Here is a 223,692-nt window from a genome sequence, read left to right as displayed (position 1 = left end):
CTGCGCCATCACCGCCCTCGCCGGGCTCACGCAGCTGGCGCTCTCCGCCCTGCGCACCGCCCGTTCCGCACTCGCCGTCAGCCCCGCGATCGTCCACGGCATGCTGGCGGGCATCGGCGTCACGATCGCCCTCGCGCAGCTGCACATCGTCCTCGGCGGCAATCCCGAAAGCTCCGCCGTCGCCAACGTGCAGGCGCTCCCCGCCCAGCTGACCGCCCCCGGCGGCGCCGACCTCGCCGTCGGCGCCGCGACCGTGGCCGCGCTCCTGCTGTGGCCGCGCCTGCCGGGACGGCTCGGCGGGACACTGCGCAAGGCCGTGCCCGCCGCACTGGCCGCCGTCGTCGTCGGCACCGTCCTCGCACGGGCGGGCGGGCTGCGGCTCGAACAGGCCGACCTGCCCTCGTGGAGCAGCCACACCCTGCCCGAACTGCCGGACGGCCCGGTGCTCGGGCTGCTCGCCGCCGTCCTCACCGTCACGCTCGTCGCCAGCGTCGAGTCGCTGCTGTCCGCCGTGGCGATGGACAAGCTGACGGCCATCAGGCAGCGCGCCGGCGGCCCCCGGGTCGCGCGGGCCGACCTCGACCGCGAGCTGCGCGGCCAGGGCATGGCCAACGTGGTGTCCGGCCTGCTCGGCGGCCTGCCCGTCGCGGGCGGCGCGGTCCGCAGCACGGCGAACGTGACGGCGGGCGCCGTCGGCCGCGCGTCCACCGTGCTGCACGGCTGCTGGATGGTCCTCGCCGCCGGGCTGCTCGTCGGGATGATCGAGCTGATCCCGCTGGCCGCCCTCGCCGCGCTGGTGATGGTGGTGGGCGTGCGGATGGTCAGCGTCGCGCACATCAGGAGCGTCGCCCGGCACCGCGAGGTCATCGTGTACGCGACGACCGCCGTGGGCGTCACCGTCTTCGGCGTCCTGCAGGGCGTAGGGCTCGGCGTCGCGGTGGCCGTGGGCGTCGCGCTGCACCGCCTCACGCACACCCGCATCCACCTCGAACGGTCGGCGGACGGCTCGCACCAGATCCGCGTACGCGGCCAGCTCACGTTCCTCGCGGTCCCGCGCCTCAGCCGGGTGCTCGGGCAGATCCCGGAGCGGGCGCAGGCGGTCGTCGAGCTGGACGGCACGTTCATGGACCACGCCGCCTACGAGGCGCTGCACGACTGGCGCACGGCGCACGTGGCGCAGGGCGGCGACGTCGAGATCAACGGCAGGTCGGGGCAGCGCATCGGCGAGCAGGGCCGCGAGCACAACTGCTGGCCGTGGCAGCCGTGGCGCAACCACCAGTGCACGTCCGTGCCGCCGGTCGCCGCGTCGGCGACCGGCGCGGCGCACCCGCCGGGCCACGACCAGCTGCTCAGCGGCCTGCGGAACTTCCAGCGCAGCACGGCCCCGCTGATGCGCCGCGAGCTGGCCAGGCTGGCGGACGAGGGGCAGCGGCCCGGCCAGCTCTTCCTGACCTGCGCCGACTCCCGCCTCGTCACGAGCATGATCACGTCGAGCGGCCCCGGCGACCTCTTCACCGTGCGCAACGTCGGCAACCTCGTCCCGCTGCCGGGCACCGAGTCGGCCGACCACTCGGTGGCCGCCGCCATCGAGTACGCGGTGGACGTCCTGCGCGTCGGCACCATCACCGTCTGCGGGCACTCCGGCTGCGGCGCGATGAACGCGCTGCACACCATGCGGGACAACGCCCCGGCCGACCAGGACAGCTCCCTCCAGCGGTGGCTGCGGCACGGCCGCCCCAGCCTCGACCGGGCGGCGGCGGAGGAGGACGGCCTCGCCCCCCGGCTGGACCAGCGGCCCACCGCCGACGCGCTGGAGGCCCTCGCGCTGGCCAACGTGATGCAGCAGTTGGAGCACCTGACACGCCACGAGTGCGTCGCGCGGCGTGTCGCGGAGGGGACGCTCGAACTGCGCGGCATGTACTTCCACGTGGGCGAGGCGCAGGCGTACGTCCTGGAGCCGGAGCACGTGAGCCGGCCGACGGGGACGGCGGACGAAGCCGCAAGCGGGGCACCGGTGTTCGCCGCCGTACGGCCCGACGCCGAGGCCGCGCCGCAGATAATCCCGGGCTGACGGGCCCCCGCCGCGCCGCCCCGGCGCGGCGGGGACACCACCCGGAAGAGGTCTGGACCACTCGGCCGTCCACCCTTGTCAAAGCGGACCTCTCCTGATGAGGTGTGGCGTGGGGACACAGCTGACGCCGCAAGGGAGATGTCGTGAGCAACGAGAGCCTGGCCAATCTCATGACCGAGGAGCGGAGGTTCCCGCCCCCCGCCGAGGTGACCGCCGACGCGAACGTGACAGCCGCCGCGTACGAGGCCGCCGACGCGGACCGGCTGGGGTTCTGGGCCGAGCAGGCACGCCGCCTCAGCTGGGCGACCGAGCCCACGGAGACCCTCGACTGGTCGAACCCGCCGTTCGCGAAGTGGTTCGCCGACGGCCGGCTGAACGTCGCGTACAACTGCGTGGACCGCCACGTCGAGGCCGGGAACGGCGACCGCGTCGCCATCCACTTCGAGGGCGAGCCGGGCGACTCCCGCGCCATCACGTACGCCGAGCTGCAGCAGGAGGTCTCCCGGGCCGCCAACGCGCTGCTCGAACTGGGCGTCGCCACCGGCGACCGGGTCGCCATCTACATGCCGATGATCCCCGAGACGGTCATCGCCATGCTGGCCTGCGCGCGCATCGGGGCGCCCCACTCGGTCGTCTTCGGCGCCTTCTCCGCCGACGCGCTGGCCACCCGCATCGAGGACGGCGACGCCCGCGTCGTCATCACCTCGGACGGCGGCTGGCGCCGCGGCGCGCCGTCGCCGCTCAAGCCGACCGTGGACGAGGCGCTGACCCGCCCCGGCGCGGCGAACGTGCGCAGCGTCCTCGTCGTCCGCAGGACCGGCCAGGACACCCCGTGGACCGAGGGCCGCGACCACTGGTGGCACGACCTGGTGGCCCGCCAGTCCCCGGAGCACACGCCCGAGGCGTTCGACGCGGAGCACCCGCTGTTCATCCTCTACACGTCCGGCACCACCGGGAAGCCCAAGGGCATCCTGCACACCTCGGGCGGCTACCTCACCCAGGTCGCCTACACGCACCACGCCGTCTTCGACCTCAAGCCGGAGACGGACGTCTACTGGTGCACGGCCGACGTCGGCTGGGTCACCGGCCACTCGTACATCGTCTACGGCCCGCTGGCCAACGGCGCGACGGAGGTGCTGTACGAGGGCACGCCCAACACGCCGCACAACGGCCGCTGGTGGGAGATCGTCCAGAAGTACGGCGTCACCCTCCTCTACACTGCGCCCACCGCGATCCGCACCTGCATGAAGTGGGGCGACGACATCCCGGCCGGCTTCGACCTGTCCAGCCTGCGCGTCCTCGGCTCGGTCGGCGAGCCGATCAACCCCGAGGCGTGGATCTGGTACCGCAAGCACATCGGCGGCGACCGCACGCCCGTCGTGGACACCTGGTGGCAGACGGAGACCGGCGCGGTGATGATCAGCCCGCTGCCCGGCGTGACCGTCGCCAAGCCCGGCTCCGCGCAGGTGCCGCTGCCCGGCATCAGCGCGACCGTGGTGGACGACGACGGCAACCCCGTCGCGAACGGGTCGGGCGGCTACCTCGCGCTCACCGAGCCGTGGCCGTCGATGCTGCGCACCATCTGGGGCGACGACCAGCGGTTCATCGACACGTACTGGTCGCGCTTCCCCGGGAAGTACTTCGCGGGCGACGGCGCCAAGAAGGACGCGGACGGCGACATCTGGCTGCTCGGCCGGGTCGACGACGTGATGCTCGTGTCCGGGCACAACATCTCGACGACCGAGGTGGAGTCCGCCCTCGTCTCGCACCCGCGGATCGCCGAGGCGGCCGTGGTGGGCGCGACCGACCCGCAGACGACGCAGGCGATCTGCGCGTTCGTCATCCTGCGGGGCGGCGCGCGGCCGGACGAGGACGACGCGGCGCTCGTGGACGAGCTGCGGGCGCACGTCGCGAAGGAGCTGGGGCCGATCGCCAAGCCCAAGCGCATCCTGCCGGTGGAGGAGCTGCCGAAGACGCGGTCCGGCAAGATCATGCGGCGGCTGCTGCGCGACGTGGCCGAGAACCGGGAGCTGGGCGACGTCACGACGCTCACCGACTCGTCGGTGATGGACCTGATCCAGGCGAAGCTGCCGACGGCGAAGAGCGAGGACTAGCCGCACGGCGGTTGCAGATCTGCGCAAGGGGCGTCCGGTATGTCATCGGGCGCCCCTATAACATTCGGATCACTCCCCAGGGCGACGGCGATGTGTCACCAACTGACGCACCCCGGGCGCACCGTTACTGTCGGACTGCACCGGCAACGCGACCACGACCGCCTCCGGGAGAGGAAAGAGGGAGATTGCGATGAGCGCAGCCGACGAGGGGCGCAGCCTCGGTGAGCTGGTCAAGACGGCCGTCGACGAACTGTCGGGGCTGGTGCACGACGAGATCGCCCTGGCCAAGGCGGAGCTGCGGCGTGACGTGCGGAAGGCGCTGCTGGGGAGCGCGGCGCTGGTGATCGGGGCGGCGCTGCTGCTGCTGGCGATGCCGCTGTTCAGCTTCGGCCTGGCCTTCTGGCTGCGGAACTGGTGGGACCTGCCGCTCGCGGTGGCCTGCGCGATCGTGGGCGGTCTGTACGTGGTGCTCGGCGGGCTGCTGTTCGGCTTCGCCAAGGCCAAGTTCGGCCGTGTCTCGCCGCCCGAACGGTCGATCAGGTCCGCCAAGGAGTCAGCCGCCGTACTGTCGGCCGTCAAGCCCCATCCGCGTGGTGTCCCCGCGGACAAGGCAGGCTCCGCCACATGACCTCTGCCGACCAGGCCGGGACGCGTTCCGCCGTCGTCCTGCGCGACGGGCCGTGGACGCACCGCGACGTCGCCGCGAACGGAGCGCGTTTCCACATCGCCGAGATGGGTGACGGGCCGCTCGTCCTCCTGCTGCACGGCTTCCCGCAGTTCTGGTGGGCGTGGCGGCACCAGCTGCCGGTGCTCGCGGAGGCGGGCTACCGCGCGGTGGCGATGGACCTGCGCGGGGTGGGCGGCAGCGACCGCACGCCGCGTGGTTACGATCCGGCCAATCTGGCGCTGGACGTGACGGGCGTCATCCGGTCGCTGGGCGAGCCGGACGCCGCGCTGGTCGGGCACGACCTGGGGGGTTACCTGGCCTGGGTGGCGGCGGTGATGCGGCCGAAACTCGTCCGCCGCCTCGCCGTCTCCTCGATGCCGCACCCGCGCAGCTGGCGCGCGTCGCTGCTGCGCGACCCGAAGCAGACGGCGGCCAGCGCGTACATCTGGGGCTTCCAGCGCCCCTGGCTGCCGGAGCGGCGGCTGGTGGCGGACGACGCGGCGGCCGTGGGGCGGCTGATCGAGGACTGGTCGGGGCCGCGGCACCCGGAACCGGCCGACGTGGAGGTCTACCGGCGGGCGATGTCCATCCCGTCGACGGCGCACTGCGCGATCGAGCCGTACCGCTGGATGGTCAGGTCGATGGCGCGGCCGGACGGCATCCAGTTCAACCGGCGGATGAAGCGGCCCGTGCTGGTGCCGACGCTGCACCTGCACGGCTCGCTCGACCCGGTGCTGCGGACGCGCAGTTCGGCGGGGTCGGGCGAGTACGTCGAGGCGCCGTACCGGTGGCGGCTGTTCGACGGGCTCGGGCACTTCCCGCACGAGGAGGACCCGGCGGCGTTCAGCACCGAGCTGATCGACTGGCTGCGCGACCCCGAGCCCGACCGCTGAACCCAGCCCGCTCCCGGGGCTGCGGAGCCCCGGCGTGACCGGTGTGCAAGGGGTGGCCGACCAGCGCGTACGCCCTCCCGCGCGCCCCCGCGCATGTGCCAGGCGCATAGGACGCGTGACTTCGCTTCCGGGAGGTTACTGACCTTGGAGGCCGGGCAGGGAGGTGAGTATGGGCTGGACGCACGACTACCGTGACGTGGCACGTGAACGCGGCGGCGCTGGAGCCGCCGCCCCCGCGCAGAACGGCGCGCGGCGTCTTGAGGGCGCCGTCCTGCACGACCCGCACATCGGCTTTCCGGATATTCTGCGCCGCCGCGCACGCTGGGTGGGCGTGCGCCTGCGGCATCCCCGCGGCTGACCCGGGGAGACGCCGAGACCACCCCGTCGCGCCCCGAAGAGGACACCGCGATGACCGACCGAAGACCCCGTACACCGATCACATGGCGCAGGCCCCGCTGTCCACCGGCTCCTCGGCGGCGCGGCCCCGCGTCACCATCTCCCGCACCTCGTCGTTGGTGAGCGCGTAGCCGGTGTGCTTGTCGTCGAGCGACTTGGCGAAGACGACGCCGAACACCTGGCCGTCCGGCGTGAGGAGCGGGCCGCCCGAGTTGCCGGGCCGGACCGTCGTGTACAGCGAGTACACGTCACGGCTGACCGTGCCGCGCCGGTAGATGTCCGGGCCCGTGGCCGGGAAGCGCTCCCGTACGCGGGCCGCGCGCGCGTCGAACGGACCGCTCTCGGGGAAGCCGGCGATCACCGCGCCGTCGCCCGAGACGGCGTCGCCCTCGCTGAGCTCCAGCACGGGCGCGTCGAGTCCCGGCACGTCGAGGACGGCGACGTCGCGCTCCCAGTCGTACAGGACGACGCGCGCCGTCCAGAGCCGGCCCTCCCCGCCGATCTGCACGGTGGGCTCGTCCACCCCGCCGACGACATGGGCGTTGGTCATCACCCGTTCGTGGGAGAAGACGAAGCCGCTGCCCTCCAGGACCTTGCCGCACCGCACCGCCGTGCCGACGACCTTCACGATCGACGCGCGCGCCTCCTCGACCATCGGGTCGCGGGCCAGCTCGGGGTCGGGGGGCGGGACATGGGTGATCGTCTCGCCGCCGAACGGGGCGAAGACCTGGGGGAAGCCGTGCTGCGCCAGGATGGAACCGAAGTCGGTGAACCACCCGTTGGCCCGCTCGGGCACCACCCGCGACACGCCGAGCAGCACGCGGGAGGACCGTACCTCGCGGCCCACGGTCGGCAGGGTCGTCAGGGCGAGCGCCGAGCCGATCAGCCAGGCGACGAGCAGCATGGCCAGCACGTTGACCAGCGCGCCGCCGGTCGCGTCGAGGGCGCGGGCGGGCGTCCACGTGATGTACCGGCGCAGCCGGTTGCCCCAGTGGGTGGTCAGCGCCTGGCCGACGGAGGCGCAGACGATGACGACGAGCACCGCCGCGACGACGCCCGCGCCCCCCGGATCGGCGCCGCCCCCCACCTCGCGCCAGACCACCGGCAGCGTGGACACGGCGAGCAGCCCGCCGCCGACGAAGCCGCTGACCGAGAGCACGCCGACGACGAACCCCTGCCGGTAACCGATCGCGGCGAACCACACGGCGGCGAGCAGGAGCAGGACGTCGAGCACGTTCATGCCCGCAACGGTCTCACGCCCCGTGGTCGAGTGACAGCTCACGGTCGCGGTCCCACGGCCGCTCCCACCCCGCGTGGTGCAGGATGCGGTCGATCACCCCCGCCGTGAAGCCCCACACGAGGGTGCCGACGACCTCGAAGCAGGGCCCCCGGTAGCCGCTGGGGTGGACGGCGGTGCCGCGGTGGCGCCGGTCGGCCAGCAGGCTGACGGGGACGGTGAAGACGCGCGCCGTCTCCCGCGGGTCCACCGCCGCCACCGGCGAGGGGTCGCGCCACCAGGCGAGGACGGGCGTGACGACGAAGTCGCTGACCGGGATGTAGAGCCGCGGCAGCGTGGCGAAGACGCGGACGCCCGACGGGTCGAGGCCGGTCTCCTCCTCCGCCTCGCGCAGCGCGGCGCGCAGCGGCCCTTCGCCCTGCGGATCGCCGTCCTCCGGATCGAGGCTGCCGCCGGGGAACGAGGGCTGGCCGGCGTGGGCGCGCAGGCTCGTCGCCCGTTCCAGCAGCAGCAGTTCGGGGCCGTCCGCGCCCTCGCCGAAGAGCACGAGGACGGCGGACGGGCGGCCGCCGTCCGGCGGGGGCAGCCAGCGGCTGAGCTGGCGCGGCTCGATGGTGAGCGCCGCGTCCGCGAGGGGGCGCAGCCAGGGCGGCAGCGCGTCGCGGTCCGCTCGCCGGATGTCGGCCTTCTGCACGCTGCTCATGGGCTCCTCGGCGCCGGGGCGGGTCTCAGGGGAGGGGTTCGGCGGGCTTGCCCGGGTAGTCGGGCGGCGGCTTGAGGCGCTGGCCCGGCTTGCCGCCCTTCTCGTACTTGAGGAGCGCCTTCGCCTTCTCGGGGTCGGTCTCGCCCTCGCCGTACGCGGGGCACAGCGGGGCGACGGGGCAGGCGCCGCACGCGGGCCTGCGGCTGTGGCAGATGCGGCGGCCGTGGAAGATCACCCGGTGCGAGAGCATCGTCCAGTCCTTCTTGGGGAAGATCTCCGCGACGGCGTGCTCGATCTTGACCGGGTCGGTCTCCTCGGTCCACCGCCAGCGGCGTACGAGCCGCTGGAAGTGGGTGTCCACGGTGATCCCCGGGTGGCCGAACGCGTTGCCGAGCACGACGTGCGCCGTCTTGCGGCCGACGCCGGGGAGGGCCACCAGGGCGTCCAGGTCGTCCGGCACCTCGCCGCCGTGGTCGTCGCGCAACGCGGTGGCGATGCCGAGGAGCGCCTTGGCCTTGCTGCGGAAGAAGCCGGTCGGGCGGATCAGCTCCTCCAGCGCGGCCGGGTCGGCGACCGCGAGGTCCTCGGGGGTGGGGTAGGCGGCGAAGAGGCGGGGCGTCGTCTGGTTGACCCGCAGGTCGGTGGTCTGGGCCGACAGCACTGTGGCGACCAGGAGCTGGAACGGGTTCTCGAAGTCCAGCTCCGGGTGGGCGTACGGGTAGGTCTCCGCGAGGACCCGGTTGATCCTGCGGGCGCGGCGGACCATGGCGAGGCGGCTCTCCGGCCGCGCTCCGGCGCCGCGAGCACCCTGTTCGCTGTCAGCGGAATCCTTGCGTGGGTTCACCCGGTCGGTCGCTCCCGTCCTGTCGTCCTGCCACAGCCACACCCCACCACCCGGGGCGCCGCGCCCCGTTGGCCACCCGGCCAGCGTAAACGGGCGGACCGACATTCGCCCGGCTCCCGGCCGAATCACCGCCGGAACGGGGCCCTGGCGTACGGCGGGCCGCCGCGGTGCGTCAAACTTGTGACTGATAGCACTGCCGAGGCGTCCGGCATGATGAGGATGTCACCCGGCCGACAAGGAGAGGAACTCGTGGACGACGTTCTGCGGCGCGCCCCGCTGTTCGCGGCGCTCGACGACGAGCAGGCCGCTGAGCTGCGCGCTTCCATGACCGAGGTCACCCTGGCCCGCGGCGACACCCTCTTTCACGAGGGCGACCCCGGCGACCGGCTGTATGTCGTCACCGACGGGAAGGTCAAGCTCCACCGGACCTCGCCCGACGGCCGGGAGAACATGCTGGCCGTCCTCGGTCCCGGCGAGCTGATCGGCGAACTGTCCCTCTTCGACCCGGGCCCGCGCACCGCGACCGCCACCGCGGTCACCGAGGTGCGCCTGCTCGGCCTGGGGCACAGCGACCTCCAGCCGTGGCTCAGCCAGCGCCCGGAGGTGGCCGCCGCGCTGCTGCGCGCCGTCGCGCGCCGCCTGCGCCGGACGAACGACCAGATGTCCGACCTCGTCTTCTCGGACGTGCCGGGCCGCGTCGCCCGCGCGCTGCTCGACCTGTCGCGCCGCTTCGGCGTCCAGTCCGACGAGGGCATCCACGTCGTGCACGACCTCACCCAGGAGGAGCTGGCCCAACTGGTCGGCGCCTCCCGCGAGACCGTGAACAAGGCGCTCGCCGACTTCGCCGCCCGCGGCTGGCTGCGCCTGGAGGCCCGCGCCGTGATCCTCCTCGACATCGAGCGGCTGGCACGCCGCTCGCGCTGACGCGCCTCAGATCAGGCCGCGTTCCCGCAGGTAGTCGAGCTGCGCCCGTACGGACAGCTCGGCTGCCGGGAGAACGGCCGGGTCGACGTCCGCGTACACGTGCGCGACGACCTCGGCGGCCGTGCGGTGGCCGTCCTCGACCGCCGTCTCCACCTGCGCGAGCCGCGTCGCGCGGTGGACGAGGTAGTAGTCGACGGCCTCCTGCGCGTCCCGCAGCACCGGCCCGTGGCCCGGCAGGACGGTCCGCACGCCGTCGTCCACCGTGAGGGCGCGCAGGCGGCGCAGGGAGTCCAGGTAGTCGCCGAGCCGCCCGTCCGGGTGGGCGACGACGGTCGTGCCGCGCCCGAGCACCGTGTCGCCGGTGAGGACGGCGGCCTCCGCCGGGAGCAGGAACGACAGCGAGTCCGCCGTGTGCCCCGGCGTGGGGACGACGACCAGGTCGAGGCCGTCCACCGCCAGCGTCTGCCCCGCCGTCAGCCCCTCGTCGCCCAGCCGCAGCGCCGGATCGAGGGCGAGGACGGGGCTGCCCGTCAGCGCGGCGAAACGTGCGGCGCCCGCGGCGTGGTCGGCGTGGCCGTGGGTGAGCAGCGTGTACGCGACGCGCCGCCCGGCCCGTTCCACCACGTCGGCCACCCGGCGCAGGTGCTCCTCGTCCAGCGGTCCCGGGTCCACGACGACGGCGCGGCGCGCGCCGGGCTCGGCGAGCACCCACGTGTTGGTGCCGTCCAGGGTCATCGCCGACGGGTTGGGGGCCAGGACGAGGTGCGCGCGCTCGCCCACCGGTCCGCTGGCGACCCGCTCCGCCGGTCGGCCGGGCGGCAGGACGGCCTCGGTCATCGGTTCACTCCCCACTCGCGGACGGTCCCGGCAGCCGGATGTCGAACTCCGCGTACCCCGGCCAGGTGACGACCAGCGCGTCCCCGTCCGTGCCGACGCGCGCCAGGACCGGCTCGGGCTCCGGCGCGGCCGCCGCGGCGTCCCGTACGTCCGCCGCCCGCGCGCCGTCCTCGGCGTACGGGAGGAGGCGGCGCAGTGTCGCGACGGTCGGCGGCAGCATGGCGTACGCGCCGCGGCCGTATCCGGCGAGGGCGTCGGCGGGGCGGAGCCAGGCGGTGCGGTCGGCCTCGGTCGACGCGTTCGCGCAGCGCTGGCCGTCGGGGAGCGCGGCGACCCAGAACCACGTGTCGTAGCGCCGTGGCTCGAACTCGGGGGTGATCCAGCGCGCCCAGGGCGCGAGCAGCTCCGTGCGCGCCACGAGCGCGCGCCGCGCCAGCACATCGGCGAACGCGCGCCCGTCGTCCGGCTCCTGCGCCGCCAGGCTGCCGGGCGGCCCGTCCGCCGGGCCCGCGAACAGCACGCCGGTCTCCTCGTACGTCTCGCGCACCGCCGTGTACGCGGGCGACGCGTCGTCCGCCTCCGCGGCGCCGCCCGGGTACGCGTACATCCCCGCCGCGAACGCCATCGACGTCCGCCGCCGCAGCAGGAACACCTCGATCCCGGCCGCCCCGTCCCGCAGCAGCAGCACCGTCGCCGACGGCCGGGGAACCACGGGCGTCATCTCCCCGCGCGCCAGCGCCCCGACGCGGCGCGGCCAGTCCGCCGGGACGACCCACCTGCCGGAAGCCGTTCCTCCCATGCCGCGGATGCTACGCGCCGCACCCCCGCCGCCGACAGATGGATAGAAACGGCGCCGGCCACCCGTCTGAGTCACGTCATCGTCCGGCCGACACCCGAGGAGTCCCCCCGTGACCGGCAACCGTAAGCTCCACCGGACCCTGCTGATGGGCGCCACCGCCGCCGCCCTCCTGGCCATGGCCCCGGGAACCGCGCTCGGCGGCGGCCTCGAACCCCTGGAGGTCCAGCCCTATGCCGCCGTCCCCATCGACGACGAGACGGTGATGGGCCTGCTCCCCGAGGGCGCGCAGAACTACGTCATAGCCGACCCGGCGTCCTTCGCCGACGCCGTGGACCACGCCCGCGGTCTGCCGGGCGAGGGCCTCGGGCGCGACAGCATCAGCGTCGGCACCTCCGTCGAACAGGGCGAGACGCGGCTCGTGTACGGCGCCTGGCGGCTGGACGGGGTGCCCGCGGCGGTCGTCATCGTCCCCGAGGGCGCCGACTGGGGCTTCGCCGCGCAGATCGTGCACCTCCCGGGCGAGCCGGGCTGGGGCACGTACTACTTCGACGCCGACACCGAGGGCGGCGACTCGGGGCTGCCGGGCTCGTACACCGTCGTCGCCCACGACGCGGCGGGCGACGTCTTCGACGAGGTCGAGGTCACGCCCTTCCCGGGAACGCCCGCCGGCCGGTGACGGCGGCTTGAGGAAGGAGGCGGAGGAGGCGTTCCGCGCGTACGCGGCCGGCCGCTGGCACCGGCTGCTGCGCACGGCGTTCCTGCTCACGGGCCATCACCACGACGCGGAGGACCTCGTCCAGGCGGCGCTGGCGAGGGCGTACGTGAAGTGGGAGCGCGTGCGCCGCGCGGACGACCAGGACGCGTACGTCTGGCGGATCATGATCAACCTGCACCGCGACCGCGTCCGCGGGCCGCGCGCCCCCGAGTGGCTGACCACCCGCTTCCCCGAGCGGACCGGCGGTGACGGGGCGGACCAGATCGCCGTCCGCGACGCCCTGGTACGCGCGCTGCTGCGGCTCCCCGCCCGGCAGCGCGCGGCCGTGGTGCTGCGGTACGCCGAGGACCGCAGCGAGACGGAGGTCGCGGCCCTGCTCGGCGCGCGGCTCGGCACCGTGCGCAGCCAGACGGCGCGCGGCATCGCGCGACTGCGGGCCCTGCTCGCGGACGCGCCGGAGCTGGAGAGGAAGGTGACGGTCCCACGTGGACGACGAGAACACGGACACACACCGGATCGCGCATGAACTCCGCCGGGCGGCAGCGGACGGCACACGGTCCACCGGCCCCGCCCCGGTGGACGCGGTGATACACCGAGGCCGCCGCGCACGCCTACGACGGCGGCTCACCACGGTGACAGCGGCGATGGCGGCACTGCTCGTACCGCTGGGCCTGTCCCTCGTACACACGGACACCCCGACACCACCCACAACAAACCCAACACCCGCGAACAGCCCACGCATCGTCCAGCCCTACGCGCCAACACCTATAGGCGAAAACCTGGTCATGGCACTACGCCCCGACAACGGCGCACGCTACGTCATCGCGTCACCAGCAACATTCCCCTCCCGCATGACAGCAGCCGAATACCTCCCCCGCACACCCCTGCCCCCAACATCACTGACACTGCAGCTCTACCGCACAGACGCAGGTATCACAGCAGTAGCCGGAACATGGAGCGCCCCAACCCCTCCATCCCACATCACAGTGACAGCAGCCGGCCACACCTACACGGCAACACTGCTGCGCCTCCCGAACACCGAGACATGGGGCACGTTCTACGCGACAGCCATCTCATTCCCGACAACAACCCCCATCACAGCAACGGCATACACGAGCGACAACACTCAACTCACCACCGCGACAACCGCCGCAGAATGACCCCACTCATCACTGTCCCGCACGCTCCCAGCAGGCCCGGAGCACCGGCTCGACGCAGTAGAGGCCGGAAGAGGCAGCGGAGAGTACCTGCAAGGCGCGCAAAGCCCTGACCGTCTCGACAGCGCCGCCGAAGGGCTCGCGCGCGACTTCCTCTACGGCCGCCTGGAGATCCTCCGTGCTGAGTCCTTCATCGCCCATGTACCCGACGACAGCGGCAAACGGCGCCCGCAGCGGCATCCCCGGCGCGAGTCCAGCGGAGGCGACGAAGTCGGCGGCGCCTTCCTGCGTCCCCAGTTCGTCCGAGATGCTCCTGAGTGCCGCGGAGGCGGCGGTGCCCCCGGCGAGCAGGACGGCGAGCCGGTCCACCAGCAGCGGCCATCCACCCGTGACGCGTTGGAGCTGTTCGAGAGCCGCGTCGCCGGAGAACACACCGTCTTGGTCAAGCGCCCAGGCACGCAGGCCGCTGGGGGTGAACCGGCGCAGGGGCACCGCGTGTACGTCCGCCTCGTCGCCGTCGGCGAGTACGGTGGCCCACAGCTCGGCCTGCCCGGGTCCCGCGACGACGACGGCGGTCCGGGTCACCCCGGCACCGGTCGGGACACGGGTCAGCGCGCTGTCGAGCGTCTGCAGGCACGACTCCGCCACCGGAGTCTTGACGGTGAGGTCGGAGACGACGACCCGGCTGGTGCCCGGCTCGCCGCCCACCAGTTCGGCCAGGAAGTCCGAACGCTTCGCGACTCGGGGCATGATCCAGCCGGTCATGCCCGCGATCTCCTGAAGTCCGGCGACGACACGGTCGATCCCGGTGGCCCGCGTACCGATGACGACGCGTGCGGCATTGCCCCGCCCCGGCAGGACATCGGCGATCTGCGCGGCGGTGAGGGGACAGTGGGAGTGGGTGACGGCGGACCGGTGGCGGATCTCCATCGCTGTGAGCCGTTCGGTCACCTCCCGGCTGGCCACGTTCTGCAGTTGTGCCTCTACGTCCTCCAGCGCGCCGATCATGCTCAGCGCGTTGGCGCTGCGCAGGTGCCAGCCGCGGCGCATGTCGGGGGCCAGTACGCCGAGGCCCTCCATCTCGGTGAGGTAGGCGCGGAACTGGTCGGGGTCGAGATCCTGGAAGCCCTCGGCCCACCAGTAGATGCACTCGTCGCGCAGCTGGGCCTGGCTGAGGTGCGCGTCGATGCCGTGGTGGTGGGCGTGGTGGGCGACGACGTTGCCGATCACGTTGTACCGGGAGTCGAGGCGCAGGGTGTCGTGGAACGCGGAGGTGATGCTCCGCCTGAGTTCGTTGTCGGACTGCACCAGCTCCACGTCCGCCCGTCCGATATCCCACGGCGGGCCCGACAGTCCCTCCCGCCGCCTCGCGTGCATGGCGCGCACCAGCCGGTGGGCGAACATCTGGAGGAGGAACGGCTGGTACGAGCAGTGCCCCAGGATGCGGTGCACCAGCGCGGGCTCGGTGAAACGGTAACCGAGCAGGGACAGGGGCTTGATCAGCAGGTCGGCGGCATCCTGCGGCCTGAGCGGCCCGATCGGCCTGGGGTGCTGCGACAGGTGGCTGAACGGGTTGTTGACGGCGATGGTCGCGTACCGCTGGACGGAGTGCAGGCCCGCGAAGACCACCTTCACGCCGTCGTCGGTCGCGGAGGTGAGGTCACGCAGCAGGCGGGTCTGCGTGAACCGCGGCGAGTCGGCCTCGAAGAAGCCGTCGGCCTCGTCGAGCATGATCAGCAGCCGGCGCCCGTGGTCGTCCTTCAGCCACGCGTTGATACCGCTCAGCACGCGGTCGTACGAGATGGCGGCGTCCGCGCCCAGCCGGCGGGGGACCGTCAGGACGCCGAGTTCGGCGAGACGGCGTCCGATCGTGGTCCACACGGTCTCGGAGGGCGCGTTCGTCCCGGTGAAGGCGGAGTCGAGGCTGAGGACCAGGCTCACATGACCTGTCCTCGCCTCGGCGGTGAACTTGCGCCCCGCCTCCTTCAGCAGCGCCGACTTGCCCAGGCCGCGGCCGCCGAAGACCACCTGGTTGCCGGTCGGGTTGACGACCGAGGCCAGCTCGTCCGAGCGGCCGAAGAACATCTCCTCGGGGACGCGTCCGCGCTTCTCGCTCACATACGGGTTGACGGCGGAGAAGGGCAGCAGCACCCGCATCGCCGGATCGAGCAACTGGTTGCCGTGTGCGGCGAGATAGGCGAGCGCCGCATCGTCGAGGACAACGAGGGGCCGTCCCCCGACGCACTGGACCGCGAGTGCCGCACGGTGCGCGGACGGCATGGTCCCGAAGTAGGCGACCAGCAGGGCGTTGTGCCCCGGGTCCTGGCGGACGCGGGCGATCAGCGCCTCGGCCGTCGGCTGGCCCCACACCAGCATGACGTCGAGACCGCCGCGCAGATCGGAACCGAACAGCGGGACGAGCGCGTCACCGGTGTGGCGCACCTCGGAGATGTGCACGAAACGGTGATTGGCGCTCCGGCTCTTGTGCTGCTCACGGTGCGGCTTGAGGCGGCTGTGGTAGCCGATGAGCCGCAGCGCGGTGCCGCGCAGCAGGTCACGCGTGTGTTCGTGGGAACGCAAGGCCGGACCAATCGCGGTGTAGGCGGCGGCTGCGCGACCGGTTCGTCCCTGGTCGGGCGGGGGAAGGCCGAGCGTGCGATGGAGAGGGCTACGTGCTCCCAAGTCGTCCCCTCCCAGCGGGCCGCGGTGCATCAACCGCGCCGCCATGGACGATCGGGAGAACGTGCAGTCTCCCCAGACCCTCGCCCCGGGCAGCGCCTCCAGTGCCTCACGCACTGTCTCCATCAGAACGGTCAGTGCTAACCGCAAAGAGGAAAGCCCGCTCCCCGTGGCAGCAGGAACGGCAACGGTGCAGGCACGAGAGGACTCATCAGGACGTCTCGTCCCGGTCCGAGGAGGAGCTCGACGTAGAAGGCTCTGTCGTCCATCTCAGCCTGCCCGATGTACCGGGACTCGACCAGCACGTGCCCAGACGCCTCGATTGCGCCACGCCTGCTCAGGCGGCTCAACCGCTCCGAGGACGCGGACAGCGCACGTCCGAAAGCGTCATTGTCGAACACCAGCCGCTCACCCAGACAGGGCTCCGGATCAGGCGCGAGGAGTCCCGGACCACGCGCGGCGGCGGGAGCGCCGGAGAGTCAGCCGGGCATGTCTCCGTCCGTGCCGAGAAGCGGGTGGGCGCCCTCCTCGTAGACGACCTCCGCAGGCACGAGGTCCCTGCTCGTCCGCACCATGATCACAGCGCAGGTCAGCAGCGCGTCCCACCCGGTTGCCGTTGGCGACGAGCGCGAAGTCGAGCGGGCCTTCAACATACCCTCCCGTGGCGGTGTCGAAGTCGAAGTAGACGGCCTTGATCGCGACGGCCGTGTGCGCCGGAGCGGTCCTGGTGGTGACCAGGGCGCCGAGGAAGCGGCGGAGTCGCACGGCCTCCCGCGGCGGGCAGGCGCCCGGTCCGCCGGTCATGGCTGGGGTAAGCACGGGCTCGTCCTGATACGGGCGCCACACGCCTCCGTCCCGCCCCACTACCGGCGAACCTGCCATACCCACCCCACTCTTTCTCTTTACCGCATGACACGGACGACCATGCGTACCACACGGCCGCGATCGTCCCTGCTTCCACAGGAGCCACCCATTTTGGCCATCACCAGCCCAGAAAGAGAAAAGATCAAGATGTCCGAAGTTATTCGATCACCACAGAAACTTCAACGCCTCCTACCGCTCACCAGCGCCACCCGTGCCTCACTCAGCACGATATCGTCCGAGCGCCTGCCGACCGCTTATGAGCGCTCGATGAGGCTGCGGGCCTCTCACGGACCAACCTAGCCAGCCGACCTCAGGCGAGGCCGGATGATACGCAGGACCGTTCTGTCAAATGTCGTGGTGATGGCAATGTCGAACAAGCTCCAGATGCCCTACATCGGGCCTCTTCGCGTGACGCTAAGCGCCCAGCGGTAGAGATCGGGAACGCGGAACGACCGAGCGTCGTCGTCGGTCTCGTTCGGTGTGATGAGGCCAGCTTCCCTGGCCAGGGCAATCAAGTCTTCAGGGGTCTCGTCGAGTGCGTCGCGTAGCACCTCTTCGCCGATGGGTGTGCGGCCGTAATCCTTGAGAGCATCAGCCACGGACCGGAGTTCCTGGAACTCCTCGTCCAGTAGGGCTGATAGGGCTGGCTCGCTTACGCGCTCCAGGCTGAGGGCAAGGCTGCGAGGACGCAAGACCGAGCGGTCGTAGGCACTACGCTTCTCCTCCTCCCGCTCCCACTCCAGTGCAGCAGCGAACAGCTGCAGCAACGACCGGGGGGAATGGTCGCCATTACCGTCGGCGAGGCGGTTCCAGACCCAGTTAGATGTAAAGGCGGTGCGTTCGCCACGCATGCGCTCGCCGACAAGCGAACTCCATGCCATATCGACCTGCGCAGGCGTCCAAGAAGCGACGTCAGTCCCTACCAAAGACTTGTCGGCAGTGCCGAGGATATCTCGAAAGGCAGCTGCATGGACAGCACGCTTGAGCACGACTTTGAAGTATTCACGTTGATCCTCCCATTGGAGCCTGCGGGAGAGACCGTAAAAGTGACTTTTATTTTCGAATCGCAAACCACTCCAAATGTCTTGACGCACAAAGATTTTGAGGCTAAAATTTTTGAGCTTGGAGGCGAGCTCAGCCTGTTTTGCGAGGAGACCGGCGATGGCATGCGAGCGGCGCCTGCGTTGCATAGGCGTATTACCGAATGCGGTGTCGAGCCCGTCGAAGAGCAACAGGAGCTGAGAACTTTCTTCAGCATCAACCTTACGCAGCCAGTCGACGCATCGCAGGGCACCCATCGGGTCCCGCAAGACTTCGAGGATCGCTTGAGTAGCAGCAAAATCTCCAGGTTCGAGATTCCGCATCGCGGGATGCGGCGCTCCAGCGTCGTCGGTCACGCCTTCGGTCCGATGCACTGCCAGAGCAATCAGAATTTGCCAAAAAGTTCCCCAGTCTTGGCCACTTGTGACGATATATTGATCGATTGCATCATAGTTATCTGGACCAAAAGACCAGTCCGGGCGCTCTCGAAAACTAGGAGTCGTTACGGCGACGGGAGTCCATCCCGGCAAGCCGCCTGCGGCTAGCCATCGGAAAAGTGCCGTTTTACCCGTGCCCTTGCGCCCCAAGATTAGAGGGGTATTGGGGTCCGCCGTTTCGCTCACCTGGCGAGTAACTACGTAGTCCTGGAGGAACTGCTCGCTGTCCAACTCCTCGGCCGTACCGGTAGAGAAGGACAGTTGAGCCAGAGCAGTGGCCTTACTCTCCGAAGTCTGGCTCTGCAAGCTACGCTGCAGGGCGGGCTCTGGGACGATTTGCAGGATCCAGTCGGCGATGCGGGCATAGGGGGCGAGGCGAATACTGTCTGACGTGACCGTATCCGAGAAGGAGACTTCGGCACTATAGGGAACAACGTGAGTGATCTCTTCTGCAGACAGCACAGGAGCGCCACGGCGGGCTTCATTAAAGGGCTGCAGCCACTTGTCGATCCACGACTTAGCCCGATCCGCAAGCCGGGGGGCGCTTTGGCCAGGGGGCATCGGAGACACCACGAATCGGGGCTCGGGTGTCAAAGGGACCAGCGCCTGGCGACGAGTGATTGAGCTCAGCAGTGCGCCGCTCAACAGTTCGGTGCCATTCCTGGCCTGGCTATGGGGATGAAAGCAGACCACGGCCATGTCGGAGACGTCGAACAGAAGAGGGGCCGCTACGGGGCTAACACCGGTGCGCGAATCGATGAGTACCACGTCCGGGCGGAGCGTGGAGTCCCGAGCGTCGTCGATGAGCCGGTGCAACGCGTTGACGCGTTCGCGGTACCAGATCTCTGGCTCTAGGGATCGGAGCCGGGCGGCATAAGTGCTGTCGATCCGGCCAGCAGGCATACAGAACAAGCGGCCGTTATCGTCGATCGGGACAACGTGGTCCAAGATTGAAGGCGTCTCGCCGAACTCATAGGCGAGGAGAACGGTAACCACGCCAATATCGGACAAACTTTCCTCAGAGATACCGAAAAGGGTATCGAGACCAGGGGCTTCCAGGTCCATATCGACACAAAGGACCCGCAGGCCGTGTTCGGAGGCCAGGCGGCGAGCTACGGCCGCCAGAGCGGTGCTGCGCCCTACCCCGCCCTTGAGGCTATAAAAGGTAACAACCGGGGCGGAGTTGAGGTCCTGGTCGAGGTCGCTGGCAAACGTGATCTGTGCCGAGGGGACTTCCTTATCCTCGACGCGGTCAAGCGCGGTGGACCAGACGGGCGGAGAAGCAGCTGTCATTGTAAGATCGCCATACCAGGGTGCCTCGGACTCCGTAAGCAACTCCCAGGTGTGGACTTGGCTGGCGATCCGAGGGGGCAGGTGCTCCTGGAATCGGGCGTGGCGTTCCGCTTCGGGAAGCGAGTCGAAGTGTTCCGAGATGACACGCACGACAAAGCCTCCGGCATCTGGAATGACCCTGACGTCGGAGCCGGGAAGTGCGGCGTGAATGGTTTCTACGACGGCCCGGGGAACACTGTCTTTAAACGGGGTGTTCAACCTTTCGTTCACCGATGCCTCCTTCTACGGCTCTCGACTCGGGAACGTGTCTGTCTTACGCGCGTCGCGACCCAGCCTGCCAGGTGCTGACCTCCCTGTAGCAGGTCTTCGGCGTCGACACCAACAGGAAGAGCGACTTTGTACCGCAGTTCCGTGTCCCAGTGATCAATGAACAGCGAGGCGTGGCCGTAGGGCTTGGTGAGCCCCGCACTCTGCCATAGGCCGCGAAGGTTATGGCCCTCTCGGCCACTGCGGGGGAAGGGGATGCCGTTCAGGTGCAGCAAGTGCTTGAGCCGGCACTCCACGACATAGCCAGCCAGATAGACCGCACCGAGAGTCTTCTTCGACTCTGCCAGTGTCTGAACCTCGGCGGCCCGGAGGTTCGCTACTTCGTTGAAGCTACTCATCCGACTCCTCTCCGCTGAGTGATGCTACCCGTACCCTGGAAGGATCGTGATGTGAACGAGGCTGACTTTCCCGCTCGCAGGGTGCGTGAGTGTGAGGGAGACTTCACTCTGCAGTGCATCCTGGAGGTCGCCCAAGTCTCTAGGTGCGTACGAGGCCGAGCGTTGGTGGGATCCCGAGCTTCCATTGGTTGCAGTGTCCTGAAATTACGTCAGGGGCCTCATCCACTGAGTGGATCAGGCCCCTGACCAGTTGTTCCAGCTGTCGGGGTGGCGGGATTTGAACCCACGACCTCTTCGTCCCGAACGAAGCGCGCTGCCAAGCTGCGCCACACCCCGTCTTGCGGGGACCACTCTAGCCGAACCGGCCGTGTGGGGGAAATCAGGTATCGCGGGGGGTCAGCGTCAGGAGGGTTGCCTCGGGGGGGCAGGCGAAGCGGACGGGGGTGTAGCGGTTTGTGCCGCAGCCCGCGGAGACGTGGAGGTAGGCGCGGTGGCCCTCGGATTCGTGTGTCGAGAGGCCCTTCACGCGGGCCGGGTCGAGGTCGCAGTTGGTGACGAGGGCTCCGTAGAAGGGTATGCAGAGCTGGCCGCCGTGGGTGTGGCCGGCGAGGATCAGGGGGTAGCCGTCGGCGGCGAAGGCGTCGAGGACGCGCAGGTACGGGGCGTGGACGACGGCGAGGGAGACGTCGGCCTCCGGGTCGGGGCCGCCGGCGACCTCGTCGTAGCGGTCGCGCTTGATGTGGGGGTCGTCCAGGCCGGTGAGGGCGATGTCGAGGCCGGCGGCGGTGAGGCGGCCGCGGGTGTTGGTCAGGTTGAGCCAGCCGGCGGCGTCGAAGGCGTCGCGCAGTTCCCACCAGGGGTTGCGGGGGACGTTGCGCGCGGGGCTGTTGCCGTTGAGGCCGTGGCGGCCGGAGGCGCGCTCGGCGAGGTAGCGGGCGGGGTTGCGCAGGGCCGGGGCGTAGTAGTCGTTGGAGCCGAAGACGTACGCGCCGGGGAACTCCATCAGCGGGCCGAGGGCGTCGAGCGCCTCGGGGACGCCGGCGGGGTCGGAGAGGTTGTCGCCGGTGTTGATCACGAGGTCGGGGCGCAGCCCCGCGAGCGCGCGCAGCCAGCGCTGCTTCTTGCGCTGGCCCGAGACCATGTGGATGTCCGAGACCTGCAGGAGACGCAGCGGCCTGGCGCCGGGCGGCAGGACGGGGACGCTGATCCGGCGGAGACGGAAGGAGCGGACCTCGAAGCCCGCCGCGTAGCCGACCGCGGCGGCGCCGAGACCGGCGACGGTGAGGCCTGCGGTGAGGGGGATGCGGTATCGCGCGCGCATGGGGACATCGTGTCACGGCTGTCACAATGGTGGGCATGACCTCCCTCAAGTCCCGTCTCCAGAACGACCTGACCGCCGCGATCAAGCAGCGGGACGAGCTGCGTTCCGCCACCCTCAGGATGACGCTGACCGCGATCACGAACGAGGAGGTCGCCGGGAAGCAGGCGCGGCAGCTCTCGGACGACGAGGTGCAGAAGGTCATCGCGCGCGAGGCGAAGAAGCGGCGCGAGGCGGCGGAGGCGTTCGCGCTGGGGGACCGGCAGGCGCAGGCGGAACGGGAGCGGGCCGAGGGCGAGGTGCTGGCCGGTTACCTGCCGGCGCAGCTCGGCGACGAGGAGCTGGACGGGCTCGTCGCGGACGCCGTGGCGGAGGCGCGTGCCGGTGGCGCCGAGGGGCCGCGGGCGATGGGCGCGGTGATGAAGATCGTGAACCCGAAGGTCGCCGGGCGGGCCGAGGGCGGCCGGGTCGCCGCGGCCGTCAAGCGGGCCCTGGCCGGCTGAGGGCGGGCGGGAGAACGGCGGAAGGCCCTCCCGGCGCGTCGTGCGCCGGGAGGGCCTTCCTCATGCCGGGCCGCGGTCAGTCGCGGTTGGGCGGGAACTCGATGTCGGGCAGGTCGCCGAAGTCGAAGCCGCCGCCGTTGTCGTCACGGCCACCGCCGCCGCCACCGGGGCGGTTGTCGTTGTTGCCGCCGTTGCCGCCGCCGGGGCGGTTGTCGCGGTCGCGGTCCCGGTCGTCGTCATCGTCGCCGTCGGTGTCGCCGCGCGGGACGTTGACGTCGGTGAACGTGCCAGGCGTCGTCCCTTCGAGCGTGCCTTGCATGGCCTGCCGCCAGATCGGGCCGGCGACCCCGGCGCCGCTGGCGCGCTCGAAGAACGTGCCGCCGATGGTGACGTTCTCCATCGGGAACAGCCCGGCGTCGCCGCCGACGCGGACGGCGGTGGACAGTTCGGGGGTGTAGCCGACGAACCACACGTTCTTGCGCTCTTCGGACGTACCGGTCTTGCCCGCGTTGTCGCGGTCCTGGAGGCCGACCCTGGCACCGGTGCCGTCCTCCACCACACCCGCCAGCATCTGGGTCACGGTGTCGGCGGTGTGCGCGGACATGACCTGGTTGCACTCGCTCTGGGGGACGGGCATCTCCTCGCCGTCCGCGTCGACCACCGAGGTGATGACGACCGGGGTGCAGTACGTGCCGTGGTTGGCGAAGGTCGCGTAGGCGTTGGCCATGGCGAGGGGGGGAGTTTCCTGAGTGCCGAGGGTGAAGGAGGGGACGACCTCCAGCGGCTCGCCGTCGCCCCGCTCGATGCCCATCTCACGGGCGAGCGTGACCGTCTCGCACAGGCCGGCGTCACGTTCGAGCTGGACGAAGTACGTGTTGATGGACTCGCCGAGGGCACTCATCATGTCCCAGGTGCCGAACTCGTCCTCCCGCTCGTTGCCGACCTCCCAGGGGTCCGTCCTAGAGTTGCCGAGGCGGTTGTTGTCGCAGTCGGTGAAGTCCGCCATGTCCACCTCGATCTCCGCCTCGGTCTCGTAGGTCAGCGACGGGCTGATGCCGGATTCCAGAGCGGCGGCGGCTGTGATCGGCTTGAGGGTCGAGCCGGGCTGGAAGCCGAAGTCCCCGCCGCCCATGGCATGGGAGACGTTGAGGTTGATCTGGGTCTCGTTCTGCTCGGCGTCGATGCCGTACGGGCGGCTCTGCGCCATCGAGACGACGCGACCGGTGCCCGGCTCGACCTGGACGACGGAGGCGACGGCCTCGTCGTCGGGGTCAGCGCCGTCGGCGGCGGCCTGGGCGGCGGAGGCCTGGGCCTGCGGGTCGAGGGTCGTCGTGATCGTCATGCCGCCGAGCAGCCAGCGGGCCTCGCGGTCCTGCTGGGTCTCGCCGAAGACCGGGTCGCTGAGGAAGACCTGGCGGACGTAGTCGCAGAAGAACCCGGCGTCGTTCACGGCCGTGATGCAGCCGACGCGGGGTTCGCTGACGTTGAGTCCCAGGTCGGACGCCTGCGCCTCCTCGGCCTCGGCCTGGGTGATGTCGCCGGACTCCACCATCTTGTCGAGGACGGTGTTGCGCCGCGCGATGGCCGCGTCGGGGTTGCCGATCGGGTCGTACGCGGTCGGGGACTGGACGAGGCCGGCGAGCATCGCGGACTCGCGCAGGTCGAGGTCGGCCGCGTGCTTGGAGAAGTAGAGCTGGGAGGCGGCCTCGATGCCGTACGCCTGGCGGCCGAAGTACGTGATGTTGAGGTAGTTCTCCAGGATCTGGTCCTTGGACAGTTCCTGTTCCAGCTGTATCGCGTACTTCATCTCGCGGATCTTGCGGCCGAGGCCCTCGGGTCCGCTCTGCGACATCGCCTCGGCGACGGCCTCCTCGTTCTCGCCCGCGGCCTCGACGAACACGTTCTTCACGTACTGCTGGGTGAGCGTGGAGGCGCCCTGCTCGACGCTGCCCGACTCGACGTTGCGGGTGAGGGCGCGGACGATGCCCTGCAGGTCGACGGCGCCGTGCTCGTAGAACCGCGCGTCCTCGATGGCGACGATGGCCTGCCGCACCGTCTCGGCCATCTCGTCCGTCTCGACGACCGTGCGGTTGCGGCTGAAGACGTCGGCGATCTTGTTGCCGTCGGCGTCCAGAATCGTCGTCTTCTGGCTGAGCGGTGGCCGCTCCATCATCTCCGGGATGTCGTCGAAGCCCTCCATGGTGCCGGCGGCGGCGAGTCCGATGACTCCCGCGGCCGGCAGCGCGAGACCTGCGAGTACCGCGCCGGACACGACGCTGACCCCGAGAAACTTGGCGATGTGCTGCGTCGCGCTCAGCCCGCCACCCGGACGCTTCCTACCCATGACGGCAAGCCTACGTTCTCAAACCCCGGACAGGGGTCCATCTGTTCGCCTAGGCTGCTCACGGTTCAGACAAAATGACGGCCGTCAAGTTGAAGATCACCCGTTGGGGTGAGTTTGTGACGACGCCGCACGCCCCGGCTGCCACCCCGCTGACCGGCCCCTCTCTCGTTCACCCTTACGAGTGATTCCGTATGCCGCATAGTCCGAATGGGCCATGGGAGATTAGGCCCCTTGGGGGTGTTGTGCTCTGGCTCCCGCCCGTAACGTCCTCAACCGGCGAGGCGAATATGCCAATCGCCGCCGTGGGGGAGCCTGGTTTCGGGGAAGGACGGCACCGGCACATGAGCTGGCTTACGGACTGGACCGCGCAGGCGGCCTGTCGCACGACCGATCCGGACGATCTGTTCGTACAGGGAGCGGCGCAGAATCACGCGAAGGCGGTCTGCACCGGTTGTCCGGTGAGGACCGAGTGCCTGGCCGACGCGCTCGACAACCGCGTGGAGTTCGGCGTCTGGGGTGGGATGACGGAGCGGGAGCGGCGCGCGCTGCTGCGCAGGCGCCCGACCGTCACGTCGTGGCGGAGGCTGCTGGAGACGGCGCGGTCGGAGTACGAGCGGGGCGTGCGGCCGGTCGGCGGCGGGGCGGAGCCCGGCTTCGACGGCCCCGGCCTGGAGGCGTACGCGAACGCCGGATAGCCGTCGGCCGCACGGGCCTCAGCCGGCGAGCAGCTCACCGATCGCGCGCAGGCCGGTCAGATCGTGCACGTCGCCCGGCAGGGCGGCCACCTCCGCCACGGGCACCTCGGGGTGCACGGCGGTGAAGCGGGCCCGTACGCGCTGCTCGCGCGCCAACTGCCCGCTGCGCTCGGCGTGGACGCGCAGCAGGCCGGCGGCGAGCGCGTCCGCCGGGTCGGCGGGGTCCGGGGTGGGGGTCGGGCGGTCGTCCTCGGAGTGAGCATCCCCGGTGCGATGATCGTCCATGCCGGATGGCGCCACGTTCTCCGCAAGATTTTTTGCACCGAGCGCCTCGGCCGCCGCCAGCGCACGCTCGGCGCTCAGTCCGGGGACGGCCGCGCCGTGCACGCGGTTGAGGACGAGACCGGCCAGCGGCATGCGGTCGGCGGCCAGCCGCTCCACGAAGTACGCCGCCTCCCGCAGCGCGTCGCGCTCGGGCGCGGCCACGACGAGGAACGCCGTGCCGGGCGCCTGCAGCAGCCGGTACGTCGCGTCCGCGCGCGCCCGGAAGCCGCCGAACATGGTGTCCATCGCCGCGACGAACGTCTGCACGTCCCGCAGCAGCCCGGCCCCCAGCACCTTGCCGAGCGTCCCGGTGACCATGCCGAGCCCGGCCGCGCCCAGGCTCATCACCTTCCGCCCCGCCCGGCCCCCCGCCTTGGCCGGCGCCATCAGCACGCGGATGAAGCGGCCGTCGAGGAACGAGCCCATCCGCTGCGGCGCGTCGAGGAAGTCGAGGGCGGAACGGCTCGGCGGCGTGTCCACGACGATGAGGTCCCAGCTGCCGCGCGCGGCGAGCTGCCCCAGCTTCTCCATCGCCATGTACTCCTGCGTCCCGGCGAACCCGGCGGACAGCGACTGGTAGAAGGGGTTCGCGAGGATCGCGGCGGCGCGGTCCCGGTCGGTGTGCGCCTCGACGATCTCGTCGAACGTCCGCTTCATGTCCAGCATCATGGCGAACAGCTCGCCGCCCGCCTCCGACGCCGTACCCGGAACGGGACGCGGCACGTTGTCCAGCTCCGTGAGGCCCATCGCCTGCGCGAGGCGGCGCGCCGGGTCGATGGTGAGGACGACGACGCGGCGCCCACGTTCCGCCGCGCGCAGGGCGAGCGCGGCGGCGGTCGTCGTCTTCCCGACGCCGCCCGAGCCGCAGCAGACGACGATCCGGGTCGCGGGGTCGTCGAGCAGCGGGTCGACGGCGAGGGCGGGTACGGGGGCGTCGTCCACGGTCACCACTCCTGGTCGCGCAGCAGGCGGGCGAGCCGGTAGAGGCCCGCGATGTCGATGCCGTCCGCGAGCAGCGGCAGTTCGTGGACGGGGAGGCCGAGGGCGGCCAGTTCGGCGCGGCGGTCGGCCTCCAGGGCGAGCCGGTGGGCGTACGCGCGGCCCTGGTCGAGCAGGGGGGCGGCCGTACGCGCGGGGTCGGGCAGTCCCGCGCGTGCGAGGGCGGCGGTGAGGGCGGCGAGGCGGGCGGGCTCGTCGCCGTCCGCCGGGCCGGGCACCCCCGCCACCACGGGCGGCCGGACCATGTTGACGACCGTCGCGCCCACCGGCAGCCCCGCCGACCGCAGCTCGGCGATGCCGTCCGCGGTCTCCTGGACCGGCATCTCCTCCAGCAGCGTGACGAGGTGCACGGCGGTCTCGGGCGAGCGCAGCACGCGCATGACGGCCTGCGCCTGGTGGTGGATCGGCCCGACCCGGGCCAGCCCCGCGACCTCGCTGTTGACCCCGAGGAAGCGGGTGATGCGGCCGGTGGGCGGCGCGTCCATGACGACGGCGTCGTACGTGAACCGGCCGTCGGGCCCGCGGCGCCTGACCGCCTCGCACGCCTTGCCCGTCAGCAGGACGTCGCGCAGCCCCGGCGCGATGGTGGTGGCGAAGTCGACGGCGCCGAGCCGCCGCAGCGCCCGGCCCGCGCCGCCGAGCCGGTAGAATATCTGGAGGTAGTCGAGCAGGGCCCGTTCCGCGTCGATGGCCAGGGCGTGGACCTCGCCGCCGCCGGGGCCGATGGCGATGCGGCGTTCCTCGTACGGGAGGGCCTGGGTCTCGAAGAGCTGGGCGATGCCCTGCCGCCCCTCGACCTCGACGAGCAGCGTGCGGCGGCCCTTGTCGGCGAGGGCGAGCGCCAGGGCGGCGGCGACGGTGGTCTTGCCGGTGCCGCCCTTGCCGCTGATCACATGGAGCCTGCGCACCACGCCGTCCCTCCGACACGTCGCGTCCGGTCCCGCGGACGCCGTGGCCCGGGGCTCACAGCGGCGAGCCTACGGGGCGCCGCCGGAGCGCGGGCGGGGGGACCCGGCTCGGCGGAGGCGAGGGCCGGTCAGGGCCTAGAGTGAGGCCCATGACCAAGTGGGAATACGTGACCGTTCCGCTGCTGGTGCACACGACCAAGCAGATCCTGGACAACTGGGGCGAGGACGGCTGGGAGTTGGTGCAGGTCATCCCGGGCCCGAACCCGGAGCAGCTGGTGGCGTACTTCAAGCGCCCCAAGGGCGGGCAGGCATGAGCGTCGTCGAGGACCGGCTCGCGGCCATCGGGCTCGCGGTCCCGCCCGTCGCGCCGCCCGCGGGGGTGTACGTGCCGGCCGTGCTGAGCGGCTCGTACGTGTACACGTCCGGGCAGGTGCCGCTGGTGGACGGGGCGCTGCCGTACGCCGGGAAGGTCGGCGCCGGCGTCACGGCCGAGCAGGCGTACGAGATGGCGCGGCTGTGCGCGCTGAACGCGCTGGCGGCCGTCAAGTCGGTCGTGGGCGATCTCGACCGGGTCGTGCGGGTGGTGAAGGTGCTGGGCTTCGTCGCGTCGGCGCCGGACTTCACGGCGCAGCCGCAGGTGGTGAACGGCGCGAGCGAGCTGCTCGGCGAGGTCTTCGGCGAGGCGGGGCGGCACGCGCGCAGCGCGGTCGGCGTGGCGGCGCTGCCGCTGGACGCGCCGGTGGAGGTCGAGATCCTGGTGGAGGTCAGGACGGACACCGCCGCCGAGGGGCCCGCGGCCTCCTGACGCCGCGGTCCTGACACCGCCCGAACGCGCGCCCCGAAGTCGCGCCGGACCCCGGTGCCGGGCCCAAGCTCCGTGCCACAATGGCGCGTTGGCCCGGTGGGGCCGGTGCGGCCCCGGGTGTGCGGAGGGTGGCGTGAGCAGAGGCGATCCGCGGTGAGCGCGCCGTTCGCGTACGAGCGGCACCTCACCGACCGGCCCGAGCGGGCGGACGCGCTGGTGGACCTGTCCGACGTGGTGCGCGACGCCCGCCTCGGGCCCCCGGGGGCGCGGTCCCTCGACCGGCTGCGGCTCGTCGTCCAGGCGCTCGGCGACCGGCTGCGGGACCGGTGGGTGACGGTGCACGCCATCGCCGGGCAGGGGTTGCGGGCGGCCCGCACCGAGTACCCCGACCGGCTGGACATCGACCGGCTCGAACGGCTCGCCAAGTCCGGGCTCGTCACCGAACTCCCGGACGCGGACGGCCCGCTGCTCGACATCGCCGGGATGACGGGCCTGCCCGTCATCGGCCGCGGCACCTACGCCGCCCACCGCGCCGGCCACCCCTGGCTCCAGGGCAACACCACGCAGTTCCTCGCCCCCCGCCCCGCCCCCGGCCGCACCGCGCACCTGGTGGAACGCGACATGGGCGTCGTCCCGGGCCACGCGCGCCCGGCCGGACCGCCGCGTACGCCGCTCCCGGACATCGTGGCCCGGCACTGGCGCTGTCCCGAGCGGACGTGCTCCCTCTACGACCGCAGGCGCGGCGAGGCCGTCCTGCTGCCGCGTCTCCACGACGGGGCGCCGGTGTGCGAGTGGCACCACGTCCCGCTGGCCGACGACGGGCCGCGCGTCCCGGTCGCCCAGCTCAAGCTGCTCCACGGCCACGGGACGGTCCACCGCTTCCACCTCGATGCGGGCACACGCGCCGTTCTCGGCCGGGCGGCGGACGACGCCGGGGGAACGGGCCGCGTGCTCGCCGTCGACGGGCTGCTGCCCCCGGCGGAGACGGCGCGGATCGCCGACCGCCACCTGGAGATCCGGGTGGCGCCTGACGCGGTGCGGCTGCTCGATCTGAGCGGCGGACGTACGCGGTTGTGGCGCCCGGGTCCTGGCGGTGGCGGCTGGACGCGGCTGAGCGGGGAGCGTTCCACCGTCCTGCGGGTGACCGATGTCGTCGAGCCGGTGCCCGGCGTCACGCTCGCGCGCGGCGGGCGACGGCTGCCCGCCGAGATCGCCGAGGAGTGGCGGCGGGCCGCCGCGCGGGCCGACCACCATGACGGTGAGTGAGGGAAAAGCCACGCATTGTTTCACGTGAAACGCTGCGTAGCGTCCACCCGCGACCCGACGCCGCCCCCGCCCATCGGGTAGAACAGACGGATGACTGACGCCACGTCCGACGACTCCCGGCAGCAGCCCGATTGGGAGAAGCGGTTCCGCGCGCCGCGCGTGAGCCTCCCGCGCTGGGCCGAGGACGCCCCCGACCGTTCCCTCTTCGTCTCGAACGCCACCGGCACGTTCGAGCTGTACGCCTGGGACCGCGCCACCGGCGAGCGGCGCCAGGCCACCGACCGCCCCAACGGCACGGTGCACGGCGCGCTCAGCCCGGACGGCGCCTGGATCTGGTGGTTCAAGGACAGCGACGGCGACGAGTTCGGCAGCTGGGTGCGCCAGCCGTTCCACGGCGGCCCGGACGAGCCGGCCACGCCCGGCCTGGAGCCCGCCTACTCCGCCGGGCTCGCGCTCGGCAGGGACGGCACGGTCGTCGTGGGCCGGATGACCGAGGAGGAGGGCACCACCGTGCACCTCCTGCCCGCCGACGGCGGCGCCCCCGTGGAGATCTACCGGCACCGCCAGTCCGGCGGCGTGGGCGACCTCAGCCACGACGGGACACTCCTCGCCATCGAGCACACCGAGCACGGCGACGCGATGCACTCGGCGATCCGCGTCGTGCGCCCGGACGGCACCCCGGTCGCCGAGCTGGACGACACGGCGGGCGGCACGAAGGAACTCGGCCTGTCCGTCCTCGGCTTCGCGCCGCTGGACGGCGACCCCCGGCTGCTCGTCGGACACCAGCGGCGCGGCCGGTGGGAGCCGATGATCTGGAACCCGCTGACCGGCGAGGAGACCGAGCTGCACCTCGGCCTGCCGGGCGACGTCGACGCCGAGTGGTACCCGGACGGCAGCGGCCTGCTCGTCTCGCACAGCCACCACGCGCGCGACGAGCTGTGGCGCCACGACGGTGCCACCGGCCGCCCCGAGCGGATCGAGACCCCGCCCGGCACGATCCTGGGCGCCTCGCCGCGCCCCGACGGCGCCGTCGAGTACCTGTGGTCGTCGGCCGCCGAGCCGCCCGTCGTACGGTCCACGACCGGCCGCACGGTGCTGGAGCCCCCGGGGCCGCGCGCGCCGCGTTCGGTGCCGGTGACGGACGCCTGGGTGGAGGGGCCAGGCGGGACGGTGCACGCGCTCGTGCAGCGCCCGGCGGAGGGCGAGGGCCCGTTCCCCACCGTCTTCGACATCCACGGCGGCCCGACCGCGCACGACAGCGACGAGTTCGCCGCCGGGCCCGCCGCCTGGGTGGACCACGGCTTCGCCGTCGTCCGCGTCAACTACCGCGGCTCGACCGGCTACGGCCGCGCCTGGACCGACGCGCTCAAGCACCGCGTCGGCCTGATCGAGCTGGAGGACGTCGCGGCGGTCCGCGACTGGGCGGTGGCCGAGGGGCTGGCGGACCCGGAGCGGCTCGTCCTCACCGGCGGCTCGTGGGGCGGCTACCTGACGCTCCTCGGCGTCGGCGCGCAGCCGGACGCCTGGGCGGTGGGCGTGGCGGCCGTGCCGGTGGCGGACTACGTCGCCGCGTACGACGACGAGATGGAGGCGCTGAAGGCGCTGGACCGCACGCTCTTCGGCGGCACCCCCGAGGAGGTGCCGGACCGGTGGACCGCGTCGTCACCGCTGACGTACGTGGACGACGTCCGCGCGCCCGTCTACATCTCGGCCGGGCTGAACGACCCGCGCTGCCCGATCCGGCAGATCGAGAACTACGTGGGCCGCCTCAAGGCCAGGGGCGCGGCGCACGAGGTGTACCGCTACGACGCCGGGCACGGCTCGCTCGTCGTGGAGGAGCGGATCAAGCAGGTGGCGCAGGAGATCCGCTTCGCGCTGGCACATCTTCCCGGGGCCGGGGCATAGGAGGGGCCGGCTGCGGCGGCGCGATGCCCAGCTCGGCGTCCCGCCGCTGCTCCACCTCGCGCCGCACCAGGCGGAACCACATGAAGACCGTGAAGGCCGCGAAGACGAACCACTCGGCGGTGTAGCCCAGGTTCTGGAACGCGTCCATGTCGAGGCCGGTGCCGGACGGCGCCGTCACGGGCACCGCCCGCATCGGCTCCTCGGCGTCCCGCACGGTCAGCCAGCCGTCGGTGACGGGGTACGGCAGCACGTTGATCAGCGACGCCGCGCCGATCACCCCGAGCTGCCCCGACGGCAGTCCGTCGGTGGGCCCCTCGACCTCGCTGGGCGACTCGGGGGCCTGCACGGCGCCGGTGACGGTCACCTCGCCCGCGGGCGGCTCCGGTACGCGCCCGGCGTCGGCGGTGCCGGGCAGCCAGCCGCGTACGACGGGCAGCGCGGGCGAGCCGTCCGACGGACGCAGCATCGCCAGCGCGTAGAAGCCGGTCTCCCCCTCCAGGCGGCGGCCGGGGACGAGGAGCTGCCGCCCGGCGTCGAACGTGCCGGTGACCTCCGCCTGTTCGCCGACCGTCTCGGTGGTCAGCGGCAGCAGCTGGTCCAGCGGGCGCGGCGCGCCGGTCGCCTCGGCCTGCTCCTGCGCCTGCCGGTGGTTGTCCACCTGGTGCTCGAACCGTCCCAGCTGCCACATGCCCGCGATCAGGCAGACCGGGATCGCCAGGACGGCGAAGACGTTGATCGCCCACCAGCGCGGCGTGAGGAGGAACCGGTACACAGCCCCCACCGTACTGGGGCGGGCCGGGCTCAGACCGCCGGGGCCTCCAGAACGCCCGTGCGGTAGATCGTCCCGGAACAGGTGCCCTCCAGGCGGATCTGCGCCGCCTCGGGCCCGCCGGCCGCCGGGGTGTAGCGCAGGAGCACCCCTTCGGACGACTCGCCGCCCGTGCCGCCCGGTGTGGGGTCGGTGCCGCCGGAGCCGCCGTCGACCGGGGGCTGGGTGCCGCCGGTCTCGCCCGTGCCGCCGCCGGTGACCGGGGGTTCGCCGGTGCCGCCGGTGGTCGGCGGGGTCGGCTCGGTGGTGCCGGTCTCGCCGGTGCCGCCGCCGGTGGCCGGTTCGCCCGTGCCGCCGCCGGTGGTCGGGGGTTCGCCGGTGCCGCCGTCGGTGCCGTCCGGGTCGGTCCCGGCCGGTTCGCCGCTGGGCGTGGAGCCGGGTTCGGAGCCGCCCCCGAGGTCGGTGCTGAGCCCGCCGCCGTCGGCCGGTTCGGCCGCGACCTCGCAGGAACGGGCCGCGCCGGTCCTCGGCACCCACGCGAACCGCACCTCGTACGCCTCGCCGGGCGGCAGCACCAGCTCCTCCAGCGTCTCGTCCGGCGCGGGCAGGCCGGGCGCGCGGTCGCCCTCGGTGCGGTCGAGGACCTGGACCTGCGCGGTGGTGAAGCTGCCGCCGAGCGGCAGGGCGGACAGTTCGCCGTTGCCGGTGACGCGGCAGGCGTCCGCCGAGACGTTGACCATGCGGATGGAGCCGTAGACGCGGCCCTGGCCGTCGGGGGTGCCCGTGACGGTCGTGACCTGGCCGAGCTGGCCGCGGTCGCACGTCGGCGAGGCGATGCCGAGGTCCCAGTCGTCGTCGCCGTCCGCCTCCTGGCCGCCGCCGTCGTCCTCGGGGGAGTCGCCGTCGGAGCCGTCCGGGCGGGGTTCGGCGGAGGGCCAGGAGCGGCCGTCGGGCGGGTAGGGGCCAGGGCCGCCGGGGTCGCCGCCCCGCTCGTGCGTGCCCTCGACGACCGCGCCCCGGTCGGTGCCGAGCGCGGCGCCCTGGCGGCCCGGCCCCCCGGAGCCGCCGGTGGCGGACAGGACGAGCGGCGTGCCGATGCCGAGGAGCGCGACGGACGCCGCGGCGCCGAACAGCAGTTGCCTGCGGCGGCGCCGTCGCGTCGTCACGGCCTGCCGGAGGTGGTCGAGCGTGGCGGCGGCCGGTTCGCGCGCGATGCCGTCGACGGCGTGCCGCAGCAGGCGGCGCAGGCTCTCCTCACCGGCCTCCGCACCGGCGTCGTCCGGCGGCGGCTCGGGGCCGTCGGGGAACCCCGCCACCGGGTCCGTCCGCCGCGGCTCGCGCGGCGGACGACCGGAGTCGCGGTCGGTCATCTGGCGTCCTCCATGGCGACGCGCAGCGCCGCGATGCCCCGGGAGCCGTACGCCTTGACCGAACCGGCGGAGATGCCCAGGGTCTTGGCGACCTCGGCCTCGGTCATGTCGGCGAAGTAGCGCAGCACGAGGACCTCGCGCTGGCGGCGCTGGAGGCCGCGCATGGCCTTGATGAGGTCGGCGCGTTCCAGCTTCTCGTAGGCACCCTCCTCGGCGCTCGCCATGTCCGGCAGCGGCTTCGAGAGGAGTTTGAGGCCGAGTATGCGGCGGCGCAGGGTGGAACGGGACAGGTTCACGACGGTCTGGCGCAGGTAGGCGAGCGTCTTCTCCGGGTCGCGGACGCGGCTGCGCGCGGAGTGGACGCGGATGAACGCCTCCTGCACGACGTCCTCGCACGACGCCGTGTCGTCCAGCAGCAGCGCGGCGAGACCGAGCAGCGAGCGGTAGTGCGCCCGGTAGGTCTCGGTGAGGAAGTCGATGGTGGTGCCTTCAGCCATCGTGCCGTCCGCGGCCTCGCCCACGGCGTGGCGGCCCGCCGCGGGCCGCGCGGCGGGGGCTGCGGCCGGGGCCGGTGGACCGGTCGGCGACGGCACGGAGGCGGGCAGCGGGGCGATCACCGGCATGCCCCGAAGGCGCGGCGCTGCTGTACGCGGTAGGCGTCGCGGGGGCGTTGTCGTGATGTCGAGTACCTCTGCCACGCCTGTTGGACACGCTCTCCCCCGCAAAGGTTGTACGGCGCGGGCGGGATGACGGTCGGGGGGTCCAGCGTCCTCACTTCCACCACCTGCCCGTATGTCCTGTCCGATGGGCGTCCTGATGGCCCGGGAGGGCTCCTGAAGACGCTCCCCGCACCGCGGTTGGTTCCAGGCGGTGCGGGGAGAGGAAATCGTCCCCCGGGCCGTCGGCCCTGAGCAAGGCATCCGGCCCTACGACTTGGTCACGGGAACTTCACATCCGGTAGGGGGCACTCGGCTCCCGGGGCGGCGCGGCGCGGTGTCAGCGGCCGGTGCCGCCGTAGACGACGGCCTCGTCCGAGTCGCTGTCGAGGCCGAACGCGGTGTGGACGGCGCGGACGGCGGAGCTGACGTCGTCGGAGCGCGTGACGACCGAGATGCGGATCTCGGAGGTCGAGATCAGCTCGATGTTCACGCCCGCGTTGGACAGCGCCTCGAAGAACGTCGCGGTGACGCCGGGGTTGGTCTTCATCCCCGCGCCGACCAGCGAGATCTTGGCGATCTGGTCGTCGTAGCGCAGCGCGTCGAAGCCGATCAGCGGGCGGCGCTTCTCCAGCGCGTCGATCGCCTTGCGGCCCTCGTCCTTGGGCAGGGTGAACGAGATGTCCGTCAGGCCGGTCGCGGCGGCGGAGACGTTCTGGACGACCATGTCGATGTTGACCTCGGCGTCCGCGATGGTGCGGAAGATGGTCGCCGCGACACCCGGCTTGTCGGAGACCCCGACGACGGTGATCTTCGCCTCGGAGGTGTCGTGGGCGACGCCCGAGATGATTGCCTGCTCCACCGGCTGACCTCCGAGCGGTTGGTTGCTGACCCAGGTCCCCTGCAGGCCGGAGAACGACGACCTGACGTGGATCGGGATGGTGTAACGACGCGCGTACTCGACGCACCGGTGCAGCAGCACCTTGGAGCCTGAGCTGGCCAGCTCCAGCATGTCCTCGAACGAGATCCACTCGATCTTCCGCGCCTTCGGGACGACGCGCGGGTCGGCCGTGAACACGCCGTCCACGTCCGTGTAGATCTCGCAGACCTCCGCGCCCAGCGCCGCGGCGAGCGCGACGGCCGTGGTGTCCGAGCCGCCGCGGCCGAGGGTCGTGATGTCCTTGCCGTTCTGCGACACGCCCTGGAAGCCCGCGACGATGGCGATGTTGCCCTTGTCGACGGAGCTGCGGATGCGGCCCGGCGTCACGTCGATGATGCGGGCCTTGTTGTGGACGGAGTCGGTGATGACGCCCGCCTGGCTCCCGGTGAACGACTGCGCCTCGTGCCCCAGCGCGCCGATCGCCATCGCCAGCAGCGCCATGGAGATCCGCTCACCCGCGGTGAGCAGCATGTCCAGCTCGCGCCCCGACGCGACCGGGGACACCTGCCCCGCCAGGTCGATCAGCTCGTCCGTCGTGTCGCCCATCGCCGAGACGACGACGACGACCTGGTTGCCGTTCTTCTTGGCCTCGACGACCCGCTTGGCGACCCGCTTGATGCCCTCGGCGTCGGCTACGGAGGAGCCGCCGTACTTCTGCACGACAAGGCCCACGTGTGTCGCTCCTCGCTCTCTCGGTGCCCTCACTCCCCGTGACCACGGGGCGGGCACGGACGGATGCGGATGCAGTGTAACGAGCGGGCGCCGCCGCCCGGCCGCCCGTCCAGCAGCGACCCCTGCCCGCCCGGACGCGCGGCCACACGGGACCGCGCGGGAAACGTAACGGACCTCACACGGCGGCGGGCGCCCCGCCGCGTCCGCGGGACCGGATGTGCGTCGCCCATGGCCGTCGTAATGTGCCGGTATGGGGCATTCATCCGGCGTCGAGGCGCTGGACCGCTTTCTGGTCGACGCGGTCCGCTCGACGGGTGGGCACAGCGGCGTGATCTACCTGCTCGCGCCCGGCGAGCCGGTGCTGCTGCTCGCGTCCGTCCTCGGGCTGCCCACCGCCCAGGCCGTCACCTGGTCCCGCATCAGCCTCGACACCCCCATGCTGCTGACCCAGGCCGTCCGCGACCGGCGCCTGCGCTGGCAGCACAGCCAGGAGAACCAGCAGGCGGGGCTCAGCCCTTCGATGCCCTACCCGTTCGCCATAGCGCAGACGCCGCTGATCAGCGAGGACGGCACCTGCTGGGGCGCGCTCGGCGTCATCTGGTCCCCCTCCCACCCGGCCGCCCTGTCCCCGGCGGAACGGGCGTCCCTTGAGGACGCGGCAGGCGGCGCCGCCCTCCTCCTGCGCCGCGCCGCCGACGCCGGGCACCCCATGACGGCGGGCAGGCACGCCCGCCAGGTGACGCCGCCCCGTACCCGCACGCCCAGCCACGAGGAGGCGCTCGCCGCGGCCGACTTCACCGAACGCCTCCCCGAGGGCTGCTGCGGCCTGCGGCTCGACGGCACCGTCGTCCACGCCAACAGCGCCGCCGCCCGCCTCCTCGGCACCGACCGGCCGGAGGAACTGCTCGGCGCGCCCCTGTGGGAACGCCTCGCCTGGCTCAACGACCCCGTCCACACCGACCGCTACCGCGCGTCCCTGATGAGCCGCGAGCCGAAGACGTTCCTCGTGCTGCGCCCGCCCGACCAGTCGCTGCACTTCCGGCTCTTCCCCGGCGCGTCCGGCATCAGCGTCCGCATCACCCCGAGCGACGAACGGCCCGCCGCGCCCGCGCGCGGCGAGACGGCGACCCAGGACAGCGTCCTCCAGCGCGTCACCCAGCTCGCGTCCGCGCTGACGCAGGCCATCGGCGTGCAGGACGTCGTGCGGCTGGTCGCCGACCAGGTGCTGCCCGCGTTCGACGCGCAGGGGCTCGTCGTGTACGTGACGGAGGGCGGCCGGCTGCGCGTCGCCGGCTACCGGGGGTACACCGCCGAGGCCATCGACCACTTCGACGGCACGCCGCTGGAGTCGCCGCCCAACCCGGCGGCCCAGGTGGTGCACGACCGCCGCCCGCAGTTCATGGAGTCCACCGGCGACATGCTCGCCCGCTACCCGGAGATCCCCGACGTCACCGGCAAGGCCGCCTGGGCCTTCCTGCCCCTGGTCACGACGGGCCACGCGGTCGGCTGCTTCGTCCTGTCCTACGAACGGCCGCACGCGTTCACGCGGGACGAGCGGACCGTCCTCACCTCGCTCGCCAGCCTGATCTCCCAGGCCCTCGACCGCGCCCGCCTCTTCGACGCGAAGCAGCAGCTCGCCCGCCAGCTCCAGGCCGGGCTCCTGCCCCACGAACTGCCCGCGCTGCCGGGACTCGACGTCGCCGCCCGTTACCTCCCGGCGACGCGCGGCATGGACATCGGCGGCGACTTCTACGACGTCATCCCCCTGGACAACGGGGACGTCGCCGTCGTCATCGGCGACGTGCAGGGCCACAACGTCACCGCCGCCGCCCTGATGGGCCAGGTCCGCACCGCCGTGCACGCCAGCGCGGGCGAGCCGCCCGAGGAGGTGCTCGGGCGGACCAACCGGCTGCTGACCGACCTGGACCCCGGCCTGTTCACCAGCTGCCTCTACATCCAGCTCGACGTGACGCGCTGCCGCGCCGTCGTCGCCACCGCGGGCCACCCGCCGCCGCTGCTGCGCCACCCGGACGGGCGGATCACCGTCCCCGACGTGCCGCCGGGGCCGCTGCTCGGCATCGAGGCGGGCGCGCGCTACCCGGAGGTCGAGCTGCCGATGCCGCCCGGCTCGGTGCTGCTGCTGTACACGGACGGCCTCGTGGAACGCCCCGGCCTCGACCCCGACGACGCCACCGACGCCCTCGCCCGCGACCTCGCGGCGGCCGCCGAACGGTCCGCCGGGCTCGGCGGCACGATGGACGACCTCGCCGACCGGCTGCTGCGCACCCGCCACACCGAGAACCGCGACGACGACATCGCCCTCCTCCTGCTCAGCCCGTCCGACCCCGCCGCCGCTCAGGAACCGGCGGCGGCCCGCCCGTCGTAGGCGTCGCGCGCGGCGAGGACCTCGTCCATGTGCGCCTCCGCCCAGCCCTTGACCGCGCGCACCACCGGCAGCAGCCCCTCCCCCAGCGGCGTCAGCGCGTACGCGACGCGCACCGGCACGGCGGGCGTGACCGTACGGGTGACCAGGCCGTCGCGCTCCAGGTGCCGCAGCGTCTGCGTCAGCATCTTCTGGCTGACGCTCGCGAGCCGCCGCGCCAGCTCGCTGTACCGGCAGGGGCCGTCGGCCAGCGCGACGAGCAGCAGGCTGACCCACTTGTCGGCGATGCGGTCGAGCAGCTGCCGGGTCGGGCAGGCGGCGACGAACGCGTCGTACGCGGCGGCCTCCTCGGCGCGCCGCTCGGCGGCGGTACGCGTGGGCATGGCTCTCCTTCCGGTGGCGTAGGCACTTCGAAGTGCCTGCTTCCCTCCGGAGAGTAGCTCTCCTTACGTTGTCCTCCTCCCCCGGCGACGGGCCCGTACGGGCGGCCCGCGCGGGACGGACGAGAACGGACGAGAGAGGAGCCGGTCAGCCATGCGCGCTGTCGTGTCACGGGGTTACGGCGGCCCCGGCGGGGTCGAGGTCGTGGAGGTCCCGGTGCCCGAGCCGGGTCCTGGGCAGGTCCTGATCCGCGTCGAGGCCGCGGCCGTCAACCCGGTGGACCTCGCCACCCGCGCCGGGGCGCTCGCGGAGGGCGGCCTGATGAGCCCCCGCGCGGTGACCGGCCTCGGCTGGGACGTCGCGGGGGTCGTGGCCGCGGCCGGTCCAGGGGCCGGGTTCGCGCCGGGCGACCCCGTGCTCGGCCTGCGGGACCTGCTCGACGTGCCGCTCGGCACGCACGCCGAGTACGCCGTGCTGGACGCCGCCGCCGTCGCCCGCCGCCCGGACGGCCTGCCGCCCGTCACCGCGGCGGCGCTGCCGCTCGGCGGCCTCACGGCGCTCCAGGCGCTCGGCCTCCTCGGCCTGCCCGCGGGCGGCACGCTGCTGGTGACAGGCGCGGCGGGGTCGGTCGGCGGCTTCGCGGTGGAACTGGCGGCGGCGCGCGGCCTGCGCGTCGTGGCGCTCGCGGGCGCGGGGGACGAGGTGGGGGCGCGCGCGTCCGGCGCGGAGTGGTTCGTCGCGCGCGAGGCCGCCGGTGACGACCTCGGCGCGGCCGTACGAGCGCTGGTCCCCGGCGGGGTGGACGGCGCCCTGGACGCGGCGGCGCTCGGCGTCGCGGCGCTGGCGGCCGTACGGACGCGGGGCGCGTTCACCGCCGTGCTGGGCGGCCAGCCGCTGCCGCTGCGGGGCATCCGGGTGCGGAACCAGTGGATCGCGGCGGACGGCGAGGCGCTCGCCGCGCTGGCCGGGCGCGCGGCCGCCGGGGAGCTGACGCCCCGGGTGGCCGGGACGGTGCCGCTCGCGGACGCGGCGCGCGCCTACGAGCGGCTCGCCGCCGGACGGCTGCGCGGGCGGCTCGTCCTCACACCCTGACCGTGGCCGTCAGGAGGCGCCGCCGGTGCCGCCGGCGGCCTTCAGCCCCAGCGGCGTGGCGATCTCCGCCTCCATCACGCGCCCGGCCTGCCGCTCCAGGTCGCCGTCCTCCGCGTCGCTGTCGGTGTCGAGACCGTCCAGCTCGGCCAGCGGCGTGTCGAGCCGTACGTGCGCCACCAGCGACTGGAGCGCGCGCAGGGCGCCGCTCGCGGTCGGCCCCCAGTTCGACAGGTACGAGAACTGCCACCACCACAGGCCCTCGCTGACCCGTCCCGCGTGGTAGTGGGCCATGCCGTGCCGCAGGTCGGAGATGATGTCGGCCAGGTCGTCCGAGATGCGGGACGCGACCGGCGTGCTGCGCGGCACGTACGGGTCGAAGACCTCCGAGTAGACGTCCACCGGCGCCAGCAGCGTGGCCAGCCGCTCGCGCAGCTCGTCCATGTCCGGCTCGGGACCCGTGTCCGCCTCGTACCGCTCGTCCGGGACGATGTCCTCGTGCGCGCCCAGGCGCCCGCCCGCCAGCAGCAGCTGGGAGACCTGGAGGAGCAGGTACGGCACCGCGCTGTCCGGGTCGTCGCCCTTCGCGACCTCCCCGACCGCGACGATGAAGCTCTCCACCTGGTCGGCGATCTGGACGGCGAAGCTGTCGGGCCCGGCGGCCCCTTCCGTCCCCTGCTGTCCCGGCTCGTCGTGCGTACTCGGCATCACGCGGTGGCCTCCCCTGCGGTCCCTGCGTCCGCTCCGGCTGTCCTACACATCAAGCAGCCGCCTTCCCTCGAACGCGCGGCCCAAGGTCACCTCGTCGGCATACTCCAAGTCTCCCCCGACCGGCAGCCCGCTGGCCAGCCGGGTGACGCGCAGACCCAGCGAACCGACCATCCGCGCCAGGTAGGTGGCGGTGGCCTCGCCCTCCAGGTTCGGGTCGGTGGCGAGGATCAGCTCGGTGACCGCGCCGTCGGCGAGGCGGGCCAGGAGTTCCCTGATCCGCAGGTCGCCGGGGCCGACGCCGTCGATCGGGCTGATCGCCCCGCCCAGCACGTGGTACTTGCCGCGGAACTCCCGGGTGCGCTCGATCGCCACCACGTCCTTGGGCTCCTCGACCACGCAGATCACCGCCTGGTCGCGGCGCGGGTCGAGGCAGACGCGGCAGCGTTCCTCCTGCGCGACGTTGCCGCACTCGGCGCAGAACCTGACCTTCGCCTTCACCTCGGTCAGCGCGCGGGCGAGGCGCGTCACGTCGGCCGGCTCCGACTGGAGGATGTGGAAGGCGATCCGCTGGGCGCTCTTCGGGCCGACGCCGGGCAGGCGGCCGAGCTCGTCGATGAGGTCCTGGACCACGCCTTCGTACACGGCTTGCCTCGTCTCTGTCCCGGGCTGCCCGGGGAATCCGGAAGGGGTAGGGGTGGGGTCAGAAGGGGAGGCCGGGCAGGCCGCCACCGCCGCCGAGGCCCTGCGCGAGCGGGCCGAGCTTCTCCCTGGCGAGGTCCTGCGCCGCGCTGTTCGCGTCGCGCACGGCGGCCACGACGAGGTCGGCGAGCGTCTCGGTGTCCTCGGGGTCCACGGCGCGCGGGTCGATCACCAGGGCGGTCAGCTCACCGGAGCCGGTCACCGTGGCCTTGACCAGGCCGCCGCCCGCGCTGCCCTCGACGGGCGTCTCGGCCAGCTCCTGCTGGGCCGCCGCGAGATCCTGCTGCATCTTCTGGGCCTGCTGCAGCAGCTGCTGCATATCGACCCCGCCACCACCACTGGGGAACACGGGCTCACTCCTGGCTCGTCGACGTCTCGTGCACCCCCGAGCCTACGGGCTGGGGGCGCCGCCGTGTCACTCGTGGTGGAACTCCTCGATGACCGTCGCCCCCAGCTCCCGTACGAACAGCTCCTGGCCGCTGAGCGCGGTGTCGGACAGGTCCGGGTCGTCGTCGGCCGCGATGTCGTCCTCGGCGGCGACGGGCGGCGGCGCGGCCGGCCGCGGCGGTTCCGGCGCGGGCTGGGCGGGGCGGGGCGCGGGCTCCGGCGCCGACGGGGCCCGTACGGGCTGCGGCGACGGCTGCGCGGGCGCCGGGGCGCGCGGTGGCACGGGCCCGCCGCCGCCACCGAAGCCCCCGCCCCCGCCACCGCCGCCACCGGTCACGACCGCCTCGACGCGGCACTGCGCGCCGAGGAGATCGCCCATGACCTGCCGCAGGACGTCCTCGCTGCCGCTGTTCGCGAAGCTGTCCCGCGCGCCCGCGGTCGTGAAGCCGAGCTGGAGCGTCGCCCCGTCGAAGCCGGTGACCCGCGCGTTCTGGCTGAGCAGGATCCAGCTGAACCGGCGCCGCTTCTTGACGGCCTCCAGGATCTCCGGCCACATCTGCTGCACGCGCGAGGGATCACCGCCGCCCCCGGCGGGCGGGGCGGCGGGCGGCGGCGCGGCGGGTGCGGGCGCGGGCTCGGCGGGCGCCGGGGGCGGCGCGGCGGCGCTCCGGGTGGGCCACGCGCCGGGCCGGGTGGCGGGCGCCTCCTGCACGGGCGGCGGAGGCGCGGGGTCCTGCACGACGGGCGGAGCGACCGGCGGCTGAGGCGCTACGGGCTGCGGGGGCGGCGCCACCGGCTGCTGCTGCTGGACGGGCGCGACCACCGCACCCGCCCCCGTTCCCCCGCTGCCGACACCCCGCTCCAGCCGGTCGAGCCGCGCCTGGAGCGACCGTTCGTCCCCGTACGCGGCGGGCAGGAGCACGCGCGCGCAGATCAGTTCAAGGTGGAGGCGCGGGGACGTGGCGCCGCGCATCTCGGTGAGCCCGGTGTTGACCAGGTCGGCGGCCCGGCTCAGCTCGGCGGGGCCGAGCGCCGCGGCCTGCGCCTGCATCCGCTCCCGCACGTCCGCCGGGACGTCGACGAGCCCCTTGTCCGCCGCGTCCGGCACCGCGGCGAGGATCAGCAGGTCGCGCAGCCGCTCCAGCAGGTCGGCGGCGAACCGGCGCGGGTCGTGCCCGCCCTCGATCACCCGGTCCACGACGTCGAAGACCGCCGCGCCGTCCCCCGTCCCGAAGGCCTCCACGACGGAGTCGAGCAGCGCCGCGTCGGTGTAGCCGAGCAGGGCGGTCGCCATCTCGTAGGTGACGCCCCCCTCGGCGGCGCCGGCGAGCAGCTGGTCCATCACGGACATCGAGTCACGCACCGACCCGGCGCCGGCCCGCACCACCAGCGGCAGCACGGCGTCGGCGACGGGGATCGCCTCGTGCGCGCACACCTCCGCCAGGTAGTCCTTCAGCGTGCCCGGCGGCACGAGCCGGAACGGGTAGTGGTGCGTCCGCGACCTGATCGTCCCGATGACCTTCTCGGGCTCGGTGGTGGCGAAGATGAACTTCAGGTGCTCCGGCGGCTCCTCGACCACCTTCAGCAGGGCGTTGAACCCCGCCGGGGTGACCATGTGCGCCTCGTCGATGATGTAGATCTTGTACCGGCTCGACGCGGGCCCGAAGAACGCCTTCTCCCGCAGGTCGCGCGCGTCGTCCACACCGCCGTGCGAGGCGGCGTCGATCTCGATCACGTCGATGGACCCGGGCCCGTTCCTCGCCAGGTCGCGGCACGACTGGCACTCGCCGCACGGCGTCGGCGTGGGACCCTGCTCACAGTTGAGGCAGCGCGCCAGGATGCGCGCGCTGGTCGTCTTGCCGCACCCGCGCGGACCGCTGAAGAGATACGCGTGATTGACCCTGTTGTTCCGCAGGGCCTGCTGCAGCGGGACGGTCACGTGCTCCTGCCCGATGACCTCGGCGAAGGTCTCGGGTCGGTAGCGGCGGTACAGCGCGAGGGAGGACACGTCTCCGACGATATAGGCCCCCACTGACACACAAGGGCCCCTCACGCACCCGCCAGAGCCCACCTACCCTTGCTGCCTTCCGGCCCTGGGGGAGTTCAGCGAGATAGCGCCACGTGAGGGGCTGCCCCCCACCCTACCGGATCACCACCCCCCACACCCCCTCCCCCAAGCGGTTCGCGACCACACGCCATCGTCTTGTATCGTTTGCGACGGAGGATTCGCCTAGTGGCCTAGGGCGCACGCTTGGAAAGCGTGTTGGGTTCACACCCTCACGAGTTCGAATCTCGTATCCTCCGCCAGCTCTCACCGGGCTGTACCGAAGGCCCCCGCCGCCATCCACGGCCGGGGGCCTTCGTCATGCCCGTCTCACTTCCCGTCCCGGTCCGCTCCGGATGCCCCCGGAGCGCGCCCCCTGCCGCAGGCCAAGGGCCATGGCTACGACCCGGCGCGCGCTTGCTGCGGAGCCTGGGACGCCCGCGGGAGCAGCCGTTGCACCTCCTCGACGGTGAACGGCTCGATGTCCCCTCCACCACGTGCGGGGGTCATGATGCTGATCCGCGAGCCAAGAACGCAGGCTCAGCGCGTTGTTCAGTCGAGCCACACGAGCATGGCGTCATTCGTCACTGCGGCAGCCCCGAAGAAGCGCGTCAGGCCCTCGTACCATTGACGCCCCCACTCAAGCGCCCCAGGTTCGTCCCACCGGTCGGGATACACCTCGGCCTCGGCCAGCTCAGCGGGGTCCACACCATCGAGCAGCCGGTCGTACGGGATGGCCCGGAGCGAACGGGCCGCGAGTCGGACCCGCTCCGGACGCAGGTGCCTCGGCGGCCCGTAACCCCAGTCCTCATCCTCGGCGAACGGTTCCTCACCGTGGATCACGTCCACCGGGAAGTCAGCACGCGCCAAGAGGAAGCGGAGCAGGTCCCACGTCTTGTACGTGCTGAAGCCGCGCGCGTCCTGGGCCTCTGCCACGAAGGTCCGTGCCCAGACCGGATCTCCGATCGCTCGGTCAAGCTCGGCAGCCGTGACACGCATGTACTCACCGATCATGCTCACGAGGGGAGGCTAGGCGGAGCCACTGACACGGCCGCCGCACGGGCCGTCCCGTTCCAACGCCCGTGAACGCGCCGGGACGGGGCTCACGGGACCACCAACAGACTCGGAAAGCGTGTCGGGTTCGCGCCGCCACGAATTCAAATCTCATGTCCTTCACCGGCCTCTCACCGGGCTGTGCGGAAGGCCCCGCCGCCCTCCACGGCCGGGGGTCTTCGTCGTGCCGGGCCTGTCCTCGTTCGCATGTCGTGTCGTCGGGGCGGGAGTTGTCCGATCGCCTTCGGGCGGGGGCTTGTGCGCACTACACTCGTGGCCCGCTCCGGGGGAGGCAGTATGGCCGGTACGGTGGGGCGTCCAGCGGTACCCGATGGTTCGTACGTCTGGGCCGATCCCGCCGAGGAGGCGGTCTACGGGCGGACTGTCGGGGCGTGTCTGGCCGATCCCCGGGTCGTGCGCAAGCTGGGCACGCGGCCGGGGGTGACCGCCGGTGCCGTGCGCGCCGCGATGGCGCAGGAGGCGAACACCGTCAGGGCCCTCGCCCCGTGCGCGGTGACCCACGCCGCCTACCGCGCGGCGGCGGACAAGCTGGAGAGGACGCGGGCCACCCTCGCGCGGACGAGGGCGGCGGTGGTCCTCGACGCGCGCGTGGTCGCGCTGTGGCTGATGGCGGTGCTGCTGGTGACCGGCGTCGTGTTCGTCGGTGTCAACGTCATCCAGCGTGACTGGGGAGTGGCCGCGGGGGGCGCCGCATCCGCCGGTCTCATGGTGGCGGCGATCGGCTCCGCCATCGGCAACGGCCTGTCGAGCCAGGACATCGACGACCAGCTGACCCTCCTCGAGTCGGCGCTGACCGTGAAGCCGTACGCGGTGACCGCGCGGGTCGAGCTGCGGCGCTGGGAGAACGACCTCCGGCAGAACGGCACCGCCCCCGCCGTCCTCGCCGTGATCGAGGCGCTCCTCGGGGACGACCCGCATTCGGTGCTGCTGCCCGACAGTTACGAGGGGCTGCGCGCCGCGCGCGGCGGCGACTACCTGGTGGCCGGAAGCGCGGCGCGGGATCTCGAACGCAAGATGGCGATCCTCGAAGGCGGCACGATCGCCGTCTGCGGCCCGCGCGGTTCGGGCAAGACCACACTGCTGGAGAACGCGGCCGGCGAAGGCGACTTCAGCGTGTCCGCGCACGTGCCCGCCAGTTACACCCCGCACGACTTCCTGCTGTCGCTCTTCACCGACGTCTGCGAGCGGTTCATCAGGCGGGAGGGCCACACGCCCCCCGAGTTCACCCGGCTCTCCGGGGCGGTCCGCGGGATGCGCGCGTTACGGAAGGGGCTGCGCGTCCTCCGGCGCCGCCTGTTCTTCGCGGCGGTGGCGGCGTCGCTCGTCGTCCTCGGCTCGTACGCCGCCGCCCGGTCGCTCTGGACGGGCTACGACGAGGCCGTACGCGCGCGCACCGATTCGGCGGGCGAGTGGTCCACCGGTCTGGTCGCGGACGTCTGGCAGGGCCGCGACCTGGGTGCCGGGCTGCTCATCACGCTCGCCGGGCTGTTCGTCTGGCAGGTGCGGCGGTCCGCCAGCTGGCGGCGCAGGCTGCGGATGCTGCCGGGCCTCCTGCTCAGGGCGGCGGCCCTGGGCATCGCGGTCGCGGCCGTCGTCTCGGCGTTCCTGGACACCGAACTGCAGCGGCTGACGCGGGAGCTGGGCGGCGAGGGGCCGTTCGTCGCCGTCGAGGCCGGGCTGCTGTGCGGCTTTCTGGGGCTCCTCCTCGCCGGTTACGTGCAGGGCACCCTGCGGCTCGGTGGCCGCAGCTTCCCCGCGCGGTGGGTGTTCTCCCCCGCGGCGCTGCTGTGCCTGGCCGCGTTCGTGGAGCTGTTCCGGCGAAACGACGTCGCCGTGGCGATGTTCCTCGACCGCGACAACCCGACGCGCCTGCTCTGCCTCGTCGTCGCCGCCCTGCTGCAGCGCATCGCGTCCCGGCGTCCGAGGCTGCCGGAGCCGCCGCTGGTCACACGCTGCCGCGACCAGCTGTACCACCTGAAGACTGTCCAGCTCACCTCCGCCACCGTCAGCCCGACCGCCGCGCAACTGGCCACGCTGGCGGGCACGTACACCTCGTCGCTGACCACCATCCCGCCCAACTTTCCGGCACTCGTGCGGGACTTCCGCGACATCCTCACCCGCATCGCCAAACAGGTGCGCCAGGGGGGCCACCGCACCGTGCTCGCCCTGGACGAACTGGACCGGCTCGGCTCGGACACGCAGGCGCGGGCGTTCCTCGGCGAGATCAAGGCGATCCTCGGCGTCCCGCACGTGTACTACCTGATCTCGGTCTCGGACGACGTCGGCGCCGCGTTCGTCCGGCGGGGGCTGCCGCACCGCGACACGACGGACAGCTCGCTCGACGACATCGTGCACGTCCAGCCGTGCGGCCTGGAGGAGTCCCAGGCGATCATGGAACGCCGCGCCCCCGGCCTGACCGGCCCGTACGTGACGCTCACGCACGCGCTCTCCGGCGGCATCCCGCGCGACCTGATCCGCTACGGGCGCCGCATCATGGAGATGCACGAGCGGACGGGTTCCCTGGAACTGACCGACATCTCCCGCCGGCTCGTCCTGGAGGAGCTGACCGACACCCTCGCCGGGTACCGCACGCTGCTGTCCAAGCAGCAGTGGTCGTCCGAGAACGCGAGCGTGCTGACCAGCTACCGGGAACTCATGGCCCAGCTGCGGTCCGCCTGCGTCTGCCGCACCGACTCCGTGACCCTCGCGCTGGGCAGGTTCTCCGCGCAGTCGGCGCCCGGCGCCGCCCCCGCCGCGTCGGCGCTGCCGGAGGACGCGGTGCAGCTCACGCACGAGGCGTCCGTCTACGCGTACTTCGCCCTGACGCTGCTCCAGGTCTTCAGCAGCCCCGGCTACGACCAGCGCAGCGCGCGGGCGGCGGCGTACGGGCCGGCGGGTGATGCGCGTTGCCTGGCGGAGGCGCGGCTCGAACTGGTCGTGTCCACGTACAGCGCCCGTTCGCTGATCGACGACGTGCGCCAGGCGTGGGACCTGCCCGCCGTCACGTCGCGGGGTTTGGCCGCGGTCGTTCCCGCGGCGCGGGGCGGGGTGTGTCCGTTGCATCCCGCAGGGTGATGGGGTGCGGCCTAGACTGCGGCGGTCGTGGTGTGGGTGATGTGGGAGTGGCCGGCGTGGGTGAGCTTGAGCGGGAGTTGCGGCGGCTTGATGGTGCTGCTTATGGGCGGTATCGCGGGCTGGTCGGGGAGTGGGAGTTGCCTGGTGGGTTCGCGCTGCGTGTCGTGCGGGCGCAGGCGGATCCGTATGCGCCGCCCGCGCGGGTCGCCGTTCGGGTGAGGGGGGAACGGGCGGGTTTTCCGGGCGAGTTGTGGGATTCCCCTGTGCGGCGGCGCGCGTTGGCCGGGTGGCTTGTGCGGCGTGCCGCGCGGGAGGCGGCGCGGGAGTCGGCGTTCCATGTGGACGCGGGTGGGCAGGAGGTGCTGGCGCGCAGTTCGTGCACGGTCGGCGACGACGGGTCCGTCACGTTGCGGCTCGGCGTCGCGCTGCCCGGGCCCCGGCGGCGGATCGACGGCCGCGCGGCGTGGGAGCTGCTGGGTGAGGGGCTGCCGTGGATCGCGGAGCACGCGCTGTGCCATGACGGGGAACGGGCGGCGGAGGCGGCCGGGTTCGTCGCGGCGGTGGAGGACTCGGCGGTGCTGCGCGAGCGGTTGCCGGAGCTGGGGCTTGTGGCGTTCGTCGCCGACGGGGCGCTGCTGCCGCGCCGTTCGGGGGCGGACGACCGGCCCGCGCGGCGCGGGGGGCTGGTGCCGTTCCGGGCGCCGGAGGAGCTGCGCGTGACCGTGGACCTGCCGAACGCGGGCGCCGTCACCGGCATGGGCGTCCCGGCCGGGGTGACCCTGGTCGTCGGCGGCGGGTTCCACGGCAAGTCGACGCTGCTGCGCGCGCTGGAGACCGGCGTGTGGGACCACGTGCCGGGGGACGGGCGCGAGCGCGTCGTCGCCCACCGCGACACGGTCAAGATCCGCGCCGAGGACGGCCGGAGCGTGTGCCGCGTGGACGTGCACGCCTTCGTCGACCACCTGCCGGGCGGCGCCGGCACCGCCGACTTCTCCACCCCCGACGCGTCCGGCTCCACCTCGCAGGCCGCGTCCCTGTGCGAGGCCGTGGAGACGGGCGCGCGGGTGCTGCTGATCGACGAGGACACGGCCGCGAGCAACCTCATGATCCGCGACGCGCGGATGCAGGCGCTGGTGGCGAAGGAGCGGGAGCCGCTGACGCCGCTGGTGGACTCGGTGCGGTCGCTGCACCGCGACCACGGGGTCTCGACGGTGCTGGTTATGGGCGGTTCCGGGGACTACCTCGACGTGGCCGACCGTGTGGTGATGATGGACGACTACCGGCCGTACGACGTGACCGCGCGGGCGCGGGAGGTGGCGGCCGTGCCCACCGGGCGGCGGGCGGAGGCGCTGTCGTTCCCCGGGGTGACGGCGCGCCGCCCCGAGCCGGCGTCGCTCGACGCGTCCGCGCGCGGGCGTACGCGCGTGCGCGCCCGGGGTACGGACCACCTGGTCCTCGGCGAGAACGAGGTGGACCTGCGCGCCGTCGAGCAGCTGGTGGACGGGCCGCACGTCGTCGGCGTCGGGCTGGCGGTCGAACTGCTGGTGCGGCGCGGCCACTTGGACGGGCAGCGCACCCTGGCCGAGGCCCTCGACCTCCTCGACCGCGACCTGGCGGGCCCCGGCGGCGTCGCGGCGCTGCTCGGCGTGCACGACGACGACTTCGCCGTCCCGCGCCGCCACGAGGTCGCGGCGGCGCTCAACCGCGTACGCGCGCTGCGGGTGCGCCGCTGACGGGGACGGCCGGAACGGGTCGCGGGAACGGGCGGGTTCGGCCATGGTGCGGCGGGCACTCGCGGCGGCGGGGGCGTACCGGCGAGCATGGAGCGGCATGCGTGGGAGTCGGCGCGGGAGGACGCGTGGCCAAGCAGCTCAAGTGCGGTTCGACCAGGACGAAGACCGGGAAGCCCTGCGGCAATCCTGCGATGATCGGCTATTCGCGCTGCCAGAAGCACCGGGGCGAGTGGCGGCTGCCCCAGAAGAGGAAGACCAAGAAGCGCTGATCGCCCGGACCGACGGTGATCGCGCACGCGCCGGCGCCCCGCTCAGCGGCGTGACCCGCGCGCCGGGCCCGCCTCCGCGCGCGGGAGCGGGACGGGCGGTGTGGCCGAACGCCGTGCCGCGCGTGCGCGGTACAGCAGCGCGGCGCCCGCCACGGCCAGTGGCCAGAGGAGGTAGACGCCGGACATCGCCACCATCACCACCATCAGGAGCACCGCCCCCGACGCCGCGACCGCCGCGCGGTGGCCCGCCGTACGGCGTGGCAGCAGGCGCAGCGCCGCGGCGACGCCGACCGCGTACACCGTCACGAACGAGCCCGTCGTCAGCAGGACGAGCCGGTCCGTGCCGACCCCCGTCGCCAGCACCGTCGTCAGCGCGACGGTGCCGAGCCCGGCCACCAGGCCGAGGCCGCGGCGCGGGATCTCCCCGGCCGCGCTGCCGCGCGCCAGCCAGGGCGGCAGGGCGCCGTCGCGGCCGAGGGCGGCGGCGAGGTTGGCGGCACCGGCGTAGTACGCGTTCATCGTGCCGGTGGTGAGGAGGACGGCCGCGGCGGCGGCCGGGAAGCGGGCGTCGGTGCCCATCGCGCGGGCCATCAGCTCGCCGAGCGGCGCCTCCGTCTCCCCGGCGGCCGGGCCCAGGACCGCGACCACGGCGAACGCCACCAGCAGGTACAGCGCCCCGACGACCACCACCGCCGCCCCCGCCGCCCGCGGCAGGTCGCGTTCCGGCCGCCGGAACTCCCCCGCCAGGTGCGTGATCGCCTCCCAGCCCGCGAAGCTCCACACCAGCAGCGCCGCCGCCGGACCGACGGCCGTCCAGCCGTGCGGGGCGAACGGTTCGAGGTGCGCGGCCCGCGCGTCCGGCAGCGACAGGGCGACGGCGCTCAGCAGCAGGACGGCGAGGACGGCGGCCAGGACGGTCTGGAGGCGGCCGGTCACCTTGAGGCCCGCCGCGTTGGCGGCCGTCACGCCTGCCATGAGGACGAGCGCGGTGACGGCCGTCGTCGCCGTCCCGCCGCCGAGCGCCGCCGCGACGTACGCGCCCCCGAACAGCGCCGCCGCCGCGGCGCCCGGCGGCACCGCGAGCAGGAAGCACCAGCCGACGACGGCGAACGCCCGTTCCCCGAACGCGTGCCGCGCGTACGTCGCGACGCCGCCCGCGTCCGGGTGCCGCGCCCCGAGCGCGGCGAACGTCGCGGCCAGCGGCGCCGACAGCACGACGAGCCCGAGCCACGCGAGCAGCGACGCCGGGCCCGCGGCCTCGGCGGCCAGCGAGGGGAGGGCGATGACGCCGGTGCCGAGGACGGCGCCGATGTAGAGGGCGGTGCCCTGGAGGGCGGAGAGGTGGCCGTGGGCGGGTGTGGTCATGGGCGCCAGCGTCGCGGGGGCGGCGGGCGGGCGACAGAGGCGGTTTCGCCGTACTCCGCTAAATTACCGCCATGGACCGTCATGTCGTCGCGCTGGCCGTGACCGAGGGTGCCCCGATCTTCGAACTGGCCGTGCCCTGCGAGGTGTTCGGCCTCCAGCGCCCGGACCTCGCGGACCCGTGGTACGAGCTGCGGATGTGCGGCGACGGCGCGGCGTCCGTACCCGTCGCGGCGGGGCTGCGCGCCGACACGCCCCTGCCGTGGGCGGCGCTCGCCGACGCGGACACGGTCCTCGTCCCGGCGTGCTCGCGCCCCGTGCAGCTCGACTCGCCCCCGGCGCTGCTGGCGGCGCTGCGCGCGGCGCACGAACGCGGCCGCCGCATCGTCTCGCTGTGCGCGGGCGCCTACCTGCTGGCCGCCGCCGGCATCCTCGACGGCCACGACGCGACCACCCACTGGGTGAACGCCCCCGACTTCGCCGTCCGCTTCCCCGCCGTGAACGTACGCGCCGCCGCCCTGTGGACGCGCGCGGGCCGCCTCTACACCTCGGCGGGCACGGGCGCCGCCATCGACCTGTGCCTGCACCTCGTCCGCGAGGACCACGGCGCGGCGGTGGCGAACGAGGTGGCGCGGCGCATGGTCGTCCCGCCGCACCGCGAGGGCGGGCAGGCACAGTACGCGCGCCCCGCCGCCGCGCCCGCGCCGGAGGACGACCTGGCACCCGTCCTCCACTGGACCCTGGAACACCTCCACGAGCCCCTGACCGTCCGCGCCATGGCCCGCGTCGCCCACCTCAGCGAACGGACCTTCGCCCGCCGCTTCCGCGACCGCCTCGGCACGACACCGCTCCAATGGCTGCTCCAGCAGCGCGTGCGCCACGCACAGGAACTGCTGGAGACGACGGACGCCCCGATCGAGGCCATCGCCCACTACAGCGGCTTCGGCACCTCGGCGAACCTGCGCCACCACTTCACCCGCACGACAACCATCTCCCCCCAGACCTACCGCCAGGTCTTCCGCGACAGGACCCGCGCGGGGGCGTAGCGGCGGTGCGCTCGGCCCGGACGGCACGAGAGTGGGTAGCTTGGGCTGATTCGTGGCGATTCTTGGAGGTCTGGGCGACGTGCGATGGGTGTTCGGGGATCAGTTGGGGGAGTGGTTTCTTGAAGGGGTGGGGGGTGATGAGCCGGTTTTGATGGTGGAGGCGCGGGGGGTTTTGGGGAGGCGGCGGTTTCATCGTGCGAAGGCGCATCTTGTGCTGTCGGCGATGCGGCACCGTGCGGCCGAGTTGGGGGAGCGCGTGCGGTATGTGCGGGCCGACACGTATCGGCAGGGGGTGCGGAAAGGGGCGGGGAAGGATGCTGTGACGGTGTGCCAGCCGACGTCGCGTAAGGCGCTGGCGTTCGTCGAGGGGCTTGAGCAGGTGGAGGTGCTGCCTGCGCGGGGGTGGCTCGTGTCGCGTGAGCGGTTCGGGGAGTGGGCCGGTGAGCACAGTGTCGGGGGTGCGCGGCTTGAGGACTTCTATCGGTGGGTGCGGCGCGAGCACGGGCTGCTGATGGATGGTGACGACCCAGCGGGCGGCACGTGGAATCTCGACCAGGAGAACCGGCAGCCACCGCCGCGTGACCAGGAGACGCTGGAGGAGGGGAAGGTCTGGGCGCCGGAGGAGGACGAGATCGATGCCGAGGTGCGGCACGATCTCGACCGGTGGGAGAGCAAGGGGCTTGTCGCGTTCACCGGGCTGGACGGGCCGCGGCGCTTCCCCGCCACGCGGGAAGAGGCGCGGGCGGCGCTGCGGCACTTCGTGCGGCACCGGCTGGCGGACTTCGGGCCGTACGAGGACGCGATGATGGCGGCGGACGGCGTGCTGAGCCACAGCCGTCTGTCGGCCGCGCTGAACCTCGGGCTGCTGCACCCGGCCGAGTGCGTCGCCGAGGTCGAACGGGCCTGGCGCGACGGGCACGTGCCGCTGAGCAGCGCGGAGGGTTACGTGCGGCAGGTCGCCGGGTGGCGTGAGTACACGTGGCAGCTGTACTGGCACTTCGGCGAGGACTACCGGCGCGGCAACGCGCTGGGCCACACGGAGCCGCTGCCCCGGTGGTTCGAGGAGCTGGACGCCGACGCGGTGACGGCGCGCTGCCTGTCCACGGTGCTGGCGCAGGTGCGGGACACGGGGTGGACGCACCACATTCCGCGCCTGATGGTGCTGGGCAGCAGGGCGTTGCAGGACGGGTGGGACCCGGCGGCGCTGATGGAGTGGTTCCACCGGTCGTTCGTGGACGGCTACGACTGGGTGATGCTGCCGAACGTCCTGGGCATGTCGCAGTACGCGGACGACGGGCAGATGGCGACGAAGCCGTACACGTCGGCCGGCGCGTACATCAACCGTATGAGCGACTTCTGCGGCGGCTGCGCGTACCGGCCGGGTGATCACGCGGGTGACCGGGCGTGTCCTTACACCGTCGGATATTGGGCGTTCCTCGACCGGCACCGTGACCATTTCGCCCACCACTACCGCATGGCGCGGACCGTGAAGAACCTCGACCGTCTCTCCGACCTCGACGCGCTGCGTGAGCAGGCCGCCGGGCGCGGCGCGTCGCCGCCCTGAGCCGGTGCGGGGAGGATACTGGCGCCCATGAACGTTCGCCTGCTGCGCGCCGTCGGCGCCGCGACCGCCGTGTACGGGGTGGCGGTCGCGGCCCGCCCCGGTCTGCTGGGTGTCCCCTCAGGGCTGGGCAACGGGGAACCGGTACGCGTCGCCCTGCGCCCGGTGGGTCTGCGCGACGCCGCCAGCGGTGCGGCGCTGCTACTGGCCCCCCGCGGCCCGGCGCTCGTGACTGCCGCCGCCGTACGCATCGCCTCGGACATGGGGGACGCCGCACTGCTCGGCCGCACCCTCCCCAGCCGCTCCAAGCGCCGGAAGGCGGTCGCCGTATCGGTGGGCTGGGGCGCGCTCTCTGTGGCCGGTCTGCTGTGGCCCGGACGCAGGGACCCCGGCGCGTGACCGACACCCCCTCCATACCCGGCGGCGAACCCCCCTGCATGACACCCGAGCTGCTGCACGCCCCCACTCCCCCGCAGATCCTGCTCGCCGCCGGTACCCCGCTGGACGACGAGGCGTTCGCCGCCGCCGTCCTGGGCCTCCCCGCCGCGCCCGCCGCCCTCCGCGACGGCGAGGACCTCGGCCGCTGGGTCACCCGCCACCGCGCCGCCCTCGACGCCTGGCGGACGATGTGGCGCGACATCCTGCGCGCCCACCCCCAGCGGCACCGCACCGTCCTCGCCCTCACCGACGGCACGCCCGCCCGCCCCGTCGTCCGCGACCTGCTCCTCGGCGACCTCCCCTGGGACGTCGCGCCGGAGCTGCTCGCCGAGCTGGCCGCCGAGGACCTCGCCCGCTTCGACGGCGCCCTGCTCGCCGCCCGCGTCTGCCGCCTGCTCTGCGTCGGGCGGACGCCGGGGGACGTACGGGCCGAGGTCGCCGGAGAGCTGAACGCGCTGCCGCCGGACGCCCGTTCCGCCGCCGAGGCCTGGCTCGGCACGCTCGGCGCGGCCCCCGAGCGCGGCGTCAACGCGGCGGCGGACTGGGCCGTGCGCGCCGCCACCGGCCGGTGGCGGGCCCTGCTCGACCCGGCCGCGACGGCGGGCGACCGCCCCTGGCGGGCGGCACCGGCGGACGTACGGGCGCTGGCGGAACGGTTCGCCGCCGTCGCGGCCCGCGCCCTGGACACGTGGCAGCCCCCGCCGGGACGCGGCGGGAAACCGCGGCCCGACTGGCTGCGCGCCCACCCGCCGCTCCCGCCCGGCACCTGACACACGGCGTATGGACCGGTCGGCCCGGCGCGCTTTGGCCCTGTCCGCCGGGCCATGGCCGCGCCACGCTGGGAGGACCTTGATCCTCGGAGGTTCCCCCTTGAGTACCGCGTTCCTGCTGACCACCCTCGCCATGGTGGTCACCCCCGGCACCGGAGTGGTGTACACCCTGGCCGCCGGACTGTCCCACGGCCGCTGGGCGAGCGTCGCTGCCGCGCTCGGCTGCACCCTCGGCATCGTGCCGCATCTGCTGGCGACGGTCACCGGCCTCGCCGCGCTGCTGCACACCAGCGCCGTCGCCTACGACGCGGTGAAGTACCTCGGTGTCGGCTACCTGCTGTACATGGCGTGGGCGACGCTGCGCGACAAGGAGTCGCTGTCGGCCGAGGGGGCGGCGGCCGCGCCGCGGTCGGCGGCCCGCGTGATCGTCTCGGCGGTGCTGATCAACCTCCTCAACCCGAAGCTCACGCTCTTCTTCGTCGCGTTCCTCCCCCAGTTCGTGCCCGCCGGGGAGTCCGGCTCCGTCGGCGCGCTGCTGCGGCTCGGCGCCGTCTTCATGGCGCTGACGTTCGTCGTCTTCGCCGCGTACGGGATGGGCGCCGCCGCCGTACGGCACCGCGTGCTGGCCAGGCCGCGGGTGATGACCGGGATCCGCCGCGGGTTCGCCGCGTCCTTCGTGGGCCTGAGCGCGTGGCTGGCGGTGGCGTGATGCGCTTCCGGCACGCGGACGCGATCCGCTCCGACCACCCCGAACTGACCGCCGGCGCGCTGTGGGCCACCGGCGTGGACGCCGCCGCCGACGTCGGCCCGCGCGTCGCCGCGTACACGGCACGCGCCACGGCCCGGCTGGCCGGTGCGACCGAGGGCGAGTTCCCCGAAGTGCTGGCCTGGCGGCGGGCGTTCTCCCGGATGGGGCTCAAGCCGACGCAGTACCGCTGCGCCTCCGAGTCGCTGCTGCGGCGGCTGCGGAAGACGGGGGAGCTGCCGCGCATCCATCCGGTGGTCGACCTGTGCAACGCGGTCTCCGTCGCCTACGCGGTGCCGGTGGCCGTCCTCGACGTGGACCGCATCACCTGGCCGCTGCTGGAGGTGCGCCACGCGCGGGGCGACGAGCGGTACACGACCTTCGGCGGCGACACCGAGCACCCGCAGCCGGGCGAGGTCACGTTCGCCGACTCCGGCGGACGCGCGCACGCCCGCCGCTGGACCAACCGGCAGAGCGGCCACTCGGCGGTCGGCGCCCGCACCGGACGCATTCTGGTGGTGACGGAGGCCATGCACGACGGCGGGGCGGACGTCGTGCCCGAGCTGCTGAAGACGCTGGCCGGGGAGCTGTCCGCGCACTGGCCGACCACCCCCGCGGCGGCCGTGCTCACCGCGGCCGACCCGGAGTTCGCCTTCGACGCGTGAGTGCCGGGCACCGGGCGCGGGGGCGAAAGGAGTTGGAGCCCGCCCCCTCGCCCGGTTAGCCTGTCCCGCATGTGCCCTTGTCAGATCTACGGCTGAACGGACCGGCGCGGCCCCGCCGCCGCCCCACCCCCGCGCCCGAACACCCCCGTCCCACGGGGAGCCGGTGCGCGCGGTCCGTCCTGCACGCACACGATCCGACAAGCGAGTCACCATGCCACGCACCACCACGACCACACGCCGCCGCGCCCACATCGCGATGGGCGGCGTCCCGGCCGTCAGCCACACCCTCCCCAGCCTCGAAGTCATCCGTGAACTGGTCGCGCGCGGCCACCGGGTGACGTACGCGAACGACCCCCGCGTCGCCGACCTGATCACCCCCACCGGCGCCGAGCCGGTCACCTACACCTCCACCCTCCCCGTCGACGACCACGACTGGCCGGACGACCCGATCGCCGCCATGGACGTCTTCCTGGACGACGGCATCCAGGCACTCCCGCAGCTCCGCGCGTTCTACGACCGCGATCCGGCCGACCTCTACCTCTACGACATCGGCCTCCTGGCCACCCGCGCCCTCGCCGAGTCCCAGGGCCGCCCCAACCTCCAGCTGTCGCCGACGTACGTCGCGTGGGACGGCTACGAGGAGGAGGTCGGCGCGCACCTGTGGAGTCTGCCGGGGGCGGACGCGTTCCACGCCAAGTACGCGCGCTGGCTCGCCGGGAGCGGCGCGGTCACGACGGACGTGGACGCGTTCATGGGCCGCCCCGCGCGGGGCCTCGCGCTGATCCCGCGCGCCATGCAGCCGAACGCGGAGCGCGTGGACGAGGCGCGGACCACGTTCGTCGGCCCCTGCTTCGGGCCGCGCGCCGACCAGGGCGGCTGGACGCGCCCGGCCGGGGACGCGAAGGTGCTGCTCGTCTCGCTCGGGACGGCGTTCACGCGACGGCCGGAGTTCTACCGGCAGTGCGTGGCGGCGTTCGGCGGGCTGCCCGGCTGGCACGTCGTGCTCCAGATCGGCAGGCACACCGACCCGGCCGAACTCGGCGACCTGCCGTCGAACGTCGAGGTGCACCCCTGGGTGCCGCAGCTCGCGATCCTGCGGCAGGCCGACGCGTTCGTCACGCACGCCGGGATGGGCGGCAGCAGCGAGGGACTGTACGCGGGGGTGCCGATGATCGCGGTGCCGCAGGCCGTCGACCAGTTCACCAACGCCGACCGGCTCGTCGAACTCGGCGTGGCCCGCCGCCTCGACACCGCCGACGCCACGGCCGACGCGCTGCGCGGGGCGCTCCTCGCGCTGACCGGCGACCCCGAAGTGGCGCGCCGCTCCGCCGAGTTGCGCGCGGCGGCGCGGGCCGAGGGCGGCACGGCGCGGGCGGCCGACCTCATCGAGGCGATGCTCCCAGACGGCCAGGGCGGCCAGGGCCCGGCGCGCGGCTGAAACCGGACGCCGCGGGCCGGTGCGGCCTTGTCGCCGCGCGGACCGCTCAGGACCATGAGCGGCATGCGTGGTGGACTGACCGACCGGCTCGTGGCGCGCCCCCTGCGGAACGAGGGCGGCGCGGCCTCGCGCCGCGCCACCGCCCGGCTGTGCCGCGGCGTCCGCCGCCCCCGGCCGCCCGCCGCCCGGCTCGCGGCGGGCGTACGGCTGCTGGTACGGGCGCGCGACGAGCGGCTCACGCGGCCGCTGCGCGCCGCCCTGGAGGCGGCGTGCGCCGATCCGGCGGTGCTGACGTTCGTGCTCGGGCGGCTGGCGCAGGCGGTCGAGGGGCCGTGGCACGACGACAGGGACGGCGCGCTGACGCCGGAACTGCTCGCGTTCCTCGGAGGACCGGCGCCCGGCGGGGGCTTGCGGCTCACCGCGTACGCCGGGGCGCGCGGGCGGGGGCTGCTGGCGTGGTTCGTGGCGGCGGTGTGCGGCGCGGACGACGAGGAGGTGCGCGAGGCGGGCGTACGGCTGCTGGGCGGCTGCGGGCATCCGGCGCTGCTGCGGCTGCTTGAGGGCGAGTTCGTCCGCCACGCGGACGCGGAGCTGCGGGGCGCGTCGCCGTACGGCTCGACCGGGCCGCTGTGGGACGCGGAGGGCCGCCCTTCGCCACTGACCCGCGCGTGCCTGGCCAACCCCGGGCTCCCGCTCGAACCGGTGGACGGCGGCGGGTTCAGCGTGCACTCGACGCGTTCGGGCGTGCTGCTGGCCGTGCTGAAGGGGCGGCTCGACCTGGTGCCCGACTACATGCGGGCGCGGGGCGCGTCCGGCACGGTGGGCGCGCTGCTCGGCGGGACGCGGCTGGCGGCGCCGGTCGCGTTCACGGGCGGCTGCCGCGTGGCGCTGCGGGCGCTGCCCGCCGGGGCGGGGCGGGAGGAGCTGTGCCGCGTCGCGGCGACCGGGCGGGATCCGGCGGCGCTGGCGGCGGTGCGGGAGGCGGGGGTGTGCTGGGGCGGGAGCCGGGCGGCGTTCCTCTATCTCACGGAGCAGTGGGCGGGTTACGACGCGGCCGATCCGGACGGCGGCCTGATGCGCGCGTTCTGCGCCGGGGAGGCGCGGGGCGGGAGCGGGGCGTACCGGGCGCGCGTACGGGAGCTGGCGCGGCTGACCGGGCGCGCGGACCCATGGCCCACGCCGGTACCACCGGTGCCACCCCAACGCCGCCGCCACCCCGCACCACAGGCGGCGGAGCCGCCGAGGGCGGGGGCAACCTGAGCCCGGTACGTGCTGCGGCGGAGCCCGGCCCGGGACCGGGACGACGACGATCGGGCCGACCGCCCGGACGACTGTCCGATCCGACAATCAAGCCGGACTCGAAGAGCGCGATGCGCTCCGCAGCGACGCCGCCGCTCTCCAGAGTCTCGCCATGGCTGCTCCTGATCTGCCCCTGAACGAGGGGGACCTGATGCGGGTGGTGCGTCCGCCCGAGACGCGTCTTTCACAGTCGAGCACGCCGGGAGGGAGCAGCGCACTCCTGCGGGACGCGGGCATCAGGCGAGGAGTCGTCGTGGGCATCGTGGTGACGCTCGCCGCAGGTGCCGTTGCGCAGGTCGTATCCCGCGTCACGACCGAGTACGGCGATCACGGGTCGAAGCCGGAGCACACGGTGGAGGCCACCGCTGAACAAGACGGTCCAGGGCACAGCCGGTTGACCGCTTCCGACGGGGCGCTCGCGACCAGCCGCCGCTGAGCACGGAAGTCTGATGCGCGTGCCAGATACCGGCTGACGCGCGAGGTGGTGCGGCTGTGGAACGGCGCCTTGTCCCGGCTCGCCCGCAGGTGCGGTTCCGGCAAGCGTCTTGGCCCGAGCGGAGAGGCAGAGGCGCGGTGGCAGCGGCGAGAACACAGCAGGCTGTTCCCGCTGACTTCCCCGGAGCCGTTGCGGGACCGGCGGGCTTTCGGACACTTCACCCCGCGCGCGGACCGCGAGCCGGGCGACGGCGACGGCGACCCGTGCCGCCGACGCGTCGTCGGCACGACAGCGTTCGGCTCAGCGGCGGACGCATTCCCCTGTCGTCCGGTGGCCGTCGGCCGACTCACGGACACAGCGCTCGAAGGGTCCGCCGCCCAGTGGTTCCGGGGCACGGGAACGCATCGCCGCAGTCGGCCGGCGTACCGACGGCCGGCGCCGGGCCGTCAGGCCGTGGCCGGGTGTGCCGGGGTGAGGGTGCGGATGTGCAGCAGTGCGTCGAACCACTCGCGCAGCGATGCCCCGTCCGCGATCAGCGGCGCCGCCGGGTCCGGGCCGACGATCCGTACGCGCGCGGGCCCCGCGAGCCACGCCCGTACCGCCTCCGGCAGGCCGTCCGCCCCCCGCAGGCCGAGCAGGTACGCGTCCGCCCCCGCCGCGCCGAGCACCGCCTCCGCCAGCCCGTCCCCCGGCGGGCCGAGCACCTCCGGCACCCGCCCGTGGTGGTACGTCAGGCCCACCGACACGTACGCCTCCCCCAGCCGCTCCCGCAGCAGGCTTCCGGCGGTGCGGCGCCCCTCCATCGGCGCGGCGGCGGTGTGCGCGTAGCCGCCCCAGTGCACGATCCGGTCGCCCGTCTCCCCGTGCCACCGCGACACGTCGTCGGCCAGCCCCCGTTCGACGCCCTCCGTCCACTCCCCCACGCGCACGAACCGCACCGGGTCGTCCGGATGCCGCGCGTTGTACCCGCGCAGCCACCGCAGCACGCCGACGATCTCCGCCGTCCGCCAGAACGGCCGCGCCCCCGCGACCAGTTCCCCCGGCTCGCCCCCGCCGCCCGCGACGTACGCCGCCAGCCCCGTACGCACCGGGTCGTCGCCCTCCAGCAGCAGCGCGCGGAAACCCTCCTCCTCCACCAGCAGCCGCAGCGCCCGGTGGGCGGCCACGGACGGCTCGCGCGCCACGCGCACCGCCGTGCCGAGCGCCACCACCGACGCGCCCCGCGCGAGACGCCCCAGCGGACGGAGGTCGTCCGCCGGGGCGTCGGGGTGCGTCACGTCCACAGGGCGCGCTGCGCTGTCCAGCCATTGCTGCACGGTCGTCGTCATGACGGGAGGCTCCTCACCACTCGCGGTACGCCGAGCGTTCCCCTTCAACCGCCCTTGAGGTCAAGACACGACGATGCCCGGCCGTCCCCCGTACGGCCGGGCATCGCTCGGTCCGGCGCGCGTGCGCCGGTGTCACGCGGCGACGGCGCGCGCCGGGCGGGCCATCCGCGATCCGGCGCGCAGCACCGGCCGCCCCAGGGCGAAGCCCGCGGCGATCAGCACCGCGCCGAGGGCCGCCGCCATGTTCGCCGTGTCCTGCGAGTCGACGGGGATGAACGCGTACCACTGCGTGCCGTCCGCGTCGTGGATCGGCTCCCACACCCCGGCGGCCAGCACGAAGCCGAAGACGCCGTGGACGATCATGGCGAGGGGCAGGAGCAGCGTGGCGGCGACGGCGGTCATGTCGACGGCCAGCCACCGCAGATGCCGCACGGGGAGCCAGGAACGGCCCGACACCGGCGGGACGACGGCGGCCTGCCCCGACCGCTCGGCGAGCCCGGCGCGCCAGGCGGCGTACCGGTCGAGGAGCCGTACGAGGCGCGGCGTCGTCCACAGGCCGATGCCGACGGGGGTCAGCGCGACCGACGTCACGGTCAGGCTGAACAGCACCGGCGAGGCCACCGCCGCCACCACGCCGGTGCCGAAGCCGCGCAGCGGGGCGAGCAGCGTGTCCCGTGCGGGTGTCATGTCGGGCGTCATGTCAGGTCGTCCTCTCGGTCCGCCGTGCCGGGCGACCACCGCCCGTCCGGCATGTGTCCCACTCTCGCCGGGGCCGGGCCTGGGCGCAGCGGCCCTGGGCGGCGTCCCGGGGGTGTACCCAACACCACCCCGGGGGTCGCCCTCCGTCCCGGCGGGCGGGTGCCCAGACGGCTGGGGGCGGGCGGCACGGATTCCTAGCGTTGTCGGCATGACATCAACGCACCGCACACGGCCGGGTCTCGCCGTACGCCTCGGTGGCTGGAGCACCCGCCACCGGAAGACAGCCATCATCGGGTGGCTCCTGTTCGTCGTGGTCGCCGTCGTCGCCGGGTCCGCCGCCGGGACGCGGAACCTGACGGGCGCCGAGTTCGGCACGGGTGACTCCGGCCGCGCGGCGCGCATCCTGGAGGACGCGGGGATCGAGGAGCCCGCGGGCGAGATGGTCATGCTGCGGGCCGACGGCGCCGACGGCTGGCGCGCGGCGGCCGGTGAGCTGGCGGACGCGCTGGAGGCGACGGGCGAGACCGCCGCGGTACAGGAGCCGGTCGCGTCGGAGGACGGGCGCGAGGGGCTGCTGACGTACCAGATCGGGGGCGACCCGGAGACGGTCACGGACCGCGCGGGCCCGCTGCTGGACGCGGTGGAGGAGGCGCGCGACGCGCACCCGGAGCTGGAGTTCCACTCCTTCGGCGAGGCGACGGCGGGGACGCATCTGGAGGAGATGCTGTCGAACGACCTGCGCACCGCCGAGTTCACGGCCGTGCCGCTCGCGCTGGGCATCCTGCTGGTCGTCTTCGGCGCGCTGGTCGCGGCGCTGCTGCCGGTCTTCCTGGCGCTGACGGCGTGCGTCGGCACGTTCGGGCTGCTCGCGCTGGCGAGCCAGCAGGTGCCGATCGACGACAGCACCAGCTCGGTGATGTTCCTCGTCGGCCTCGCGGTGGGCGTCGACTACTGCCTCTTCTACCTGCGCCGGGAGCGCGACGAGCGCGCGGCGGGGCGTGACGCGGGGACGGCGCTGCGGATCGCGGCGGCCACGAGCGGGCGGGCCGTGCTGGTGTCGGGCGTCACGGTGCTGCTGGCGATGTCCGGGATGTTCCTGTCGGGGCTGAGCCTGTTCCACGGATTCGCGGTCGCGACGATCCTGGTCGTGGTGATGGCGATGCTCGGGTCGGTCACGGTGCTGCCCGCGACGATGTCGTGGCTCGGGGACCGGGTGAACCGCGGGCGGCTGCCGTTCCTCGGCCGCAGGCGGCGCGGGGGCGGGCTGTCCGGGCGGGTGATGCGGCCGGTGCTGGCGCGGCCCGGCCTGTTCGCGGTGGCCGCGGGCGCGGTGCTGCTGGCGCTGTGCGCGCCCGCCCTCGGGATGCGGACCGAACAGCTGGGTCTGGAGAAGCAGTTCGGCTCCGACTCCGAGCTGACCATCGCCTACCGCGAGATCACCGACGTCTTCCCCGGCGGCCCCGAGCCGGCCGAGGTCGTGGTGCGCGCCGACGACGTGACGTCGCCCGCCTTCGAGGACGCGGTGGCCGCGTTCGAGCGGGAGGTCGCGGACGCCGGGGAGTTCGGCGAGCGCGTGACGGTGGACACGTACGAGGACGAGGGCGTCGTACGGATCGCGGTGCCGCTGGCGGGGAACGGGACGGACGACGCCTCGCACGCCGCGCTCGACACGCTGCGGGACATCGTGCCCGGCACGCTCGGCACGCAGGGCGAGGCGCTGGTCTCCGGCGACCTGGCCGAATCGCTCGACTTCACCGACCAGTTGGGGCAGGACATGCTGCCCGTCCTGCTGTTCATCACGACAGTGACGTTCCTGCTGATGCTGGTGTGCTTCCGCTCGCTGCCCGTCGCGCTGGTCTCGGTGGTGCTCAACCTGCTGTCGGTCGGCGCCGCGTACGGCACGATGACGGCCGTCTTCCAGCACGGCTGGGGCGCCGAGGCGCTCGGCACCGAGAAGGTCGGCGCGATCGAGGGCTGGATGCCGCTGTTCGTCCTGGTCATCCTCTTCGGACTGTCCATGGACTACCACGTGTTCGTCGTGTCCCGCATCCGCGAGGCGCACGGGCGCGGGCTGTCGGCGCGCGAGGCGGTGCGGGACGGCATACGGGCGACGGCCGGGCCGGTCACGGGTGCGGCGGCCATCATGGTGGCGGTGTTCTCGGTGTTCGCGCTGCTGCGGATGCAGGACATGCAGCAGATGGGCGTCGGGCTCGCGGTGGCCGTGCTGGTGGACGCGACGCTCGTGCGGATGGTGCTGCTGCCCGCGCTGCTGGCGCTGCTGGGCGAGCGCGCCTGGTACCTGCCGCGGTGGCTGCGGTGGCTGCCCCGGGTCGACCACGGGGAGGGCGCGGCGGAGGCGGACGTCCCGGAGGTCCAGCGCGTTCCGGAGCCGTCGCACCGCTGAACGGCGGCTCAGGGGACGGGCTCGGGCGCGCGGTAACGGGCGCTGTCCCGGTGCCAGTCCCACGCCCCCCGCACCGCGCCCGTGACGCGCGTCCCGAGCAGCCGCCCCTGGCGGCCCGCGCGGGACAGCGCGTCACGGGCGCGCAGGAGGTCCACGACCCGGGCGGTCGTCATGCGTTCCACCTCGGCGAGCGCCTCGGGCCAGCTCCCGCCGTCCCTGGCGCGGACGAGGACGGCGAGGTTGCCCGTCTCCCCGGCGGCGATGTCGCGCGGCAGGGAGTGCACGTCGTTCGTCCACGCCATGACGTCGCTGGCCGCCGCGACCGCCGTACGGGCCGCGCCGCAGCCGACGAGCGCGGCGGGGAACGTCTGCCGCTCCACGTACTCCACCAGGTCGAAGACGGGGTACGCGCCGAACGACCTGCGGCGCCACCCCACGTACTCCGCGACGCCGGGCACGGGGACCGCCCCGAGCCGCACGCCCGCCTGCCACCGGTAGCCCGCGACGCACTCCCGCAGGTGGCGCGCGAAACGATTCCGCCACTCCGGGGGCGCGTCCCCGGCCGTGACGGGCCACAGCTCGCGCACCAGGGCCTCGTGGAACGGGCGCGGCACCCCGCGCGGGAGCCGCGCGGCGGTGTCGAACCAGTCGTCGAGCGTCAGCAGCCACACGTACCAGCGCGCCAGTACGGCCATCTCGGCGTAGCCGGCCGTGCGGTAGTAGCTGGTGGCCAGCGTGACGACCCGGGAGGCCGCCAGCCTGTCCGCCCCGCCGTCCGGCACCAGGCCGCGCGCGGCCGCCCACGCGTACGCCTGGTCCTCCAGTTCGTCCGAGCGCGGGTGGAGGGGCTGCGGGCGGATGGGCATCAACAAAATCGATTCGCCTTTCGTGATGTGATGACTTGTCAGAAGCTGACGGGCAAGGATTCGAGCCGCCGTGTCCGGTGCGACGGGCGCCACTTCAGCTCGGCGGGCGGCACGGCCGTCTCCAGCTTGGGCGCGCGCCGCAGCAGCGTGGACAGGGCGATCCCGGCCTGCACGCGGGCCAGCGGGATGCCCAGGCACAGGTGGATGCCCCGGCCGAACGACAGGTGGCCCTGGCCGCCCTGGTCGAGGTCGAGCCGGTCGCCCTGGGGGAAGCGGCGCTCGTCGCGGTTGGCGGAGGCGAGGGAGAGGATCACCGAGTCCCCGGCCGCGACGGGGACGCCCCCCAGCTCCATGTCCTCGGTGGCGAAGCGCCGGATGGCCAGGGGCAGGGGGCCGTCGAAGCGCAGCAGCTCCTCGATGGCGGTCGGCAGCAACTGGGGCTCGGCGAGCAGCCGTTCCCAGTGCATGCGGGGGTTGAGGAGGGCGAGGACGCCGTTGCCGATGAAGCTGGCCGTCGTCTCGTGCCCGGCGGCCAGGACGATGAACGTCACGCTGATCAGCTCGTCCTCGGTCAGTCTGCCCTCCTCGTCCCGCGCCTCGATCAGCGCTGTCAGCAGGTCGTCGCCCGGCCGTCGCCGCTTCGCGGCGATGACGCGCCGCAGCTGCTCGACGGCCTGTGCTATCGCCGCGCGTGCCGCGCCCGGACAGCCGGGGATCAGCAGGGAGTTGGTCCACTCGGCGACCTCGGCGGACTCCTCGCGGGGGAGGCCGAGCATGTCGCTGATCACGCGCAGGGGGAGCGGCAGGGCGAGGTCCGCCATGAGATCGGCGCGGCCGGTGGGGGCGACGGCGTCGAACAGCTCCTCCGCGTGGGCCTGCACGGTGGGGCGCAGGGACTCGGCGGAGCGGCGGGTGAAGGCGTGGGAGACCAGGCGGCGCAGCCGGGTGTGGTCGGACCCGTCGAGATGCAGCAGATCGTTGCGCAGCGCGGGCGGGAGGGGGAGTCCGCGGTAGCCGCAGCCGTTGCTGCGGTCCGCGTTGGTCGAGAGCCGGGGGTCCTGCAACGCGGCGCGTACGTCCGCGTAATGCGTCACCAGCCAGGCCGGCGCACCGTCCGGTCCTGTGACGTGGTGCACGGAGCCGCCGGCCCGCAGCCGGGCGTACGGCCCGTACGGATCTGCGAAAAAGGTCTCATCCATGTGCACGCTACGTAGCGTACAGGCGTACTTACAGTCCGCGACAGAGTGACTGAGGAAACCTTTCCCTAGCCCTTCCGCATGTGTTATAAGGCCCGGCGCCCCGCTCGCCCGGAGTGCGGGGCGTGCGGTGGTGCGCCGGTGCGCGCCGCCCGGGGGACGGGCGGCGCGCGGCCGGGCGGCGGACCGGTCCGGCGTCAGCCGGTCTGCCGCGCCCAGGGCCTGACGGCCGAGGTGCCGAGCCCCGAGGGCGTGCCGAGGGGGCCGTGCCGCAGGTCCTCCTCGCGGTAGCGGCGGCAGCCGCGGTGCCAGGTGAGGATGCCCGCGAGCCAGTTCTCCAGGTCGGTGACGTACGCGTCGAGCGCCGCCCGTGCCTGATCGTCCAGGCCCAGATCCGCACAGACCACCGGCAGTTCGTGCGCGACGATGTGCTGGAACTGACGCATCCGTGACTTCATCAGATCGTCGATGATCGCGAGCCCGGTCGGGTAGTCGCAGTCGAAGAAGTTCTGCACGACCAGGATCCCGTTGTGCGTCTCGCCCTCGAACTCGATCTCCTTCTGGTAGGAGAACACATCGTTCATCAGGCCCGCGTAGTCCGACGCCGCCCGCTCCAGGGAGATCAGCGGCCCGCTCGCGTACACCTCGGGCGGCAGCGTCCGGCCGCGCCGCAGCCTGCACAGACTCATCGTGAAGTCCGCGCCGAACGTCCGCCGCCGCATCTCCAGGTAGTCCACGGGCTCCGGGACGCGGTGCAGCGCCATGTTGTCGAGTTCCCACAGCCAGCTGGCCGTCATTTCCTCGATGGTGGTGCGGAAGACGCGGCGGTGCTCCAGCGTCATCGGCCCCGCCGTGCGCCGCCACAGATCGGCGAGCCCGCGCTCCAGCGCGTTGACGGGCGGGGGCGTGGTCCCCGGGTCGTCCAGGGGGGTGTACGCGCTGAGGCGCTCGGTGCACAGCCGCGCGCCCGCGAGGTCACGCGTGCGCCCGAACACGACCGGGTAATAATCGTCGCCGTACGTCCCCCATGTCAGCCACTGCGAGGACACGTCGAGGTCCTCGGCGGCGGCGTCCGGGTGGATGCCCGCCGCGCAGAGCGGGAAGTCGTAGCCGTCCAGCTTGCGTTCGTCCCACACGCCCGGCGGCTCGTCCAGCATCCCCATCGCCCGGCCCCACGCGACCGTGTGGCGGCGGGCGGCCGGCAGGTGCGGGTTCAGGCGCGTCGTGAACGGCATCTCGAAGTCCGGCAGCCGCGACGGGCCGACGCGGCGGAACGGCACGTGCTGGAAGCGGCGTGCGCGCGCCGTCTCCGCCCGCCGTGTCGTGAAGCGGATGTCGGCCGTACCGGCGCCGAGGCCGCTGAGGCCCAGCAGCGCCCCGACCCGGCCGCCACCGCCGCGCCCCTCGGCCGCCGCGCCGCCGTCGTTCATGTACCGGCTGGAGCGCAGGTGCCACTCGTGGCCGCCCGACTGCCAGTCCTGGAGCCCCTTCACGTACGCCAGCACATCCGCGATCCCGTCAGGGCCGATGCCGCGCTCCGCGAAGAGCGTGGGCAGCTCGGTCAGCGCGGTGTGCTCGAACTGCTGGAGCCGGGCCGTCAGCAGGTCGTTCACCGCCTCGGCGGCGTCCTGCGTGGTGCAGCCGAAGAACGTCTCCAGGACCAGCACGCCGTTGCTGAACTCGCCCTCCTCCTCCACCTCGCGCTGGTACGAGAACAGGTCGTTCCGCAGGTGCACGCCGTCCGAGAACGTGTCGCGCAGCACGCGCAGCGGCCGTTCGGCGGCGATCACGGCCGGCACCTCGGCGTGCGCGGCGAACTCGACCAGTCCGGCCGACCAGGGCGCGCCGCCGACCTTGCGGCGCATCTCGATGTACTCGACGGGGTTGGGGATGCGGCCCGCGTTGATGTTGGACAGCTCCCACAGCGACTCGTTCAGCAGGTGCTCGGTGCTCTCGGCGAAACGGCCGCGCCAGGCGGGGGACATGGCGGGCACCGTGCGCGTCCACAGGTCGGCGAGCCCGGCCTCGACGGGGTTGGTGGGCTCGGGCATCCCGGCGGCCAGGTCCATGGGCATGAACGCGGGGAGCCGGTCGAGGTAGCGCTTGCCGCCGGGGCGGTCCTGGGTGCGCTTGAAGAGTTCGAGGAAGTGGTCGTCGAAGAAGAAGACCCACACGTACCAGTCGGTGACCAGGCACAGGTCCTCGGCGGACGCGTCCGGGTGCGTGTACGAGCACAGCAGCGCGTAGTCGTGGGCTTCGAGGTCGTCGGAGGTCCAGATCCCGGAGCCTTCGAGCATCCCCATGTCGCGCGCCCAGCGCCGGGTGTGGGCGCGGGCCGCTTCGAGATGCGGGTTCAGGCGGGCGGGATAAGGGGTGTAGAACGCCGGGAGGCGGAAGGGCTGAGTCACCCCGCCAGCATTCCGGCTGCCCATTGGCGTTACAGAGCGCTCCGGCCAAACCACCCGCTCGGGTGAATCTCCGGTCGGTGCGCCGTGCTGACGCGGGCCCGGGAGCCCCCGTACCGGCTCACGCTCGGTGAGCGCGGGACGGCCGCGCGGCGGCCGAACGGGACTGGCCCGTACGCGACTTCGCCGCCCGCGGGAACCCGGCGCGCCCCCGCCACGTCTCCATACCACCGGGACACGGTTTCGTTCACGCCTCGTTGCAGGGGTGAACCCTTTGGAGGGGGTCCTGATGTCCGAAGTGCTGTACACCGAGAAGTCGTGGGTACCGTTCGGCGCCGCCGTACGGCTCAGCGACAGTGAACTGTCCGTCGGGATGCGCCGCACACCCGTCGCGGAACTGAACCTCCCCGCCATCGCCGACGCGTACCTGCGCGGGCAGTGGCTCGGCGGCGGGGGCACCGAGGTGCCGTTCGGAGCGCTCCGCGAGGGCCGGTCGGTCGTACCCGTGACGCGCGTGACGGGCGCGTCGCGGCCCCTGCAGGCGCGGCGCGGCCAGGAGTTCGCGCGGGCGCTCGGGGAACTGGCCGTCCGGGCCTGCGGCGGACGGGAGGCGGTGCGCGGGTACGCGGACCAGGCGGCGCGCGAGGGCGTACCGCTGTGGATGGCCCGCAGGGTCGCGCCTGGCCCGGCGGGTCCGGTCATCGTCACCGTGGACCGGGCGCTCATGCGGGCCGATGTGTGGAGCCCCGGCGTCCCGGCGCTGCGGCTGCGCGGGCCGCGCGGACTGCCCCTGGGGCGCAGCGACCCGGCCGCCGGGCTGACCGTCACGATCGGGGAGCAGCCGGCCGAGCTGCTCGCGGCGGTGCCCTGGCGCAAGTCGCGCCGCATGATCGTCGTGCAGTCGCTGCACGGGCGCTGGGAGCTGCGGTGGCGCGACCACCGCTCGTCGCGGCTGCTGCGGGACTACCGGCAGGTCGCCGTGCTGTCGTGGCCGGACCCGGTGCGGGGCCGCCCGGTGCTGCGCCCGCTGACGAACGTGGTGCACCAGTCGGCCGATCCGCTGGACGCGGTGGTGGCGCACTTCTTCGGCGTCGTGTGCGGGCTCGGCGACCGGATCGGGCACATACGGTTCGGCGTCCGGCGCGAGACCAGGTCCGAGCCGGACGACTGGGAGACGTGGACCGAGCCGTGGTACAGCGACGTGGGCGGCGGCCGGGACGACCGCCCGTCGGGCGGCGGTGACGGGGGCAGCGGGGGCTGGGACGGCGGTGGCGGCGGGGGCGACGGGGGCGACGGCGGTGGAGGAGACGGCGGCGGCGGAGGCGGGGACGGGGGTGGTGGCGGGGGAGGCGACGGCGGAGGCGGTGGCGGCGGGGAATGACCGCGCGCACCCGCGCGGCGCGGCGGGCCCTGGGGAGGGAGCCGCATGACACGTCCCGTGTACGGCGAACCGGGACGCTTCCCGCCACGCCACCGCGTACGACCGGACGGGCGCCACCCGCGCGACGGCCGATACGCCTGGCGGCGCGTACCGCTCGACGACCTGCACCTGGCGACGATGGCCGACGCGTACCCGCACGGCCGGTGGCTCGGCGGCGGCGGCAGCACCCGGCCGCTGCGGGTGCGGCGGGCCGAGGAGTTCATGCGGCGGCTCGGCGAACTGGGCGTGCGCAGCAGTGGCGGACCGGAAGGTGTCGCGCGGCACACGCCGCCGCGCGCCGCCCGCGAAGGCGTACCGCTGTGGATGGCCCGCAGGTCGCGCCTGGCCCGGCCGGTCCGGTCGTCGTCACCCTCGACCGCGCGCCGGCGAACGCGCCCGCCTCGCCCCGGCCTCACGCTGACGCTCGGCACCGCACAGGCCTCCCTCGTCCCGCTGCCCGACCGGTACGGCCCGCCGCAAATCGCCGTCACCGCCCCGGGCGGTACTGGACCCTGCGGCGCACGGACCCTCGTTCCTCCGCGCCCAGCGGGGGACATGGGCTGCTCCGACCCCTGACGCCGGTGCGCTTCGGGACCGGCGCGACGGGGGACGCCACCGGCAGCGTCCGCCTCGGCTCGTACGAGGAGCTGCCGGGCGGCCCGGGAGCGTGGGCGCCCTCCTGGTTCACCGACGTCGGCACCGGCCCCGGGGGCGACGGGCTCGGTCCGTTCGGAGGGCTCCCGGGCCGCCGCAGGGGGCGCGACGCCGTGGAACGGGCGGCGGGCGAGGCAACGGGCAGCCCGGTGGCTCGGAGTGTGAGCGCGCCGCCCCCGCGTCAGCCCTTGCGGTGCCCCATGAACCGCCCCGTGGCCGCGTCCAGGTCCACGATGGGCGGCGGGTAGTCGAGCGCCGCGCGGTCCGGTTCCGGCAGCCGCCACGGCCGGTGGACCGCGCCGCCGTCCAGCCCCTCGGCGCCCGCGAGTTCGGGCACCCACCGCCGTACGTACTCGCCCTTCGGGTCGAAACGGCGGGCCTGCGTCAGGGGGTTGAGCATCCGGTTGAAGCGCGAGTCGTTCCCTGTCCCGGCGACCCACTGCCAGTTCATCTGGTTGTTCGCCACGTCCCCGTCCACCAGCAGGTCGAGGAAGTGCCGCGCGCCGACGCGCCAGTCGACGTACAGGTACTTGGTGAGGAAGCTGCCCGCCACCAACCGCGCCCTGTTGTGCATCCAGCCCTCGTGCAGCAGCTGCCGCATGGCCGCGTCCACCAGCGGGTAGCCCGTGCGGCCCGCGCGCCACGCCTCGGCGGCCTCCGGGTCGTCGCGCCACGCGTCGTTCCGGGTGCGGTAGTCGCGGCGGGCGGCGTCCGGCCGGGCGGCGAGGACCTGGTGGTGGAAGTCGCGCCACGCCAGCTGCCGTACGAACGCCTCCGCGCCCGCGCCGCCGCGCCGCTCCGCGCGTTCGCGGATCTCGGTCGGCGACAGCGTGCCGAAGTGCAGGTCGGCGGAGAGGCGGGAGGTGGCGTCGGCGGCGAGGTCGTCGTGCCGGTCCTCGTAGTCGGCGAGCGGCCCGCGCTCCCAGGCGGCGAGGCGGCGGCGCGCCTCCGTCTCGCCGCCGCGCGGCAGGCCGGGCGACGGGGTGCGGCAGGACGGGCCGCACAGCGCGCGGATCAGCGCGTCGGCGGACGGGACGTCGTCGGACCGCACCGCGTCCGGCACGCGCACGGTGCGCGGCGCGCCCTGGACCGTACGGCGCGGGGCGGTGGCCCAACGGCGGAAGTAGGGCGTGAAGACGGCGAAGTGGTCCCTGCTGTTGGGGGTCAGCGCGCCCGGGGGCACGACGGTGCGGGACGCCTCGTGGACGCGCAGCTCGCGCCCGTCCTCCTCCAGCGCGGCGCGCAGCGCGCCCTCGCGGCGGTCGGCGTAACCGGTCACGGCGGCGGCGACGTGCACCGTACGGGCGTCCGCCTCGGCGGCCACGCGGCACACCTCCGCCACCACGTCGCCGCGCCGCAGCACCAGCCGCCCGCCGCGCGAGCGCAGCGACGCGTCGAGGTCGGCGAGGCAGTCGGCGAGGAACGCGGCGCGGTTCGGGACGGCGAAGCCCGCGTCCCGTACGCCGTCGTCCAGCACGAACAGCGGCACCACCTCGTCCGCCTCGCGCTGCGCGGCCCGGAGCACGGGGTTGTCGTGCAGCCGCAGGTCGGAGGTGAAGAGGGCGACGGCGGCGGTCATGCCGCGTCCGCCGTGGGCTCGGCGCCGCCGGGGCGCCCGGCGGCGGCGCGGGCGGCGCGTTCCTGGGTCTCCGCCGTGGCGGCGATGTTGCGGACCATGCCGCGGAACACTACGGCGTGGAACGGGCTGACGGCCCACCAGTAGAGGTGCCCCGACAGGCCCCTGGGGCGGAAGACGGCGCGCTGCCGGTACAGCGAGCGGTCCCCCGGCGCGGGGTCGACGGCGAGTTCGAGCCAGGCCCGGCCGGGCAGCCGCATCTCGGCGCGCAGCCGCAGGAGGCGGGGCGGGGCGATCTCCTCGACGCGCCAGAAGTCGAGCCGGTCGCCCACGTTCAGCGGTCCGGGGCCGCGCCGCCCGCCGCGTACGCCGGGGCCGCCGAGGAGCAGGTCGATCCAGCCGCGGGCGGCCCAGGCGAGCGGCGCGGAGTACATGCCGTGCTCGCCGCCGATCGCGGCGACGGCCTTCCAGACGGCCTCCTGGGAGGCGGCGACGGGCCGTTCGCGCCGGTCGGCGTAGTAGCTGCCGCCCGCCCAGTCGGGGTCGGCGGACAGCGGGTCGCTCGGCGAGGCGCCGTCCTCCGGCACGCTCTCCTCGGCCTCGCGGGAGGCGCGCAGGGCGAGGTGCAGGGCGGTCTCGAAGCCGAGGGGTCCGCCGGGCGGGTCGGGCGCGTACCGCTCGATGTCGTGCTCGCGGACGACGACCTCGTAGCGCAGCGACTCGGCGAGCGGGCGCGCCAGTTTGCCGGGGATGGGGGTGACCAGGCCGACCCACAGGCCGGACAGGCGGGGGGTGAGCACGGGGACCGGGACGATGCGCCGCCGCCGCAGCCCGGCCTGCTGCGCGTAGCACCGCATCATGTGCTCGTACGTCACCACATCGGGTCCGCCGATGTCGAACGTGCGGTTGACGTCGGGCGGGAGCGAGGCGCAGGCGACGAGCAGCCGCAGCACGTCCCGTACGGCGATGGGCTGCACGCGGGTGCGGACCCAGCGGGGGGTGACCATGGCGGGCAGGCGCTCGGTGAGCTGCCGCAGCATCTCGAACGACGCGGAGCCCGAGCCGATGACGACGGCGGCGCGCAGGACGGCGGTCGGGACGCCGGACTCCAGCAGCAGGCGGCCGACCTCGGCGCGGGAGCGGAGGTGGGGGGAGAGCTCGTCCTCGGGGATGTCGCGCGGGGTGAGGCCGCCGAGGTAGACGATCCGGCGGACTCCGGCGGCGCGTGCCTGCTCGGCGAACATCCTGGCGGCGTGGCGGTCGGTCGCGACGAAGTCCTTGCCGCCGATGGAGTGGACGAGGTAGTAGGCGACCTCCACTCCGCGCATGGCCTCGGCGAGCAGCCCGGGGTCGTTGACGTCGGCGCGCGCGGTCTCCACCTGGTCGATCCAGGGCCGCCCGGCCAGCTTCTCGGGCGTGCGGGCGAGGCAGCGTACGGAGTGGCCGGCGGCCAGCAGTTCGGGCACCAGCCGGCCGCCGATGTAGCCGCTCGCGCCCGTGACCAGGCACAGGGGGTGGTCGAGGCTCATTCCCTCATCTTGGCGGCCTCCCGGGCCACCGCAACCGGAGTGATGCAAATCAAATTGCACACGAGTCCACTCATGCAACAGGATGTGTGGCATGACGACAGCGCTCAGTCCGACCCTGGCCATCGACACCGCTCTCCGTGCCCGTCGCGCCCGAGGTGAGGAGGTGCTGCACCTCGGCTTCGGGGAGGCGGGCCTGCCCGTGCCCGGCCCTGTGGCGGACGTCCTCGCCCGCGCCGCCGGCCGGAACGGGTACGGGCCGGTCGCCGGGTCGGCCGAGGCGCGGGACGCGGCGGCCGGCTGGTTCACCCGGCGCGGCCTGCCCACCGCGCCCGCCCAGGTGACGTTCGCCCCCGGCAGCAAGCCGCTGCTCTACGCGCTGCTGGCGGCCATACCCGGGGATGTCGTCCTGCCCCGCCCGGCGTGGGTGAGCTACGCGGCGCAGAGCGCGCTGGCGGGCAAGCGCGTGATCGGCGTCCCCGTGCCGCCGGAGGCAGGCGGCGTCCCCGACCCCGACCTGCTGGCGTACGCGCTGCGCACGGCCCAGGACGGCGGCGCGCACCCCGGCGTGCTCGTCCTCACCGTCCCCGACAACCCCACGGGAACGGTCGCCAGGCCCCATCACCTGCGCGCCGTCTGCGACCTGGCGGCCCGTCACGGGCTCGCCGTCGTGGCCGACGAGATCTACGCCGAGCTGCTGCACGACGGCGGGACCGCGCCGAGCGCCGCCGCCCACCTCCCGGACCGCACCGTCGTCACCACCGGCCTGAGCAAGTCCATGGCGCTGGGCGGCTGGCGCGTCGGTTTCGCCCGCTTCCCCGAGGGCGCGTGGGGCGAGCGGACGCGCGCCGAGGTCGCGGGCATCGCCAGCGAGATCTGGTCGAGCCTCGCCGCGCCCATGCAGGCGGTGGCCGCGCACGTCCTGGCCGACCCGCCCGAGGTCCTGGCGCACATCGACGCCGCGCGCCGCCTGCACGGGGCCGTAGCGGCGGCGGCGCACGCGGAGTTCACCGCGGCCGGGGCCGAGTGCCGCGCGCCCGAGGCGGGCTTCTACCTGTACCCGGACCTCGGCCCCCACCGCGCCGCGCTCGCGGCCCGCGGCATCGGCACCGCCGACGCCCTCGCCGCGTACCTCCTGGAGCGGCACGGCGTCGGCGTCCTGTCCGGCACCGCCTTCGGCGACACCCCCGACGGCCTGCGCTTCCGCGCCGCGACGAGCCTGCTCTACGGCGAGACGGACGAGCAGCGGCTCCGCGCGCTGCGCTCCGGCGACCCCGTGCGCCTGCCGTGGATCGCCGACGCGCTCACCCGGCTGCGCACGGCCCTCGCGAACCTCACCGCCGCCGCTCCGGATCGTCGTACACGCTGAACTCCTCCAGCAGCTCCTCCTCGCGCAGCAGCGCCGACCGCACCTCCTGCCCGAGCAGCGCCGCCACACCACCGGCGAGTGCCTGCACCAGCGCCGTGAAACCGGTCAGCGACCGCAGGACGGACGGCCCCGACGCGTCCACATAGAACACGTGTTCAGCGGATGCCGCCAGCGGCGAGGAGGGGTTGTCGGTCAGCGCGATGCACCGCGCGCCACGCTTCCGCGCCCAAGCGGCGGCGCGCACGGTGTCGGTCGAGTAGCGGTGGATGGCCAGCGACACGAAGCAGTCGCCCGAACGCACGCGCCGCAGCTGGTCGGTCAACGTGCCCGCCCCCGCCGTCACCGTCGCGACCTCCTCGCGCAGCATCCCCAGCAGGTAGCCGAGGAGATAGGCGGGAGCGTGGCACTTGCGCAGTCCCATCACGTGGACGCGCGGCGCCTCGGCGAGCGCGCGCACCGCCGGGTCCCACAGGGCGGGTTCGATACGGGCGAAGGTCCGGCTGATGTTGGCCCGGTCGAGGGCCACCGCGCGTTCCAGCAGGTCGCCGCCGTCGCTGCCGAGCTGTTCGAGCGTCTGGAAGCGCCGCAGCAGCTGCGCCTGCTCCCGCAGCCGCATCCGGCACAGCCGCGTCAGCCCCGGATAGCCCTCCAGGCCCAGGCTGGTGGCGAAGCGCACCACCGTCGCCTCGTTGACCCCCACGGCGGCGGCCAGCTCGGAGACCGTCATGAACGCGACCCCCTCGGGGTCCGCGAGCACCCGGTCGGCCAGCAGCCGCTGCGAGCGCGTGAGGACGGGCCGCCGCTCGTGGAGCAGCGCCATGAGGTCGTCGAAGGTCTGCGGTGCCGCCGATGCCGAAGCCATGACCGGATTCTCCTCCCCGGGCCAGGACCGCCCGCAGCCGCCCGTGACCTGACCGCCTCCCGCGCCGTTCCCCTACAGGGGACTCACCGCGCAGGGAGCGCGGGCCCCGGGGGAGGGACACCGCATGCTGACACCGGCGCCGTGCGCCACGTTCCCCCTGGGCGAACGCCGTGACCCCCGCGCCGACCGCCACCGTTTCGCCTCTCCCCTGACCCGGATGCTGCTCGCCGGTGACGGTCTGACGACCACCCTCCTCGAAGCCCTCTCCGGTGAACGGCTGCACCTGCACCGCATCGCCCAGGCGCAGGCCTCCGCCGGTGCGGCAGGGCACGCCGTACCCGGACTGCTGCGCGCCGAACACCACTCCACCGTCCTGGTCCGGCACTCCGCGCTGCTGCGCCAGGAGGGCGGAGCGGTGTCCGCCAACCACGTCGTGGCGCGCATCGGCCAGGACCTCCCCCCGGCCGTCGCCGCCTGCCTGACCGGCGACACCCTCCCGCTCGGCCCGGCGCTCAGCGCTGTCGGCGCGGGCCACCGGCGGACCGTGCTCGACGTGGGGCGCCGCACCTGGGGGCCGCGGCCCGCCTGCTACAAGACGTATCTCATCTGGCTCGGCGACGAACCCCTGGCCCTGGTCCACGAACTGTTCCACCCTGACCTCGTTCCCCCGGACTGAGAGGGGCCGCATGGACGCGCGCACACTCCGCACCCAGGTCGGCATCATCGGCGCAGGACCTGCCGGGCTCGTCCTGGCCAACCTGCTGACGGCCGCGGGCATCGACTGCGTCGTGCTGGAACGGCACAGCCGCGCCCGCGTCGAACGCCGGGCCCGCGCCGGGCTCGTCGAGCAGCGCACCGTGCGCCTCCTGCGCGACCACGGCCTCGCCGGCCGCCTCCTGTCGGACGGCATCCCGCACGGCTGGTGCGACTTCCTGTGCCTCGGCCGCGTCATACGCCTCGACTACGCCGCGCTCTCCGGCGCGAGACACTGGGTCTATCCGCAGCAGTTACTCGTGCGCGACCTGCTCGCCTCGCTCGACGCCGCGGGCAGGCCGCCGCTGTTCGAGTGCTCGGCCGTCGCCGTCGAGGACATCCACGGCCCCCGCGCCACCATCCGCTGCGAGGACGGCCCCACGGTCGTCTGCGACCACGTCGTCGGCGCCGACGGCCCCCGGGGCTTATCCCGCTCCGCGCTCTCCCCGGCCGCCACGCCCTACCGGCGGCGCTACCCGTACGACTGGCTCGCCATCCTCGCCGAGGTGGACCGCCCGGTCCCCGGCGTGGTCTACGGACTGCACGCCGACGGCTTCGCGGGCATGATGCCCCGCTCCCCCCGCCTCGCGCGCTTCTACCTCCAGTGCCCGCCGGGCGACACCCCGGCCGCCTGGCCCGCCCCCCGCATCCTGGCCGCCCTGCGGCGCAGACTGAACGGGGCGCACCTCCCCCGCATCGGCGCCCTCACCGAGACCCGCATGCTGCGGATGCGCGCCGACGTCACGGAACCCATGGCCAGGGGACGCCTGCTGCTGGCGGGCGACGCCGCGCACGTCCTCACCCCCTCGGGCGCCAAGGGCATGAACCTCGCCATCGCCGACGCCGCCGACCTCGCCGACGCCCTGACGCGCGGCCCGGCCGCCCTTGAGGGCTACAGCGCGCGCCGCCTGCCCGACGTGTGGCGCACGCAGGAGTTCTCCGACCGGCTGCTCGGCCTGCTGCACCTGCCCGCCGGGTCGGAGAACGCCGCCGACCCGCGCTTCGGGCTGCGGCTGCGCCTCGCCACGCTGGAACGGCTCGCCGTGCCGGGACCGTTCTCCGTCGCGTTCGCGCACGCCTACGCGGGCTCGGGCGAGGAGCCCGTCAGCCCAGCAGGGCCGCGATGACGGTGAGGACGGGCACGGACAGGACGGTGGACAGCAGCACCGCCTCGCGGGCGAGCCGGACGCCGGTGCCGTACCGCGAGGCGTAGGTGAAGAGGTTCTGCGCGGCCGGGAGCGCGGCGAGCACGACGACGTGCAGCTGGTCGTCGGCGTCCAGGCCGAAGACGAACGCCGCCAGCAGCCACGCCACCAGCGGCTGCCCGACCGACTTGAGGGCCACGGACACGAGCACCTGCGTCCGCTCGGGCCCGCGTCCCGGCATGGCGGCGCCGCGCAGGGATATGCCGAACGCGAGCAGCACGGCGGGCACCGCCATGTTGCCGATGAGCACGGCGGGGTCGAACACCGCCTGGGGCACGGTCCATCCGGTGGCGGCGACGGTCACCCCGGCGAGTGAGCCGACGACGACGGGGTTGCGGAAGGGGGTGAGGATCCGTGACAGCACCGATGGCCTGGCGTCCTCGCCGCTGTCACGGGTGGCTATGTCGAGCACGGTCAGTGCGACGGGTGACAGGGTGAGCTGCTGGAGCAGCAGCACGGGCGCGACGAGCGACGCATCGCCGAGCACGTAGACGGCGATGGGGATGCCGAGGTTGCCCGCGTTGACATAGGAGGCGCACAGGGCACCGATGGTCGTGGGGCCCACGCCCCAGCGCGCGAGGGCGCCGACGACCAGGTAGACGCCGCACGCGGCCAGGGTCGCGAGCGCGGTGACCAGCAGCGGCGGCGAGAGGATGACGCCGAGGTCGGCCTCGGCGAGCGTCGTGAAGAGCAGGGCGGGCGTCGCCACGTGGAACGCGAGCCTGGTCAGCACCTCGCGGCCGTTCTCACCCAGCGATCCGAGCAGACCCAGTACGTATCCGGTCGCGATGACGACGGCGATGATCGCGAATCCCGTGATCACACCGCCCATATGCGCACTCTCGAACAAGACCGGTCACAGGTCAACGTGACCTCCACTACCCCAGTCGACCCGCGCGCGCCACCGGCGCGCGGAAAATCATGCGATACCGTCCCCTTCCGTGACAGCACGCCGCCTCGCGGCCCTCCTGGCCGCAGCCACCGCCACGCTCCTCACCGTCCCCCTCCTCCTCGGCGCCGCCCCCACCCCCCGCGACGCGCCCTCGCTCGCGGACACCCTCGCCGCCCGCACCACCGCCCACGGCGCCATGCGCCACCTCGCCGTCCTCCAGCGCATCGCCGACGCCTCCGACGGCAACCGCGCCGCGGGCACCCCCGGCCACGAGCGCTCCGCTCGCTACGCGGGCGGCCTCCTCGAAGCGGCCGGCTACGACGTCACGTACCAGCGCTTCCCCTTCTCCTACCGCGAGCCCCTCACCGAACGCCTCACCCAGCTCACCCCCGAGCAGCGCGACATCCCCGTCCGCACCCTCACCTACACGCCCGCCACCCCCGACGGCGGCACCGAGGCCCCCCTCGCCGACGCGGGCACCGCCTGCACCCCGGCGCCCGCCGACGCCTACACCGGCCGCATCGCCCTCATCACCCGCGGCGGCTGCACCTTCGCCGAGAAGCAGGCGAACGCGGCCGCTGGCGGCGCCGTCGCCGCCCTGGTCGCCAACAACGTCGAAGGACCCCTGCGCGGCACCCTGGGCGGCCCGAAGCCTGACTCGATCCCCATCGGCGGCATCACCCGCGCGGACGGCGCCGCCCTCGCCGCCGCACTCGCCGAGGGCGGCGCGACGGCGCGCCTCGAACTCGCCGAACTGGCCGAGGAGCGCGAGACGGTCAACGTCATCGCGGACTCCCCCGGCGGCGACCCCGACCGCGTCGTGATGGCCGGCGCGCACCTCGACTCCGTCCCGGACGGCCCCGGCGTCAACGACAACGGGTCAGGCTCGGCGGGCGTCCTGGAGACCGCCCTGCGCCTCGCCGAGGCCGACCCGTCGGGCCGCGCGCCGCACCGCGTCCGCTTCGCCCTCTGGTCCGCCGAGGAGTCCGGCCTGCTGGGCTCGGAGCACTACGTCGCGGAGCTGGCGCCCGACGCGCTGTCCGACATCGCGCTCTACCTCAACTTCGACATGATCGCCTCGCCCAACCACGGCCTGTTCGTCCAGGCGGGAGACCCCGCGGTGGCGGCGGACCTCACCGCGTTCCTCCGGGCGGCGGGCGAGTCGCCCGGCTCGGCGCCGTTCGACGGCCGCAGCGACTACGCGCCGTTCGACGCCGCCGGGGTCCCGGCGGGCGCGGTGTTCACCGGCGCGGAGGGCGTCAAGACGGACGCGGAGGCCGCGCTGTGGGGCGGCCTGCCGGGCGCCGCGTACGACCCCTGCTACCACCAGGCGTGCGACGACCTCGGCAACGTCGGCGAGGACGCGCTCGCCGTCGCCGTCCGCCTGATCGCCCACAGCGTCGGCCACTACGCGCACCACCTGCCGGACGCCCCCTCGCCCGCCCCCTGAGCCCCTCTCCCACCCGCGCGCACGCCCGCGCGCGACCCGCCCCCGCGCCCCCGGAACGAGCGCCCCCGGTTTCCCCCGGACGGCCGCCCGCCGACCGGAGGCTGCGGCGGCGGTCCCCTGCCCGGTAGGCTTCCCGTGTGATCTTCAAGCGCATCGGAAACGGACGACCGTACCCTGACCACGGCCGGGACAACACCCGGCAGTGGGCAGACGTCGCGCCGCGCCCGGTCCGGCTCGACCAGCTGATCACCACCAAGCAGCAGCTCGACCTCGAAACCCTGCTCGCCGAGGACTCGACGTTCTACGGCGACCTGTTCGCGCACGTCGTCAAGTGGCAGGGCGACCTCTACCTGGAGGACGGCCTGCACCGCGCCGTCCGCGCGGCCCTCCAGCAGCGGCAGGTCCTGCACGCGCGGGTGCTCGAACTGGGCTGACGCGCCGCCCGGCGACTGCGCTGTTCGGGGTCGCCGACGCCGTTTAGCTGATCATGTCTTGGGCCCCCGGCGCCCGCGTGGCTACGCTGCGGCCATGAGCATGCTGACGCCACCGGGCATGGGCGGCAAGAAGTTCCGCGTCACGGGTGACCGCTACCCGAGGATGCGCCGACCGCGCCGCCGCCGCCGGACCGTTCTGGCCCTGTTCGCCGTGGCCACGGTGCTCGGCCTGCTCGGCTACGGGACGCTCCAGATCGTCGACGTCTTCTCGGGCGACGACGGCGACCGCCCGGCCGGGGCCGGCGCCCGCAACGCGTCCGAACGCCAGGACTGCGCGGGCCCCGACGACGAACCCGTGCGCGTCCCCAAGCCGGACGCCATCACCGTCAACGTCTACAACGCCACCAGCCGCACGGGCCTCGCCCAGGAGACCGCCGACGCGCTCGCCGACCGCGGCTTCGTCATCGGCGAGGTGGAGAACGCGCCCGAGGGCCTCGACGGGCAGGTGGACGCGCCGGGGCTGCTGCTCGCCACCGCCGCGGCCGAGGAGTCGGGCGCCCTGCGCGTCCTGGCCACCCAGCTCGACGGCGCCGAGACCGGCACCCCGGAGCCCGGCGCCCGCGCCGACAGCCCCGAGGTCGTCGACTTCGTCATCGGCGAGGACTTCAGCGAACTCACCGCCGCCGACGAGGCCGAACGCCGCCTCGCCGACCTGGCCAGCCCCTCACCGACCCCGTCCGCCGACGACACGCCCGCCGCCGCCTGCTGACAGGCCGTCGCACACGCCGCGGGAACGGCCGGCTAGCCGGCCGTCCCGTACATCCGGTCCCCCGCGTCCCCGAGGCCCGGCACGATGTACCCCTGCTCGTTCAGCCGCTCGTCCAACGCGCCCGTCACCACGGTCACCGGCGCGCCGGCCAGCTCCTCCTCCAGCCGCTCCACGCCCTCGGGCGCGGCCAGCAGGCAGATGACCGTCACATCGTCGGCCCCGCGCCCGATCAGCTCGCGCACGGCCGCCACGAGCGTGCCGCCGGTCGCCAGCATCGGGTCCAGCACGTACACCTGACGCCCGGACAGGTCGTCCGGCATGCGGTTCGCGTAGGTGCGCGCCTCCAGCGTCTCCTCGTCCCTGATCATGCCGAGGAAGCCCACCTCGGCGGGCGGCAGCAGCCGCACCATGCCGTCGAGCATGCCGAGACCTGCACGTATGATCGGCACGACCAGCGGGCGGGGATGGGACAGCCGCACGCCGGTGGTCTCGGCCACCGGGGTGGTGATGTCCACCACCTCCGTGCGGACGTCACGCGTCGCCTCGTACGCGAGCAGGGTGACCAGCTCGTCGGCGAGTCGCCGGAACGTCGGTGAGTCGGTACGCGCGTCACGCAGCGTGGTCAGTTTGTGGGCCACCAGGGGGTGGTCGACGACATGGGTCCGCATGCGCCCGACAGTACCGAACCCCACTGACGACCGGCGTCTGACCGGCTGCTTTCCTGTTGTCCACCCCGGTGGACAAAGGGCGGCGGCGACGTGGAGAGTGGTGCGTGGAGGGAGGAGAGGGCATATGCCCTGACATCCGCCCACCCCGGGACCGCCGGTGAACCCGGTGACGACACATACGGACATTCCATCGGTGCACTGCCGGGTTACCCGACAGGACACCCCTTTTCTGCCACGATGCTGGTGGCACTGCCTAACCGAGTGGGGAGAGTCACGGTGTACTTCACCGCACTGCTCGCGCGGACCGATGATGGTTGGGAAGCGAGTGACACAGAGCTCGACGACGTGGAGAGTCTGGACGAGCTGGCCGAACTGGCCCGCGAAGCCGCTCCCGATGACGAGACCGTTCTCGTCTGCATCGAGCAGGAGGGCGCCTGGTTCGGCCTCGTCCGCGTGGACGGCGAGGACGATCCGCGCGTCTACGTCTCCGACGCCGCACGGGCCATGCGCAGCGCGTACGGCGAGATCCTGCTGACCGACGAGCTTCTCGGCCGCCGGCCGGAGGACGACGCCATGCTGGACGGCCTCGCGGACCTGGAGGACGACGCCGGGGACGACGAGGACGGGGACGGCGAGCCCGTCGCCGCCGCGCGCGAGGACGACGCGGACGAGGGGACGGGCGGCCAGGACGTGCCGCGCGGCCCGCTCGGCGACGCCGGACTGCTGGCCGACCTGGGCATCGACGCCGGAACGGTGCGCACGCTCACGCCCGACGACGCGCTCAGCGAGATCGCCGACGCCCTGGGCTGCGCCGAGGTCCTGGAGGCGGTCAGGTGACGGACCCCGGCGCCCCGTGACGGGCGACCCGCTGCGGGACCCGTGGCAGCCGGCGATGCGCCGGGCGCTGGCACGGGCCACCGCGGCCGGGACCGCGGGCGACGTGCCGGTGGGCGCCGTCCTGCTCGGTCCCGGCGGCCCGGCGGGCGACGTCCTCGCCGCCGCCCACAACGCGCGCGAGGCCACCGGCGACCCGACCGCCCACGCCGAGGTCCTGGCCCTGCGGGCCGCGGCGGCCGGGCTCGGCACGTGGCGGCTGGGCGGCTGCACCCTGGTCGTCACCCTCGAACCCTGCACGATGTGCGCGGGCGCCGCCGTCCTCGCCCGCGTGGACCGCGTCGTCTACGGGGCGCGCGAGCCGAGGACGGGAGCGGCGGGCTCCCTGTGGGACGTGCTGCGCGACCGGCGGCTCAACCACCGCCCCGAGGTGATCGGCTCGGTGCTCGCCGACGAGTGCGGGGAAGTGCTGACGGGCTTCTTCCGGTCCCGGAAGGAGACGGCCTGAGAAGCGATTTCTGCGCGGGCCGCCAGGTGGGTTAGGCTACCCCCGGTAGCGTGTCCGAGCGGCCGAAGGAGCTCGCCTCGAAAGCGAGTGTGGGGGCAACTCCACCGAGGGTTCAAATCCCTCCGCTACCGCTCCAGCTTGATGTGAGAGGGCCCCGACCGGTGACGGTCGGGGCCCTCCGCCGTTCACCGGGGCCGTTCACCGGCCGAGGGCGTCCCTGACGGCGTCGAGCAGGTGCCCGTCGTCCGCGCCGAGCGCGCGGGCGGCCTCCACGTACTCCCTGGCGAGCCGTTCCAGCGGGCCGTCCGCCCCCGCGCCCGGCTCGGGGGCGCAGACCCGGGTGCCCGCGCCGCGCCTGGTCCGTACGAGCCCCGCGGCCTCCAGTTCGCGGTAGGCGCGGGCCACCGTGCCGACCGCCAGGCCGAGATCGGCGGCGAGTTGACGGACCGGCGGGAGCCGCTGGCCCGCGGCGAGGCGGCCGGTGCCGACGAGCCACGCGAGCTGGGCGCGGATCTGCTCGAACGGCGGGACGGGACTGGCGGTGTCCACCCGGATGTCCACGGCGTTCACGGCGTTCACGGGCGGCGTCCGCCGACGGCACACAGCACGGCCAGACAGTACACGGCGGTGACGGCCGCACCGGCCACCGTCGGCAGCAGCGCCCACCAGGCGGCCTGGGTGGCGGTGCTCGCGCACGGGATGCCGCGGAGCGCCCCGGCGGTGAAGACGCCGACACCGGCCAGGGAACCGGTGACGAGCAGCCCCCACGCGGCGGTGACGGCGGTCGTGCCCTCGCGGCGGCGCGCCTCGTCGGCGGCGTGCGCGCCCGGTCCGCCGGGGGCGGGGCGGCGTGCCATGCGGTGAACGGCGAGGCCGCACAGCGCCGTTGCGATGCCAAGCGCGGCGAGCAGCGGGACGCTGTAGAAGGAGCCGGGCCACGGCCCGCGGGTCATGGACACGTCGCCGCAGACCCGTGCGAACGAACGCCCGGCCCTGCCGAGGTCGTCCGCGCCGCCCGTCGCGGTCGTCGCCACGAGCAGCGCGGCCAGGACGGCGGCGAACGCGGCGGACACGGCGGCGAGGCGCGTCGGCAGGTAGTCGCGGACCCGGCGGTGGGTGAGTCCGGCGGTGCGGACCGTTCCCCGCTGTCTCGGTGTCAGGGCGTCGGCGCCGAGCGCGCCGAGGACGGCGCAGGCGCCGAACGCGGTGGGCGCGAGCATCAGGCCGCTGCCGAGCGATCCGCTCAGTGCCGTCCAGCAGGCGAGGACGGCGCCCAGCGCGAGGCCGGCCCGGCGGACCCGCGTCCCGGGCCGGGCGCGGAGGCCGGTGCCGTACGCCGTGGTCCGGCTGTGCGCGGGGGCGAGGGCGAGGAGTCCTCCGCCGGTGAGCAGGAGGAGGGCGGGGAGGGCGATCAACAGGGTGGACACGGGGCCGCCTTCGCACGAGTTGTATCAAGAGGCGAGTACAAGATAGCCCGGACGGGCGCCTTTTGTATCTCCTGATTGACACAAGTTCCCGGCAGCCCGTCTCGCGCCCCGGCGCACGGACCCGGCGCGGGGGCGCGTGGTTCAATGTGCCCCCGCGCCGCGCGGGCCGTGACGGCGCGCGCCCGAACGCCTCGGAGGTGCCCCCATGAGCAAGCTCCCGCAGTCCGCGGCCGCCCGCAGGGCCGGGCTGTTCCTGGCCGCCGTCCTCGTGCTGTACGCGGCCGTCTCCTGGCCCGCGCGGTCGGCCGAGTTCGCCGAACTGCTGTTCACCGCCGCGGCGGACGCGGCCCACGGCGTGGGCGGACTCGTCACCGATCCGCTGCCCTAACACGGCGACACACGGTGCTTGCGCACGGTGGATATGTCTTGTGATGCTATGACTGCTTTTGCGGCGAGTGCACCGTAAGGGGTGGTGGTCAGCAGTGGCGGTGACGCAGACCCGGGGCGCCGAGGCGCGCGCGCTGACCCGGGCGCTCTTCGAGCAACTCGACCGCCACGACACGGGGACCGCCGCGCACGCGCGCGTCAGGGGGGCGCTCATCGAGGCGAACCTCCCGCTGGTGCACTACGCGGCGCTCCGCTTCCGCAGCAGGAACGAGCCGATGGAGGACATCGTCCAGGTCGGCACCATCGGCCTGATCCACGCGATCGACCGCTTCGACGCCGGGCGCGGCGTCCAGTTCGCCACCTTTGCGCTGCCCACCATCGTGGGCGAGATCCGGCGCTACTTCCGGGACAGCGTGCGCAGCGTCCACGTACCGCGCAGGCTGCACGAGCTGTGGGCCCAGGTGCGCACCGCCGCCGAGGACCTGACCGTCGCGCTGGAACGGGCGCCCACCGCCGCCGAGATCGCCGACCGGCTGCGCGTGCCCGAGGAGGAGGTGCTGGCCAGCGTGGACGCGGGCCGCGCCTACCGCGTCTCGTCGCTGGAGGCGGACCGGGAGCACGACGAGGGCGCCGCGGGCCCGATCGACCGGCTCGGCTACGAGGACCCGGGCCTCGCCGGGGTCGAACACCGCGCGCTCGTACGGCACCTGCTGGTGCAGCTCCCCGAACGGGAGCGCCGTGTCCTGCTGTTGCGCTACTACCGGAACCTGACGCAGTCGCAGATCAGTGCCGAGCTGGGCGTGTCCCAGATGCACGTTTCCCGCATGCTGGCCCGTAGCGTCACCCGGCTCAGGTCCGCAAATCCGGTCGAGAAGTAACCCGGAAGAGCGACTCAACTCCGGGAACTTCCCCACCAGGTGTGCCGTTTTATCGACATGAAGCTACGTCGCGTTGATGACATGTGACATTCTGTGGGAACCGCGTTTGCCGTGGCGGCCGATCCGGTATCCACGAGAGGGCGCACTTCTCTCATGGGAGTCACACCGGAAGCGCGCCGTCGCGACCCGTCCACGACCTCAAGGGGGTGGCATGTCCGTAGAACTGGGCAGCTCCAAGGTGCTCGCCACGACCGGCACGCCGCACGTACCCGCGCCGCACGTACCCTCGTTGCCGCCAGACCCGCCCGCGGAGACCGACAACCTCGACACCCGCACCCTGTCCCGTTCGCTGTTCCTGCGCCTGGCGGCGCTCGACCCGGACAGCCCCGAGCGCGGCTACGTCCGCGACACCCTGATCGAACTGAACCTCCCGCTGGTCCGCTACGCGGCGGCGCGTTTCCGCAGCAGGAACGAGCCGATGGAGGACATCGTCCAGGTCGGCACCATCGGCCTGATCAAGGCGATCGACCGCTTCGACTGCGAACGCGGCGTGGAGTTCCCGACGTTCGCGATGCCCACCGTCGTCGGCGAGATCAAGCGGTTCTTCCGCGACACCTCCTGGTCGGTGCGCGTCCCGCGCCGCCTCCAGGAGCTGCGGCTCGCCCTCACCAAGGCCAGCGACGAGCTGTCCCAGCGGCTCGACCGCTCCCCGACCGTCGCCGAACTCGCCACCTGCCTCGGGGTGTCGGAGGAGGAGGTCGTGGACGGCCTCGCGGTGGGGAACGCCTACACCGCCAGCTCACTCGACTCGCCCGCCCCCGAGGAGGACGGCGGCGAGGGCTCCCTGGCCGACCGCCTCGGCTACGAGGACACCGCCCTCGAAGGCGTCGAGTACCGCGAGTCCCTCAAGCCCCTGCTCGCCCGTCTGCCCGCACGCGAGCGCCGGATCATCATGCTCCGCTTCTTCGGCAACATGACGCAGTCCCAGATCGGTGACGAGGTCGGCATCTCGCAGATGCACGTCTCGCGCCTTCTCACGCGTACGCTCGCGCAGTTGCGCGAGGGCCTGACCGCCGAGGAGTGACGAGGCCCGGACCGGCGGCACGATGCTCGCCGGTCCGGGGCGGGTTCAGCCGAGCGCCAGGAAGACGACCGCGGCGACCACCACGACAGCCACGACGACGCCCACGATCAGCCCGACACGCGGGCCGGACGACTGGGTCGCGGGCGCGGGGCCGTTGAGGGGCGTGCCTCCGTCGTTGACGAAAGCCTGGAACATCTGCGTGTTGCCTGCCGCGTCCGGTTCCTGGGAACCGTACGGCTGCTGCTGATTGTGGGCCATGCCTGCCGACCCTAGCGAACACCCGGCGGGCACGGACACTCCGGTCCGCGGCTGTCGTCTCCTGGGACGGAGGTGAACGGTGTGGCGCGCCGCGCGAGTTCCGGAACTCCCGGTTCGTGTCCAGCGCCTTGTATTGGTCTACGCCAGCCGCTTATGTCATGCCCATGAAGATATTGTCGCGCCGCCGTTTCCGGCGCCTCTTCGCCGCCGCGGCCACCGTGGTCCTGAGCGCCACCCTGCTGCAGACCGCGGCGGACGCCGCCCCCACCCCCACCCCCACCACCCCCACCACCCCCGCCTCCCAGGCCGCCGCCCCCGCGGCCCCGGACGCCGTCCCCATGGCCGTCGTCTTCGAGGACACCTTCGACGGCCCCGCGGGCTCCGCCGTCAACGGCAGCCGCTGGCAGCTGGAGACCGGCGACAACGTCAACAACCACGAACGCCAGTGGTACACCGGCGGCAACTCCAACGCCGCCCTCGACGGCCAGGGCAACCTCGTCATCACCGCCCGCCGCGAGAACCCCGGCAACTACCAGTGCTGGTACGGCCGGTGCGAGTACACCTCCGCCCGCATGAACACCGCGGGCCGCTTCACCGCCCAGTACGGCCACATCGAGACCCGCCTGCGCGTCCCGCGCGGCCAGGGCATGTGGCCCGCCTTCTGGGCGCTGGGCAACGACCTCGGCAGCGTCGGCTGGCCGGCCAGCGGCGAGATCGACATCATGGAGAACGTCGGCTTCGAGCCCGGCACCGTCCACGGCACGCTCCACGGCCCGGGCTACTCGGGCGGCGAGGGCATCGGCGCCGGCTACACCCTGCCCGGCGGCCAGGCGTTCGCCGACGGCTTCCACACGTTCGCCATCGACTGGTCGCCCAACCGCATCTCCTGGTCCGTCGACGGCAACACCTACCAGACCCGTACGCCCGCCGACCTCGGCGGCGACCAGTGGGTGTTCAACAAGCCCTTCTTCCTGATCCTCAACCTGGCGGTCGGCGGCTACTGGCCGGGCGACCCCAACAGCTCCACCCCGTTCCCCGGCCAGCTCACCGTGGACTACGTGCGCGTCACCACGGGCGACACCCCCGGCGGCGGCCGTACGGGCCCGATCCGCGGGCTCGGGGGCAAGTGCGTGGACGTCGCGGGCGCCAACCCCGCCAACGGCACCCCGGTCCAGCTCTACGACTGCAACGGCACCGCCGCCCAGCAGTGGACCGTCGGCACGGACGGCACCATCCGCGCCCTGGGCAAGTGCCTCGACGTCTCCAACAACTCGACGGCCAACGGCGCGCAGATCCACCTGTGGGACTGCGTCGGCGGCGCCAACCAGCGCTGGGCCATCAGCGGGGCCAACGACATCGTGAACCCCCAGGCCAACAAGTGCCTCGACGCGACGGGCAACTCGTCGGCCAACGGCACACGGCTCCAGATCTGGACGTGCACCGGCGGCGCGAACCAGAAGTGGACCGCCCCCTGACGCACACCCCTCCCGCCCGGCGCGCGCCCTGTGACGCGCGCCGGGCCGGGCACCTCCGCGGGCCCCGGTTCGTTCCCCTTCACATGGACGCCTTCCCCACCGGCACCAGCCGCCGGACCCTCGTCGCCGCCACGGCCGCCTCCGCCGGGGCCCTGGCCCTCACCGCCTGCGGCCGCGACAACGGGAGCGGGGGCGGAAGCGGGGACGGGGACGGGGACACGTCGGGCACCGGCGTACGCCCCGGCGAGGAGCTGGCCGCGCTGGCCGACGTACCGGTGGGCGAGCCGACGTTCGCCCGTACGGAGAGCGGCGGCGAGGCGTTCCTCTACCGCTCCGACGAGACGACGGTCACCGCGTACGGCGCCGCCTGCACGCACCAGGGCTGCGCGGTCCAGCCCGCGGGCGACGAACTGCGCTGCCCCTGCCACGGCTCGGTGTTCGAGGCGGCCACCGGCGAGGTCGTCTCGGGACCGGCGACCAGGCCACTCCCCGCCGTCCGGGTGAAGATCGAGGACGACCGCGTCGTCGCGGAATAAGCGCGCCGCGTCATCCCGTTGTCCGGCCCATGGGTACCCAACTGACCGAAGACCTCGGCCGCGTCGGCGTCTGGAGCGGCCTGCTCGCCAGTGACGAGCCGGCGCGCCGGGACGAGATCACCGAGGCCGTCGCCGAGCTGGAGGAGCTGGGCTACGGGACGCTGTGGCTCGGCGGCAGCGCCACACCGCGGCAGGCCGTGCACGCCCTGGCCGCGACGTCCCGCCTCACCGTCGCCACCGGCATCACGAGCATCTGGAACGACGGCCCGGCCGACGTCGCCCGCGCGTCCGCCGAGGTGAACCGCGCGTACGGCGGCCGCTTCGTCCTCGGCCTCGGCGTCAGCCACGGCCCGCTGCACCGCGAGTACCACCGCCCCTACTCCGCCATGCGCGACTTCCTCGACGGCCTCGACGCCGCCGAGGAGCCCGTGCCCGCCGAGCGGCGCGTCCTGGCCGCGCTCGGCCCGAAGATGCTGGCGCTCGCCGCCGAGCGTACCGGCGGGGCGCACCCGTACCTCGTCACGGCCGACCACGTCGCCCAGGCCCGCGAACGGCTCGGCGACGGCGCGACGCTCGCCCCCGAACTGAAGGTCGTCCTCGACCCCGACCTCGCGTCGGCCCGCGCCACCGCCCGCGCGTACCTCGGCATGTACCTGAAGCTGCCGAACTACACGAACAACCTGCTGCGGCTCGGCTTCACGGAGGACGACTTCGCCTCGGGCGGCAGCGACCGGCTGCTGGACGCGGTCTACGGCCTCGGGAACGCGGAGGCGGTCCGCGACAAGGTCGAGCAGTTCTTCGCGGCGGGCGCCGACCACGTGGCCGTGCAGGTCGTCAACGACAACCCGCGCACCGACATCCCGCGCGCCGCGTACCGCACGCTCGCCGAGGCGCTGTCGCTCGGCTCCGCAGGGTGATCGACTTGTCCCACACCGGTGGCATATGCGGCGGTGCAGGAATGCCACTGTCCGGATAAAGAGGACACCACAACCTCAAATTTCCCTCTGGAAGCGGGGTCCCGTGCGTCCGGGACCCCGCCGCTCGGGCATGGTGGAGAACGTGAAGCCGATCACACGGCACCGCACCAGCGACCGCCTCAGCGTTCGGAGTCCGGCCATGACCCACGAGCCCGCCCAGCCGGAGATAGGCACGATGGCCTACGACGCGTCGCACGACCGCATCGGCCGCGTCATGGCCCACCTGTCCGGCCACATCTGGCTCCGCCCCCCGGGCGGCGGCCGCGAATGGACGGCACTGCCCGAGGACGTGCAGCCCGTCAGCGCCAGCGAATCCCTGCGGCAGCGCGTGGCGGAGGCCAACCGCCGCGCACGCCAGCAGCGCCACGCGCTCTCCTGACCCCCCGTCCCCCCGTCACCGCGCCCGCCGCCGCACCTGGTCCCAGACAGCGCCGTCCACCGCACCGGCCCGACGCCTGAAGGCGCCGACCGACAGCACCCGCACGTTCGCCGGCTCGACCCAACTGACCCTCCCCCGCCGGTCGTCGACGGTGCCGGCCGGCAGCCGGACAGGGCGCGCCGGCGGGTACTCCCGCGTGGTGATCTTGGCGACGACGACCCGCTCGGCGTTCGCCGCCAGCACGAGGCACGGCCGGTCCTTCACCCCGCTGCCGTCCTCGAACGGCACGGCGGCCCAGTGCACTTCGCGCGGCCTCGGCACACCCGGCGGCAGCCGGTCGGGCGCCACCGCGCGGAAGCCCCGTACGCGTACGGCCCGCCGCCGCCCGACCCGGCGCAGCGCGTACACGACCACGGCGACCGCGACGGCCAGGAGAACCCACACGAGCACATCCATCCCGCCATGGAACCACCGCGCGCTCCCCGGGGTACACCCATCGGGTGAGACACACGCCGCCCGCGCGCCACACGCCCCCCGACCGCCGCCGGTTCACCGAGGCTGAGCCCCATGCCCGACGAACTCCTCGCCCACTTCCTCCGCCAGCTCAGCCCTCTCAACCGCGAGTGGCTGGAGAGCCAGCCGGAGGAGAAGCAGCGGATCATCGCCGCGGAATGGGAACCCTCCGAGGGCGCGGGCGCACGCCTGCTGGAGGCGACCCCCCTGACCCCCGACCTGGTGGACGAGGGCGCCTCGGCGAACGCCTACATCGACGACATCCGCGACCGCGAGGACTACTGACGGCTCACTTGTGGAACGTCACGTACCCGTTGCCGTCGCGGTCGTTCTTCGCCTTGGTGTAGGCGTGGACGTCGGCCCGGTCGCCGGACGGCTTGTAGAGGTAGATGGAGTCGCCGGCGTTGTTCCACAGGAAGTTGCAGTTGTTGCGGTAGACGACGTTCCCACCGTCCGAATCGGTACCGCGCCCGCCCCGCAGCCGGATGAAGTCACCGGGCTGAAGGGTGTGGTTCTTCGTGAAGGTGAAACGGTTCCCCGCCGCGTCCTTCACGACATACCCCCGCAGGTTGACGGTCGTCGACCGCGAGAAATTCGTGATCACCAGGAACTCCTCATCGGTGTTCCCCGACGAGCAGCTGTTGTTGTCACGCCCGGGAGCGTCGTACTGCACCCCCCTGATCTTCAGCGCCGAACTGTACTCGGCGGCCTGCGCCTGCCCCGGCACGAGAACGGCGACACACACCGACGCGAGCGCCACGACAGCAAGCCGAACAGCCTTCACCACAAGGGCCTCCCCACAAGACCAGATCCCCGCCCGCACCCCCTGTGCGCAACGGAGGCCCCACCGTACAGACAATCCCTCCATCACACGAACATCTCGCAGAGATTCCCCTTCACTCGATCACTTCACCCCCATATCCGATCTAACTCGATCCCCAACCACCCGATCCAAACATTCCCACCACAACTCCAACACTCAGGTGCCACTCACCCTTACGAAGAGCCCACCTAATCCCCCGGTACCCGCTACCGTGTGCGGCTCCAAGCACCAGTTCGCCTGAGCGGAGAATCCGGTCCATGAACTTCCCGCCGCCCCCTGCCCCCTTACCGTCACGCTCCCGCTGGCGGCGCCCCGGGGTGATCATCGGCCTGCTGGTGGTCTTCCCGCCCGTCGGCATCGTGCTCGCCTGGCGCAGCGGCTGGGCACGGCAGCGGAAGATCGTTGCCACCGTCCTGTCCGCCCTCTGGCTCATCTTCGCCGTGGCGATCGACTCACCCGAGGACGACGCCCAACTCGACACAGCGGCTTCCGACGTCGAGGAGACGCAGGAGCCGGAAGAGTCCCCGCAGCCGACGACGCCGGAGGAGAACGCGGATCCCGCCCGTCCGGTTCCCGACTACGCAGGGGACAACCTCGCCGACGCCGAGTCCGCCGCGTCAGAAGCCGGCTACCGGACCACCTCGCACGACGCCTCGGACGACGACGCCGATCAGTGGGACGACACCAACTGGACCGTCTGCTTCCAGAGCCCCGGCGCGGGCGAGCAGGCCGCGCCCGACGCCACCATCGACTTCGCCGTGGTGCGCAACGGAACGCCCTGCCCGGAGGAGGACGGCCTCGCCATCACGTACCCGACCGTCCCGGACACCGTCGGGATGACCTTCACCACCGCCGGCGAGGCCCTGGCGGCGGTCGGCCTGACGGACGTGACCGCCGACAGCGCCTACATCGACGTCGAGCTGCCGGAAACCCACGGAGACTGGCTCGTCTGCTTCCAGCGCCCAGAGGCAGGCGGCGAGCTCAGGGACGCGGACGCCACATCCGCCACTTTGTCCTTGACATCCCCCTCCACCGACTGCCCACCCGACCAGTCCACCGAGCTGAACCCCGCCCCGCCCCCGGCCCCTGACCTCCCCGACCCGGACAGCTCCGCGTACTACGAGAACTGCGACGCCGTACGAGCCGCAGGCAAGGCCCCTCTCTACCGGAACGACCCCGGCTACCGCCGCGCCCTGGACCGCGACAACGACGGCACCGCCTGCGACACCTGACCAAGCGGCCTTCCGAAAGGCAGTGGTCCGACCCCCTGCCCGCTTCCATCAACGGGATGGTCGAGACGGATTCACCGGACGTCGTTGCACCCATAGGTCGTGTCCGGAAAGTCGGTGGAAGGTCCGGTAGACAAGCTTTACACCTCGTGGACCCGAACGACCGGTGAGGTGGCGGCGACGAGGGCATCCCTGACGCGGACCGCGTACGCCTCGTCGGCTAGCAGTTCGGCCTCCTCCGCGGTGACCCAGCGCAGTTAGACCGTCTTGTCCCCGGTCGTCGGCTCGCCACCGATGGCCTCGCAGTGGAAGACCAGCGCGACGACCAGCCCGGTCATGTTCTTATAGACATCCGTAAGGGTTGCGGTACGGCGATCCCCCTGTCTTTTCGAGGACTTCGCGCTTCAGGAATCGAAGATGATCCCCCGACCTTCAGAACGCCATCGAGCGGACCACTTGCCCTTGTCGCGCTGCCTGATCAGTAGCGCACGCCTCTGCTCGTCCACGACCACCCCGACCATGCGCTTACGTTCGTGAGCTCGGTGGTGTACTAGCGGAAGACCTTCGAACTTCGCTCAGCCGCCCCCAACCAGTGAGCCAAAAGGTGAAGATGCCCCACGCTGAGCCTCACTGCCGCTTGCTGCGCCCCACTCCTTCCGGCCCAGCGTAGCTGTCTATGACCATGATCGCCGACATGACAGGGTCGGGTCCGAAGACGGAGCGATACAAGCTACGAACGCTGTAAGAGACCTTTAACCGAGCATGTGGCCTCAGTGGCGATGGAACAACATGCTCGGACGCCGCACCAATCGCACCTCCCTGCGGGCTCTCTGGTCTCTTCGCCCCAAAGCGTCTCAGCTGGGTGCGTGGCCGCGCGTAGCTGTACCTCTTACCTGCGGTGATGTCCCGTAGGCGTGCGCAGTTGTCCGCTGCCGTTCGTCGGTGCTGTCACGCAGTTACACAGGCAGTGCGTCGGCAGGTGGCCAGTGGTGCGGGGCCCCCGATGCCATGAAGCTAACTCAGGCCGACAGCGGTCTTGCCGACAGGCATCAGTGCACCGATCATGAAGCAGCGGAGGCAACAACGATAGGGGGGTATGTGGTTCTCGACTGGGGGGACAACGGATTTCTCGCGCCAGGTCGATACCGACTAGAACCGGAGCAGGCGGAGCAACAGCTAGTTCATCATCCGCGCTTTGCTGGCTCTGATACTAGACAGCCTTTATGGCAGGGCCTGGAGACCTACCTCAGCCGCTTTTTTGATCTTGAGGACCGCCATCGAGCAGTCATCGGAGACAGGCCCCTCATCCATGCACTCTGGTTGGGCGGCAGTTACGTGAGCACCAAGCTGAACCCCCATAACATAGATCTCACAGTTTTGATTGATGAGGGTACCGTGGCTGCGATGCGTGGCCAGCAGGGGACACGGTGGCTCGCGTCGGCCTTTAACCGGAAGGCACGCCTGGCTGAGCTCGGGGTTTCGCCGCTCAGGGTCGGGTACCGCCCGATAGTCTCTGTCTTCCGCTCGGAGCAACTTGATCCGGCCGAGCAGGCGTACCTTCGCGAGCGCGGCGCATGGGACGACTGGTGGCAGCGTTGTCGGCCCGACGGGGTAAACAAGAGTGAGCCGACGGTACACAGTGCGGCTCCCCGCCGCGGCTATGTGGAGGTGACGTTGTGAGCACCAGCTGGCGGCAACGCGCCCTAGAACTGAACCGTGAGGCCAATGCACGTTTCTTCGCTGATCAAGATGCAGAGCATTTGAGCGAAGACGCCTATGAAGAGGAGCTGCGCCAGCACTGGCTTGAGGCGGTACGCCAATACGATCCTGCAGCCCAGCTTCAGGAAGAACTACTTGTACGCCTGCGAGGCGAGGCAGCTGACCGTGGCGCTCTTGACTTTCGTATGGGTGATGCGTTGCTGAAGCCGCTGAGGGAGGGCGTCTGTGCCGCCGCTCGCAAAGACGTGGAACTAGAACTGACAGGTATTTCAAGGGGAAGCACCGTCCTGCACGTGCGTCCCAGCATCCCTGAGATCGTTAATGACGCTGAGGAGGAGGAGAATCTTACGGTTGTGGATTCCTCAATCGCCGACCCTGCGGTACGCGACTTCCTCAAGCTGATTGACGCCGCAGAGAAAGAGCTGGATGTGCGGCGGTGGGAGCGCATCGTACCTGGCTTGGACGGAGTGGTCGAAGCACTAGATAAGTTCAACCTATCCATGGATATGCGCTGGTTCAGCCTGGACGGAACGGTTAGATCGTCGCACCTATCCAGGCGGGGAAAGGACTACGTTCGCAGTCTCCGGAACACGCAGGTACAGATATCCCGGATGGGCATAACAGGCCGGATCACTGAGCTTCGAGAATCCGGAGTCGTCAAGATCAAGACCGGAGCATCCAGGACATCCTCCGCATATGAAGTGCGGGTGGACGTCGAAGCGCTTATGGGGATGCACTTGGAGCTCGGCATGACGGTCTCATTCGCTGTTGAGGTCGCCCGAAAGATGGATAAACTGGGTCGCGTTCGGTCGACTGAATACCGCTTCCTGCACATTAGCGACGGCCAGGAGAGCTTGTTTGAAAAATAGGATCGAGGTTACACCTTTCTCGGGCCGTGATCATTTAAGAGAGTTGGCAGGCCGTGTGCGTCGTGGGCGATGGCCTTGCAGCGGAAGCGCCCGCTAGTCCTGCGCCTCCTGCCAGGCGGAGGTCGCCGGTGAACCCGTGCGTCGTCCGCCTAGGCCACAGGGGTGTTCGACGTGAAGTGGCGTTGATGTTCGTCTTCGCCAGGCATTACGGTCGGAAGCGTCGCTCGCAGCTGGCTCGGTCGTGAGAGAGCGGCGTCGTCGCCGTCCGCTCAGGGACTAGCTGCCGCAGCTGCTCGCGGGTGGCTTCGGCGGCGGGTAGGGGCGTTGCGGTACTCCGCTGCTATACAGCACGAAGAAGCCCCGTTCCGGTCTCGGAACGGGGCTTTGACCTGTGCGCTCGGCAGGATTCGAACCTGCAACCTTCTGATCCGTAGTCAGATGCTCTATCCGTTAAGCTACGAGCGCCTCCGCCCCCTGCGGGGCGTTGCGTGGACAACACTACATGACGGTGGGCGTCGGGGTGAAATTGGTTGGCTGCACCCTGGCTGACCTGCGGAAATGCGAAAGCCCCGGCCGACAGGACGGGGCTCGCGGGGGTGATGCGGAGGCTCCGGGATTTGAACCCGGGATGGGGGGTCACCCCAAACCGCATTAGCAGTGCGGCGCCATAGACCAGACTAGGCGAAGCCTCCTTGCACGACAGCGCGGACGATGCGTGCGTGCAAATGATGCCACAGCCCGAACGGCCGCAGCCAATCGGATTCCACCCTACGGGGGTACCGGCCCTCGCGTCGAGTTGCGTGACGGTCGGGGCGCGGCAGCGTTGGCAGAGGGAAGACACCCGCTCACGCCGCGTACACACAGGAGCTTCCGCATGCCGCTTCGCACCAGTCTCATCGCCCTCATCGCCCTCGCCGGAGCGTTCGCCGCAGCACCGGCCGGGCACGCCCTGGAGTCCGGGGACCGGCTCACCGTCACGGTCGAAGGCGCCGGCGACGGGCGGGACGGCACGTACGAGCTGGAGTGCGCGCCGCCCGGCGGGACGCACCCCGATCCGGAGGGCGCGTGCGAGGTGCTGCGCGCCGCCCGGGCGCCGTTCGCCACCGCCGGTGGGACGGACGGCGCGGAGCCGCTGTGCACCTACGTGTACGGCGGCCCGGCCACCGCGACGATCCAGGGGGTCTGGAACGGCGAGCCCGTCCACGCCCGCTACAGCCGCACGAACGGCTGCGAGATCGCCCGCTGGGACGCCCTCGTGCCGGTGCTCCCCGGCCCCGTGAGCTGACCCTCACGGGCGGCGACTTCGACACACACCGCCGCTCCCGCCGCCGCTGGCCGTAGACTCCCCTGGAGACACGCACGGGGTCCGTGCACCTGAATCACGTGGGTCAAGGGAGGAACCGACGTCGTGAGCAGCAGGCCAGCGAGAGGCGCTGCTCGCCTCGCCGCCATACTCGACGCATTGCCCGACGCGCTGTTGCTGGTCAACGGCAACGGAACCGTCGTCAATGCCAACTCCATCGCCGTGGAGACCCTGGAGGCTCCGGGCGCCCCCCTCATCGGCCGCGGACTGCTCGACATCGTCCCGGACTTCGATCCGCGCCGCATCCCCGGCTCCATGCGCCGTCCCGAGGAGGACCCCAGTGTCAGGACCAAGCCCACGCGGATGGTGGCACGGCGGACGGACGGGAGAGCGTTGCAGGTCGAGGTGACCAGCGCGGGGCTGAACTCGGGCCGCGCGCCGTACGCGTCGGCCATCGAGGCCGCCTTCGCCGACGACCACGCGGGTGAGGAACTGCTGGTCCTCATCATCCGCGACCTGTCGGGCACCCTCGACACCGAGGCCGAACTGGTGCGCCAGCAGCGGCAGACGGAGATGATCCTGCGGGCGGCGTCCGAGGGCGTCGTCGGCGTGGACACGGCGGGCCGGATCGTGCTCGTCAATCCGGCCGCCGCGCAGATCCTGGGGCACCGGGCCAGCCAGCTCGGCGGGCAGGAACTCCACCCGCTCGCCCAGCACTCGCGGGCGGACGGGACGCCGCTGGCGTTCGAGGAGACGCCGCTGCACGACACGCTGCACTCGGGCCGCAAGCACCGCGTGCGCGGGCAGGTGCTGTGGACGAAGGACGGCAAGGCCGTCCCCGTCGACCTCACGACGGCACCGGTGCGGGACGGGGACCAACTGGTCGGGGCCGTCCTCGCGTTCACCGACCGGCGTGCGTACGACGCGCTCGCCGCGCGGCACACGCAGCTGCTGTCGGTGCTGCGGGACGGGCTGCGCGGGCCGCTGGAACAGCTGCGCGGGGAGCTGACGGCCCTGGCGGCCGACCCCGCGGGCCAGTTGTGGCCCGAGGCGAACCAGGTGCTGCACCATCTCGCCGCCGGATACACGCGGATGACCACGCTCGTGGACAACGTCCTCAGCTACCAGCGGCTGGACGAGGGGCACGAGAAGCTGTCGGTGAAGCGCGTGTCGCTCGACGCCGTCGTGGCGGCGGGGGTCGAGGGCGCGGTGGAGCTGATCGGGCCGGGGCGGGCGCAGTTCGCCGTGCACGCGCCGCCCATCGAGGCGGAGGTGGACCCGGACCGGCTGGCGCAGGCGCTGGCGCACCTGGTGGCCGATGTCGCCGGGGTGGACGCGACCGGGCGTGCGGCGTCGGGTGCGGCGGCCGGGGATTCGACGATCGTGGTGGCCGCGGCGCAGCGCGGGGATGTGGTGCGCATCGAGGTGCGCGGACCGTATCCCGGCGGGGACTCGGTGCACGAGCCGATCGTGCGGGGAATCGTCCGGCAGCACGGCGGTGTACTGCAGACGCACGAGGTGGGTGGCGCGTCGGCGTACGTGCTGGAGGTACCGGTGCTCGCCGGGGGCGGGGCCGTCTCCGCCGTACCGGCGACGCGGGACGCGAGCGGTGACACGACGGTGATGCCCGTACCGGCGGAGCCCGCGCGGGGGACGGCGGCGCAGGCGCGGAAACCGGCCGTGGCGATCGAGCCCGTGCAGGACACGCCGACCGGGCGGCGGCGCAGGGCGGGTGCGCCCGCGCCGGAGGAGACGGAGCAGAGCGCCGGGGACACCGGTTCGGTGGACATGTCGGGGCGCGGGCGGCGCAGGCGCGCGCTGGGCCCGGCGGCGGAGGAGCAGGGCGACGTCCCGGCGCCGCAGGTCCCGGAGTTGGCGCCCCCGGCGGCGCAGCCCACGGGCCGGCGGCGCAGGCAGGCCGCAGGGGCGGAGGCGGCGCAGCAGCCCGCCGCTGAGGCGGTCGTGCCCGAGCCGCAGCCGCAGCAGGAGCAGCAAGTACCGCTGCAGGAGGCGCCGCAGCAGGAGGAACCCCCGCCCGTCGAGCACTCGGTGGTGGCGGCGAGTCCCATCCTGGACGGCAGCGCGCCACCGCCGGTGAGCGCGCCGCGCGCCCCGCGCGCGCTGCCCATGCCGGGCAGTGACCGGGTGGAACGCGCGCTCCCCGGCGTCAGCGTGCAGACGCTCGGCCAGGGCGTGCCCGTACCACCACCGGCGCTGCCGGAACGACGGCCCGCGCCGGGCGTTCCCGCACCACCGCCGCCGATGCAGGCGGCCGTACCGCAGCAGATGCCCACGCGGCGCCGGAAACTGGCGACGCCGCCCGCGGAGGAGCCGGAGCAGGGGAACGCGGCGGGCGCGGCGGCGCCCGTACCGCAGCAGCAGGGACCCGGCACGCACGGCAGGGGCCGCCGCTTCGCCATCGGCGCCCCCGCGGCGGGCGCCGCGGAGGGCCCCGAGCCGCTCGACGGGCCGAACGGCGCCGTCGAGGTGACCGACAGCCCCGCCACCGCGGGCCCGCCCGCCCCGGCGGACGACGAACTGCCGCCCGAGCCGCTGGACAACCCGCGGCGCCTCCTCGTGTGGCCGGAACCCGACCCGTCCACGCAGCAGGCCCTCACCGACCGCGGCTACCGGCCCGTCATCGTGCACTCGCGCGAGGAGGTGGACGCGCAGATCGCGGCCTACCCGGCGGCGCTGTTCGTCGACCCGCTGACCGGGCCGATCACGCGGACGGCCCTCCAGTCGCTGCGCGCCGCGGCGGTGGCCGCCGAGGTGCCGGTGCTGGTGACGGCCGGTCTGGGCCAGGCGAGCCGGGAGGCGGCGTACGGCGCCGACCCGGCGGTGCTGCTGAAGGCGCTCGCGCCGCGCGACAGCGAGCAGCACCCTCCGCGCGTCCTTCTGGTCGAGGAGCAGCCGGAGATCGCGAGCGCGCTCGCCGCGTCGCTGGAGCGCCGGGGCATGCAGGCCGCGCACGCCGCGTCGGACGCGGAGGCGATGGAGGTCGCCGCCCGCATCCGGCCCAACCTGGTGGTCATGGACCTCGGCCAGGTCAGGCGGCGGCGCGCCGGGATCATCGACTGGCTGCGGGTGAACGGCCTGCTGCACCGTACGCCGTTCGTCGTCTACACGGCGGCGGACAGCGATCCGGCGCAGCTGGCGTCGCTCGCGTCGGGCGAGACCGTGCTGTTCCTGGCGGAGCGCTCGACCAACGCCGACGTGCAGGAGCGGATCGTGGACCTGCTGACGAAGATCGGCGCGCACTGACCCGCCGGCGGCCCCTCAGCCGTCGCCCCCGGACCGGGGGCGCGGCAGGGTCGTGACGTCCAGCGCGCCGTCGGCGTGCCGGGCGCGGATCAGCTTCTTGTCGAACTTGCCGACGCTCGTCTTCGGCACCGCGTCGATCGCCGCCCAGTGGTCCGGCAGCTGCCAGCGCGGCACGCGGTCGGCGAGGAAGGCGCACAGGGCGGGGAACGCGGTCTCGGGCGCCGTCCCCGGGGTGAGCACGACGGTGGCGAGGGGCCGTTCGCCCCAGCGGTCGTCGGGCACGGCGACGACGGCGGCCTCGGTGACGTCCGGGTGCGCCATGAGGTGGTTCTCCAGGGCGACGGACGAGATCCACTCGCCGCCCGACTTGATGACGTCCTTCGCGCGGTCGGTGAGCGTCAGGAAGCCGTCCGGGGAGATGACGCCGACGTCGCCGGTGCGCAGCCAGCCGTCCGGGCTGAAGCGGTCGGCGGGGCGGTCGGGCTCGCCGTCCGCGCCGCCGTAGTAGGCGGCGGCGATCCAGGGGCCGCGTACCTCCAGCTCGCCCGCCGACGCGCCGTCCCAGGGGAGGAACGTTCCGTCGGGCCCGGCGAGGCGCGCCTCGACCGCCGCCGGGAAACGGCCCTGGCTGACGCGGTACGGCCACTGTTCCTCCGGGCTGAGCCGGGCAGGGGGGAGGGCGACGGAGCCGAGGGGCGACGTCTCGGTCATGCCCCAGGCGTGCTCGACGCGGACGCCGTGCCGTTCCTCGAACGCGCGCATCAGCGCGGGCGGGCAGGCGGAGCCGCCGATGGTGACGCGGGCGAGGGAGCCGATGTCGCGGGGGCGCTCGGCCAGTTCGGCGAGGAGTCCCTGCCAGATGGTGGGGACGGCGGCGGAGTGCGTGGGCCGTTCCGCGGCGATCATGTCGGCGAGCGGGCCGGGCTGGAGGAAACGGTCCGGCAGGAGGAGGCCGAAACCGGACATGAACGCGGCGTGCGGCAGCCCCCACCCGAGCACGTGGAACATGGGGACGACCGGAAGCGTCGTGTCGTCGGCGGACAGGCCCATCGACTCGGTCATGCCGATCTGCATCGAGTGCAGGTAGATGGACCGGTGGCTGTAGAGCGTGCCCTTGGGGTGGCCGGTGGTGCCGGAGGTGTAGCAGAGGGCGGCGGCGGTGCGTTCGTCCGGCTCGGGCCAGGCGTACGTGGTGGGGCGGCCGGAGATCAGCTCGTCGTAGTCGTGGACGGTGGCGCGGGCGCCGTCGAGGGGGGCGCGGTCGCCGGGGCCGTTCACGATGACGTGCTCGACCGTCGGCAGGGACGGGAGCAGCGGGGCGAGCAGGGGTATCAGCGTGCCGTCCACGAGGATGACGCGGTCGGCGGCGTGGGTGATGGTCCACGCGAGCTGGTCGGCGGGCAGCCGGAGGTTCAGGGTGTGGAGGACGGCGCCCATGGAGGGGACGGCGAAGTACGCCTCCAGATGCTCCGTGTCGTTCCACATGAGGGTCGCCACGCGCTGGGACGGCTCGACGCGCAGTTCGTCGCGCAGGGCGTGGGCGAGCTGGGCCGCGCGTTCACCGACGGCGGCGAACGTGCGGCGGCGCGGTCCTTCGGGCGTACCGGTCCAGGTGGTGACGGACGCCGCCGCGTGGACCGTCGTGCCGTGCCGCAGGATACGGCTGACGAGTAGGGGTGTGTCCTGCATCGTGCCGTACACCAAGGGCCTCCCGCTGAGCGACTGCGACGCGTGTGTGCCGGTGATTCTGCGGGGTCGGCGGCGTCTTGGCCAGGGGGTGGGGGCGCCGTGCCCGGGGGTGCGCGCCCGGGGAACGACCGGGTACGGGGCACGGGGCACGGCTGCGTGCCGGGCGGCCGGGGGTCAGGCCGCCATGGCGTGCCGCTGGGCGGGGACGCGCTCGCGGGCGGCGGGGGCCGCGCCGCGCAGGATGTCGATCAGCTGCTCGTCGTCGCGCAGCTTGGCGAGGGCACGGGAGACGGCGCTCTTCACGGTGCCGACCGAGACGCCGAGCAGCTCGGCGGTGGCCGCCTCGCTGAGGTCCTCGTAGTACCGGAGGACGACCATGGCGCGCTGGCGGTCGGGCAGCTTGACGATGGCGCGCCACATGGCGTCGCGCACGGCCTGCTGTTCGGCGGGGTCGGTGTCGGGCCGCCTGTCGGGCTCGGGCAGCTCGTCCATGGCGTACTCGTCGACGCGGCGCTTGCGCCACTGGGACGTGCGGGTGTTGATCAGGGCCCGGCGGACGTAGCCGTCGAGCGCGCGGTGGTCCTCTATGCGCTCCCAGGCCAGGTAGGTCTTGGTCAGCGCGGTCTGGAGGAGGTCTTCGGCGTCGGAGGGGTTCGAGGTCAGGGAACGGGCGGTCCGCAGCAGCATGGGGCCGCGGGCCCGCACGTACGAGCTGAAGGTCGGCGGTGGCGCCTTCTGGGCCGCGGTGGGCGTGGTCATGCTCTACAAATTAGGCTGCGGGACCCCCCGGGCGGATCGCCCAGAGGTCGCGATGGGGCATCCGCCCCAGGGAGTAGAGGTGGTGCGGGCTACACCTCCCACAGGTGTAGGGGCTCGGCCCGTCACCCCCCAGGGGTATCAGGGATTCACCGGAGGACGGCCACCGGGGCGTGCACCAGGTTGCGGTCGATGGCGAGACGGCGGCCACCGTGCGTCTCCGTGACGTCACCCGCGTACTGGTGGATGCGGCGGTGCGGCTGCCAGGCGGCGGGGTCGAGCGAGGGCTCGCCGTCGAGGGTCGGCGAGGTCTCCCAGCGGGCGAACCACAGCACGTCGGGCAGGTCCACGGCCCCCGCCTCGCGGGCGCTCTCCATGTGCGCGATGCCGGACGCAGCGCTGGAGTAGAGGCCGGGGATCCAGCCCTCCTCGCGCAGCTCGCGGCTGAAGCCCTGGATGAACGCGAGGGTGGTGCGGGCGCAGGACGCGTCGAGGTGGTCGTAGTTCTCGATGTCCAGGTACAGCGGGCTGCCGGGCGCGAGGCCCAGGGCCTCGGCGGACGCGATGGCGTCGGCGGCCTCGGTGACGCCCTGCTGCCAGGGGCGGTCGGCGTCGATCGGGACGGCGCTCTTGGCCTCGTCCAGGACGCAGGGCGACTGCGAGCCGACGTAGAGGGGCAGGAGGCGCCAGCCCAGCTCGGACACGCCGGTGACCCAGTCCGGGGTCAGGTTCGGCTGGGCGGGGCAGGCGCGTCCGGCGCCGCCGACGTAGATGCCGACCGCCCGGTAGGGGGAGGCCAGCCAGCCGCGCATCGTGTCGAGCGGGGGCGCCTCGCAGGTGTCGAACGCGGCGCCCTCGTAGATCTCCGCGCCCCGGGCGGACAGGTCGCTGTCCATCAGCGTGGGGGCGGGGAGGGGGCGCGGGTCCTCGGCGGCGGTCGCGGGGGTGGCGAGGAGGGCCGTCAGGAAGAAGGCGAGCAGGACGTGCCACAGGCGGGGGGCGCGGCGCGGGGTGGGGCGGGCGTGCCGGGCACGGCGGGTGCGAGGCGACCAGGGGGTGTGATGGGCATATCGCATGAGGATGAGTCAAAGTCGCGCGTACGGGGTGGGGCGGGGCGACACTCCCCGGGGCGGCGGAGGGTTCAGCCGTACGGCGGACGACGCACCGCGCGGCCCGCACCCGGAAGTGCGGACCGCGCGGCTGACCCTGCCATCAGAACGGCGACGTACCCCGGGACGTCACCCGGGCCCCGTCGTCACGGGAGGAAGTTGGCGACGATGAGCGTGAACGCCTTGTCGGACTGGTCGATGACCCCGAAGCCGTTGACGCTGGCGGCGTTGCTCTCGTTGGAGTTGCCGAAGCCCACGGACGACTGCTGGGTGACGGTGGAGTTGCCCGCCAGGTCGTCGCCGACACCGCCTCCGATGATGGAGTTGCCGCTGAGCCCGTCCACGCTGTCGGCCTGGGCGACGCCGGCGAGCACGCCGAGGGCGAGCGGCGCGGCGGCGAGGACGGCGAGGGTGCGGGCGGTGCGGATGCTTGCCATAGGTCAGTTCCTCCGTGGAGTCGGACGATCGGTGTGGCACAGCAGCCGGCCGGACTGCCTGGACGGTTCACGACGTCGTGACACCAGGCTTGCCCAGAGGATCACCCGCTCACCACCCGCACCGGCCCGATTCCCCCGCACGTATGACAGCGGCGGAACAAACGCCCTTTCCACACCCGCGCGGGGCACGGGGGGCGCACGGCGGGCTCAGGCCGTCAGTTCCTCGATGCGGCGCGCGAAGTCGGGCCCGGGGAGGGGAAGCTCTATCTCGTCCACGAACTGGACCGCCTGCGGGATGTAGTGCACGACGGCCGCCGTGGTGTCCGTCAGGTAGCCGTGGTCGCCGTGCAGCAGCGCCAGGACGCGCAGCACCAGCGCGGGGTCGCTGCCGTCGCCCGCCTCGCCGTCGTGGAGGGGGTGCGGGGGGCGGTCCGGGTCGGCCTGCCTGCGCCACAGCTCGGCCTCCCACTCCTCGCCGAGCGCCAGGTGGTGGAGGTAGAGGCAGTAGGCGGCGGCGGCGTCCCCCGCCCCGGCCGCGAACTGCCACCAGAAACGCGCGCTGTCCTCGCGCCCCGCCAGCTGCAGCACACAGCCGAGGACGCGCGCCCCCTCGGGCTGCGGGACCCGGCCGCCCAGGAAGGCCGCCATGTGCTGGAGGGCGCCGTCCCGCTCGGCGACGGTGCGGCAGAGCGTCGCCAGGTGGCCGTCGACGCACGGCCCCTCGGCCCCGGGGCCGCCGGGACCGTCACCGGAGGGCAGCTGCTGCTCCGCGCGTTCGCGGGGACGGACGCACCCGGTGGTCAGCCGGGCCGCGATCCGCCGCTCGGCCGCCTCGATCTCCGCCGGGCTGTAGACGGGGAGCGGATGGGCGAGGAGGGCCCTCGTCAGCAGTTCCTCAATGGTCGGAGCCATCGTCGGCGTCCTCCTTCCCCGGGGCGGACAGTCCGAGCGACTCCTTCAGCCGGTGCTTCGCGTACCGGGCGGTGGAGCGGACCCCCGGCACGGTGACACCGAGGATGTCCGCCGTCTCCGAGGGGCTGTAGCCGATGCAGTAGCGCAGGACGATCACGTCGTGCTGACGCTCCGGCAGCTCGCGCATGGCCTGGTAGAGGGAGATGCTGCCGGCCAGTTCGCCGACGGGGTCGACGGCGGTGCGCAGCGCCTCGGTCTCGAACGCCGCCGTGTCCGCGACGACGGGGCGCCGCCCGCGGTCCCTGGCGGCCTCGCGCGTGCGCTGCTTGAGGACGGTCCAGGCGTACCCGGCGGGGCTGTCGAGGCGGAGGACGTCGCCCCACTCGGCGGCGAGCTGCTCGAAGACGCGGTCGGCCGTCTCCTCGGCGGCCTGCCGGTCGCCGAGGTGCAGTTCGGCCCAGCGGACGTAGGCGGGGCGGTAGAGCTGATGGAAGGCGCGGAGATCCGCGGGCAGGGGGATCAGCGGGCTGACCCCGTGGCGGTGCGGCGAGGGGCTTCCGGTCACGGCCGGGCCTCCCGTATGCGCCGTTGCACGCCCTGGGCACCTCGGCGCCCGGCGATCTGCTCGTTCACGGACCTCCTGGTCCTCTCGTCGTCCCCCGCGCCCGACCCACGCGGGTCCGGCCGAACTTCTATACGGTAGAAGCTTCCCAGCCCTCGGGGCGAACGCAAAAACCCCCGGCGCGAGACCTTCGCCACGCCCACCGCACAGACACACGAGCCCCCGACCATCTGCGCTGGTCGGGGGCCGTGCGTGTGGCAGAGGCGGCGGAGGCGGTGGGATTTGAACCCACGGTGACGTTGCCGCCACGACGGTTTTCAAGACCGGGCAGCCGAACGCGCCCCTCACCTGCCTGACCTCGGCCTATCCACCGCTCAGCCCCTCCGACCCCATCCCCTTGGCCACAGGATGGCCACAAGGGCCGATGCGAGGCGGGGTGCGCTTACGGAACTGAACAGCGGCGTGCCTCAGCGAACTGGACGAAGATCGCGGCTTCGACCGTCACCAGGGCGGTCACAGAGCAGCGGACCACGTCATGTGGACCGCCCGCCGGGGTATTGCAGGGAGATGCAGCTCACACCGGAAGATGCACGGCACCGCCTGACCGAGGCCCGCGTCGCGCGGCTCGCGACCGTCGATGCGGCCGGGCACCCTCATCTTGTGCCCGTCACGTTCGCGGCGGTCGGGGACACAGTCGTCATCGCCATCGACCACAAGCCAAAGCAGCACCGGGGCCTGAAGCGGCTGAGGAACATCGCCGCCAATCCGCTCGTGTGCCTCCTCGCGGACCAGTACGACGACGACTGGTCGCAGCTGTGGTGGGCACGGGCCGACGGATCGGCCGACGTTCTCGGTGTTGCGGCGTGCCCTGACGAGATCGAGTGGCTGGAAAGCAAGTACTCCCAGTACCGTGATCATCCGCCAGAGGGGCCGGTGATTCGGATCGAGGTCACCCGGTGGACCGGCTGGGCGTACGCGCACCCGTCATCGTCGGAGGAATAATCGGGAGCCGCAGTACGCTGGCTTGTATATCCAAGTCTGGGAGCGTGCCATGCCCGATCACACCCCGAAGTTCCGGGAGATCGCCAGCGAGCTGCGGCGCGAAATCACCGAGGGCCGCCTCACGCCCGGCGCGAAGCTGAAGTCCGAGAACCAGCTCGCGTCGCGGTTCGACACAACGCGTGCCACGGTGCGCAAGGCCATCACCCTCCTGCGGGCCGAAGGTCTCGTGGACTCCCGCCAAGGCGCGGGAGTAACTGTTCGGGAGCGCCCGCAGGTCCGGCTCCTCGGCGCGGGTGCGAACTATCGCGCCCGCAGGAGCACCGGAGTCTCGAACTTCAACGCCGAAGCCGCCGCACAGGGACTCACCGCTGTACAGCACATCCGCGAGGTGACCGAGGTGCCGGCCGCCGCGCCGGTTGCAGAACTGCTCGACGTGCCTGTCGGCACTCCACTCATCGCGCGCCGTCGTCTCTTCACCCTCAACGACTCGCCATCGCAGCTGGTGGACGGGTACTACGTCAAGGAACTCGTGGACGGCACCGCGATCACCCGCCCGCGCCGCATCAAGGGTGGCGTGAACGCGGTGCTGGAGGACCCATCCGGGCCGATCGGCCGCCGGATCGCGCGGTTCGTAGAAGACCTCGACATTCGGATGCCAAGCCCCGAGGAGTCCGAGGCGCTGGCCATCCCACCCGGCGTTCCCGTCGCCCGCATCCTTCGCACGGCCTATGACACGGACGGTGCCCCCATCGAGGTTCTCGACTCGCTGGCACCGTGCGACCGGCACGTCTTCCGGTACGTGATCGAAGTGCCGAAACCTGACGCTGATTCATGAGCTGACCAGCCAGAACGCCAAGAGGGCCATCCCCCACCCGGGGGATGGCCCTCTTGGCGTTCCGAAGGAAACTCAACGGGCAACTTGCATACCCAAGTTCATGTCGCTACCTTACTTGCATACCCAAGTTGGCCGGGAAGCCGAGCAGCTCAGGGGCTAAACGGCATGTGTGACAACACTTCTGACGCGTATTCAGACGTGCCGGTGCGATAGGGCGGGGACGCTGCAATCCCGCTAAAGGCCAGGGGACAGGGCGCTTCGGTGCCCGACTGGCGAGGTGGCCCGGCGACCGCGAGCAACGGCCGGAGAGTGGGACTTCGAGAGCCCCTTGCAGTGCGACACGCGTATCCGAGCCGACAGAGGAGGTCTTATGCCGCGAAGTACGTAGGCGGCTGCCAGTGCTCGACCGGCACGGCGGCTGAGCCCTTCCGCGTCATCTCAGGTCACACGAACCGCAGACACCTGAGCTGCCCGTGACCACCGCCCCGCGCCTATCGGCGTTCGGCGGCGGTGGTGTTCGGGGGGATGCAGGACTGCCCCGACAACCAATACGGCGGCCCCGGGATTGCCCTCCCGGAGCCGCCAGACCACAGGCCATCTGGAAGGACCACCTGTGAACTTCATCATCGCACCGATCGGTGTGGACGACGACGACCCGATCGACGGCAAGGACTACTCCCAACGCGAGCTGGACGACATCCTCGACCAGCGGCCGAGCGGGAAGTGATCCCGTGAACCCCCCGATCACCGCCCTTGCCACGACGGCCGCCGACCCCAGCCCGGATCAGCAGGAACAGCTCCGCCGCCTGTGGCAGGCCGAGCAGAGCCGCCGCGACGACCGGGCCAGGCTGGACCGCCAGGCCGACCCGGCCCCTCGGGGAGGCGCCCGGTGACCTCCCTCCTCGCCGTTCTCACCCGGTTCGCCGCCTGGTCCGGCGGCGTCAACTGCCCGTCCTGCGAAACGCCCGGGATGCCCGGGAGCGCGTGCAACAACTGCGGCGTGACTCTTCCCGGCTGACCGGCCTGACGGCTGCCTGATCCACCCCGTCCCCTGGTACGGGGGCGGGGTGGTGAGGGGGAGCCGGACAGACCGGCCCAGACAGGAGAGCCCTCCATGACCGGGCAGTACGAGCACCAGTCCGTGCGCGAGTACACCGCCGCCAAACGCGCCGACGACACCGAGACCATCCGCTACACCGCCGACGCGGTGCTGTTCAGTGGTGGGCGTGTGCTGCTGATCGAGCGGGGCTGGCCGCCGTTCGAGGGCCGGTGGGCGCTTCCGGGCGGCCATGTGGACCCGGGCGAAACCGGGCGCCACGCTGCCGCCCGAGAGCTGGCCGAGGAGACCGGCGTGCGCGTTCCGGCGGCCGAGTTGACCCTTGTGGGGGTCTTCGACGCCCCCGGCCGGGACCCGCGCGGCCGGTACGTCTCCGTCGCGTACCGTGCCGAGGTCCCGGCTGGGACCGAGGCCACGGCGGGCGATGACGCCGCCGACGCCCGCTGGTGGCCGCTCACCGCGCTCCCGCTGGTGGCGTTCGACCACGCGCAGATCATCAGCGCCGCCGTCGCGGCGCGCTCGTTCCAGCGCTGACCGCGCGCCCCGGGGCCGCCCGTGCTGTTGGCGCGGCGGCCCCCAGGGGCGCGATCGGACCTTCCTCTTCTCCGGCTCCCGCCGCGCGCGGTTGAGCCCCCCCTTGCCCGGCCGCGCGTGACGCCGCGGGCCCTCTCACATCTTGGAGTACACGCCATGCGTGCATGGATCGGCGCCCACGAGGTGCTGAACGATGACGACCTGGTCGAGCTGTCGCTCGGTCTCGGTACGCCCCCCGAGCTGTGGCTCGGCGTCGAGGGCGAGACGGCTGAGGAGCAGGCCGCCCGGCTGGACGCCGGCGCGGACATCCTCGCGTCCGACCCGGACCTCGCCGTTCCGCTCACCGCCCTTGCGATCGCGGCCATCGAAACCTACGCCGCCACCGCCCGCCGTATCCCCGCCCCCCGCCGGGCCCCGCGTGTGGGGGTGGCCCGGTGACGGCGGCCTCCCACGCGCGTGCCGCGTCCGAGGCGATCCGCGCCCTCAACCACACCACCCTGTGGCCGGACGAGGCGGCCGAGTGGTTCTACCCCGGCGACGCCTACACCGTGATCGGCGCCCTCGCCGAGCTGGCGGCCCGCCTTCCCCAGGCGATCGGGCAGGCCCACCGCCTGATCCACACCCTCACCAAGACCGGCGGTCTGCGGCACGACACCGGCGACCCCGCCCGCCTGTCGGCCGACCTGAACGCCCTGCACGGGGCGGTCGAGTGGGCCCGCGACAACGCCGGCCTGCTCTACACCTCCCTCAACGACGCCCAGGCGGCCCTTGGGCACCTCGCCTACGACGACCAGGCGGACGACGACGCCGACTCGGGGGTGACCGCATGAGCGGGACGCCGTTCTCCGAGCCGTGGCCGCCGGGCGTCGTCGCCCGCTACCTGTCCCTCGCCGGTGCGTTGGTGGACATCCACGAGGACCCGGAAACGAGGCACAGCCGGTACGCCGTGACGTGCCCCGGATGCGTCTACTGGCGCCGTACCAGCTACGAACCCTCCGCGCACGAATGGGCCCAGGAACACGCGGCGACCTGCCGCGCGCTCCCCCGCCCGGCGGGTGTTCACGGCCGTCCGGCCGGTGTTCACGGGGGTGGGCACGGTGGATGAGCGGACGCTGCGCCAGGCGGATCGGGTGCTGTCCACGGGCACGTGGATGATCGTCGCCGGGGCCGTCGTCTACTCGGTCCTGACCGTCACTCCTCTCGTCCGTGGGGTGACGCCGGACGGCTGGGGATGGACGGCGCCGATCCTCCCGGTCGTCGTGGACGCCGCCGTCGTGATCGTCGTGCGGCTCGATGCCGCGCTGGCCCGCGTCGGCGGCCGGGCGGGCGGCTGGCCAGTACTTCTCCGCTGGATGACTGGCGCGATGACCCTCGGCCTCAACACCGCCGGCAGCGCGCTGCACGGGGACATGGTGGGGGTCGCCGTCCACGCGGTCGCCCCGCTGCTGCTGATCGTCTCCTCCGAAGCGAGCCTCGCCTACCGCCGCGCTCTGGCCGCCGCCGCGGCTGCTCGGGAAGCCCGGGAGACGGCGGAGCGGGTGGCCCGTGAGCAGGCCGCGCGGGAGCGTGAACAGCAAGCACGGGCCGATCGCGAGGAGCGTTTCGACCGCGAGGAGCGGCGGGAGCGGGAGGCCCGGGAGCACGCCGCGAGGCTGGCCCGGGAGGAACGCGAGCACGCTGCCACGCTGGCCCGTGAACAGGCCGAGGCCGAGCGTGAACGCGAGCGGCTCCGCCTTGAACACCAGGCGCGCGAGCGTGAACACGAACACCAGCGCCGTGAACAGGCCGCCCGGCAACAGGCCGAGGCCGAACGCGACCGGCAAGCCGCCCAGGCCGCCGAACGCTCCCGGAAGGAAGCCGAAGCACAGCGCGCGCGGGAGACCGCAGACGCCCGCCGGGCGGCTCTGCTCGCCGCCGGACCCGCCAACGGGAAGCAGGACGAGGACGAGGCGCGGGAGACCGTGGCCGCCGCCTGGCAGGCCGGCCTGTCCATCCGACAGGCCGCAGAACTCTGCGGCTGGTCCACCGGCTGGGTCACCAACCGCTACGCCGAACACCGCAACCACGCCGACCGGCAGGGGGTGACGGCGTGAGAACGCGCAGCAGGCGGAAGCTGGAACAGACCGCGCGCGTCTCGGGACGCGCGTCGAAGGTGTGGGCCGAGCTGGCGCCGTTCATCGAGGACGGCACGCCGGAAGGCGACCAGCTCCACGCGAGGGTCCGGGGCCTGGCCGAACGGGAGATGGACCGCGCCGTCGAAGCCACCCGGCAGGCGGACCTGCCCTGGTGGAAACGCCGGGGCATGCGATGAACGTCCTGCCCGTCTACCGCTGGCGCCTTGCCCCGGACGGGTTGGCCACGCGCCGCCAGCTGCGGGCGCGCGGGCTGCGGCCCGGCGGACACGACCCCGTCGCCATGCTCGAACGCCCCCGCCGCCGGGGCCGCCCGGCGCTGGTCGCGCACCTGTACCGGCTCGACCTCGCGGTGCCGGTGCGGCCGATGACGCCCGGCCGCTGGCGCGCCGTCCACGCGGCGCTGGCCGCGCGCCGCACCTGCCCGTCCTGCCGGGCGGTGCGGGAGTACTGCATCCCGGTCTCGGTCGGGGTGTGCAACGTCTGTGCCGGGTTCGCTCCGGCCGCCTGACCTTCGGTTTTTTCGTCTCTGGCGGCCGTACCGGCTGCCAGAGCTGTCACCCTTGGGAGTTCCTGTGGCTACCCCGCCCCGCACCACCCCCGCGGCCCGGCCGGTCATCGTCCCGCCCCGGCCCGAGACCCCGCCCCGGCAGGCCCCGGCCGCGCCGGGGCCCGAGTCGGCCGCCGACCGGCGCAAGCGCCAGCAGGCCGAGCGCCAGGAACAGCGCGCGGCCGACCGGTCCGAGCGTGACCGGCTGCGCCGCGAACGCGCGACGCACGTCCAGCGCTCCCGTTCGACGCACCGGGAGCGGACGAAGAACCGCTCGCTGACCATCAACATCAACAAGAACTCGGCCAAGTCCGGTACGGCGATCGGCCAGAAGTCCGCCGGTCAGGCCGCTAGCCAGGCGGGGACGCCGGGTGCGGAGTTCATGACGAACGAGGACATCCGCGCCTTCTCCGAGCACGTCCGCAAGGTCGCCCGGAACAAGGCCGTCGAGCGGTCGATGGACGCGGAGCACCTGGCGCAGGTCCTCCGCCACATCCCCACGGCGGACGGGTCCCTCGCCGGGGCGCGGATGCGGGCCCGCAAGGTCGCCCGGCACCTGAAGGCCATCGCCAGCGCGGAGAAGCTGATCGCGAAGCAGGCCGCCGCCCTCTACGCCTCCTTCGAGCGGGAGTTCGAGTCGGACCTGCGGAAGGTCGGCAAGGCCCGGCCCACCAAGCAGCCGCGCGCCCCCTTCACCTTCAACTGACCAGGAGAAACGTCGTGTCTGAGAGTTTCAAGGGCGCACTGGTCAAGGGCGTCAAGCACCCTAGAACGCGGCCGTGGCTGATGGTCGCGGCCGAGGTTCCGGCGACGTTCGCCGCGCACGCGGCGTGGGCGGACTCGCCGCCCGCCGCGATGGGCCTCACCCTCGCGGCGGGCGGCGTGACGGTGGCGACGTGGCTGGCGGGCAAGGGCTCGCACGCCCTGCGCCGGGTCGGCGCGACCATCTCGGCCGGGGCCGCGTCCGGCTACCTCCTCCTCGGCACGGCGGTGACCGAGCCGTGGAACCCGGCGCTGCTGTCCGCGCTGGGGATCGGCGGCCCGGCCCTGGCCGTGACGTGGAACATCATCCAAGCCCTGCGCACGAACCCGGACGCGGCCAAGGGCGGGGAGAAGGGCCACTCGGAGACGGGCGTGCTGACCAAGGCCATCGGGTCGGCGAAGGTCGCCCTGCGCGGGAAGCCGAAGGTCGAGCCCAACAAGGTGACGGCCGACCTCCAGCTCTCCGGCGGGGAGGTGTCCGTGGACGAGCTGGGCAACCGCATCAAGCACATCGCGGGCGAACTCGGCGTCTCGCCGAACAGCGTGAAGATCCTGGCCGACCCGGACCACGCCGACCGGGCGACCCTCGTGGTGATCCCCGAGGACATGCTGAAGCAGGCCACGCCGTGGCCCGGCCCCTCCGCTCTGGGCGGGTCGATCACGGACCCGGTGGTGATCGGGATCTACGAGGACGGCGAGAGCGCGCAGTTGTGGTTCCCGTGGGCTCAGGGCCGCAACGCGACGCACTTCCTGACGGCCGGGATGAACGGCAGCGGGAAGTCGGCCGGGGTGTCCGTGGCGATGACGGAGGTGCTGACCAGGCGCGATGTCATCGTGTGGGCGATCGATCCCTCGAAGGGGTTGCAGACGTTCGGGCCGTTCCTGCCGCATCTGGACTGGGTGGAGATGACCGCCTCGGGTGGTGAGGCGATGATCGACTCGCTGACCCAGGTCATCACCGCCCGCGCCAACGAGATGGGCAAGGCGGGCTTCAAGAACTGGACCCCCGAGGTGCACGACCGCCTGGGCATGCCCTACATGGTGGTGTGGATTGAGGAGGCGGCCCGATTCTTCAGGGACGGGACCGAGATGGAGGGCCTGGTGATGGAGGCCCGCTCCGCTGGGATCTCCGTCATCATCAGCCTCCAGCGGCCCTCCAGCACGAGCATGCCCACGGACGTGCGTGAACAGCTCGGCGGCGCCCTGGTGTTCGGCGTAAAGGGTGGCACGACGGCGGACATGGCGCTGCCCGAGGACGTGCGGGACGCCGGCGCCCGGCCCGAGGTGTGGCAGAACCGCCGCCCCGGCTACGCCTACCTCGTCGCCCCGGGCGTGGACGAGGAGCGCTACCCGTTCCCGATGCGCACGTTCCTGATCGCGGACGAGGACATCGAGGGCGTCCTCGCCATCGCCCCCCGGCCCACGGCCGACCCGGTCACCGCCGCGGCGGCCGGAGACGCCTACGCCGACCGCGCCCGGTACGACGCGGCCGTGGCGGTCGGGGAGGCCCTGGAGGACGCCGGGGTGGACCCGGACACGGTGCCCGAGAGCCTGGAGGCCAGCATGCGCGCACGCCAGCAGCAGGAAGAGGCGGACCGCGAAGCCGTCCTCGACCGGCAGGTCGAACGCGCCGTCATGGAAGCCGCCGGGATCGACACGGACGCGGCCCCGGACCCCGACGTGGACCCCGACCGCGAGATCCCCCCGGTCCCCGCGAACGAGGTGTGGTCGCTCGGCCAGCCGACCGCCCGCCAGGAGCCGCGCCGCCGCCTCACCCCCGGCGAAGCCGAGGCCGAGCTGCTGCGCGTGCTGGAGGAGTTCCGGGCTGAGGACCGGGAGCTGATCGGCCCCCGCGACTTCGCCCCGCACTGGGGAAAGGACGGCCGCCTCAACCGCTCCCGGGCCTGGCTCAGTGAGCGGCTGGGCGAGCTGGCCGACGCCGGAATCCACCTCGCCGAAACGCAGGACGAGGGCACCTACCGGCTCCTCCACCCCGAGCACGCCGACGCCTGACACCCCACCTGACCTGCACTGACACCTCCTGACACCCCCCAGCGGTGCCAGGAGGTGTCAGAACGGGGTGTCAGCACTGTCAGAACCGGTGTCAGAACTTCTGACACCCCGCCCCACCTAAGACAACGCGTGCGCGCCCGCGAGACCGGCGCGTTCTGACACCCCGTTCTGATACCCGGATCGCCGGAAGGAACGGCAACCCCATGAAGCCCCCTACGGGCCGCGCGGCGCGCGTCCTCGCCGCCGCCTTACGCGCCTGGACCACCACCCCACCCGACCAGGCCGCGGCCCGGCTCGACATCCGGGCACCGTCGCGGTGGGAGCACGCCGCGACGGTCAGCCTCGACCCCGACCGGACCGACCGGCTCATCGGACTCATCCGGCAGGACGTCGCCGACCGCCTCCCCCGGATCTGCACACCACAGCAGACCGCCGAAGCGATCGAGCAGTACCTCGCGCACCGGCTCGCCGCCGGACACCGCACTGTCTCACGCGCCGAGCTGCTCGACATCGCCTTGCGCACCGGCCAGACGACGCACTGGCTCGCCCACCATCTCGTCGCCCTGCTCGACGGCGGGCGGCTGCGCGAGACCTGGTGGCGCCCCCGCAGCTACCGCATCACCACCCCACCCGCCTGGGCCATCCGGCCCGGCCTCACCGCCAGGAGCCCACGATGACCCACCGCCCACAGCCGTACGAGTCGCCGTACGACCCGTTCGCCGCCGACCTCTACGACCCGTACGACGGCATCGCCCAGGAACACCCCCTGCTGCCGGTCGTCCCGGCCACAGTCGAGACGGCGGCCGAGCGGCGCGTCGCGTGGGTGCCTGATGCTTACGGCCGCATGGTCCCCATGCCGAGGAACCTGGTCCCCGCGATGCCGACCTCCACCCCGGCCCGCGACCTGACGCCCGCCCCGCTCATCGACCCCCGCGCGCAAATCCTCATCGGCGGCGGCCTGGGCGCCGGCGCCGCCGGATGGGGCATCGGTCAGATGCTCTCCGCCCTCGCGGGCGTGAGCGGCGGTCTGCTCCTCGGCGTCGCACTGCTCCTGATCGCCGCCAAGCTCCCGCGCCGCACCGGCCAGGGAGACACCCACATCACCCACGTCACCTCGCACGGCCTGTTCAGCCGCGCCAACAGCACCACCACCCACCGCTGAGAGGCCCCCTGTGGACGACGACTTCGAGTGCCACGCCGAGTTCATCGACGGCTCCTGGACGTACTGCGGCTGCCCCGACTGCGACCAGCGCGAGTACGACGACCAGCAGGCCGCGATCGAGACCGGCGACTACTACTACGAAGGCTGGTAGGGAACCGATGCTGACCGCCGTCATCGGCGCGCTCGCCGTGCTGGCCGGTGGCATTACCACCGGCGCGTTCCAGCACCTCACCACCAACCGCTCCACACGAGACACCCGCCGCGCCGAACACCTGGCGGCCCTGGTCGCTGCCGTCGTCGAGTACCTCCAGGGCCTTCTCCTCTACCGGCAGGAGCAGTGGCTCAAGCACGCCACCGCCCGAGATGGCCTACCCGACACCCACGACGCACGGCGGGCCCGCTACGAAGCACGCACCCGCATGACCGGCGGCCTCGACCGCCTCTACATGCTCACCACCAACCCCGTGCTGCTCGCCGCAGCACGGGCGGCGCGAGACGCCGCCATCGCGGTCGGCGACCTGCCCACCACCGCCAACGCGACCGAGCGCGAAGCGGCCCGCGACGAATCCCGCCGGACCCACACCGCACTGCGCAACGCCGCAGCCCACGCCATCCACACCCACACCTGACAGCCCCGGGGCGACCGCCCTCACACCAATGAACCGCGGTCGCCCCGGCCCCAGCGAACTGGAGACACCAGCATGACACCTGCCCCCCGCCGTGCGCTGCTGCGCGCGGCGCTCGATCTCGCGGCGCGCGGCATCCCCGTGCTCCCCCTGAGCGGTGGGAAGCGCCCGGTCGGCAACTGCTCCGCCTGCCGTAACAGCGCATGCGGCGACCGGCCGAACATGAAGGCCGCCGGTCCCTGCGCGTGCGCGGCGCCCTGCCACGCCTGGGCCGCCGCGACCACCGACCCGGGCGTCCTCACCTCCCCCGCGTGGGCCCGCGCCTGGCCTGAGGCGGGCGCGGTCGCCTACCACCCGGGCGGCGCCAACCTCACCGTCCTCGATCTGGACGATGCGGCGGCCGTCGCCTGGGCCCGTGAGACCCTGCCGCCCACCCGCACGGTCGCCACGACGCGGGGAGAGCACTGGATCTACCGGGGCGCCATGACCTCCCACAACGCGGCGCGGCCCGGCGTGGACATCAAGTCACTGATGGCCTATGCCCGTTGGCTCGGACACGGCGTCGGCACCATGACCGCTCTGCCGGACGCCGTCCGGGCTCTGACCGTGAAGGTGGAAGAGACCACCCCCGCGCCGCGTGAGGGCGCCGGGGTGGTCTCTTCCACCACCGGTACGCCGTGGAACCGGCAGGTGGCCACCGGCTGCCGCCACACCGAGACCTACGTCCGCACCGGTCTCGAACGCGGACTGGCCATGGTCCGCGCCCGCCACGCACAGGGCGCCGGCAGCCAGGCATACGGCGTCGCCCAGTTCATCGCCAAGCAGCACGCCGCGTGCCCCGGACCGTGCGGCCTCGACACCCTCGCAGGGGCCGTCATCGCCGCCGCCGTCTCGGTGGGCGTTCCCGAGCCGTACGCCACGCGCGCGGTCACCCGCGGCCTCGGGCAGGCGGTGAGCGCCGTATGAGCAGCCCGGCCGATCTCGCTGACCTGTGGGCCGCGTTCCCGCCCGAACCCGCTATGGAGCCCGGCGAGCCGGTGTGGGATGAGCCGGTGCCGCTGTCGGCCCGGCGTGAGTTGCCGCTGTTCCCCGCCCACACGTTGCCCGGGTGGCTGGGCGACATGGTTGCTGCGGTCGCAGAGGAGACGCAGACCCCCGTCGATCTCGCTGGGTGCCTGGCACTGGCCGCCCTGTCCACGGCCGCCGGGGGACGGGCGGTCGTGAGCGTACGGGGTCGCTGGCGCGAGCCGGTCAACCTCTACACCGCCGTCGCACTCCCTCCCGGCAACCGCAAGAGCGCCGTGTTCGGTCTCATGACCGACCCGCTGCTCGCCGCCGAGCGTGCCCTGGTCGAGACGTCCGGCCCCGCGCGGGCCGAGGCCGAGACGACCGCGAAGCTCGCCAAGGCCGCCGCCGACAAAGCCGCCGCGAAAGCCGCGAACGCCGAACCCGGCCTGCGCGACACGCTGACGGCCGAGGCCATCTCCCTGGCCCAGGCCGCCGAGGGCATCAAGGTCCCGTGCAAGCCGCAGCTTGTCGCCGACGACGTGACCCCCGAAAGCCTGTCCACCCTGCTGGCCGAGCAGGACGGCCGCATCTCGGTCCTTTCTCCCGAGGGCGGGATCTTCGACATAATCGCGGGCCGCTACTCCGGCGCCCCGAACATGGAGGTCTTCCTCAAGGGCCACGCAGGGGACATGCTGCGCGTCAACCGGCAGGTCCGGGACGCCCAGTACGTCGAACGCCCCGCCATCACCATGGGCCTGGCCGTCCAGCCCGAAGTCCTCGAAGCCATCGGCCAGATCAAGGGCGCGGAAGGCCGCGGACTGCTCGCCCGCTTCCTCTACGCCCTCCCCGAGTCCCTCGTCGGGCGCCGCAACCTCACCCCGGACCTCATCCCCGAGGAAGTCGCCGACACTTACACCCGCCGCCTCGGCAGCCTGGCCATGCACCTGGCCGACTGGACCGACCCCGCCGTCCTCACCTTGTCCCCCGAGGCGGACGAGGTACTGCTCGCCTACCAGCACGTCACCGAGTCCCGCCTCGACAAGGGCGGCTCCCTCGCCGGGATCGTGAAGTGGGCCAGCAAGCGCGACGGCGCTGTCGCCCGCATCGCCGGCCTTCTCCACCTCGCCACCCACGACGGGGCGATCACACGGCCCATCGACGCCGCGACCATGGCCGCCGCCACCGAGCTGGGCGACTACTTCACCGCCCATGCCCTTCAGGTCTTCGACGCCATCGCCGCCGACCCCGCCCAGGAAGCCGCGCACCAGGTGCACGCCCACCTCGCCGACGCCCGCCTGAACGGCGGCTTCACCAAGCGCGACCTGTTCAGGCAACTCGCCCGCGGCGACTTCCCCACCATGGCCGACCTCGACCCCGCCCTGGCTCTCCTCGAAGACCACGGCTGGATCAGACGCCAACCGCTGCCACCACGCGCGGGCCGCGGCCGACCGCCTTCTCCCCGCTACGACGCCCACCCCCGCCTCACCTACCGCTGACAGAAACCCCTGACCGCTGACAGAAATGACAGAAATCCGCGATACCGACCCTGACCTGCGCGTTCACCACCGCACAGAGGCGTGACAGAAACCCGGGAAAGTCCGACAGAAACCACCCCCCGGCCCCGCCCTCCAAGGCCGCCGGGCTCGACTCGTTTTCTGTCGGACTTACCGCGACTTCTGTCACGGCTCCCGATCCTGGCAAACCCGCAGGTCAGCAGCCCCCGACGCGATTTCTGTCATTTCTGTCAGCACCTCCAGCTTTTTCACACGCCAAGGAGACGCGACGTGCCCCGCATCGAGATGCTGACGCTGGCTGAAGTCCTCGACGAAGTCCGTATGAGCCGTGCCGCCTTCTACCGCATGCGTGCGCGTGGGCAGGCGCCGAGACTCGTCAAGTTGCCGAACGGGCAGCTTCGCTGCCGCCGGACGGACTTGGACGCTTGGTGGGGCGAGCAGGACAGCGCCGCCGCCTGATCAGACCCTCTCTTCACCACCGTGGGGTGCGCCGTCTCGGCGCACCCCACCCGCGTTTCCCGAGGACGGAATTGCTTACCTACGACGTGCGTATCTGGGGCATCCGGTCCCGCCCGAGCAAGACGGCTCCCTTCCAGCTCCGTTGGCGAGTCGGGGCGGAGAAACACCAGCAGCCGTTCCAGACGAAGACCCAGGCGGACGGCCGCCGTTCGGAACTCATGTCCGCCCTGCGCGAAGGGCAGCAGTTCGACACGGAAACCGGCCTTCCGGCCGCCGAGCTGCGGGAGCTGACCTCGCCGACGTGGTACACCCACGCGTGCGACTACGCGGTGATGAAGTGGCCGAAGGCGGCGGCCAAGCACCGCTCCTCCATTGCCGAGTCGTTGTCCGTCGTGACGGCCGCGCTGACCAAGAAGAAGCGCGGGGCACCCGCCGCTTCCGTCTTGCGGCTCGCCTTGCAGCAGTGGGCGTTCCAGTGCCGCAGGGACGACGGCAACCAGTGGAGGAACCGGGCCGCTGTGGAGACGCCGCCGGTCGAGGTGGCGGCGGCGCTCGACTGGATCGCGGAGAACTCCATGAAGGTCACCGAGGTCGCGGAGTCCACGAAAGTCCGGCTCGCCCTCACCGCATTGTCGCTGCGGCTCGATGGTCTTCCCGCCGCCGAGAACACCTTCCGGCGAAAGCGAGCCGTGTTCAGCAACGCGCTGCGGTACGCAGTGGAACGGGAACTGCTGCCCGGCAACCCGCTCGGGCGGATCGACTGGGACCCTCCTCAGACAGATGACGAAGTGGACTTCCAGTATGTGCCGAACCCCCGGCAGGTCCAAGCCCTGCTGCGCGGGATCGCTGAGGACGGCGCGCGGGGAGAGCACCTGGAAGCCTTTTTCGGGTGCCTGTACTACGCCGCTATGCGGCCGTCCGAAGCGGCGGCGCTGACCAAGGCGAACTGCCGTCTCCCGGAAGCCGGGTGGGGCGAACTGCTGCTGCGGGGGAGCCGCCCCGAGGTGGGATCGGGGTGGACGGACGACGGCCGGTCGTACGAAGCGCGGGCGCTGAAGCGGCGGGCCCGGAACACCACCCGTGCGGTGCCGATTCCGCCGGTCCTCGTGCAGCTTCTCAAAGGGCATCTGGCGGCGTACGGGACCGCACCGGACGGTCGGCTGTTCCGGGCGGTCAACGGCGGCCGGGTGCGTTCGACGGAGTACACCGAGGTCTGGAAACGGGCGCGGGTCCGGGCGCTCAGCCCAGAAGAGGTGAGGTCTCCGCTGGCCGAGGTGCCGTACTCGCTGCGGCACGCGGGCGTCTCGCTGTGGATCAAGTCGCGCGTTGACCCAGTGGAGGTCGCCCGTCGTGCTGGCCATAGCCCGGCTGTCCTGTGGCGCTTCTACGCGAAGATCCTTTTGGGCCAGCAGGAGCAAGCGAACCTGCTCATTGAAGCAAAGCTTCAGGAGTAGGTCCCAGCGTGAAGGAGTTAAGCGCCTCAACTGTCGACAGTCAACACGCTTAATAGTAGAGTTCCCCCGTCGAGCCGTGAACCTTAAGGTTTGCACCTTGACCTGGACAAACGGATTGCGGTAACGCATCGAGCGAGGGAGCAGGGTCGCGTCTCTGCCAGGATGAACGACCCCACCCCCTCATAGGGCCCGGTCAGGAGTCGGACCCCCACATGGTCAAGATCCAAATGATTTTGACCATGAGGGAAATCCAACTCCGAGCCGGGTCTTTCTTTCTCTGCTTATCCTCTTGATTCATCATCCTCCTACAGAATCAGGGTGGGGCCCATCCCCCCGAAGATGAGCCACAGCTGACTGATTCTGCGGACAAGCATTGAGGCAGACACTACCTCCAGCAGAGGAAATGCGGAATTAAGCACGGACTCTGCGGATTAATGAAACCGTGGATGACTGTCGAACCTTCCGTTTGCCGTGCAGCAAGCCGATCACCTGGCCGCAGGTTGGCCACACAGGCTGGTCAAGGGTGAGACAAGGCGGGACACGGGTCTACCGTCCGTGAACGGCGGAGCGGCCCCCGGATGCCGGGGGCCGCTCTGACCTGCTGTTTCCTGCCGCTGCGGAGGCGGTGGGATTTGAACCCACGGTGACGTTGCCGCCACGACGGTTTTCAAGACCGTTCCCTTCGGCCGCTCGGGCACGCCTCCTGGAGGTACCCGCACAGCCTAGCGGTTGGGTCGTCAGTCACCCACGCGCTGTCCGAGGGTGATGGTCGTCGTGTGCTCGTCGCCGTCGCGGACGTAGGTGATGTCCACCGAGTCGCCCGGTTCGTAGGTCCAGATCTGGCTGATGAGGGTCGGTCCCGAGTCGATGGGGCGGTCGCCGAAGCGGGTGATCACGTCGCCGGGGCGCAGGCCCGCCTCGTCCGCCGGACCGCCGCTGGTGATGGGGTCGGTGCCGCCGCTGGTCCCCTCGACGATGGGGGCGCCGGCCGTCTGCATCCCGGAGGCGCCGTTGTCGACCGAGGCGCCGATGATCGGGTAGATCGGCTCCCCGCCGTCGATCAGGTCCTGGGCGACGCGCTCCGCCTGGTTGATCGGGATCGCGAAGCCGAGGCCGATGCTGCCCGCCTCGCCCATGCCGTTCGACGTGGAGCGGATCGCGGAGTTGACGCCGATGACCTCGCCCTCCGCGTTCAGCAGGGGGCCGCCGGAGTTGCCCGGGTTGATGGACGCGTCGGTCTGGAGGGCGTTCATGTACGACGCGCTCGCCCCCTGGCCGTCGCTGGAGGCGACCGGGCGGTCCTTCGCGCTGATGATGCCGGTCGTCACCGTGCCCGACAGGCCGAACGGGGCGCCGATGGCGATGGTCGCGTCGCCGACCGCCATGCTGTCGGAGTCGCCGACGGGCAGCGGGTCGAGCTGCCTGCCGTCGAGGTCGGTGAGGCGGATGACGGCCACGTCGTACCCCTCGGCGCGGCCCACGACCTCCGCGTCGTAGCTCTCGCCGTCGGAGAACGTGACGCTGAGGGTGCCGCCGTCCGCGGCGGGGGCGACCACGTGGTTGTTCGTCATGATGTGGCCCTCCTCGTCGTAGACGAAGCCGGTGCCGGTGCCCGCCTCGGCGCCGTTGCCCGCCTCGATGGTGACGACGCTGGGCAGGGCCGATTCCGCTATCCCGGCGACCGAGTCCGGCGGCCGGGCGGCGACCTCGTCGCCGTCGCCGCGGCCGGGGGCGGACGCGGCGGGCGAGGACGCGTCGTCGTCCGCGACGAGGTATCCCACACCGCCGCCGACGCCGCCCGCGACGACCGCCGCCACGAGGACGCCGATCAGCAGGCCGTTGCGCTTCTTCTTCGGGGCCGGGGGCGGGAGCACCGTCCAGGGCTCGGCGGGCGGCAGCTGTCCCGTGCCGTCCTGCCCCTGCCCCTGCCCCGGCACGGGACCGGCCGGGGGCGTCGGGGGCAGGGCGCGCAGCACCGTGGTGGCGGGACTGCCCGGCTGCGGCTGCTCGGCGGACGGCGCCGCCGGGGGCAGCGGCGGCTGGTGCGGCGGCTGCGCGTGGGGCGGAGGCGGCGCCGACTGGTAGGGCGACGGGGCCTGAGGGTGCTGCGGGTGCTGGGGCGTGCCGTAGGACGGGGCCGGCTGCTGGGGCGGCGGGCCGTAGGGCGACGGCGCACCGGCCGGTGGGGGGGCGGGGGGCTGCGCTGCGGGGGCCGCCGGACCGCTGCCGGTCTCCGGCGCACCGGCCGTCGGCCCGTCCGGCTGACCGGCGCGCTCGTTCTCGGTGCTCACAGCTATCTCCTCGGATGCACGACGAAGTATGTGTCCAGTGTTGCCCATGACCTGTCAGGCGGGCATAAACCCCGGGCCCGTCCGCGCGTGGCACCATGACGCGATGACTGCCGACCGCCGCCGCATCCCGGTCATCGCGCACCGGGGTTCGTCCGAGGACGCGCCGGAACACAGCCTGGCGGCGTACCGCAAGGCCATCGACGACGGCGCGGACGCCCTGGAGTGCGACGTCCGGCTGACGGCCGACGGGCACCTGGTGTGCGTGCACGACCGGCGCGTCAACCGTACGTCCAACGGGCGCGGAGCGGTGTCGGCGCTCGAACTGGCGCAGCTGGCCGAGCTGGACTTCGGCTCGTGGAAGGCCTCCGCGGGACCGGAGGCCCCCGACAGCGCCGACCGCGAACGGACGACCGTCCTCACCCTCGAACGGCTCCTGCGCCTCGTCGCCGACGCGGGCCGCCCCGTCGGCCTCGCCATCGAGACGAAGCACCCCACGCGCTGGGCGGGCCGGGTGGAGGAACGGCTGCTCGACCTGCTGGCGCGCCACCCCCTGCCCGGCCCGGTACGGGTGATGAGCTTCTCCGCGCGCTCGCTCCACCGCGTACGCGCGGCGGCGCCCGGCCTGTCCACTGTCTACCTGATGCAGTTCCTGCTCCCCCGGCACCGCACGGGCCGGCTGCCGGAGGGGGTGCGGATCGCGGGGCCCGGCATCCGCATCCTGCGGCGCGATCCCGGCTACGTGGAACGCGCGCACCGCGCCGGGAACCAGGTGTACGTCTGGACGGTGGACGACCCCGCCGACGTCGCCCTCTGCGCCGACCTCGGCGTGGACGCCATCATCACCAACCGGCCACGCGCGGTGCGCGAGCAGCTCGGGGACGCCCCCGCCTGAGCCGGTCCCTCCCCGCCGGGCGCGCCCCGGCGCATCCGCTGCGCACACTTCCGTCACGACTGCGTCAACCGGAGAGCGGCGAACGGTTTCCCGGCCATGGCGCAAGGGCACGAATCAGGTGGCGTGGGGCTAAGGAGGTCTCGGGGGTGGCGTTGGTGGTGACACAACAGGTACCGACGTCTTCGTCCATGTCGGTCTTCCACGGCCCGTCGGGCGTGGCGACGGCACGCCGCCGGCTGCGCGCCGAACTGGCCGACAGCGGCGCCGCGGAAGCCGTCATCGACGACGCGGCACTGATCCTTTCCGAACTGCTCAGCAACTCATGGCGGCACGCGCGCCCGCTCCCGGCGAGCCAGGAGGTGCGGGCGGCCTGGTCGCAGGACGTCGACGGCGCCGTCACGGTCGCCGTCACGGACGGCGGCGGTCCGACGCGGCCGCGGCCCGGCAGTCCGTCGCTCACCGCGCGCGGCGGGCGGGGGCTGACGATCATCGGTTCCCTCGCGCGCGCCTGGGGCGTCCGGGAGGCGGAGGCACCGGGCACCGTGACGGTGTGGGCGGTGCTCGACGGCCGGGACGGCTAGGGCGCGCCTTCCGAAAAGGGTCCCCAGCCTGGCGGCTGGGCGGTCCCCCTGGCGCGCACGCTCGCCGCGTTGCCGAATCGCCTCAGTGCGGCCCAGCACAAGGACGATCCGGCGCCCTGCGGTCGCACGCACCTGGGGACAGCCAGGGCCGGGGGAGCCGCGAGCGGTCGGACGCCCCCTTCAAAGACGGACCCTGGGGCGCGCCTTCGCGGTGCGGTACCTCGCGGTGCGGAGCGTCGCGGCTCGTACGCGCGGCCTGGCAGCGCGGTCCCGGGCGGGGCCCCCGACGGCGGGACGCCCGCGAGAGGGTCCCGGAGGTGATGCGCTGCGGCGCGCGGGGCGGGGGCGGTTGAAACGCTCCGCCACTCCCCGGCCTTCAAAGGCCGCGCCTGCCCGGCACCGTCTTCCCCGACGGCGGGACGGGGTACCGGCAGCGCCACCGCCCGCCCAGCCGGCTCCCCCGACGACTGGGGCAACAGCCGGAGCCCGTGCGGAGCACCGGTGGCACCACCGTCCGCCGGACCGGCTCCCGCCGACACCGCGGCAACGACCAGCCGGTGCGGCCACGGCCACATCGGCCGAAGGCCGCACGGCGGGTGGTGGCGTCTTCCGCGAAGGCCGTGCGGAGCAGCGGGTCGCACCACCGTCCGCCGGACCGGCTCCGCCGGCAGGCCGGGGCGGCGACCGGTCGGGGTCCGGTGGTGTGGTGTCGGATCGCCGTCGTGGCGGGCGCGTCCTGAAGATGCCGTGCGCGGCGTCCCGGCGGGACCGGCCGCGGGCGCCTTGGCATTAGGCTCCCGGACGGTACCCGTACGCCGTCCGCACGCAGGAGACCCGTCCGCCATGGCCAAGAAGCGCCGTCCCCAGAATCAGCCGAAGCCCGTCACGGGCGAGGTGCCCGTCGTCGGCGCGCGCGAGCCGTGTCCGTGCGGCTCGGGCCGCCGCTACAAGGCGTGCCACGGGCGCGCCGCCGCCCAGGCCGCGACCGAGCTGGTGCGGCGTCCCTTCGAGGGCCTGCCGGGCGAGTGCGACTGGGTCGCGCTGCGCGAGCTGGTGCCCGCGGCGACCGTGCCGCTGACGCTGCGGGACGGGCTGCCCGAGGGCGTGCCCTCGGTGACGCTCGCGACGGTCCTGCCGATGGCGTGGCCCGCGCTGCGCCGCGACAACGGGGCGGTGCTCCTGGGCGTGCAGAACGACACGGCGACCGGCGACCTGAGCCGCGACCTCGCCGACGTCCTCACCCGCGCGCTGGCCACCGAGCCGGGCAACCCCGTTCCCTCCGCGCGCACCGCGCCCGACGGCCCGCGCCTCCAGGATCTGCTGGACCTCTCCGCGCCCTTCGAGCCCGAGGTGCACGAGGGCTTCGAGTTCTGGCTGGACGACGCGGCGCAGGCGACGCCCGAGGTGACCGCCTCCCTCGAACGCGCCAACGAGGCCGCGATGCCCACCGCGCGGCTGTCCGGCGTGACGGCCGCCTACTGGTGCCGCACGCCGGAGAAGAACCACCTCAGGTGGGTCATGCCGCAGGCCGAGGACGACCTGCTCGACGGCCTCGCGCGGCTGCACGCGGCGGGTGCCTCGTCGCTCGGCGAGGGGACGCGCCTGGTGGGCTCGTTCCGCGCGCACGGGCTGACCGTGCCGGTGTGGGACCTGCCGGGCGCGATGGGCGCGGAGGAGTGCGAGAAGCCCGCCACCGCGTTCGGCGAGCGCCTGGCCGAGGCGCTCGCGTCGTCGGCGCCGCTCACGGCGGACGAGCGCCGGGCGCGCAGCGGGCTCACGAACCGTCAGATCACCCTGAGCTGAGGGCGGGCCGACGCCGCCGGGCGGGGAGTGATTCCAGTCACAACGCCCCGCCACAGCGGCGACTTCGGCCATTGTGCGGCCACGCGGGATTTGCGAATCCCCGATCAGTTGTTACCTTCTGAGGTGGGCCCGGTCGCTGGTGCATCCCCCGTCGCCAGCGATCGGGTCCGTCCATGTCACGCCGTCCTCCCCGGGCGGCGTTTTTCCGTTTCTCCCCCCGGGGCGCGCGCGGGTCAGTACGCGAGCCGGCTGCCCTGGTCGGGCGCGGTCAGCCCCGCCGCCACCAGGACGTCCAGCAGCCCGGCGGCGCGGGGCAGCGTGACGCCGCCGCCGTCGTCGGACCGGGGTTCGCGCACCCACCAGACGTTGCCCGCGCCCGTACGGGACGGGGGCAGGGGCACGTAACCGCCCTCGCCGTGGAAGCGCAGGCTGCTGGGCACGTGCTCCTGCTCGACGAGCAGTTCGCCCAGCTCGGGCAGGTCGTAGGGCTCGACCAGGAACATCCAGCGCGTGGGCGTCGCCAGTACCGGGCCCGTGGTCACACCGAGGCGGTCGCAGGCGTCGAGCGCGCGCGCCCCGGCGAGCGCCGGGAGGCTCATGGCGCAGGGTGCGCGCCCCCCGGTGGCCAGCACGATCGGCGCGGCCGGGCGTTCGGTCCACCACCAGGCGACCATGGCGGGGTCCGCCGTGGCCGCGAGCAGCGGGGGGTCGGCGGGGTGGGCACCGGGGACCACGCAGTCGGGCCGCTCGCACGCGCAGCCGCTGTCCTCAAGGACCGCGGCCCCGGGGAGGACGGGCCAGTGCCGGTGTCGCGCGTACCGCAGGGCGGCGCGGCGCAGGGCGGGGTCGCCGTCCCGGCCGTCCTTTCCGTTTCCGTTTCCGTTCGTGCGTCGCTCTCCGAGGATCTCGCGCATCAGCGCTCGTTCCCTTCCTTCGCGGGTTCGGATACACCACGTGGAACTCAGATCACCGTGTGCAGCGGGTCGCGCAGTGAGGAGCAGCGGAGGGAGGGGGGACCTGACCGCCTCACCCTGTAGGACGCCGGAACTCGCGCATCCGTTCCGATATGTACACGGTCCGTCCGATCCGCTCCTCGGCCGTGGCCGCCCAGTGGATCGTGCCCTCCGGGGACAGCAGGCCGTTTTCCGCCAAAGTCCGCGCGGCCCGGCCTGTCGGCCCCGGAACGGAGCCGTTCCCTGGGCATCATCCATCACGGCAGGACAATACCGACATCCGTGGGCCTGCGTGCCTTGACGAAAGCCCTCCCACATGAGCGCATCCCCCTCGCCCCCTTCGCTCCCCTCGTCAAAAGTGGCCGGAATCAAACCTTCCCTTTCCTCCGTGCCGCAGAATCCCGTCTCGCAGACCCCGGTGCCGCCGTCCGCGCGGCCCGCCGACGGCGCCGCCCGCCCCGGCGGCGTCCAGGACCGGCTCGCGTCCTGGATCTCCGACCTCACGACCCTGCACAGCCTCACGGAACGGCTCGCCCGTACGCGTACCCTCGCCGACGCGTTGCATGAGACCCTGCGCGCCGGGGCCGGGCTCGTGGGGGCGCGCCGCGGCCTGGTGAGCCTGCGGCCGGTGGACGGCCTCGGCCCCGAACGGCTCGCGGGACTCGGCCTCGGCCGCGCCGACCTCGGGCACATCGAGACCGTGCCGCGCGGCTTCCACACCGTCCTGGGCGGCGACGGCGAGACCGCCGAGGTCGTGCACCGCGACATCGCCCGCGAGGACCGGCTGCACCCGCGGCACCGCGAGGTCGCCGCGCGCCTCGGCTTCGCGGCGAGCTACGCCGTGCCGCTCACCGCGGAGACCCCGGGACCGCTCGGCGCGGCGGTATGGCTGTACGACAAGCCGGGGCAGCCGGACCGGCGGCAGCGGCACCTGCTCGCCCTCTACCTGCGCCAGGCCGGGCAGCACATCGCGAACCGGCTCGAACTCGCCCGCGCCCGCTCCGCGTTCACCGCCGTCCACGAGGGCCTGCTGCCGCCGCGCCTGCCCCGCGTCCCCGGCGTGACGCTGGCCGTGCGGCACAGCACCGGGCCGCGCGGCGGCGGGGACTTCTACGACGCGCTCGCCCTGCCCGACCACGCGCTCGGCCTCGCCGTCGGCGGCACGACCGGCACAGGACCCGCCGCGCTCGCCGCGATGGGACGGCTGCGCGCCGGGCTGCGCGCGTATGCCGTGATGGAGGGCGAGGACCCGGTCGCCGTGCTGTCCGACCTGGAGCTGCTGCTGCGCCTGACCGAGCCCGGCCGTCCCGCGACCGCGCTCTTCGGGTACGCCGAGCCGGCCGCGCGCCGCCTCGTCGTCGCCTCGGCCGGGCATCCGCCGCCGCTGGTGGTCGGGCCCTCGCGTGCCGAGTTCGCGGAGACGGCGCTGTCCGCGCCGCTCAACATGCTGGCCTGCTGGGAGGCGCCGAGCGTCAAGCTGGACATCGCGGAGGGAGAAACGGTCCTGCTCTACAGCGACGGGCTGCTGCACCGCACGGGCGAGCCGCTCGACCGCGCGTTCGGACGCCTGCGCGACGCCGCGCTCGCCGCCGGGCCAGGCGTCCGCGCCGACCCCGAACTGCTCGTGGACCACCTGCTGCGCACCGTGCGCCCCGACCGCCCCGGCCCCGACGCGCCGCACGCCGGAGCCGCCGACGACACCGTCCTCCTCGCCGCGCGCTTCGGCGGCTGACCCCCCACCGCGCCGCCCACCGGCCTGTCGCGCGCCGCGCCCCGCCGCATACGATGGACGGGCCGGTCAGCGACCGGTCCACCGGCAGGCGAGGAGGCGTGGCATGGCCGAGGAGCAGACCACCCCGGATGTGAACGGCGGCGAGCAGCCGGCCGGGGAGCCCGACGAGCGCGAGGACCGGAAGAACAAGGTCACCCCGGGGATCTCCGACGAGCTGGCCGAGAACATGAAGCGCGGCTGGGCCGACACCGAACGCCGCGACCTCGCCCCCGTCCCCCAGGCCGCGCACACGGCGCGCCGCCGCGCCGCGCTGTCCGCGCGGTTCCCCGGCGAGCGCCTGGTGGTCCCCGCCGGGCGGCTCAAGACGCGTTCCAACGACACGGACTACCCCTTCCGCGCCGCCGTCGAGTACGCCTATCTGACGGGCGACCAGACCGAGGACGGCGTGCTGATCCTGGAGCCGCGCGACTCCGGCGGCCACGAGGCGACGCTCTACCTGCTGCCGCGTTCCGACCGGGAGAACGGCGAGTTCTGGCTCAGCGGGCAGGGCGAGCTGTGGGTCGGCCGCCGCACCAGCCTGACCGAGGCGGGGCTGCTCTACGGCCTGCCGGTCGCGGACGTGCGCACCGTGCCCGACCTGCTGCGGGCGGCGAAGGGCCCGGTCCGCGTGGTGCGTTCGTACGACACCGAGGTCGAGGCGGCGCTCGCGGACAAGGTGACGGGCGAGCGTGACGAGGAGCTGCGCGTCTTCCTGTCGGAGATGCGGCTCGTCAAGGACGACTTCGAGATCGCGCAGCTGGCGCACGCCTGCGAGGCCACCGCGCGCGGCTTCGAGGACGTGGTGCGCGTGCTCGACAAGGCGCGCGAGACGTCCGAGCGGTACATCGAGGGAACGTTCTTCCTGCGCGCCCGCGTGGAGGGCAACGACGTGGGCTACGGCTCGATCTGCGCCTCGGGCCCGCACGCCACCACGCTGCACTGGGTGCGCAACGACGGGCCCGTCAGGCCGGGCGACCTGCTGCTGCTCGACATGGGTGTGGAGACGACCGAGCTGTACACGGCGGACGTCACGCGCACCCTCCCGGTCGACGGGCGCTTCACGCCGCTCCAGCGGAAGGTCTACGACGCGGTGTTCGAGGCGCAGGAGGCGGGCATCGCGGCCGTGAAGCCGGGCGCCAAGTACCGCGACTTCCACGCGGCGGCGCAGCGGGTGCTGGCGGAGAAGCTGGTCGAGTGGGGGCTGCTCGAAGGGCCGGTGGAGCGCGTGCTCGACCTCGGGCTCCAGCGCCGCTGGACGCTGCACGGCACGGGCCACATGCTCGGCATGGACGTGCACGACTGCGCGGCGGCCCGCCGGGAGACGTACGTCGAGGGCACGCTGGAGCCCGGCATGTGCCTGACGGTGGAGCCGGGTCTCTACTTCCAGCCGGACGACCTGACGGTGCCCGAGGAGTACCGGGGCATCGGCATCCGCATCGAGGACGACCTGCTGGTCACCGAGGACGGGAACCGCAACCTCTCCGCCGCCCTGCCGCGCGGCGCGGACGACGTGGAGGCGTGGATGGCCCGCCTCCTGCCCTGACGCTCAGGGGCCGACGGCGCGCGGCACGCGCGCCGTCGTGACGCGTACGGGGGCGAGCGCCGCCTCGACGGAGGCGACCATGCGGGCGCCGCTGCCGCGCCCGTACGCGAGCACGTCCACGTGGGCGAGGCGGTGTTCCGGCCAGGTGTGGACGCTGATGTGGGACGCGGACAGCAGGAGGATCGCCGTCACCGCGCCGTTGGGGAAGACGTGCGTCGCCTCGCCGAGGACGGTGGCGCCGCCCGCGGCGGCCGCGGTGCGCAGGATGTGCAGGAGCAGCGGCTCGTCGGTGAGGACGGCGGGGTCGGCGACCCAGAGGTCGACGGCGTAGGTGGACATCTCGCCGCCGCCGGGACCCGTGCCGGTGAAGGTGCCGGACGGCGCGTCAACGGGTGGCGGGGCTGCGGCTGTTGTCCCGGCCGCCGGCACGTGCGGGGTCACGGCGGCGAGCCTACCATCCGGACATATCAGTCGATCGGCGTATGTACGGATGGTAGGGCGGCGGCGGACCGTCAGCCGGTGACCTCGACGGACTCGATGACGATGTCCTCGACCGGCCGTTCGCCGTCGACCTCCGTGCTGACGATGGCGTCCACCACCTCGCGGCTCGCCTCGTCGGTGACCTCGCCGAAGATGCTGTAGCCGCCGTTCAGCCACTCGGTCGCCGCGACGGTGATGAAGAACTGCGAACCGTTCGTGTCAGGACCGGCGTTGGCCATCGCCAGGACGTACGGCTCGTCGAAGGTCAGGTCGGGGCTGGTCTCGTTCGCGAACTCGTACCCGGGACCGCCCATGCCGGTGCCCTCCGGGTCGCCGCCCTGGATCATGAAGTCGGCGATGACGCGGTGGAAGATCGTGCCGTCGTAGAGCGGCTCGCCGTTCTCCTGCCCCTCGTAGGGCAGCGAGCCGTCCGCGAGGCCGGCGAAGTTGGTGACCGCGAGCGGCGCCTGCTCGGGGAAGAGCGTCACCTCGATGTCGCCCTCGCTGGTGTGGATCGTGGCGGCGGTCGCGTCCGAGGGGTCCACGCTCGCGGGGCCGCCGAACTCCGACTCCGCCGGGGGCTCCTCGGTGGGCGCCTGGTCGCTCGGCGCCTGGTCGGTGGGCTGCTCCTCGGGGGCGCTCGTCGCGCTGTTCGCGCCGTCTCCCCCCTCGCCGTCGGAGCCGTCGTCGGAACCGCAGGCGGTCACCAGGCCGAGGCAGAGCAGCGCGGTCGGCAGTGCGGTCGCAAGCCGCCGGGGGGAGCGGATCATGAGGACGCCTTCCGAAAAGTATGAGAAAAGAGAAGCTCCGACCCCACATCATGCACCACAGTGTTCCCGTGCGCCTCCCCCCGGTGACCACCGGAACCGCGTCAGCGGCGGATCCGGGACTCCGGCAGGCGCGCGAGGACGGCGTCCACCGTCTCCTCCGGCGTCCGCGCCGACGTGTCGAGCCACAGGCCGAGGCGCGGCGTCCCCTCACGCAGGGCGCTGTCCATGGCGGCCACCGTCCACGCCCCGTACCCCGTCTTCGCCCGCCCCGCCTCGCGCGCCGCCACGGCCCCCGGGCCGGGGGCGAGCACGACGACGTGGAGCGGCCGGTCGCGCACGAGGCCGGTCCAGTACGCCAGGTCGTCCCCGAGCACGATGTCCTGGACCACCGCCGTGAACCCGGCCGCCGCGTACTCCTCCGCCACCCGGGCGGCGATCCGGTGGCGCAGCCGCAGCTGCGCGGCGGCCTCGGGGGACGCGTCGCCCGGCAGCGGCTCGGCGCGGCCGGAGACGATCATGCGGCGGAACGCGTCCCCCCGCACGTGGGCCGCGCGCGGCAGCCGGGCGGCGAGGGCCTCGGCCACGGTGGACTTCCCCGCCGCCATGACCCCGGTGATCAGGATCACCGAGCCGGGCGGCGGGCCGTACGGAACGCTGTCGTCGGGCATCCGGCCACCCTCGCGGACGGCCCCGGGCGCGCGCCACCGGGTATCCGGGCGGCGGCACGCGCGGAACGGCGGACGGGAGAGAGCCGCGCGGCGCGTTGGTAGCCTGGGGCGCAGCCCGGAGGGACCACCTCCGGCGGCGCTCCGCGAGGTTTCTCCCGCATGGAATCCCTGGCCCTCGGCCCGAGCTGGCTCGACCCGGAACACCTCATCCAGTCCTTCGGCCTGATCGGCATCCTGCTCGTCGTCTTCGCCGAGTCCGGGCTGCTGATCGGCTTCTTCCTGCCGGGCGACTCGCTGCTCTTCACATCGGGCATGCTCGTCTCCACCGGCCAGTACCTGCACCACCCGCTGTGGCTGGTGTGCGCGCTGGTGGTGGTCGCGGCGGTGCTCGGCGACCAGGTGGGCTACCTCTTCGGGCGCAAGGTGGGGCCCTCGCTCTTCCGGCGGCCGGACTCGCGGCTGTTCAAGCAGGAGAACGTCGAGAAGGCGAACGTCTTCTTCGCGAAGCACGGGCCGAAGTCGCTGGTGCTCGCCCGCTTCGTGCCGATCGTGCGGACGTTCACGCCGATCATCGCGGGCGTGAGCCGCATGGACTACCGCTCGTTCGTCGTCTTCAACGTGATCGGCGGCGTGCTGTGGGGCGCGGGCGTGACGCTGCTGGGCGCCGGGCTCGGGCAGGTCGGGCTGGTGCGGGAGAACATCGAGCTGATGCTCGTCGCGATCGTGCTGCTGTCGGTGGTGCCGATCGCGGTCGAGTACCTGCGCGCCCGGCGGTCCGCGCCGGCGGGCGCGGCCGGGGCGGCGGAGCCGCCGGTGCGCGGGCGGCACGCGAAGCGCTGAGCGTGCCGGTGCCCGGGGCGGGTCAGCCCTGGGCGGCGGTGCCCGTCTCGGTCACCGGGCGGGCGGTGGACATGTCGCCCGGCGCGGCCTGGATGGTGCGCGGGGCCGCGGGCTGCTGGGCCGGTGCTTCGGCCGGCGCGTTCTCCGTGCGGTTCTCCGTGCGCATGGCCGCCGTCTCGCTCTTGAGGATGCGCGCCGACTTGCCGAGCGACCGCGCGATGTCCGGGAGCCGCTTCGCCCCGAAGACCAGCAGCACGACGATCGCCAGGAGCACCAGCTCCCTGAGTCCTATCTGGCCCATGACTCCACCTCCGCACGGTTCGGAAGGGGCGCGTCCGCGCGCCCCGCATCCCTCGCCACGGTAACGCGGCGCGCGCGAAGTGAACAGGAATACGCCGGACATCCGTGCCGCGACAAGGGGATCAGGGCGTCAGGGATCTTAGGTACGGCAGGGGCCGGAAGAGGCAGGCGCGCGTTCAGGAGACGCGCAGCAGCGCGCCCTCGCGCCACTTGAGGACCTTGTCGAACGTGATGACCGCGCCGCCGCTCCCCGGCTGGTTGCCGAAGCGCACGCGGTCGGACAGCGCCTCGATCAGCCCGAGGCCGCGCCCGCCGAGCGCCGGTTCGCGGGCGGGTCCCGCCACCGGCGGCAGCCAGCCGCCCGCGGGGAAGCCGGGGCCGCTGTCGGTGACCTCGATGCGGCAGACGTCCCCGTTGATCGACGCGGTGACGCGGTAGACGCCGGAGTGGCCGCCCGCGTGCCGCACCGCGTTGGAGCAGGCCTCGGAGAGGGCGACCGACAGTTCGTGGGAGATCTCGGCGTCCACCCCCGCCGCCTCCATCGCGCCGAGCAGCAGGCGCCGCGCGAGCGGGACGCTGGCCGCTTCCCGCCGCAGTTGGAGAGACCACCAGATGCTCATGCTCCAGCCTCCTTCCGGTCGCGCCCCGTCAGTACGTATTGCCTACCGGCGCACGCCGTAAGCGCGCGGTCGGCGCAACACCCCCGTTCGGCGGACGTATCGGGGGATAACGGCATCTTTCGTGGCAAAGCGGGGGGAGCCGTCCGCGGCCGGGCGGCTCCCCACCGGCGCTTCCCGACCGCCCCGATGAGATGATGGCCGCGCCATGCGTGCCGGAGCCGATCTGCGAATGCTGCGAGCCGCGGTCCTCGCCGCGGCGTGCGCCACGCTGGCCGCCGCCGGGCACCTGTCCGCGGGCGGGACCGGCGTCAGCCCCTGGGCGCTGGCCGCGGGATGGGCCGCCGCGTTCGCCGTCGCCCTGGCGCCCGCCGGGCGCGAACGGCGCTCGCTCCCGGCCTTCGCCGCGTTCCTCGGCATCGGGCAGCTCGCCCTGCACTGCCTCTACAGCCTCGGCACCGCGATGCCCCCCGCCGCGCACCACGGCGGCGGCGGGCCGGTCGCGCAGGCGCGCCTGCTGCTGTGCAACGACCACGCGCTCACGCTGACCGACGCGTCGGCGACCCGCATCGTCCGGGCGGCGGGTCTGGACCCCGTTCCCCCGGCGCCCGCCGCTGAGGCGCACGGGCTGCTGCCGTCCGGCGGCATGCTGCTCGCCCACCTCGCCGCCGCCCTCATCGCCGGGTGGCTGCTGTGCAGGGGCGAGGCGGCGCTGTGGCGGCTCGTACGCCTCGCCGCCCGTGGGCCCCTGCCGCTACGGCGCGCGCTGCTGCTCGCCGTTTCCCTGTACGCCGGGCTGCTGCCGGACGCGCCGGACGCCGTACGTCCCGCGCGCACCGCGCACCACCCGACGCCCGTCACCCAGGGCACGCCGCTGCCCGACACCGTCACGCGCCGCGGGCCTCCCCTCTTCGCCCTCGCGGCCTGACGCGCTCCGCTCCCCCGGCTCCACTCCCCCGGAACCCGGACGGGACAGGTGCGCCATGACCGCGCGCCCGGAAACGCCGCGCGTTTCCTCGTCCCGTCCCACCGGTTCCGAATCAACGGAGTCCCTTCATGCAGCGCACACGTCTGGCCGCCCTGACCCTCGTCGCGGCCACGGCCACCGTCCTCGCGGTCACCGCGCCGACCGCGTCGCCGCACGTCAGCATCGACCCCGCCGAGGCCTCGCAGGGCGGCTACAGCACCATCAAGGTCAAGGTCCCCAACGAGCGGGACGACGCCTCGACCATCCGGCTCGAACTGCACCTCGACCCCGAGCACCCGCTCGCGTCCGTCATGCCGCAGCCCGTGCCCGGCTGGGAGGTGACGGTGGAGACCGCCGAGCTGGACGAGCCGATCGAGGTGCACGGCAGCCCCGTCACCGAGGCGCCGAGCGTCGTGACCTGGACCGGCGGGGAGATCCAGCCGGGGCAGTTCCAGGAGTTCCCGCTGTCGGTCGGGCCGCTGCCCGAGGACGCGGACCAGCTCGTCTTCGACGCGATCCAGACGTACGACAACGACGAGATCGTCCGCTGGATCGAGGAGCCCGCGGCGGACGGTTCCGAGCCGGAGAGCCCGTCGCCTGTCCTGGCGCTCGTCCCCGGTGACGGCGACGGGCACGGCGCCGCCCCGGCCGAGGCCGGGGCGGAGGAGGACGGCGCGAACGCGGAGCACGCGTCAGGCGACGACACGCAGGGCACGGCCGCCGCCGCGTCCGACGACGACTCGGCGGACACCATGGCCCGTGTGCTCGGCGTCGCGGGCATCGCCGTCGGCCTGGCGGGCGTCGCCTTCGGCGTCCTGGCCGGACGCCGCCGCACCGGCGCCTGACACCACCGGCCGCGCGGGACGGGCCGGCGCCCGTCCCGCGCGTTCCTCCTCCCCCTTTCACGGCAGCATTCAGAGAAACCGTTCCTCATGCACCTGCGCAGACTCACCACCGCGGCCGTCGCCGCCGCCACCCTGCTCGCCCTCGCCTCCTGCGGGAGCGGCGACGACGGCGCGGACGGCGGCGACGACACGGCCGCCGCCGAGGTGTCCGGCGGACAGCGGCCCGACGAGGGCACCGTCCTCGACACCCCGTTCGAGAAGCCCGACCTCGTCCTCACCGACACCGACGGCGAGCCGTACGACCTGCGGGCCGAGACGGCCGGGCACGCCACCCTGCTCTACTTCGGCTACACCAACTGCCCCGACATCTGCCCGCTGACGATGAGCAACATCGCCGTCGCCACCGCCGGGCTCACCGAGGCGCAGCGCGCCGACCTGCGGGTCGTCTTCGTCACCACCGACCCCGAGCGCGACACCCCCGAGTCGCTCGGCGCCTGGCTCGACGCCCAGGACCCCGACTTCACCGGCCTGACCGGCGACTTCGACGCCATCCAGGAGGCCGCCGAGTCGGTGGGCATCTACATCGAGCCGTCCGTCGAGAACGACGACGGCAGTGTCGAGTCCACCCACGGCACCCAGGTCGTCGGCTTCCTGCCCACGGACGACCGGGGACACGTCCTGTACTCGGAGGGCGTGACGTCGGAGACCTTCACGCGCGACCTGCCGAAGCTGCTCGAAGGGGAACTGCCGTGACACGCGGCGGCCCCGCCGCGGCGGCGCTCGCCCTGGCGCTCCTCCTCGCCGGCTGCGGCGGGGAGGACGGGGGCGCGGACGGGGACGGCGCGCCGCCCGAGCTGACGGTCTCCGGCGCGTACATCCCCCGGCCGCCGACCGCCGACGTGGCGGGGGCGTTCCTCACCGTCGAGAACGCGGGCGGCACCGACGACGCCCTCACCTCCGTCACGAGCGAAGCGGCCGGGTCGGTCGAGATCCACGAGACGGAGGGCACCACCATGCGCCAGGTGTCCTCGCTCACGGTCCCGGCGGGCGGCAGCCTGTCACTGGACCGCGGCGGCAGCCACCTGATGCTGATGGACCTGCCCGCCCGCCCCGCCGAGGGCGACACCGTGCCGATCGAACTCCACTTCAGGACCTCCGCGCCGATCACCCTCGACGTGCCGGTCGAAGCCGCGAACCACACCGGGGAGTGAGAGCACCGCCATGACCGCGCCACGCCGTTTCCTCCAGCTGCTCACGGTCGTCGCCGCCGCGCTCGCGGCGCTGCTGTCCGCCGCCCCGTCCGCGGGCGCGCACGCCGTCCTCACCGGCACCGACCCGGAGGACGGCGCGGTGGTCGCCGGGGCGCCCGCCTCCGTGGGCCTGACGTTCTCGGAGAGCGTGTCCGTCCCCGACGACGGCATCCGCGTCCTCGCGCCGGACGGCGCACGCGCGGACACCGGGGAGGCGGCCGGTGGCGCGGGCAGCGGCACCGAGCACGCGGTCGGGCTGCGCGACGGCCTCGGGGACGGGACGTACACCGTCACCTGGCATGTCGTGTCAGCCGACAGCCACCCGATCGCGGGCGCGTTCACCTTCTCCATCGGGGCGCCGTCCGAGAGCAGCGTCGATGTCGCGGCGGTCTCGGCGACGGGGGACGACGGTGTGGTCGGGCTGCTGTACGACGTGGGGCGGTACGTCTCGTACGCGGGCTTCGTGCTGCTCGTCGGCTCCTGCGTGTTCGCGCTGGCGTGCTGGCCCGCCGCGTCGGGGCTGCGCGCGCTCCAGCGGGTGACGCTCACGGGGTGGACCGCACTGACGGCCGGGACTGTGGCGCTCCTGCTGCTGCGCACGCCCTACACCGGCACGGGTGACCTGGCGGACGTGCTCGACCTGGGCGGGCTGCGCGACGTGGTGGAGACCCGTACGGGCACCGCGCTCGTCACGCGGCTGCTGCTGGTGGCCGCCGCCGGTGCGTTCATCGCCCTGCTCTACGGACGCTACGCCCGGCTCCACGCGGCCGACGCCATACCCGCGGAACCCGGGAGCGACGACCCCGACGAGGCGGCCTACCTCGCCGAGGCCCACGCGCAACGGCTGCGCGACCTCACGTTCGGCCTGGGCCTGGGCGGCGCCATCCTGGCCATCGGCATCGCCGCCACCTGGGCGATGTCCGAGCACGCCTCCACCGGGCGGCAGACAGGGCTCGCCATCCCCGCCGACATCGCGCACCTGCTCGCCGTGGGCGCCTGGCTCGGCGGGCTGGCCGCCCTGCTGGCGCTGCTGGCGCGGGCGCCCGTCGCCGTGCCGCGCGCGGCGGTGGGGCGCTTCTCGTCGGTCGCGCTGGGCAGCGTGGCCGTGCTGGCGGTGACGGGCCTGTACCAGTCGTGGCGGCAGGTCGGGCTGTCGTGGAGCGCGCTGACGGGGACGGCGTACGGGCAGCTGCTGCTCGTGAAGGTGGCGCTGGTCGCCGTGCTGCTGGCGGTCGCGGGCTTCTCGCGGCGCTGGACGGCGCGGCTGGCGGACCGTACGCCCGAGGCGGCGGTCCCCGAGCCGGTGGGCGCCGGCGCACAGGACGCCCCTGATACCGAACGTGCCAGGCAGCTCGCCCGGCAGCGCGCCGCCATCGACCGGGCCGCCCGCCGCAAGGCGCGCGACGCCGACACGGAACGGGCCGGGCTGCGCCGTTCCGTCCTCGTCGAGACGGGCATCGCCGCCGTGCTGCTCGCCGTCACGACCGCGCTGACCGCCGCCACGCCCGCGCACACGGCCGACGAGACCGGGACCAGCGTGGCGGACGGCTCGGGCGACGGGCAGGCCGCGCCGGAACCGGCCGGACCCGTCTCGGTGTCCATGCCGTACGACACGGGCGGCGAAGGCGGCGCGGGCACCGCCGAGCTGGAGCTGTCCCCCGCCACGACCGGCGGCAACACCCTGCACATCCTGCTCGCCGACCCGTCAGGCGCCCCCACCGACGCCGAGGAGATCCGCGTGGCCCTCACCCTCCCCGCCGAGGAGATCGGCCCGCTGCGCTACGACGCGCTGCACGTGGCCGCCGGGCACTGGACCGTCCCCGACGTGCAGCTCCCGCGCCCCGGCGAATGGGAACTGGCCGTCACCCTCCGCACCTCGGACATCGACCAGGTCACGGAGACGGCCACCGTCCCCATCGGCTGACCCGACCCGCACCACCCCACCCCTTCCCAGCGAAGAACCACAGCAACGCGAGAACAGACATGCCAGACATCTCCCGCCGCCGCCTCCTCACCACCTCCGGCGCCGCGGGCGCCGCCGGTGTCGCCCTCGGTGCCACCGGCGGCGCCCTCGGCCACGCCGCCACCACCGGCGAGCCGGGACCGGCGCTGACCACGGTCGGCGCGGCGGCCGTACCGTTCCACGGCGCGCGCCAGCCCGGCATCACCACGCCGACGCAGGCGCACGGCCACCTCACCGCCTTCGACCTCGTGCCGGGCGCGGGGCGGCGCGAGGCCGCCGCGCTGCTGCGCCGCTGGTCCGAGCTGGCCGCCGGGCTGATGGCGGGCGAGGCGTCCGTGTCCGGCACCGACGTCACGCGCGACGCGGGCCCCGCCTCGCTGACCGTGACGTTCGGCTTCGGCCACGGCTTCTTCGACGCGACAGGACTCACCGGCGCCCGCCCCGCCGCGCTCGCCCCGCTGCCCGCCTTCTCCGCGGACGCGCTTGACCCGGCCCGTTCGGACGGCCACCTGTGGGCGCGGATCGGCGCGGACGACGCGCTGGTCGCGTACCACGCCCTGCGCACGCTCCAGCGCGCCGCCGCGGGCACGGCGGCGGTCCGCTGGACCATGGGCGGCTTCAACCGCGGCCCCGGCGCCACCGCGCGGCCGATGACGACGCGCAACCTCATGGGCCAGGTGGACGGCACCAACAACCCCGACCCGGCGGACGACGACTTCGACGCCCGGATCTTCGTCCCCGCCGACGGCGACCCGGCGTGGATGGCGGGCGGCTCGTACGCCGTCGTGCGCCGCATCCGGATGCTGCTCGACCCGTGGGAGGACCTGCCGCGCGAGGAGCGGGAGCGCGTCATAGGGCGGCGGCTGGCGGACGGCGCGCCGCTGACGGGCGGGAGCGAGACGACGCCGGTCGACCTGGACGCCACCGGCGACGACGGGCGGCCCGTCATCGCGCCGAACGCGCACGTACGCGTCACCTCGCCGGACACGAACGGCGGCGCGGCGATGCTGCGGCGCCCGTTCTCGTACCACGACGGCTTCCGCGAGGACGGGAGTCCGGACGCCGGGCTGCTCTTCGTCTGCTGGCAGGCGGACCCGCTGCGGGGCTTCGTGCCGGTGCAGCGCAAGCTCGACCGGGGGGACGCGCTGTCGGAGTTCGTGCGGCACGAGGCGAGCGCGCTGTTCGCCGTGCCCGGGGGCGCTGCACAGGGCGAGTACGTGGGTCAACGGCTGCTCGAAAGCTGAGACGGCGGGCACGGTGCGCGCGGGCGCGGCTACGGTTGCGCCATGACAGCTGCGAGCCGCTACGCGTATCTGGGCCCCGAGGGGACGTTCACGGAGGCGGCGCTGCGCACGCTGCCCGAGGCCGCGACCCGTGAGCTGGTGCCGATGATCTCGGTGCCGGCCGCGCTGGACGCCGTGCGGTCGGGCGAGGCGGCGGCGGCGCTCGTGCCGATCGAGAACTCGGTGGAGGGCGGCGTCACGGCGACGGTGGACGAGCTGGCGTCGGGCGGGCAGCTGATGATCTACCGCGAGGTGCTGCTGCCGATCGCGTTCGCGCTGCTGGTGCGGCCGGGGACGGTGATCGAGGAGATCAAGACGGTCACCGGGCACCCGGTGGCGCAGCCGCAGGTGCGGGACTGGCTGGCGCGTTTCCTGCCGGAGGCGCAGTGGGAGTCGGCGGCGTCGAACGCGGACGGGGCGCGGCTGGTGCAGGAGGCGCGGTACGACGCGGCGTTCGCCGGTGAGTTCGCGGCGCCGATCTACGGGCTGGAGCCGCTGGTCACCGACATCCACGACGCGCACAACGCGACGACGCGCTTCGTCCTCGTCGGCCGCCCGTCGCGTCCGGCGGCGCCCACGGGGGCGGACAAGACGTCGGTGGTGCTGTGGCTGCGCGCCGACCATCCGGGCGCGCTGCTTGAGGTGCTCCAGGAGTACGCGGCGTCGGGGGTGAACCTGATGCGCATCGAGTCGCGGCCGACCGGCAAGGGCATCGGGCAGTACAGCTTCTCGGTGGACTGCGAGGGGCATGTCTCGGACCGGCGGGTCGGGGAGGTGCTGATGGGGCTCAAGCGGCTGTGCGCGGACATCAGGTACCTCGGGTCGTATCCGAGGGCGGACCATGTCGAGCCGACGATCAGGACGGGCACGACGGACCAGGATTTCCTGCGGTCGGCGGACTGGCTGACGCGGTGCCTGGACGGGCGGCACGGCGGGGCGTGAGGGCGTCGGGGCAGGTCGGGGGGCGGCCTGGGGACGGGCCTGTGGATGAACGGCCGAGTTATCCACAGGCGCGGCCCGGTGGCTGTGTACAAGTCGATACGGCCACCCAGACATTCACGACATAGCGGCCGGTCGGCCCCGAAGGCGCCCACAGGGGGCCGAAACCACTTTCGTCACCATGACGCGTACCCCTAACTCTGCGGAGTGAGGCAATTCGCGCGGGATTCCCCCGGAAGAGAGCATGAACGGGGTTTGAATCGGGAATTCTTCAACGCCCCCGCCACCCCCGGAGAAACTCCCCGGCTGTCCACAGGCAGCCGCCCCAGCCTGTGGATAACTCCGTGGACAACCGCTCTGACCTGTGGATTTCCCTGAGCGCCTTTCCCGGCAAAACGGGCAAATAGCTCTTCGGAAGCGTCGTGGCGACGGACTCGTTTTTCCTCCGGGGAAGCCGTTTCCCCCGCCCTCGGCCACCCCGGTAGCCTGGTGCCGTGATTGACCTTCGTCTGCTCCGTGAGGACCCCGACCGAGTGCGCGCCTCGCAGCGCGCCCGTGGAGAGGACGTCGCCGCCGTCGACGCCCTGCTCTCCGCCGACGAGCGGCGCCGGTCCTCCACCTCCCGCTTCGACGAACTGCGGGCGGAGCAGAAGCAGCTCGGCAAGCGCATCCCGCGCGCCGAGGGCGAGGAGAAGGCCGAGCTGCTCAAGCGCGCGGGCGAGCTGGCCGCCGCCGTCAAGGCCGCCGACGCCGAACGGGACGAGGCCGCCGCCGACACGCAGCGCCACCTCCTGGCGCTCGGCAACCTCGTGCACCCCGACGTCCCGGTCGGCGGCGAGGAGGACTTCGCCGTCCTGGAGACGCACGGCACCGTCCGCGACTTCGACGCCGAGGGCTTCGCCCCGCGCGACCACCTGGAGCTGGGCACCGCCCTCGGCGCCATCGACACCGAACGCGGCGCCAAGGTCTCGGGATCGCGCTTCTACTACCTCACCGGCGTCGGCGCCCTGCTGGAGCTGGCCTTGGTCAACGCGGCGATCGCCCGCGCCACGGAGGCCGGCTTCGTCCCCATGCTGACGCCCGCGCTGGTCAAGCCGCGCGCCATGGAGGGCACCGGCTTCCTCGGCCAGGCGGCGCAGGACGTCTACCACCTGGAGAAGGACGACTTCTACCTCGTCGGCACCTCCGAGGTCCCGCTCGCCGCGTACCACATGGACGAGATCATCCCCGCCGAGCAGCTCCCGCTGCGCTACGCGGGCTTCTCCCCCTGCTTCCGCCGCGAGGCCGGGTCGTACGGCAAGGACACCCGGGGCATCTTCCGCGTGCACCAGTTCGACAAGGTCGAGATGTTCTCGTACGTCGCGCCCGAGGAGGCGGAGGCCGAGCACCGGCGGCTGCTGGAGTGGGAGAAGGAGTGGCTGACCGCGCTCGAACTGCCCTTCCGCGTGATCGACGTCGCGAGCGGCGACCTGGGCGCGTCGGCGTCCCGCAAGTTCGACTGCGAGGCGTGGATCCCGACGCAGGGCAAGTACCGCGAGCTGACGTCCGCGTCGAACTGCCTGGAGTTCCAGGCGCGCCGCCTCCAGGTCAGGATGCGCACCAAGGACAAGGGCGTCCGGCCGCTCGCCACGCTGAACGGGACGCTGTGCGCCGTGCCGCGCACGATCGTCGCGCTGCTGGAGAACCACCAGCGGCAGGACGGCTCGGTGCACGTGCCCGAGGCGCTGCGTCCGTACCTCGGCGGGCGTGACGTCCTCACGCCGACCGCCGGCGCCGGCACCGCCCGTTGAGCCCCGGGAGCAGTCTCCCGCAGCGCTTCCCGTACCGGCTGGTCGCCACCGACCTGGACGGCACGCTGCTGCGCGGCGACGGGACGATCTCGCAGCGCACCCGTGACGCGCTCGCCGCCGCGCAGGCGGCGGGCGCCGAGCACCTCGTGGCGACCGGCCGCAGCGTCGCGTGGACGCGGGACATCCTGCGGGCGCTCGGGTACCGGGGCATCGCCGTGTGCGGGCAGGGCGCGCAGCTCTACCACGCGGGCGAGGACCGGCTGCTGACGTCCGTCACGCTCGACCGGGCCGTGGCGCGGCGCGCGGTGGAGCTGCTGGAGGACGCGCTCGGGCCGCTCGGGGTCGCCGCGGCGGCGGACGGGGTGGACGGCGAGATCAGGATGGACGGGCGCTTCCAGCCGGTGGAGGCGCAGAACCTCACCGACGAGGTGGGCGGGCCGCGCGAGGGGGTGCCTGACCGGGAGGGGCTGTTCGCCGATCCGGTCATCAAGCTGTACCTCCAGCACGGGGTGCTGGGGGACGACGCGCTGGCCGTCGCGGCGCGCGAACGTCTGGGCGGGGTCGTGGACTTCGTCGTGTCGGGCCCCAGCCTTGTGGAGATGCTGCCGCTGGGTCTGTCGAAGGCGACGGGCCTGTCGCTCGCCGCGCGGCGGCTCGGCGTACGGGCGGCGGACACCATCGCGTTCGGCGACATGCCCAACGACCTGTCGATGCTCGGCTGGGCGGCGCACGGTGTGGCGATGGGCAACGCGCACCCCGAAGTCCTCGCGGTGGCCGACGAGGTGACGGGGAGCAATGACGAGGACGGCATCGCGGCCGTCATCGAGGCGCTGCTGGAGCCGTCCGTCTGACGGGAGTTGTCCACAGGCTGTGTGATCCGCCTGTGGATAACCTGAGTTGGCGTTGCCGACGCGCCGTCAGCCGGTCCCGGCGAGGTACGCGGGCGGCACGGCGTCGGCGAGCCACACGCCGTTGTCGCTGAGCCGGAAGACGTGCCCGTCCCGGTGCATCGCGCCGCTGTCCACCGTCAGGACGACCGGCCTGCCGCGCCGCGCGCCGACCCGGGTCGCCGTCGCCCGGTCGGGGGACAGGTGGACGTGGTGCCTGGCCATCGGCCGCAGGCCCTCGGCGCGGATCGCGGGCAGGAAGCGGGCCGTGGTGCCGTGGAAGAGGTACGCGGGCGGGTCGGCGGGCGGCAGCCCCAGGTCGACGGCGACGGTGTGGCCCTGGCTGGCGCGGATGCGCTGGGCGGCGCCGGTGCCGTCGAGGGCGTAGCGGCGCTTGTCGTCCGTCGCGACGACCTCGGCCAGTTCGGCGGGGGTGACGGGGAAGCCGTGGCGGCGGGCCGCGTCGAGGAGGGCGGGGACGGACGTCCAGCCCTGGGGGCCGAGCGTGATACCGATGCGGCCGGGGTCGTGTCTGAGGTGGCGGGAGAGGTACTTCGAGACGCGTATGCGCCGTTTCTCGTCCATGGCACCAGAGTGCCGTGCGGAAGAGCCGGGAGACACCCGATTCCCTGGTGTACAACACGCGCCTCCCACGGCACCTTTGACCCATGGACCACACGACCCTCGACATCGGGCGCATCAGGGCGGACACCCCCGGCTGCGCCGAACGCGTCCATCTCAACAACGCCGGGGCCGGGCTCCTCTCCCGGCGCACGCTGCGCGCGGTCACCGGGCACCTCGAACTCGAAGCCGCCATCGGCGGGTACGAGGCGGCCGACCGGGAGCGGGAGCGCGTCGCCCGGACGTACGACGACATCGCGGCGCTGGTCGGCGGCCGGGCCGACGAGGTGGCGCTGTTCGACAACTCCACGCGCGCCTGGCAGGCGGCGTTCCTCTCGCTCACGCACACCTTCCGGCCGGGCGACCGCGTCCTCACCGGGCGCGCCGAGTACGGCAGCAACGTGCTGATGTACCTGCACGCCGTGCGGCGCCTCGGCGTCGAGGTGGTGGTCGTGCCGGACGACGAGCACGGGCAGCTGGACACCGCGGCGCTCGCCGGGCTGATCGACGAGCGGACGCGGCTGGTCGGCGTCAGCCATGTGCCGACGGGCGGCGGGCTGGTCAACCCGGCGGCGGAGGTCGGCCGGATCACGCGGGCGGCGGGCGTGCCGTTCCTGCTGGACGCGACGCAGTCGGTGGGCCAGTTCCCCGTGGACGTGCGGGAGATCGGCTGCGACATGCTGACGGCGACGGGCCGCAAGTTCCTGCGGGGGCCGCGCGGCACCGGCTTCCTGTGGGTGGCCGCGTCGATGCTGGAGCGGACCGAACCGGTGCTGCCCGAGATCGAGTCGGCGGACTGGGACGGCGCGCGCGGCTTCACCTGGCGGCCGGGCGCGACGCGCTTCGCGACCTGGGAGATGAACTACGCGGCGGTCCTCGGGCTCGGCTCGGCCGTCCGGCAGGCGCGCGAACTGGACCCGGCGGCCACCGGCGCACGCGCCGTCGCCCTGGGCGCGCGGCTGCGGGACGCCCTGGACGAGCTGCCCGGCGTCACGACGCACGACCTGGGGCGCGAGAAGTGCGCCATCGTGACGGCCCGGGTGGGCGACATCCCGCCCGCCGAGGTCGCCGCCGCACTCGGCCGGGAGGGCATGAACGTGTCGGTGACCCACCCGCACCACACCCAGTTCGACACGGAACAGCGCGGCGTGCACCCGCTCGTCCGCCTGTCGCCGCACTACTTCACGACAGAGGAGGAACTCGACCGGACCGTCGCCCTGGTCGCCGCCCTCGCGCGAGGGCGGTGACGCACGGCGTCCGCGCCGGGGGCGGCCGATCAGTCGGTCAGTCGGTCAGCCGGTCAGCCCGCCGTGGCCAGGGCGGTCACCTCCGCCCTGGCCGCCGCGAGCGAGTCCTCCGCCAGGCCGCGGAAGCGGGCCAGGTGCGGGGCGAATCCGGCCAGGGTCAGCTCGGCGGTGACGAAGCGCGTGTTCTCCTCCGCCACGCCCAGGTCGCCGAAGTACGCGCGGAGGTACGGGATCTGGAAGTCCCAGGACTCCCGGGGCGTGCCGGGGCCGTAGGCGCCGCCGCGTGAGGCGATCACCACGACCTTCGTGCGGCGCAACAGGCTGTCCCCGGTGTCCGGGTCGGTGAGGACGCCGGGGAAGCTGACCCGGTCGATCCACGCCTTCAGCAGGGCGGATACCGAGAAGTTGTACATCGGGGCGCCGATCAGCACGATGTCGGCCGCGAGCAGCTCCGCGATCAGCGGACGGGTCCGCGCCCACTCCCGTTCCTCCCCGGGGCCGCGGGTGCGCGCGGCGACACCGGACAGGGGGACCAGGCCGTCCCGCTCCAGCCGCCGTCCCAGCGCGCAGTACGCGGTGTCCAGCGGAGGGACGGGATCGGCGGCGAGGTCGCGGTACCGGTACGCGCCCGATCCGTGCCGGGCACGCCAGGTCTCCGCGAACAGCGCGGTCAGCCGCCTGCTGACCGACTCGCCGGAGCGGTGGGCACTCGCGTCCAGGTGCAGCAGCCCTGCCGCCTGTGCTGTCTGAGCCGCCTGTGATGCGCGCGACGTGGATGTGGGTGATGAGGATGTGGGTGATGTCATGGGAGCGCCTGTCACCTCGGAGGGGGCTCGTTCGTCAGGGGCACTGACGCCCCGGCGCGAGGAAAGGTGACCTGTGGACGGACACGACGATCTGGCGGCACGCTTCGAGGCCCGGCGCCGCACGCTGCTCACGGTCGCCCACCGGATGCTCGGCTCGGTCGCCGAGGCCGAGGACGCGGTGCAGGAGACCTGGCTGCGGCTGAGCCGGACCGACGTCAGCGGCGTGGACAACCTCACGGGCTGGCTGCGGACCGTGCTCACCCGCGTCTGCCTCGACGTCCTGCGCGCACGCCGGACGCGGCGGGAGCACCTCACCGAGCAGCGGGTGTTCGACCAGGTCGCGGGCCCCGCCGGTGAGGACCTGCCGGGGGACCCGGCTGACAGGGCGCTGCTGGCCGACTCGGTGAGCAGGGCGCTCCTCGTGGTCCTGGACCGGCTCACCCCCGCCGAACGCGTCGCCTTCGTGCTGCACGACATGTTCGCCGTGCCCTTCGGGGAGATCGCGCCCCTCGTCGGGCGCACTCCCGTCACCGCCAAGAAGCTCGCCAGCCGGGCACGCGCCAAGGTGCGCGGCGCGCCCTCGGCCCCGGCGGGCGAGCTGGCCGGGCAGCACGCGGCTGTCTCGGCCTTCCTGTCCGCCGCGCGGACCGGGGACCTCGACGCGGTGCTCGCGGTGCTGGCCCCGGACGTGGTGCGCCGCGGCGACCCCGCGGCGCTGGCGCCCGGCGCGGCCGCCGAGGTCCGTGGCGCACGGGCCGTCGCGGAGGGGACCGTGCTCCTCGCCCACCGGTCGCGGAACGCCGAGCCCGCCCTGGTCGACGGACGGGTGGGCGCCGTCGTGGCGGTGGACGGCCGGCTGCTGGCCGCGCTCATCTTCGCCGTGCGGGACGGCCGGATCGCCGCGTACGAGGTGATCGCCGATCCCGCCCGCCTGGCCCGGCTGGACCTGGCGGTCCTGGACGGCGCCCTCCCGGACGCCGCCCAGCCCCCGTGGCCGGTCTAGTCGTCGGCCGCCACCGTCAGGGCGCTGAGGCGGCGGATCGCGTACCAGGTGCCGAGGACCGTGACGGCGGCCAGCAGGATCACGGCGGTCGGCAGGGCCACGTCGGAGGCTATGCCGGTGCCGTCGGCCGCGACCTGTTCGGCCAGGGACAGGGACCACTGCTGGATGCTCAGCGTCCTCGCGCCGGGCACGATGCTGCCGAACAGCGCCTCCCAGACGAGGGAGTAGATGAGGCCGAACACCACCGCGTTCCGCGAGACGGTCCCCAGCAGCAGGAACACGGCGCTGTACGCGACCGAGGCGACGGCCGCCGCCAGCGTGTAGGCGCCCGCTATCTGCTGGCTGTTCCCGTTCATGATCATCCCGGCGACCAGCACCGGGATGGTGGTGAAGACGACGGTCACGGAGATCGCGACCCACAGCTTCGTCAGGATGACGGTCCGGCGCGGCAGCGGCTTGGCCAGCAGGTAGACGATCGATCCGTCGTCGATCTCGGGGGCGATGGCGCCCGTACCTGCGATGACGCCGATCAGCGGCACCATCGCGGCGAGGGCGAAGCCGCCCAGCACGTCCTCCGCCACCCGGTCGTCGGCGCCGCCGATGGCGCGGACCAGGACGGCGATCAGGATCAGCAGCGCGGGCAGGATGCCGAGGAGGATGGCGCGCCTGCGGCCCAGCAGGGCCCGGTAGGTGAGCCGGGCGACGGTCTCGTTGTACACGGCAGGGCTCCTCACGCGCTGATCAGGTAGGAGAAGACGCTTTCCAGGGACTCGTCCGACGGGGAGACCGTGAGCAGCCTGATCCCGCGGTCCCTGGCGAGCCGGGGCAGTTCGGTGGTGAAGCGGGCGAAGTCGTGCGCCTGCACCCGCAGCGCCCGCTCCGCCGCGTCCACCTCGATGGACGTCGTGGAGGGGTCGCCTATCAGCGCGGCGGCCAGCGCACGGTCGTCGCTCGACCGGATGAGGTACTGGTGCGGCCGGTCGGTCATCAGGCGCCGGATGCGCCGGAAGTCGCCCGACGCCGCGTGGCGTCCCGCGACGATCACCTCGATGTGCCCCGCGAGCTGCTCGACCTCCTCCAGGATGTGCGAGGAGAACAGGACCGTCCTGCCCTCCTCGCCCATCCGCCGGAGCAGGGTCATCAGCTGCATGCGCTGCCGGGGGTCCATGCCGTTGAACGGCTCGTCGAGCAGCAGCACGGACGGCTGGTGCACGAGCGCGGAGGCCATCTTCACGCGCTGCCGCATGCCCTTGCTGTAGGTCGAGATGCGGCGGTCGGCCGCGTCCGTCATGTCCACGGTGGCAAGGGCCTCCCGCGCGGCGGCGGCCGGATCGGGCAGCCCGTGCAGCTCGGCGTTGGCGAGCACGAACTCCCCACCGGTCAGGTAGTCGTACATGCCCTCGCGTTCGGGGACGAGCCCGATGTGGCGGTAGACCGGCTCGTTGCGCCAGATCGGGGCGCCGTCCAGCGTGACCGTGCCCGCCGAGGGGGCGAGGAAGCCGCTCATCATGTGGATGAGCGTGGACTTGCCCGCGCCGTTGGGGCCGAGCAGCCCGGTCACCCCCGGCCCGATGGCCATGGTCACGTCGTTGACGGCGACCACGTTGCCGAACCAGCGGGAGGCCTTGGTGATCTCGATGGTGGTCATGGTCAGATCCCGGCCTTCCGGTAGCGGCGCAGCAGGAGCAGCAGGCACAGCGCCACGAGCCCCGCGACGGCCAGCAGGTAGACCACGCCCTGGAGCGCGGTCGGTTCGACGTCCGCCGGGAACGCGGTGGAGCCGCCGAGGAACACGCCCTGGAGGCCGTCCACCAGGGAGGCGGGTGAGAAGAGGCCGAGCCAGCCGATCGCGTCCTCCGAGCCCTGCGTCTCCATCAGGCTCTGCAGCGGGAACACCGCGAAGCCCGGGATGGTCAGCACGCCGATGACGGCCGCGACACCGAACCCGCGCTTGGGGGTGAACGAGGCGACCAGCAGGGCGATGCCCGCGTACAGCACCGACAGGACCGCCGTCGCGACCAGCCCCCTGAGGTAGCCGCTGGTCTGGTCGGCGAAGCCCAGCTCGGCGAGGAGCCCGCCCGCGTAGGAGACGGTCAGCGGCACGGCGGTGAACAGGAAGAGCGCGGCGGCGAGCGCCGCGTACTTCGCCGTGACGTAGTCCGTGCGGGAGATGGGCCGGGAGAAGTAGAGCGGCATCGTCTTGAACCGCAGGTCCAGCGAGACCAGCTGGGGCGCGGCCATCGCCAGGAAGAGGACGACGATCGGCTCCATCTCCAGGGCGTACCGCGTGTGCTCGATCAGCAGCTCGTCCGTGCCGGCGGTCGAGGCGACCGCCACCATGACGATCGCGGGCAGCGCCATCACGGCGAACAGGCCCCAGGGCAGGACCTTGGACCGCGCGGAGCGGCCGAGCCCGTACGCCCCGCGCAGGGAGTGGACGAGCAATGACCAGCGGGCGTAGCGCGCGCCGAGGCGCGTCCCCTCGTACCGCCGGTACCCGATGTCGTGGATGCGGGCGTCGGCCGCCTGTCCCGGGGTCGTCATGACGTGGCCTCCTCGAAGACCTCGGCGATGCGGTGGCGGCGCTGTTCCATCCGGACCAGGCCGAGGCCGAGCTCGGCGACGGTGTCCCTGACGACGTCGTACACGGCGTCGCCGTCCACCTCGATCTCCAGCAGCCGTCCCCCGGCTGGGGCGGCGGTGACGCCCGCCTCGGCCAGGGCGGCCCGTACCGCGTCGGCACCGTGCGGGTGGCTGTCGCTGTCGGTGACCTCGACCGCGAGCGCGGTGGTCACCTCGGTGAAGCTGGCGGTGGTCTGCGAGCGCAGGAGGCGGCCGCCGTCGATGACGACGATGTGGTCGCTGGTGCGCTCCAGTTCGCCGAGCAGGTGCGAGGTCACCAGGACCGATATGCCGAAGTCGGCGTGCACGCGGCGGATCAGGCCGAGCATCTCGTCCCGGCCCGCCGGGTCGAGCCCGTTGGTCGGCTCGTCGAGGAGGACGAGACTCGGGTCGTGCACCAGGGCCTGGGCCAGCTTCACGCGCTGCTTCATGCCCGTCGAGTAGCCGCCCATGGGGCGGTAGCGCTCCTCGTGCAGGCCGACGTGCCGCAGCGTGTCGGCCGTGCGCTCGCGCGCCGCCGTGCGCGGCAGGCCCGACATCCGGGCCATGTGGACCACGAACTCGGTGGCCGACACGTCGGCGGGCAGGCAGTCGTGCTCCGGCATGTAGCCGACGCGCTCCCGGATCGCGGCGCCCTCGGCCGCGGCGTCGAGACCGAGCACGGTGGCGCTGCCCTCGGTGGCCGGGGCGAGCCCCAGCAGGAGTTTGATCAGGGTGGACTTGCCCGCCCCGTTCGACCCGATCAGGCCGGTGACCCCCGGGCCTATGTCCACGGTCAGCCCGTCGAGCGCGGTCACCCGTGGATACCGCTTCGTCAGGCCCTCGGTCCGAATCACGCTGCCGTGCGTGCTGTCTCCGCTCACCCTGCTGACGCTAGTGCCGCCCGGGAGCGCCCCGCGTCCCACTTTGGTCTGATGCCCGGCTCTCTTTGGTCGTTCGCTCCCGGGCACGCCCCCCGGGCGAGCCGGGCGCGTCCCGGATCAGGCCGCCAGCTGGGCCAGACCCTCCGTGGCGATGCGTTCGAACACCTCGACGTCGCCCGCGAAGACCGAGTCCTCCACCGGCCAGTGCAGCACCAGCTCGGTGAAGCCGAGCGCCGCCACCGCCCCCGCGTAGTCCACGAACGCGCCGACCGACGACAGCGTGCCCTTCTCGTCCCCCGGCCCCGAGTGCAGCAGGACCCGCCCCAGCGTCGCCGGTTCGCGCCCCGCCTCCTCGCACACCGCGTCCAGCCGCTCCACCTGGCGGCGCAGCGCGTCCAGCGCGTCCGGCGTCCGCCCGCCGTCGAACCCCGCCGGATCGCCGACCGTGACCCACGCCTGCCCGTGCCTGGCGGCGAGCCGCATCCCGCGCGGCCCGGTCGCCGCCACGGCGAACGGCAGCCGCGGCCGCTGCACGCAGCCGGGGACCGTGCGCACCTCGTGCGCCGAGTAGTAGTCGCCCTGGTACGAGACGCCGCGCGCCGGACCGCCCGCGCCGCCCTCGCTCAGCAGCCGGTCGAGCAGCCGCGTGAACTCGGCGAACCGCTGGGCGCGCTCACGCGGCGACCACGCCTCGTGGCCCAGCGCCGTCGCGTCGTACCCCGTGCCGCCCGCGCCGATGCCCAGGGTGATCCGCCCGTCGCTGATGTCGTCGAGGGTGATCAGCTCCTTGGCGAGCGTCACGGGATGGCGGAAGTTGGGCGAGGTGACGAGCGTCCCCAGCCGCATCCGCTCGGTCACCGCGGCGGCGGCCGTGAGCGTCGGGAGGGCGCCGAACCACGTGCGGTCCCTGAAGGTGCGCCACGAGAGGTGGTCGTACGTGTAGGCGGTGTGGAAACCCAGTTCCTCGGCACGCTGCCAGGTCCTCCGGCCGCCGTCCGACCAGCGGTGGACCGGCAGGATGACGGTGGACAGCCGGAGCGGCAGCTCGGATGTGACAGCCATGACCAGCAAGCGTAGGCCCTCCGCGCCCCGACGCGGCGCCCCTTCCCGACAACGACCGGGTACGTACGCATCCGCGCGGTGTCCCGCACGTATGTGCGCGCATATGCTCGACAACTGTGTCCCTCCCCGCGGAGCTGCCCCGCCTGATCGCCACCGACCTCGACGGCACCCTCCTGCGCGACGACAAGACGGTGTCGCCCCGGACCGTCGCCGCGCTGGCCGCCGCCGAGGCCGCCGGTGTGGAGGTGATCTTCGTGACCGGCCGCCCCGCGCGCTGGATGGACGTCGTCAGCGCGCACGTCCACGGCCACGGGATCGCGATCTGCGGCAACGGCGCCGCCGTCGTCGACCTCCACCGCGGCGGCGCGTTCGTCGAGACCCGGCCCCTGCGCCCCGAGAACGCCCTGGACATCGCCGCCGCCGTCCGGGCCGCCGCGCCCGGCGCCGTCTTCGCCGTCGAACGGACCACGGGCTTCCACCACGAGCCGGACTACCCGCCCCTGGAGTTCGAACCCGCCTTCCAGGTCGCGCCCGTCGAACGGCTGCTGGCCGACGAGGGCGACGACCACGCCGCGTCCCCCGTCCTGAAACTGCTCGCCTTCCACCCCGCGCTCGACCCCGACGCCTTCCTGGCCCTCGCCCGCACCGTGACCGGCGGACACGGCGAGGTCACCAGGTCGAGCCCCACGGCGCTCCTGGAGATCAGCGCGCCGGGCGTCAGCAAGGCCAGCACGCTCGCCAGGCGCTGCGCACGCCGCGGCATCGCCCCCGGGGAGGTCGTGGCATTCGGCGACATGCCCAACGACCTGGACATGCTCGGCTGGGCCGGCACCGCCTACGCGATGGCCAACGCGCACCCGGCCGTCCTCGCCGCCACCGCGCGCCGTACGGCCTCGAACGAGGAGGACGGCGTCGCGCGGGTCATCGAGGGACTCCTCGCCGAGCACGGCGCCACCGTGTCCTGACGACGGCGCCGCCGCCGTTGCTCAGCGGTCGTCGCCGCCCTCGGCCGGGCTGGTGAAGTCGGGGCTGGAGAAGCCGGGGTGGAGGTAACGACGCCCCGCCGTCCCCTCGCCCTCCCCCCGGCGCGGCGCACCCTCCGCCGTGTCCTCCCCCGCGCCGTGCGGCTGCTGCGTGCCGTGCGCGCCCGGTCCCCGGAAGCCTGGGCTGGAGAAGCGGGGACTGGAGAAGTCCGGGCTGGAGAAGCGCATCCTGGACCCGCTCTCCTGCGGCGGATGCGCTACGGCCGCCGTCCCCTGGCCGTCGCGCTGCGCCGCCTCCAGTACGGGCCGCACCCCCCGTTCCACCAGTGCACGCCGCCACTCCGCACGCGCCCCCGCCACCTCCGCCGCACCACCCCCGGCGGACGACGCGCGGATCGCTGTGGCCGACCCGTTGCGCACCGCCGCCACCACCAGGCCGCCCACGGCGACCAGCATCCCGGCCGCCGCCACCAGGACGAACACCCAGCCCACGCCCCGCATCCGCCCCGCCACGGCGGGCTCCGGATCGGCCAGGCCCAGGGCGTACCCCAGCAGCAGGAACACCACACCCGCGACCGCCGCGAGCACCGGCACAAGCGTCACGACGACGGCCCACGTACCCGTCCCCGCGCCGCCCTGCGCACCCGGGCGCCCGTGCGCGCGGCGCAGCGCCGCGTACCGCCGGTACTCGTCGTCGGCGGCCGCCACGACGGCGGGCAGCGCCGCGTGGACGGCGGCGCGCAGCCGTTCCGCCTCGGCCGGTTCGGTCCCCGAGGCGAAGCGCACCGTGCGCAGCGCCTCGTCGAGGACGCGTTCGACCTCGGCCTCGTCCTCGGGCGGCAGACCGTCCGCGCTGTTCATCGGCGTCTCCCGTCCGTGAGCGGCGAGCGGGTGGGTGCCCGATCGTAGAGGGCACCGGCCGTTCGCAACAGGCACGTACGCGAGACCGCCGCAGGAAAAGCGCGTACATGCGCACGGACAGCGGATCGGCGGCGGGTGTCCCGCGTACAGTGCGGCGCGGTCTACTGCGGCAGAGGCAGGGGGGTCACCAGCAGTTTTCCGGCCATGGTGACGCCGCCGTCCATCGCGATGGCGAGGGAGTCCGCGTACACGTACGGGCCGGTCACGCGCGGCCCGCCGCCCTGCTCGCCGTCCGCCTGCTCCCCGCCGTCCCCGCCGCCGCCCTCGCCCGTGAGGTACGGGATGGGGCTGTGGCCGTGGACGACGCACCGGCCGCCGAACGTGTCGAGCAGCTCCCGCGCCGCCTGCGGCCCGGCCTCGTCACGGAAGGCGAAGCGCTTCGTGAACTTGCGGAACAGGTCCCACGTCTCGTCCACGTCGTTGCGCTGGAGCGCCTGCCAGATCGCGTCGTTGACGTCGTCGACCGTGCTGCCGTAGTCCAGGTACGCCGTCGTGTCGGAGTGGACCAGCAGGAAGCCGTCGGCGACCGCCATCGAGTCGAGGCGCGACATCCACTGCACGTGGTGGTCCTCCAGGCGCTCCATGTCCGAGCGCTGCCCGCCGTTGAGCAGCCAGACGGTGGAGAACGACGCGGTGCCCGCCGCCGACTCGACCGGGGCGTCGCCGAAGCGGGAGGCGCCGAGCAGGAGCAGCTCGTGGTTGCCGAGGATCGCCTTGCAGTAGCCGCCGGCCGCGGCCGCCTCGGCCGAGAGCCGCATGACGAGGTCGAGCACGCCGACGCCGTCCGGGCCGCGGTCGGTGAAGTCGCCGAGGAACCACAGGCGCGCGTTGCCCGCAGCCCAGTTGTCGTCGGCGTCGGTGAGGCCCGCCTCGCGGAGGGCGGCCCGCAGCTCGTCCAGGTAGCCGTGGACGTCGCCGACGACGTACAGCGGTCCGGCGCCTTCGATCACGGGCAGGTCCTGCTCCGTCGGCGTGTACGCGGGTCCGGGCGCGGCCGGTCCGTCCTCGCCGCGCAGCCCGTCGCCCGGTCCCTCGCCGGCCCCCTGAGTCATCGACCCCTCCACCACCACTACGCGCCGCCTCCACCTGGGGGACCTGCCGACCGGCCGGTCCCGGTGCCGTTCGCCCATCATAGGAATGCCGGTGCCCGGATGTGACACACCTGTACCGGGGAATCTACTGGTCGGCGGCGGGTGCCTGCCGGGGGGCCGCCACCCTGGCCTGCGCGAGGCGGCCGTGCCCGGCGGTCGCGGTGAGGGGCGCGCGCTGGGACGAGGCGCGGACGATCAGCTCGGTCGGCATGACCTGGTGCAGGGCCTCGGGGGCCGGGGCGGGGGCGGGGGACCTGCCGCCGGTGTTCTCGATGGCGTCGATCAGCAGCTGGATGACGGTGGTTCCGATGCGTCCCGGCTTGAGCGAGAGGGTGGTGATGGAGGGCTCGGTGCCCGCGTAGACGCTGGACTCGCTGCAGCAGACGATGAGCAGGTCCTCGGGGACGCGCAGGCCGTAGCGGCGGGCGGCGGCGAGGAGGTCGGTGCCGTTGGGGTCGAAGAGGCCGTAGACGGCGTCGGGGCGGTCGGGGCGTGCGAGGAGGCGGTCGGCGGCGACGGCGCCCGCGCAGGGGTCGTGCGCGGGGTAGGCCTCGTAGACGGGCGCCTGGCCGTTGCGCTCGCACCAGTTGAGGTAGGCGGTGGTGGACAGGCGGGTGTACGTGTCGGTGCTGGTGCCGGTGAGCAGGCCGATGCGGCGGGCGCCGCCGGACGCGAGGTGGTCGAGGAGGCCCGCCACGGCCGCCTCGTGGTCGTTGTCCACCCAGGCGGTGACGGGGAGGCTCCCGCCCGGGCGGCCGTCGGAGACCACGGGGATGCCCTGGCGGACCAGTTCGGTGACGACGGGGTCGTGGTCGGACGGGTCGATCACGACGGTGCCGTCGAGGGCGACGTTGGACCAGACGTCGAATTCGCGGTGCTGGGAGGTGGCCGGGAGGATGACCAGGGCGTAGCCGCGGGCGAGCGCGGCGGAGGTCGCGGCGCGGGCCATCTCGGCGAAGTAGGCGAACTCCGTGAAAGTGAACGGTTCTTCGCCGTAGGTGGTGACGGTGAGTCCGATCAGTCCCGATTTGCCGGTCCGCAGGGTGCGTGCCGCCGCCGACGGGCGGTAGCCGAGGCGGTCGGCGACGGAGCGCACGTGCCGGCGGGTCGCGTCCGGGAGCCGCCCCTTGCCGTTGAGCGCGTCGGACACCGTGGTGATCGAGACACCGGCGGCTGCGGCGACGTCCCGGATGCCCGCCCGTTGTCCGCTCGTCCTGCGGCCGGCGGTCCGGGTCACCTGATGCTTCGCTGCTGTCATGGCGACCTGATGGTAGGCCCGGACGGGGAGGGGCGGTGCGGCATGTGGACGGCGGAGCGATGTCACGTTTCTGCATGCTGGAACGCCGCCCTCGCCTGCGTTTCTGCGTGTCTCCGGCCGCGCGGAGAGCTGTTCCGCAGGGTGAGAGCGGGTTTGCCTGTGGGGCAAGTGGTGAATTCAACGCCTCGGGCCTCACCCTCACGGGGGCAGCGCGCCACGGCGCGGGCCACCGGCGCACGCCCCGACCGCGCGCCCCTGTCGCACCGGAATACGCCCCGAGGTGACGGGGGACGTACGCCTCTTAGGGTGGGCCGGGTGACGACCTCATCCTCTCAGGAGCCCCTCGCGCGGCCGGGCGAAGGACCCCGGCTGCGCCCCGCGCTGGACGGCATCCCGGCCTACGTGCCGGGCAAGCCGGCCGACGGCGGCCCGGTGACCTTCAAGCTGTCCTCCAACGAGAACCCGTACCCCCCGCTCCCCGGCGTGCTGGAGACCGCGATCGCGGCCGCCGGGACGCTCAACCGCTACCCGGACCTCGCCTGCGCCGCGCTGACGGCCGAGCTGGCGGCGCGGTTCGGCGTCCCGGTGAGCCACATCGCGACCGGCACCGGCTCTGTCGGCGTCGCCCAGCAGCTCGTGCAGTCGACGGCGGGTCCCGGCGACGAGGTGCTCTACGCCTGGCGGTCCTTCGAGGCCTATCCGATCATCACGCAGATCTCCGGGGCCACCTCGGTGCGCGTCCCGCTGACCGCCGACGAGGAGCACGACCTGCCGGCCATGGCGGACGCGATCACGCCCAGGACGCGCCTCGTCTTCGTCTGCATGCCGAACAACCCCACGGGCGTCCCGGTGCGCCGCGCCGACCTGGAGCGCTTCCTCGACCGCGTGCCCCAGGACGTCCTGGTCGTGCTGGACGAGGCGTACCGCGAGTTCAGCCGGGACCCGGAGGTGGCGGACGGCATCGACGTCTACCGGGAGCGGCCGAACGTCTGCGTGCTGCGGACGTTCTCCAAGGCGTACGGGCTGGCGGGCCTGCGGGTCGGCTTCGCGGTGGCGCACGAGCCGGTGGCGGCGGCGCTGCGGAAGACGGCCGTGCCGTTCGGCGTGAGCCAGATCGCGCAGAACGCGGCCATCGCCTCGCTGCGGGCCGAGGAGGCGCTGCTGGAACGGGTGGACGCGCTGGTCGCGGAGCGGACCCGGGTGTCGGACGCGCTGCGCGGGCAGGGCTGGCGCGTGGCGCCCTCGCAGGCGAACTTCGTGTGGCTGCGGCTCGGCGCGGAGACGGCGGCGTTCGCCGGGGCGTGCGAGGCGGCGGGCGTGACGGTGCGGCCGTTCCTCGGGGAGGGGGTGCGGATCACGGTGGCGGAGCCGGAGGCGAACGACATCGTGCTGCGGGTGGCCGGTGAGTTCCTCGCCGCGCACCCCGCGCTGCGGGCCTAGCGAGGGGCGGGACGAGTGGGGCGGACCCCCCGCGAATCGGTCGCGGGGGGCGGGGGCATAATGGAGCTTGTGAATGTGAATACGTTCACAAGATCTCACCCGCAGACCCGCGGAAGGGAACCGACGTGGACCTCGCACTCGCCCCGGAGACCCTGGCGCGGTGGCAGTTCGGCATCACGACCGTCTACCACTTCCTCTTCGTCCCCCTGACGATCTCCCTCGCCGCCCTGACGGCCGGCCTCCAGACCGCCTGGGTCAGGACGGGCAAGGAGAAGTACCTCAAGGCGACGAAGTTCTGGGGCAAGCTCTTCCTGATCAACATCGCCATGGGCGTGGTGACGGGCATCGTCCAGGAGTTCCAGTTCGGCATGAACTGGTCCGACTACTCGCGCTTCGTGGGCGACGTCTTCGGCGCCCCGCTGGCGTTCGAGGCGCTGATCGCCTTCTTCTTCGAGTCCACCTTCATCGGCCTGTGGATCTTCGGCTGGGACAAGCTCCCGCCCAAGCTGCACCTGGCCACCATCTGGACCGTCGCGGTCGGCACCGTGCTCTCGGCGTACTTCATCCTCGCCGCGAACTCCTGGATGCAGCACCCGGTGGGCTACCGGATCGACGAGGAGACGGGCCGCGCGCAGCTGACCGACTTCTTCGCCGTCCTGACACAGAACACCGCGGTCGCCCAGTTCTTCCACACCATCACCGCCGCGTTCCTCACCGGCGGCGCGTTCATGGTCGGCATAGCCGCCTACCACCTGATGCGCCGCAAGCACGTCGCCGTCATGCGCACCTCGCTGCGGCTCGGGCTGATCACCATGGTCGCCGCGGGACTGCTGACCGCCTTCACCGGCGACCGGCTCGGCAAGATCATGTACGAGCAGCAGCCGATGAAGATGGCCGCCGCCGAGGCGCTGTGGGACACCGAGGCGCCCGCGCCGTTCTCCCTCTTCGCGGTCGGCGACGTGGACAAGGGCCACAACACGGTGACCGTCGAGGTGCCGGGGCTGCTGTCCTTCCTCGCCCACGACAACTTCACCGAGGCCGTCCCCGGCATCAACGACACCAACGAGGCCATGCAGGAGCTGTACGGCCCCGGCGACTACCGCCCCAACATCCCGGTGGCCTACTGGAGCTTCCGCTGGATGATTGGCTTCGGCATGGCGTCGGCCACGCTCGGCGGCATCGGCCTGTGGCTCACCCGCAGGAAGCTGTGGCTGTCGGAGCGGCTGCGCACCACCGAGGACGAACGGCCGCGCCTCGCCCTCACCCGCGACCGGGAACTGGGCCCCGCGCTGACCGCCCTGTACTGGCGGATCGCCCTGCTGACCATGCTGTTCCCCCTCATCGCGAACGCCTGGGGCTGGATCTTCACCGAGACCGGCCGCCAGCCCTGGGTGGTCTTCGGGCTGCTGCGCACCTCGGACGCCGTCTCGCCCGGTGTGTCGCAGGCCGAGGTGCTGATCTCGCTGCTGACCTTCACCACCCTGTACGCCGTCCTCGCCGTCATCGAGGTCCGGCTGATGGTCAAGTACGCCAAGGCGGGGCCGCCCGAGCTGACCGAGTCCGATCTCAATCCGCCCAGCCGGATCGGCGGCGACGACACCGCCGACCGCCCGATGGCGTTCTCGTACTAGGAGCGCGCGATGGAACTTCACGACATCTGGTTCGTCATCATCGCCACGCTGTGGGTCGGCTACTTCTTCCTGGAGGGCTTCGACTTCGGCATCGGCGTGCTCAGCGGCACCCTGGCCCGCGACCGCGCCGAGCGGCGCGTCCTGATCAACACCATCGGCCCCGTCTGGGACGGGAACGAGGTCTGGCTCCTCTCGGCGGGCGGCGCGACCTTCGCGGCCTTCCCCGACTGGTACGCCACGCTGTTCTCCGGCTTCTACCTGCCGCTGCTGCTGATCCTGGTCGCGCTGATCGTGCGCGGCGTGGCCTTCGAGTACCGGGCCAAGCGGTCCTCGGAGAGCTGGCAGCGCAACTGGGAACGCGCCATCTTCTGGTGCTCGCTCGTCGTCGCGTTCCTGTGGGGCCTGGCCTTCGCCAACATCGTGCGCGGCGTGCCCATCGACGCGGACCACGAGATGACGGGCGGCCTCACCGACCTGCTCGGCCCGTACGCGCTGCTCGGCGGCCTCGCGACCCTGCTCCTCTTCACCTTCCACGGCGCGGTCTTCGCGGCGCTGAAGACCACCGGCGACATACGGCTGCGGGCGCGCCGCGCGGCGGGCGGGCTCGGCATCGCGACCGCCGTCGTCGCGGGCGCCTGCCTGCTGTGGACGCAGGGCGACAGCGGCAACGTCCGCAGCCTCGCCGCCGTGGCCGTCGCCGTCGCGGCCCTGGCCGCCGCGCTGGCGGCGAACGCGGCCGGGCGCGAGGGCTGGGCGTTCATCTTCTCGGGTCTGCTGGTGGTGGCCACGGTGGCGACGCTCTTCCTCGCCCTCTTCCCCGACGTCATGCCCTCCTCGACCGACCCCGCGTGGAGCCTGACGGTGGAGAACGCGGCCTCCGCCCCGTACACGCTGAAGATCATGACCTGGTGCGCCGTGCTCGCCACCCCGGTGGTCGTCCTCTACCAGGGCTGGACCTACTGGGTCTTCCGCAAGCGCGTCGGCACGCAGCACATCGCGCCGTGACTCCCGCTCGTCCCTGCTCACCTCACGAAGGCTGACCGGACATGAAGCCCATCGACCCCCGCCTCCTGCGGTACGCACGGGCCACCCGCGGCTTTCTCGCCGCCTCGGTGGCGCTCGGCCTGGCGAACGCGGGCCTGGTCATCGGCCAGGCCGTGCTGATCGCCGGAATCGTCACCGACGCGTTCACCCGGGGACTCGACCTCGGCGAGCTGCGCACCCCGCTGCTCCTGCTCGCCGCCACGGCCGCCGGGCGCGGCCTGGTGGCGTACCTCACCGAGCTGGCCGCGCACCGGTCGGCCGCCGCGGTGAAGTCCGAGCTGCGGCTGCGGCTGCTGGCCCACGCCGGGCGGCTGCCGGAGCGCGGCGGGCGGTCGACGGGCGAGCTGGCCACCCTCGCCACCCGCGGCATCGACGCCCTGGACGGCTACTTCGCCCGCTACCTGCCGCAGCTGGGGCTCGCCGCCGTCGTCCCGGTCGCGGTGCTGGCGCGGATCGTCACCGACGACTGGGTGTCGGCGGCCACCATCGCCGCCACGCTGCCGCTGATCCCGCTGTTCATGGCCCTGATCGGCTGGGCCACCCAGGCGCACACCGACCGGCAGTGGCGGCAGCTCACGCGGCTCGGCGGCCACTTCCTCGACGTGGTCGGCGGGCTCGGCACGCTGAAGGTCTTCGGCCGCGCCAAGGCCCAGGCCGCCAACATCCGGGCCATCACCGACGACTACCGGCGCTCCACCCTGCGGACGCTGCGGATCGCGTTCCTCTCCTCCTTCGCCCTCGAACTGCTCGCCACGATCTCGGTCGCGCTGGTCGCGGTGAGCATCGGCATGCGCCTGGTGTCGGGCGAACTCGACCTCTACACCGGCCTCGTCGTGCTGATCCTGGCCCCGGAGGCGTACCTGCCGCTGCGGCAGGTCGGCGCGCAGTTCCACGCCGCGCAGGAGGGGCTGTCGGCCGCCGACGAGGTCTTCGCGCTGCTGGAGACCGAGCCCCCGGCCACCGGTACGGCGCCGGTGCCGGACGGCGCGACCCTCACCCTCGACCGGCTGGCCGTCCGCTACCCGGGCCGGGACGCCGACGCGCTCGCCCCCGTCAGCCTGAAGCTCGCGCCGGGCGAGACGGTGGCGCTGACCGGCCCCTCGGGCGGCGGCAAGTCCACGCTGCTGGCCGCCGTGCTCGGCCTGGTACGCCCCACGTCGGGGCGCGTCCTGCTCGACGGCCGGGACCTCGCGGCGTACGACCGGGCGGACTGGCACCGGCGCATCGCGTGGGTGCCCCAGCACCCGCACCTGTTCGCCGGGACGGTCGCGGACAACGTGCGCCTGGCCCGCCCCGACGCGGACGACCGGTCGGTGGCCGAGGCGCTGCGGCAGGCGGCGGCCGGCGATCTCGACCCGGCGCGGCGGCTGGGGGAGGGCGGCGCCGGGCTGTCCGCCGGTCAGCGCCGCCGGGTCGCGCTGGCCCGCGCGTTCCTCGCCGACCGGCCGGTCCTGCTGCTGGACGAGCCCACGGCGGCGCTCGACGGCGACACCGAGGCCGAGGTCGTCGCGGCGATCCGGCGGCTGGCGGCGGGCCGCACCACCGTGCTGGTCACCCACCGGCCCGCGCTGCTCGCCGCCGCCGATCGGGTGTTTCACGTGAAACCAACCCACCCCAACGGCCGCATACCCGGCGTCCCGGCCGACGCGGCGGCCCGTGGTGAGCCCCGCCCGGCCGCCCCGGCGGACCGGGACGGCACGGCAGACCCGGCAGACCCGGGGCATCTGACAGCCGTGAGCGCCACCGAGGACGCGACCGCGCGGGCCGCCTCGCCGCTCCGCTGGGTCCGCGCGGCGGGCGCCCCCCACGCGGGACGGCTCGGCCTAGCCGCCCTGCTGGGCGCGCTGGCGCTGGCGAGCGCCGTCGGCCTGATGGCCACCTCGGGCTGGCTGATCTCCCGCGCGTCGGAGCAGCCGCCCGTCCTCTACCTGCTGGTCGCCGTCACGGCGACCCGCGCGTTCGGCATCGGCCGCGCCGCGTTCCGCTACGCGGAGCGGCTGCTCAGCCATGACGCCGTGCTGCGCGTCCTCGCCGGGCTGCGCGTCACCGTCTACCGGCGGCTGGAGCGGCTGGCCCCCGCGGGCCTCGGCCGCACCCGGCGCGGCGACCTGCTCTCCCGGCTCGTCGCCGATGTGGACGCGCTCCAGGACTACTTCCTGCGCTGGCTGCTCCCGCTGGCGGGCGCGGTCACCGTCAGCGCGGCCGCCGTCCTGTTCACCGGCTGGCTGCTGCCTGCCGCCGGTGCCGTCCTCGCCGCCGGGCTGCTCGCGGCGGGCGCGGGCGTCCCCCTGCTGACCGGCCGCGTCGCCCGCCGGACGGAACGCCGCCTCGCCCCCGCGCGCGGCGAACTGGCCACGGCGACCGTGGACCTGCTCACCGGCACGGACGAGCTGACCGTCGCCGGCGCCCTGCCCGCGCGCCAGGCCGCCGTCGCCGCCGCCGACGGGCGCCTGACCCGGCTGGCGGCACGCTCGGCCGCCGCCCAGGCCCTGGGCGGCGGGCTGCTCGCCCTGATCAGCGGACTGACCGTCACCGCGGTCGCCTGGGCCGCCGTCCCCGCCGAGCCGGGCGTCTGGCTGGCGACACTCGTCCTCACCCCGCTCGCCGCGTTCGAGGCAGTGGCGGGCCTGCCGCTCGCCGTCGCATACCGGCAGCGGGCCCGCCGTTCCGCCGAACGCCTGCTGGACGTGCTCGACGCGCCCGCCCCCGTGCAGGAGCCCGAGCACCCGGCGCCGGCACCCGACAGCCCGTTCCCCCTCACCGTGCGCGGCCTGACCGCCCGCCACGCGGAGGCGGCCGTCCCGGCCCTCGACGGCGTGGACCTCGACCTCACCCCAGGCCGCCGCATCGCGGTCGTCGGCCCTTCCGGCGCGGGCAAGACCACGCTCGCCCACTGCCTGCTGCGCTTCCTCGACCGGACCGGCGGCAGCTACACCCTGGGCGGCACCGACGCCGCCGACCTGGACGGCGACGCCGTGCGCCGCCTCGTCGGCCTGTGCGCCCAGGACGCCCACCTCTTCGACAGCACCCTCAGGGAGAACCTCAGGCTCGCCGCCCCCGGCGCCGACGACGCCGCCCTGCGCGACGCGCTGGCCGCCGCCCGCCTCCTCGACTGGGTGGACGAACTGCCCGGCGGCCTCGACACCCCCGTCGGCGAACACGGCGCACGCCTCTCCGGCGGCCAGCGCCAGCGCCTCGCCCTGGCCCGCGCCCTGCTCGCCGACTTCCCCGTCCTGATCCTCGACGAGCCGGCCGAGCACCTGGACCTGCCCACCGCCGACGCCCTGACCCACGACCTGCTCGCCGCCACGGAGGGCCGCGCCGCCCTGCTGATCACCCACCGCCTCACCGGACTCGACGCCGTGGACGAGGTGCTGGTCATGGACCACGGCCGGATCGTCCAGCGCGGCCCGTACGCCGGCCTGGCCGCCGCCGAGGGGCCGTTCCGCCGGCTCCTGCTCCGCGAACGGGCGGCCGAGGCGGGGACACCCCCCACCGCACCCGCCCGGGAAATCCCGACTTTCGCCCTTCTGTCCGATTGATTACGCTCGCTGTCATGCGGCAGCGGATACCGATCCCCAGGCTGCTCAGGGCCATGGAGTTCATCGGCGGCGACACCGAGCCCGCCGCCGTGCTCGACCACACGGTGCGGACCGCCGCCGAGCTGACCGGCGCCCGGTACGCCGCCCTCGCCGTGCTCAACGAGGACGGCAACGGCATCGGCCACCTCGTCACCCACGGCACGGGCCCCTCCCCCGAACGGCTCGTCCGCGCCCTGCTCGACGGCACGTCCCCCCGTTCGCCCGGCATCCTGCACGTCCCCCTCCTGGTGCACGGCGCCAAATTCGGCGCGCTCCAGGTCGCCGACCGCGCGGACGGCCGCCCGTTCACCGCCGAGGACCGGCAGCTGCTGCGCATCCTGACGACCGAGGCGGGCATCGCGCTCGGCAACGCGCGGCTGCACGCCGCCGTCCGCACGCAGTCCCGCTGGATGGACAGCAGCCTCGAACTGTCCACCGCGCTGCTGGCCGACGAGGAGGTCGACGCCCTGACCGTCGTCGCCGAGCAGGCCCGCAGGCTGGCCTCCGCCGCGACCGGCGCCGTACTCGAACCGACCGAGGACCGGGACCTCCGCGTCGTGGCCGCCAGCGCCGACGCGCCCCTCGAGCTGATCGGCGCCGTCATCCCCGGCCACGCCCTGGCCGTCCGGCAGGTCCTGGCGGGCGAGCCGCTCGACATCGAGGACCCGGCGGGCGACCCCAGGATCGACGCCGACCGGGCGGCGATCGGGCTCGGCCCCGCCCTGCTGCTGCCCCTGGCGAGCGACGGGACCGTCCTCGGCGCCCTCGCCCTCACCCGCACGCCGGGCGCGCCGCCGTTCAGCGTGCCGGAACGTGCGATGACCACCCAGTTCGCCCAGCAGGCCGCGCTCGCGCTGCTGCTCGCCCGCGCCCGCCGCGACCGCGAGCAGCTGGCCGTGCTGGAGGACCGCAACCGCATCGCGCGCGACCTGCACGACCTCGTGATCCAGCGGCTGTTCGCCGTCGGCATGGTGCTGGAGGGCGCGGGCCGCGCCGTGCCCGAGGCCGCCGACCGCCTGGAGACCGCGATCCGGGAGCTGGACGCCACGATCCAGGAGATCCGCACCGCGATCTTCGCCCTCCAGCAGTCGCCCGACGAGACGCCGAGCGGGCTGCGCACCCGCGTCCTGCGCGAGACGGGCGCGGCGGCCGAAACCCTGGGCTTCGCCCCCTCGGTGTCCTTCGCGGGCCCGGTCGACGCCCTGGTCCCCGCCCCGGTCGAGGCGCAGCTGATCGCGGCGCTGCGCGAGGGCCTGTCCAACGCCGCCCGGCACGCCCGCGCGTCCCGGGTGGACGTCACGGTCGACGCGATCGCCCCGCTGCCGGACGACCGGCCCGCCGTGACCCTCACGGTCACCGACGACGGCGTGGGCATCGCGCCGGAGCAGAAACGCCGCAGCGGCCTGCGGAACCTGCGGGACCGCGCCCTCACCCTCGGCGGTGACGCGTGGGTCGCCCCGGGACCTGACGGCAGGGGCACGACCCTCACATGGCGGGTCCCCCGGTGACCGGATAACGTCCCGGTCATGGCGGGACGGACAGTGGTGATCAGCGGCGGCGGGACCGGGATCGGCCTGGCGACGGCACACGCCTTCGCCCGTGAAGGCGACACGTGCGTCCTCGTCGGCCGCAGGGCGGGCGCGCTGTCCCGCGCGGCGGAGGCGGTGGACGGCGCGGTCGCCTGCCCGGCCGACCTCGGCGGTCCCGAGGGCGCGGCGCGGGTGGCGGCGTTCGTCGCGGACAGGTTCGGCGCCGTGGACGTGCTGGTGCACGCGGCGGGCGGCAGCGGTGCCCTGGAGCCGGGGCCCGGCGAGGGCGCCGACGCGCTGACCAGGACGGCCCACGCCTGGACGACGGCCTTCCGCGGCAACGTCCTGACCGCCGTCCTGCTGACCGAGGCGCTGAAGGACCGGCTCGCGTCCCCGGGCGGGCGGCTGCTGTTCGTCTCCTCGATCGCCGCCTTCCGCGGCAGCGGCAGCGCCGCCTACGCGGGCGCGAAGGCGGCACTGCACCCGTACGCGCTGGCCCTCGCCGCCGAGCTGGGGCCGCGCGGTGTGACGGTGAACGTGGTGGCGCCCGGCTATGTCGAGGACACCGAGTTCTTCGGGGAGAGCATGCCGCCGGAGCGGCGGGCGCAGCGGATCGGGGAGACGCTGGACGGCCGCGCGGGGCATCCGGGCGATGTCGCGCAGACGCTGCACTGGCTGGCCTCGCACGCCGCGTCGCACGTCACGGCGCAGGTGATCCGCGTGGACGGCGGCGCGTTCCCCGGCCGCTGACCACCGCGCCGCGCGCAGATGGCCGACCGGTGCCGGGCGGCACGGGCCGCGTCCTTCGCCGGACCGGGAAGGCCGGGCGGCTTCCCCACCGGCACGGGCGGTCCGGACGGGATCGGCTGTCCGTCGTGGGCGTCCTGTTCGTGCTGAGTGGCGTCGTCCGGGCGTTCCCCGACGTCGTCATCCGCGATGTCGGCAACCACTGTCCGGCCGACCAGGTCCCGCCACGACCAGGCGCAGGAGTGGCGCTGGCGTTCCTGCCGCCTGCCCTGTTCGCCTGGGGCTCCTGGCGGGAGGTCGCCGGACGCGCCCGTCGTCCCCTTCCGCGTTCGCGCCCCGGCGGGGGTGATCGAGTACCGGTGGACGGGAACGCGGACGGGGGCGGAGGCCGCGTCGGCACCCGCCCGCCGTCACGCCGTCAGCCGCACCGGCTCCTCCGGCAGCGCGCTCCCCGGCTGCGCGGGCAGGGGCGGACGGTCCCCGGCGTCCGTACCGCCGCCCCCGCCGCCGGGACGGCCCTGCCGCCGCGCCAGCGGCACCAGGCAGCCGACCACCGCGCCCGCGCAGCCGCCGACGGCCGCCGAGACCACCGGCCGGGGCGTCACCGGCTCCGCCGGGGCGACGGCCTCCGCGATCTGCCGCACGTCGGTCCCCGTCGCCTCCGCCGCCGCGTCCGCGTAGCGGGCCAGCGCACGCGCCACCGCGTTGGCCGCCCGCGCCGCGTCCCGCGCGTCGGGGGCGCGGCCCGTGATCTCGATGACCGGCGCGTCCGGCGAGGTGACGGCGCTGACCCGCCCCCGCAGCACGGCGGTGTCCACCCCGGCGTCGGTGTGGGCGGTGCGCAGCACGGCGTCGCTCGTCGCGATGCGCCCGTAGGACTGGGCGATCCCGACCGCCTCGGCGTGCTCGGTGCCCTCGGCCGCCGCGACCACGGCGAAGCCGCTCGCCGCGTACTCCCGCTCCGTCACCGCCGCGTACGACGCCCCCGCCGCGACCCCGAGGAGCAGGCCGAGCGCCGGGGCGGTCCACGGCCTGCCGCGGCCTGGCAGGCGCCGCGCCGCCTTCCGCGCCCGCTCCACGGCGCCGAGCCACACGAGACCGGCCCACAGGGGCAGCAGCGGGAGCGCGGACGCCAGCCTCCCCTTCACCGCCTCCACCGCCTGCACCCCCTTCACCGCCGGCTCACCCCCTCGTAGACGGTCAGCAGCCGGTCGGCGGCGTGGTCGATGTCGTAGCGGTGCACGGCGGCCGGGACCGGCAGCCGGCGTACGCCGAGCCCCAGCTCGGTCCGCAGCGCGCGGGCCAGTTCGGCGGCCCCCGCCCCGACCCGCCGCGCGCCCGGCGCCTCCTGCCGCGGCAGCTCGTCCACCGCGGGACAGCTCACGTGCAGGACCGGCAGCCCCGCCGCGAGCGCTTCGAGCACCGCCAGGCCGAACGTCTCCTCCGTCGAGGGCGACACGAACACGTCGGCCGCCGACAGCAGCCCCGGCACGTCGGGCCACTCGCCGGTCACCACCATCCGGTCCGCCACCCCGAGCCGCCGCGCCAGCGCCAGCAGCGCCTCACGCTCGGGCCCGTCCCCGGCGAGCACCAGCCACGCGTCCGGCGGCAGCGCGGCCAGCGCCCGCACCAGCGTCGCGAAGCCCTTGCCCGGCACGAGCCGCCCCACCCCGGCCACCACCACGGTCTCGGGCGGCACGCCGAGCCGCTCCCGTACGGCGGCGCGCGCGGCCGGGTCGTAGTGGAAGCGCGCGGCCTCGATGCCGTTGGGCACCACGTGGATGCGGCCCGGCGGCACGCCCCAGGCGCGCAGCCGCCCGGCGACGGCGGCGGAGACGGCGACGGTCGCGGAGCCGAGGCGTTCGCTGGCCAGGTAGAGCGCGCGCGTGCCCTGGGTGAGCGGGCGGCCCTCGATGCGGCGTTCGCCGAGCGAGTGCTCGGTGGCGACGACGGCGCGCACCCCGGCGAGCCGGGCGGCGAGGCGCCCGTAGACGCAGGCGCGGTAGAGGTGGGTGTGGACGATGTCGTAGCGGCCGTCGCGGATGAGCCGGGTGAGGCGGGGCAGCGCGGACATGTCGCGGTTGCCGCGCATCCCGAGGTGGGTGACGCGGATGCCGTCGGCGCGCAGGTCGCGGGCGACGGGGCCCGGGTTGGTGAGGGTGACGACGTCGCAGGGGAACGGGATGCGGCGCAGCAGGGCGCGCAGCTGCCGCTCGGCCCCGCCGACGCCGAGCCCGGTGATGATGTGCAGACCGCGTCTCACCGCGTGCCACCGCCCGCCGGGGTCGGTTCGAGGCGGACGGCCCGGCGGCGGATCGGGTGCAGCCAGTGCTTGATGCGCAGGCGCCGCGCCGAGTCGGACTCGCCGACGTGCACGCGTGGCAGGGCCCAGCGGCCGGTGAGCGCGCCGGGGCTGATGGCGCAGGCGTACGCGTACCCGGCGTCCCGTACGGCGTCGGCGACGCGCTGGTCCACGGCGCCGTAGGGGTAGCAGAAGCCGGGCACGTCGGCGCCGGTGATGTCGCGCAGCAGGGCGCGGCTCTGGCGGATCTCGTGCTCCAGCTCGTCGTCGGGGAGGGCGGGCAGGGAGACGTGGGCGAGGCCGTGGGAGCCGATCTCCATCCCGGCCTCGGCGGCGGCGCGGATGCCGTCGGCGTTGAGGAGGCGTTTGCGGGGGCCTTCGGCGTCCCAGGCGTTGCTGCCGCCGAGGCGTCCGGGGAGGACGAAGACGGTGGCCGTGCAGCCGTGGCCGCGCAGCAGGGGGACGGCGTAGTCAAGGAAGTCGCGGTAGCCGTCGTCGAAGGTGAGGCCGACGAGGCGGTCGGCGCGCCCTGCGGCGCGGGCGCGCAGCAGGTGGCTCATGGAGACGCCGCGCAGTCCGCGCCGCCGTAGCCAGACGAGTTGTTCGCGCAGGCGGTCGGGGGTGATGGTGATGCGGTACGGGTCGGACTCGGCGTAGTCGACGGAGTGGTACATCAGCACCCACAGCGGGGTGTGCTGGGCGTCAGCGGGCATGCGCGAACCTTTGCTTGAGTGCGGAGACGAGCAGTGCCGCCTCGGGCACGCGCAGGGCGTGGGCGGCGGCGGCGAACACGGCGGGTACGACGAGCAGTCCCGCGGCGGCGGTGGGCAGCGGTGCGGCGGCGGGGCCTGGCAGGGCGGCCAGGGTGAGGCCGGCGCCCGTGGCCAGCGTGGCGGCCAGGGTGAGGCGCAGCAGGGTGCCGAGGACACGGCGGGTGTCGATGGGGATGGCGCGGCGGGCCAGGCCGTGCAGCAGGAGCAGCGCGGTGAGGGTGATGCCCGCGGCGTTGGCTGCGGCGATACCGGGCGCGCCCCAGTGGGGGACGGCCAGCAGTCCGCCCGCCACGGTGACGAGCAGCCCGGGGACCATCGCGGCCAGCGGGAACCAGGCAGGGCGCGCGGTGGAGAAGAACGGGCGTACCAGCGCGCCCGTCAGCGCGTGGCCGAGCAGCCCGAGGCCGTACACGCGCATCACGCGGGCGGTGGCGTCCGTCGCCTCGGCGTCGAAGGCCCCGCGCTGGAAGAGGAGCCCGGTGATCTGCGGGGCGTACGCGACGACGTAGGCCGCGCCGAGCAGCACGACGACCCCCGCGAGGGCGAGGTCGCGCTCGACGCGCCGCCTGGCGCCCTCCGTGTCGCCCTCGGCCAGCGCGCGGGCGACCAGCGGCAGCGTGACGGTGCAGACCATCAGGGACAGCACCATCGGGATCTGGGCGACCTTCTGCGCGTAGTTGAGGTGCGAGATGGCCCCGGCGGGCAGCCCGGACGCGAGGAAGCGCTCGGCCAGCACCTGCGCCTGCCGCCCCACGGCGAAGAGCGCCACCGGCGCGATCACGGCGAACGCGACGGGTACGCCGCCCCCCGCGCCCGCGGCGGCCCGCCGGGCGGACGGGCGGGGCAGCAGGCGGAGGAAGAAGGGCAGTTGCAGCAGGACCATCAGCGTCCCCCCGGCGGCCACCCCGGCGGCGGCCGCCCGTACGCCCCACAGGCTGTGGAAGGTGAGCGCGGCCGCGATGATCCCGGCGTTGTAGGCGACGTAGATGGCGGCGGGGGCCAGGAAGCGGCGGTGGGCGCGCAGGGCGGCGCTGAAGTACCCGGCGACGCCGAACGTCAGCACGCTCAGCGCGGTCAGCCGCGTGCAGTCCACGGCCAGCGCCGGGTCGGCCAGCCCCGGCGCCAGCAGCCGTACGAGCAGCGGCGCCCCGGCGAGCAGCGCCGCGCACGCACCGGCGAGCACCGCGAGCAGCCGGGGGAACGTACCCGCGACCAGCTCGCGCACAGCGCCGCCGCCCCGGGCCAGCGCCAGGCTGAACGCGGGCACCAGCACCAGCGCCATCGCCTCCTCGATCAGCAGCGTCGCGGCGAACTCGGGGACGGTCCACGCGACGAGGAACGCGTCGGTCGCGCCGTCCGCGCCGAAGAGGTGGGCGACGATCTGGTCGCGCAGCAGCCCGCACAGCGCCCCGGCCGCCGTCAGCAGCGCGGTGACGGCGGCGGCGCGGGCGACGAACCGTTCCGCCCGCGCCGGGGCGGCCTCCGCCGTCTCCCGCGCGGGCGCGTCCAGCAGCCCGGTCATGCCCGGACGCCCCGCTCCGCCGGTCCCGCCGGTCCCGCCGACCAGCGGGCGGCGAGGCCGAACGCGACGGCGGTCAGCACCGTCGTCGGCCCGCCGGTGTCGCCGTACAGGAAGTGCACCAGCTGCCACACCAGCAGTCCCGTGCCGAGCAGCCCGCCCACCGCGATGCCCCGGCGCCACAGCCGTGCCACCCCGGCCGTCAGCAGTGCCGCCCAGGCGCCGATCAGGACGGTCGCGCCCAGCAGACCCTGCTCGCTGAGGACCAGCAGGTACATGTTGTGCGGTGAGAGCAGTTCCTGGCGGGCGAACTCCTGCCCGGCGCCCGCCGTGTCACTGCCTCCCGACAGCGCCACCGACGCATGCGTGTCCCGCAGACCGGCGAAACCCTTCGGCCCGACCCCTGTCCACGGCTCGTCCCGCCACATCCCCAGCGCCGCGTCCCACATCGCGTACCGGTCGATCACCGACTGGTCGGGCGTGCCCGCCACATCGCCGATGCTGCTGAGCCGTTCCCCCACCATCCCCGACCCGAGCGCCGCGCCCCCGCCGAGCAGCACCACTGCGCCAAGCCCCGCCAGCAGCACCCGCCGCATGCGCCGCCCGCCCAGGAGCGCGGCCAGCAGCACCACCGCGAGGACCGCCACGGCCGTCGCAAGCCACGCGCCCCGGCTGAACGACACCGTCAGCGGCGCCGCGAGCACCCCCGCGCACCCCAGCGCGACACCCCGCCACCGGCGCGACGCGCCCGGCGCCGGTGCCAGCGCCAGGCACAGGGCGGCGACGAGCCCGTACGCCACGACCGTCGCCATGCTCATCACGTTCTGCGGCCCGAACGTCCCGACCGCCCGCACGTTCTGCCCCATGTACGAGGCCCCGGCGCCCGTCGCGTACTGCCACGTCCCCACCGCCCCCTGCACCAGCGCCACCGCCACGACCGCCCACGCCACGGCCCGCACATCCCGCGCGTCACGCAGCAGCACCACCACCGCGAGCGGCACCAGCACGAACGTCTGGAGCAGCCGCACGAAGCCGGGCACGCTCCCGCCCGGGTCACCCGACGCGACCGTGACCACGGCGAACGCCACAGCGGGCGCCCCCAGCACCAGCACTGCCACCCGCCCGAGCCGCGGGCCCTCCCCGCGCAACAGCAGTGCCACGCACGCGCCGACCAGCACCACGGACGCGAGGTCGGCGGCCGCGACCTGCCCGCCGCCGACGTTCCACCGCCCGCCGGGCACCGCGAGCAGCAGCACGGTCGCCAGCAGCGGCGCGAGCCGCCGGTACGCCCCGGCGCGGACGGCGGCGACCGCGGGGGCCGCGTTCCTCAGCAGGACCGCCATCAGCTGCCCCCGGCCCTGAGGCACGCCGCCGTGGTGCGCAGCATGATCCGCACGTCCTGCCACAGCGACCAGGTCTCGATGTACAGGTTGTCGAAGCGCGTGCGGTCCTCGATGGACGACGCCGCGCCCCGCGCGCCGCTGATCTGGGCGAGCCCGGTCATGCCGGCGGGCATCCTGAGCCGCTCGGCGTAGCCGGGGTACGCGCGGCTGAAGCGCTCGGTGAAGTGCGGGCGTTCGGGGCGGGGGCCGACGAGGCTCATGTCGCCGCGCAGGACGTTCCACAGCTGGGGGAGTTCGTCCAGGGAGCTGCGCCGCAGCAGCCGCCCCACCGGCGAGACGCGCGGGTCGTCGGCGATGGACCAGCGGGTGGCGGCCTCCCGTTCGTCGGCGGGCCGCAGGGTGCGGAACTTCAGCATCACGAAGCGCCGCCCGTCCTGGCCCACGCGCTCCTGCCGGAAGAGGACGCCAGGCCCGTCCGCGACCCGTACGGCGAGGGCGCACGCGAGCATCAGCGGGGCCGTCAGCGCCAGCGCGGTGGCGGCGACCGCGATGTCCAGGGCGCGCTTCATGAGGCGCCCCGGCCCGTACTCGCGGGGCGGGTCGACGCGGCGGCAGGGGAAGCCAAGGAGGTTCCCGGCAGCGCCGCGCGCGGTCAGCGGCTCGGCGCACACCTGCCAGACGACGCATCCCCTGGCCCAGAAGAGCCGCAGCAGTTCCGGGCGCGGGGGCTGGATGAACACTGCGTCGCGCACAGTGTTCTGGATCACAGCGCGGACGACATCGCCCGGCGTCCCCAGTACGGGCAGCGGGGCGACGGTGGGCAGTCTGCGCGGTACGGGGCCGACGAGTCCCACGGGCCGCAGCCCGTACTCCGGCTGCCGCACCAGCCCCGCCGCGACGCGCTGCCCCAGCGGCCCGGTCCCCACGACCAGCGTCGAACGCGGCCTGCGCCGTGCGGACCGCCGGTGCGCGGCGTGCACCACCCCGCGCGCGGCAGCGGCCGTCAGTCCGTGCCCGGCCACCAGCGCAGCGATCGCCGTCATCGGCAGCGCCGCGCCCGTCACGGCGTCGGCGACACACCAGGCGACCGCACCGTGCCCGAACACCCGGGGGCACTCCTCCAGTACCCCGGCCCCCAGCACCGGCCGGTACAGCGCGGCGGCGTTCCACGCGTTCAACGCCAGCAGCAGCGCCGCCCCCAGCAGCAGCACCACGGACGCGCGCACCCCCGGCCCGAGCAGCCCGGCGGGCAGCACCCAGCCCGCAGTCCCCAGCATGGCGCCCACATCCGCGGCGGCCAGTCTGCGGCCCGTACGGGACGGCCCCCCGCGCCGTACGCTCCCCGCGCCACCCGCCGCGACAGGCGCGGCGGGCGGTACGCGCGGCGGCTCGATGACGACGGCGGGGCTGCGCGTCGTCCCTTCGACGGTCATCGCCGCAGGTACTCCTTCGCCTCCGGCGCGCGCGGCGGCACCACGGTGGTCAGCTCGCGGTACAGCCGCACGCACGCCGCGGCGGTGTGCCGTGCGTCGTGCGCCGCCCGTACGTGCTCCGCCGCCTCGTCGCCGAGCCGCCGCCGCAGATGCGCGTCGCCCAGCAGCGCGGCCAGCGCGAGCGCCAGGGCGCCGGGCACCTCGGGCCGCACCAGGCAGCGCGCCCGGTGCCCGGCCGGGAGGCTCTCGCCTGCGCCGCCCACGTCGGTCAGCACCACGGGCCGCCCGACCGCCATCGCCTCCAGCGGCGCCAGTGCCATGCCCTCCCAGCGGGACGGCTGGACGACCACGTCGGCCGCCGCGTACCAGGGGAGGACGTCGTCCGAGTGGCCCGCGAGCAGCACGCCAGGTCCTGCGGCACGGCGCAGCGCGTCCCGTTCGGGTCCGTCGCCGACCAGCGCCAGGCGGGCGCCCGGCACGCGCGCGGCCACCTCGGGCCAGGCGCGCAGCAGCAGGTCCTGCCCCTTCTGCCGGGTCAGCCGCCCGACGCAGACGACGAGCGGCGCGCGCTGCGGCAGCGCGTGGACCGCCGAGAGCGCCGCACGCGCCTGCCGTCGCGCGACACTGCCCGCGCGCGGGAAACGGTCGGTCTCCACCCCGTTCGGCACCACGGTGTACCGGCCCCGCACCCCCGCCCGCAGCCCCTCCTCGCGCTCCGCCTCGCTGACGCACAGCAGGCTCGCGGTCCAGCGCGCCGCGTACCGCTCCCAGCGCCGCGCCCACGCCGCCGTGGGCCCGCCGACGGCCTGGAACGACCAGGCGTGCGGCTGGTGGACGGTCGGGACGCGGCCGCGCAGCGCCAGCCGCCCGGCGAGCCCGGCCTTGGCGCTGTGCAGGTGGACGACGTCCGGGCGCAGCTTCCGCAGCGCGCGGGCGGCGCAGTGGACCTCCCACGGGAGGTCGGGCCCCGGGGCGCGGCCCGCGAGCCACAGCCGCGTCTCGGCCCCGGCCGCCTCGGCGGCGCGCATGAGCCGCCCGTCGGACGGGCACAGGACGACGGCCCGCAGCCCCGCCTCGGTCTGCGCCCGCACGAGGTCGGTGACGACCCGGGCGACGCCGCCTTCGACGGGCTGGACGAGGTGGGCGACGGTCAGTGCGCGCGGGCCGCCGCGCGCGGCGTCGGTGGGGGACACGCGGCTCTCCGGGGTCAGGAGCGGACGGCGGCCTGGAGGAAGACGGCGCCGAGGTGGTATCTGTCCCGCCCGCCGCCGAGGCCGACGCCGAGGCCGTCCGCGCCGTCGGTCAGGGCGTGCGAGATGTCGAGCACGTCGGCGTCGTAGCCGAGGGTGTGGGCGTACGCGGGGGTCCTGGCCGTCCGCGGGTCGCCGAGGTCGCTGACGGTGCCGTTCAGGACGTCCCCCGCGGGGTTGGCCGCGTCGGCGAGCGGGGTGGTGGGACCGCCGGGGACGCGGACCGTGACCTGGTCGCCGTCCACGCCGCGGTCGCCGCCTCCGGCGACCAGGCCGAGGCGTCCGTCCGCGCCCGCGGGGACGTCGAGGCCGTCGGCGGCGAGGCTCAGCTCGCGGCCCTGGCCGAGCGTCTCCAGGCCGTCCCACAGGACCAGCTCGCGCAGCGGCTCGTCGGGGTTCTCGTAGGCGACGACCAGTGTCCAGCCGCCCCAGCCGCCCTCGGGCGAGTGGCCGCCCGCGGTGTTGATCTGGCCGACGGTCCACGCGCCTGGCCGCGAGGAGCGGACGAGGGCGGTCACGTCGGCCGAGGCGGAGAAGACGGAGTCCTCGCCGGAGTCGCGCTGGCCGACCGGGGAGTCGGCGAGGACTTCCTTGTAGCGTCCGCCGGGCTCGGCGAGGAGGATTCGGCCGTTGTCGGCCGAGGGCTTCAGTTCGCCGACGCGGATATTCGCGCTCCAGTAGAGCCGCGCGTAGCTGACGCGTGATCCGGGCGGGAGCCGGAGTTCCGCGCTGCTGGAGTTGTACGTGTTGGCGTCGTCGTCCGTGTCGATGTACGCCATGGCGTACTGGCCGGAACGCGCGGTCCCGCCCGCCTGGGCGTCGGCGCAGTCGGGGGCCCCGTCGGCGGCGGCCGTACCGCAGGTGATCACCGCGTTGGCGGCCCGCGCGAAGCCGCCGTGCTGCACGGCGCGGAAGCGTTCGGCGAACGGCGCGGGCAGCCCGTCACCTGGCGCGGCGACCGCCGTGGGTACCGCCGCGCACAGCAGCGCGAAAACCGAGAGGAGGTACAACGCGATCCGCTTCATGGCACAACTCCAGATTTCTCTCCGGCAGGCGTGGAAAACCATGACAGAGAACAAAAGCGAAATCACGTAAAACGCGCGGCGGCGAACACACAAGGTCATTCTGGGATTTTCATATGAACGGGATTTATGTTTACCGAGCCCCGCAGCTCCCCCGCACCCGTCCGACGGCCCGGCACCCCCGCCCGACCCCGAGCGCACCCCCGCCCCCGAGGTGAGACGCCTCACACCTCACCGGCCGGCGGGCCCGCGCGCGACCCGCCCGCCCGAACTCGCCCACGCGAAAGGGCCCTCGCCCCGTCTCCGGAGCAAGGACCCTGATCACTGGTGCGCGAGGGGGGAGTTGAACCCCCACGCCCTTTCGGGCACTGGAACCTGAATCCAGCGCGTCTGCCTATTCCGCCACCCGCGCATGTGCACCAGCGGCGCCTCGTCCTCCGGTCCAAGTGACCGGCGAGCCGCCGACATCCAGAAGGCTAACACGCATCCGCAGGCCGTCTCACCCTCGTATCCGCCGCCCCGGCCCGGGGAGCCGCCTCCGCTCCGCCCCCTCCGCATTCCCTCCCCGCATGCGCGACACTGTTGCTTGCTCCCCCCTTACGATCCGGGGGTGGGGCGGTGCGTGCAGGGGAACCAGCTGATCGTCCCGCGCGTGGATACGATCGGTAAGCACTACCGCTTCAGGCGCGCGCCCGGGACATCGGAGGAGGAGGTGCACACATGGGAGTACTGAAGCGCTTCGAGCAGCGTCTTGAAGGCCTCGTCAACGGCACCTTCGCGAAGGTCTTCAAGTCCGAGGTGCAGCCGGTGGAGATCGCCGGCGCCCTGCAGCGCGAGTGCGACAACAACGCGACCATCTGGAACCGCGAACGGACCGTGGTCCCCAACGACTTCATCGTCGAGCTGAGCGGCGGCGACTACCAGCGCCTCGCGCCCTTCGCCGGGCGCCTCGGCGAGGAACTCGCCGGCATGGTCCGCGACTACGCGGCCCAGCAGCGGTACACGTTCATGGGCGACATCAGGGTGCACCTGGAGAAGGCCGAGTCCCTCGACACCGGCCTCTACCGCATCCGCAGCCGCACGCTGGCCGCCTCCTCGGGCCCCGGCTACGACAGCGGCGCCGCCCCCCGCCCAGCGGCGTACACGCCGCCCCCCGAGCCCGCCGGCTACCCGCCGCGCCCCCCGTCCGCGCCCCCCGCCTCCCCGCCGTACGGGCAGCCGCCCGCCCGGGGACGCGTCCGCCGCTGGATCGAGATCAACGGGACGCGCCACCAGATCGCGCGCCCGACCCTCGTCATCGGCCGCAGCACCGAGGCGGACGTGCGCATCGACGACCCCGGCGTCTCACGCCGCCACTGCGAGATCCAGGCCACCGACCCGCCCTCCGTACGGGACCTCGGGTCCACGAACGGGATCGTGGTGGACGGCCAGCACACCAAACGCGCTACGCTCCGCGACGGCTCGCGCATCGTCGTGGGCAGCACCACAGTCATCTACCGGCAAGCCGAAGGGTAAGCGGGGGGCAATGTCAGAGCTGACCCTGACGGTCATGAGGCTGGGCTTCCTGGCCGTCCTGTGGCTGTTCGTGATCGTCGCCGTGCAGGTCATCCGCAGCGACCTGTTCGGCACCCGGGTCACCCAGCGGCCCGTCGCCCGCCGCGCGGAGCCGCAGCAGGCGGCGCCGCAGCGCCGGGCGGAACGCGGACGGCCCCCGGCCCAGGACCGCGGCCGGGGCAAGTCCCGCCGCGGCGCCCCCACGAAACTCGTGATCACCGAAGGTTCCCTGGCCGGAACCACTGTCGCACTCCAGGGGCAGACGATTACGCTCGGCCGGGCACACGACTCGACCATCGTGCTGGACGACGACTACGCCTCCGGGCGTCACGCGAGGATCTACCCCGACCGTGACGGCCAGTGGATCGTCGAGGACCTCGGCTCGACCAACGGCACCTACCTGGACCGCGGGCGGCTGACCACCCCGGTCCCCATCCCGCCCGGCGCGCCGATCCGCATCGGCAAGACGGTCATCGAGCTGCGGAAGTAGGTCCGACCCATGACGACCGGAGGGTGGGAGAGGCGCGCATGAGCCTGTCACTGAGATTCGCGGCCGGCTCCCACACCGGGATGATCCGCGAGCACAACGAGGACTCGGGGTACGCGGGCCCGCGCCTGCTCGCCATCGCGGACGGCATGGGGGGCCAGGCGGCCGGCGAGGTCGCCAGCAGCGAGGTCATCTCCACCCTCGTGCAGCTCGACGACGACATCCCGGGCTCGGACATCCTCACCTCGCTCGACGCCTCCGTGCAGCGCGCCAACAACCAGCTGCGCTCGATGGTCGCCGACGACCCGCGCCTCGACGGCATGGGCACCACGCTGACCGCCCTCCTGTGGACCGGCCAGCGCCTCGGCCTCGTGCACGTCGGCGACTCCCGCGCGTACCTCCTGCGCGGCGGCGAGCTGACGCAGATCACGCAGGACCACACCTGGGTGCAGCGCCTCGTCGACGAGGGCCGCATCACCGAGGAGGAGGCGACGACGCACCCGCAGCGCTCGCTGCTGATGCGCGCGCTGGGCAGCGCCGACCACATCGAGGCCGACCTGTCGATCCGCGAGGTGCGCGCCGGGGACCGCTACCTGCTCTGCTCCGACGGCCTGTCCGGCGTCGTGAGCGCGGAGACCATGCGGGACACCCTCGACGCGTTCCACACCCCTGAGGACACCATCCGCGAGCTGATCGAGCTGGCGCTGCGCGGCGGTGGCCCCGACAACGTCACGTGCATCGTCGCGGACGTCCTCGACACCGACACCCAGGTCGGCGACACCCTGGCCCGCCAGCTGCACGACGCCCCGCAGATCGTCGGCGCCGTCGCCGAGGCGCAGCAGGCCCAGCGCGCGCAGACGACGCAGCAGACCCCCGCGTCCCGGGCCGCCGAACTGGCCCGCCCGCCCCAGGCACCGCCCCCACCCGGGCAGGACCCGGCCACCGGCGTCTTCGGCGCGTTCACCGACGACGAGTACGTCTCCCAGCGCCCGGGGGGCCGCCGCGCCCTCAAGCGGACCGCGCTGATCGTGCTGATCCTCGCGGTCGTCGCGGGCGGCGCGTACGCCGGGTACCGCTGGACGCAGACGCAGTACTACGTCGGCACGAACGGCGACCACGTCGCGCTCTACCAGGGCCTGAGCCAGGGCATCGGCCCCCTCAGCCTCAACAGCGTGAAGCAGGACCACCCGGAGATCGAGCTGGAGTTCCTGCCGCCCTACCAGCGCAGCCAGCTGGAGGGCAGCATCTCGGCGAACGGCCTCGGCGACGCCGAGGACACCATCGCCGAGCTGGCCGAGCAGGCCGAGGCCTGCCGGCTGCTCGCCGACCAGCGTGCGGCGGAGTCGGACCCGCAGGACGACACCACCGACCACGCCCCGGCATCGCCGTCCCTCAGCAAGCGACAGCAGGAGCTGGCACGCCAGTGCACCTCGGCATAGCGCCCCGCCCCCGAGCCGACCCAGAGACCAGGCCATGAGCAGCACCAGCAACACCACAGTCTCCACCGGTGGCCTCCCGAGCCGCCGGAACACCGAGCTGGCGATGCTCGTGTTCGCCGTGCTCGTCCCCGTGCTGGCGTACGCGAACGTCGGCCTGGCCAAGGACGGCAGCCTCCCGGCGGGCATGGCGGGCTACGGCCTCGGCCTCGGCCTGCTGGCGGGCGTGACGCACCTGGTGGTGCGCCGCTGGGCGCCGTACGCGGACCCGCTGATGCTGCCGATCGCGGTGCTGCTCAACGGGCTGGGGCTCGTCCTGATCTGGCGCCTGGACCAGGAGCCGACGATCACGACACCCGGGCTGGGCGGGCCGATGGCGCCGAACCAGCTCATGTGGTCGGGCGTGGGCGTCGCGCTGTTCCTGATGGTCCTGCTGTTCCTCAAGGACCACCGCATCCTCCAGCGCTACACCTACATCTCCATGGTCGTCGCGCTGTTCCTGCTGATCATGCCGCTGATCCCGGGCATCGGCCGCCAGGTGAACGGCGCCCGCATCTGGGTCTCGCTGCCCGGCCTCGGCTCCCTGCAGCCCGCCGAGTTCGCGAAGATCGTGATCGCCGTCTTCTTCGCCGGCTACCTGATGGTGAAGCGGGACGCGCTGGCCCTCGCCAGCCGCCGCGTGCTGGGGCTCTACCTGCCGCGCGGCCGCGACCTCGGTCCGATCCTGGTGATCTGGGGCGTCAGCCTGATGATCCTGGTCTTCGAGACCGATCTGGGCACCTCGCTGCTGTTCTTCGGCGTCTTCGTGATCATGCTCTACGTGGCGACCGAGCGGACGAGCTGGATCGTCTTCGGTCTGCTGCTGTCGGCGGGCGGCGCGGTGTTCGTGGCGAGCTTCAACGACCATGTCGGCCAGCGCGTCGACCAGTGGCTGAACCCGCTGGAGTACGAGCCGGGCTACGTCACCGAGACCGCGCAGGTCGTGTTCTCCTTCGGCTCGGGCGGTCTGCTCGGCTCGGGGCTCGGCCAGGGCTACACACGGCTGATCGGCGGCATCGCCCCGAAGAGCGACTACATCCTCGCCACCGTCGGCGAGGAGCTGGGTCTGGCCGGTCTGATGGCGGTCATCCTGCTCTACGCGCTGCTGATCGAACGGGGCTTCCGCACGGCGCTCGCCGCCCGCGACCCGTTCGGCAAGCTGCTGGCGATCGGCCTGACCGGCGTCTTCGCGCTCCAGACCTTCGTGGTGGCGGGCGGCGTCCTCGGCGTGATCCCGCTGACCGGTATGACCATGCCGTTCCTGGCGCAGGGCGGTTCGTCCGTCATCGCGAACTGGGCGCTTATCGCCCTCCTACTGCGCATCAGCGACACTGCCCGCAGGCCCGCGCCGGCCCCGGCACCCTCCCTCGACGCGGAAGAGACTCAGGTGGTCCGAGCATGAACAAACCGATGCGCCGGGTCGCCATCTTCTGCGGCCTGCTGATCCTCACGCTGCTCGCGCGCGCGAACTGGGTGCAGTTCGTCCAGGCCGACGACCTGTCCAGCCACAAGGACAACCGCCGCGTGGCCATCGAGCGCTTCGCCGACCCGCGCGGCGACATCATCGTGGACGGCGAGCCGATCACCGGTTCCACCGAGACGGACGACGACGACTTCCGGTACAAGCGCACGTACACGGACGGCGAGCTGTGGGCGCCGGTCACCGGCTTCTCCTCCCAGGTCTACGGCAGCACGATGCTGGAGGGCGTCGAGGACGACTTCCTGACCGGGGACGACGACCGCCTGTTCTTCAACAACACGATCGACATGCTCACCGGCGAGGACGAGCGCGGCGGCAATGTCGTGACGACCCTCAACACCGCCGCCCAGCAGGCCGCCTTCGAAGGGCTCGGCGACGCGCGGGGCGCGGTGGCGGCCATCGACCCGCGCACCGGGGCCATCCTCGCCCTCGCCTCCACACCGTCCTACGACCCGTCCACCATCGCGGGAAGCAACGACGGGGAGGCGTGGGACGGTCTCCTCAAGGAGAACAACCCGGACGACCCCACGCTCAACCGGGCCCTGCGCGCGACCTACCCGCCCGGCTCCACGTTCAAGATCGTCACGGCCGCCGCGGCGCTGGAGAACGGCATCGTCGACGACGTGGACACGGAGACCGACACCCCGGACCCGTACGAACTGCCGGACACCGACGGCTCGATGGTCCAGAACCAGACGAACGGCCGCTGCGAGGACGCCACGCTCCGCATCGCCCTGGTCGACTCGTGCAACTCGGTCTTCGCCAAGCTCAGCGACGAGGTCGGCAACGAGGGCATGATGGAGGCCGCCGAGTCCTTCGGCTACAACCAGGGCGAGGACCTCCAGATCCCCATCCGCGTCGGGGAGAGCGTCTACCCCGAGGACAACCGCCCGCAGAACGCGCAGGCCGGTTTCGGCCAGGCCTCGAACCAGGCCACCCCGCTCCAGATGGCCATGGTCGCCGCCTCGGTGGCGAACAACGGCTCGCTCATGGAGCCGTACATGGTGGACCAGCTCGTCGCCCCGAACCTCAACGTCGTGGAGCAGCACGAGCCGCGCGAGATGAGCCGCCCCATGTCGGCGGAGACGGCGCAGCAGCTCCAGTCGGCGATGGAGAGCGTCGTGGAGGACGGCCCGTCCGGGCCCGCCGCGGCGATCGACGGCGTCCGGGTCGGCGGCAAGACGGGCACGGCGCAGCGCGGCGAGAACAACTCGGAGAACCCGTTCGCCTGGTTCATCTCCTACGCGATGGTGGACGACGAGTCGCCCGTGGCGGTCGCCGTCGTCGTGGAGGACGCGGGCGTCGGCCGCGACCAGATCTCCGGCAGCGGCCTCGCGGCACCGATCGCGCACGACGTGATGCAGGCCGTGCTGGAAAGCAGCTGATCCGGCGGCGGACGCCGGACGAACCCCGGGAACCGGCAACCGATGCCGGCTCCCGGGCGTCATAGACGGGAACCGGTCGCCACGGCCGGTCGTCACGGCCGGTCGCGGCGGACGGCGATACCGGTTGCGTATCGGCCACCCACCGCCGTCCGGCGGGCCGCCCCGCGGCGGGTACCGTGAACCAGGGCTTGGTCCCCTCGCCCCACGGGCCGGCCAGGTGGTGCGGCCCGGGACCGAACGGAGAGGGCTGGAAACATGGAAGAGCCGCGTCGCCTCGGCGGGCGGTACGAGCTGGGCCAGGTGCTCGGCCGCGGGGGCATGGCCGAGGTCTACCTGGCGCACGACACGCGCCTCGGCCGTACCGTGGCCGTCAAGACGCTCCGCGTCGACCTGGCCCGTGACCCCACGTTCCAGGCCCGCTTCCGCCGCGAGGCGCAGTCGGCGGCCTCCCTGAACCACCCGGCGATCGTCGCGGTGTACGACACGGGCGAGGACTACGTCGAGGGGATCTCGATCCCCTACATCGTCATGGAGTACGTGGACGGCTCGACACTGCGCGAACTGCTCCACTCGGGCCGCAAGCTCCTGCCGGAACGCACGATGGAGATGTGCATCGGCATCCTCCAGGCGCTGGAGTACTCCCACCGCAACGGCATCGTCCACCGCGACATCAAGCCCGCGAACGTCATGCTCACCCGCACCGGCCAGGTGAAGGTGATGGACTTCGGCATCGCCCGCGCCATGGGCGACGCCGGGATGACCATGACGCAGACGGCCGCGGTCATCGGCACCGCGCAGTACCTCTCGCCCGAGCAGGCCAAGGGCGAGACGGTGGACGCGCGCTCCGACCTGTACTCCACCGGCTGCCTGCTGTACGAGCTGCTGACGGTCAGGCCGCCGTTCATCGGCGACTCGCCGGTGGCCGTGGCGTACCAGCACGTGCGCGAGGAGCCGCAGCCGCCGAGCGTGTTCGACCCGGAGATCACGCCGGACACGGACGCGATCGTGCTGAAGGCCCTCGTGAAGGACCCGGACTACCGCTACCAGTCCGCCGACGAGATGCGCGCCGACATCGAGGCGTACCTCGACGGCCGCCCGGTCGGCGCGGCGGCGGGCTACGGGGCCGTGCCGTACGGCTACGACGACCGGCCCACCACCGCCCTGCGCCCGACCGACCCCGCCACGTCGATGATGCCGGCGGCCGGTGACAACGGCGGGTACGGCGACTACGACGACTACGGCGGGCGCGCCGCCGACCGCCGCCAGCGCCGCCGCAACACGTCCACGATCCTGCTGGTCGTCGCGGGCATCCTCGTGCTGGTCGGCGCGGTCTTCATCGGCCGTGTCATCTTCGCGGGGGACGGCCCGGAACGCGTCATGATCCCGGACGTCCGCGGCCAGTCCGAGTCGGACGCCAGAGCGGCGCTGACGGACGCGGGCTTCGAGCCGGGGGAGACGACGGAGGACGTCTGCGAGGACGAGGACGTCGAGGAGGGCGCCGTCTGCGACACGGACCCCCCGATAGGCCAGCGGGCCGACGAGGGGACGACCGTCGGCCTGATCCTCTCCTCCGGCCCGGCCGAGATCGAGGTCCCCGATGTGACGGGCGGCACGATCGAGGAGGCCGAGGAGCAGCTCGACGAGCTGGGCCTCGACGTCGACCGCGAGGAGGACGACAGCAGCGACGAGGAGCCCGGCACCGTCCTGGAGCAGGACCCGGAGGGCGGCACGATGGTCGCCCCCGGCGAGACGGTGACGCTCACGGTCGCGGTGGAGCCGGACTCGATCGACGTGCCCGACGTCATGGGGCTCCAGTACGACGCGGCGGTCACGCGCCTCGACCAGGACGATCTGCGGGCGGCCAGGCGCGACCAGGAGACGGGCGACTACCCCGAGGGCCAGGTCATCGGTGTCGACCCCGGTGTGGGCGACCCGATCCAGCCGGGCGGCCAGGTCACGCTGACCGTGGCCGTGCCCCCGGCGGAGCCGGAGCAGGTGCAGGTGCCCGACGTGAACAACCAGCCGCTGATCCTCGCCCGGCAGACGCTGCAGGCGGCGGGCTTCCAGGTCGCGCTCGCGCCCGGTTCCCCCGACACCCCGACGGCGATCGTCAACGGCCAGAACCCGCCCGCCAACCAGCCGGCCGCGCGGGACAGCGTCATCACCCTGACGACGCAGGAGCCCGGCGGCGGCCCCGGAAACCCGGGTGACCCGGGTGGCGGCGAGAACGGCGGCGGCGGTGGCGACGACGGGGGCGGCGGCCTCTTCAACGGCGGCATCGGGGGCGACTGACCCGGCCGTCCGCCACTCGCGCAGAACGTGGGGCGCGCACCGGTCCGGATGAGATATCCGGGCGGTGCGCGCCCCACGCTGTGTCCGCGATCGTCCACGCCTCCGTGCGCCGCCGCGCCCGTGCGGAGGGCTCAGTGGTCGCTGTTCTCCGGCACCTCGGTGGCGTCCGCGGGCTCGTCCAGCCAGTCCGGGCTGTTCTGCCCGCTCCACCACTTCCACGCGGCGTACGCGCCACCGGCCACCAGGCCGATCATGCCCGCCTTGCGCATCAGGCGGCCCGTACGCGCCCGCCGCTTCCTGCGGCGCACCGCCGCGCGGATGTCGCGCGTCGAGACGTCGCCGCGCAGCGCCGCGAAGGCCACCTGCGAACGGACGGTCGCCTCCTGCCGGGCGGGCCCCGCGGCGGCCTTGGCGCGCGCCACCGCCGGGACCACCTGGGAGGTGTACTGCCGCTTCGCCTGAGTGGCCGCCTTCCTGGCCGCCGGTGCCACATAGGCCCCCGCCTGCTGCGCGTAGTGGACGGCGTTGTCCTTCGCCGCCAGGGCGTAGGGGGTCACCATGTCAGTGGCGTGGCGCACTCCTGACTTCCCGTTGTGACTCACTGTTCCTCCTCCATGCGCTTACCGGTGGCGTTTGTCCACTCGTGCGGAAATCATTCCTGGTGAAAGGCGATCCGGCACGTGTAACGGCCATCCGGGGTCACCGCGTGTCGTGCCGCCGTGGCAGGATCGGTAAGCGTCACTGACGTAGACGGAAGGTAGATCGTGGCCGAGCAGCTCCATGCCACCCTGAAGACCAACCGCGGCGACATCGAGGTCCGGCTCTTCCCGAACCACGCGCCGAAGACGGTCAAGAACTTCGTCGAGCTGGCCGAGGGCTCCCGCGAGTGGACCCACCCCGCCACGGGGCAGCGCCTGACCGAGAAGCTGTACGACGGCACCGTGTTCCACCGCGTGATCAGCGGCTTCATGATCCAGGGCGGTGACCCGCTGGGCAACGGCACCGGCGGTCCCGGGTACAAGTTCCAGGACGAGATCCACCCGGACCTGGCCTTCACCCGCCCGTACCTGCTGGCGATGGCCAACGCGGGTCCCGGCACCAACGGGTCGCAGTTCTTCATCACCGTCGCGCCGACCGCCTGGCTGACGGGGAAGCACACCATCTTCGGCGAGGTCACCGACCCGGCGTCGCAGCAGGTCGTGGACGCCATCGCGACCACCGCGACCGACCGCGGCACGGACCGGCCGGTCGAGGACGTCGTCATCGAGTCGGTCGTCGTCACCCAGAAGGACTGACCGCCGCGGGAACCTTTCCGGCCCCCTGGGCGTCAACGCCGCAGGGGGCCGGAACGCTCCCCGTGCCTGTACGGTCGGTGGTAACGGGTCACCGAGGGGAGACGGAGACGATGGCGCAGTGGTACGGCCAGCCGCCGCAGCAGCCGGCGCTGGCGCGGTGCTTCCGGCACCAGGACCAGGAGACGGGTGTGCGCTGCACCCGCTGCGACCGTCCGATCTGCCCGTCCTGCATGATCCCGGCCTCGGTCGGCTACCAGTGCCCCGAGTGCGTACGCGGTTCCGCCGCCGCCGTGCGGGCCACGCGCCCGCGCACCCTGGCGGGCGGCACGCTGACGGCGAACACGCAGCTGGTCACCCTGAGCCTGATCGTGCTCAACGTCGCGATGTTCTTCGCGGTCCTCGCCCGGGGCGACACCATGGTCACCGACCTCGGCATGCTGGGGCACGCGGTCGACTTCCGGACCTACGAGTGGGTCGGTGTCGCGGACGGCGAGTGGTACCGCCTGCTGACCTCGGCGTTCCTGCACCAGCAGCTGTGGCACATCGCGTCCAACATGCTGGGGCTCTGGTTCCTCGGCCCGCAGCTCGAAGCGGCGCTCGGCCGCGTACGCTTCCTCGCGCTCTACCTGATCTCCGCGCTGGCCGGGAGCACGCTCTCGTACGTGCTGGCCGAGCAGAACGCGGTGTCCCTCGGCGCATCGGGCGCGATCTTCGGCCTCTTCGGCGCCACCGCGGTGCTCGCCCGCCGCATGCGCGCCGACATCCGCCCGATCCTCATCCTGCTCGCCATCAACATGGCGATCACGTTCACGCTGCCCAACATCGCCTGGCAGGCGCACATCGGCGGCCTGGTGGGCGGTGGCCTCGTGGCCCTCGGGATGGTGCACGCCCCGCGCAGGAACCGGCTGCTGATACAGGTCGGCACCTGCCTCGCGGTGACCGCCGTCCTGGTCGCCGCCCTCGTGGTCCGCACCTCGGACCTGCTCGGCTAGCGAGCCGGGGTCAGGCCGTCCGGCGGGTTATCCACAGGCCGCGCGGCTCCTGTGCACAGTGTGGAGGGGCCGGCCCCGGGCGCGACCGGTCCGCGTTTCCGCAGGCGAACGGGGGTGCGGACATCCTCCGATGTCCGCACGGACGTTCCCCCCGCCCACCGGTTATCCACAGATCGTGTGATGTTCGGTGGATAACTTGACGTCCGTCGGCGGCGTCACCGCCGGAACGTCACTTCCACTGCGTCGAGACGACGAACCCCAGGGCGATGAAACCGAAGCCGACCACGATGTTCCAGTTCCCCAGGGCCTCGACCGGCAGGTCGGCCTGGGTCACGTAGTACACCACGATCCAGGCGAGCCCGATCACGAACATCGCCAGCATCAGAGGGGCGACCCACCGGCGACCGCCCATGTCGAGCTTGGTCGTCGTCCGCTTCTCCGGCGGAGTGTAGGTGTCGTCCTTCTTCTTGCGAATCCTGGACTTCGGCACGAGCGCTCTCCTGTCGATGCGCTTCTCAGCGCGTAGCACGGGACACGTCCGTTAGCGTAGTGCGTCAACCGCTGTTTAAGGAGACCAGGGGTACGGTGAACAGCATCCGGTTCCGGCCGGCGCGGCTGCGCACGGCAGCGGTCTTCGCGCTCGCCGGGCTCATCTTCTGGTCCAGCTTCCAGGTGTCCCGCGGCAACAACATCCGCACCGACGACTCCCTGCTCCAGATGTCCGATCTCATCAGGGAGCGCGCCCGGGACAACGAGACGCTGGAGTCCGCCACCGCGACGCTGCGGGACGAGGTCGAGGCCCTCGCCGGCCGCGACACCGCGGGCGACCCGCCGGACCCGGCGGAGACCGCCCGGCGCGAACGCCTCGAAGCCGCCGCGGGCCTGACCCCCGTCTCCGGCCCCGGCCTCACCGTCACCCTGACCGACGCCCCCGCCGACGCGGGCGCCCTCGTCCCCGGCGTCCCCGAACCGTCGCCCAACGACCTGGTGATCCACCAGCAGGACCTCCAGGCCGTCGTCAACGCCCTGTGGTCGGGCGGCGCCGAGGCCGTGCAGGTCATGGACCAGCGCCTCATCTCCACCAGCGCCGTCCGCTGCGTCGGCAACACCCTGATCCTCCAGGGCCGCCTCTACTCGCCGCCCTACACCGTCACCGCCGTCGGCGACACCGCCGCCCTGCGCGACGCCCTCGACGCGTCCCCGGCCATCGGCACCTACCAGCAGTACGTCACCGCGTACGGACTCGGCTGGGACGTCACCGACCACGCCTCCGTCACCGCCCCGGCCTGGGAAGGCGGCGTCGGACTCCAGTTCGCGGAGCCCGCGGAATGACGGTGATCGCCCCCGGCCCCTCTCCGGCGCGTCGTACGCTTGGGGCATCCTGTGTTGATCGAAGGGGTGGCTGAGCCATGTACGGGTGGATCTGGCGGCACCTGCCGGGCAACACGCTGGTACGCCTGCTGATCTCCCTCGTGCTGGTGCTCGGGGTCGTCTACCTCCTGTTCGAGTACGTGTTCCCGTGGGCCGAGCCCCTGCTCCCCTTCAACAACGTGACGGTCGAATGAGCGCCCCCATGCAGACCCGCATCCTCGTCGTGGACAACTACGACAGCTTCGTCTACAACCTCGTGCAGTACCTCCAGCAGCTCGGCGCCGAGTGCGAGGTGCTGCGGAACGACGCGGTCGTCCCCGGCCACGTCACCGAGGGCGGATTCGCGGGCGTCCTGCTCTCCCCCGGCCCCGGCACGCCCGAACAGGCGGGCGTCTGCATCGACATGATCCGGCACTGCGACGCGGCGGGCGTCCCCGTCTTCGGCGTCTGCCTCGGCATGCAGGCGATGGCCGTCGCGTACGGCGGCATCGTCGGCCGCGCGCCCGAGCTGCTGCACGGCAAGACGTCCCCGGTGGAGCACACCGGCGCGGGCGTCTTCGCCGGCCTGCCGAGCCCGCTGACGGTGACGCGCTACCACTCCCTCGCCGTCGAGGTCGCCACCGTCCCGCCCGTCCTGGAGGTCACCGCGACCACGGCGAGCGGCGTGATCATGGGGCTGCGCCACCGTGAACGCGCGGTCGAGGGCGTCCAGTTCCACCCCGAGTCGGTCCTCACCGAGGGCGGCCACCGCATGCTGGCCAACTGGCTCGCGGTGTGCGGCGCCCGGGACGCGGTGGCGCGCTCGCACGGCCTGGCGCCCGTGGTCGGCCCCGCGCCCCGGCAGGAGTCGGCGGCGTGACCCAGGGCCGCCCGGAGGACGCCCCGTTCCCCGCGTCCTCCGGCGAACAGCCGCCCCCACAGCCCCGGGACACCACGGACGAGCCGCCCGCCACCGCCGTACCGGCACAGGCACCGCCCGCGCAGGACGCCGACGCCGACGTCCCCGCGCCGCGCCGGGCCCGGCAGGGACGGCATGCCGGGCCGCCGGAGGAGGAGGCCCCCGGCCTTCCCGCCGACGTCCCGACGGAGATACTCGGCGTCACCCGGCCGGAGCCCGCGGCGCCGCCGCAGCAACAGCCGCACGTTCCCGAGCCGGAGCCCGAGCCCGACGAGGCCCCCCCTCCGCCCGCGGCGGGCATCGACCACGCGACCGTGGGCCTGCGCCGCCCCGCCGACCTCCTGCCGCCCCCGGCCCCCGTCCCGCCCGCCACCGGCGGCAGGGCCGCACGCCGCCACGCCGCACGCCGCAAGCAGGGCCCCCGCCCCGCCGCCGCGCCGCCTGTCACCCCGGCCACACTCCTCACGGCGGACGGCGCGCCCGACGGCACGGTCACGGGCGGCCGCGCCGCACGCCGCCGCGCGGCCAAGGCCGCCGCCAAGGCGGCCCGCCAGACCGGCACGGCGATAAGCAACGTCATCGGCGAGCTGTTCATCACCACGGGCGTCGTCCTCCTCCTCTTCGTCGTCTACCAGCTGTGGTGGACGAACGTGGAGGCCCGCGCGCACGCGCGGCACGAGGCGGACTCCCTCCAGGAGCAGTGGGAGGCCCCCGAGGACCCCGCCGAGGAGGCCCCCGACCCCCGCGCGCCCGGCGCGTTCTCGCCCGGCGAGGGCTTCGCCATCCTCTACCTCCCCACGCTCGACGTCCGGGTCGCGATCGCGCAGGGCGTCGACGAGGAGTCGGTGCTCGACAACGGCATGGTCGGCCACTACACCGAGGACGACGGCCTGCCCACCGCGATGCCGTGGGACGAGGAGGGGAACGTCGGCCTCGCCGGGCACCGCAACACCCACGGCGAACCGTTCCGCTACATCAACCAGCTCGAACCGGGCGACCCGATCGTCATCGAGACCCAGGACGCGTACTTCACCTACGAGATGGCGAGCCGTCTCGACTCGACCTCGCCGTCGAACGTCGCCGTCCTCGACGCCGTGCCGGACCAGGGCGGCTTCACCGACCCGGGGCGTTACGTCACGCTGACGACGTGCACGCCGGAGTTCACGTCGACGTACCGGCTGATCGTCTGGGGCGAGCTGACCGAAGAGCGCCCGCGCAGCGAAGGGAAGCCGGATGCCCTCGTCCAGTGAACCGCCCCCGGCCGCCACCGGCCCGGCGGACAGCCCGGAGAACGCAGAGGACACAGAGAACGCAGAGAACGCAGAGAACGCAGAAGACACCGACAGCACGGAGAAAACGGACAGCACGGACAGCCCCCCGCCCCGCGTCGGCGCCGCGCGCCGCCGGATCGCCGCCGCCGTGGGCGTCGCGGGCGAACTGCTCATCACCGCGGGCGCCGTCCTCGCCCTCTTCGTCGTCTACTCCCTCTGGTGGACGAACGTGGTCGCCGACCGGGAGGCGCGGCAGGACAGCGACGCCGTCCGCGAACACTGGGCCGCCGAGGGCGCCCCGGACGGCGAGGACACCGGCGCCCCCCGCACGTACGACCCGGAGGACGGCATCGGCTTCCTCCACGTCCCGGCGATGACCGGCGACGAGATCCTCGTCAAGGCGGGCACCGGACTCGACATACTCAACGGCGGCGTGGCGGGCTACTACGAGGACCCGGTCGAGTCGGCGATGCCCTGGGACGAGGAGGGCAACTTCTCCCTCGCCGCCCACCGCGACGGCCACGGCGCGCGCTTCCACGCGATCGACCACATCGAGGAAGGCGACCCGATCGTCTTCGAGACGCAGAACACCTGGTACGTGTACCGCGCCTTCGCGATCCTCCCCGAGACGTCGAAGTACAACACGGACGTCCTCGCCCCGGTCCCCGAGGAGTCGGGCGCCACCGAGGCGGGCCGCTACATCACGCTGACGACCTGCACGCCGGTCTACACGTCCCGGCACCGCTTCATCGTCTGGGGCGAACTGGAGCGCACCGAACCGGTCGACGCCGACCGCACCCCGCCCGAGGAGCTGCGGAACGCCTCCTGACCCGCCGCCGCGCAGGCGCCGCTCTCAGCGGGGCGCGGCGGAGTCGTCGGCGGTCTGGAGGGTGGTGTTGTGCATGCGGATGATCCGCAGCGCCTCGTCACGGTCCCGCCGGTCCAGGGCGTCGACCAGGTCGCGGTGCAGTTCGTGCCGGTGCGCGACGTACTCGGCCAGGGGCTGTTCGCCGGTGGGGAGGACGGTGAGCGTGTGCCGTTCGATCAGGTCGAGCAGGTGGGTGTAGAGCGAGCTGAGCAGGGCGTTCGGGCTGATGGCGGCGATGGCGGCGTGCAGCCGCCAGTTGGCGTGGACGAACGCGACCGCGTCCGTGGCGGCCACGGCCTGCTCCATCGCCGTGATGTGCCGGCGCAGCCCCGCGATGTCGGCGGGGGAGGCGTGCCACAGGGCGTCCTCGATCAGCAGCGGGTCGAGCGCGTCGCGGATGCGGACGGCGTCGGCCACGTCGTTCGCCCGCGCGTCGAGGGCGAGGACGGAGTTCCCGAGGCGGACCATCGGTGACTGCTCGGCGCTGAACAGCCCGCCGCCCGGGCCGGGTTTGACGGTGACGAGGCCGCGGGCCTGGAGCAGCCGCAGCGCCTCGTTGAAGGTGCCGACGGAGACCTCGCAGAGGGTCCGCAGCTCCTCCTTGGTGCCGAGCCGGGAGCCGGGGGCCATGCCCTCGGCCAGCCGCGCGACCCGTTCCGCCGCCCCTTCGGCGCGCCCGAGCGCCCCGCCGCCGGCCGCGCCCGCCGGGTCGCGGGGGCGGCGGATCGGGCCGGGCCGGGGGGCGCGCTCTCTGCTGGCGGTCACGGCCACTCCTCAGGAATCGACGTCTCGGTGCTGGTCCGCGCGGGCCTCTTGACGCTGCGGTTCACGGCGGCGCACTATCAAGGCTAATCATCATGCTGAATTGAACGCGGGTGGGCAAGCGCCCCCATTGTCGCCGCCGCCGTCCCGGGGGCGCCCGCCCTCCCTCCGAAAGGCTCATCGTGCGCATCGCCAACCTCGCAGGCCGCCTGGTCCTCCTCGTCGACGGCGGGGCGGTGGACGCCGAACGGGCCAGCGGCGGCCGCTTCTCCGCCGACCCGCAGGCCGTCTACGAGCGGTGGGACGAGTTCCGCGCCTGGGCCGCCGCCGCGGACCTGCCGCCCGGCGCCGCGTTCGAGCAGGCCGACCTCGGCAGCCCCGCCCCGGCGCCGCGCCAGACGCTCGCGATCGGCCTCAACTACCGGGACCACGCCGCCGAGTCGGGGTTCGCGGCGCCGGAGGGGCTGCCGCCGGTGTTCACCAAGTTCGCCACCAGCATCAGCGGCCCCGTCACCGAGGTGAAGCTCCCGGCGGGCGGCCGTACCGACTGGGAGGTCGAGCTGGTCGCCGTCGTCGGACGGCGCGCCGAGGGCGTGGCCGAGGCCGACGCGTGGAGCCACGTCGCGGGGCTCGCCGTCGGGCAGGACATCTCCGAGCGCGTGGCGCAGCTCGCGGGCCCCGCGCCCCAGTTCAGCCTGGGCAAGTCCTTCCCCGGCTTCGCCCCCATCGGCCCCTGGCTCGTCACGCCCGACGAGTTCGACGACCCCGACGACCTGGAACTGCGCTGCGCGGTCAACGGCGAGGAGGTCCAGAAGGGCCGCACCCGCGACCTCATCCACTCCGTCCCCGCCCTCATCGCGGGCCTGTCGGCGGTCCTGCCCCTGCTGCCGGGCGACGTGCTCTTCACCGGCACCCCGGCGGGCGTCGGCCTCGGCCGCGACCCGCAGCGCTTCCTCGCCGCGGGCGACGTGCTGGAGAGCGCCGTCGAGGGCATCGGCACGCTGCGCCAGACCTTCGTCGCCTGAGACCGCCGACCGCACCCCACCGCACCGCAGGACAAAGGAGTCCCGATGGCACTGCACCGTCTGACCTCCCTCACCATGGGCGTCCCCAACGTCGCCGAGACCGCGGCGTACTACACCGACTTCGGCCTCGCCCCGGACGGCGACGGCTGGTTCACCACCCAGGACGCCGGACGCCAGCTCCGCGTCGTCCACGCGCCGACCCGCCGCCTGGTCGAGGTCCGCGTCGGCGTGGACACCCCCGACGACCTGGCGGCCGCCGCCTCCCGCCTGGAGCGCCTCGGCATCGAGAGCGCCACCGCGGCCGGGACGCTGACCGCGTACGACCGCGCCACCGCCGTACGCGCCGTCCTGGAGGTCGCGCCCCGCCTGGCCCAGGCGGCGGTCCCCGCCACCGCGTACAACGGCCCCGGCCGCACCGACCGCACGGGCTCCCGCGCGCCCGGCGTCCTGCGCACCGGGCGCGTACGGCCGCGCAAGCTGGGCCACGCCGTCGTCGGCACGACCGACTTCGACGCGACCACCGCGTTCTTCCGCGACGGACTCGGCTTCAAGGCGTCCGACTACATCAAGGACCACGGCGCGTTCCTGCGCTGCTCCACCGACCACCACAACATCCTGGTCCTCGCCGCGCCGGTCGCGTTCCTCCACCACACCTCCTGGCAGGTGGACGACATCGACGAGGTCGGCCGCGGCGCCGCCCCCATGCTGGAGGACCACCCCGAGCGGCACGTCTGGGGCCTGGGGCGCCACCACGCCGGGTCGAACTTCTTCTGGTACCTCAAGGACCCCGCGGGCAACTTCAGCGAGTACTACTCCGACATGGACTGCATCGTGGACGACCAGCTGTGGACGCCCGAGGTCCTCGAAGGCGCGAAGGGCCTGTTCAACTGGGGCCCGCCGCCCCCGCCGTCCTTCCTCGCCCCCGAGGACCTCGCCGCCCTGATGACCGGCAGCCACAGCGGGCGGGGCTGACCGCCATGGACAAGACCATCCTTTCCGCGGCCGACGCCGTGGCCGGCATCGGCGACGGCGCCTCCCTCGCGGTCGGCGGCTTCGGCCTGTGCGGCATCCCGGCCGTCCTCATCTCGGCCCTGTACGAGCAGGGCGCGAGCGCGCTGCGGATCGTCTCCAACAACTGCGGGACCGACGACCACGGCCTCGGCATCCTGCTCGGCGCGGGACGCGTCGCCCGCGTCACCGGGTCGTACGTCGGCGAGAACAAGGAGTTCGCCCGGCAGTACCTCGGCGGCGAACTCGAAGTGGAGCTGGTCCCCCAGGGCACCCTGGCCGAACGCCTGCGCGCGGGCGGCAGCGGCATCCCCGCGTTCTACACCCCGGCGGGCGTGGGCACCCCGTTCGCCGACGGCGGCATCCCCTGGCGGCACCGCGCCGACGGCGGCGTGGCCGTCGCCTCGCCGCGGAAGGAGACGCGGGTCTTCGGCGGCCGCGCCTTCGTCCTGGAGGAGGCCATCACCTGCGACTTCGCCCTGGTCAGGGCCGCGCGCGGCGACCGGCACGGCAATCTCGTCTTCGACAAGTCCGCCCGCAACTTCAACCCCCTCGCCGCGATGGCGGGCCGCGTGACCATCGCGGAGGTCGAGGAACTCGTCGAGCCTGGCGGCCTCGGCCCCGACGAGATCCACCTGCCCGGCGTGTTCGTCCAGCGCGTGGTGCCCCTCACCCCGCGCCAGGCGGCCGACAAGCGGATCGAGCGGCGGACGGTGGCCGGCTGATGCCCTGGACCAGGAACGAGATGGCCGCCCGCGCGGCGGCCGAACTGCGCGACGGCGACTACGTCAACCTCGGCATCGGCCTGCCCACCCTCGTCCCCGGCTTCATCCCCGAGGGCGTGCACGTGGTCCTCCAGTCGGAGAACGGCATCCTCGGCACCGGCCCCTACCCGGCCGAGGACGCCGTGGACCCCGACCTGATCAACGCGGGCAAGGAGACCGTCACCGTCCTGCCGGGCGCCGCGTTCTTCGACTCCGCCCTGTCGTTCGGCATGATCCGCGGCGGCCACATCGACACCGCGGTCCTCGGCGCCATGCAGGTGTCCGCGCGGGGCGACCTCGCCAACTGGATGATCCCCGGCAAGATGGTCAAGGGCATGGGCGGGGCGATGGACCTGGTGCACGGCGCCCGTCGCGTCGTCGTCCTCATGGAGCACACCGCGCGGGACGGCAGCCCGAAGCTCGTCCCCGAGTGCACCCTGCCCCTGACCGGCCGCGCGTGCGTCCACCGCGTCATCACCGACCTCGCCGTCCTCGACGTCACGGACGGCGGGCTCGTCCTCGCCGCCACCGCGCCGGGCGTCACCCCCGAGCAGGTCGCCGCCGCCACCGCCGCGCCCCTCCACATCCCCGAGGACATCCGTCTGCCGTGAACCGGACGCCGCACGCGCGCCGTGCGGCAGGAGGAGTACGGACATGCACGCCACCCCCGCCCCGCCCGCCCCGCCCGGCACGACGGGCCGCCCGGGCCCCGCGATCGCCCTCGGGCTCGTCATCCTCTGCATCGAGGGCTACGACCTCTTCGTCCTCGGCGTCGTCGGCCCCGCCCTGCTGGCCCACCCCGACTGGGACGTCACCACGTCGACGCTCGGCCTCCTCGGCACGCTCACCGCGCTCGGCATGCCGCTGGGCTCCATCGCCGCGGGCTGGGCCGGCGACCTCATCGGCCGCCGGCTCCCGCTGGTCGTCAGCCTGAGCTGGCTGTCGCTGAGCATGCTGCTGAGCGCCCTCGCCGACGACCTGGCGCTGTTCGCCGCGACGCGGTTCCTCACCGGCATCGGCCTCGGCGCCCTGATCCCCCTCGTCACCGCCTACGTCAGCGACGCGGCCACGCCCGCCCGCCACTCCCTCCAGGTGGGCACCGCCACGGCGGGCATCGGCGTCGGCGGGATCCTCACCGCCGTCGCGGGCCGGACGCTGCTGCCTGAGTGGGACTTCCACACGCTGTTCCTCTTCGGCGTCTTCCCCCTCGTCCTCGTCCCCGTGGTGTGGCGCATGGTCCCCGCCGCCGTCCAGGACCGGCCGGCGCACGCGCCGCCCGCGGCCGCCGGGCCGGGGGAGCTGCTCACCCCGCCGTACCGCCGCCCGACGCTGCTGTTCTGGGCGGTCACGTTCGCCGGGCTCGTCATCGTCTACGGCGCCGGCACCTGGCTGCCGACGCTGATGGTCGACTCGGGGTACGACCTCGGCTCCTCGCTCGACTTCTCCATCGCCTTCAACGCCGGGGCCGTCGCCGGGATCCTCGCGGCGGGCCTGATCGCCGACCGCGGGCTGCTGAAGGCGGCGACGACCACCAGCTTCCTCCTCGCCGCCGTCGCGATGATCACCCTCAGCACGCCGCAGCCCCGGCCCCTGCTGCTCCTCGCCTCCGCCGTCGCCGGGTTCGGCGCGCTCGGCACCCAGGCGCTCGTCAACATCTTCGTCGCCGTCTCCCACCCCGCCCGCCTGCGCGCCACCGCGCTCGGCTTCAGCCTCGGCGTGGGACGCGTCGGCGCCGTCGTGGGCCCGGCCTACGTCGGCGCCGCCACCGCGCTGATCAGCTCGTCCAAGGCCGGGTTCCTCGCCTTCGCCGCCCCGGCCCTGCTGGGCGCGGCCCTGACGGCGCTGCTGCGGCAGGCCGGACGCGCGCCCGCCGCCGTACGGCCCGGGGTGCCCGCCGCCCGCTGACCAGCCGCGCCGCCGCCCCGGCGTCACCGCCGCGCGCGGGCCTCCGGGGCGGACGGCTGGCTCCGGTGCCCTATCTCGGCCGACATGGCGGCGGCCGTCGCGCAGACGTCCTCGGTCAGCCGGGCCATCGCCTCCCCGGTCGCGTGCCGGGTCGGCAGGGCGAGGGCGACGACGAGCGGGAGCGCGCCGACCGCCGGGTACACGGGCGCCGCCACGGACGAGACGCCGGGCAGCACCCCGCCGGAGGTCACCGCGTAGCCGTCGCGGCGCACGTCCTCCTTGATCCCGGCGATCTCGTCGTCGCCGAGGTCGGTCCGCCCGGTGGTCTCCGCCTGGGCGAGCAGCACCGGGTCGGTCACGGCGGGCGGCAGGCAGGCCAGGTACACCCGGCCGACGGACGAGCTGAGCAGCGGCATGGTCGCCCCCACCCGGACGGTGATCGGCAGGGCGTGGGAGCCGTACTCCCAGCGGACGATGACCGGCCCGTGGTCGCCCCACACCGCGAGGTTGACGGCGTGCCCGGTCCTGTCGCGCAGCCCGGGGAGGTACTCGGACGCGAGCCCGGCCTCGTCCATGCGCCGCAGCGACTCGGCGCCGAGGCGGCGCATCGACGGGCCCATGTCGTACAGCCCGGAGCTCTTCGACCGGGACACGAGCCCGACGCGGCCGAGGCTGACCAGGTAGCGGTGCGCCTTGCTCGGCGCCATCGCGCAGGCGGCGGAGATCTGGGTGAGGGTCATCGGGCCGAGGCCCTCCTCCAGGGCGAGGAGGACCGTCATGGCGTTCTCGACGGACTGGATGCCCTGGCGTGCGTCCTCGGCGTCCCCTGCCCCTGCGGCCATGGGGGGAACTATAGGACAGCGTCCGGGGCGGCGGCCGGCGCGTCCGGCCGCCGGAGGGCGCCGAGCAGGTCACGGGCCAGGTCGCGCGGATCGAGGTCGCCCCCGGCTGCCCCGTAGACGTAGAAGTCCGGGCGCACGGCCACCGCCGACCAGCCGTGCTCGGCGAACCAGCGGGCGTACACGCCCTCCACGTCGGCGAGCGGCCCGTCCGCCGCGACCGCGGCCACCTTCACCCCGGCGTCCGCCAGCTCCCGCGCGGCGGGGCCGAGCCCGGCGGCCGCCTCCGGGGTCGCCAGGAACACGAAGCCGTGCCCGAGGAGCTGGTCGAGCCTCTCCCGCGCCGTGCCGTCGTCCACGACGCCCTGCCGGGAGAGTTCGCCCCTGCCGGGCAGCGACCGCTCGGCGAGCAGGCCGGTGGTCAGGGCGGGGAAGCGGATCTTCTCCTGCCGCCGGCCCGCCTCCCGCTCGGCGCGCAGCCTCCGGTCGCGTTCCGCCGCCGTGGCGGGGTCCCTGGTGGTCTGGAGGCGGCCGAGCGCGATGCCCATCTCGGTGACGGCGCGCACGTGCGGCTCGCGTTCGGCCTGGTAGGTGTCGAGCAGGCCGGGGGAGGCGGTGCCGTCCAGCACGCGGTCGAGCTTGAACGCGAGGTTCTGCGCGTCGCGGACCCCCGAGCACATGCCCTGGCCGAGGAACGGCGGCATCTGGTGGGCGGCGTCCCCGGCCAGCAGGACGCGGCCCTCGCGCCAGCGGTGCGCCACGCGCGAGCGGAACGTGTAGGTGGCGACGCGGATCAGCTCCGCGTCGTCCGGCGTGAGGTACCGCCCGACGCGCTCCCACACGCGCTCGGGCGCGCTCTCGGCCGCGAAGTCCTCCACCGAGTCGAGCATGAAACTGAAGCGGTGGTGGTCGGGGCCGAGCGAGATGATCGACGTGGGCTGCCGCGGGTCGCCGACCTGGCGCGCGGCGGGGACGCCGGCCGGCCGCCGCAGCCGGAAGTCGCACACCATCCACGGCTCGGAGAAGCCGTAGTCGTCCTGGTCGATGCCGAGGGCCCGGCGCACGAAGCTGTTGCCCCCGTCGCAGGCGACGACGTACCGGGCGGTGACGGTGGTGCCGTCCTCGACGGTGACCCGGACGCCGTGGGCGTCCTGCCCGACGCCGGTGACCGCCGCTCCCTGCCTGACCTCCACGCCCGGGGTGGCGCGGCAGGCCGCGTCCAGCGCGTCCTCCAGGTCGGGCTGGTACATCATGTACCACTCCGCCCAGCCGCACGGGCCCCGCTCGGCGTAGCCGATCTCCCTGAGCACCTCGCCCGAGGCGCCCGTCCACTCGTAGCTGTGCTGGACGCGCAGCCCGGGCAGCAGCCGTTCGGCGATCCCGAGGGAGGCGAACGTGCGCATCGTCTCCTCGTCGAAGCTGGCCGCCCTCGGCAGGTTGTACAGCCCGTCGTAGCGCTCCAGCACGACCACCCGGTGGCCCGCCCGGCCGAGCAGGGCGGCCGTGACCATGCCCACCGGCCCGTAGCCGATCACGACCACGTCCGCGGCCGTCGCGACCTCGTCCGACTCCTGTACCGACACCGCACCGACCTCCGCATGCCGTCACTGTTGACACGCCGGACGCTAAGTTCCATCATCCGTAAAGTCAATGCATAAAAGTGAAATGCGAAGCTGGTAAGGGAGCCTCGATGCGCACGATCGGCCTCGAAGAACACTTCGTCACCCCGGGCCTCGCGGCCTACGGCGCCGGATCGGCCTCGATCGCCCAGCCCGGCGCGTGGGCCGCGGCCTCCCGGCTCCTGCTCGACCTCACCGAGGAACGCCTCCCGGCCATGGACGCCGCGGGCCTCGACGTGCAGGTGCTGTCGCTGAACTCGCCGGGCATCCAGGCCGAGAAGGACCCGGCCGTCGCCGTACGGCAGGCCGTGGCCGTCAACGACCTGCTGGCCTCGGTGATCGCCGAGAACCCCACCCGCTTCGCCGGCTTCGCCGCCCTCCCGCTCCAGGACCCCCAGGCCGCGGCGAAGGAACTGGAACGCGCGGTGACCCAGCTCGGCCTGAAGGGCGCGCTGGTCAACGCGCACACGCAGGGCCGCTACCTGGACGACCCCACCCTGCGCGTCGTGTGGGAGCAGGCCGCGGGACACGACGTCCCCCTCTACCTGCACCCGGCCAACGGCGCGGACACCGCGCACGTCCTGTCCGGGCACCCCGAGATGGTCGGCCCGATGTGGAGCTGGGGCACGGACACCGCCTCGCACGCGCTGCGGCTCATCTTCGGCGGCGTCTTCGACGACTTCCCCGACGCCAAACTGCTCCTCGGCCACATGGGCGAGGGGCTGCCCTACGTGCTGTGGCGCCTCGACTCGCGCTGGGCGTTCCACAACCACCACGGCGTCGAACTCGCCCGCGGCAACCCCTCCGCGTACCTGCGGCACAACCTCTACATCACCACCAGCGGCGTCTGCGACGCCCCGCCCCTCCTCTGCGCCCTCCTCGCCCTGGGCGCGGACCACATCCTCTTCGGCACCGACTACCCCTTCGAGGACATGGCCACGGCCACGCGGTTCCTGGAGACCGCGCCGATCAGCGAGGCCGACCGCCGCAAGATCGCCGGTGGCAACGCCGAGGCCCTGCTGCGGCTCTGACCGCCGCATCCCCTTCACCGCAATGGAGCGTGAACGCATGACAGACCAGCTTCAGCAGGCACGGCACTGGATCGACGGCGAGTGGGCCGCCCCCCAGGAGCCCGGATCGCCGAGCACCAACCCCGCCACCGGCGAGACCATCGGCAGCTGGACCGCCGGCGGACAGGCCGAGGCGGAAGCCGCGGTCCAGGCCGCCGCCCGCGCGTTCGAGACCAGCGGCTGGCGTGACGACCCGATGCTCCGGGCCACCGCGCTGCACCACCTGGCCGACGCCTACGAGGCGCGGACGGGCGACCTGATCGACACCCTGTGCCTGGAGAACGGCAAGCTGCGCGGCGAGGCCGGGTACGAGGTGCACTTCATCCCGCGCGCCCTGCGCTTCGCCGCGGGCCTGGCCCTCCAGGACTTCGGCCGGGTGTCGGGCACCAGGCCCGGCCAGCAGTCCATGTCGATCCGCCAGCCGGTCGGCGTCGCCGGGATCATCACGCCGTGGAACTCCCCCGCGTACCTGTCGGTGCGCTCGCTCGCCCCGGCACTCGCCGCCGGGTGCGCCGCGGTCGTGAAGATGCCCGCCCAGGCCGCCCAGACGGCCCGGGTGATGGCGGAGATCCTGGCCTCCGTGGACGACCTGCCGCGCGGCCTGGTCAACATCTTCATCGAGTCGGGCAGCGAGGGCGCGAGCCACCTGGTCGGCTCCCCGCTGGTCCCGGTGATCAGCTACACCGGCAGCACCGCCGTCGGCCGGATCATCCTGGCCGACGCGGCCGCCTCCCTGAAGCGCGTCAGCGCAGAACTGGGCGGCAAGACGCCGCACCTGGTCTTCGCCGACGCGGACTTCGACGCCGCGCTGGAGACGGTGGTGGCGTCCTGCACGGTGTTCGCCGGCCAGTTCTGCATGACGGGCAGCCGCGTGCTGGTGCAGGAGGAGATCGCCGACCGGTTCCTCGACGCGCTGGCCGAGCGCCTGGGCCGGATCAGGCCCGGCCCGGCGGCCGACCCGGACAGCCAGATCGGCCCGATGATCGACAAGGCGTCCGTGGCGCGCGTGGACGAGCTGGTGGAGGACGCCCTCGCGGCCGGGGCCAAGGCACTGGTCCGCGGCGGCCCCGCCACCGATCCGGCCCTCACCGGCGGCGCCTTCTACCGCCCGACCCTGCTGGAGGTCTCCGACACCTCGCTGCCCGTCGTCCAGCAGGAGGTCTTCGGCCCCGTGCAGGTGGCCCAGCGCTTCCGCACGGAGGACGAGGCCGTCGAGCTGGCCAACGCCACCGAGTACGGGCTGAGCGCCTGCGTGTGGAGCCGCGACGCGGACCGCCCCCTGCGCGTCGCCCGCAGGCTGCACGCGGGCCTGATCTCCGTCAACAGCTGGGCCAACCTGGCCGTCGAGATGGAGGAGGGCGGCTGGAAGGCCAGCGGCCTCGGCCGCCTGGGCGGCGTGGCCAGCCTGGACGACTTCACCGAGTACAAGCAGATCACACAGAACTACGCCTGAGCACCCGGCCGTTCCCCGCCCCGGCGAGCCGCCCCGAAGACCACGGAAGCCGTCCGCCCCGCGTTCCCCGCGGGCCGGACGGCTTCGGCGACGTGGAGCCTAGGAGAGTCGAACTCCTGACATCCGCCATGCAAAGACGGCGCTCTACCAACTGAGCTAAGGCCCCGCGGCCGTTCCCGGAAGCCCGGTGCACAGCCGTGGACCAGGGTACCCAATCCGCCCGCCGGATACCGACCGGGTATCGCCCCGGGTGCGGGTCTCTTCGTAGGATGACGCGCAGCTTCGCTCACGTGAAGCGATCAGGGGAGAACAGGGGAGACACCGATGGACGCAACACAGCAGGAGTCCACAGAGAAGGCGAGAGAGCAGCAGACGACCTGGTACGGCGAACCGCTCGGGACGCTCTTCCGCAGGCTCATCGCCGATCTCGGCCTCAACCAGGCACGACTGGCGGTGGTGCTGGGCCTTTCCGCGCCCATGCTGTCGCAGCTCATGAGCGGGCAACGCGCGAAGATCGGCAATCCGGCCGTCGTGCAACGCGTGCGCGCGCTCCAGGACCTGGCCGCCGAAGTGCGGGGCGGCCGGATCAGCGCGGCCGAGGCGACGGCGGCGATGGACGAGATCCGCCGCACCGCGGGGGGCAATGTCCTGAGCCCCAACTCGACGGCCACGCGGCCCGGTTCGGTGGGCGTTCCGGCCAACCCGACGAAGCGCGTCGTCCGGGAGATCCAGGCACTGCTCCGGTCGGTCGCGGACGCCACCGAGATCCAGAGCGCGTCCCGCCTGCTCGCCGAGAGCCACCCGGAACTGGCCGAATTCCTCCGGGTCTACGGCATCGCGCGCACTCGCGAGGCCGTCGAGCACTACGAGCAGCACCAGGGCTGATCCGACGGCGGTGCACGACGACGGTGTCGTGCACCGCGAGCCACACCACGCGCCCCGCCCTTTCGCAGTCGCACATGACAACGCCTCCCGGTCCCCAGCCGCGTGGGCGGCGGAAGGGGCCAGGAGGCGCGTTGCGTGTCTCTCGGGTCCTGCGGGGTCTCTTCAGGCGCCGGTGGACCCGGACGGCACGGAGTCCGTCGCCTCGGTCCACAGGTCCTGCTCGGCCTTGTCCGCCTGGATCTGGCGGTACACGAGCAGACCGGCCACGGCGGCCAGGGCGACCAGGAGCAGCTTCTTCACCGCGCTACCTCGTCTTTCTTCAAACGTGATCGGATCATCTGGCGCCCGATGATACCCAATCGTGTCCTCACAAGAAGGGCCCGGCCCGGCGGATGGACACCCCGCCGGGCCGGGCCGCGCGGTGGGGCTAACAGGACTTGAACCTGTGGCCTCATCCTTATCAGGTCGGTCCCGCTGAAAACCTTCCCCTTAGTGATCTCCCCTTCTCGAAGCGCCAGCGGACACCCGGTTTCCCGGAACGTCCGCTGGCGGTCGCGCTTGTCTCCCGATGTTGATGTCAGGAATCGATGTCAGGTGATGTCAAAGCGTCGGCGACCGGCACGAGCGATGTGACCACGACGACCGCGCCGGCGTCCGCGAGCGAACGTTCCTTCCGCGGCTTGTTGGCGTACCCGATGGTGGGGACACCCGCCGCATGCCCGGCCTCGACATCGCGCACGGCGTCGCCGATGAACACGTACTCGGATGCGTCCGCCCCCGCACCCATGGCGTCCAGCAGCAGGCGCGGACTCGGCTTCATGCTCTCCGGCTCGCCCGGCACCCGCCCCACCACACCGCGAACCCGGTCCGTCAGGCCGTGCTTCTCCAGATAGCCCTCGATGGCCTGCCCGGCGTTGTTGCTCACCACGACGACGGCCCGTCCCGACATCGCCGCCGCGTCGAGCACGGCCTCCATCTCCTCGTTGGGCCGCGCGAGTCGGGCCGCCTCGATCTCCAGTCCCGTAAGCACCTCGTCGGCGTCGGCGACCATCCCGGGAGCTTCGTCCGCGATCCGCCGCAGCAGCGCGAGCGGGTCTCCCTCGCCCGCCCAGTCGGGGCCAAGCTCGTGGCCGGCCGCGACGAGCTGCTGACGCATCCGCTCCGCCACCTCACCCGCGCTCAGCCCCGCGAACACCGAGCAGAACGGCCCGTCGAAATCGATCAGCAGATGCCGCACGCCTCTGAGGACCGGCCCAAAAGCGCTCTCCCCACTCATGCTTCCGCCTGCTGAAACGCGATGCTGTCCCACGTACTGTCGAACCACCGCTGAGACTGCTGCACGTACTGGGAACCGAGCGACGATTCATCCGGACTCGCCGAATAGTGGAAAAGCGTGGTGTCCTTTCCGGTGATGTCGAAGAATTCCTTCTCCTCACCCTCGACCACCATTTTCCGCTGACGCAGCGGGTAATACCCGAAGAACGCCTCAGCTCCGTTGATCACGTACAGCTTGAAGAGCGCCGATGCCTTGAAGAAGCGGATCTCAACCTTGGCCGACTGGACAAGGCCCAGCTCGGCCAGTACCTCGACGCTGTGCTTGAGCCCGCCCGCGTGGGTGACCGCGAGCTGACCCGCCCGGCTCCGGAGTGCAGGGTCGTCCCTCAGTTCGTCCACGAGAACGGGCACAGCCATGTGCACCGAGGTGTCCGGCAATAGCAGCCGGACGGAGATCTTCTGCGGAGTCAGCCGACCGGACCGCACCTTGTCCAGCGGCTCAGTCATCGCGCCGTTAAGCGTTTCGCTTGAGAAGCCCGAGAAGTCGATGCTCACCGACTCGCCCTCGAATGCGGCCTCCAAGTGCGGCCGTAGCCCGACCGGTCGTTCGGTCCGCTGACGAACGAAGCTGCCCTTCCCCTTCCTGGTCACGATCAGCCCTTCGTCGCGCAGGACATCAAGGGCGCGCGCCACGGTCGCCTTGGCTACCTCGTAGCGCCGCATCAGCTCGGGACCGGACGGGATCTGCTCACCAGCCGCGTACTTGCCCGTGAGGATGTCCGCCCGCAAAGCACTGCTGACCTGCTGGAACGCCGGTCGCGTGTCGTCTGGGTCAAGGCTCATCCCCCCATGCTAGGCCACCTCCTCGCCGAACCCAGGGAGCCTAACCATCCCATCCTGGTTGACCTACCTAGGGAGGATGGGTATGTTCATCCCGTCGCACCAAGCGAAAGCGAGGTGAGGCTCCGAAAGGGCCTTCTTTGGGCTGCTTCCGGGCGGGCCGGATGGCTCTGGAGAAGGCGGGCAACCGCGCGCTCCACCTGTCCGTGACCTGCGGTTTCTTCAGAACTGAACAGTGAGTTGATGACGGGGTGAGAGTCCCCGTCCCCTGGCGGCCGGGTGTGCCGTCCTGCTGGCGCCAGAGCAGCGACGATGGCGCACCGATTCTTGGGCTCGGGACTGGTATGGCCGTGGCAACGGCGTACCGGCGAAGCTCTCGCCCCATCTATCTGGGAGTTCTCGTGATCTTTCGAAAACGGCGGGCGCCGTCGCGCTGGACCGGCGCAACCGGCCATGCCTACCGCGTCACCGCGGCTACCTGAGCTGCCCGTGACCACCGCCCCGCGCCCGTACGTCGGCGTTCGGTGGCGGTGGTGTTCGGGGGGATGCAGGACTGCCCCACCAACCAAGAGGCGGCCCCGGGATTGCGCCCCGGGGCCGCCAGACCACAGGCCATCTGGAAGGACCACCTGTGAACTTCATCATCGCACCGATCGGTGTGGACGACGACGACCCGATCGACGGCCGGGACTACTCCCAGCGCGAGCTGGACGACATCCTCGACCAGCGGCCGAGCGGGAAGTGATCCCGTGAACCTCTCGATCACCGCTCTCGCCGCGACGGCCGCCGACCCCAGCCCGGATCAGCAGGCTCAGCTCCGCCGCCTGTGGGAGGCCGAGCAGCGCCGCCGCGACGACCGGGCCAGGCTGGACCGCCAGGCGGACCCGGCCCCTCGGGGAGGCGCCCGGTGACCGCTCTCCTCGCCGTTCTCACCCGGTTCGCCGCCTGGTCCGGCGGTGTCAACTGCCCGTCCTGCGAAACGCCCGGGATGCCCGGGAGCGCGTGCAACAACTGCGGCGTGACTCTTCCCGGCTGACCGGCCTGACGGCTGCCTGATCCACCTCGCCCCTGGCACGCCGGGGCGAGGTGGTGAGGGGGAGCCGGACAGACCGGCCCAGACAGGAGAGCCCTCCATGACCGGGCAGTACGAGCACCAGTCCGTGCGCGAGTACACCGTCGCGAAGCGCGCCGACGACACCGAGACCATCCGCTACACCGCCGATGCGGTGCTGTTCAGTGGTGGGCGTGTGCTGCTGATCGAGCGGGGCTGGCCGCCGTTCGAGGGCCGGTGGGCGCTTCCGGGTGGCCATGTGGACCCGGGCGAGACCGGGCGCCACGCTGCCGCCCGAGAGCTGGCCGAGGAGACCGGCGTGCACGTCCCGGCCGACGAGCTGACCCTCGTGGGGGTCTTCGACGCCCCCGGCCGGGACCCGCGCGGCCGATACGTCACCGTCGCGTACCGTGCCGAGGCCCCGGCTGGGACCGAGGCCACGGCGGGCGATGACGCCGCCGACGCCCGCTGGTGGCCGCTCACCGCGCTCCCGCTGTTGGCGTTCGACCACGCGCAGATCATCAGCGCTGCCGTCGCGGCGCGCTCGTTCCAGCGCTGACCGCGCGCCCCGGGGCCGCCCGTGCTGTTGGCGCGGCGGCCCCGGGGACGCGATCGGACGCTCCTCTTCTCCGGCTCCCGCCGCGCGCGGTTGAGCCCCCCCCCTCGCCCGGCCGCGCGTGACGCGGCGGGCCCTCTCACATCTTGGAGTACACGCCATGCGTGCGTTCATCGGCGCCCACGAGGTGCTGACCGACGACGACCTGATCGAGCTGTCGCTCGGTCTCGGTACGCCCCCCGAGCTGTGGCTCGGCGTCGAGGGCGAGAACGCTGAGGAGCGGGCCGCGCGGCTGGACGCCGGCGCGGACATCCTCGCGTCCGACCCCGACCTCGCGGCCCCGCTCACCGCCCTCGCCGTGGCGGCCATCGAAACCTACGCCGCCACCACCGCCCGCCGCGTCCCCGCCCCTCGCCGGACCACGAGCCGTGCGGCGGTGACCCGATGACGCACCAGACTCCCGCGACGGCGGCCTCCCACGCGCGCGCCGCGTCCGAGGCCATCCGCGCCCTCAACCACCTGACTCAGCGGCCCGACGAGAACGCCGAGTGGTTCTACCCCGGCGACGCCTACGCCGTTGTCGGCGCGCTCGCCGAGCTGGCCGCCCGTCTGCCACAGGCGATCGGGCAGGCCCACCGCCTGATTCACACCCTCGCCCAGGGCGGCGGTCTGCGGCACGACACCGGCGACCCGGCCGCGCTGGCGGCCGACCTGTCCGCCCTGCACGGCGCCGTCGAGTGGGCGCGCGACAACGCCGACCTGCTGCGCACCTCTCTGGACGACGTGCACGCCATGCTCGGCCACCTCGGCTACGACGAGGACGGGATGGGTGAGGAGCGGTGAACCGGAGTACGGCTGACCGGGCGATCGTCGCGGGTGCGAGTGCGGTGATCGTCGCGCTGACCGGCGCCGCGTTCTGGTTGTCCTACGCGCACTTGGCGGACATCGCGATGGCTCACGGCCTGTCCGGGGAGCGGGCGTGGGCGTGGCCCGCGACGCTCGATCTCGGCGTGATCGCCGGTGAGCTGCTGATGCTGCGGGCCGCGCTTCAGCAGCGGGTGGACTGGTGGGCCATCGGCCTGATGGTCTCCAGCGCGGGCGGCTCCATCGTGCTGAACGTCGCCGGTGTCGGCGACCGGGGTGAACCTCTCGACTACGTGGTCGCGGGCGTTCCCCCGACCGCCGCGCTCGTCGCGTTCGGCGTCATGATGCGGCAGATCCACCGCTGGCTCGCCCACCCCGAACCCGCCCCGGTTCCGGTCGCGGAACCGGCACCGGAACCAGCGGAACCGGCTGCGGTTCCGGCGGAACCGGCCATCGCTGCCGAGCGCGCCGCACGGGAACGCGACGAGGCGGAGCACAGGACGCGGATGCCGGTCTTCGGCCAGTTCGAGCCACTGCCGGAAGTCACCGGAACCAGCCATGACCAGCAGGTCTTCTCCGACCAGCGGCAGTCCGGTCCGGCGCCGGAACCGGCGGACAGCAACCCGGTTCCGGCGGTTCCGCCTGCCGGTTCCGGTGGCGCGGACCTGGAGTCCGAGGACATAGCTGGCAGCGGCTTCCACGCCCACGTGACCCGCGCGGTGGCGCTGCTGACGGCCGACCCGGAACTGACCGGAACCGAGATCGGAACCGCCCTGGGCGCTTCCGACTCCTACGGCCGCCGCGTCAAACGCGCCGCCCTCACCCGCCTCCACGAGACCACCACCCGCACAACCGAACCAGCGGGGGTGGGGGCATGAGCGCCCTGCCCGTCTACCGCTGGCGCCTCGCCCCGGACGGACTCGCCACCCGCCGTCAGCTGCGGGTGCACGGGCTTCGGCCCGGCGGACACGACCCCGTGGCCGTCCTCGAACGCCCGAGGCGCCGGGGCCGCCCGGCGCTGGTCGCGCACCTGTACCGGCTCGACCTCGCGGTGCCGGTGCGGCCGATGACGCCGGGCCGGTGGCGCGCCGTCCACGCGGCCCTGGCCGCGCGCCGCACCTGCCCGGACTGCCGGGCGGTGCGGGAGTACTGCATTCCCAGGTCGCTGGGGGTGTGCAACGTCTGTGCCGGGTTCGCTCCGGCCGCCTGACCTTCGGTTTTTTCGTCTCTGGCGGCCGTACCGGCTGCCAGAGCTGTCCCCTTTGGGAGTTCGCTGTGGCTACCCCGCCCCGCACCACCCCCGCGGCCCGGCCGGTCGTCGTCCCGCCCCGGCCCGAGACCCCGCCCCGGCAGGCCCCGGCCGCTCCGGGGCCCGAGCTGGCCGCCGACCGGCGCAAGCGCCAGCAGGCCGAGCGCCGGGAACAGCGTGCGGCCGACCGGTCCGAGCGTGACCGGCTGCGCCGCGAACGGACCGCGACGCACGTCCAGCGCTCCCGTTCGACGCACCGGGAGCGGACGAAGAACCGCTCTTTGACCATCAACATCAACAAGAACTCCGGCCGTCCGGCGGGGACGCCGATCGGGCAGAGCGCCGCTGGTCAGGCCGCCGACCAGGCCGCGCCGGGTGCGGAGTTCATGACGAACGAGGACATCAGGTCGTTCAGCGAGCACGTCCGCAAGGTCGCCAGGAACAAGGCCGTCGAGCGGAGCATGGACGCGGAGCACCTGGCGCAGGTCCTCCGCCACATCCCCACGGCGGACGGCTCGATGGCAGGTGCGCGGATGCGGGCCCGGCGGGTCGCCCGGCACCTGAAGGCCATCGCCAGCGCGGAGAAGCTGATCGCGAAGCAGGCCGCCGCCCTCTACGCCTCCTTCGAGCGGGAGTTCGAATCGGATCTGCGGAAGGTCGGCAAGGCCCGGCCCGCCAAGCAGCCGCGCGCCCCCTTCACCTTCAACTGACCAGGAGAAACTGATGGCTGACAGCCTCAAGGGCGCCCTGGTCAAGGGCGTCAAGCATCCCCGTACGCGGCCGTGGCTCGCGGTGGCCGCCGAGCTGCCCGCTTCGCTGGCGGCGCACGCGGCGTGGGGGGACTCGCCGCCCGCCGCGATGGGCATGACCCTGGCGGCCGGGGTGCTGACGGCGGCAACGTGGTGGGCCGGTGCCGGCACCGCCGCTGCCCGCCGACTCCACGCCACCGCATCGACCGGTGCCGCGACCGCCTACCTCGTGGTCGGGACGGTCACCGACCCCCTGGACCCGACCCTGCTGTCCACGCTCGTGATCGGCGGCGCTGTCGGCGCCGGGTCGTGGAACATCCGCCAGGCCCTCCGGGCCAACCCGGACGCGTCCAAGGAGGGCGAGAAGGCGTCGGAGACGGGGGTGCTGGTCAAGGCGATCGGGCAGGCCCGCGCGTCCCTGCGGCGCAAGCCCGAGGTGGAGCCGAACCGGGTGACCGCACCGCTCCAGCTCCACGACGTCACCCCGGCCGAGCTGGGCAACCGGATCGACGCCATCGCCGTCGAACTGGGCATCTCCCCGACCAGCATCCGCATCATGCCCGACCCGGACCGCGCCGACCGGCCGGACCTGGTGATCGTCCCGCAGGACATGCTGCGCGACGGCGCCGCGTGGCCGGGCCCTTCCCGGATGGGCAGCAGCATCACCGACCCCATCCCGGTCGGCCTGTACGAGGACGGGCAGGAAGCCGTCCTGTGGTTCCCCGCCGCCCCGGACGGCAGCCGCAACGCCACCCACTACGGGATCGCCGGAATGAACGGCTCGGGCAAGAGCGCCGGGCTGTCCATCGCCATCGCCGAGGCGCTGACCCGCCGCGACGCGATCGTGTGGGCCGCCGACCCCTCCAAGGGCCAGCAGACCTTCGGCCCGTTCCTGCCCTACCTGGACTGGGCCGAGACGAGCATGGCAGGGGCCGAGGCGATGGCGGGCGCTCTCCCGCACGTCATCACCGCCCGCGCCGACGCACTCGGCCGCGCGGGCTTCAAGAACTGGACCCCGGCCGCGTTCGACCAGCTCGGCATGCCGTACCTGATCTGCTGGTTCGAAGAGTCGGCGAAGCTGTTCCGCGAAGGTGTCGAATTGGACGGCGTGGTGCAGGAAGCCCGCTCCGCCGGGATCTCCGTGATCCTCAGCCAGCAACGGCCCTCCAGCACGAGCATGCCGACCGACGTGCGCGAACAGCTCGGCGGCTTCCTGTGCTTCGGGGTGAAGGGCGCGACGACGGCGGACATGGCGTTGCCCGAGGACGTGCGGGATGCCGGAGCCAGGCCCGAAGCGTGGCAGAACCGCAAGCCCGGCTACGCCTACCTCGTCGCCCCCGGCATCGACGAGGACCGCTACGCCATCCCCATGCGCACCTACCGCACCGACGACGACCAGATCACCGGCGCCCTCACCATCGCCCCCCGCCCGGCTGCCGACCCCATCACCGCGACCGCGGCCGGAGACGCCTACACCGACCGGACCCGGTACCAGGACACCGACGCCGCGACGGAGACGACCATGCACGCCCCCGGGCAGGAGGACGCCGAACGCGAAGCCGTCCTCGACGCACAGATCGAACGCGCCGTCATGGAAGCCGCCGGACTCGACGCCGACGCAGCCCCGGACCCCGACGTGGACCCGGACCGCGAGATCCCTCCGGTCCCCGCGAACGAGGTGTGGTCGCTCGGACAGCCGACCGCCCGCCAGGAGCCGCGCCGGCGCCTCGCCCCCGCCGAGGCCGAGGCCGAGCTGCTGCTCGTGCTGGAGGAGTTCCGCGCCGAGGACCGGGAGCTGATCGGCCCCCGGGACTTCGCCCCGCACTGGGGCAAGGACGGCCGCCTCAACCGCTCCCGAGCCTGGCTCAGCGAGCGGCTGGGCGACCTGGCCGACGCCGGAATCCACCTCGCCGAAACGCAGGACGAGGGCACCTACCGGCTCCTCTACCCCGAGCACGCCGACGCCTGACACCCCTCCTGACCTGCACTGACACCTCCTGACACCTTCCAGCGGTGCCAGGAGGTGTCAGAACGGGGTGTCAGCACTGTCAGAACGGGTGTCAGAACTTCTGACACCCCGCCCCACCTAAGACAACGCGTGCGCGCCCGCGAGGCGGGCCGCGTTCTGACACCCCGTTCTGACACCCACCCCGGGAAGGAACGGCAACCCATGAAACCCCGCGCGGCGCGCGTCCTCGCCGCCGCCTTACGCGCCTGGACCACCCCCACCCCACCCGACCAGGCCGCGGCCCGGCTCGACATCCGCGAGCCCGACACCTGGTCCCACACCGCGACGGTCAGCCTCACCCCCGACCGGACCGACCGGCTCATCGGCCTCATCCGCCGCGACGTCGCCGAGCGCCTCCCCCGGATCTGCACTCCGCAGCAGACGGCCGAGGCCATCGAGCAGCACCTCGCGCACCGGCTCGCCGCCGGACACCACACCGTCTCCCACACGGATCTGCTCGACATCGCCCTGCGCACCGGCCAGACGACGCACTGGCTCGCCGCGCACCTCGTCGCCCTTCTCGACGCCGGGCGGCTGCGCGAGACCTGGTGGCGCCCCCGTACCTACCGCATCACCACCCCACCCGCCTGGGCCATCCGGCCCGGCCTCACCGCCAGGAGCCCACGATGACCCACCACCCACAGCCGTACGAGTCGCCGTACGACCCGTTCGCCGCCGACCTCTACGACCCGTACGACAGCATCACCCAGGAGCACACGCTGCTGCCCCTGCCGATCGCCCCGGCCGCCGTCGCGACGGCGGCTGAACGCCGCATCGCGTGGGTCCCGGACGCCTTCGGCCGCATGGTCCCCATGCCCCGCGATTTCACCCCGCCGATGCCCGCCCGCACCGAACCCCGGGACCTGACGCCCGCGCCAATCATCGACCCGCGCGCGCAGATCCTCATCGGCGGCGGCCTCGGCGCCAGCGCCACCGGATGGGGCATCGGCCAGATGCTCTCCGCCCTCGCGGGCGTGAGCGGCGGTCTGCTCCTCGGCGTCGCGCTGCTTCTGATCGCCGCCAAGCTCCCGCGCCGCACCGGCCAGGGAGACACCCACATCACCCACGTCACCTCGCACGGCCTGTTCAGCCGCGCCAACAGCACCATCAACCACCGCTGAGGAGATCCCTTGAGCAGCAGCAAGACCACCCGCGTCGTCACGGCCGCCGCTACCCGCGAGGGGTCCGGCGGTCTGTCCGGTGACGCCTACGCCGTCCACACCCTGCCCGGCACCCAGATCGTCGGTGCCGCCATCACGGACGGCATCGGCCATGGCCCCGCCGTTGCCGAGATGAGCCACATCAGCGCTCAGGTCGCCGCCCGCGTCGCGACCCGGCGCCACGCCCTCAGCGCCCTGCTCGCCGCCGGGAGTGTCGTCTCCGTTCCGGCGGACCACCCGCGCGACGCCCCCAACGGTGTCTCGATCGCCGCCGTGACCAGCCCCGGGCACAAGACCGAGATCGCCTGGGTCGGGGACTGCCGCGCCTACGGCTGGCAGAACGGCACCCTCGATCTGCTCACCACCGACCACAGCGTCGGCAACTGGCTCCGCCACAACACGAACGAGGGAATCGAGCTGCTGGCCGCCGCGCACGACAACTGGAGCAGGGGGCACATCGGCTGGGCCGACGTGTGGACGGTGCACACCATCCTGACCAACGCGCCCCTCATCCTGCTGACCAGCGACGGCGTACACGCACAGATCCTCCCGGGCGACCTCGAACGCCTGGTTGCCGAACACGCCGACAACCCGCAGACCCTCGCCGATGCCCTGGTCGCTGCTGTCCAGCCGGACCGCGAGGGATACCGCGACGACGCCACCGTCGTCGTCATCCAGCACACCTGACTTTGCCCCCGGGGCAGGCCGCCCACCTCTCCAAAGACGTGCGGCCTGCCCCGGGTCCCAGCCCCTCAAGAGAGAAGCCGGAGACCCAGCATGACATCTGGCCCCCACGCCGCGTGGCTGAACGCGGCACTCGACCTGGCAACACACGGTGTGCCCGTAATGCCCCTGAGCGCCGACAAGCGCCCGGTGGCCAACTGCCCCCGCTGCTCGGGACCCACCCCGGGCGTCTGCGGCGGCCGGCCGAACATGAAGACGGCCGGGCCCTGCCAGTGCCCGGCGCCATGCCACGGCTGGGCCGCGGCCACGGCCGACCTCGCCGTCGTCACTTCCCCCGCCTGGGCCCGCGCCTGGCGTGAGGCGGGTGCGGTCGCCTACCACCCCGGCGGCGCCGGAACGGCCGGGCTGACCGTGGTGGACCTCGACAACCAGTCGGCCGTCGCCTGGGCCCGCGAGACCCTGCCGCCCACCCGCACGGTCGCCACGACGCGGGGTGAGCACTGGATCTACCAGGGCGCCATGACCTCCCACAACGCCGTCCGGCCCGGCGTGGACCTCAAGAGCCGTATGGCCTACGCCCGTTGGCTCGGCCCCGGCACCGGCACCATGACCATCCTGCCGAACGCCGTCGCCGAGCTGGCCCCCCAGGTGGAAGAGACCACCCCCGCCCCGCGCGAAGGGGCCGGGGTGGTCTCTTCCACCACCGGTACGCCGTGGAACCGGCAGGTGGCCACCGGCTGCCGCCACACCGAGAGCTACGTCCGTACGGGCCTGGAGCGCGGTCTCGGTCTCATCCGTGCCCGCCGCGAGCAGGGCGCCGGGAGTCAGGCGTTCGGTGTCGCCTGCTGGCTCGCCAACCAGCACCGGGACTGCCCTGGGCCGTGTGGTCTCGACGTCCTCGGGCGGGCCGTCATCGCCGCCGCCGTGTCCATGGGTGTGCCCGAGCCGTACGCCACCCGCGCTGTGACCCGGGGCCTCAACGAGATGGTGGGCGCCGTATGACCAGCGTGCCAACCACCGCCCGCGCAGCGGACAGCATCTCGGCCGTGGGCGCCTCGAAAGTGGTCGCCGAAGGCGTCCGTTCTGGTTCTGACCCGCAACGGCGGGACGGTCGATACCCTGTCGCCTGGCTGAGGATCACCGCACCGCGCGGCGCCACGCCGTCCGCCCACTCCCAGTGCGAGTGCGGACGCGACCGCGGCGCCCTCGGCGAACGGCGCGTTCTCGCGCTCATCGCCGACCACGCCGCGCACCGGGCCGTCTGCCCTCTCCGCCCCCACTCCGAGAGGACCGCCGCATGAGCACACAGCCTGTGGATGGTGCTGAGCTGCTGGCTCGTGTCGAGCAGTTCCACCGCCGGTTCAACATCTTCCCGACCGCGGCCGCGTACGTCGCGGTCACGCTCTGGGATGCGCACGCCCACCTGATCGACTGCTTCGAGACCACCCCGAGGATCGCCTTCCTGTCCCCCGAGCCGGGCAGCGGGAAGTCGCGGGCGCTGGAGATCGTGGAGTTGCTGACGCCCCGGGCGGTCAGCACGGTATCGGCGTCGGCGAACGCCCTGTACCGGCTGGTTGACTCCGCCGCCGGACTGCCCACCGTCCTGTTCGACGAGGTGGACACGATCTTCGGCCCGAAGGCCGGGGCCGACGAGGCGCTCCGCGGCTTCCTGAACGCCGGATACCGGCGCATCGGCGGCGCTCTGCGGTGCGTCGGAGAGGGCTCCAACCAGAACGCCCAGGTCTTCGGCTCGTACTGCGCCGTCGCCATGGCCGGACTCGGCAGCCTGCCGGACACCGTGCTCACCCGCTCCGTCATCATCCGGATGCGCAAGCGCGCCCCCAACGAGAAGGTCGAGCCCTACCGGCAGCGCACCCACGAGAAGCAGGGGCACGCCCTGCGCGACCAGCTCGCCGACTGGGCCGACACCGTACGCGCCCAAGTCGCCGACGCCTGGCCCGAGATGCCCGAAGGCGTCACCGACCGGCCAGCGGATGTGTGGGAACCCCTGTTGGCCGTGGCCGACGCGGCTGGCGGGGACTGGCCCGCTCGCGCCCGCCAGGCGTGTGTCGAGCTGGTGGACGCCGCCAAGCAGGACGACGGCGCCTCGATCGGCATCCAGCTCCTCACCGACCTGCGGGACCGCGTGTTCTGCGGCGCGGACCGCATGCCGACCGTCGTCATCCTCGACCGGCTCACGGCCCTGGACGACTCCCCATGGGGTGACATCGAGGGCAAGCCGATGAACGCCCGCATGCTCTCCCGCATGCTCCGCGCCTATGTCACCGCCGACAACCGGCCCCTCGCCGCGCGGAACATCAAAACCGGCAGCAGCGTGCTCAAGGGCTACTACGCCCACGACCTCACCGACGCGTGGACCCGGTACTGCCCCCCGCCCCCCGGAGAATCCGCTACCTCCGCTACCGACACCCCGATCACTGGGCTGACCTGCGACAACGAGGTAGCGGAAACGGCCGACCACAGCCGCTACCCCTCCGCTACCGGCCCGGCACCCGCTACCCCCGCCACCACCCCCAGGTAGCGGCACACATCCGCTACCACCCACCCTTCCGCTACCCGCGACAGGCCCCTGACCTGCGCGGTAGCGGAGGTAGCGGAAGTAGCGGATCTCCCGGAAGAAACGGCACGCCATCCCGTATCAGGAGATCGCTGTGAGCCTCACCCTGGGCAACCCCACCCCCGAAGCCCTCACCGTGCCCGAGGTCATGACCGCCCTGCGGCTGGGCCGGTCCAAGGTCTACGACCTCATCCGCTCCGGGCAGCTCCGGAGCTTCACCATCGGCCGGGCCCGCCGCGTTCCGGCCGACGCGCTCACCCAGTACATCCGCAAGCAGACCGGAGACGACGCCTGATGGCCAAGCGCCGCCCCAACGGGGCAGGGACGATCACCAAGCGCAAGGACGGCCGTTACCAGGGCGCCGCCTACGTCACCACCACGGACGGACTCCGCGAACGAGTTTTCCGCTACGGCCACTCGTGGGACGAGGTGGCTGAGAAGCTGGCCAAGCTTCAGGAGCAGGAGCGGAACGGCGTGCCCGTGCCCTCCCGGGCCTGGACCGTCGGGGAGTGGCTGACGTACTGGCTCGCCCAGATCGTGCAGCCGTCCACCGAGCACAACACCTACGCCAAGTACGAGGGCAAGGTCAGGCTCTACCTGATCCCGCACCTGGGGAAAAAGTCGCTGCCCCGGCTCTCCCCGGCTCAGGTGCGGGAGGCCATGGCCCGTATGAAGAAGGACGGCGTGCCCGCGCCGACGCGCGCCGAGTCGCTGCGCGTGCTGCGGAACGCGCTCAACCGCGCCCGCCGCGAGGAACTGGTGACGCGGAACGTCGCCGAGCTGGTGGACATGCCGACCGTGGACACCAAGGAGCGGAAGCCGTGGTCCGCCAAGGAGGCGATCACCTTCCTCGGCACGGCCCGCGAACACCGCCTCTACGCAGCCTTCGTCGTCCTGCTGACGCTGGGCCTCCGGCGCGGCGAACTACTGGGCATGCGCTGGTCGGACATCGACTTCGACAACGAGCAGGCCACCCCCACCCGCCAGGTGCAGCGGGAGAAGGGCGAGCTGGTCGTCAAGAAGCTCAAGACCGACTCCTCGAACGCCGCGCTCCCCCTGCCGGCCTTCGTCGCCGAGGCACTGCGCGAGCGGCAGCGCGTGCAGTGCGAGGAGAAGGCGAAGGCCGGTTCGCACTGGCATCAGGAGCCGGGGGAGGACCTGATCTTCACCGAGCGGCACGGCGGGCCGATCGAGCCCCGTGGCTTCAGCCGCACATTCGACACTCTGGTGCACCGGGTGGCAGAGCAGCAAAGGAAGGAACGCGCCGAGCGCCCGCATCAGGTCGACAGCCCCGAGCCGCTGCGCCGGATCACCGTACGGCTCGCCCGGCACACCTGCGGAACGCTGCTCGCCTTCCTGAAGGTCCACCCGAAGTCGGCACAGGCGATCCTCCGGCACAGCCAGATCAGCATGACGATGGACATCTACACACACGTGGTGGATGACGACCAGCGGGCCGCCGCCCAGCTTCTCGCCGACCTGCTGAGGGGGCCCGAGCAGGGCGGCTGATGTCAGCCGTGGATGTCAAACGGCCCTGGTCAGAGATGACCAGGGCCGTTTCCGCAGGTGGGGCTAACAGGACTTGAACCTGTGGCCTCATCCTTATCAGGGATGCGCTCTAACCATCTGAGCTATAGCCCCGCGCGGATGAAAGGCTAGCGCATGCCGGGCCCGCTGCCCAAATCGGTTCGGTGCCGCCCGGCTCCACGCCGGGCGGCCCGCTACTCGTCCTCCGCCAGGGTCACTTCGATGCCGCCGACGAAGCCCGCGGACAGGTTGTAGATGAACGCGCCGAGCGTCGCCAGCGCGGTCGCGAGCACCACGTCGATCACGGCGATCACAGATGTGAACAGCATGACCCGGGACAGCGACAGGAAGCCGACGAGGTCGAAGCCGCTCTCGGTGTCCGTCTCCGTCGCCTCGCTGATGGTGTCGCCGATGGTCGTGAAGACGCCCATCCCGTCCATCACCATCCACAGCAGGCTCACCGCGATGACCGTGCAGATGCCCAGGGCGATCGACAGCAGGAAGCTGACCTTCATCACCGACCAGGGATCGGCCTTGGCGACCCTCAGCCGGGCCTTGCGCGTCCGCGGGACCGTACGGGCACCCGTACGCGCCACGCGCTGCGCCTGGCCGCCCTGGCCCTGCTGGGGGCCCACGGTCGGCGCGCCGCCGGGCGGCGACGGGTAGGCCTGCGGCGGGTGGTAGCCGCCCTGGCCCTGCCCTTGGCCCTGCGAGTACGAGTCCGTGGGTCTGGCGCTGGTCATCGTGGTCCCCCCACGGGTCGCTTTACGGGATTTGGCCCTGGCGCGGGTGCCCCCGGAGCTCTCGCCACGGGCGCCGCCGCCCGGTGGGACGCCCGGTGGGCCCGGTGGAATGCGCGGGGTCCCGTCGTTCCCCGCGCGGCCCCCGGAGGCGCCCGTGGCTTCACTCACGCGTTACTCCTCAGTGTCCTCTGTGTCCTGACCGGCCCGCCCGTTACCGGCCGGGCTGTCGGTGCTGTCGATGCTGTCGGTGTCCGGCGCGTCCTGGGTGCCGCCGGTGGTGTCCGCCGCGCCGGTCTCGGCCTCGTCGTCCGCGGCCTCGTCGTCCGCGGCCTCGACCTCCTCGGCCTCGCGGCCGGCCTCGGCGTTGCGGGCGATGCCGACCACGGCGTCCCGCTTCCCCAAGTTGATCAGCTGGACGCCCATGGTGTCACGGCCGGTTTCCCGCACCTCGCTGACCCGCGTACGGATCACTCCGCCGCCGAGCGTGATGGCCAGGATCTCGTCGGTGACCTCCACCACGAGCGCGCCGACCAGCGAGCCGCGGTCCTCGACGATCTTGGCGGCCTTGATGCCGAGGCCGCCACGCCCCTGGACCCGGTACTCGTCGACCGGTGTGCGCTTCGCGTACCCGCCGTCGGTCGCGGTGAACACATAGGTCCCGGCGCGCACGACGTTCATGGACAGCAGCTCGTCGCCCTCGCGGAAGCTCATGCCCTTGACGCCCGACGTCGCCCGGCCCATGGGACGCAGTGTGTCATCCGTGGCCGTGAAACGGATCGACTGAGCCTTCTTGCTGATCAGCAGGAGATCGTCGTCGGGCGAGACCAGCTCGGCTCCGATCAGTTCGTCGTCGCGGCCGTCCGCCATCTCGCGCAGGTTGATGGCGATGACGCCGCCGGACCGCGGCGAGTCGTAGTCCTTGAGCACCGTCTTCTTCACCAGCCCGGACTTCGTGGCCAGCACCAGGTACGGCGCCGCCTCGTAGTCCCGCACGGCGAGGATCTCGGCGATCCGCTCGTCCGGCTGGAAGGCCAGCAGGTTCGCCACGTGCTGCCCGCGCGCGTCCCGCCCGGCGTCCGGCAGCTCGTACGCCTTGGCCCGGTAGACGCGGCCCTTGTTCGTGAAGAACAGCAGCCAGTGGTGCGTGGTCGAGACGAAGAAGTGGTCGACGATGTCGTCCTCGCGCAGCTTCGTGCCGCGCACGCCCTTGCCGCCGCGCTTCTGCGCCCGGTAGTCGTCGGTCTTGGTCCGCTTGACGTAGCCGCCCCGCGTGATCGTGACGACGATGTCCTCCTCGGCGATCAGGTCCTCCATGGACATGTCGCCCTCGAAGGGGATCAGCGCCGTACGCCGGTCCTCGCCGAACTTGTCGACGATCGCGGCCAGCTCCTCCGAGATGATCTGCCGCTGGCGCTCCGGCGAGGCGAGGATCGCGTTGTACTCGCGGATCTTCTGCTCCAGCTCGTCGTGCTCGGCGACGATCTTCTGCCGCTCCAGGGCGGCCAGGCGGCGCAGCTGCATCTCCAGGATCGCGTTCGCCTGGATCTCGTCGATCGACAGCAGCCCCATCAGGCCCTGCCGGGCGACGTCCACCGTGTCGCTGCGCCGGATGAGCGCGATGACCTCGTCGATCGCGTCCAGCGCGGCGAGCAGGCCGCGCAGGATGTGGGCGCGCTCCTCGGCCTTGCGCAGCCGGTAGCGGGTGCGGCGGACGATGACGTCCACCTGGTGGGCCACCCAGTTGCGGATGAACGCGTCGAGCGACAGGGTGCGCGGCACGCCGTCCACGAGGGCCAGCATGTTGGCGCCGAAGTTGCTCTGCAGGTCGGTGTGCTTGTACAGGTTGTTCAGCACGACCTTGGCGACCGCGTCGCGCTTCAGCACGATCACGAGCCGCTGACCGGTCCGCGAGGACGTCTCGTCGCGCACGTCGGCGATGCCGCTGACCCGGCCGTCCTTGACCAGCTCGGCGATCTTCTGCGCGAGGTTGTCCGGGTTCGTCTGGTAGGGCAGCTCGGTGACGACCAGGCACTGGCGGCCCTGGATCTCCTCCACCTCGACGACCGCCCGCATGGTGATCGAGCCGCGGCCCGTGCGGTACGCCTCCTCGATCCCGCTGCGGCCGACGATCAGCGCGCCGGTCGGGAAGTCGGGCCCCTTGATGCGCTCGACCAGCGCGTCGAGCAGCTCCTCCGACGTCGCGTCCGGGTGCTCCAGGCACCACTGGGCGCCGGCGGCGACCTCGCGGAGGTTGTGCGGCGGGATGTTGGTGGCCATGCCGACCGCGATGCCCGCCGAGCCGTTGATCAGCAGGTTGGGGATGCGGGCGGGGAGGACGGTGGGTTCCTTGTTGCGCCCGTCGTAGTTGTCCTGGAAGTCGACGGTCTCCTCGTCGATGTCCCGGAGCATCTCCATCGCCAGCGGCGCCATGCGGCACTCGGTGTACCGCATGGCGGCGGCCGGGTCGTTGCCCGGCGAGCCGAAGTTGCCGTTCGAGTCGACGAGCGGCATGCGCATGGCCCAGGGCTGGGCGAGGCGCACGAGGGCGTCGTAGATGGACGTGTCACCGTGCGGGTGGTACGTGCCCATCACGTCGCCGACGACGCGGGCGCACTTGTAGTAGCCGCGCTCGGGGCGGTAGCCGCCGTCGTACATCGCGTACAGCACGCGGCGGTGCACCGGCTTGAGGCCGTCGCGCACGTCGGGCAGCGCACGCGAGACGATGACGCTCATCGCGTAGTCGAGGTACGAGCGCTGCATCTCGGTTTCCAGCGTCACCGGCTGGATGCGCAGAGCGCCCGGGTCCCCGGCGGGCGGGGTGACGGTGGGCGGGGTGTCCTCGGCCATCTGGGGTCCGATTCCTTTCGGGCTGCTGTGGGGAAGGCGGTCCTGCTCAGATGTCCAGGAAGCGGACGTCCTTGGCGTTGCGCTGGATGAACGAGCGCCTGGCCTCCACGTCCTCGCCCATCAGGATCGAGAACAGGTCGTCGGCCGAGGCGGCGTCGTCCAGCGTGACCTGGCGCAGCACGCGGTGGGCCTGGTCCATGGTGGTCACCCGCAGCTCCTCGGCGTTCATCTCGCCGAGGCCCTTGAAGCGCTGGATCGAGTCCTCGCGGATGCGCTTGCCGCGCTCACGGCCGAGCTGGATCAGGCTGTCCCGTTCGCGGTCGGAGTAGGCGTACTCCCACTCCTCCCGGCCCCACTTGATCTTGTAGAGGGGAGGCTGCGAGAGGAACACGTGCCCGGCCTCCACCAGCGGGCGCATGAAGCGGAAGAGCAGGGTCAGCAGCAGGGTGTTGATGTGCTGGCCGTCGACGTCGGCGTCCGCCATCAGGATGATCTTGTGATAGCGGAGCTTCGCGATGTCGAAGTCCTCGTGGATGCCGGTGCCGAAGGCGGAGATCAGCGCCTGGACCTCGGTGTTCTGCAGGACGCGGTCGATGCGGGCCTTCTCGACGTTCAGGATCTTGCCGCGGATGGGCAGGATGGCCTGGTACTGCGGGTCGCGGCCCGCCTTGGCGCTGCCGCCGGCGGAGTCGCCCTCGACGATGAAGATCTCGCAGCGGGCGGCGTCGTTCGACTGGCAGTCGCTGAGCTTGCCGGGCAGCGACGCCGTCTCCAGCAGGCCCTTGCGGCGGGTGAGGTCGCGGGCTTTGCGGGCGGCGACGCGGGCGGTGGCCGCCTGGACGCTCTTGCGGATGATGTCCGCGGCCTCGGACGGGTTGCGGTCGAGCCAGTCGGCGAAGTGCTCGTTGACGATCTTCTGGACGAAGGTCTTGGCCTCGGTGTTGCCCAGCTTGGTCTTGGTCTGGCCCTCGAACTGGGGCTCGCCGAGCTTGACCGAGATGATCGCCGTCAGGCCCTCGCGGATGTCCTCGCCGGTGAGGTTGTCGTCCTTCTCGCGCAGCAGCTTCTTGTCGCGCGCGTACCGGTTCACGAGGCCGGTGAGCGCGGCGCGGAAGCCCTCCTCGTGGGTGCCGCCCTCGTGGGTGTGGATCGTGTTGGCGAAGCTGTAGACGCCCTCGGTGTACTGGCTGTTCCACTGCATCGCGATCTCGACGGAGATCTTGCGCTCGGTGTCCTCGGCGGCGATCTCGATCACGGAGGGGTGGATCATCTCGCCCTTGCGCGAGTTCAGGTGGCGCACGAAGTCGGCGATGCCGCCCTCGTAGTGGTACCTGACGGTGCGCGGCTCGTCCTTGCCGTCGCCGTCCGCCGAGTCGGCGCCCGCGGTCTGCTTGGCCGCCTCGCGCTCGTCGGTCAGGGTGATGGTGAGGCCGCGGTTGAGGAACGCCATCTCCTGGAAGCGCCGCGACAGGGTCTCGAAGGAGTAGACCGTCGTCTCGAAGATGTCGCCGTCGGCCCAGAAGGTGACGGTGGTGCCCGTCTCGGCGGTCTCCTCGTTCCGCTTCAGAGGCGCGGTCGGGACGCCCAGCGCGTAGTCCTGTGTCCAGCGGTAGCCGTCGGTGCGCACCTCGACGGCGACGCGCTTCGACAGCGCGTTCACCACGGAGACGCCGACGCCGTGCAGACCGCCGGAGACCGCGTAGCCGCCGCCGCCGAACTTGCCGCCCGCGTGCAGGACCGTGAGGACGACCTCGACGGCGGGCTTGCCCTCGGACGGAACCACGCCCACCGGGATGCCGCGGCCGTTGTCCACGACGCGGACGCCGCCGTCCGCGAGCAGGGTCACGTCGATCGTGTCGGCGTGGCCGGCGAGGGCCTCGTCCACCGAGTTGTCCACGACCTCGTAGACCAGGTGATGCAGACCACGCTCGCCGGTCGAGCCGATGTACATGCCCGGTCGCATCCGGACGGCGTCGAGCCCCTCCAGGACCGTGATCGCACTGGCGTCGTAGGAGGAACCGTCCGCGGGCTCGCCGGGGGTCGGTGTGGTGGGGGTGGCATCGCCGGAATCGGCCACGAAGCGCCCTTTCTGGCACAGCACGAGCCGGCTCCGGCTCATCGGAGCGGCTGTGGCGTTCGACATGGTCCGCAACGGGGCGGGTCGGTCCAGTCTACCGGTAGCGCCAACCGTAGTGGCTGTTTCCGGGGCCCTCAGTCCGCATGTGCCGCCCTGAACCGGCATGCGATGACTCCCCATATACGGGCCCCGCCCCAGATCCGCTCACGGCGGCGCTCAGCGCTTCCGCCTGTCAACGATCTGCGAACGTGACCGGCATCACTTCCGCACCGCCCCGCAGCCGGTCAGCCATAGGTGTCCCCGGGCCCCCGGCTCCCCGGCGCGCGCAGCCGCCC

Annotated in this window: 212 protein-coding genes, 10 tRNA genes, 1 other RNA gene and 1 pseudogene (2 of these 224 cut by a window edge); 133 read left to right on the top strand and 91 right to left on the bottom strand. The window is 73.2% G+C overall.

The window, feature by feature from the left end; translation table 11 throughout:
* The 5 genes from ACIBPC_RS10125 to ACIBPC_RS10105 form a co-directional block, all read left to right on the top strand.
* Positions 1 to 2,071 carry the 3' portion of a bifunctional SulP family inorganic anion transporter/carbonic anhydrase gene (locus ACIBPC_RS10125; protein WP_398842584.1) on the top strand. The gene continues 344 nt to the left of window position 1, outside the view, so 2,071 of the gene's 2,415 nt are visible here — the last part of the coding sequence; the start codon falls outside the window, past its left edge; it ends in the stop codon at positions 2,069 to 2,071.
* A gap of 143 nt (positions 2,072 to 2,214) precedes the next feature.
* The gene (gene acs / locus ACIBPC_RS10120; RefSeq protein ID WP_398842581.1) at positions 2,215 to 4,185 is read left to right on the top strand and encodes an acetate--CoA ligase; all 1,971 of its coding nucleotides are present in this window, start codon (positions 2,215 to 2,217) and stop codon (positions 4,183 to 4,185) included.
* A 190-nt stretch (positions 4,186 to 4,375) separates the two neighbouring features.
* Complete coding sequence (locus ACIBPC_RS10115) at positions 4,376 to 4,813, top strand: phage holin family protein (RefSeq protein ID WP_362965005.1); 438 nt, start codon at positions 4,376 to 4,378, stop codon at positions 4,811 to 4,813.
* Positions 4,810 to 5,745, top strand: coding sequence for an alpha/beta hydrolase (locus ACIBPC_RS10110; protein WP_362965007.1), 936 nt, complete (start codon positions 4,810 to 4,812; stop codon positions 5,743 to 5,745). The genes ACIBPC_RS10115 and ACIBPC_RS10110 overlap by 4 nt, the downstream gene beginning before the upstream one ends.
* Before the next feature lie 169 nt (positions 5,746 to 5,914).
* Positions 5,915 to 6,103, top strand: coding sequence for a hypothetical protein (locus ACIBPC_RS10105; protein WP_362965009.1), 189 nt, complete (start codon positions 5,915 to 5,917; stop codon positions 6,101 to 6,103).
* Positions 6,104 to 6,181: 78 nt separating this feature from the next.
* On the opposite strand, the gene ACIBPC_RS10100 is transcribed toward ACIBPC_RS10105, so the two are convergent.
* From ACIBPC_RS10100 to nth, 3 genes are read right to left on the bottom strand one after another with little or no spacing between them, the layout of a single operon-like run.
* Entirely contained in the window at positions 6,182 to 7,381 is a 1,200-nt protein-coding gene (locus ACIBPC_RS10100) for a MarP family serine protease (protein ID WP_362965011.1), read from the bottom strand.
* A gap of 13 nt (positions 7,382 to 7,394) precedes the next feature.
* Positions 7,395 to 8,081: an NUDIX hydrolase gene (locus ACIBPC_RS10095; protein WP_398842577.1), complete on the bottom strand. Its 687-nt coding sequence runs from the start codon at positions 8,079 to 8,081 to the stop codon at positions 7,395 to 7,397.
* Positions 8,082 to 8,106: 25 nt separating this feature from the next.
* The gene (nth, locus tag ACIBPC_RS10090; RefSeq protein ID WP_398842575.1) at positions 8,107 to 8,925 is read right to left on the bottom strand and encodes an endonuclease III; all 819 of its coding nucleotides are present in this window, start codon (positions 8,923 to 8,925) and stop codon (positions 8,107 to 8,109) included.
* Positions 8,926 to 9,174: 249 nt separating this feature from the next.
* Here nth and ACIBPC_RS10085 point away from each other — a divergent pair, with 249 nt between their 5' ends.
* Positions 9,175 to 9,849, top strand: a complete 675-nt coding sequence (locus tag ACIBPC_RS10085; protein ID WP_052847634.1) for a Crp/Fnr family transcriptional regulator — start codon at positions 9,175 to 9,177, stop codon at positions 9,847 to 9,849.
* 6 nt (positions 9,850 to 9,855) lie between these two features.
* Here ACIBPC_RS10085 and ACIBPC_RS10080 read toward each other — a convergent pair whose 3' ends face one another.
* Complete coding sequence (locus ACIBPC_RS10080) at positions 9,856 to 10,686, bottom strand: MBL fold metallo-hydrolase (RefSeq protein WP_362965038.1); 831 nt, start codon at positions 10,684 to 10,686, stop codon at positions 9,856 to 9,858.
* A 4-nt stretch (positions 10,687 to 10,690) separates the two neighbouring features.
* Positions 10,691 to 11,485 carry an NUDIX hydrolase gene (locus ACIBPC_RS10075; RefSeq protein ID WP_398842571.1) on the bottom strand — a complete coding sequence of 265 codons (795 nt, stop codon included), beginning with the start codon at positions 11,483 to 11,485 and terminating at the stop codon, positions 10,691 to 10,693.
* Positions 11,486 to 11,594: 109 nt separating this feature from the next.
* Between ACIBPC_RS10075 and ACIBPC_RS10070 the strand changes: the two genes are divergently transcribed.
* Both ACIBPC_RS10070 and ACIBPC_RS10065 read left to right on the top strand, forming a co-directional pair.
* The gene (locus ACIBPC_RS10070) at positions 11,595 to 12,161 is read left to right on the top strand and encodes a hypothetical protein (RefSeq protein ID WP_398842568.1); all 567 of its coding nucleotides are present in this window, start codon (positions 11,595 to 11,597) and stop codon (positions 12,159 to 12,161) included.
* Between the two features lie 7 nt (positions 12,162 to 12,168).
* Positions 12,169 to 12,726, top strand: a complete 558-nt coding sequence (locus tag ACIBPC_RS10065) for a SigE family RNA polymerase sigma factor (protein ID WP_398842565.1) — start codon at positions 12,169 to 12,171, stop codon at positions 12,724 to 12,726.
* 643 nt (positions 12,727 to 13,369) lie between these two features.
* On the opposite strand, the gene ACIBPC_RS10060 is transcribed toward ACIBPC_RS10065, so the two are convergent.
* From ACIBPC_RS10060 to ACIBPC_RS10040, 5 genes are all read right to left on the bottom strand, one after another.
* Positions 13,370 to 15,937 carry a hypothetical protein gene (locus ACIBPC_RS10060; RefSeq protein WP_398842562.1) on the bottom strand — a complete coding sequence of 856 codons (2,568 nt, stop codon included), beginning with the start codon at positions 15,935 to 15,937 and terminating at the stop codon, positions 13,370 to 13,372.
* A gap of 1,352 nt (positions 15,938 to 17,289) precedes the next feature.
* Entirely contained in the window at positions 17,290 to 19,941 is a 2,652-nt protein-coding gene (locus ACIBPC_RS10055) for a KGGVGR-motif variant AAA ATPase (RefSeq protein WP_398842560.1), read from the bottom strand.
* Positions 19,938 to 20,336 (bottom strand): hypothetical protein, encoded by a 399-nt coding sequence (locus ACIBPC_RS10050; protein WP_398842557.1) that lies wholly within the window; start codon positions 20,334 to 20,336, stop codon positions 19,938 to 19,940. The genes ACIBPC_RS10055 and ACIBPC_RS10050 overlap by 4 nt, the downstream gene beginning before the upstream one ends.
* A 262-nt stretch (positions 20,337 to 20,598) precedes the next feature.
* Positions 20,599 to 20,672 (bottom strand) — tRNA-Pro (locus tag ACIBPC_RS10045).
* Between the two features lie 43 nt (positions 20,673 to 20,715).
* The gene (locus ACIBPC_RS10040; protein ID WP_362965054.1) at positions 20,716 to 21,657 is read right to left on the bottom strand and encodes a metallophosphoesterase; all 942 of its coding nucleotides are present in this window, start codon (positions 21,655 to 21,657) and stop codon (positions 20,716 to 20,718) included.
* A gap of 35 nt (positions 21,658 to 21,692) precedes the next feature.
* Here ACIBPC_RS10040 and ACIBPC_RS10035 point away from each other — a divergent pair, with 35 nt between their 5' ends.
* Positions 21,693 to 22,157, top strand: a complete 465-nt coding sequence (locus ACIBPC_RS10035; RefSeq protein ID WP_398842555.1) for a GatB/YqeY domain-containing protein — start codon at positions 21,693 to 21,695, stop codon at positions 22,155 to 22,157.
* Positions 22,158 to 22,233: 76 nt separating this feature from the next.
* Here ACIBPC_RS10035 and ACIBPC_RS10030 read toward each other — a convergent pair whose 3' ends face one another.
* Positions 22,234 to 24,501 carry a transglycosylase domain-containing protein gene (locus tag ACIBPC_RS10030; protein WP_398842552.1) on the bottom strand — a complete coding sequence of 756 codons (2,268 nt, stop codon included), beginning with the start codon at positions 24,499 to 24,501 and terminating at the stop codon, positions 22,234 to 22,236.
* Positions 24,502 to 24,842: 341 nt separating this feature from the next.
* Between ACIBPC_RS10030 and ACIBPC_RS10025 the strand changes: the two genes are divergently transcribed.
* Entirely contained in the window at positions 24,843 to 25,196 is a 354-nt protein-coding gene (locus ACIBPC_RS10025; protein WP_362965060.1) for a WhiB family transcriptional regulator, read from the top strand.
* 18 nt (positions 25,197 to 25,214) lie between these two features.
* Here ACIBPC_RS10025 and ACIBPC_RS10020 read toward each other — a convergent pair whose 3' ends face one another.
* Entirely contained in the window at positions 25,215 to 26,468 is a 1,254-nt protein-coding gene (locus ACIBPC_RS10020) for an ArsA family ATPase (RefSeq protein ID WP_398842548.1), read from the bottom strand.
* Entirely contained in the window at positions 26,465 to 27,427 is a 963-nt protein-coding gene (locus ACIBPC_RS10015; protein WP_398843035.1) for an ArsA family ATPase, read from the bottom strand. Before ACIBPC_RS10015 ends, ACIBPC_RS10020 begins: the two co-directional genes overlap by 4 nt.
* Positions 27,428 to 27,576: 149 nt before the next feature.
* On the opposite strand from ACIBPC_RS10015, the gene ACIBPC_RS10010 reads away from it, so the two are divergent.
* The 4 genes from ACIBPC_RS10010 (at position 27,577) to ACIBPC_RS09995 (ending at position 31,403) form a co-directional block, all read left to right on the top strand.
* On the top strand, positions 27,577 to 27,741 hold the full coding sequence (locus ACIBPC_RS10010) for a DUF4177 domain-containing protein (protein WP_129841541.1): 165 nt from the start codon (positions 27,577 to 27,579) through the stop codon (positions 27,739 to 27,741).
* Positions 27,738 to 28,232, top strand: a complete 495-nt coding sequence (locus ACIBPC_RS10005; RefSeq protein ID WP_362965065.1) for a RidA family protein — start codon at positions 27,738 to 27,740, stop codon at positions 28,230 to 28,232. Before ACIBPC_RS10010 ends, ACIBPC_RS10005 begins: the two co-directional genes overlap by 4 nt.
* A 153-nt stretch (positions 28,233 to 28,385) precedes the next feature.
* Positions 28,386 to 29,498 (top strand): FHA domain-containing protein, encoded by a 1,113-nt coding sequence (locus ACIBPC_RS10000; protein WP_398842545.1) that lies wholly within the window; start codon positions 28,386 to 28,388, stop codon positions 29,496 to 29,498.
* A 90-nt stretch (positions 29,499 to 29,588) separates the two neighbouring features.
* On the top strand, positions 29,589 to 31,403 hold the full coding sequence (locus tag ACIBPC_RS09995) for a S9 family peptidase (RefSeq protein WP_398842543.1): 1,815 nt from the start codon (positions 29,589 to 29,591) through the stop codon (positions 31,401 to 31,403).
* Here ACIBPC_RS09995 and ACIBPC_RS09990 read toward each other — a convergent pair.
* The 4 genes from ACIBPC_RS09990 to ACIBPC_RS09975 all read right to left on the bottom strand — a co-directional run bounded on the left by ACIBPC_RS09990 (position 31,342) and on the right by ACIBPC_RS09975 (position 35,810).
* A complete protein-coding gene (locus tag ACIBPC_RS09990; protein WP_398842540.1) occupies positions 31,342 to 32,175 on the bottom strand; it encodes an SURF1 family protein in 834 nt (277 codons plus the stop codon). The two genes, ACIBPC_RS09995 and ACIBPC_RS09990, sit on opposite strands and share 62 nt — an antisense overlap.
* Positions 32,176 to 32,204: 29 nt before the next feature.
* Entirely contained in the window at positions 32,205 to 33,542 is a 1,338-nt protein-coding gene (locus ACIBPC_RS09985) for a hypothetical protein (protein ID WP_398842538.1), read from the bottom strand.
* Positions 33,539 to 34,240, bottom strand: coding sequence for a SigE family RNA polymerase sigma factor (locus ACIBPC_RS09980; protein WP_398842535.1), 702 nt, complete (start codon positions 34,238 to 34,240; stop codon positions 33,539 to 33,541). The genes ACIBPC_RS09985 and ACIBPC_RS09980 overlap by 4 nt, the downstream gene beginning before the upstream one ends.
* 298 nt (positions 34,241 to 34,538) lie before the next feature.
* Complete coding sequence (locus ACIBPC_RS09975; protein WP_362965077.1) at positions 34,539 to 35,810, bottom strand: aspartate kinase; 1,272 nt, start codon at positions 35,808 to 35,810, stop codon at positions 34,539 to 34,541.
* Between the two features lie 250 nt (positions 35,811 to 36,060).
* Here ACIBPC_RS09975 and ACIBPC_RS09970 point away from each other — a divergent pair, with 250 nt between their 5' ends.
* The gene (locus ACIBPC_RS09970; RefSeq protein WP_398842532.1) at positions 36,061 to 38,196 is read left to right on the top strand and encodes a SpoIIE family protein phosphatase; all 2,136 of its coding nucleotides are present in this window, start codon (positions 36,061 to 36,063) and stop codon (positions 38,194 to 38,196) included.
* Here ACIBPC_RS09970 and ACIBPC_RS09965 read toward each other — a convergent pair.
* Positions 38,166 to 38,576, bottom strand: coding sequence for a helix-turn-helix domain-containing protein (locus ACIBPC_RS09965; protein ID WP_362965081.1), 411 nt, complete (start codon positions 38,574 to 38,576; stop codon positions 38,166 to 38,168). The genes ACIBPC_RS09970 and ACIBPC_RS09965 overlap by 31 nt on opposite strands.
* Before the next feature lie 151 nt (positions 38,577 to 38,727).
* Between ACIBPC_RS09965 and ACIBPC_RS09960 the strand changes: the two genes are divergently transcribed.
* Positions 38,728 to 39,666: an alcohol dehydrogenase catalytic domain-containing protein gene (locus tag ACIBPC_RS09960; RefSeq protein WP_398842529.1), complete on the top strand. Its 939-nt coding sequence runs from the start codon at positions 38,728 to 38,730 to the stop codon at positions 39,664 to 39,666.
* Positions 39,667 to 39,675: 9 nt separating this feature from the next.
* Here ACIBPC_RS09960 and ACIBPC_RS09955 read toward each other — a convergent pair whose 3' ends face one another.
* From ACIBPC_RS09955 to ffs, 5 genes are all read right to left on the bottom strand, one after another.
* Positions 39,676 to 40,371: a DUF5063 domain-containing protein gene (locus tag ACIBPC_RS09955; protein WP_362965085.1), complete on the bottom strand. Its 696-nt coding sequence runs from the start codon at positions 40,369 to 40,371 to the stop codon at positions 39,676 to 39,678.
* 45 nt (positions 40,372 to 40,416) lie between these two features.
* Positions 40,417 to 41,016 carry a recombination mediator RecR gene (recR, locus tag ACIBPC_RS09950; protein ID WP_362965087.1) on the bottom strand — a complete coding sequence of 200 codons (600 nt, stop codon included), beginning with the start codon at positions 41,014 to 41,016 and terminating at the stop codon, positions 40,417 to 40,419.
* A 58-nt stretch (positions 41,017 to 41,074) separates the two neighbouring features.
* Positions 41,075 to 41,392, bottom strand: a complete 318-nt coding sequence (locus ACIBPC_RS09945; protein WP_398842526.1) for a YbaB/EbfC family nucleoid-associated protein — start codon at positions 41,390 to 41,392, stop codon at positions 41,075 to 41,077.
* Between the two features lie 96 nt (positions 41,393 to 41,488).
* Positions 41,489 to 43,468, bottom strand: coding sequence for a DNA polymerase III subunit gamma and tau (locus ACIBPC_RS09940; RefSeq protein ID WP_398842523.1), 1,980 nt, complete (start codon positions 43,466 to 43,468; stop codon positions 41,489 to 41,491).
* Positions 43,469 to 43,497: 29 nt separating this feature from the next.
* An RNA gene (ffs, locus tag ACIBPC_RS09935) (signal recognition particle sRNA small type) lies at positions 43,498 to 43,594 on the bottom strand.
* 85 nt (positions 43,595 to 43,679) lie between these two features.
* On the opposite strand from ffs, the gene ACIBPC_RS09930 reads away from it, so the two are divergent.
* A tRNA-Ser gene (locus ACIBPC_RS09930) sits at positions 43,680 to 43,767 on the top strand.
* Positions 43,768 to 44,056: 289 nt separating this feature from the next.
* Here ACIBPC_RS09930 and ACIBPC_RS09925 read toward each other — a convergent pair.
* Entirely contained in the window at positions 44,057 to 44,518 is a 462-nt protein-coding gene (locus ACIBPC_RS09925) for a YfbM family protein (RefSeq protein ID WP_398843032.1), read from the bottom strand.
* A gap of 336 nt (positions 44,519 to 44,854) precedes the next feature.
* Here ACIBPC_RS09925 and ACIBPC_RS09920 point away from each other — a divergent pair, with 336 nt between their 5' ends.
* The 3 genes from ACIBPC_RS09920 to ACIBPC_RS09910 all read left to right on the top strand — a co-directional run bounded on the left by ACIBPC_RS09920 (position 44,855) and on the right by ACIBPC_RS09910 (position 49,655).
* Positions 44,855 to 47,653, top strand: a complete 2,799-nt coding sequence (locus ACIBPC_RS09920; RefSeq protein WP_398842521.1) for a hypothetical protein — start codon at positions 44,855 to 44,857, stop codon at positions 47,651 to 47,653.
* A gap of 32 nt (positions 47,654 to 47,685) precedes the next feature.
* Positions 47,686 to 49,386 (top strand): P-loop domain-containing protein, encoded by a 1,701-nt coding sequence (locus ACIBPC_RS09915; protein WP_398842518.1) that lies wholly within the window; start codon positions 47,686 to 47,688, stop codon positions 49,384 to 49,386.
* A 125-nt stretch (positions 49,387 to 49,511) separates the two neighbouring features.
* On the top strand, positions 49,512 to 49,655 hold the full coding sequence (locus ACIBPC_RS09910; RefSeq protein ID WP_398842515.1) for a hypothetical protein: 144 nt from the start codon (positions 49,512 to 49,514) through the stop codon (positions 49,653 to 49,655).
* Positions 49,656 to 49,697: 42 nt separating this feature from the next.
* Here ACIBPC_RS09910 and ACIBPC_RS09905 read toward each other — a convergent pair whose 3' ends face one another.
* A complete protein-coding gene (locus ACIBPC_RS09905) occupies positions 49,698 to 51,020 on the bottom strand; it encodes an APC family permease (protein ID WP_398842512.1) in 1,323 nt (440 codons plus the stop codon).
* Between the two features lie 71 nt (positions 51,021 to 51,091).
* Here ACIBPC_RS09905 and ACIBPC_RS09900 point away from each other — a divergent pair, with 71 nt between their 5' ends.
* The 9 genes from ACIBPC_RS09900 to ACIBPC_RS09860 all read left to right on the top strand — a co-directional run bounded on the left by ACIBPC_RS09900 (position 51,092) and on the right by ACIBPC_RS09860 (position 59,415).
* Positions 51,092 to 52,063 (top strand): GlxA family transcriptional regulator, encoded by a 972-nt coding sequence (locus ACIBPC_RS09900; protein ID WP_398842509.1) that lies wholly within the window; start codon positions 51,092 to 51,094, stop codon positions 52,061 to 52,063.
* Positions 52,064 to 52,142: 79 nt separating this feature from the next.
* Entirely contained in the window at positions 52,143 to 53,627 is a 1,485-nt protein-coding gene (locus tag ACIBPC_RS09895) for a cryptochrome/photolyase family protein (RefSeq protein WP_398842506.1), read from the top strand.
* Between the two features lie 27 nt (positions 53,628 to 53,654).
* On the top strand, positions 53,655 to 54,023 hold the full coding sequence (locus ACIBPC_RS09890; protein ID WP_398842504.1) for a hypothetical protein: 369 nt from the start codon (positions 53,655 to 53,657) through the stop codon (positions 54,021 to 54,023).
* Positions 54,020 to 54,832: a hypothetical protein gene (locus ACIBPC_RS09885; RefSeq protein WP_398842501.1), complete on the top strand. Its 813-nt coding sequence runs from the start codon at positions 54,020 to 54,022 to the stop codon at positions 54,830 to 54,832. The genes ACIBPC_RS09890 and ACIBPC_RS09885 overlap by 4 nt, the downstream gene beginning before the upstream one ends.
* A gap of 100 nt (positions 54,833 to 54,932) precedes the next feature.
* Positions 54,933 to 55,541 carry a LysE family translocator gene (locus ACIBPC_RS09880; protein ID WP_362963891.1) on the top strand — a complete coding sequence of 203 codons (609 nt, stop codon included), beginning with the start codon at positions 54,933 to 54,935 and terminating at the stop codon, positions 55,539 to 55,541.
* On the top strand, positions 55,541 to 56,242 hold the full coding sequence (locus tag ACIBPC_RS09875; RefSeq protein ID WP_398842497.1) for a B3/4 domain-containing protein: 702 nt from the start codon (positions 55,541 to 55,543) through the stop codon (positions 56,240 to 56,242). The genes ACIBPC_RS09880 and ACIBPC_RS09875 overlap by 1 nt, the downstream gene beginning before the upstream one ends.
* A gap of 211 nt (positions 56,243 to 56,453) precedes the next feature.
* Complete coding sequence (locus tag ACIBPC_RS09870; RefSeq protein WP_398842494.1) at positions 56,454 to 57,680, top strand: macrolide family glycosyltransferase; 1,227 nt, start codon at positions 56,454 to 56,456, stop codon at positions 57,678 to 57,680.
* A 63-nt stretch (positions 57,681 to 57,743) separates the two neighbouring features.
* Complete coding sequence (locus ACIBPC_RS09865) at positions 57,744 to 58,940, top strand: hypothetical protein (RefSeq protein ID WP_398842491.1); 1,197 nt, start codon at positions 57,744 to 57,746, stop codon at positions 58,938 to 58,940.
* Positions 58,941 to 59,232: 292 nt separating this feature from the next.
* Entirely contained in the window at positions 59,233 to 59,415 is a 183-nt protein-coding gene (locus ACIBPC_RS09860) for a hypothetical protein (RefSeq protein ID WP_398842488.1), read from the top strand.
* A gap of 446 nt (positions 59,416 to 59,861) precedes the next feature.
* Here the strand turns inward: ACIBPC_RS09860 and ACIBPC_RS09855 are convergent, their stop codons facing one another.
* On the bottom strand, positions 59,862 to 60,743 hold the full coding sequence (locus tag ACIBPC_RS09855) for an erythromycin esterase family protein (RefSeq protein ID WP_398842486.1): 882 nt from the start codon (positions 60,741 to 60,743) through the stop codon (positions 59,862 to 59,864).
* Positions 60,744 to 60,875: 132 nt separating this feature from the next.
* The gene (locus ACIBPC_RS09850) at positions 60,876 to 61,430 is read right to left on the bottom strand and encodes a hypothetical protein (protein WP_398842483.1); all 555 of its coding nucleotides are present in this window, start codon (positions 61,428 to 61,430) and stop codon (positions 60,876 to 60,878) included.
* 220 nt (positions 61,431 to 61,650) lie between these two features.
* On the opposite strand from ACIBPC_RS09850, the gene ACIBPC_RS09845 reads away from it, so the two are divergent.
* Positions 61,651 to 63,846 (top strand): MMPL family transporter, encoded by a 2,196-nt coding sequence (locus tag ACIBPC_RS09845; RefSeq protein ID WP_398842481.1) that lies wholly within the window; start codon positions 61,651 to 61,653, stop codon positions 63,844 to 63,846.
* An 8-nt stretch (positions 63,847 to 63,854) separates the two neighbouring features.
* Here ACIBPC_RS09845 and ACIBPC_RS09840 read toward each other — a convergent pair whose 3' ends face one another.
* The 3 genes from ACIBPC_RS09840 to ACIBPC_RS09830 all read right to left on the bottom strand — a co-directional run bounded on the left by ACIBPC_RS09840 (position 63,855) and on the right by ACIBPC_RS09830 (position 68,316).
* Positions 63,855 to 64,712: a hypothetical protein gene (locus tag ACIBPC_RS09840; protein WP_398842478.1), complete on the bottom strand. Its 858-nt coding sequence runs from the start codon at positions 64,710 to 64,712 to the stop codon at positions 63,855 to 63,857.
* 38 nt (positions 64,713 to 64,750) lie between these two features.
* Positions 64,751 to 65,911: a cytochrome P450 gene (locus ACIBPC_RS09835; protein ID WP_398842476.1), complete on the bottom strand. Its 1,161-nt coding sequence runs from the start codon at positions 65,909 to 65,911 to the stop codon at positions 64,751 to 64,753.
* Positions 65,912 to 66,105: 194 nt separating this feature from the next.
* Positions 66,106 to 68,316, bottom strand: coding sequence for a germacradienol/geosmin synthase (locus ACIBPC_RS09830; RefSeq protein ID WP_398842474.1), 2,211 nt, complete (start codon positions 68,314 to 68,316; stop codon positions 66,106 to 66,108).
* Positions 68,317 to 68,602: 286 nt separating this feature from the next.
* On the opposite strand from ACIBPC_RS09830, the gene ACIBPC_RS09825 reads away from it, so the two are divergent.
* Both ACIBPC_RS09825 and ACIBPC_RS09820 read left to right on the top strand, forming a co-directional pair.
* On the top strand, positions 68,603 to 69,694 hold the full coding sequence (locus ACIBPC_RS09825) for a hypothetical protein (RefSeq protein WP_398842472.1): 1,092 nt from the start codon (positions 68,603 to 68,605) through the stop codon (positions 69,692 to 69,694).
* A 45-nt stretch (positions 69,695 to 69,739) separates the two neighbouring features.
* Complete coding sequence (locus tag ACIBPC_RS09820; protein ID WP_398842471.1) at positions 69,740 to 70,309, top strand: hypothetical protein; 570 nt, start codon at positions 69,740 to 69,742, stop codon at positions 70,307 to 70,309.
* Between the two features lie 259 nt (positions 70,310 to 70,568).
* Here the strand turns inward: ACIBPC_RS09820 and ACIBPC_RS09815 are convergent, their stop codons facing one another.
* On the bottom strand, positions 70,569 to 71,966 hold the full coding sequence (locus ACIBPC_RS09815; protein ID WP_362963920.1) for a deoxyribodipyrimidine photo-lyase: 1,398 nt from the start codon (positions 71,964 to 71,966) through the stop codon (positions 70,569 to 70,571).
* Positions 71,963 to 73,492 (bottom strand): SDR family oxidoreductase, encoded by a 1,530-nt coding sequence (locus ACIBPC_RS09810; protein WP_398842470.1) that lies wholly within the window; start codon positions 73,490 to 73,492, stop codon positions 71,963 to 71,965. The genes ACIBPC_RS09815 and ACIBPC_RS09810 overlap by 4 nt, the downstream gene beginning before the upstream one ends.
* A gap of 91 nt (positions 73,493 to 73,583) precedes the next feature.
* On the opposite strand from ACIBPC_RS09810, the gene ACIBPC_RS09805 reads away from it, so the two are divergent.
* The gene (locus ACIBPC_RS09805; protein ID WP_398842469.1) at positions 73,584 to 74,858 is read left to right on the top strand and encodes a pyridoxal phosphate-dependent aminotransferase; all 1,275 of its coding nucleotides are present in this window, start codon (positions 73,584 to 73,586) and stop codon (positions 74,856 to 74,858) included.
* Here the strand turns inward: ACIBPC_RS09805 and ACIBPC_RS09800 are convergent.
* Positions 74,824 to 75,720, bottom strand: coding sequence for a MurR/RpiR family transcriptional regulator (locus tag ACIBPC_RS09800; RefSeq protein WP_362963926.1), 897 nt, complete (start codon positions 75,718 to 75,720; stop codon positions 74,824 to 74,826). The two genes, ACIBPC_RS09805 and ACIBPC_RS09800, sit on opposite strands and share 35 nt — an antisense overlap.
* A gap of 124 nt (positions 75,721 to 75,844) precedes the next feature.
* Here ACIBPC_RS09800 and ACIBPC_RS09795 point away from each other — a divergent pair, with 124 nt between their 5' ends.
* The gene (locus ACIBPC_RS09795; RefSeq protein WP_398842468.1) at positions 75,845 to 76,396 is read left to right on the top strand and encodes a hypothetical protein; all 552 of its coding nucleotides are present in this window, start codon (positions 75,845 to 75,847) and stop codon (positions 76,394 to 76,396) included.
* A 10-nt stretch (positions 76,397 to 76,406) separates the two neighbouring features.
* Complete coding sequence (locus ACIBPC_RS09790) at positions 76,407 to 77,600, top strand: FAD-dependent monooxygenase (protein WP_362963930.1); 1,194 nt, start codon at positions 76,407 to 76,409, stop codon at positions 77,598 to 77,600.
* Here ACIBPC_RS09790 and ACIBPC_RS09785 read toward each other — a convergent pair.
* Positions 77,578 to 78,510, bottom strand: a complete 933-nt coding sequence (locus ACIBPC_RS09785; RefSeq protein WP_362963932.1) for an AEC family transporter — start codon at positions 78,508 to 78,510, stop codon at positions 77,578 to 77,580. The two genes, ACIBPC_RS09790 and ACIBPC_RS09785, sit on opposite strands and share 23 nt — an antisense overlap.
* A 109-nt stretch (positions 78,511 to 78,619) precedes the next feature.
* On the opposite strand from ACIBPC_RS09785, the gene ACIBPC_RS09780 reads away from it, so the two are divergent.
* The 3 genes from ACIBPC_RS09780 to ACIBPC_RS09770 all read left to right on the top strand — a co-directional run bounded on the left by ACIBPC_RS09780 (position 78,620) and on the right by ACIBPC_RS09770 (position 81,223).
* Entirely contained in the window at positions 78,620 to 80,020 is a 1,401-nt protein-coding gene (locus ACIBPC_RS09780; RefSeq protein ID WP_398842466.1) for a M28 family peptidase, read from the top strand.
* Positions 80,021 to 80,157: 137 nt separating this feature from the next.
* Complete coding sequence (locus ACIBPC_RS09775) at positions 80,158 to 80,454, top strand: type II toxin-antitoxin system VapB family antitoxin (protein WP_052847392.1); 297 nt, start codon at positions 80,158 to 80,160, stop codon at positions 80,452 to 80,454.
* Positions 80,455 to 80,548: 94 nt separating this feature from the next.
* Positions 80,549 to 81,223: a LytR C-terminal domain-containing protein gene (locus ACIBPC_RS09770; RefSeq protein ID WP_398842463.1), complete on the top strand. Its 675-nt coding sequence runs from the start codon at positions 80,549 to 80,551 to the stop codon at positions 81,221 to 81,223.
* 32 nt (positions 81,224 to 81,255) lie between these two features.
* Here ACIBPC_RS09770 and upp read toward each other — a convergent pair whose 3' ends face one another.
* On the bottom strand, positions 81,256 to 81,891 hold the full coding sequence (gene upp, locus ACIBPC_RS09765) for a uracil phosphoribosyltransferase (protein ID WP_362963938.1): 636 nt from the start codon (positions 81,889 to 81,891) through the stop codon (positions 81,256 to 81,258).
* Between the two features lie 276 nt (positions 81,892 to 82,167).
* Between upp and ACIBPC_RS09760 the strand changes: the two genes are divergently transcribed.
* The 3 genes from ACIBPC_RS09760 (at position 82,168) to ACIBPC_RS09750 (ending at position 83,364) form a co-directional block, all read left to right on the top strand.
* On the top strand, positions 82,168 to 82,728 hold the full coding sequence (locus tag ACIBPC_RS09760; protein ID WP_362963940.1) for a hypothetical protein: 561 nt from the start codon (positions 82,168 to 82,170) through the stop codon (positions 82,726 to 82,728).
* A gap of 55 nt (positions 82,729 to 82,783) precedes the next feature.
* Positions 82,784 to 83,233 (top strand): tRNA adenosine(34) deaminase TadA, encoded by a 450-nt coding sequence (gene tadA, locus ACIBPC_RS09755; protein WP_362964120.1) that lies wholly within the window; start codon positions 82,784 to 82,786, stop codon positions 83,231 to 83,233.
* A 44-nt stretch (positions 83,234 to 83,277) separates the two neighbouring features.
* Positions 83,278 to 83,364, top strand: a tRNA-Ser gene (locus ACIBPC_RS09750).
* 67 nt (positions 83,365 to 83,431) lie between these two features.
* Here ACIBPC_RS09750 and ACIBPC_RS09745 read toward each other — a convergent pair.
* Together ACIBPC_RS09745 and ACIBPC_RS09740 are read right to left on the bottom strand one after the other, a co-directional pair.
* Positions 83,432 to 83,803, bottom strand: a complete 372-nt coding sequence (locus ACIBPC_RS09745) for a GntR family transcriptional regulator (protein ID WP_362963942.1) — start codon at positions 83,801 to 83,803, stop codon at positions 83,432 to 83,434.
* A 5-nt stretch (positions 83,804 to 83,808) separates the two neighbouring features.
* On the bottom strand, positions 83,809 to 84,660 hold the full coding sequence (locus ACIBPC_RS09740) for a hypothetical protein (RefSeq protein ID WP_398842462.1): 852 nt from the start codon (positions 84,658 to 84,660) through the stop codon (positions 83,809 to 83,811).
* A 205-nt stretch (positions 84,661 to 84,865) separates the two neighbouring features.
* On the opposite strand from ACIBPC_RS09740, the gene ACIBPC_RS09735 reads away from it, so the two are divergent.
* The 3 genes from ACIBPC_RS09735 (at position 84,866) to ACIBPC_RS09725 (ending at position 87,009) form a co-directional block, all read left to right on the top strand.
* On the top strand, positions 84,866 to 85,048 hold the full coding sequence (locus ACIBPC_RS09735; RefSeq protein ID WP_362963946.1) for a hypothetical protein: 183 nt from the start codon (positions 84,866 to 84,868) through the stop codon (positions 85,046 to 85,048).
* Between the two features lie 94 nt (positions 85,049 to 85,142).
* Complete coding sequence (locus tag ACIBPC_RS09730) at positions 85,143 to 85,925, top strand: SigB/SigF/SigG family RNA polymerase sigma factor (protein ID WP_398842460.1); 783 nt, start codon at positions 85,143 to 85,145, stop codon at positions 85,923 to 85,925.
* Between the two features lie 211 nt (positions 85,926 to 86,136).
* Positions 86,137 to 87,009 (top strand): RNA polymerase sigma factor SigF, encoded by an 873-nt coding sequence (locus tag ACIBPC_RS09725; RefSeq protein ID WP_362963949.1) that lies wholly within the window; start codon positions 86,137 to 86,139, stop codon positions 87,007 to 87,009.
* A gap of 45 nt (positions 87,010 to 87,054) precedes the next feature.
* Here the strand turns inward: ACIBPC_RS09725 and ACIBPC_RS09720 are convergent, their stop codons facing one another.
* Positions 87,055 to 87,267, bottom strand: coding sequence for a hypothetical protein (locus tag ACIBPC_RS09720; RefSeq protein WP_398842458.1), 213 nt, complete (start codon positions 87,265 to 87,267; stop codon positions 87,055 to 87,057).
* 164 nt (positions 87,268 to 87,431) lie between these two features.
* On the opposite strand from ACIBPC_RS09720, the gene ACIBPC_RS09715 reads away from it, so the two are divergent.
* From ACIBPC_RS09715 to ACIBPC_RS09700, 4 genes are all read left to right on the top strand, one after another.
* On the top strand, positions 87,432 to 88,742 hold the full coding sequence (locus ACIBPC_RS09715; RefSeq protein ID WP_398842456.1) for a lectin: 1,311 nt from the start codon (positions 87,432 to 87,434) through the stop codon (positions 88,740 to 88,742).
* Between the two features lie 83 nt (positions 88,743 to 88,825).
* Complete coding sequence (locus ACIBPC_RS09710; protein ID WP_398842454.1) at positions 88,826 to 89,278, top strand: Rieske (2Fe-2S) protein; 453 nt, start codon at positions 88,826 to 88,828, stop codon at positions 89,276 to 89,278.
* A gap of 29 nt (positions 89,279 to 89,307) precedes the next feature.
* The gene (locus ACIBPC_RS09705) at positions 89,308 to 90,195 is read left to right on the top strand and encodes an LLM class F420-dependent oxidoreductase (protein WP_398842452.1); all 888 of its coding nucleotides are present in this window, start codon (positions 89,308 to 89,310) and stop codon (positions 90,193 to 90,195) included.
* Between the two features lie 142 nt (positions 90,196 to 90,337).
* Positions 90,338 to 90,634, top strand: a complete 297-nt coding sequence (locus ACIBPC_RS09700; RefSeq protein WP_362963959.1) for a hypothetical protein — start codon at positions 90,338 to 90,340, stop codon at positions 90,632 to 90,634.
* Positions 90,635 to 90,649: 15 nt separating this feature from the next.
* Here the strand turns inward: ACIBPC_RS09700 and ACIBPC_RS09695 are convergent, their stop codons facing one another.
* Entirely contained in the window at positions 90,650 to 91,090 is a 441-nt protein-coding gene (locus ACIBPC_RS09695) for a type II toxin-antitoxin system PemK/MazF family toxin (protein WP_398842450.1), read from the bottom strand.
* A gap of 111 nt (positions 91,091 to 91,201) precedes the next feature.
* Here ACIBPC_RS09695 and ACIBPC_RS09690 point away from each other — a divergent pair, with 111 nt between their 5' ends.
* Complete coding sequence (locus tag ACIBPC_RS09690) at positions 91,202 to 91,432, top strand: hypothetical protein (RefSeq protein WP_398842449.1); 231 nt, start codon at positions 91,202 to 91,204, stop codon at positions 91,430 to 91,432.
* A 4-nt stretch (positions 91,433 to 91,436) separates the two neighbouring features.
* Here ACIBPC_RS09690 and ACIBPC_RS09685 read toward each other — a convergent pair whose 3' ends face one another.
* Positions 91,437 to 91,934 (bottom strand): lamin tail domain-containing protein, encoded by a 498-nt coding sequence (locus ACIBPC_RS09685; RefSeq protein ID WP_362963965.1) that lies wholly within the window; start codon positions 91,932 to 91,934, stop codon positions 91,437 to 91,439.
* A 293-nt stretch (positions 91,935 to 92,227) separates the two neighbouring features.
* Between ACIBPC_RS09685 and ACIBPC_RS09680 the strand changes: the two genes are divergently transcribed.
* Positions 92,228 to 93,202, top strand: coding sequence for an excalibur calcium-binding domain-containing protein (locus tag ACIBPC_RS09680; RefSeq protein WP_398842448.1), 975 nt, complete (start codon positions 92,228 to 92,230; stop codon positions 93,200 to 93,202).
* Between the two features lie 137 nt (positions 93,203 to 93,339).
* Here ACIBPC_RS09680 and ACIBPC_RS09675 read toward each other — a convergent pair.
* A pseudogene (locus ACIBPC_RS09675) lies at positions 93,340 to 93,720 on the bottom strand (NUDIX hydrolase).
* 487 nt (positions 93,721 to 94,207) lie between these two features.
* Here ACIBPC_RS09675 and ACIBPC_RS09670 point away from each other — a divergent pair.
* Both ACIBPC_RS09670 and ACIBPC_RS09665 read left to right on the top strand, forming a co-directional pair.
* Complete coding sequence (locus ACIBPC_RS09670; protein WP_398843029.1) at positions 94,208 to 94,879, top strand: DUF6932 family protein; 672 nt, start codon at positions 94,208 to 94,210, stop codon at positions 94,877 to 94,879.
* The gene (locus tag ACIBPC_RS09665; protein ID WP_398842447.1) at positions 94,876 to 95,787 is read left to right on the top strand and encodes a hypothetical protein; all 912 of its coding nucleotides are present in this window, start codon (positions 94,876 to 94,878) and stop codon (positions 95,785 to 95,787) included. Before ACIBPC_RS09670 ends, ACIBPC_RS09665 begins: the two co-directional genes overlap by 4 nt.
* Before the next feature lie 392 nt (positions 95,788 to 96,179).
* Here the strand turns inward: ACIBPC_RS09665 and ACIBPC_RS09660 are convergent.
* Positions 96,180 to 96,252: transfer RNA gene (locus ACIBPC_RS09660), tRNA-Arg, on the bottom strand.
* Between the two features lie 137 nt (positions 96,253 to 96,389).
* Positions 96,390 to 96,479, bottom strand: a tRNA-Ser gene (locus ACIBPC_RS09655).
* Positions 96,480 to 96,661: 182 nt separating this feature from the next.
* Between ACIBPC_RS09655 and ACIBPC_RS09650 the strand changes: the two genes are divergently transcribed.
* Entirely contained in the window at positions 96,662 to 97,072 is a 411-nt protein-coding gene (locus ACIBPC_RS09650) for an SSI family serine proteinase inhibitor (protein ID WP_362963967.1), read from the top strand.
* A 123-nt stretch (positions 97,073 to 97,195) separates the two neighbouring features.
* Positions 97,196 to 100,354, top strand: a complete 3,159-nt coding sequence (locus ACIBPC_RS09645) for a PAS domain-containing protein (RefSeq protein WP_362963969.1) — start codon at positions 97,196 to 97,198, stop codon at positions 100,352 to 100,354.
* Positions 100,355 to 100,369: 15 nt separating this feature from the next.
* Here the strand turns inward: ACIBPC_RS09645 and ACIBPC_RS09640 are convergent, their stop codons facing one another.
* The 7 genes from ACIBPC_RS09640 to ACIBPC_RS09610 all read right to left on the bottom strand — a co-directional run bounded on the left by ACIBPC_RS09640 (position 100,370) and on the right by ACIBPC_RS09610 (position 106,172).
* Complete coding sequence (locus ACIBPC_RS09640) at positions 100,370 to 102,055, bottom strand: long-chain fatty acid--CoA ligase (RefSeq protein WP_398842445.1); 1,686 nt, start codon at positions 102,053 to 102,055, stop codon at positions 100,370 to 100,372.
* 162 nt (positions 102,056 to 102,217) lie between these two features.
* Positions 102,218 to 102,802: a SigE family RNA polymerase sigma factor gene (locus ACIBPC_RS09635; protein ID WP_362963973.1), complete on the bottom strand. Its 585-nt coding sequence runs from the start codon at positions 102,800 to 102,802 to the stop codon at positions 102,218 to 102,220.
* Positions 102,803 to 102,948: 146 nt separating this feature from the next.
* Entirely contained in the window at positions 102,949 to 103,875 is a 927-nt protein-coding gene (locus tag ACIBPC_RS09630) for a DUF1906 domain-containing protein (protein WP_398842444.1), read from the bottom strand.
* Positions 103,876 to 104,054: 179 nt separating this feature from the next.
* A complete protein-coding gene (locus tag ACIBPC_RS09625; RefSeq protein WP_398842443.1) occupies positions 104,055 to 104,345 on the bottom strand; it encodes a hypothetical protein in 291 nt (96 codons plus the stop codon).
* A 207-nt stretch (positions 104,346 to 104,552) separates the two neighbouring features.
* Positions 104,553 to 105,257 (bottom strand): hypothetical protein, encoded by a 705-nt coding sequence (locus ACIBPC_RS09620; RefSeq protein ID WP_398842442.1) that lies wholly within the window; start codon positions 105,255 to 105,257, stop codon positions 104,553 to 104,555.
* Complete coding sequence (locus ACIBPC_RS09615) at positions 105,241 to 105,822, bottom strand: sigma-70 family RNA polymerase sigma factor (protein WP_362963981.1); 582 nt, start codon at positions 105,820 to 105,822, stop codon at positions 105,241 to 105,243. Before ACIBPC_RS09615 ends, ACIBPC_RS09620 begins: the two co-directional genes overlap by 17 nt.
* Positions 105,823 to 106,086: 264 nt before the next feature.
* Positions 106,087 to 106,172 (bottom strand) — tRNA-OTHER (locus tag ACIBPC_RS09610).
* Positions 106,173 to 106,386: 214 nt separating this feature from the next.
* On the opposite strand from ACIBPC_RS09610, the gene ACIBPC_RS09605 reads away from it, so the two are divergent.
* The 19 genes from ACIBPC_RS09605 (at position 106,387) to ACIBPC_RS09515 (ending at position 120,927) form a co-directional block, all read left to right on the top strand.
* On the top strand, positions 106,387 to 106,821 hold the full coding sequence (locus tag ACIBPC_RS09605; protein ID WP_398842440.1) for a TIGR03668 family PPOX class F420-dependent oxidoreductase: 435 nt from the start codon (positions 106,387 to 106,389) through the stop codon (positions 106,819 to 106,821).
* Positions 106,822 to 106,870: 49 nt separating this feature from the next.
* The gene (locus ACIBPC_RS09600; RefSeq protein ID WP_398842439.1) at positions 106,871 to 107,656 is read left to right on the top strand and encodes a GntR family transcriptional regulator; all 786 of its coding nucleotides are present in this window, start codon (positions 106,871 to 106,873) and stop codon (positions 107,654 to 107,656) included.
* Positions 107,657 to 108,387: 731 nt separating this feature from the next.
* On the top strand, positions 108,388 to 108,549 hold the full coding sequence (locus ACIBPC_RS09595; RefSeq protein WP_398842437.1) for a hypothetical protein: 162 nt from the start codon (positions 108,388 to 108,390) through the stop codon (positions 108,547 to 108,549).
* Positions 108,550 to 108,770: 221 nt separating this feature from the next.
* Positions 108,771 to 109,247 (top strand): NUDIX domain-containing protein, encoded by a 477-nt coding sequence (locus ACIBPC_RS09590; RefSeq protein ID WP_398842435.1) that lies wholly within the window; start codon positions 108,771 to 108,773, stop codon positions 109,245 to 109,247.
* Between the two features lie 156 nt (positions 109,248 to 109,403).
* Entirely contained in the window at positions 109,404 to 109,685 is a 282-nt protein-coding gene (locus ACIBPC_RS09585; protein ID WP_398842433.1) for a hypothetical protein, read from the top strand.
* Complete coding sequence (locus tag ACIBPC_RS09580) at positions 109,682 to 110,077, top strand: hypothetical protein (protein ID WP_398842431.1); 396 nt, start codon at positions 109,682 to 109,684, stop codon at positions 110,075 to 110,077. Before ACIBPC_RS09585 ends, ACIBPC_RS09580 begins: the two co-directional genes overlap by 4 nt.
* Before the next feature lie 267 nt (positions 110,078 to 110,344).
* On the top strand, positions 110,345 to 111,340 hold the full coding sequence (locus ACIBPC_RS09575; RefSeq protein WP_398842429.1) for a DUF2637 domain-containing protein: 996 nt from the start codon (positions 110,345 to 110,347) through the stop codon (positions 111,338 to 111,340).
* Positions 111,337 to 111,558, top strand: coding sequence for a hypothetical protein (locus ACIBPC_RS09570; RefSeq protein WP_398842427.1), 222 nt, complete (start codon positions 111,337 to 111,339; stop codon positions 111,556 to 111,558). The genes ACIBPC_RS09575 and ACIBPC_RS09570 overlap by 4 nt, the downstream gene beginning before the upstream one ends.
* Positions 111,555 to 111,890, top strand: coding sequence for an RRQRL motif-containing zinc-binding protein (locus ACIBPC_RS09565; protein ID WP_398842426.1), 336 nt, complete (start codon positions 111,555 to 111,557; stop codon positions 111,888 to 111,890). Before ACIBPC_RS09570 ends, ACIBPC_RS09565 begins: the two co-directional genes overlap by 4 nt.
* Before the next feature lie 64 nt (positions 111,891 to 111,954).
* A complete protein-coding gene (gene traA / locus ACIBPC_RS09560; RefSeq protein ID WP_398842424.1) occupies positions 111,955 to 112,635 on the top strand; it encodes a plasmid transfer protein TraA in 681 nt (226 codons plus the stop codon).
* Between the two features lie 14 nt (positions 112,636 to 112,649).
* Complete coding sequence (locus ACIBPC_RS09555; RefSeq protein WP_398842422.1) at positions 112,650 to 114,704, top strand: conjugal transfer protein TraB; 2,055 nt, start codon at positions 112,650 to 112,652, stop codon at positions 114,702 to 114,704.
* Between the two features lie 203 nt (positions 114,705 to 114,907).
* Complete coding sequence (locus ACIBPC_RS09550) at positions 114,908 to 115,381, top strand: hypothetical protein (RefSeq protein WP_398842420.1); 474 nt, start codon at positions 114,908 to 114,910, stop codon at positions 115,379 to 115,381.
* Positions 115,378 to 115,866 carry a hypothetical protein gene (locus tag ACIBPC_RS09545; RefSeq protein WP_398842418.1) on the top strand — a complete coding sequence of 163 codons (489 nt, stop codon included), beginning with the start codon at positions 115,378 to 115,380 and terminating at the stop codon, positions 115,864 to 115,866. Before ACIBPC_RS09550 ends, ACIBPC_RS09545 begins: the two co-directional genes overlap by 4 nt.
* Positions 115,867 to 115,876: 10 nt before the next feature.
* Entirely contained in the window at positions 115,877 to 116,017 is a 141-nt protein-coding gene (locus ACIBPC_RS09540) for a hypothetical protein (RefSeq protein WP_398842416.1), read from the top strand.
* Between the two features lie 7 nt (positions 116,018 to 116,024).
* Entirely contained in the window at positions 116,025 to 116,495 is a 471-nt protein-coding gene (locus ACIBPC_RS09535; RefSeq protein WP_362968331.1) for a hypothetical protein, read from the top strand.
* A gap of 72 nt (positions 116,496 to 116,567) precedes the next feature.
* Positions 116,568 to 117,458: a bifunctional DNA primase/polymerase gene (locus ACIBPC_RS09530; RefSeq protein WP_398842414.1), complete on the top strand. Its 891-nt coding sequence runs from the start codon at positions 116,568 to 116,570 to the stop codon at positions 117,456 to 117,458.
* Positions 117,455 to 118,996 carry a YfjI family protein gene (locus ACIBPC_RS09525; RefSeq protein WP_398842412.1) on the top strand — a complete coding sequence of 514 codons (1,542 nt, stop codon included), beginning with the start codon at positions 117,455 to 117,457 and terminating at the stop codon, positions 118,994 to 118,996. The genes ACIBPC_RS09530 and ACIBPC_RS09525 overlap by 4 nt, the downstream gene beginning before the upstream one ends.
* Before the next feature lie 288 nt (positions 118,997 to 119,284).
* On the top strand, positions 119,285 to 119,473 hold the full coding sequence (locus ACIBPC_RS09520) for a helix-turn-helix transcriptional regulator (protein WP_398842411.1): 189 nt from the start codon (positions 119,285 to 119,287) through the stop codon (positions 119,471 to 119,473).
* 71 nt (positions 119,474 to 119,544) lie between these two features.
* Entirely contained in the window at positions 119,545 to 120,927 is a 1,383-nt protein-coding gene (locus ACIBPC_RS09515) for a tyrosine-type recombinase/integrase (protein ID WP_398842410.1), read from the top strand.
* Positions 120,928 to 121,544: 617 nt separating this feature from the next.
* On the opposite strand, the gene ACIBPC_RS09510 is transcribed toward ACIBPC_RS09515, so the two are convergent.
* Positions 121,545 to 121,631: transfer RNA gene (locus tag ACIBPC_RS09510), tRNA-Ser, on the bottom strand.
* A gap of 33 nt (positions 121,632 to 121,664) precedes the next feature.
* Positions 121,665 to 123,218 carry a S1C family serine protease gene (locus tag ACIBPC_RS09505; RefSeq protein ID WP_398842409.1) on the bottom strand — a complete coding sequence of 518 codons (1,554 nt, stop codon included), beginning with the start codon at positions 123,216 to 123,218 and terminating at the stop codon, positions 121,665 to 121,667.
* 103 nt (positions 123,219 to 123,321) lie between these two features.
* Between ACIBPC_RS09505 and ACIBPC_RS09500 the strand changes: the two genes are divergently transcribed.
* The 3 genes from ACIBPC_RS09500 (at position 123,322) to ACIBPC_RS09490 (ending at position 126,494) form a co-directional block, all read left to right on the top strand.
* Complete coding sequence (locus ACIBPC_RS09500) at positions 123,322 to 124,110, top strand: glycerophosphodiester phosphodiesterase (protein ID WP_398842408.1); 789 nt, start codon at positions 123,322 to 123,324, stop codon at positions 124,108 to 124,110.
* Positions 124,111 to 124,298: 188 nt separating this feature from the next.
* Complete coding sequence (locus ACIBPC_RS09495; protein ID WP_398842407.1) at positions 124,299 to 124,691, top strand: ATP-binding protein; 393 nt, start codon at positions 124,299 to 124,301, stop codon at positions 124,689 to 124,691.
* 843 nt (positions 124,692 to 125,534) lie between these two features.
* Complete coding sequence (locus tag ACIBPC_RS09490) at positions 125,535 to 126,494, top strand: DUF5926 family protein (protein WP_398842405.1); 960 nt, start codon at positions 125,535 to 125,537, stop codon at positions 126,492 to 126,494.
* A gap of 233 nt (positions 126,495 to 126,727) precedes the next feature.
* On the opposite strand, the gene ACIBPC_RS09485 is transcribed toward ACIBPC_RS09490, so the two are convergent.
* Entirely contained in the window at positions 126,728 to 127,408 is a 681-nt protein-coding gene (locus tag ACIBPC_RS09485; protein WP_398842403.1) for a bifunctional DNA primase/polymerase, read from the bottom strand.
* Between the two features lie 355 nt (positions 127,409 to 127,763).
* Between ACIBPC_RS09485 and ACIBPC_RS09480 the strand changes: the two genes are divergently transcribed.
* The gene (locus ACIBPC_RS09480) at positions 127,764 to 129,179 is read left to right on the top strand and encodes a PP2C family protein-serine/threonine phosphatase (RefSeq protein WP_398842401.1); all 1,416 of its coding nucleotides are present in this window, start codon (positions 127,764 to 127,766) and stop codon (positions 129,177 to 129,179) included.
* Positions 129,180 to 129,282: 103 nt separating this feature from the next.
* Positions 129,283 to 130,761 (top strand): aminopeptidase P family protein, encoded by a 1,479-nt coding sequence (locus ACIBPC_RS09475; protein ID WP_362964001.1) that lies wholly within the window; start codon positions 129,283 to 129,285, stop codon positions 130,759 to 130,761.
* A gap of 3 nt (positions 130,762 to 130,764) precedes the next feature.
* Here ACIBPC_RS09475 and speD read toward each other — a convergent pair whose 3' ends face one another.
* From speD to ACIBPC_RS09460, 3 genes are all read right to left on the bottom strand, one after another.
* Entirely contained in the window at positions 130,765 to 131,202 is a 438-nt protein-coding gene (gene speD, locus ACIBPC_RS09470) for an S-adenosylmethionine decarboxylase (RefSeq protein ID WP_362964003.1), read from the bottom strand.
* A gap of 71 nt (positions 131,203 to 131,273) precedes the next feature.
* Positions 131,274 to 131,786: a peptidylprolyl isomerase gene (locus ACIBPC_RS09465; protein WP_398843026.1), complete on the bottom strand. Its 513-nt coding sequence runs from the start codon at positions 131,784 to 131,786 to the stop codon at positions 131,274 to 131,276.
* A 326-nt stretch (positions 131,787 to 132,112) separates the two neighbouring features.
* Positions 132,113 to 132,679: an AAA family ATPase gene (locus ACIBPC_RS09460; RefSeq protein WP_398842399.1), complete on the bottom strand. Its 567-nt coding sequence runs from the start codon at positions 132,677 to 132,679 to the stop codon at positions 132,113 to 132,115.
* A 159-nt stretch (positions 132,680 to 132,838) separates the two neighbouring features.
* On the opposite strand from ACIBPC_RS09460, the gene ACIBPC_RS09455 reads away from it, so the two are divergent.
* A complete protein-coding gene (locus ACIBPC_RS09455; RefSeq protein WP_362964007.1) occupies positions 132,839 to 133,519 on the top strand; it encodes a VTT domain-containing protein in 681 nt (226 codons plus the stop codon).
* 22 nt (positions 133,520 to 133,541) lie between these two features.
* On the opposite strand, the gene tatA is transcribed toward ACIBPC_RS09455, so the two are convergent.
* Together tatA and ACIBPC_RS09445 are read right to left on the bottom strand one after the other, a co-directional pair.
* On the bottom strand, positions 133,542 to 133,820 hold the full coding sequence (gene tatA, locus ACIBPC_RS09450) for a Sec-independent protein translocase subunit TatA (RefSeq protein WP_362964009.1): 279 nt from the start codon (positions 133,818 to 133,820) through the stop codon (positions 133,542 to 133,544).
* A gap of 175 nt (positions 133,821 to 133,995) precedes the next feature.
* Positions 133,996 to 134,439, bottom strand: coding sequence for an ATP-binding protein (locus tag ACIBPC_RS09445; RefSeq protein WP_362964010.1), 444 nt, complete (start codon positions 134,437 to 134,439; stop codon positions 133,996 to 133,998).
* A 229-nt stretch (positions 134,440 to 134,668) separates the two neighbouring features.
* Between ACIBPC_RS09445 and ACIBPC_RS09440 the strand changes: the two genes are divergently transcribed.
* The 9 genes from ACIBPC_RS09440 to ACIBPC_RS09400 all read left to right on the top strand — a co-directional run bounded on the left by ACIBPC_RS09440 (position 134,669) and on the right by ACIBPC_RS09400 (position 144,324).
* Positions 134,669 to 135,364 (top strand): hypothetical protein, encoded by a 696-nt coding sequence (locus tag ACIBPC_RS09440; protein WP_398842398.1) that lies wholly within the window; start codon positions 134,669 to 134,671, stop codon positions 135,362 to 135,364.
* A 128-nt stretch (positions 135,365 to 135,492) separates the two neighbouring features.
* A complete protein-coding gene (locus tag ACIBPC_RS09435; RefSeq protein WP_398842396.1) occupies positions 135,493 to 136,248 on the top strand; it encodes a YcnI family protein in 756 nt (251 codons plus the stop codon).
* Between the two features lie 87 nt (positions 136,249 to 136,335).
* Complete coding sequence (locus tag ACIBPC_RS09430) at positions 136,336 to 137,001, top strand: SCO family protein (protein ID WP_398842394.1); 666 nt, start codon at positions 136,336 to 136,338, stop codon at positions 136,999 to 137,001.
* Positions 136,998 to 137,459: a copper chaperone PCu(A)C gene (locus ACIBPC_RS09425; RefSeq protein ID WP_398842393.1), complete on the top strand. Its 462-nt coding sequence runs from the start codon at positions 136,998 to 137,000 to the stop codon at positions 137,457 to 137,459. Before ACIBPC_RS09430 ends, ACIBPC_RS09425 begins: the two co-directional genes overlap by 4 nt.
* Before the next feature lie 10 nt (positions 137,460 to 137,469).
* A complete protein-coding gene (locus tag ACIBPC_RS09420) occupies positions 137,470 to 139,422 on the top strand; it encodes a copper resistance protein CopC (protein ID WP_398842391.1) in 1,953 nt (650 codons plus the stop codon).
* Positions 139,423 to 139,481: 59 nt separating this feature from the next.
* On the top strand, positions 139,482 to 140,705 hold the full coding sequence (efeB, locus tag ACIBPC_RS09415) for an iron uptake transporter deferrochelatase/peroxidase subunit (RefSeq protein WP_398842390.1): 1,224 nt from the start codon (positions 139,482 to 139,484) through the stop codon (positions 140,703 to 140,705).
* 42 nt (positions 140,706 to 140,747) lie between these two features.
* Complete coding sequence (gene pheA, locus ACIBPC_RS09410) at positions 140,748 to 141,686, top strand: prephenate dehydratase (protein WP_362964023.1); 939 nt, start codon at positions 140,748 to 140,750, stop codon at positions 141,684 to 141,686.
* Positions 141,687 to 142,177: 491 nt separating this feature from the next.
* The gene (serS, locus tag ACIBPC_RS09405) at positions 142,178 to 143,473 is read left to right on the top strand and encodes a serine--tRNA ligase (protein WP_398842388.1); all 1,296 of its coding nucleotides are present in this window, start codon (positions 142,178 to 142,180) and stop codon (positions 143,471 to 143,473) included.
* Positions 143,470 to 144,324 carry an HAD family hydrolase gene (locus tag ACIBPC_RS09400; protein ID WP_398842386.1) on the top strand — a complete coding sequence of 285 codons (855 nt, stop codon included), beginning with the start codon at positions 143,470 to 143,472 and terminating at the stop codon, positions 144,322 to 144,324. The genes serS and ACIBPC_RS09400 overlap by 4 nt, the downstream gene beginning before the upstream one ends.
* Before the next feature lie 66 nt (positions 144,325 to 144,390).
* On the opposite strand, the gene ACIBPC_RS09395 is transcribed toward ACIBPC_RS09400, so the two are convergent.
* Positions 144,391 to 144,945 (bottom strand): RNA 2'-phosphotransferase, encoded by a 555-nt coding sequence (locus ACIBPC_RS09395; RefSeq protein WP_362964029.1) that lies wholly within the window; start codon positions 144,943 to 144,945, stop codon positions 144,391 to 144,393.
* 83 nt (positions 144,946 to 145,028) lie between these two features.
* On the opposite strand from ACIBPC_RS09395, the gene ACIBPC_RS09390 reads away from it, so the two are divergent.
* Positions 145,029 to 146,228, top strand: a complete 1,200-nt coding sequence (locus tag ACIBPC_RS09390) for an aminotransferase class V-fold PLP-dependent enzyme (RefSeq protein WP_398842385.1) — start codon at positions 145,029 to 145,031, stop codon at positions 146,226 to 146,228.
* Between the two features lie 53 nt (positions 146,229 to 146,281).
* Here ACIBPC_RS09390 and ACIBPC_RS09385 read toward each other — a convergent pair whose 3' ends face one another.
* Positions 146,282 to 147,034: an FMN-dependent NADH-azoreductase gene (locus tag ACIBPC_RS09385; RefSeq protein ID WP_398842383.1), complete on the bottom strand. Its 753-nt coding sequence runs from the start codon at positions 147,032 to 147,034 to the stop codon at positions 146,282 to 146,284.
* Between the two features lie 73 nt (positions 147,035 to 147,107).
* Here ACIBPC_RS09385 and ACIBPC_RS09380 point away from each other — a divergent pair, with 73 nt between their 5' ends.
* Entirely contained in the window at positions 147,108 to 148,037 is a 930-nt protein-coding gene (locus tag ACIBPC_RS09380) for a sigma-70 family RNA polymerase sigma factor (protein ID WP_398842379.1), read from the top strand.
* Here the strand turns inward: ACIBPC_RS09380 and ACIBPC_RS09375 are convergent.
* The 5 genes from ACIBPC_RS09375 to ACIBPC_RS09355 form a co-directional block, all read right to left on the bottom strand.
* Positions 148,034 to 148,756, bottom strand: coding sequence for an ABC transporter permease (locus ACIBPC_RS09375; protein ID WP_398842377.1), 723 nt, complete (start codon positions 148,754 to 148,756; stop codon positions 148,034 to 148,036). The two genes, ACIBPC_RS09380 and ACIBPC_RS09375, sit on opposite strands and share 4 nt — an antisense overlap.
* 11 nt (positions 148,757 to 148,767) lie before the next feature.
* The gene (locus tag ACIBPC_RS09370) at positions 148,768 to 149,685 is read right to left on the bottom strand and encodes an ABC transporter ATP-binding protein (protein WP_398842375.1); all 918 of its coding nucleotides are present in this window, start codon (positions 149,683 to 149,685) and stop codon (positions 148,768 to 148,770) included.
* 2 nt (positions 149,686 to 149,687) lie between these two features.
* Entirely contained in the window at positions 149,688 to 150,581 is an 894-nt protein-coding gene (locus tag ACIBPC_RS09365) for an ABC transporter permease subunit (protein WP_398842374.1), read from the bottom strand.
* Complete coding sequence (locus ACIBPC_RS09360) at positions 150,578 to 151,522, bottom strand: ABC transporter ATP-binding protein (RefSeq protein ID WP_362964042.1); 945 nt, start codon at positions 151,520 to 151,522, stop codon at positions 150,578 to 150,580. The genes ACIBPC_RS09365 and ACIBPC_RS09360 overlap by 4 nt, the downstream gene beginning before the upstream one ends.
* A gap of 117 nt (positions 151,523 to 151,639) precedes the next feature.
* Entirely contained in the window at positions 151,640 to 152,566 is a 927-nt protein-coding gene (locus ACIBPC_RS09355) for an LLM class flavin-dependent oxidoreductase (RefSeq protein WP_398843025.1), read from the bottom strand.
* 134 nt (positions 152,567 to 152,700) lie between these two features.
* Here ACIBPC_RS09355 and ACIBPC_RS09350 point away from each other — a divergent pair, with 134 nt between their 5' ends.
* Positions 152,701 to 153,549 carry an HAD hydrolase family protein gene (locus tag ACIBPC_RS09350; protein WP_398842372.1) on the top strand — a complete coding sequence of 283 codons (849 nt, stop codon included), beginning with the start codon at positions 152,701 to 152,703 and terminating at the stop codon, positions 153,547 to 153,549.
* Positions 153,550 to 153,570: 21 nt separating this feature from the next.
* On the opposite strand, the gene ACIBPC_RS09345 is transcribed toward ACIBPC_RS09350, so the two are convergent.
* The 3 genes from ACIBPC_RS09345 to ACIBPC_RS09335 form a co-directional block, all read right to left on the bottom strand.
* Positions 153,571 to 154,428 carry a hypothetical protein gene (locus tag ACIBPC_RS09345; RefSeq protein ID WP_398842371.1) on the bottom strand — a complete coding sequence of 286 codons (858 nt, stop codon included), beginning with the start codon at positions 154,426 to 154,428 and terminating at the stop codon, positions 153,571 to 153,573.
* Positions 154,429 to 154,589: 161 nt separating this feature from the next.
* Entirely contained in the window at positions 154,590 to 155,621 is a 1,032-nt protein-coding gene (locus ACIBPC_RS09340; protein ID WP_398842370.1) for a metallophosphoesterase, read from the bottom strand.
* Between the two features lie 43 nt (positions 155,622 to 155,664).
* Positions 155,665 to 156,837, bottom strand: a complete 1,173-nt coding sequence (locus tag ACIBPC_RS09335; protein WP_362964050.1) for a LacI family DNA-binding transcriptional regulator — start codon at positions 156,835 to 156,837, stop codon at positions 155,665 to 155,667.
* A 315-nt stretch (positions 156,838 to 157,152) separates the two neighbouring features.
* On the opposite strand from ACIBPC_RS09335, the gene hisC reads away from it, so the two are divergent.
* The 6 genes from hisC to ACIBPC_RS09305 all read left to right on the top strand — a co-directional run bounded on the left by hisC (position 157,153) and on the right by ACIBPC_RS09305 (position 166,812).
* The gene (gene hisC / locus ACIBPC_RS09330) at positions 157,153 to 158,277 is read left to right on the top strand and encodes a histidinol-phosphate transaminase (protein WP_398842368.1); all 1,125 of its coding nucleotides are present in this window, start codon (positions 157,153 to 157,155) and stop codon (positions 158,275 to 158,277) included.
* Positions 158,278 to 158,402: 125 nt separating this feature from the next.
* Entirely contained in the window at positions 158,403 to 159,908 is a 1,506-nt protein-coding gene (locus ACIBPC_RS09325; RefSeq protein ID WP_398842367.1) for a cytochrome ubiquinol oxidase subunit I, read from the top strand.
* A gap of 9 nt (positions 159,909 to 159,917) precedes the next feature.
* Positions 159,918 to 160,913 carry a cytochrome d ubiquinol oxidase subunit II gene (cydB, locus tag ACIBPC_RS09320; protein ID WP_398842365.1) on the top strand — a complete coding sequence of 332 codons (996 nt, stop codon included), beginning with the start codon at positions 159,918 to 159,920 and terminating at the stop codon, positions 160,911 to 160,913.
* Positions 160,914 to 160,954: 41 nt separating this feature from the next.
* Positions 160,955 to 164,494: a thiol reductant ABC exporter subunit CydD gene (gene cydD, locus ACIBPC_RS09315; protein WP_398842363.1), complete on the top strand. Its 3,540-nt coding sequence runs from the start codon at positions 160,955 to 160,957 to the stop codon at positions 164,492 to 164,494.
* A gap of 14 nt (positions 164,495 to 164,508) precedes the next feature.
* Positions 164,509 to 166,041 carry a GAF domain-containing sensor histidine kinase gene (locus ACIBPC_RS09310; RefSeq protein WP_398842362.1) on the top strand — a complete coding sequence of 511 codons (1,533 nt, stop codon included), beginning with the start codon at positions 164,509 to 164,511 and terminating at the stop codon, positions 166,039 to 166,041.
* 18 nt (positions 166,042 to 166,059) lie between these two features.
* The gene (locus ACIBPC_RS09305; RefSeq protein ID WP_398842360.1) at positions 166,060 to 166,812 is read left to right on the top strand and encodes an SDR family NAD(P)-dependent oxidoreductase; all 753 of its coding nucleotides are present in this window, start codon (positions 166,060 to 166,062) and stop codon (positions 166,810 to 166,812) included.
* 407 nt (positions 166,813 to 167,219) lie between these two features.
* Here ACIBPC_RS09305 and ACIBPC_RS09300 read toward each other — a convergent pair whose 3' ends face one another.
* From ACIBPC_RS09300 to ACIBPC_RS09260, 9 genes are all read right to left on the bottom strand, one after another.
* Positions 167,220 to 167,984: a lipopolysaccharide biosynthesis protein gene (locus ACIBPC_RS09300; protein WP_398842358.1), complete on the bottom strand. Its 765-nt coding sequence runs from the start codon at positions 167,982 to 167,984 to the stop codon at positions 167,220 to 167,222.
* On the bottom strand, positions 167,981 to 169,072 hold the full coding sequence (locus ACIBPC_RS09295; protein WP_362964066.1) for a glycosyltransferase: 1,092 nt from the start codon (positions 169,070 to 169,072) through the stop codon (positions 167,981 to 167,983). Before ACIBPC_RS09295 ends, ACIBPC_RS09300 begins: the two co-directional genes overlap by 4 nt.
* A complete protein-coding gene (locus ACIBPC_RS09290) occupies positions 169,069 to 169,824 on the bottom strand; it encodes a polysaccharide deacetylase family protein (protein WP_398842357.1) in 756 nt (251 codons plus the stop codon). Before ACIBPC_RS09290 ends, ACIBPC_RS09295 begins: the two co-directional genes overlap by 4 nt.
* Positions 169,814 to 171,406, bottom strand: a complete 1,593-nt coding sequence (locus ACIBPC_RS09285) for a lipid II flippase MurJ (protein ID WP_398842355.1) — start codon at positions 171,404 to 171,406, stop codon at positions 169,814 to 169,816. The genes ACIBPC_RS09290 and ACIBPC_RS09285 overlap by 11 nt, the downstream gene beginning before the upstream one ends.
* Positions 171,403 to 172,746: an O-antigen ligase family protein gene (locus tag ACIBPC_RS09280; protein ID WP_398843023.1), complete on the bottom strand. Its 1,344-nt coding sequence runs from the start codon at positions 172,744 to 172,746 to the stop codon at positions 171,403 to 171,405. Before ACIBPC_RS09280 ends, ACIBPC_RS09285 begins: the two co-directional genes overlap by 4 nt.
* Positions 172,746 to 174,179 (bottom strand): sugar transferase, encoded by a 1,434-nt coding sequence (locus ACIBPC_RS09275; protein ID WP_398842353.1) that lies wholly within the window; start codon positions 174,177 to 174,179, stop codon positions 172,746 to 172,748. Before ACIBPC_RS09275 ends, ACIBPC_RS09280 begins: the two co-directional genes overlap by 1 nt.
* Entirely contained in the window at positions 174,176 to 175,372 is a 1,197-nt protein-coding gene (locus tag ACIBPC_RS09270; RefSeq protein ID WP_362964076.1) for a glycosyltransferase, read from the bottom strand. The genes ACIBPC_RS09275 and ACIBPC_RS09270 overlap by 4 nt, the downstream gene beginning before the upstream one ends.
* A 14-nt stretch (positions 175,373 to 175,386) precedes the next feature.
* Positions 175,387 to 176,454, bottom strand: coding sequence for a DUF3344 domain-containing protein (locus tag ACIBPC_RS09265; protein WP_398842351.1), 1,068 nt, complete (start codon positions 176,452 to 176,454; stop codon positions 175,387 to 175,389).
* 322 nt (positions 176,455 to 176,776) lie between these two features.
* Positions 176,777 to 176,863: transfer RNA gene (locus ACIBPC_RS09260), tRNA-Leu, on the bottom strand.
* Between the two features lie 308 nt (positions 176,864 to 177,171).
* Here ACIBPC_RS09260 and ACIBPC_RS09255 point away from each other — a divergent pair.
* The 6 genes from ACIBPC_RS09255 to pknB all read left to right on the top strand — a co-directional run bounded on the left by ACIBPC_RS09255 (position 177,172) and on the right by pknB (position 185,124).
* Positions 177,172 to 177,966 carry a DUF3662 and FHA domain-containing protein gene (locus ACIBPC_RS09255; RefSeq protein WP_362964080.1) on the top strand — a complete coding sequence of 265 codons (795 nt, stop codon included), beginning with the start codon at positions 177,172 to 177,174 and terminating at the stop codon, positions 177,964 to 177,966.
* A 10-nt stretch (positions 177,967 to 177,976) separates the two neighbouring features.
* Positions 177,977 to 178,495 carry an FHA domain-containing protein gene (locus tag ACIBPC_RS09250; protein ID WP_362964082.1) on the top strand — a complete coding sequence of 173 codons (519 nt, stop codon included), beginning with the start codon at positions 177,977 to 177,979 and terminating at the stop codon, positions 178,493 to 178,495.
* Between the two features lie 38 nt (positions 178,496 to 178,533).
* The gene (locus ACIBPC_RS09245; RefSeq protein WP_362964084.1) at positions 178,534 to 179,931 is read left to right on the top strand and encodes a PP2C family serine/threonine-protein phosphatase; all 1,398 of its coding nucleotides are present in this window, start codon (positions 178,534 to 178,536) and stop codon (positions 179,929 to 179,931) included.
* 34 nt (positions 179,932 to 179,965) lie between these two features.
* The gene (locus ACIBPC_RS09240) at positions 179,966 to 181,369 is read left to right on the top strand and encodes an FtsW/RodA/SpoVE family cell cycle protein (protein ID WP_398842349.1); all 1,404 of its coding nucleotides are present in this window, start codon (positions 179,966 to 179,968) and stop codon (positions 181,367 to 181,369) included.
* Complete coding sequence (locus ACIBPC_RS09235; RefSeq protein ID WP_398842347.1) at positions 181,366 to 182,832, top strand: peptidoglycan D,D-transpeptidase FtsI family protein; 1,467 nt, start codon at positions 181,366 to 181,368, stop codon at positions 182,830 to 182,832. The genes ACIBPC_RS09240 and ACIBPC_RS09235 overlap by 4 nt, the downstream gene beginning before the upstream one ends.
* Positions 182,833 to 183,087: 255 nt before the next feature.
* Complete coding sequence (gene pknB, locus ACIBPC_RS09230; protein ID WP_362964090.1) at positions 183,088 to 185,124, top strand: Stk1 family PASTA domain-containing Ser/Thr kinase; 2,037 nt, start codon at positions 183,088 to 183,090, stop codon at positions 185,122 to 185,124.
* Positions 185,125 to 185,255: 131 nt separating this feature from the next.
* Here the strand turns inward: pknB and ACIBPC_RS09225 are convergent, their stop codons facing one another.
* Positions 185,256 to 185,726 carry a DUF5324 family protein gene (locus ACIBPC_RS09225; RefSeq protein ID WP_362964093.1) on the bottom strand — a complete coding sequence of 157 codons (471 nt, stop codon included), beginning with the start codon at positions 185,724 to 185,726 and terminating at the stop codon, positions 185,256 to 185,258.
* 162 nt (positions 185,727 to 185,888) lie between these two features.
* On the opposite strand from ACIBPC_RS09225, the gene ACIBPC_RS09220 reads away from it, so the two are divergent.
* Positions 185,889 to 186,419 (top strand): peptidylprolyl isomerase, encoded by a 531-nt coding sequence (locus tag ACIBPC_RS09220; protein ID WP_362964095.1) that lies wholly within the window; start codon positions 185,889 to 185,891, stop codon positions 186,417 to 186,419.
* A 110-nt stretch (positions 186,420 to 186,529) separates the two neighbouring features.
* Positions 186,530 to 187,411, top strand: a complete 882-nt coding sequence (locus ACIBPC_RS09215; RefSeq protein WP_362964097.1) for a rhomboid family intramembrane serine protease — start codon at positions 186,530 to 186,532, stop codon at positions 187,409 to 187,411.
* A gap of 229 nt (positions 187,412 to 187,640) precedes the next feature.
* On the opposite strand, the gene crgA is transcribed toward ACIBPC_RS09215, so the two are convergent.
* On the bottom strand, positions 187,641 to 187,901 hold the full coding sequence (crgA, locus tag ACIBPC_RS09210) for a cell division protein CrgA (protein ID WP_362964100.1): 261 nt from the start codon (positions 187,899 to 187,901) through the stop codon (positions 187,641 to 187,643).
* A 95-nt stretch (positions 187,902 to 187,996) separates the two neighbouring features.
* Between crgA and ACIBPC_RS09205 the strand changes: the two genes are divergently transcribed.
* The 5 genes from ACIBPC_RS09205 (at position 187,997) to ACIBPC_RS09185 (ending at position 191,780) form a co-directional block, all read left to right on the top strand.
* A complete protein-coding gene (locus tag ACIBPC_RS09205) occupies positions 187,997 to 188,743 on the top strand; it encodes a DUF881 domain-containing protein (RefSeq protein ID WP_362964102.1) in 747 nt (248 codons plus the stop codon).
* A 77-nt stretch (positions 188,744 to 188,820) separates the two neighbouring features.
* A complete protein-coding gene (locus ACIBPC_RS09200; RefSeq protein WP_362964104.1) occupies positions 188,821 to 188,976 on the top strand; it encodes a hypothetical protein in 156 nt (51 codons plus the stop codon).
* Between the two features lie 8 nt (positions 188,977 to 188,984).
* A complete protein-coding gene (locus ACIBPC_RS09195; RefSeq protein WP_398842346.1) occupies positions 188,985 to 189,641 on the top strand; it encodes an aminodeoxychorismate/anthranilate synthase component II in 657 nt (218 codons plus the stop codon).
* Positions 189,638 to 190,930, top strand: coding sequence for a class E sortase (locus ACIBPC_RS09190; protein WP_398842345.1), 1,293 nt, complete (start codon positions 189,638 to 189,640; stop codon positions 190,928 to 190,930). Before ACIBPC_RS09195 ends, ACIBPC_RS09190 begins: the two co-directional genes overlap by 4 nt.
* On the top strand, positions 190,914 to 191,780 hold the full coding sequence (locus ACIBPC_RS09185) for a class E sortase (protein ID WP_398842343.1): 867 nt from the start codon (positions 190,914 to 190,916) through the stop codon (positions 191,778 to 191,780). The genes ACIBPC_RS09190 and ACIBPC_RS09185 overlap by 17 nt, the downstream gene beginning before the upstream one ends.
* A 24-nt stretch (positions 191,781 to 191,804) precedes the next feature.
* Here ACIBPC_RS09185 and ACIBPC_RS09180 read toward each other — a convergent pair whose 3' ends face one another.
* Positions 191,805 to 192,584 (bottom strand): FCD domain-containing protein, encoded by a 780-nt coding sequence (locus ACIBPC_RS09180; protein WP_362964112.1) that lies wholly within the window; start codon positions 192,582 to 192,584, stop codon positions 191,805 to 191,807.
* Positions 192,585 to 192,763: 179 nt separating this feature from the next.
* Between ACIBPC_RS09180 and ACIBPC_RS09175 the strand changes: the two genes are divergently transcribed.
* From ACIBPC_RS09175 to ACIBPC_RS09155, 5 genes are read left to right on the top strand one after another with little or no spacing between them, the layout of a single operon-like run.
* Entirely contained in the window at positions 192,764 to 193,606 is an 843-nt protein-coding gene (locus tag ACIBPC_RS09175) for a fumarylacetoacetate hydrolase family protein (protein ID WP_362964114.1), read from the top strand.
* A gap of 45 nt (positions 193,607 to 193,651) precedes the next feature.
* Complete coding sequence (locus ACIBPC_RS09170; RefSeq protein ID WP_398842341.1) at positions 193,652 to 194,578, top strand: VOC family protein; 927 nt, start codon at positions 193,652 to 193,654, stop codon at positions 194,576 to 194,578.
* Positions 194,579 to 194,583: 5 nt separating this feature from the next.
* A complete protein-coding gene (locus tag ACIBPC_RS09165) occupies positions 194,584 to 195,339 on the top strand; it encodes a CoA transferase subunit A (protein ID WP_398842340.1) in 756 nt (251 codons plus the stop codon).
* Positions 195,339 to 195,989, top strand: a complete 651-nt coding sequence (locus ACIBPC_RS09160; RefSeq protein ID WP_362968301.1) for a CoA transferase subunit B — start codon at positions 195,339 to 195,341, stop codon at positions 195,987 to 195,989. Before ACIBPC_RS09165 ends, ACIBPC_RS09160 begins: the two co-directional genes overlap by 1 nt.
* Before the next feature lie 43 nt (positions 195,990 to 196,032).
* Complete coding sequence (locus ACIBPC_RS09155; protein WP_398842338.1) at positions 196,033 to 197,283, top strand: MFS transporter; 1,251 nt, start codon at positions 196,033 to 196,035, stop codon at positions 197,281 to 197,283.
* A 23-nt stretch (positions 197,284 to 197,306) separates the two neighbouring features.
* Here ACIBPC_RS09155 and ACIBPC_RS09150 read toward each other — a convergent pair whose 3' ends face one another.
* The gene (locus ACIBPC_RS09150; RefSeq protein WP_362968305.1) at positions 197,307 to 198,125 is read right to left on the bottom strand and encodes an IclR family transcriptional regulator; all 819 of its coding nucleotides are present in this window, start codon (positions 198,123 to 198,125) and stop codon (positions 197,307 to 197,309) included.
* 8 nt (positions 198,126 to 198,133) lie between these two features.
* On the bottom strand, positions 198,134 to 199,705 hold the full coding sequence (locus ACIBPC_RS09145) for a bifunctional 3-(3-hydroxy-phenyl)propionate/3-hydroxycinnamic acid hydroxylase (RefSeq protein WP_398842337.1): 1,572 nt from the start codon (positions 199,703 to 199,705) through the stop codon (positions 198,134 to 198,136).
* A 107-nt stretch (positions 199,706 to 199,812) separates the two neighbouring features.
* On the opposite strand from ACIBPC_RS09145, the gene ACIBPC_RS09140 reads away from it, so the two are divergent.
* Positions 199,813 to 200,772 (top strand): amidohydrolase family protein, encoded by a 960-nt coding sequence (locus tag ACIBPC_RS09140; RefSeq protein WP_362968309.1) that lies wholly within the window; start codon positions 199,813 to 199,815, stop codon positions 200,770 to 200,772.
* Between the two features lie 37 nt (positions 200,773 to 200,809).
* The gene (locus ACIBPC_RS09135; RefSeq protein WP_398842335.1) at positions 200,810 to 202,264 is read left to right on the top strand and encodes an aldehyde dehydrogenase family protein; all 1,455 of its coding nucleotides are present in this window, start codon (positions 200,810 to 200,812) and stop codon (positions 202,262 to 202,264) included.
* A 93-nt stretch (positions 202,265 to 202,357) separates the two neighbouring features.
* Here the strand turns inward: ACIBPC_RS09135 and ACIBPC_RS09130 are convergent.
* Positions 202,358 to 202,430 (bottom strand) — tRNA-Ala (locus ACIBPC_RS09130).
* A gap of 158 nt (positions 202,431 to 202,588) precedes the next feature.
* Here ACIBPC_RS09130 and ACIBPC_RS09125 point away from each other — a divergent pair.
* Entirely contained in the window at positions 202,589 to 203,149 is a 561-nt protein-coding gene (locus ACIBPC_RS09125) for a DNA-binding protein (RefSeq protein ID WP_362968313.1), read from the top strand.
* 162 nt (positions 203,150 to 203,311) lie between these two features.
* Here ACIBPC_RS09125 and ACIBPC_RS09120 read toward each other — a convergent pair whose 3' ends face one another.
* The 3 genes from ACIBPC_RS09120 to ACIBPC_RS09110 form a co-directional block, all read right to left on the bottom strand.
* Positions 203,312 to 203,449, bottom strand: a complete 138-nt coding sequence (locus tag ACIBPC_RS09120; RefSeq protein WP_362968315.1) for a DLW-39 family protein — start codon at positions 203,447 to 203,449, stop codon at positions 203,312 to 203,314.
* Positions 203,450 to 203,726: 277 nt separating this feature from the next.
* A complete protein-coding gene (locus tag ACIBPC_RS09115; RefSeq protein ID WP_398842333.1) occupies positions 203,727 to 204,386 on the bottom strand; it encodes an HAD family hydrolase in 660 nt (219 codons plus the stop codon).
* 35 nt (positions 204,387 to 204,421) lie between these two features.
* On the bottom strand, positions 204,422 to 205,267 hold the full coding sequence (locus tag ACIBPC_RS09110) for a GntR family transcriptional regulator (protein ID WP_398842331.1): 846 nt from the start codon (positions 205,265 to 205,267) through the stop codon (positions 204,422 to 204,424).
* Positions 205,268 to 206,013: 746 nt separating this feature from the next.
* Here ACIBPC_RS09110 and ACIBPC_RS09105 point away from each other — a divergent pair.
* From ACIBPC_RS09105 to ACIBPC_RS09035, 15 genes are all read left to right on the top strand, one after another.
* Positions 206,014 to 206,175 carry a hypothetical protein gene (locus ACIBPC_RS09105; protein ID WP_398842330.1) on the top strand — a complete coding sequence of 54 codons (162 nt, stop codon included), beginning with the start codon at positions 206,014 to 206,016 and terminating at the stop codon, positions 206,173 to 206,175.
* 222 nt (positions 206,176 to 206,397) lie between these two features.
* The gene (locus tag ACIBPC_RS09100; RefSeq protein WP_398842328.1) at positions 206,398 to 206,874 is read left to right on the top strand and encodes an NUDIX domain-containing protein; all 477 of its coding nucleotides are present in this window, start codon (positions 206,398 to 206,400) and stop codon (positions 206,872 to 206,874) included.
* 157 nt (positions 206,875 to 207,031) lie between these two features.
* On the top strand, positions 207,032 to 207,319 hold the full coding sequence (locus tag ACIBPC_RS09095) for a hypothetical protein (protein WP_398842327.1): 288 nt from the start codon (positions 207,032 to 207,034) through the stop codon (positions 207,317 to 207,319).
* Positions 207,316 to 207,714: a hypothetical protein gene (locus ACIBPC_RS09090; RefSeq protein ID WP_398842325.1), complete on the top strand. Its 399-nt coding sequence runs from the start codon at positions 207,316 to 207,318 to the stop codon at positions 207,712 to 207,714. Before ACIBPC_RS09095 ends, ACIBPC_RS09090 begins: the two co-directional genes overlap by 4 nt.
* Positions 207,711 to 208,613 carry a DUF2637 domain-containing protein gene (locus tag ACIBPC_RS09085; protein ID WP_398842323.1) on the top strand — a complete coding sequence of 301 codons (903 nt, stop codon included), beginning with the start codon at positions 207,711 to 207,713 and terminating at the stop codon, positions 208,611 to 208,613. Before ACIBPC_RS09090 ends, ACIBPC_RS09085 begins: the two co-directional genes overlap by 4 nt.
* Positions 208,610 to 208,945 (top strand): RRQRL motif-containing zinc-binding protein, encoded by a 336-nt coding sequence (locus ACIBPC_RS09080; protein ID WP_398842321.1) that lies wholly within the window; start codon positions 208,610 to 208,612, stop codon positions 208,943 to 208,945. Before ACIBPC_RS09085 ends, ACIBPC_RS09080 begins: the two co-directional genes overlap by 4 nt.
* 65 nt (positions 208,946 to 209,010) lie before the next feature.
* Positions 209,011 to 209,694: a plasmid transfer protein TraA gene (gene traA, locus ACIBPC_RS09075; RefSeq protein WP_398842319.1), complete on the top strand. Its 684-nt coding sequence runs from the start codon at positions 209,011 to 209,013 to the stop codon at positions 209,692 to 209,694.
* A 13-nt stretch (positions 209,695 to 209,707) separates the two neighbouring features.
* On the top strand, positions 209,708 to 211,702 hold the full coding sequence (traB, locus tag ACIBPC_RS09070; RefSeq protein WP_398842318.1) for a plasmid transfer protein TraB: 1,995 nt from the start codon (positions 209,708 to 209,710) through the stop codon (positions 211,700 to 211,702).
* Positions 211,703 to 211,903: 201 nt separating this feature from the next.
* On the top strand, positions 211,904 to 212,371 hold the full coding sequence (locus ACIBPC_RS09065) for a hypothetical protein (RefSeq protein WP_398842317.1): 468 nt from the start codon (positions 211,904 to 211,906) through the stop codon (positions 212,369 to 212,371).
* A complete protein-coding gene (locus ACIBPC_RS09060) occupies positions 212,368 to 212,862 on the top strand; it encodes a hypothetical protein (RefSeq protein ID WP_398842315.1) in 495 nt (164 codons plus the stop codon). Before ACIBPC_RS09065 ends, ACIBPC_RS09060 begins: the two co-directional genes overlap by 4 nt.
* 9 nt (positions 212,863 to 212,871) lie before the next feature.
* Positions 212,872 to 213,588, top strand: coding sequence for a PP2C family protein-serine/threonine phosphatase (locus tag ACIBPC_RS09055; protein ID WP_398842313.1), 717 nt, complete (start codon positions 212,872 to 212,874; stop codon positions 213,586 to 213,588).
* A gap of 90 nt (positions 213,589 to 213,678) precedes the next feature.
* The gene (locus ACIBPC_RS09050) at positions 213,679 to 214,587 is read left to right on the top strand and encodes a bifunctional DNA primase/polymerase (RefSeq protein WP_398842311.1); all 909 of its coding nucleotides are present in this window, start codon (positions 213,679 to 213,681) and stop codon (positions 214,585 to 214,587) included.
* 295 nt (positions 214,588 to 214,882) lie between these two features.
* Positions 214,883 to 216,127, top strand: a complete 1,245-nt coding sequence (locus ACIBPC_RS09045; protein WP_398842309.1) for a DUF3631 domain-containing protein — start codon at positions 214,883 to 214,885, stop codon at positions 216,125 to 216,127.
* A gap of 142 nt (positions 216,128 to 216,269) precedes the next feature.
* Positions 216,270 to 216,458, top strand: coding sequence for a helix-turn-helix domain-containing protein (locus ACIBPC_RS09040; protein WP_398843020.1), 189 nt, complete (start codon positions 216,270 to 216,272; stop codon positions 216,456 to 216,458).
* The gene (locus ACIBPC_RS09035; RefSeq protein WP_398842307.1) at positions 216,458 to 217,672 is read left to right on the top strand and encodes a tyrosine-type recombinase/integrase; all 1,215 of its coding nucleotides are present in this window, start codon (positions 216,458 to 216,460) and stop codon (positions 217,670 to 217,672) included. The genes ACIBPC_RS09040 and ACIBPC_RS09035 overlap by 1 nt, the downstream gene beginning before the upstream one ends.
* Positions 217,673 to 217,730: 58 nt before the next feature.
* On the opposite strand, the gene ACIBPC_RS09030 is transcribed toward ACIBPC_RS09035, so the two are convergent.
* The 5 genes from ACIBPC_RS09030 to ACIBPC_RS09010 form a co-directional block, all read right to left on the bottom strand.
* Positions 217,731 to 217,804, bottom strand: a tRNA-Ile gene (locus ACIBPC_RS09030).
* An 80-nt stretch (positions 217,805 to 217,884) separates the two neighbouring features.
* A complete protein-coding gene (locus tag ACIBPC_RS09025; RefSeq protein ID WP_362968336.1) occupies positions 217,885 to 218,433 on the bottom strand; it encodes a DUF3566 domain-containing protein in 549 nt (182 codons plus the stop codon).
* Positions 218,434 to 218,604: 171 nt separating this feature from the next.
* A complete protein-coding gene (gene gyrA / locus ACIBPC_RS09020; protein WP_398842305.1) occupies positions 218,605 to 221,280 on the bottom strand; it encodes a DNA gyrase subunit A in 2,676 nt (891 codons plus the stop codon).
* Between the two features lie 46 nt (positions 221,281 to 221,326).
* On the bottom strand, positions 221,327 to 223,399 hold the full coding sequence (gyrB, locus tag ACIBPC_RS09015) for a DNA topoisomerase (ATP-hydrolyzing) subunit B (protein ID WP_398842304.1): 2,073 nt from the start codon (positions 223,397 to 223,399) through the stop codon (positions 221,327 to 221,329).
* 242 nt (positions 223,400 to 223,641) lie between these two features.
* Positions 223,642 to 223,692, bottom strand: partial view of a DUF721 domain-containing protein gene (locus ACIBPC_RS09010; RefSeq protein WP_398842303.1) — the final stretch only. The gene runs 516 nt beyond the window's last position; only the last 51 of its 567 coding nucleotides appear in the window; its start codon lies beyond the right edge, outside the window; its stop codon occupies positions 223,642 to 223,644.

This window comes from Streptomyces sp. NPDC049879 (assembly GCF_044461265.1).
Lineage (GTDB): Bacteria > Actinomycetota > Actinomycetes > Streptomycetales > Streptomycetaceae > Streptomyces.
Note: the sequence above shows the minus strand (reverse complement) of the source record. Positions and strands in the feature narration are given on the sequence as shown.

Bases quoted from the DNA above. Each gene is read 5' to 3' on its own strand.
- ACIBPC_RS10115 (WP_362965005.1), top strand. From the start codon at position 4,376: ATGAGCGCAGCCGACGAGGGGCGCAGCCTCGGTGAGCTGGTCAAGACG.
- ACIBPC_RS10110 (WP_362965007.1), top strand. From the start codon at position 4,810: ATGACCTCTGCCGACCAGGCCGGGACGCGTTCCGCCGTCGTCCTGCGC.
- ACIBPC_RS10105 (WP_362965009.1), top strand. From the start codon at position 5,915: ATGGGCTGGACGCACGACTACCGTGACGTGGCACGTGAACGCGGCGGC.
- ACIBPC_RS10100 (WP_362965011.1), bottom strand. From the start codon at position 7,381: ATGAACGTGCTCGACGTCCTGCTCCTGCTCGCCGCCGTGTGGTTCGCC.
- ACIBPC_RS10095 (WP_398842577.1), bottom strand. From the start codon at position 8,081: ATGAGCAGCGTGCAGAAGGCCGACATCCGGCGAGCGGACCGCGACGCG.
- ACIBPC_RS10080 (WP_362965038.1), bottom strand. From the start codon at position 10,686: ATGACCGAGGCCGTCCTGCCGCCCGGCCGACCGGCGGAGCGGGTCGCC.
- ACIBPC_RS10075 (WP_398842571.1), bottom strand. From the start codon at position 11,485: ATGGGAGGAACGGCTTCCGGCAGGTGGGTCGTCCCGGCGGACTGGCCG.
- ACIBPC_RS10050 (WP_398842557.1), bottom strand. From the start codon at position 20,336: ATGAGTAGCTTCAACGAAGTAGCGAACCTCCGGGCCGCCGAGGTTCAG.
- ACIBPC_RS10040 (WP_362965054.1), bottom strand. From the start codon at position 21,657: ATGCGCGCGCGATACCGCATCCCCCTCACCGCAGGCCTCACCGTCGCC.
- ACIBPC_RS10035 (WP_398842555.1), top strand. From the start codon at position 21,693: ATGACCTCCCTCAAGTCCCGTCTCCAGAACGACCTGACCGCCGCGATC.
- ACIBPC_RS10030 (WP_398842552.1), bottom strand. From the start codon at position 24,501: ATGGGTAGGAAGCGTCCGGGTGGCGGGCTGAGCGCGACGCAGCACATC.
- ACIBPC_RS10025 (WP_362965060.1), top strand. From the start codon at position 24,843: ATGAGCTGGCTTACGGACTGGACCGCGCAGGCGGCCTGTCGCACGACC.
- ACIBPC_RS10010 (WP_129841541.1), top strand. From the start codon at position 27,577: ATGACCAAGTGGGAATACGTGACCGTTCCGCTGCTGGTGCACACGACC.
- ACIBPC_RS10005 (WP_362965065.1), top strand. From the start codon at position 27,738: ATGAGCGTCGTCGAGGACCGGCTCGCGGCCATCGGGCTCGCGGTCCCG.
- ACIBPC_RS09995 (WP_398842543.1), top strand. From the start codon at position 29,589: ATGACTGACGCCACGTCCGACGACTCCCGGCAGCAGCCCGATTGGGAG.
- ACIBPC_RS09985 (WP_398842538.1), bottom strand. From the start codon at position 33,542: ATGACCGACCGCGACTCCGGTCGTCCGCCGCGCGAGCCGCGGCGGACG.
- ACIBPC_RS09970 (WP_398842532.1), top strand. From the start codon at position 36,061: ATGGGGCATTCATCCGGCGTCGAGGCGCTGGACCGCTTTCTGGTCGAC.
- ACIBPC_RS09965 (WP_362965081.1), bottom strand. From the start codon at position 38,576: ATGCCCACGCGTACCGCCGCCGAGCGGCGCGCCGAGGAGGCCGCCGCG.
- ACIBPC_RS09960 (WP_398842529.1), top strand. From the start codon at position 38,728: ATGCGCGCTGTCGTGTCACGGGGTTACGGCGGCCCCGGCGGGGTCGAG.
- ACIBPC_RS09955 (WP_362965085.1), bottom strand. From the start codon at position 40,371: ATGCCGAGTACGCACGACGAGCCGGGACAGCAGGGGACGGAAGGGGCC.
- ACIBPC_RS09945 (WP_398842526.1), bottom strand. From the start codon at position 41,392: ATGCAGCAGCTGCTGCAGCAGGCCCAGAAGATGCAGCAGGATCTCGCG.
- ACIBPC_RS09925 (WP_398843032.1), bottom strand. From the start codon at position 44,518: ATGATCGGTGAGTACATGCGTGTCACGGCTGCCGAGCTTGACCGAGCG.
- ACIBPC_RS09920 (WP_398842521.1), top strand. From the start codon at position 44,855: ATGGCCGGTACGGTGGGGCGTCCAGCGGTACCCGATGGTTCGTACGTC.
- ACIBPC_RS09905 (WP_398842512.1), bottom strand. From the start codon at position 51,020: ATGACCACACCCGCCCACGGCCACCTCTCCGCCCTCCAGGGCACCGCC.
- ACIBPC_RS09900 (WP_398842509.1), top strand. From the start codon at position 51,092: ATGGACCGTCATGTCGTCGCGCTGGCCGTGACCGAGGGTGCCCCGATC.
- ACIBPC_RS09890 (WP_398842504.1), top strand. From the start codon at position 53,655: ATGAACGTTCGCCTGCTGCGCGCCGTCGGCGCCGCGACCGCCGTGTAC.
- ACIBPC_RS09875 (WP_398842497.1), top strand. From the start codon at position 55,541: ATGCGCTTCCGGCACGCGGACGCGATCCGCTCCGACCACCCCGAACTG.
- ACIBPC_RS09870 (WP_398842494.1), top strand. From the start codon at position 56,454: ATGCCACGCACCACCACGACCACACGCCGCCGCGCCCACATCGCGATG.
- ACIBPC_RS09865 (WP_398842491.1), top strand. From the start codon at position 57,744: ATGCGTGGTGGACTGACCGACCGGCTCGTGGCGCGCCCCCTGCGGAAC.
- ACIBPC_RS09855 (WP_398842486.1), bottom strand. From the start codon at position 60,743: ATGACGACGACCGTGCAGCAATGGCTGGACAGCGCAGCGCGCCCTGTG.
- ACIBPC_RS09850 (WP_398842483.1), bottom strand. From the start codon at position 61,430: ATGACACCCGCACGGGACACGCTGCTCGCCCCGCTGCGCGGCTTCGGC.
- ACIBPC_RS09845 (WP_398842481.1), top strand. From the start codon at position 61,651: ATGACATCAACGCACCGCACACGGCCGGGTCTCGCCGTACGCCTCGGT.
- ACIBPC_RS09840 (WP_398842478.1), bottom strand. From the start codon at position 64,712: ATGCCCATCCGCCCGCAGCCCCTCCACCCGCGCTCGGACGAACTGGAG.
- ACIBPC_RS09835 (WP_398842476.1), bottom strand. From the start codon at position 65,911: ATGGATGAGACCTTTTTCGCAGATCCGTACGGGCCGTACGCCCGGCTG.
- ACIBPC_RS09825 (WP_398842472.1), top strand. From the start codon at position 68,603: ATGTCCGAAGTGCTGTACACCGAGAAGTCGTGGGTACCGTTCGGCGCC.
- ACIBPC_RS09820 (WP_398842471.1), top strand. From the start codon at position 69,740: ATGACACGTCCCGTGTACGGCGAACCGGGACGCTTCCCGCCACGCCAC.
- ACIBPC_RS09815 (WP_362963920.1), bottom strand. From the start codon at position 71,966: ATGACCGCCGCCGTCGCCCTCTTCACCTCCGACCTGCGGCTGCACGAC.
- ACIBPC_RS09810 (WP_398842470.1), bottom strand. From the start codon at position 73,492: ATGAGCCTCGACCACCCCCTGTGCCTGGTCACGGGCGCGAGCGGCTAC.
- ACIBPC_RS09805 (WP_398842469.1), top strand. From the start codon at position 73,584: ATGACGACAGCGCTCAGTCCGACCCTGGCCATCGACACCGCTCTCCGT.
- ACIBPC_RS09800 (WP_362963926.1), bottom strand. From the start codon at position 75,720: ATGGCTTCGGCATCGGCGGCACCGCAGACCTTCGACGACCTCATGGCG.
- ACIBPC_RS09795 (WP_398842468.1), top strand. From the start codon at position 75,845: ATGCTGACACCGGCGCCGTGCGCCACGTTCCCCCTGGGCGAACGCCGT.
- ACIBPC_RS09790 (WP_362963930.1), top strand. From the start codon at position 76,407: ATGGACGCGCGCACACTCCGCACCCAGGTCGGCATCATCGGCGCAGGA.
- ACIBPC_RS09785 (WP_362963932.1), bottom strand. From the start codon at position 78,510: ATGGGCGGTGTGATCACGGGATTCGCGATCATCGCCGTCGTCATCGCG.
- ACIBPC_RS09770 (WP_398842463.1), top strand. From the start codon at position 80,549: ATGAGCATGCTGACGCCACCGGGCATGGGCGGCAAGAAGTTCCGCGTC.
- upp (WP_362963938.1), bottom strand. From the start codon at position 81,891: ATGCGGACCCATGTCGTCGACCACCCCCTGGTGGCCCACAAACTGACC.
- tadA (WP_362964120.1), top strand. From the start codon at position 82,784: ATGCGCCGGGCGCTGGCACGGGCCACCGCGGCCGGGACCGCGGGCGAC.
- ACIBPC_RS09735 (WP_362963946.1), top strand. From the start codon at position 84,866: ATGAGCAAGCTCCCGCAGTCCGCGGCCGCCCGCAGGGCCGGGCTGTTC.
- ACIBPC_RS09725 (WP_362963949.1), top strand. From the start codon at position 86,137: ATGTCCGTAGAACTGGGCAGCTCCAAGGTGCTCGCCACGACCGGCACG.
- ACIBPC_RS09720 (WP_398842458.1), bottom strand. From the start codon at position 87,267: ATGGCCCACAATCAGCAGCAGCCGTACGGTTCCCAGGAACCGGACGCG.
- ACIBPC_RS09715 (WP_398842456.1), top strand. From the start codon at position 87,432: ATGAAGATATTGTCGCGCCGCCGTTTCCGGCGCCTCTTCGCCGCCGCG.
- ACIBPC_RS09710 (WP_398842454.1), top strand. From the start codon at position 88,826: ATGGACGCCTTCCCCACCGGCACCAGCCGCCGGACCCTCGTCGCCGCC.
- ACIBPC_RS09705 (WP_398842452.1), top strand. From the start codon at position 89,308: ATGGGTACCCAACTGACCGAAGACCTCGGCCGCGTCGGCGTCTGGAGC.
- ACIBPC_RS09695 (WP_398842450.1), bottom strand. From the start codon at position 91,090: ATGGATGTGCTCGTGTGGGTTCTCCTGGCCGTCGCGGTCGCCGTGGTC.
- ACIBPC_RS09690 (WP_398842449.1), top strand. From the start codon at position 91,202: ATGCCCGACGAACTCCTCGCCCACTTCCTCCGCCAGCTCAGCCCTCTC.
- ACIBPC_RS09680 (WP_398842448.1), top strand. From the start codon at position 92,228: ATGAACTTCCCGCCGCCCCCTGCCCCCTTACCGTCACGCTCCCGCTGG.
- ACIBPC_RS09670 (WP_398843029.1), top strand. From the start codon at position 94,208: ATGAAGCTAACTCAGGCCGACAGCGGTCTTGCCGACAGGCATCAGTGC.
- ACIBPC_RS09650 (WP_362963967.1), top strand. From the start codon at position 96,662: ATGCCGCTTCGCACCAGTCTCATCGCCCTCATCGCCCTCGCCGGAGCG.
- ACIBPC_RS09635 (WP_362963973.1), bottom strand. From the start codon at position 102,802: ATGACCACGCCCACCGCGGCCCAGAAGGCGCCACCGCCGACCTTCAGC.
- ACIBPC_RS09630 (WP_398842444.1), bottom strand. From the start codon at position 103,875: ATGCGATATGCCCATCACACCCCCTGGTCGCCTCGCACCCGCCGTGCC.
- ACIBPC_RS09625 (WP_398842443.1), bottom strand. From the start codon at position 104,345: ATGGCAAGCATCCGCACCGCCCGCACCCTCGCCGTCCTCGCCGCCGCG.
- ACIBPC_RS09620 (WP_398842442.1), bottom strand. From the start codon at position 105,257: ATGGCTCCGACCATTGAGGAACTGCTGACGAGGGCCCTCCTCGCCCAT.
- ACIBPC_RS09605 (WP_398842440.1), top strand. From the start codon at position 106,387: ATGCAGCTCACACCGGAAGATGCACGGCACCGCCTGACCGAGGCCCGC.
- ACIBPC_RS09600 (WP_398842439.1), top strand. From the start codon at position 106,871: ATGCCCGATCACACCCCGAAGTTCCGGGAGATCGCCAGCGAGCTGCGG.
- ACIBPC_RS09590 (WP_398842435.1), top strand. From the start codon at position 108,771: ATGACCGGGCAGTACGAGCACCAGTCCGTGCGCGAGTACACCGCCGCC.
- ACIBPC_RS09585 (WP_398842433.1), top strand. From the start codon at position 109,404: ATGCGTGCATGGATCGGCGCCCACGAGGTGCTGAACGATGACGACCTG.
- ACIBPC_RS09565 (WP_398842426.1), top strand. From the start codon at position 111,555: ATGAACGTCCTGCCCGTCTACCGCTGGCGCCTTGCCCCGGACGGGTTG.
- ACIBPC_RS09550 (WP_398842420.1), top strand. From the start codon at position 114,908: ATGAAGCCCCCTACGGGCCGCGCGGCGCGCGTCCTCGCCGCCGCCTTA.
- ACIBPC_RS09545 (WP_398842418.1), top strand. From the start codon at position 115,378: ATGACCCACCGCCCACAGCCGTACGAGTCGCCGTACGACCCGTTCGCC.
- ACIBPC_RS09535 (WP_362968331.1), top strand. From the start codon at position 116,025: ATGCTGACCGCCGTCATCGGCGCGCTCGCCGTGCTGGCCGGTGGCATT.
- ACIBPC_RS09530 (WP_398842414.1), top strand. From the start codon at position 116,568: ATGACACCTGCCCCCCGCCGTGCGCTGCTGCGCGCGGCGCTCGATCTC.
- ACIBPC_RS09525 (WP_398842412.1), top strand. From the start codon at position 117,455: ATGAGCAGCCCGGCCGATCTCGCTGACCTGTGGGCCGCGTTCCCGCCC.
- ACIBPC_RS09500 (WP_398842408.1), top strand. From the start codon at position 123,322: ATGACTGCCGACCGCCGCCGCATCCCGGTCATCGCGCACCGGGGTTCG.
- ACIBPC_RS09495 (WP_398842407.1), top strand. From the start codon at position 124,299: ATGTCGGTCTTCCACGGCCCGTCGGGCGTGGCGACGGCACGCCGCCGG.
- ACIBPC_RS09490 (WP_398842405.1), top strand. From the start codon at position 125,535: ATGGCCAAGAAGCGCCGTCCCCAGAATCAGCCGAAGCCCGTCACGGGC.
- ACIBPC_RS09485 (WP_398842403.1), bottom strand. From the start codon at position 127,408: ATGCGCGAGATCCTCGGAGAGCGACGCACGAACGGAAACGGAAACGGA.
- ACIBPC_RS09480 (WP_398842401.1), top strand. From the start codon at position 127,764: ATGAGCGCATCCCCCTCGCCCCCTTCGCTCCCCTCGTCAAAAGTGGCC.
- ACIBPC_RS09475 (WP_362964001.1), top strand. From the start codon at position 129,283: ATGGCCGAGGAGCAGACCACCCCGGATGTGAACGGCGGCGAGCAGCCG.
- ACIBPC_RS09460 (WP_398842399.1), bottom strand. From the start codon at position 132,679: ATGCCCGACGACAGCGTTCCGTACGGCCCGCCGCCCGGCTCGGTGATC.
- ACIBPC_RS09455 (WP_362964007.1), top strand. From the start codon at position 132,839: ATGGAATCCCTGGCCCTCGGCCCGAGCTGGCTCGACCCGGAACACCTC.
- tatA (WP_362964009.1), bottom strand. From the start codon at position 133,820: ATGGGCCAGATAGGACTCAGGGAGCTGGTGCTCCTGGCGATCGTCGTG.
- ACIBPC_RS09445 (WP_362964010.1), bottom strand. From the start codon at position 134,439: ATGAGCATCTGGTGGTCTCTCCAACTGCGGCGGGAAGCGGCCAGCGTC.
- ACIBPC_RS09440 (WP_398842398.1), top strand. From the start codon at position 134,669: ATGCTGCGAGCCGCGGTCCTCGCCGCGGCGTGCGCCACGCTGGCCGCC.
- ACIBPC_RS09435 (WP_398842396.1), top strand. From the start codon at position 135,493: ATGCAGCGCACACGTCTGGCCGCCCTGACCCTCGTCGCGGCCACGGCC.
- ACIBPC_RS09430 (WP_398842394.1), top strand. From the start codon at position 136,336: ATGCACCTGCGCAGACTCACCACCGCGGCCGTCGCCGCCGCCACCCTG.
- ACIBPC_RS09420 (WP_398842391.1), top strand. From the start codon at position 137,470: ATGACCGCGCCACGCCGTTTCCTCCAGCTGCTCACGGTCGTCGCCGCC.
- efeB (WP_398842390.1), top strand. From the start codon at position 139,482: ATGCCAGACATCTCCCGCCGCCGCCTCCTCACCACCTCCGGCGCCGCG.
- pheA (WP_362964023.1), top strand. From the start codon at position 140,748: ATGACAGCTGCGAGCCGCTACGCGTATCTGGGCCCCGAGGGGACGTTC.
- ACIBPC_RS09395 (WP_362964029.1), bottom strand. From the start codon at position 144,945: ATGGACGAGAAACGGCGCATACGCGTCTCGAAGTACCTCTCCCGCCAC.
- ACIBPC_RS09390 (WP_398842385.1), top strand. From the start codon at position 145,029: ATGGACCACACGACCCTCGACATCGGGCGCATCAGGGCGGACACCCCC.
- ACIBPC_RS09385 (WP_398842383.1), bottom strand. From the start codon at position 147,034: ATGACATCACCCACATCCTCATCACCCACATCCACGTCGCGCGCATCA.
- ACIBPC_RS09370 (WP_398842375.1), bottom strand. From the start codon at position 149,685: ATGACCACCATCGAGATCACCAAGGCCTCCCGCTGGTTCGGCAACGTG.
- ACIBPC_RS09365 (WP_398842374.1), bottom strand. From the start codon at position 150,581: ATGACGACCCCGGGACAGGCGGCCGACGCCCGCATCCACGACATCGGG.
- ACIBPC_RS09345 (WP_398842371.1), bottom strand. From the start codon at position 154,428: ATGAACAGCGCGGACGGTCTGCCGCCCGAGGACGAGGCCGAGGTCGAA.
- ACIBPC_RS09340 (WP_398842370.1), bottom strand. From the start codon at position 155,621: ATGATGGGCGAACGGCACCGGGACCGGCCGGTCGGCAGGTCCCCCAGG.
- ACIBPC_RS09335 (WP_362964050.1), bottom strand. From the start codon at position 156,837: ATGACAGCAGCGAAGCATCAGGTGACCCGGACCGCCGGCCGCAGGACG.
- cydB (WP_398842365.1), top strand. From the start codon at position 159,918: ATGGAACTTCACGACATCTGGTTCGTCATCATCGCCACGCTGTGGGTC.
- cydD (WP_398842363.1), top strand. From the start codon at position 160,955: ATGAAGCCCATCGACCCCCGCCTCCTGCGGTACGCACGGGCCACCCGC.
- ACIBPC_RS09310 (WP_398842362.1), top strand. From the start codon at position 164,509: ATGCGGCAGCGGATACCGATCCCCAGGCTGCTCAGGGCCATGGAGTTC.
- ACIBPC_RS09305 (WP_398842360.1), top strand. From the start codon at position 166,060: ATGGCGGGACGGACAGTGGTGATCAGCGGCGGCGGGACCGGGATCGGC.
- ACIBPC_RS09290 (WP_398842357.1), bottom strand. From the start codon at position 169,824: ATGCCCGCTGACGCCCAGCACACCCCGCTGTGGGTGCTGATGTACCAC.
- ACIBPC_RS09285 (WP_398842355.1), bottom strand. From the start codon at position 171,406: ATGACCGGGCTGCTGGACGCGCCCGCGCGGGAGACGGCGGAGGCCGCC.
- ACIBPC_RS09280 (WP_398843023.1), bottom strand. From the start codon at position 172,746: ATGGCGGTCCTGCTGAGGAACGCGGCCCCCGCGGTCGCCGCCGTCCGC.
- ACIBPC_RS09275 (WP_398842353.1), bottom strand. From the start codon at position 174,179: ATGACCGTCGAAGGGACGACGCGCAGCCCCGCCGTCGTCATCGAGCCG.
- ACIBPC_RS09265 (WP_398842351.1), bottom strand. From the start codon at position 176,454: ATGAAGCGGATCGCGTTGTACCTCCTCTCGGTTTTCGCGCTGCTGTGC.
- ACIBPC_RS09255 (WP_362964080.1), top strand. From the start codon at position 177,172: ATGGGAGTACTGAAGCGCTTCGAGCAGCGTCTTGAAGGCCTCGTCAAC.
- ACIBPC_RS09250 (WP_362964082.1), top strand. From the start codon at position 177,977: ATGTCAGAGCTGACCCTGACGGTCATGAGGCTGGGCTTCCTGGCCGTC.
- ACIBPC_RS09245 (WP_362964084.1), top strand. From the start codon at position 178,534: ATGAGCCTGTCACTGAGATTCGCGGCCGGCTCCCACACCGGGATGATC.
- ACIBPC_RS09240 (WP_398842349.1), top strand. From the start codon at position 179,966: ATGAGCAGCACCAGCAACACCACAGTCTCCACCGGTGGCCTCCCGAGC.
- ACIBPC_RS09235 (WP_398842347.1), top strand. From the start codon at position 181,366: ATGAACAAACCGATGCGCCGGGTCGCCATCTTCTGCGGCCTGCTGATC.
- pknB (WP_362964090.1), top strand. From the start codon at position 183,088: ATGGAAGAGCCGCGTCGCCTCGGCGGGCGGTACGAGCTGGGCCAGGTG.
- ACIBPC_RS09215 (WP_362964097.1), top strand. From the start codon at position 186,530: ATGGCGCAGTGGTACGGCCAGCCGCCGCAGCAGCCGGCGCTGGCGCGG.
- ACIBPC_RS09200 (WP_362964104.1), top strand. From the start codon at position 188,821: ATGTACGGGTGGATCTGGCGGCACCTGCCGGGCAACACGCTGGTACGC.
- ACIBPC_RS09195 (WP_398842346.1), top strand. From the start codon at position 188,985: ATGCAGACCCGCATCCTCGTCGTGGACAACTACGACAGCTTCGTCTAC.
- ACIBPC_RS09185 (WP_398842343.1), top strand. From the start codon at position 190,914: ATGCCCTCGTCCAGTGAACCGCCCCCGGCCGCCACCGGCCCGGCGGAC.
- ACIBPC_RS09170 (WP_398842341.1), top strand. From the start codon at position 193,652: ATGGCACTGCACCGTCTGACCTCCCTCACCATGGGCGTCCCCAACGTC.
- ACIBPC_RS09165 (WP_398842340.1), top strand. From the start codon at position 194,584: ATGGACAAGACCATCCTTTCCGCGGCCGACGCCGTGGCCGGCATCGGC.
- ACIBPC_RS09160 (WP_362968301.1), top strand. From the start codon at position 195,339: ATGCCCTGGACCAGGAACGAGATGGCCGCCCGCGCGGCGGCCGAACTG.
- ACIBPC_RS09155 (WP_398842338.1), top strand. From the start codon at position 196,033: ATGCACGCCACCCCCGCCCCGCCCGCCCCGCCCGGCACGACGGGCCGC.
- ACIBPC_RS09150 (WP_362968305.1), bottom strand. From the start codon at position 198,125: ATGGCCGCAGGGGCAGGGGACGCCGAGGACGCACGCCAGGGCATCCAG.
- ACIBPC_RS09140 (WP_362968309.1), top strand. From the start codon at position 199,813: ATGCGCACGATCGGCCTCGAAGAACACTTCGTCACCCCGGGCCTCGCG.
- ACIBPC_RS09135 (WP_398842335.1), top strand. From the start codon at position 200,810: ATGACAGACCAGCTTCAGCAGGCACGGCACTGGATCGACGGCGAGTGG.
- ACIBPC_RS09125 (WP_362968313.1), top strand. From the start codon at position 202,589: ATGGACGCAACACAGCAGGAGTCCACAGAGAAGGCGAGAGAGCAGCAG.
- ACIBPC_RS09110 (WP_398842331.1), bottom strand. From the start codon at position 205,267: ATGAGCCTTGACCCAGACGACACGCGACCGGCGTTCCAGCAGGTCAGC.
- ACIBPC_RS09100 (WP_398842328.1), top strand. From the start codon at position 206,398: ATGACCGGGCAGTACGAGCACCAGTCCGTGCGCGAGTACACCGTCGCG.
- ACIBPC_RS09095 (WP_398842327.1), top strand. From the start codon at position 207,032: ATGCGTGCGTTCATCGGCGCCCACGAGGTGCTGACCGACGACGACCTG.
- ACIBPC_RS09090 (WP_398842325.1), top strand. From the start codon at position 207,316: ATGACGCACCAGACTCCCGCGACGGCGGCCTCCCACGCGCGCGCCGCG.
- ACIBPC_RS09080 (WP_398842321.1), top strand. From the start codon at position 208,610: ATGAGCGCCCTGCCCGTCTACCGCTGGCGCCTCGCCCCGGACGGACTC.
- traB (WP_398842318.1), top strand. From the start codon at position 209,708: ATGGCTGACAGCCTCAAGGGCGCCCTGGTCAAGGGCGTCAAGCATCCC.
- ACIBPC_RS09065 (WP_398842317.1), top strand. From the start codon at position 211,904: ATGAAACCCCGCGCGGCGCGCGTCCTCGCCGCCGCCTTACGCGCCTGG.
- ACIBPC_RS09060 (WP_398842315.1), top strand. From the start codon at position 212,368: ATGACCCACCACCCACAGCCGTACGAGTCGCCGTACGACCCGTTCGCC.
- ACIBPC_RS09050 (WP_398842311.1), top strand. From the start codon at position 213,679: ATGACATCTGGCCCCCACGCCGCGTGGCTGAACGCGGCACTCGACCTG.
- ACIBPC_RS09045 (WP_398842309.1), top strand. From the start codon at position 214,883: ATGAGCACACAGCCTGTGGATGGTGCTGAGCTGCTGGCTCGTGTCGAG.
- ACIBPC_RS09035 (WP_398842307.1), top strand. From the start codon at position 216,458: ATGGCCAAGCGCCGCCCCAACGGGGCAGGGACGATCACCAAGCGCAAG.
- ACIBPC_RS09025 (WP_362968336.1), bottom strand. From the start codon at position 218,433: ATGACCAGCGCCAGACCCACGGACTCGTACTCGCAGGGCCAAGGGCAG.
- gyrA (WP_398842305.1), bottom strand. From the start codon at position 221,280: ATGGCCGAGGACACCCCGCCCACCGTCACCCCGCCCGCCGGGGACCCG.
- gyrB (WP_398842304.1), bottom strand. From the start codon at position 223,399: ATGAGCCGGAGCCGGCTCGTGCTGTGCCAGAAAGGGCGCTTCGTGGCC.